Genomic DNA, 230686 nt, shown 5'->3' on the forward strand with positions numbered 1-230686 from the left:
GATGCTCCAGCTCTTAAAAAAGCAGACATTGGTATCGCAATGGGGCAAAAAGGAACACAAGTTACAAAAGATGCTGCAGATATGGTTTTGGCAGATGATAATTTTGCTACCATTTCAGATGCAGTACGCGAAGGAAGACGTGTCTATGATAATTTAAAAAATACAATTTACTTTTCTTTACCAACAGCATTTGCTCAAGGTTTGTTAGTTGTGGTATCCATATTAATTGATCGTCCATTACCATTGACGTCAATCCAAATTCTGTGGTTAAATATGGTCACAACAATTACACTTTCTTTTGCATTAGGTTTCGAAAAAGAAGCCTCTGATGTCATGGACAAACCTCCTCGCGATCCAAATGAAAATATTTTAAGTCGTTATGCTATCTTTAGAATGTTCTATGTTTCTATACTCTTAGCTGCTTTGGGCTTTTTAGTCAATAATATTGTTATATCTATGGGTGCAGCAACACCTGTAGCCCAAACTACTCTTTTAATGACCCTCGTTTTCGGACAAGTGTTTTACATGATAAATTGTCGAAGTATATCCAAGTTCTCTATCGACCAAAACATGTTTAAAAATCGTGTGTTGTGGCTATCATTGTTTATTTTATTGGTGCTACAACTTGCTATTGTCTATATCCCAACAATTAGTAACGCTTTAGGTACGACAAACATCGGGATTCATAATCTTCTTTATGCATCCTTTGCTGGACTAACAGTTTTCGTCGTAGTAGAGCTAGAAAAATTTATTTCACATCGTCTCTTTAGAAATATAGCATAGAAAAAATTTATCACTTTCGATGAATATCAAAATAAAAAAGCTAGTGAATAACTCAATTTATTAGCTTTTTTTAGACTAATCTCGCTTCATGTATAACAGTGGATAGGGATTTCCTTGCTCATCGAACTCCGTTCTCTTATAGACTTCAAAGCCCATATATTCATAAAACCCTCTTGCGCGTGGATTTTGTTCATTCACAGCAAGATCATTAATGGAGTATTTAGTGATTCCATATTCGAGGAGTTTCTTGCCAAAGCCTTTACCTCTTTCACCAGATGCAATAAAAAGCATCTCTAGATGATGATCGACAATACCCATAAAACCAACTGGCATATCTTTATCATTTTTTAAGAGAATTAAACGAGGGATTTCCTTTAGGGCTTGAGGCACATACTTTTTAATATCACTTATTTCATTATCTGAAAGGAAGAGGTGTGTTTCTTTTACAGAACTTTCCCAAATCACCAATAACTTTTCTACTAAATCTTCAGATCTATCTTTTAAATCAATATCTATAACTTTCAATTAACTATGCTCCTTAATACTTTACTAAGCTAATCCTAACACATGAAGTTCCGTATTTCAATTTCTGGCATGACTAGAGTCTTTCTTTAGAAGATATTTTTTGTGTATAAATATATTATATATATTTATACTAATTTTTATATTATGGTATAATATTCAATAAAATTAAAAAATAGGAGTTCTTGAAATTATGGAAAAAACCTTTATCCCAAAAGACTACAAATCAATACTGGATGTTTATGATACTCAAACAGCTATTGGATTTATTAAACGTTGTTTTGAAGAAGCGCTAACAGGAAGTTTAAAACTAAAAAGAGTATCAGCCCCACTTTTTGTTGATGATCATTCGGGTTTAAATGATAACTTAAGTGGAAACGAACGGCCTGTAAAATTTGATGTACCAGTTTTAAATTATAATGGAGAAATCGTACATTCCTTAGCTAAATGGAAAAGAGCCGCTTTAAAACAATATGATTTTCATGTTGGCAACGGGCTTTACGCAGATATGAATGCCATTAGACGTGACGAAGAGTTAGATAATCTTCATTCAATTTATGTAGACCAATGGGACTGGGAGCGAGTGATTTCAAGAGAACAACGAAGCCTTGATTACCTAAAAGAAACCGTTCAAAATTTAGTGAATGCTATCGCAGAAACATCAAGTCGTTTACATACCAAATATCCAAAAGTAGAAACAGTCATAAATACAAATGTTTCCTTTATTACAAGTCAAGAATTAATAGATCTTTATCCCAAATTAACAGCAAAAGAAAGAGAAAATGTTTACGTTAAAGAACATCCGACTACCTTTATCTTACAAATTGGTGATATCTTAAGCCACGGTGAACCACATGATCAGCGGGCACCAGACTATGATGATTGGTCTTTAAATGGTGACTTACTTTTCTGGCATGAACCTTTAGGATGCGCAATGGAATTATCGAGTATGGGCATTCGTGTAGATGATAAAGCTTTACTTACACAATTAGAAAAGGCCAATGCCAACGATCGTTTAGCATATCCTTTTCATCAGCAAATACTCAATAATGAATTACCATTAACCATTGGTGGGGGTATTGGACAAAGCCGTATGTGTATGTTATTACTGAGCAAAGTACATATCGGTGAAGTACAAGTTTCTTTATGGGATGAAGAAACACTTAATGCTTGTAAAGATAAGGTCTTTTTACTATAAAAACTAGGGATGAAGGAAAGTAATTAGAGTTAAAAAATATAAAGTGTGTTTGAAGTTATTGCTTAATAATAAAAAATAATAAATAAAAAAACTTTTTTGGTTAGATTATTATCCTCCAAGGCATAAATGATAAAAGAAAATTTATAAAACCCATAGAGACTACTCTTCTCTATGGGTTTTATCTCAAGTTAAGAATGTGAATTTATATAGCTGTCCTTTATTTCTTGAGGTAAGTCCTCAGGAATTTTTCTTTTTACAGCTTGTTCATCGCCAGTACTCAAAGCTTCATCGTAATACCAACATTTGAACTTTAACATATCAAGTGTCTTATTCAGATGATTAATTTCTTCCTCAATCTGTTGTTTTTGGTCATTAAAGAGTTTTTTTCTTTCCTCGAGAGTTTCGTTACCAAGCTCCGTCCAGTCAATGAATTTTTTAATATCTCTAATTTTTAGACCAGATTTTTTCAGGCATTCAAAAACCCGGAGAGCTTCAATTTCGTCTTCAGAAAATTGACGAATACCCGATTTTCGCTCAATCTTTGGAAATAATCCTTCTTTATCATAATACCGTAACGTTGATATAGGAATATCAAACATTTTTGAAACTTCACCAATTGTATACATGTTTTCTACCTCTTTTAGTGAGAAAGTGTTTTGTACAATAATATCGTAAATATCATACGTTAACTTTCTTTACATACTAAATTATATCATAACAATTTTCTAATTATTTTTATAAAAGAAGTTTGAAATAAAATAATTTTACTTATTATTTGACCTAAAGTACACTCTAGGGTATATAATAAATCTTACAATAAGAGAGGAGATAGAATAATGACAGATTATAATCCATTATTTGGTAAAGGTGAATTAAACATTGACTATGCAAAATTTTTTATTGGAGATTCTCATTTAAAACTTTTAGCAAGTCAAGGAGATATTTCAGTTAATAATGTTACGTTTGAGCCAGGAACTAGAAATGATTGGCACACGCATAGCAATGGTTTCCAAATCCTTCTTGTCACAGATGGAGAGGGCTGGTACCAAGAAGATGAAAAGCCTGCTCGAAAACTTACTAAAGGAGATGTCGTAAGCATTTCAGACGGTGTCAAACACTGGCACGGTGCAACAAAAACCTCTTGGTTTAGTCATATTGCAATTAGCAAGGGGACTACTACTTGGTTAGGAAAAGTAACAGATGAGTATGAAAATTTGTAAGGAGAATAGAAAATGAAAACAACAATTTTTGAAAAAGCAGGTTTGGTAACAGTTCAAGATGTGGAAAAACCAAAATTACAAGCAGAAGATGATGTTATTATCAAAGTTGTCCGTGCCTGTGTTTGTGGATCAGATTTATGGTCGTATGCCCATGGAGACAACAAGGAAGCCCACTCTGAAAATACAGGACACGAGGCTATTGGGATTGTCCAAGAAATCGGATCTGCTATTACCACAGTGAAACCTGGTGACTTTGTAATTGCTCCCTTTACACATGGATGTGGTGAATGTGATGCATGTCGTTCAGGATTCGATGGGACATGTGATCGACACCTTGGAGGTTCAAACTGGTCAAATGGTTTTCAATCAGAATATATTCGTTTCCACTATGCAAATTGGGCATTAATAAAAATTCCAGGACAACCCTCCGATTATACTGAAGGTATGTTAAAGTCCTTACTTACTCTGGCAGATGTTATGCCTACAGGTTACCATGCTGCGAGATGCGCCAATGTAAAAAGAGGAGACAAAGTCGTAGTTATTGGGGATGGTGCTGTTGGTCAGTGTGCAGTTATAGCCGCTAAAATGCGGGGCGCTTCTCAAATTATTTTGATGAGTCGTCATGCAGATCGTCAAAAATTAGCCTTGGAGTTAGGTGCAACAGATGTTATTGCTGAACGTGGAGAAGAAGGAATTGCAAAAGTTCGTGAAATTTTAGGTGGCGGTGCGGATGCTGCTCTTGAATGTGTTGGAACTGAATCAGCAATAGACCAAGCACTTGGAGTTCTTCACAATGGGGGACGCGTTGGTTTTGTTGGTGTACCTCACTATAATAACCGTCCGCTTGGTTCGACATTTGCACAAAATATTTCAATTGCCGGAGGTTCAGCATCTGTAACGACATATGATAAACACTTCTTGCTAAAAGAAGTCCTGGATGGAAATATTAATCCTGGTCGCGTATTTACTCAAACTTATGATTTAGAGAATGTCAATCAAGCTTATCAAGACATGCAAGATCGTAAAACAATCAAATCTATGATTGTTACGTCCAAAAGTTATTAAATTACAAGCAATGAGAAAAAGCCTTGTGTAGGTACTTAAAATAAATCTTCCTTAGATGTATACTCAATAATATTAAAAAAATTAAACAAAAAAGACTATCCACGGATAGCCTTTTTGTATTTTCATGTACATGTAAAAAATATATTCAACTGGAAATTGAAAAGTCTTAGTGAATAACTTAACATATAATTAAAGGAGAAATGAAAAATCAATAAACACAAAGAAAAAATAAAGCCATTAAAATCACAGATATAGAAGTTCATGAGTTGGAAAATCTACCAAAGTAGGCGAATGAAAAACTCGAAAAACCGAAGCAGCGGTCTATTGCTTAGTAACAAAGTACCCTGAATCCTTTAAGGTTAAAGTATCGCCTCATACACTACGACATATATTGGCTACAAGGTTGTATTCAAAAACAAAGTCCCAAGTACTTGCGAGCCAACAACTTGTCACTCTCTACAAATAAGGCAACAGATCTATATACTCACATTATTAACACAGATTTAAAAGATGCTCTAAACCATTTATAATTCGACATACCAAAAAATTAGATTTATAACGCAAGTTTTTCGGAAAGATATCTAAAAAAGGATAGATAAAGTGAAGATAATCTAAGCCGTACATGCCAGCGGCACAGAAATACGGAGTTTTTTATATTTGGATGTATTTTAACCTGTTATTGATATTTGTTTATATATTTTATCTTTCAGTTTGATTTTATTCCTTTCATTTTTATCTTTTATATAGCCTAGTAAATTTTAACATAAATTTACTTTAAATGGCTCAACAGTCAAGTTCAAACCTATTTATTTATAGAAGTTATGATATAATTATATTCGAAAAAATAAATAAATAGAAAGAATTTATTAAGCTTGCTGAGTATATAGTTTAAAGAGATCTTGGGATATCCTATAACATCTTTCCGAAAAACTATAATATTCTTGAAAGTTTTATAAATTTATGGTATACTTAAAAAACTATGAAACGTGAACTTCTACTTGCAAATATTGACCGCATAAAAAAACGTATGCCCGACTTCGTTTTGGAATACTATCAATCAAAGCTTAGTATTCCTTATAGCTTGACTACGCTCTATCAATATCTTTTAGAATACGAGAGATTTTTTAATTGGCTTATTGATAGTGATGTCAGCAAAGCAAAAAATATTTCTGGTATAGATTTAGATACATTAGAAAATCTAGCACGTTCTGACATTGAAGGTTATATCCTCTACTTACGTGAAAAACCACGTCAAAATAATAAGTCTGGACTAACACAAAACTCAGTAAAACGTACTTTAGCTGCACTTTCCAGCCTTTTTAAATATCTTACGGAGCAAGCTGAAGGCGTAAATGGCGAGCCATACTTTTACCGTAATGTTATGAAAAAAGTGCAGATTCAAAAAAATAGAGAAACTTTGGCTTCCAGGGCTGAGAATATTAAAGGAAAACTGTTTTTAGGCGATGAAACACAAGGTTTTCTGGATTTTATTGATAATGAATACGAAAAAAGTTTGTCTAATCGAGCGCTCTCTTCTTTTAATAAAAATAAAGAACGTGATTTAGCGATTATTGCGCTGATGTTGGCTTCTGGCGTACGTCTGTCTGAAGCTGTTAATATCAATATAGCTGATTTGAATATGAAGACTCTAGTTGTGGAAGTTACACGTAAAGGGGGCAAAAGGGATGCCGTTAATATCGCAAAATTTGCTGAGCTTTATCTACTCAACTACTTAGAGATTCGTGAACAGCGTTATAAACCAGAAAAAAGTAATAAAGCCTTCTTCTTGTCTATTTACCGAGGGCAAGCTTCTCGGATTGATGGATCAAGCATTGAAAAGTTAGTCTCTAAGTACTCGCAAGCTTTTAAAGTAAGAATAACACCACATAAACTTCGTCACACCTTAGCGACTCGCCTTTACGCACAAACCAATTCTCAAGTTCTGGTAAGTCATCAGCTCGGACATTCTTCAACACAAGTTACAGACCTCTACACCCATATTATTAGTCAAGAACAGAAAAATGCACTTGACGAACTATAAGCAAGACTGGTAAAATTTAAGTAGACTATTAATTTAAGATAAAAACTATAAGTGGAAAGAATCGAATGAATAATACTACTCTAAAAATGTCACAACAAGAAATTATTTATGAATTGAAATATGCTTGGAGCAGACAAAAATCCGTTAGCATACGCTTTTTGCAAAATTCGCAAGAAACTACTTCTCAAGGTAAAATTTTTGGTATTGACTATGATTTACTTTATATTAAAGAAGAGAACTTGGTGCGGAGAATCGCCTTAGATGATATTTTAAGCATAAATATATAACATTTTACATAATTAATTTTATGTAAAATGCACTCGATAATAAAAACCTCTAAATTAATAGAGGTTTTTATTATTACATTTTTTCAATGATTTGGCTTAAGTCTTCTAATGCTCGCTCAGCAACCTTCGTATAACGTTCCTTTTTATCACGGATACGCGGACCTTCAAGTTCTTTGACAATACCAAAAGTCACATTCATAGGTTGGAAATGTTTACTGTCTGTATGTGTGATGTAATATGGGAGAGCACCAATAGCTGTTGTTTGCGGGAATATGATTTCTTCTTCACCCTTAAAAAGACGAGCAGCGTTTATTCCGGCAACCAAACCACTTGCTGCTGATTCAACGTAACCTTCTACACCAGTCATTTGACCGGCAAAGAAAAGATTTTCTTGTTTTCTTGATTGGAAAGTTTGCTTGAGTAGGTTAGGAGAATCCATGTATGAATTTCGATGCATTACACCATAACGTACAAACTCAGCATTTTCTAATCCAGGTATCATTTGGAAAACACGTTTTTGCTCCCCCCACTTAAGGTGAGTTTGGAAACCTACGATATTATACAAAGATGCCGAAGCATTATCCTGGCGCAACTGTACAACGGCATAAGGCGTTTTAAAATCACCATCACGTGGACCTGTATATGTATCAGGATATTCTAATCCAACAGGTTTCATTGGACCAAATAACATTGTTTTATAACCACGTTTAGCCATTTCCTCGATTGGCATGCAACCTTCGAAAACTTTTAGATCTTCAAATGAATTGAGTGGAGCCTCTTCAGCAGTAATTAAAGCTTGTTGGAAATTATTGAATTCTTCCTTTGTCATTGGACAATTGATATAGTCGGCTTCTCCTTTATCGTAACGAGATTTTTTATAGACTTTATCGTAATCTATTGTATTCGCATCAATAATCGGAGCTGCAGCATCATAGAAATAAAAGCCATCCCCACCATTAAATTCATGAATTTTTGCAGCTAAAGCATCACTTGTTAAGGGACCCGTTGCAATAATTGTAATTTCTTCGTCTAAGTTAGGTAAATCTGTAATTTCACCGCGGATTACCTCAATCAAAGGGTTTTCTGAAACAGCTTGAGTAATAAAAGCTGAAAACTCTTCACGGTCAACTGCTAAAGCTCCGCCAGCTGGTACTTGTGTTTTTTCGGCAGCTTGCATCATGACAGAATCCAAACGACGCATTTCCTCCTTCAGTAGTCCCACAGCATTTGTGATTGCTGCTCCACGAAAAGAATTTGAACAAACCAACTCGGCAAATTTGTCTGTTTTATGCTGAGGCGTAGCTTTAACGCCACGCATTTCGTAAAGTTTTACTGGAATGCCGCGTTTTGCAATTTGGTAAGCAGCTTCAGAACCCGCAAGACCTGCGCCAATAACGTTTATATGTGTTTTATTCATTTTAACTTTCTATATTTAACATAAAATTAATTATGTAAAATAACTTCATTTTTGTTTTTCCTCTTTGTAGTCACAAGTTTCATTACTACATACTACTTGTTTGCCACCGCCACGTACTTTCTTTTCTACCAAATAGTGCTCACATTTTGGACAAGAACGGCCAACAGGTTTATCCCAGCTTGTAAATTCGCAATCAGGGTATCTGTCACAACCATAGAAAAGACGATTTTTCTTTGTCTTACGTTCAATGATTTGCCCTTTGTGGCAACTTGGACAGGTTACGCCAATTTCTTTTACAATGGCTTTGGTATTGTGACATTCAGGGAAATTACTACATGCATAGAATTTGCCATATCGTCCCAACTTAATTACCATTGGATGTCCACAAACGTCACAATCAAAACCAGCTGGTTCGTCTTTAATGACGATTTTTTCCATTTCAACTTCGGCTTTTTCAAGTTCGACGGCAAAAGGTTTATAAAATTGATCAACGACATCAACCCAGCGGCGCTGTCCTTCTTCTACCTTATCCAGATCTTTTTCCATTTCAGCTGTAAATTCAGTATTTACAATGTTCGGGAAAAATTCAACCACAAGTTTATTTACAATTTCGCCTAGTTCAGTTGGTTCAAAACGTTTGGCCACTAAACGGGCATAATAACGTTTTTGGATTGTTTCAAGAGTTGGTGCATATGTTGATGGACGGCCAACTCCATTTTCTTCCAGGACTTTAATCAAAGTTGCTTCACTGTAACGGGCAGGCGGCTGAGTAAAGTGCTGTTCAGGTTTGAGATTTGCTTTCTTAACAATATCTCCAGCTGCCATATCAGGAAGCATGTTGTTTTTCTCAGAGTCGTTATAGATAGCTAAATAACCATCAAATTTAACTTGTGAGCCATTGGCAATGAAAATTACACCATTTTGTGAAAGGTTTACTTTCATCGTATCAAAAATAGCAGCTGTCATTTGGCTTGCCACAAAGCGATTCCAAATTAAAGTGTAAAGTTTTAACTGATCTTTGTCTAAATATTTTGCAATTGCTTCAGGGGTATTAAGGACATTAGTGGGACGGATTGCTTCATGGGCATCTTGAGCTCCGGCTTTATTAGAAACTTTTGACGAATGCTTGCTATACTTAGCACCAAAACGCTCTGTAATGAAGTCTGCAGCTACGCCTTGCGCCACTGGAGAGATACGTGTTGAATCGGTACGCATATAGGTAATCAGCCCTTGGTGGCCTTGTGCACCCAATGTGAGCCCCTCATATAGTTGTTGGGCAACCATCATGGTTTTCCGTGTACGGAAATTAATTTTATTGGCCGCATCTTGTTGCATTGAGCTTGTTGTATATGGAAGTGGTGAATTTCTACGACGTTCTTTTTTCTCTACTTTATCGACATCGAAATCTGGACCAGACAACCGAGACATAACTTCCATCACATCATCATTGTTATTTAGTGCACGTTTCTTACCATCAACACCCCAGAAAGCAGCTTTAAACTTTTTAGCTCCTTTTTTAAATTCGCCATCAATTGACCAATATTCTTGAGGGATAAAAGCATTAATTTCGTTTTCTCGATCAACAATGAGTTTGAGGGCGATAGACTGGACACGACCAGCTGATAATCCTTTTTTAACTTTTTTCCAAAGAATTGGACTGATTGAATACCCAACTAAACGGTCTAAAATACGACGTGCTTGTTGTGCATCTACCAAATCAACATCAATACTACGTGGTTCTTTAAATGCATTTTTAACAGCATCTTTAGTAATTTCGTTAAAAACAACCCGATTTTTATCTTCCAAAGGAAGACCTAAAATATGTGCCAAGTGCCAAGCAATGGCTTCTCCTTCTCGGTCCGGGTCACTTGCTAAGTAAACAGCTTTTGCTGCTTTAGCCTCTTTTTTAAGAGAATTGATCAGCGGTGCTTTTCCACGTATATTAATATATTGTGGTTCATAATCATTGTCAATGTCTACGGACATTGTTGATTTTTTCAAATCACGTATATGCCCAACAGATGCCACAACTTTGTAGTTTCGCCCTAAATATTTTTCAATTGTTTTTGCTTTAGCAGGTGACTCAACAATTACGAGATTTTTGCCTTTAACAATTTTTGTTTTCTTTTTACTCGCAGTTTTCTTACTGCTCGTTTTCTTTTTTGTAGTTGTTTGTTTTTCACTTGCTTTCGCCATATATTTACCTATTTTTTTCAAATTTCAATAGTCTAATAATATAGGCTTTTAGGTCAGATGTCAAGTAATAAAACCAAAAGTGTTTTTCTTATAGGAGAATTAAACATTTATTAAAAGGAAAAAAGTTCTGTCAGTCCTTGGTTTTACTAATTTTACATAGATTTATAAATTTTCAATTTTTATAAAAAATTAAGGAAAGAAATTCCCTTCATATAAATAAAATTCATCTAAAATATCTTGTCCATGAGTGACAAGTTTTGCTGCACCTTGTTGGATTAATTGATTACACCCAGAGGCATTTCTATTCAAAATATCTCCAGGTACAGCAAAAACTTCTCTATTACCCTCTAAAGCATAACGACTTGTGATAAGGCTACCACTACGTTGTTTTGCTTCCACAACGACAACACCACGGGAAAGACCAGCAATGATTCTATTTCTCTCTGGGAAATGAAACTTGAGGGGTTGCTCTCCTACAAGGTATTCTGATAAAACTAATTCATGTGCTGCTAAGTATTCTTGTAATTTACGATTTTCTTTTGGATAACTAATATCTAACCCATTACCAATGACAGCAATGGTTGGAGTTTTTTGTTTTACAGCTGCTACATGGCTTGAGGTGTCAACACCGCGTGCTAATCCGCTCACAATAACAAAATTTTGCTTTAATTCCTCAATAAGCTTGTGGATTATTCTTGGTGCTTCCTTAGACATTTCACGACTGCCTACAAACCCAAGTTTAGGAAGACTAAGCAATTTAAGATCTCCTCGGTAAAAAAAGAGGGCAGGCGGATTATATGTTTCTCTCAGCCATTCGGGATAAATGTCATCTAAAATGGAAAAGGAGGGGAAAATTTTGTATTGCTCACGAAGTCGTTTCACATCTTGACTCTTATAACTCTCAATAAAATTAGGGACAGTTTTGACCTCTGCAATCCGCGCTAACTGGCGTAGAGTGAGTTTTGCTTCATGCCTCCTCTGATAATCAATCAGTTTCAAAATCCCTAAATTAGACATTCCTGCTTTTTTCAAACGTAATATTTCAAAGTTTTTAATCATGCAGCCTCCATTTTTGGTGTTATTCAATAATTAATACGCAAAAAATAGAAGCTGTTCACATAAAAAACTGCATTTTTGCAGTTTTTTTATTCCGCTTGTTCAATATCTTTTTTGAGTTGATCAAGATTAAATTTGGCTTGGAGGAAGTTTTGAGATTTTGTTGGGAAGTTTTGCTCTAAGGCATCCACTTGGCCTATTTCTACTTTACCGGAAAAGCCAGTAAATCCTAAAATATGGCCACCAAAATTGCATGAATCAGCAAGAAAATGCAGATGGTATCCAGCGACACTTACACCATGAAACATTTCTGGAGTCCAAAAACCGACGATAGTTCCCATGACGTTCTCCTCTTTATATTCGGGTTGATTTTCTGCTACTTTAGCAAAAGGTTCGCCTTCTGCTGCGCCTGGAGCCATGCGCACATGCATCATATCAAAATCACCAGTCATTTTAATTGTATAAAAGGTATTTTCGCTATTAAACTCATTTTCAATTTTTTTGAAGAGTTCTTCGCTAGCGATTTTTTCTTCTTGTTGGAAAGAAAGTGTTGCTTCATGATGAGATACTGCAGCGTATGGGACAGTTTCATTGTCTTCTACTTGACGTACTTTTTTGTCTCCTGTTGCAATATAAGCTTTGCCATTCAAGACAATCAACTCACCATTGATACCTGACAAGGTTCCAATACCAAAGTTGCCTTTTTTCAAAAGCTCTCCAATCGTTAAGGTTCCTTCATAAAGTCCTGACATCAAAGCTGCAAGGGTGTTGTGTTGAAATAATTTCATTTTTCTTTCCTTTCAAATTTTGTAATTTTCAATACTCTAATTTTACCATATTATTACTGTCATGATAAAAATACGGATTGTTTTTTTAAGGTATTTTCTAAAAAAAAACTAAGCAATATTGCTTAGTTTTTGATTAATTATGTATTAGTCTTCAAACCATTTATCAACTTGTTCTTTATGAGATTTAATCCATGTTGCTGCTGCTTGTTCTGGTGTTTTACCATTTTGAACATCAAGCATTACAGATTCCATATCTTTTTGAGACCAGTTAAACTTGTCTAATACTTTATAAGCTTCAGGATTATCTTCTTTAAGTCCTTTACGTACAATAGTATTGATGTCTTCAGCTTTACCCATTGAGTTTTTAGGATCTTCTAAATATTTCAAATCATACTTATTAAACATCCAGTGAGGTGACCAGCCCGTGATTACGATATCTTTATGTTGCTTTATAGCCTCACCAAGGGCAACAGTCATCGCACCTGAAGACGATGGTACTAAGTTCCAATCTTTCAAGTTATCATAATCTTTCAGAGCCTTCTCTGTTGCGGCCATAACACCAGCACCAGGTTCAATACCGATAATTGATTTATCTGCTTGATCCTTCAGGTCTTCGATAGAATTTGCTTTCATGTAGCTTGGTACGACAAGACCAACTTTAGCTCCTTTAAGGTTAGGGCCAAGTAATTCAACGGACTTGCTGAACTTTTTCCATTGTGTTTCATGAGTGTTTGGGAGCCAAGCAGAAACCATACCGTCAGCTTGACCATTTGCTACAGTTTGCCAAGCAACTGTATTATCTAAAGCTGTCTTCTTAACGTCAAATCCATGTTGCTCCATAGCTTGACTTAATACGTTAATAGATGCAACTTCTGAGTCCCAGTTCATATATACAAGCTCAACATTTTTATCTGCTGCTGTTTTCGTAAGTGTAACACCAGAAATACCACCAATGATAAGAACGATAAGGGCTACTAACGCTCCTCTTTTTTTCCATTTCTTAAGTTGCGTATTGCCTTGTTTTTCAGTTGGGGCAACATTAAGTTTTTGAGTGAAACGGTCAATGATAATAGCTAAAATAACTAAAGCAATACCGTTTACAAAACCTTTACCTATATCCGCAGATTGAACAGCCGCTAAGACGCCACGTCCAAGACCAGGTGCACCGATCATTGAAGCAATAACGACCATTGAAAGTGCCAACATAATAGTTTGGTTAACACCTGCTAAAATTGTTCCTTTTGCTAACGGAAACTCTAACTTAAAAAGCTTTTGTCTTGGTGTTGACCCAAAAGAATCTGCTGCTTCGACCAATTCAGTAGAAACTTGACGAATACCCAAGTTTGTCATACGAACTGTTGGTGGCAAAGCAAAGATAACTGAGGCAAATACACCAGGGACCACACCGATACCAAAGAAAGCAACGGCCGGAATCAAGTAAACGAAACCGGGCATGGTTTGCATGAAGTCCAAAATGGGCTGCACAATCTTAGCAACAAGTTCGGACTTAGCCATCCATATACCTAAAGGAATACCGATAATAATAGAAACTAAACTAGAAAGCAAGACCAATGTTACTGTATTCATCAAGTCTGTCCATAAACCTTGATTGGCAATAAGAACTAAACCTAAGAATGTAAAGATAGGGAAGGCAATTTTACGTCCAGAAACTAAAACTGCCAAGAAAGTAACAACAATAATCATTAACCAAAATGGTACAGCTGTAAGTCCCGCAGTTACTGTATCCATAATTGCTGTACCAGCTTTTTGAATAATATCAAAACCAGCACTTAGATTGCTTGTAATCCAATCTGTTGCAGTCGAAACCCAATCTGCTAAGGGTATCTTACCTATTGCTAACTCAATCATTATTTACCTCCTCATCGTCTACATCTGCTAAAGCTTCAAGTACTCGTCCGCGAATAAGAATACCTTTGAGGAATCCTTCGTCATCTACCACGGCAACAGGCGTTGGAGAGTCATATATGATAGGTAAGATATCACTTACTAATGTTTCTTTACCAACTTGTCCAACATCTGTCATGAGAACTTCGCGAAGAGATTTATTCGCTTGTTTTGCTTGAACAGCTGCTTCACTGGTAATAACACCATAAAATTGACGTTTTTTATCGACAGCCATTAAAGAACTTACTTCTTCTGTCTTCATCTTTTTAAGCGCTACACTTGGACCATCAATGTCAATGTTAGTTGTTAAGGCAGGAATCATAATGTTCTCCGCTGTGATAACTTTTGCACGATCGACATCCTCCACGAAGGTTTTAACGTAATCATTAGCAGGATTAGTAAGAATTTCTTCACCTGTACCAATCTGCATGATTTTACCATCCTTCATAATGGCAATACGGTCACCGATACGTAATGCTTCATTCAAGTCATGCGAAATGAAAATAATTGTTTTTTGGAATTTTGCTTGAAGTTCCAAAAGTTCATCTTGCATCTCACGACGAATCAATGGGTCCAAAGCTGAGAAAGCTTCATCCATCAGAAGAATTTCTGGATCATTGGCTAAAGCACGCGCTAAGCCGACACGTTGTTGCATCCCTCCTGAAAGTTGGTTCGGATATTGATTTTTAAAATCAAGTAAGTTAGCATTGTCTAAAGCTTTTTCAGCACGCTTGCGACGCTCTTCTTTTGGTACGTTTTGTACTTCCAAACCATATTCTGTATTCTCAAGAATCGTTCTATGAGGGAAGAGACCAAAATTTTGGAAAACCATACTCATCGTTTTGCGACGCACTTTCAGCAAATCTTCTTTATTTAACGTAGCAACATCTTCACCGTCAATGAAAATCTTACCGCTTGTTGGCTCAATCAAACGATTAAGTAAACGTAATAGTGTGGACTTCCCTGAACCAGAAAGTCCCATAATAACGAAAATTTCGCCTTCATTTACTTCGAAGTTGGCATCATAAACACCGACACTCGCACCTGTTTTTCTTAAAATTTCGTTTTTCGAATCACCCTGCTCGACCATTGCCAAAGCAGTTTTTACACGTTTACCAAATATTTTGGTTAAGTGCTCAATTTTAATTTTTACTGGCAAAATATTCTCCTTTACTCTTAATAATTAAATACATTTCATTATTTAATGTTCATCAAAGTGACCATTCCATAATAACAAGGTATTGTCACTTTGTCAAATAAGTAAACTTACAAATATCTTAAATTGCCTAAATTTGAAAAAAATCCTCCTATAGCGACAGTTCCTATTGCCTGTCTCTATAGAAAGATATTTCCCAATGTCAAAATTAATTTTTATAAAAGAAATTTTGAATAATTTGTAAAGAATCTGTTCCACCAACAAAATACAAGGTATCATATTGGTTCAATGTTGCATATGGGCCCGGCGAAATAATTAATTCGTCATTCTGTAAGATGGCAATAACGGTTGCACCTGTATTTTGCCATAAGTTCATTTCTCCGATAGTTTTACCTAAGTTTTCGGAAGGTTCATTAAGCTCAAGTTCAATCGGAGTCATTGGATTGGATTTTTGAAAGTGTGCTGTTTGTCCAACGAGTTTATCTAAAGTCGATGAAAAATTGGCAAGTTCCTTTTGTTGGCGAGCGACACTTTTCAAAATATCAGCTTGTAAATCCTGAATTGATTTAACTTCTTGATGTTGAGTCAAAAACTCTTGAGCTTTTTGACGTGAAGCAATAACGACGCCACTTCCATGAATTGAATCCACAATCCCTAAATCACTAAGAATGCTTACTGCTTTTCGTGCTGTTTCGGGAGAAACACCAAAAGTTGTTGCTAAGGTCGATCTTGCATAAATTTTTTGACCGATTTTTAATTCGTTGCGTACAATATTTTCCGCAATTAATATAGCAATTTGCTGATATTTCGGTTGTCTAACCTCTTTCACTTTTTCCTCCTTTTTTATTTATCCGTATACTATCATCATATAAAAATGCATTATGCCTTCTATTTTAATGTAAAAATACAAAAAAAGATAGTAAAATTATTTTTAAAGTGTAAAATTTCGAATATATCCTAGTTTGTATTTTATCGACTTGTATGATAAATATGTTTCGTATAAGTAATCTATGATATAATAGTCGCAAAAGTATAAAATAGAAAGTGATAAGATAATATGAACTGGATTTTTCGATTGATTAAAGGAATGATTATTGCTCTTGGCTTCATTCTTCCTGGTGTTTCTGGCGGGGTTCTTGCAGCCATTTTAGGGATTTATGAACGTATGCTCCATTTCTTGGCTCATATTCGTCAGGATTTCAAGAAGAATTTTCTTTTCTTCCTTCCTGTTGGTATTGGTGGGATTTTGGGCTTAGTTCTCCTTAGTCGACCTCTTGAGTGGGTGTTAGCGCATTATCAGATAATTGTATTATGGGGGTTTGCAGGTGCAATTTTAGGAACACTCCCTTCTCTCTTTAAAGAAAGCACACGTCAGAAGGCTCGTGATAAAAGTGATACCTTTACTTTAATCCTCACATTTGTTTTGTCAACACTTATTTTATATATGTTACCTGCCATTGCAGGAACGGTTCCGGCAAACTTCTATGGTTTCTTCCTTGCAGGTATTTTAATCGCCTTAGGTGTTTTGGTACCTGGACTTAGCCCCTCAAATCTTCTCTTAATTCTTGGACTTTTCTCTCCAATGCTCGAAGGTTTTAAAAACCGTGATATTTTCGGTGTGTTTCTTCCTATTGCCATTGGTGGATTATTCGCTCTAGTAAGTTTTTCAAAATTTATGGAGAAACTTCTTATTAATTTCCATTCTAAAGTTTACAACTTTATCATTGGTTTAGTACTCTCAAGCACATTGCTGATTGTAGTACCTACACAAAGTGCCGAAGCCATCAATTATGCAGGTGCAACTCTCTCAACCTTCTTTATGAGTGCTCTACTCTTTGTAATTGGACTTGTATTAGGTCTATGGATGAGTAAGTTAGAAGAAAAATATAAATAAAGATTAATATCATAATAAAAAAGACTGGATATCAAACCAGTCTTTTTGTCTTAATCTGTTTCAATTAAACCAATATTTTTATCGGCACGTCGGTAAACAACACTCGTACGATTAGTATAGGCATCCAAGAAAACATAAAAATCATGGCCAAGCATATCCATCTGAAGCACTGCCTCTTCCGCATCCATCGGTTTAAGATCAACACGTTTCGTGCGGACGATTTTCACAGTATCTTCTTCAATCTCATCAATGGCATCTAAAGGAGCAAATTCGTCACCAAAGGCTAAGCCAGTTGGGACATTTATTTTTGATTTGCGGTTTACACGCGTTTTATATTTGCGAATTTGTCGTTCTAACTTTTCTTCCACTAAATCAATAGCTGCAAGTACATCTAGAGCAGTATTTTCTGCTCTTAAAGTTACATTTTTAGCTGGCACAGTTACTTCAACCTTATTACGCTTATCGGAATAAGACTTAATATTCACGTAGGCTGTGACTTCATGTCCATCATTAAAGTATTTATTTAATTTACCGATTTTATCTTCGATATATGAACGAATTGCATCTGTAATTTCCACATTTTCTGCACGAATACTAAATTTAATCATAAGGTTGTTCCCATGGCATTTCAAAGAAATGCTCTTTCTTTTATTTATTTCTTATTTAATTTTAATATAAAAACAAATATGGGTCAACTAATATCCGAGATTTACCAGAATTAAAACTCTTGTGCTGCAGTTTCTACTTTACCAAGGAATTCAGCCAAAAATTCTTCAGCTTTTTCAGGTTGGTAAGCATGACCTTCAACACTAAGTGAGGAGAAGTCTGTACCAATAAATTCAAAGATAGTCTTCATGTATTGGCTACCTGTATCTTGACCATTGTACATACCACCGCTTGCTTGCAAGTGCATAACTTTCTTATCTGTTGCTAAACCTTTTGGTCCTTCTGCTGTGTAACGGAAAGTTTTACCAGCAACATTGACTGTATCAATCCATTTTTTAAGGCTAGCAGGAATCATAAGGTTCCACAATGGGCTCGCAATGACTACCTTATCTGCTGAAAGGAATTGTTCTGTAAAGGCACCAAAACGTGCAACTTTATCTTGTTGTGATTCAGACAAGGCAGTGAAGTCTACACCATTTTGCATTGCAATAAAGGCAGAAGCCATGTCTTGATCAATTTCAGGAATGTCGGCAGAGAAAACATCGAGTACTTCTACTTCATCATCTGCATTTGCAGTCTTATAGGCTGATACGAAAGTATCCAAGCCTTTAATTGAGAAGCTGTCTTCAGCTGTCAAAGGATGTCCTTTTACAACAAGTAATTTAGTCATTAATAAATCCTCCAAGATTTTGTTTAATTTACACTTGTAAACAATTTTTACTTTAATATTATAGCAAAAACATTTTACGAATGCTACAATTTTAGTACGTGAAATTTAGCACAAACTTAAAAGATAATAAAACCACCCCGAAATGTTTCAGGATGGTTTTATTTTTAATGACGAATGAGATAGTCAAATGCACCCAGAGAAGCTGTTGCACCACTTCCCATGGCAATCACAATTTGTTTATAAACTGAATCTGTACAATCCCCTGCAGCAAATACACCAGGTACATTTGTAGCCCCTTGTTTATCAACGACAATTTCGCCTCGTGAGTTACGTTCTACTACTCCCTCCAGCCACTCTGTGTTAGGCACAAGACCAATAAGGATAAAGACACCTGATACTTCGATATTTACTTCTTTTTGAGTATCACGTTCAACATAATCTAGACTTTCAACTTTATCTGTACCATGAATAGCCTTCGTTTCTACATTGGTTAGAACCGTAACATTATCCAGTGAATAGAGTTTTTCTTGTAAAACTTTATCTGCTTTAAGCTCTGGTAAAAATTCTAAAACAGTCACATGTTCAACTACACCAGCTAAATCGATGGCTGCTTCAATCCCCGAGTTTCCTCCCCCAACTACGGCAATTTTTTGACCTGCAAAGATCGGTCCATCACAATGCGGACAATAAGCAATTCCTTTATTTTTGAATTCTTCCTCACCTGGAATACCAAGTGAACGCCAACGTGCTCCTGTTGATAATACAACCGTTTTAGACTGTAGGACAGCTCCATTTTCCAGAGTCACTTCAAGCAGGTCGTTTTTCTCTAATTTCACTGCTTTTTGTGTTTTCATAATATCAGCTGGATAGGCTTTGACATGTTCTTCCAGTTGAGCAGCTAACTTTGGTCCTTCAGTATAAGTCGTCCCAATCAAGTTTTCAATGCCTAGAGTTTCTAATGGCTGACCACCGAATTTTTCTGCTAAAATACCTGTGCGTATCCCTTTGCGTGCTGCATAAATAGCCGCACTTGCACCTGCTGGACCACCGCCAACAACAAGAACATCATAAGGATCTTTATCATCAAATTCTTCACTTCCAGCTTGACCCACGAGTTTATTTAATATTTCTTCAAGACTCATGCGCCCACTTGAAAATTCCTCACCGTTAACAAAAACTGTTGGCACAGCCATCACACCACGAGATTTGACTTCGTTTTGGAACATGCCGCCTTCAATCATCGTATGCGTAATATTTTCGTTAAGAACACTCATGATATTCAAGGCTTGGACAACATCTGGACAGTTATGACAAGTCAAACTTACATAAGTTTCAAAATGATAAGGTTTATCGATAGCTTGAATTCGTTTTTTAAGGTCTTCTTCAATCTTTGGTGCGCGACCACTTACTTGTAAAAGCGCCAAAACAAGCGAGTTAAATTCATGACCTAAAGGAATACCAGCAAAAGCAATACCTCTCATTTCTCCCTTGCGGACAACAGAAAAGCCAGGAGCTTTGACTAACTTAGCTTCTTCAACACTTATACGTGGTGACATTTCAGCAATTTCATTAACAAAATCACGTACTTTTTTACCGTTAGCATCTTCAGGATCTGCCTTAACGCGTAATGCGATATCATTTTCTAGAAGCTCTAAATATTGCTTGAGTTGTGCTTTAAGATTTTCTTCTAACATTTTATCTTTCCATTCTTTTTAGCTTAAAAAGGCGAGTAATCTACTTCGCCTCATTAAATTAAATTTTACCAACTAAGTCTAAACCTGGTGTTAGAGTTTCCGCATCTTCTTTCCATTTAGCTGGGCAAACTTCGCCTGGATTTTTACGGATATATTGTGCTGCACGTACTTTATCTACTAATTGGCTTGCATCACGACCAATACCATCTGCAGTTATTTCGACAGCTTGTACAATACCATCTGGGTCAATGATAAACGAACCACGTTGTGATAAACCAGATTCTTCATCCAATACATCAAAAATACGAGAAATCTTTTGTGATGGGTCAGCCAACATTGGGTATTCTACCTTACCAATAGCTTCACTGTGCTCATGCCAAGCCGCATGGACGAAATGTGTATCCGTAGAACATGAGTAAACCTCTACGCCTAAGTCTTTAAGAATACTGTATTGCTCTTGTAAATCTTCCAATTCTGTTGGACAAACAAAAGAGAAATCCGCAGGATAAAAGACAATAACATTCCATTTTCCTTTAAGATCATCTGAATTTACTGTCAAGAACTTGCCGTTTTGATATGCTTCAGTGACGAAATGTTCAACTTCTTTTCCGATTAAGGACATGATTTTTTCTCCAATTTTTCTATTATTTTTTATGCTTCTTTAATAATTATCACAAAATGAATAATGTTAGTCAAAAGATATGTTCAAATTTTTGAATGAAAATAAAGCGCTTAACACTTCTGAATTATTACACTTTAGGTTTATGACTCTAAGTAATCCCGTTCAGCCTAATATAACATTCTTTCATAGTTTTAAAATGTTCATCAAATAATATATTGTTTTTTTAATTGAAAAAAGCCTCAACTATTACGATTTAACAAAAAAGCCAAATTCGGCTTTTTATTTTGCAGTCAAAGCTAATGTCTTATCCAACATAAAAGGACGTAAATAGGCTGTAGCACTGCTCATTGGAAGAATTTCGTCACTGAGTGCAATCCCTAATTCATTTTGAATATAAGCTCTTCTGTTTTGCACGCGCGTCCAAATGTCAGGATATTCTTCCTGTATCTCTTTTCTTAACTGCGCATCCGCCAGGAAGATACCGCTCTCACAACTTACACCGCCGTATCCAGGAACAGATGGAATAATATCAATCTGGAACAGCATGCCACTCTCGATACTTTCTGTTGACTGCGGATAAACTGGTGAGCTCATCCATTCTTCATCAGCGGAGAGATGGCCAGGATTAAGAGTCCAACCGTATTTTTCTTGTGGCAAAACTTCTTCTATTTTGTTATATAGCTCTTGCCCTTGTATACCAATCTTGATTGTTTCCAGCCAAGTTTTAACGGCATTAAAATAAGGTTTTGCAACAGCCGAAAGATAATCTTTCTCTTCATCTGGAAGATCAGAAACTTGACTTACCGCATAGCCTCCTCGGCTTTGGAGGCCTCCTTTATACCCTGTCGTTAGGGAAAGTTTGTCTCCCTTTTTAATGACTTTATCGTTTGGATAGATATTGGCCTTTACAAAACGTTCGCCTGTTGCCATTATTGTAACGACATTATGTGCTTGTCCAAGGTCTGATAATTCTCTTGCAACTTCCATTTCACTTTTTCCAAGCTCTATCTGATTCATCGCGTTTAACATGCATCGTCCTGCCAAAGCAGCACCAAATTCATAATGGGCAAATTCGTTTGCATTATTTGTTGTGCGAACACCATTTTCCCCGATAAAAAGACGTGTAGCATTTTCTAGTATGGCTTTTGGACATAAACTTTGCACAGCGTGAACTAAGAAATGAGGTAAATCGAAAAGCTGATAATTATCCTCTTTTGTGCTGGTAAAGTTTTTCCACCCCACTAAACCAATCTTTTGAGTATGCTCTAGGTCACATTTGCTTAAGATTTCTTTAACTGTTTCTTGAGTATTCATAGGCTGATTAGGTAGAGAAAGATGTGGCATATGTACAGCTTCTGCTTTTAACCTTGCCTTATCTGCTTTATTTAGGTTTTCATTACCTAAAACAAGATAAGCTTTACCATCCTTATGAAGGACAAGCAGGGCTTCTTCAAAACGCGGGAGAAAACCTGTAAGATACTCAAAGTTACTTCCATGTTCTAGGTCCGCATAGATAATTAAGCAATCAAAATTATCTTGGGTCATTTTATCAAGTAATTCCTGCCTTCTCTGCGCCATTGTATCATCTGTCAGTCCAACTGGTCTTAAGTTTTCTTCAAGCGTTGGGGGGTTAAATTTCGTGAGTTGAATCATCTCTTGCTCCTTTTTGTCAAAATAAGAACTGCCGCTTCAGCAATTCTTATTTTTTTCTATATTTTATTAATTTTTTAACTCTTGGGCGACGGCTTTCAAGCGTGAAAACTGAGCGGCTTCGGATAAAGAAACAGTCATTTCCCAAGCTTTGCTTCCTTCCTCAACCGCTAAAGTCAGGAAAAAGCGCTGAAAATAGGATAAGCGATCCGACTGTCGAAGATATTCAATATCGTCATGTGTCAAATAGATTTGATCACGTTGGATAGCTTTATTTAAATAGCGGAGCCAGAGCCTCGCATTTCCTCTTGATTTTTGAGCCGCAGCTTCAAAATATTCTTTCCAATTCATTTATAATAGCCTCAAAAGTTCAGGATTTTCTTTTAAATAATTTTTTAATGCTTCTTGGCCGTAAGCGAGACCGTAAGCTTCTAAAACAACTGCAGGATCAGAAGTCCCTTCTGAATAGCTGTTGAGCAAGTCAAGGAGTGTATCTGGACGTTCAATGTTTAATTTCTTCATAATCTGAGCAATGTCAGGAATATCCTTGGCTCTGCCCACTTGAATTTTGTCAATCAAAACTGACTGCAAGGAAGACAAATAGACTTCGAGATGACTTGCCTTGAAGATTAAAACTTTATCTTCATCAGAAAGTGACATGATGCGACCGATAGAATGGCTTAACCAAGGTTCATTAGCCGTTCCGACATGAAATTCTTGCCCAATCTCAGCAATAATTTCCTCAACTTTCGCAGTTGATTCATAAAAGGCATCGATATCCTCTGTAGCTTTTAGACCATGATACTCCAAGACAAAACCGCCTACGCATTGTAAGCTTAGGTGGATATCATTTTCTGCTAATTTTTCATTCAAACGCGTAAACAACTTATTATAATTCATAAATTATATACTTTCTCTTGAAAACTCTCTTCTTGATTATAGCATACCGTGTCTTATAAAAAAAGAGTTTTTCCTCTTTTTACATAATAAAAAACACCTAGTGGTGTTTTAAGAGTTAATTTTCGCAAAGGCTTGATTCAAGTCTTCCAATAAATCTTGGATATCTTCGATACCGGCAGATAGGCGAATCAGGCCATCCTTAATACCAGCTTCTTCACGAATCTTTTTCGGTATTGAAGCATGGGTCATCACTGCAGGTACCTCAATCAGACTTTCCACACCGCCGAGTGATTCAGCTAAAGTAAAGTATTCTAAAGCCTCGACAAAGTCTTTGACTTTATGTTCATCCTTAAGTTCAAAAGAAAGCATTCCTCCAAAGCCAGACATTTGTTGTGAAGCAATCTCATAACCTGGGTCTTGCGGAAGTCCTGGATAATAGACTTTGCTTACTTTCTCTGACACATCAAGAAACTCTGCAATTTTTTGAGCATTTTTAGCATGGGCCTCCATACGAAGTGCTAAAGTTTTGATTCCTCTTTGAACTAACCAGCTGTCTTGAGGACCTAAAACACCACCGATTGAATTTTGCATGAAGGCGATACGTTCAGCTAATTCTTCTTTATCTGTGGTGACAAGTCCAGAAACAACATCGGAATGTCCACCAAGATACTTCGTACCCGAATGCAAGACAATATCTGCCCCCAAACTTAATGGACGTTGGAAATAAGGTGTTGCAAAAGTATTATCAACGATTGTCAGTAGACTATTTTCTTTAGCAATATCTGCAAGTTTTTGGATATCTAAGACAGTCATCAAGGGGTTAGAAGGTGTTTCAAAATAAATTGCCTTAGTTGATGCTTTAATCTTATCTTTTAAAGCATCAATATCTTTTAAATCTACCAAGTCATATTCCAAACCAAAATTAGACATGACTTTATCCATGAGGCGGAAAGTTCCCCCATAAACATCATTACCTAGAATCAAGTGGTCCCCTGATTTAAAAATAGAAAGAACGGCATGAATGCCAGCCAAACCTGAACCAAAAGCAAAGCCTTGGACACCACCCTCTAAGTCGGCAATAAGTGTCTCTAAGGCATTACGTGTTGGGTTCCCCGATCTCGAGTATTCATAAGCTTTGGGCTGCCCGAGACCATCTTGCTTATAGGTCGATACTTGATAGATAGGAACAGAAACAGCACCTGTTGTAGCATCTTCACTGATGCCTCCGTGAATCATCTTTGTTTTTAATTTCATTTCACTCATACTTCACCTCTTTTTAATTGTTTATTTATTATAATGCAGATTATCTATTGTTGACTTTGGGTAATCCTATATCCGACTTTTAATTTTTTTATATCTAAAAAAACACAGAATTTATAAGAGAAAAACCCTTTAAATAAGGGCCTTTTCTTATAGTTTCACTTCATTTACTGGAGCAAAAAGATCATTTAAAGCTTCACTCATGGTTGGATGAGTGTAGATATGATCTCTTAACATGGTGTAAGGTAATTTTGCTTTCATCGCAAGCGATAAAATATTTATCACTTCATGTGATTCTTCAGCATAAAGAGTTGCACCTAATATTTCTTGTGTGTCAGGATCAACCAGCGCTTTAAGTAGCCCTTTACTTTGTCCAAGTACTGCAGATTTTGGAATAGATGTAGCTTCTAAACGGAACAATCGGTACTTGGTACCTTGAGCTTGAGCTATTGTTTCTGTTAAGCCTATATTAGACAGAGTTGGTGTGATAAAAACACTACTTGCTAACTCACCTCGATTACTTAATGTCCGAGATTTGTCGCCATAAAGTTGACTTTCAATGATACGAAAATCATCCAATGACGTATAAGTAAATTGTGGTCCACCATGTACATCACCCAAAGCCCAAATATTTGGAGCAGAGGTTTCAAGCTTTTCATTCACTAAGATATGTCCTGCCTCGCCAACTTTGATTGAAGTATTTTCTAAACCTAATCCAGAAGTATTGGGCTTACGACCTGTAGCAAGAAGAATCTTGTTTCCCTGTACTTCTTCTGCTTGACCATCTTTTGTAATATTGAGGATACTTGCTTCATCACGATCAAAAACACCATTTATTTCATAGCCGAGCTTGAAGACAGCACCAGCGTCTTCTAAATCTTGCTTCACGCGCTGCGCAACATCTCTATCTTGACGCGGCAAAAATATATCGTGTGAGTCAATAATCGTTACCTTTGATCCATAAGACAGAAACATGGCTGCAAATTCAAGTCCGATATAGCCAGAACCCACAATCAGAAGGTGTTCAGGTTTTTCTTGTAAGTCCATCAATCCTGTCGAGGTCACAAGATTTTTACTCTCCGACATACCAAGGATTGAGGGCAAAATAGCACGCGCACCCGTATTGATAAAGATACGTTCAGCTTGAACAAGCATTATGGGCTTTCCTTCTTCGGATATTTCGACCTCATGGTCTGAAAGAAATCTCGCCTTCCCGTCAATTACAGTTGCATTTGGTTCATCTGCAATCATATGGTAATTCTTTTTATTCAGCTTTTCGACTAGGCTGAATTTTTGAAGGACTGCCTCGGTGAAAGCTTCACCTTTTTGGCCATTTACAATTAACGACTTAGACGGAATACAGCCAATATTAATACAAGTTCCCCCGTACATCCGCGTAGATTGTTCCACGATTGCTACTGTTTCCCCTTTATTGGCCAATGATTTAGCCAGAGTTTTCCCTGCTTTCCCAAAGCCAATAATTAAATTCTTAAATGTCCTTCTCTCCATATTAAAGTTTGCCTCTATAGTCAACAATAAGAAGATTATGGCTCAAATATTCTCCGTCTGTCTTCAAAGCAATGAGGTTGTAACTGCCTTCCACTTTAGCTTGTAAATCTTGGGCGCTCCAGAACATTTCCCCCCATTTTTTGAAGTAAACAGGACCAAATTCTGAATCCATATGTGCATCAAAAGCCTCTGGCAACTTGCCTTTGTCAATAGCAAGGATACGGTAACGTGAGATACCGCCCGCACATGCGTCAATAGCTTCGTTCTTTTCACTCAACTCGTGGTCAAAATCTAATACAAAATCTGCATTCTCAAATTTCGCTAATTTTTCGCTTACTGTTTTGTCAAATATAATTTTCATGCTTTTTCCTCCTATGTTTTAAGCAAGTGCCTTAATTTCTTTTCCTAATTGATCCAAGCCGTTTTCAAAAACTGACCAGTCTTGTGTAAGTTTCAGTAATAGGAGACTTCCTTGTATCGTTGAGATGATATGCTGAGCTTGCGTTTTAGAACGCGCTTGAGTCCAACCTGTGATTTCCACAATCCTAGCTTGAATCAATGCTGTCCAAGTCTCCATAAGCTGTCCTAACAACTCACGAAAATCTTTATCTTCACTCGCACCGAGTTCAACGACTAGGTTTCCTACAGCACAACCATAATGTTGTGTTTCATCCACATGCACCTGAATTTCCCAGTTTAGCATTGCTAGCAAAGCTTGTTTGGGATCCTCCATCTGGCGCAATAAGGGATCAAAACATTGTGTTTCCCAGTCATTACTATGAGAACGAATCACTTCTAAACAGATTTCTTTTTTTGATAAAAAATAATGATAGAGTTGTCCTTTTCCAGTACCCGAGTCCTCGAGAATATCTCGGATAGAAGTTGAGGCATAACCTTTTTGACAAAAAAGCTTTTTACTGCTGTCAATGATTTTTTCTTTTGCTTCTGACACTTTACACGCTCCAATCATTTTACCTACCGCTTGGTACAATACTAATATACCAAATTATGATGCCTTGACCAAATAATTGAACTGAGATTTTCTTTTCTTAATTTTTTGAAAGGTTTATGATATTAAAAATTATAATATTTGTTACACTAGAATATAGCGGATGTAAAAATTATATTGGAGGAATTATGAAGAAGACCATATTATTATCGATAGCATTAATAGGAGTTTTTGTACTTAGTGGATGTAAAGATGTCAAAAAAGAAAATACTGAAACAAAAAATGTTCCAGTTTCAAGTACTAATAAGAGCACCACAAAGACAACAGAATCCCAATCATCAAGCACTTTGGAGAGTATCCCTACATCAACTCCTACATCTGAAGAAAAGGAAACTGAACAAACTTCTTCTTTATTTGAAGGTTATAGCGCTGAACAAATTGAATATGCGCGCGTAACAGAAGCAATAATTCATTATTATAAAGGGGATTATCAACCTGTATCTATCGATGTTACTAAAAATGGACAAAATCATCATATTTTTCCTTTTGAAGGCTCTGTAGTTCTTCCTCAAGAAACTGTTACTTTATCCTTTAGCAAAGATAATACGATGGCCGGAACAACTATTATTACCTATAGTTCTAATCATGACGGTTCAATAAATTTTTATAAAGATCCAAATCATTATCAAGATGAAAGATACCTTAAAAATCCTTCATGGGTTAAGGAGGAATCGCAAAAATTACTAGACAGCATGCAGACAATAGAAATACCTATTTCATTTGATTACGAAGCTGCTCAAATCATTTCCAAAATACAAGTGAAGTAAAAATTGAGCTTTTTGTTTGTATTTAGGCTTTAAAAAAATCCAAAATAAAAACCTACCCTACTTAAGTTACATGGCCTTAAGCAGGGTAGGTTTTTCTGATCTGTGTTTTAAATTACACCCACAAGGATGAAGAGGATAACGATAATCCCCAGCGCAATACGGTACCAACCAAAGATTTGGAAGTCACGGCGTTTGATGTAGCTCATCAAGAATTTAATAACGAAGATAGATACAACATAAGCGACAACCATTCCAACGATAAGGGCAATCACTTCTGATAAGCTAAAGTGAAGGCCGAATTTCAAGAGTTTAAAGGCAGAGGCGCCAAGCATAGTGGGTACTGCGAGGAAGAAAGTAAACTCGGCAGCAACGACACGTGAAACTCCAATAAGCAAGGCACCCACAATTGTTGCTCCTGATCGTGATGTCCCTGGAATCATTGAGAGGACTTGGAACATCCCGATGATCAGTGCAGTTTGATAGGTAATTTCTTTCATTGTATTGATTTTTGGTACACGTGTTTTATTCCAACGTTCAATCACGATAAAGGCGATACCATAAACAATCAGCATAATGGCAATTGTCAATGGTGTTCCAAAATTTTCTTCTAAGAAATCATTTAAGAATAAGCCAAATACAGCTGACGGAAGGAAGGCCACTACAACCTTAACCCACATGTTAAAGACAGAACGTTTGATCCGTACACCTTTTCCTTCAACATTAACAAAAGGATTCATCTGTGACCAGAATTCCACAATAACTGCAATAATTGCACCTAATTGGATGACTACAAAGAACATATCTTTGAAAGCTTGTGTCATGTTGGTGTGAATGAAGGCATCCACTAAAAGCATATGCCCTGTGCTTGATACGGGGAGCCATTCTGTAATTCCCTCGACGATGCCGAGAAAAATAATTTTCAAAAGTTCAATAAAATTTAAATCCATTTTTCCTTATGTCCTATTCATTAATGAGGTAGAAACTGCCATCTGTAACTTTGACTGTCAAAGCTGTCTCTTGATTTCCCGTTTGATAAGGAAATTCTTTTTTGACATGATTTACATAAAGTTCTTCTGCCTCTACATTTATCCCCGGCAATTGACTGTTTATCATTTTCAATTGGCCGTCTTTTTTAACAATTTTGCTACGTTCTTTCAGATGAAGATTTTCAAAAATAGTTGCACCATCATTTGAAGCAAAATCCATACTTTCTGCTGTCACACGTTCTAAAACAGAAGCCCCATCATTAGAAGTTACTTTCAAATGTCCCGACAAAGTCAAATCACGCAATTGCCACGCAGCATCACTAATATTCATCGTGAGTTGGCTTCCTTTAACCCTTTCTAAGGAAAGGCCACCGTCTCGAAGATTAATTTTGAGACTATCTGCTTTCAAATCACGCAAGGTTTTTTGTCCGGATGTTCCGTCGATAATGATTTTCTCAAAATTCATATTTTCTGGTACAGTTACAATTATTTTTTCCTGACCCATTTTACCAAAATTAAGCCCTAAATTGAAGTCAAAGGTGCTTTTTCTCGCCTCAACATTCAAAGTTTTACCTTGAAGGTTAATCTCAGGCTTCTGATCAAGCAAGTGGCTCTCAACTTTCAGAGTTGAGCCAGAGATAATTTCTAAATCCGCATCTTTACTGTTGATAATCATATTTTTTACTTTATCTGTAGCAAAAGTCTGTTCTGTAGAAATAAGATGAGAGATTTGAGGACGGCCTTCTTTCCAGACAAGACTCGTTTTACCTCCAGCAGCTAAGCCAATACCTAAAAGAATAATGCCAGAAATAATCATAGTCAGTGCGGCAACTATCGTTCTTTTATTTTTCACAAGACTCCTCCTTTCTGATCGCGTTTGGTTCTTTGAGTTAATTTACGCCCCAACCATTTAATCATTCCAAGAAAACGAAGGCACAGCCATTTTGTGAGGAAAAGAATAAAAGGACTGATAAGGATTCCCAACCCAAAAAGCAAAAGACCAAGTCCACTAAAGACTAGTGTTGTCATTGGACTACTGAAGATGACACCAAGTCCAGAAATGAAGGAGAATAATCCACCAAACACGAGTGAAACATCAAGCATGTACAGACTAAAGAGGAGAGCTAATAGCATCATTAACAAGGCTAGAATAAGTAAAAGAATGGCAAGTGCCAAGGGTACCAAAAGCGGTGAAGCAAAAAGACCAAGTATAATGAGCCATACCAGCTGAAAACGTGATTTAGCGGGTATACTTTTTTCTTCTTCTTGCGCGTGATCATCTTGGTCTAAGAAATAACTGAGTTTGAGCTTGGTAGCAAATTGTTTTGGGGTTCCATACTGTGCTTTTATATCCTCAAGTGTCATTCCTGACTCAATAAAGTATTCTTGATAATAAGCGATTAAGTCTCCACTTTCTTCTTGAGGTAGTTCTGTCAGATGGGCCTGCACAGCCTCTAAATAACTATTCATCGTTTTCGAGTTCTCCTTCTACTAAAAGTTTATCCATGGCATTACGGAATTGCTGCCAGTCAGCAGTTATTTTTTGAAGCTCTTGGCGTCCATTCTCTGTTATCCGATAATAACGTCTCATGCGACCTTCATAAGGCTCGTCATAATTTTCTAAAAGCTCATGCTTTTTTAAACGACGTAAGACAGGATACATGGTTGATTCACTAATCGGAAGTTGGGCTTGTACTGTTTTTGTCAACGCATAGCCATACATATCTTTCTTATTCAACAAAGAAAGCACTGTCCCGTCTAGAAGTAAGGTTGGAATTTGAATATCCATAATTGTCCTTTCCTTTTCCTTCATAGCATATTATATGTTGTATAATATGATACTATACGACATATAATAACATATAAAACATCTGCTGACAAGTATGAGGCAATAATTTCAAAAGATATGTAAAATAAGTTAAAGTTATACTGAAGGGTAAAGAACTGCATGCAAATCATAAAACTCCGGGAACATAAGGAAAAGCTTGAACAAGCTGCAAACTGGTTTCACCAGAAATGGGAAATTCCACTTTCTGCCTATCAAGAAAGCATGGCGACTTGCCTCCAAGGTTCAGAAACCATTCCGCAATGGTATATGATGATCCATGAATCAGAAATTATTGGTGGCCTTGGAATTATTGAAAATGATTTTCATAATCGTAAAGATTTATCGCCTAATATTTGTGCTTTGTATGTGGAAAAAGAATTCCGTAGTCAAGGGATTGCGGAAAAGTTACTCCAAGAAGCTTGCGATGATATGAAGATGCAAGGGATTCATAGGGTCTATCTTGTCACTGACCATACTCATCTTTATGAACGCTACGGTTGGGAATTTATTGGCTTTGTTCAAGCGGAAAATGAAGACGAGATGTTACGGATGTATTCTTACCAAATCTAAAAAAACTCCTAAATAGGAGTTTTTTTATTTTTCTTGTGGTCTTTCATATTTTAGTCCCATCGCATTGATTGAGACAATTACTGTTGAGATACTCATCAATACTGCAGCAGCCAATGGATCAATAGAGATACCAAAGGTTGGGTAAAGAATGCCGGCAGCAACAGGAATAGCAATGATATTATAACCTGCTCCAAACCAAAGGTTTTGTTTCATCTTTCGATTAGAGCGTTTAGCTATCTCAATCAGTGCTAAAACATCACTCGGATGTGAGTTGACCAGGACAACATCTGCTGTATTGATAGCGACAGATGTTCCGCCTCCAATCGCAATGCCGAGATCACTTGTAGCAAGTGCAGGTGAGTCATTAACACCGTCACCAATAAAGAGAACACCACCTTCTTCTTGGTAATCTTGGACAATCTTTGCTTTATCTTCTGGTTTTAATTCAGCACGATATTCCGCAATACCAAGATTTTTTGCAATTTTTTCTGCGGTAGCTTCATTATCTCCAGTCAACATTACAGGTATGATATCACGTTTTTTTAATTCTTCGATAAAGAATTTCGCATCTTCTTTTGGGGAATCACCTAAAGCGACAAAACCGTAAAGTATTTTATCAGAAATGAGGAAGGAAACAGTCAGACCTTGGTCAAAGACCTTTTGAACTTCTGCCTCATCAACCGTAATTCCATTTTCTTTGAGGTAAGCGTAAGAGACAATACTGTAATTTTTTCCTTGAATAGTACCTTTTAAGCCTACACCAGGAATATTTTCCAGATTTTCTGCTTCTAATTTCAAATCGTCAACAGCATTGACAATTGATAGCGCAATAGGGTGTGTTGAACCACTTTCTAATGCGGCCATAACTTGTAGAATATCTACCTTATCATCCTTAGCCAAATCGACTACTTGACGTACACTAAATTTTCCGTCTGTGAGTGTCCCGGTTTTATCCATAAGAGCATATTTTATTTTACTAATAGATTCAAGAGATGTACGGTTTTGAATCAGCAAACCATTTTTAGCCGAAAGATTAGTTAGGCGTGCCACGACTAAAGGTACAGCCAATCCTAAGGCGTGAGGACATGCGATGACAAAGACAGAAACAGCAGTCATAAGTGCAAAGCTCAATGAAGAAGTCATCATCCAAATAATAAAGGAACCAACCCCCACAATCAATGCCGCCCAGAAAAGCCAACCTGCTACACGATCTGCTAAGTTTTCACTGGCAGACTTTTGCTTTTGCGCCTTCTCTACTAATTGCGCAATTTGCGCCAGAAGAGAATCTTTTCCTAGAGAAGTTACTTTCATTTCAAAAGGGAGGTTCTGGTTTAGAGAACCGCCGTAAACTGTATCTCCTGCTTCTTTTGAGACCAAACGCGCTTCACCTGTAATCATCGATTCATCGATAGACAAATGAGCCGTTTCTGTTGTCACAATACCATCAGCTGGAATACGTTCGTTTTCTTTTACGAGAAGAATATCGTCCACTTGGAGCTCAGAAATGGCCACATCTTTTCCGTCTTTCAGATGTGCTTTTTTAGGAATGAGGGATGCGAGGTCTTTTAGTGCATCACCTGCACGACTAACTGCGCGCATCTCGATAATGTGACCTGCCAGCATGATAACAATCAAGGTCGAGAGCTCAAACCAAAAGTCCATTGCCTCGCCACCTGTCCATAATAAAACCGTAGCATAAACCGAGTAAGCATAAGCCACGACAATTCCCATCGTAATGAGCATCATCATCGCCGGTTTTCGAGATTGAAATTCTCCACGCGCGCCACTAAAGAAAGGTGTGCCACCATAGAAGAAAATAATGGACCCTAAAATAAGTCTGACAATCGAATCACCTTGAAAGCTTATCAGCTGAAAACCAGCAATACTTGAAATAGCAAGCAAAGGAACCATGAGCGCAATGCTGACTTTCAGCTTCTTACCCATATTACCCATGTGCATCATATGTCCTCCATGGTTCATCATATCATGTCCATCATGATGGTCCATTTCTGCCATATCATTCATCTCGTGATGCATGTGCTCTTTATGTTCTTCTTCCATCTCAACCTCCTTAAATTTTCTATTCTTTTAATAACTCTATATCTACAGTTTACATTTGTAAACTTATAAAGTCAAGTAAAAACTAAAAAAATGGAAAGAGAAAACTCCCTTCTGCTGTTTTGCGCCAAATAAAAAGTGGAATTAACTCCACTTCTATCTTTATTTACTTGTAACTTGACCAATCACGAGGTTGGCAATGACATTACCCGTTTTTGTAAGATTGATATTTTCTACACGCTCCGCATTTGTAAAAGCCACAATAATTTCTGTTCCTTTTCCTGCAGCTTTAATTTTTTGCAGATCCATATCAGCAATCTTATCGCCTTTTTTAAGAACTTGGCCTTCAGAAACAGTTAAATTAAACGGCTCACCTTTAAGCTCAACCGTATCTAAGCCCATATGTAAAAGAACTTCTAAGTCTGATTCTGTTTGGATGCCCATTGCATGTTTGGTTGGGAAGATATTTGTTATTTTACCTGAGATTGGTGCAAATACTTCTTCTTTTGTCGGTAATATCGCAAAGCCATCTCCCATCATTTGAGCTGAGAAAACTTGATCCGGAACTTCCGTGATTGGCATAACTTTACCTGTAGCCACCGCAAATATTTCTTGAGTGAATGCTTTAGTATCTGGTTGAACAACTTCTTCTGTTGTTGCTACAATATGGTTCGGAACTTCTCCAGTTTGTTGAATTTTTTTCAATTCATCCGCTACAAATTGCACTTCTGTACCTACGATGACTTGGACGTTCTTTTTATCTAAAACACGCACCCCAGGTACACCAGTTGCTTTGATTGCAGCTTGATCCACTAAGTCAGAATTTTCGACAGTTAAACGTAATCGTGTCGTACAATTATCAACTGTTTTAAGATTATCATTGCCAAGACCTTGATAAATACGGCCAGCAAGAAAAGCAAATTTTTCATCTGCTGAAGATAAATCTGGCTCTTCCTCACCTTCGCCACCTTCCTCACGGCCCGGTGTCATCATATTAAATTTCTTAATGACAAAGTCGAAAGTAAAGTAATAAACGACAGCCATAATCAAACCGAGCACAAGAAGCATGTAAGGTTGATTCGCAATTGGCACACGTAAGCTCAAGATGAAGTCGATGAGACCAGCCGAAAAGTTAAAGCCGGCAGTCCAATGGAAAAGGGCAGCGATAAACATGGAAATCCCTGTTAATACCGCATGCACAACATAAAGTGGCCAGGCCACAAACATAAATGAGAATTCCAAGGGTTCGGTTACACCAGTGAAAAATGAAGCAAAACCAGCAGCAAGCATAAGTGAAGCCGTAGCTTTTTTCTTTTCGGGACGTGCATTGCGATAAATTGCATATGCACCTGCAGGCAATCCAAACATCATAATAGGGAAGAATCCTGCTTGATAACGGCCCGTAATCCCTTGATTTCCAATGTTTTTCCAGAAATTACCGATGTCATTAATCCCTGCAGCATCGAACCAGAAAACGTTATTGAGTGCGTGATGCATTCCTGTTGGGATTAACAAGCGGTTCGAGAAACCGTAAATCCCAGCTCCTAAAGGACCAAGATTAACGATAGCTTTACCAAAAGTTGTTAATCCTCCGAAAACGGCAGGCCAAAGGAAAAGTAAAACAGCTGAAAGAGCGGCCATTATAACCGCAGTAAGTATTGGCACTAAACGCCGACCACTAAAGAAAGACAAGGCCACCGGCAGTTTCGTGTTACTGAACTTATTATAAACTGCTGCTGCGATTAGACCAGCTAAAATACCTATAAAAACGTTCCCGTTGTTAATCTTAGTGAATGCAGTATTCACTTTTTCGACATCAATTCTTTGCAAGAGAGCCACAGAATCAGGATTGAGTAAAGTCATTGGGACAAGGAAGGATACTACGCCAGCCAGTGCTGCGGAGCCATCTTTGTCCTTGGACATTCCAAAGGCCAGTCCAACAGCAAAGAGTAATCCTAAGTTATTCAGAATTGTTTGCCCGGCTTGAATCATAAAGGCTGCCAATACATTATTGGCGCCCCAGCCTGTAGGATCAATCCAATATCCAATCCCCGTAAATAAAGCTGCAACAGGTAAAGTTGCAACCGGAAGCATGAGCGATCGGCCCATCTTCTGCATGTATTCTTTCATAAATCCTCCAAGAATAGAAAAATTAAATAATTTACCAAAAATGGCACGTACACAAACCTCTACTTTTAAGCACCAATATCAATACTTCTTATTTCACAAAAAGTAAGATTTAACTTTGGTTGACATATAAAAAGGCCATTGCCAATGCTTACACAATCGCCTTGTTTCGTTAAATCTTCGACCAGTTAAAATTTATGATATTTTTCACTTAATATGAGTAAATTTATTTGTACAATATTATTTTAACATCTTCTTGGTGATTTTGGTGAGTATAGGTGTAGAGGATGTATTACTTGTCAATATACGACCTGATTTTTACCTTTAGACTTTGCAATATAAAGTTTCTTATCAACATCATTGATAATTTCTTGCTGCTCTTGTGCGCCAACTACTTCAACTGCTCCTACCGATATTGAAGCCTTGAAGCTATTTTTTTCATACTCGAAATCATAAGTTGAGACCATATCAACAATGTCTTCCATAATCTCCTTGACTTCTTCTTCTAGATTATTTCTAAATATGATGAAAAACTCATCTCCTCCATAACGGAATAACTGACCAGATGTATTTTCTTTTTTTAACTTAATCCTAACAAGCTCACAAATCTCTTTTAATGTATGATCACCAGCAGCATGACCATAAGTATCATTTATATGCTTAAAGGCGTCCACATCAAAAAGTACTACAGTAAAAACTGACATATACTGACTTTCAATGATTTCTTGTAAAGTTTCCTCAAATTTTCTTCTATTATAAGTATTCGTAAGAGTATCCATGTAGGAGTACTTCCTCAATTCAGAATATTCTTGAACGATCAACTTTAAAATAGATAATACTTTTTCAGCAATAAATAGCATAATGCATATTTTTAAAAATATACCTACAGAATAACCTAAACTAAATTGAAATCTGGAACTAGATATGAGCATGACAGATAGAGTGATGGGAAAGCTCGCGAATAAATAGAAGTAACGTTTTTTTGTTACAAGCAATCGGTACTTGGAAATGATGTATAAACTCGTCCAAAATAAAAAGAGTGCCAATAAGACAAGCACAGTTGAGCGTATGTCAAATCCATAAGTGTAAGTATACAAGGCATAAAAGAGTAAAAATAACGGTATGACTGCATATTCTACGTATTTATAGTAGGATACAACAAAGTAATCGATAGCCACAACAACAAAAATTAATGAAGTATCACTTAGTAGGCCGCCTTCTGGTGAGTTTTTATCGATTTGGGTAAATAATAATTTTAAAACAATAATTAAAAATGTGAAATTCGTGGAATATAAAATATAGGTAAAAAAACTATTCTTATTTAATTTATAGTGGCGAATTAAATATTTAAAAATATAAATCATTCCTAAAATTCCAGGAATTAAAAACATTTTTACAATAAAATTACTCCCAAATATATCTTGAATATCATTGACATAAATCATAAACTAGTCCTCTCAATAAAACTGATGTGGAATACTGTAATAGTAACTTTGCTGTTTCCACTCTTGAGGAAAAGTTTTCAGAAGCGCTTCTTCTTCCACGCCTTCAATAACTATTTCTTTATCAAATGATGTGATAATCGACTCTATTGCTAATAAATAGTTGGAAAGTTGTTCTGATTCAAGAATATTTTTAAACTCCAAGGTTGATAATTTTATGCGTGATATGTAGGGATGCAAGTCAATTAAGCTCCTAAATGAATTAACACCCAATAAAAAGTCATCTAAGGCAATATCATAGCCCATCTGCTTGATTGATTTTATTATCTCACGTGGAACAATTTCTGAATAGTGGTTATTTCTATAAAGAGGAATCCGTTCTGTCAGCTCTATTTTCAGCTTTTCTTTATAATTGAAACTTTCAAGAAATGCAATCGTTTCAGAATAATACAATTCTTGATAGTCAATATTTAAAGAGTAGATAGTCTTCTCTTTTTTCAATAAATCATTCAAAATTTTACTGATTTTTTCTATATAGAGCTTATGTAATTCTCGACCTGACATTAATTCATCAAAGAGTTGTTCTGGAAACACATATTTCCCTGAAACTTCTTCCCTCAATAGCAGCTCGTATTCTTCTTGGATCGAATCATTCATATTACATATTTTTTGTCTAAAAAAGCATAAGTTATTGATACTTTTTCTTGCCTTATTATTTGTCATTTTCTTTTATTATTCCAATTTTATCTTAAAGTGGCTGATACATTCTCAGGTTTACTGACACTTTTCTTAATGATACCTTCTGTACTTTTGCGGAAGATATTTCCTGATTTCTTCACTGTTATATCCAACTAAAAGCTTATTATCATCTAAAACAATCGGTGTTTGAAGGAGGTTTGTATTATGTTTTAAATACTCAAGTCCTTCATTAAATGACAATTCATATAAATGAAGTATACCTTTTCTTGTCTCAGATTTACTTCGCGTTGGGTGTTTAACAATATCTTCTAAACCTTTATCTGTCATTGATAATGTCTTTACTATATCTTCTTTTAAAATTTTGGCAATAGGAGCTTTGCTTATTGTTATGCTGTGATCTTTAAACCACTTAAGTGTTTGACGCGAAGAATTACAGCCCCTTTTATAATATACTTGTATGATGTCTTTATCCTCTAATTTTATCTTTAAGAATTTTTATTCTATTTGTTTTGTTAGAAGTGATTTAAATCACTAATAGATTATAACGATAAATGACGTTCAAATTTTTTATATCCGGTATTTCGGATTAATAAATACATATTTTCTAATTTTATATTATAATAAAGTTTGATATTAAATTTTAGTAGGAGTAATTTATATGGTCTATCAAAAATATGGAATAACTTTTAAAAATATGAGAAAACAAAATAAATTTACTTTAGCTGATTTTTCCGAAGTAGGTTTAGCAAGTTCGACCTTGTCTGATTTCGAACGTGGTTTGACCATGATTAGTTTGGAAAAAATTGATTTAGCTTTACAACTCATGGGCTGTAGTTTATCTGATTTTGATAGCCATTTAAATTTCTACTCTCCTACTGATCCCATATATATATTGCAAGAACTAGAAAGAGCAATCCTATTCAATGATTCACCAAAATTGAAAGACCTTTACATGACTTGTAAACAAACAAAGCAAAGAAATCTTTGCCTAACCATAAAATTCCTACTGAAAAAGGGAACTTTAGAAGAAAAAAATGAAATCGTCAATTTCTTATACGAAACCAAAGCATTTGGTATAAAAGAACTTTCTATTTTTTACATCATCATGCACCAACTGGCCCCTCAAGATATTTTAAACATTATGAAGAGGTTAAAACAATATGGAAAAGGGATGTCTAATTCTGAAATTTATCACCGTCATCTGTCTCACGTGATACTAGAAGTTATCACTGTCCTTTCAAATTACGGACTTAAAGACGAAGCTTACTATTTTATAAAAAGAGTTGAAGAGCTCAATCTAGCTCAATCTATGCTCTTAAGAAATTTATTTAAGGCGGTAAAAGGGTTGTGGGTATATAATTTTGAAAATAAACTTGAAGGAAAAGAACAGATAAAAAAAGCGACGGAAATACTGTTGCTTGCTGCTCAACCTGAGGTCGCTCAATTTCACCAAGAAAGATTTAAAATGTTAGTTGACCTATGAAGAATAGAATTTTCTACTCTGTATATGAATTTCAAATAGAAAGAAACGAGTATCAAATCCCGTTTCTTTTTTTATTTTATCGCTATCTAATTCAAAACAGCGACACCCAAGCTCAAATAAGTCGCAAAGAGTATCCAGACAAAGTATGGCAAGAGTAGGATTCCTGACCATTGGTTGATTTTGAGGAGTATAGATGTACCTGTTGTATAAATTAATAAGGTTTAATATCTTTATAAGTTAAAGTCCGGATAATATTTTTGGTAAGCCGCTTTATATTCTTACAAGTTTGGCCATTATCCATAGCTTTTTCCAAAGAAAGTGGTGAGTGTTGGATTGAGAATGCTGCAAGTAGAAGTTCTTCCATTTCACCTAAGCCTTCATTAAGAGTACCACAAAAAGCTAAAGTTGGAACGCCATGCTCTCGGGCTAGCTTTGCCATGCCGTAAGGTACTTTACCATGTGCAGTCTGATTATCCAGCTTCCCTTCACCAGTAATTACTAAGTCCGCTTTTATGATTTCTTTTTCGATTTTGAGTAATTTCGCAATTTTTGAAAACCCTGGTTCAATAGTGCCGCCAAGTAAAGAAATAGCGGCTCCAAGTCCTCCAGCAGCACCTGTACCTGGAATTTTTTGTAAATCAAACTGATGATTCCTTTTGATATAATTGGCAAATTCTTGCGCCTTCTTATCATATATTTCAATTAGTTCAGCTGTTCCACCCTTTTGTTTCCCAAAATACTTGACAAAGCCATGGTCTCCCGCAAAAGGATTAGTAACATCTGCAAGTGCAGTTAACTGAATACCAGAAAAGTCTTCTCTTTTAGAAAAATCTATCTCTGAAAACTCAATCAAATTATTTACTTCAACGCCCAGCCCCTGTAAAAGACCTAATCCGCCATCTGAAGTCCCCGTACCTCCAAGTGAGAGAGTAATTTCTTTTGCTCCTTTTTGTTTTGCATCTAAGAAAAGTTTTGCCAACCCAAAACTTGTTGTACTTTGGAATGTATGTTCATCTGGCTTTATTTTATCAATGCCTACAACCTCGGCGGCTTCAATAAATGCCTTATCTTTATAAAGAAGATAAGATGCAACAGTTGGACGATGTAATAAATCCACTGTTTCTACCTCTACCATGTGCCCTCCCAAACCATGATTGAGCGCTAAAACTGTACCTTCACCGCCATCCGAAATTTCAAATGTCTTTACGGTGCAGTTAGGAAGGACTTCTAGTATTCCTAACTCTACGGCCTTATTTAATTCTTGACTACTTGCTGAGCCTTTGTATGAATCAATAGCCACTACGATATTTTTTAACATTTTTCTCTTCCTTTCAATGAAAGAGCAGTCCTTCCTTATAGAAAACACTGCTCTTCATATATAAATTACAAACGAACTGTAACCACTTGGTTGGGTTTTACCTCACCATCAAAAGCTCTGTCACGAATGACTTCATTTAAAGAGTAAAGGATAAAACTTTCCTTATCGTCCATTGACAAATGAAAGTTTTGTTGACTAGGGTTATAAAAGCGTGTCAATAATTCAATGGAATCTTCTGCCTTTTTGACAGTAGTCATCACTAATTCTTTATTTTTAACATGGAAAAGAGAGAAAGATGTAGGGGTTTTTTGCTTACTTTTATTCAATTTCATGGCATGATAAGGCATTTGGTTATATGTTTCAACTTGAGTTAAATAGTTTTTTTCATCTTGCGCGATTTCTACCCTATTTTTTGTAAAAGTCAATGCTAGATTGAGCCTAATCTCGCCTAACATTTGGGAATCAGGGGTTTCTAACTTAATTCCAGATGGACGACCTGGTCGGCGATACATTTCTTCTTTACCCAGTACTCCAATAGAACGTAAGACAGTAATTGCAATCGTATCATAGGAACTTCCTATAATTTCGTATTCACGACTAGAATTAGTCAAAACGCCTACAGAAGTCTGCGCATTGGATAAACCAACATGTCCAAGAAAAGGATAGATAGCATCCGGACGTTCATCCCAGTCTTCTTCTTTCCAATAGGATAAGGCATCATCCACAACAGGACGTTCAATCACTCCATATTGATTACTTGCAAAGCTGACCTTTGCAGCAATCCCTGTTGGAATAAGCAGACGTAAACGATGATCTTTGGCTGTATTGTTAATTGTAAGTTCAATTTCAATAATGCGGGATATTTTTGAGATTAAAAGTTTCAATGTCACTGGAATATTGATGAAGTCTTCACTTCGTTGTCTTTCCCGAGTGAGTTCTTTTGGCACAGAAAAAGTATACTTGCTTGTGATAATAAATTCGCAGTTATATTCTTGAATATCGATTTGTGCTTGGCTTTTTCCAAGAGATGAGAGTGGTATTTCATTAGGTAATGGTGAAAAGTCATATTCGTCTCCATCGTCAGCCGTATCGTCCAAAGCAAAGATATTCGCATAATTGACATGATGTTTCTTATCGTATATATCAACTGTACCATCGAGATTAGGATGAATTTTGTAAAATTCTGTTTCAATCTTTGATGTAGATTTTTTTTGTATCTCCATATATTCTGATTCCTTAACGAAAAGAATTTCATATCCCATTGCTGGTAAAGCTCGAATCAATTCAATCTCGTATTCATAAAAAGGTTCGTAATTGCCGTAATGAACAATTTGACGGTCAATAAGCCCAGGGTCTAACTCTTTCACAGATCGTAAATGATAGTCTATTGCATTTCCTTTACTATCTTCCAGCTGAAAACCTCTCATACGTGTTGTTACTGTTGTTTTAATTAATCGTTCTTCTTGATAAGGCAAGAAGTTAAAGAGGCCCAATTTATCCATCCCTGCCTTATTTGGTGATGCTTCCGTAATTTTTCGTTTATAAAAGTCAATCAGTAGGTCAGTACGTTCTTCAGCTTCAAAGTAACGTGCTTTTATCTCTTGGTGTACTTTATCTGAACAGCAAGCCCCCATAGAATCATGTGCGTGGTTTTTTAGTAAAAGTTTCCAAATAACTTCTAGCAGTCCATGTTCATAAGTAAAACCATGCGCATAAGCTATCGACATTAAAGGTTCAAGAATATGTGTGACTTTATTTTCAATACGCGTATTCAATGTTTTCAAGTCTTGACGTGTTGCGAAGATTGAGCGATGTACGCGAGAATACTTTCCATCAAGAAATTCCCCTTTAATTGTATCAAGATTTTCATTTTTCTCGATTTCTTCAAAAACATTCTCGTACTTGCTTAAGAAAAAATCTCGCTCTGGATAAAGCTGACGAAGCTGCTCTAAAACTTCAAAAATATTTTGCTGAATAGGCATCTGATCATGCCCATTTGGTATAACTTGAGTAATACCTGTAGCGCCTCTATCAAGAACTTGGAAATACTTATCCATACGCTGTTTTAATGCTTCTTCTTCAACAGGTAAGTACTTTCCAATGGCATAACCAAGTGGGAAAAGTTGAACCAACACTTTCGAACCATCATCTGATTCCCAATAAAATTCTGTTTTATCTGTGCCATGTCTTTCAGAAACACCTCGCCAGAAAATAGAATACTGAATATCAAACTGATTAAGGTACATTGGCAACTGACTGGTTTGTCCAAAAGAATCCGGCAAATAACCAATAGACATAGGTTGTCCTAAAGCTATTGAATCTTTATAGCCATAAAGAAGATTACGTGTGATGGATTCACTTCCTACAGTCATCTCATCTGTTTGTGATACCCATGGGCCAATAATTAATCGTCCAGATTGGACGAGCTTTTTTACCCTTTCTTTATTTTCGGGTTTCACTTGGAAATAATCCTCCAAAATAGCTGTCTGTCCGTCCAGAACATAACTTGGATAATCTGGATTTCCTTCGAGCATTTCCATTATTTCTTCCATATTGTTGACTAAAAGTATTTGACTTTCTTCAGTTGAAAAATACCATTCTCTATCCCAATGCATGTGGGGCACAACGTGCACGCGTTTTTTCGTCATAATGATAAAACCTATTTTCTATTTTTTATTTTGTTGCTAATTTTTTTAATTTTCCTTGGCGCGTGATAATTAAAAGTAATGTTGAGATTGCTGCGCCAAGTAATGCTGCACCAAACCATATAAGATCCGCTTGAAGCAGCCCAAGTTCTCCTTGAAGTAAAGCAAGAGAGAAAATACCAGCGCCAGGCACATTTAAGCCGATATTTGCAGAAGCAACAATCGCTCCTGTGACAAGTGAGCCCCCAATAAATGAGCCCAAAATACGAATCGGATCCCCCATAGCTACTGGAATAGCACCTTCGGTAATTCCTGCAAAGCCAAGAATCCAAGTTTGCGTTCCAATTTCGCGCTCTTCTTTCGTCCACAAGTCTTTTTTGAGGAACATAGCAGCGGAAAGTGAAAAAGCGGAAACCATTTTTACTGATGCAAAAATAGCATATGGAATAAAGTTACCAGAAGCCATTGTTCCGATACAAAAGGCATAAGCTGCTTTATTTACAGGTCCTCCCAAGTCAAATGACACCATCATCCCTAAAATAGAACCTAGAATAATTGCATTTGTTCCCTGCATCGACTCTAAAAAATTAAGCAAGGTTGTATTGAGCCAAGCCACGGGTTGACCAATGATAAATAACATTAAAAGTGCTGTAATTAATGTGCCGACAACAGGATAAACCCAGAAGGTAACAAAACCTTTTAATACTCCACTTGTTTTAATATTTTGCTTCATCCATTTCATCAAGAAGCCGGCAACTAGACCGCCAAGCATGGCACCTAGAAAGCCTGAATTAATCGCCGTTGCGGCTAAACCAGCCGCAAATCCTGGTGCAAGGCCAGGTTTATCTGCTAAGGAATATGCCATATAAGCAGAAAGTATCGGAGGCATTAAAATACCCAACATATTCCCTCCTAAAGTTTTAAGAAGGTAAAGCCAAAAATCATTAACTTCAGGAGCGACTGGTGCTGCCATTTGTCCCTGAAGGTTAAATATTTGAGTAATCATGACGGCAATTGCCCCAATCATACCACCAGCAATAATAATAGGAATAATATAGGAGATTCCCGTCAAAACAGAGTCTTTGACTTCACCCCAAAATCCTTTATTTTCTTCAAATTCCTCAATCTCCTCTTCATCTCCAGCTGGAATATAATTTTCAGCTTTATTCAATAAATCCTGAATCAATGCTTCAGAATTCTTCAATGGTTCTGCAACTTTAACATCTACTTTTGGTAGTTTGTTAAAGCGTCCCATTTCTTTTAAAGCAACATCATGGGCTAGAATAATTCCAACGGCTTGGTTCGCTTCTTGAATGGTTATACGGTCCTCAATACCATTTGCACCTTGCTTTTCTACTTTCGCACGATATCCCATTTCTTTAGCTTTTTTAATAATGGCCTCTGCAGCCATATAAGTATGAGCGATTCCTGCGGCACAAGCTGTAATCCCTAATATTAATCCCTTATCATCTGTTTCTTCTACAGTTTCTTTCTCATCTGTTTCAAGAATCATTAGCATTTCTTCAGGAGTTCTTGCTGCTTTTATTTTACTCAGATAGTCTGTATCACCTAAACGTCCAGCTAAGTCTGCGAGTAGTGTTAAATGTAAAGTTCCTGCTTGATTTTCAGGTATCGCTAATACGAAGAGGGTGTCTACTTGATTTTCAGGGTTTAGTGACGGATAGGCGCTTGGAGTTAAAGGGCGAGACAGACGTACCACTGCAAAAGTAGCTTCTCTTACTGTGGATGATTTCCCGTGTGGAATAGCTAAGCCATTTTCAAAACCTGTAATACCCATATCTTCGCGCGAATACAGAGCACTTTTAAATACTTCTGCTGACTCAATTTTGTTTTCATCCGCAAGTTTTTGAGCTACAAATTCAAAGATTTCCTTTTTCGTCGTAAAGTCTTGCTCCAAGAAAATCAAACTTTCTGATGTCGCTTGTGATAACTTCATAAAAACATCTCCTTATATTTTGTTACTCATAGTATACTATCAAATAAGCGCTTTCACGAAAAACTAGTAAATGTAAACAAGTAACTTGAAGATATAAAAAGAGTCGTGTAATATTACACGACTCTTTTTTTAATATAGTTCCTAAATAAACTATTCATAATGATCATTAATGGTGTTTTATCTGTCACATTGTAGCCATCCACAATTTCTGGCTTTGCATAACAGAACAAGCTTAAATCTGCTATGCGCGCGAGGTTATTATCAGAGAGATTCGTTAAGCTTATCACACAATGATTCATAACCTTGGCTTGCTGAGCTAATTTTAGAACAGCTTCACTTTCTCCAGATAGACTTATAAAGAAAAAAATTTCTTCTTCTGCATGAGAAATCCTTTGTGCAACAGTATTAGGATGAGGAGAAAAGATAAACTTTGGATCAAAAGCATAGAAGTTATCAATACAGACTTTGCTCAAATCGCCTGTCTGACCGATGGCAAAAAAATTTATTGCTTTTGCTTCATGGAATAGCCGAATACATTTATCCTGACGTTCTAGATCAATCAAGTCAATATTTTTCATCAGATCATACCGATCTGTGAGTTGTTGATTTCCTTTTTCTTGATCTAATTCCCATTTCAAAGAAGCTTTTAAATCAGTAAAACCTTCATAACCTAACTTGTGACAAAATCGAGTAATTGTATTAGGCACACTATAAAATTCTTTAGCCAGTACAGTAATTTTTGAACGCGCAGCAGCTTCCTTATTTTTCAGAATATAGTCCACTAAATCATCCTCTAGCTCTGTTAATTTATAATCAAAATTTAGTGCACGTTCTTCAAATTTCATCCGGAAATCCCTTTCATGTCCATATTACCTCAATTTTATCATAAAACTTGTAGGAAACAAGTTAATAAAAGGTAAAACAGCTATAGGAATGTCCCGCTATATCTTTATTTACTAATTCAAAACAGCGACAGCCAAGCTCAAATAAGTCGCAAAGAGTATCCAGACAAAGTATGGCAAGAGTAGGATTCCTGACCATTGGTTGATTTTGAAAAATTTCTTAATACAAAGATAGACCACAATATCAAGAACAAGGATAACAAGTACTCCAAACCAGAAATAACCCTTGAAAAAGATAATGCTCCAGATAAAGTTGAGGAATAACTGGGTGACATAAAGCAAGAGAGCGGGCTGGGCTTCACTCTTTCTTAATTTTAAATTTTGAAAAACTATAAAACCTGCTACAGCAATCAAGGCATAGAGAATTGGCCAAACAATACCAAACAGATAATCTGGTGGCGCCAATGGCGGAAGTTGTAAGTTGTTATAAATCGATTTGATATCACCAGCTAATATTCCTGATAAACTCCCAATTGCTTCTACCACAATGATAAACAACCCAACAAGTAATATCGGTTTTAGTTTACTAGAATGTTTCATAATGCTCCTCCTCTTTTTCTAAGTTATCCGTTTTCTTTAGTATTTTCTTAATTTTAACATATCCCCTATTTTAAAGGCAGTTATTCGATTGTAAATTTTACGCATGTTGGGTTGTTTAGAAAGCTTTGTCTATACTCTTTGATAAAGATTTTACTTTGGCTTTACCCTATTTTTATTTTTTAAAATTCCCTTTTTAATTGAATCGAAAATTAAAAATTGTTATAATAATTATAGCGCTTACATGATTAGTCCGGACATAGTCTTACCACCAACAGGAGGAACTATGATCAAAAATGGAAACACACGTCACTTAAAAATAGCTATAGCGACATTAGCCTTGGCTACACTTGGTTTTACAGGCGCGCATGCTCAAGCAGATGCTGCCGATGAAATGGTCAATCCCACCGATAAGGTTTTAGTCGGTTATTGGCACAATTGGAAATCAACAGGTAAAGATGGTTATAAATACGGAACCTCTGCTGATTTTGATCTTTCACAGACACAAGACGGATACAATGTTATTAACGTATCTTTCATGAAAACACCTCAAGGAAGTACTCTTCCCACATTTAAACCTTATAATAAGACCGATGCTGAATTCAGAGCTGAGGTTGCAAAACTCAACGCAGAAGGCAAATCTGTATTAATTGCATTAGGAGGTGCAGACGCTCATATCGCACTTACTAAAGCGCAAGAGGATGACTTTGTGAATGAGGTTATCCGTCTTGTAGATACTTATGGCTTTGACGGCTTGGATATTGATTTAGAGCAATCTGCCATTGATGCAGCTGACAATAATACTGTCATCCCCTCAGCTTTACGGAAAGTCAAAGCTCATTATCGTCAACAAGGTAAGAACTTTATGATTACGATGGCCCCAGAATTTCCTTATCTTACAACTACAGGGAAGTATGCGCCTTATATCAATGGTTTAGAAGGTGATTACGATTATATTAATCCTCAGTATTACAATCAAGGCGGTGATGGTTTTTGGGATTCTGACTTAAACATGTGGATTTCCCAATCTAACGACGAGCAAAAAGAAGCTTTCCTCTATGGTTTGACACATCGCCTTGTCACAGGAACCGATAATTTCATCAAAATTCCAGCAGACAAGTTTGTGATTGGCTTGCCTGCAAATGAGGATGCGGCAGCAACAGGTTACGTTAAAAATCCTAAAGATGTCGAGAATGCCTTAAAACGCCTAAAAGCTTCTGGAAATGAAATCAAGGGCTTAATGACCTGGTCCGTCAATTGGGACGCAGGTAAGAGCGCGACAGGCTTAAATTACAACAATTCCTTCGTCAACACCTATGCACCAATGCTTTTTGGAGACACTGGGGGCGGAAATGAAACAAAACCAACACTTCCAATAATCACAGTTTCTGATCTTACAGAAACCAGTGCTACAATTCAAGCAAAATCAACAGATGCATCTGGGATAGCCAACTACGAGATTAAAGTTGGGGGAAAAACTTATACAAGTAAAGATGGATTACAAGCTATCTCCGGTCTTAAAGCCGCAACAACTTATACCGTTGAAGTTGTCGCAATCAATAATGCTGGCATTCGTTCTGACAGTGCAAGCACGACTTTTAGCACTACAGGTGGCACAGTAACTCCTGAAAATATATGGAGCAAGGATAAAGAATATTGGACGGGTGACCGCGTCTACTACAATGGAAAAGAATATGAAGCAAAATGGTGGACCAAGGGTGACCAACCTGACTTGTCAGGCCCTTACGGACCTTGGAACGAAATATGATATGCTTTAACAAGCAGAAAGGAGCAAAGTTATGAAAAAAATGTTTATTGGGTTTTTAATCACTTTAGGAGTATTGGGTGCTTCATTGGCTTTCAATACTAAAACGGTCTTAGCTCACGGTTACGTTGAGAGTCCTCCAGCACGTGGTTATCAAGGTAAGCTTGATTATGAAAAATATGGCTGGACAACAGCTTATAATCTCTATGGAAATGTCATCACAAATCCTCAATCACTTGAAGCTCCCAAAGGTTTCCCTGAAAGCGGACCTGTAGATGGACGCATCGCTTCAGCTAATGGTGGTCTAGGACAAATCGCTGACTTTGTCCTTGATAATCAAACAAGCGACCGTTGGAAAAAAACAACAATAAACACTGGTGTAAATCAGTTCACGTGGAAATATACAGCACCACATAAAACAACCAAATGGCACTATTACATGACCAAAACTGGTTGGGATCAAAATGCATCACTCAAACGTTCAGAGTTAGAGCTCATTGGTACTGTCAATCATGATGGCTCTACTGCTTCTAACAACTTGACACACTCTATCACTGTCCCAAGTAATCGCTCAGGTTACCATATTATCCTCGCTGTTTGGGATGTTGCTGATACACCAAATGCTTTCTACAATGTTATCGATGTCAATGTCCAAAATAATAATATGCTCTTTGGACCATTTGCTGCAGTTGAATAAATAGAAAGAAAAAGAACACTTCTCAAAGTGTTCTTTTTTACTTTTCGGATGTTTTGAGCCACTTGATGAGTTCTGCCGCAATTTCTTCTTGTTGTTTTTTATTTGAGATGTCTGCTTGGTTGTCGCCTTTTTGGGCACCATAGCTACCAAAACCGGCATGATTACCGCCCTCCAATGCTACATTTATCGTTTGTTGTGGCAGATAGGTTTTGGCCTTATCATATGAAGACTGGTTAAGCACGCCATCTTTCGTGCCTACGATAGATAAAACTTTCCCTTTGAAATCTTTCAAGCTTCCTTTTTGATCAGGATAACTTGCAAGGAAAAAGACACCTTCTAAAGCTGAATTATCTTGATGACCTGCTGCAAAGCGACTGGCCATAACTCCACCTAGAGAATGACCGCCAACGATATATTGGGAGAGATGTTCATCCTTGATTATTTTCTCAGCCAGATTGGGATTAAAAATAGCAAGATTCAGAGGCTCTTTGAGAAGATAAACAGAATATCCAGCTTCTGCTACTTTACCGGCCCAAATACTATAGCTTACATTGTCCACCAAAGCGCCTTGATAAAAGATAACACTGGCTTTATCTGGATTGCCTTTAAATACCAAAGCATTATCTGCCTTTTCGGCTTGGCTTGCAATGTTTGATGCTTGAGGAGTTGGATGATAGGTACTGGACTTGATGTAGATAAATCCTGCGGCCAGAAGGACAAGTAAAATACTTACAACCCATAGAACTATTTTTTTGAGTTTTTTCATTGAGTTTTTCCTTTTTATAATATTTTTATTCAAACTAAAAGCCCTCAAAGAAAGGACTTCTAAACATTATTTAAAATTGCATTGAGGAAAAAATAAATTAAAATATATAGTTTATAGAAAGCCATTATTGTAAGTGAGGACAGATGCCTCATGACTCTCGATTTCTGTTTATTTACTTTGCCATCAATTCCATTCTTATTCTATCATTCTTATGAAGAGAATGCTTTAATTCTGCTTACAATATTTATTTTAATTCAAAATTCCTTAAAAAAAAACTAAATCATATGTTATGATTATAATATGCTAAAAAAAGCAAACAAATAATGATTATAAGAGACATGGTAAATAAGGAGGAGATATTTTATAGTGAAAAAATATCAAAAGGTTTTAATGCTGAGCGCAGTTTTTCTGTCGTCGACGCAAGGAATAATGGTAAGTGCGAGTGAACTCACAGCCGTAAACAAGGAAAAAAATGAGCCAATAGCTTCAAGCATCGAGGAAAGTAGCACTTCAACTTCTGCAAGTACTTCTGAAACTTCAACTGAAAACAAAAGCACTGAAAGTAGTGTGTTAGATAAAAGCAGCTCAAGCTCAAGTAATGAAGTAACGATAAAGGAACAAGATACAAGTGCTGAAACGGCGGAAGTAGCAAGTACGACCGAGCATCCTGTGGTACAAGCTCGAAGTGCTGTAACTTATCAGCAACCTCTTAATAGTAGTACACTACCAAAGGTGCCGGTAAGCTTAGAAAAATTACCTATCAAGCATTCAGGCAATCCTTTTAAAGACGTTTCACAATCTTTATATAAAAATTACATTAGCTGGATCTATAGTCGAGGAATTACCACAGGTTATACACCAACGACGTATAATCCAGATGGTTACGTGACACGTGGTGAAATGGCTGTCTTTCTTCATCGTCTCGCGGGAACTCCAAGTTATAAAGCACCATTCAATGTCTATACAGATGTCAATCAGTATAAAAACCAGATTCTCTGGCTGACAGCGACAACTGTATCCAACGGAACTGCGCCCCACTACAATCCGAACGGTAACGTGACGCGAGGGCAAATGGCTGCCTTTCTACATAGAATGGCAAAAGTTTCAGGAAATGCTCCTACCTCAGGAAAATATAACACGAAGTTCGTAGATTCCAAAAATCATATGTTTGCCAATGACATTGGCTGGTTGAGTTCAAAAGGTATCACTACGGGTTATACACCAACAACTTTTAGACCTGATGCATATGTGACACGTGGTGAGATGGCAGCTTTCCTCCAACGTTTCTATAATGTCACTTCCCAGACAAATAAACAAAATCCCTATCCTGCAGGCCAATGTACAGCTTATGTTTGGGACTATTTCAACGGAAATATTCCTCTCTATGTCGGTAATGCAAAAGAGTGGACTAAATACGCTAACAGTAAGCCTGCTGTCGGAACAATTGCTGTCTTTCCTCCAGGAAATCAAGGTGCAGGAGATCTTGGCCACGTCGCAGTTGTTATTTCGGTTTCCGGCTCTAAAATGAGAGTAAGTGAAGGAAACTATAATGGAGGCTGGGGCACCGAGCGTGACTGTTCAACAGCCGGTGTTAAATTTATTCGCCCTTAAAATTCAAGAAAATTATACTAAAAAGTGCTGGATAGTTGTTCCAAGCACTTTTTTCTATTCTTACATATCATAGTTGGGAATGACGATATTTTCTTCTTCGAGAACGGCCTGACCAGAGATTTTAACTCTTTCCCCCTCAATTTCGCAAGCAATCACCCCACCACGATTAGAGAGTTGTCTAGCGATGAGTTTTGTTTTCTCTAGCTTCTCTCCCCATAATGGTGCCAAGCGTGTATGTGACGAACCTGTCACTGGGTCCTCATCTACACCACCATGAGGTGCAAAATATCTCGATACAAAATCAACATCTGCTCCTTTTGCTGTGATTGTGACCGCATGAGAAGCTAATGATTTAATGATAGCAATCTGTGGTTTTGCATCCTTTACTGCTGATTCTGAATCCAACACAAGTATAAGGTGATCTTTTTCTTGGGTAGTGTAAGCTTCTTGAATGGTTGTCCCTGAGAATGCTGCTTTCATTTCTTCAGTGATTTCCTTTGGAAAAAGCTGTTGACGTGGAAAGTTTAAGATAAATTGATCATTATGCATGGCGACAGTTAATTTCCCAGATTTGGATTTAAAGCTCAAAACCTCGCACTCGTTTTCTAACTTCTGCTTGATGACAAATGCGGCCGCAATCATACCATGTCCACACAATAAAACTTCCCTTTTAGGGCTGAACCACTGGATTTCCCATTCATTTTCTACATTTTTATAGATAAAGGAGGTTTCAGGCAAGGCAATTTTAGAAGCAATCTGTTGGAGCTGCTCTTTTGGGAGTCGTTGGGTTAAGATACAGACTGCCGCAGGATTTCCTAAACTCTCCTTGCCGGTGAAAGCGTTGATGATGTCGTAGTGCATGAATTACTCCTTACTTACTCAGCCAAAGATAATAAATCTTCATCTGTTGCAATACAGTGCGCTCCCGTATCATCTTGCCAGTAAAGTAGACTTGCTTCTTGATTATTTTTGTTGTCAATCTTTTGAAGTTTCTTCATTTCGTGCACAGCGGAACCAAAATCTACGTTTATTTGATTTTCAATCTCTAACATTGAAATATATTCTTCTTTGATAATGGATAGTTTATTATCACCTTTAATATTTTTTATTTGAGATAGAGGGTCTTTTTTATTGGAATTAACTTCTAGTTCTTTTATTTTTTGTGCAATCATCTGACTGCGTTTACGAAAATTTCCGTAAATAAATAATGTATGCTCTAATGTATTTTGAAAATTATCCATTGAATACTTTACGTACTCAGGATTTTCTTGAGTATCTACGCATAGTCTCAAATATTTAATACGTAAAAGTAATAAATTAGAAAGAAGGGTGAAATAAGCATCACTATTTTTGTATGTTGAAGCTGTATCAGCATTAATACTATCGAGCATCTCATAACGTGCTTTTAATTTTTCTGAATCTCTCTCAACTAATGCTAAACGAATAAGCATATCTTGAGAAAAGTGACCAAGTGTTGAATGTTGATCATATAATTCATCTACGACATTAATAGCAGACAATAAATCAGCAATACTTGTTACTTCTTGACGCAATAATATTTGGTCCATTTCTCTCTGAATGGTTTCTAATTTTTGATTGACGACCTTGAATTGCTTCATAATAGCTATTGTACTCATTACTTGCATAGCCATCATTGGTGCTACAATAGGTAAAAAACTACCTACTTGGCTAAAACTTGCATGTCCAATAATTCGCCCGTCTTGCATAATCGCAGAGCCTACACCATCTTTAAATTTCATAAGTGATTCTGGTCGCGCATTAGTTATATAAAGTTTTGGAGAAAGACTTGACGATATTGCTGTTAATCCTAAACCACTTACTGCGATTAAACTTGACATAATTGTCGGAGAAATGCTTACTTGATTTTTTGCATACTTGCCTGTACTAAGGTAGTTTTGAGATAATTTTTGTAGAAGCTCTTCTCGCCCTTCTTCTTTGATTTCCAACATTTGCATAGTTTGAGGATTTAAGTTATTCTCAGTCATATTTTTACCTTTCAGAATATAGTGTTCTTTGTCCTTTAATTATACACAAAAAATAGAGAAACAGAATCATTGAAATCGTGAGAATTATAACTCTTCTTGAATGTCTTTAAATTCAAGGTATAAAAAAGGTACGACCTTATTAAGGTCATACCTTTTATTTAATATATTGAATTGTATACAAGCGATGCAGTATCCATGCCTACAACACCATTCATACTCTCACAAGAGCATCTGGACATCTGTATGGGCATTTCCCGCAGCAAAATAGGATAAAAGAAACATCCTTTTTTCACAAAACTGCCTGTCATTATCAATAAAACTCCTCCGGCAAAAGCGTATCCGCTAATTTAATATTGTCTGAATAATCGATAGGAACATCAATAACTACTGGTCCTGTGCTGTCAGGGATTGATTCTAAGAGTTCTTTGAGTTCTTCTGCGCTGTGAACACGATAGCCTTTGGCACCCATAGCTTCAGCGTATTTCACGTAATCAACGCTACCGAAGTTTACACCTGCTGCACGGCCGTATTTTTTCTCTTCTTGGAATTTAACCATGTCATAGTGACCATCGTTCCAGATAATGTGAATCAATGGTAAGTTAAGGCGAACGGCAACTTCAAGTTCTTGACCGGTGAAGAGGAAACCTCCATCACCAGAGTGAGAATAAACTTTGTGTCCTGGGCGGAGCAAGCCGGCTGTAATTCCCCAAGGCAAAGCTACACCGAGTGTTTGCATACCGTTTGAGAAGAGTAAGTGACGTGGTTCATAAGAACGGAAGTAACGTGCCATCCAGATATAGAGTGAGCCAACGTCAACAGTCACAGTTTCATCATCTTTAACGACTTCTTGGAAAGTACTTACCAAGTCGAGTGGATGCAAACGTCCTTCTTCAGCTGCTTCAACATCAAATTCGTGTTGGTTAATCACGTCACGCAGACCTTTAAGGTATTCAACTGAACCCTCTGGCAAGTTGTAACCACGGACTGCTGGCAAAAGATTTTCCAATGTTTGAGCGATATCACCAATCAATTCACGTTCTGGTTGGTAATAAGTATCAATCTCAGCAATGGCATTGTCAATAACAACGATACGGCTATCAATTTCGGCATTCCAGTTGCGTGCTTCATACTCGATTGGGTCATAACCAACAGCGATGACTAAGTCTGAACGTTTGAGCAACATATCTCCCGGTTGGTTACGGAAAAGACCGATACGACCGAAGAATGTATGTTCAAGGTCACGCGAAATCACACCTGCACCTTGGAAAGTTTCAACGACCGGAATAGAGACGTGTGAAAGTAAGTTACGCAAAGCTTTAGCTACTTTTTCATCTGAACCGCCAGCACCAACAAGGATAACAGGCAATACAGCATTTTTAATCGCTTGCGCCAAATAGTTGATGTCATCAATTGAGGCATTACCCATCTTAGGATCTGACAAAGGTTTAATGGCATTCACTGAAACTTCTGAATCCGTCACGTCTTGTGGGATAGATAAGAAACTTGAACCTGCACGACCGCCTTTAGCGATACGGTAAGCATTGGCTACTGTTTCAGAAATTGTTGATGGATCCAAGATTTCTTGTGAATATTTTGATGCTGGCGCCATCATTTGAGCATTATCCATAGATTGGTGTGCACGTTTCAAACGGTCAGCGCGTTTTACTTGTCCACCAATAGCAAGAATCGCATCTCCTTCAGATGTTGCTGTCAAAAGTGGCGTTGCCAAGTTTGATACACCAGGACCAGAAGTAACCAAAACAACACCAGGTTCACCAGTGATACGTCCCACAGCTTGTGCCATAAAAGCAGCACCTTGCTCATGGTGAGTAATGATTAATTCTGGCGCTTTTGGATCATGCTCCAAGCGGTCGAATACGCGGTCAATTTTGGCACCAGGGATACCAAAAACATATTTTACATTATGGTTAATTAAACTATCTACAACTAAGTCTGAGCCGAATTTTTTATCAGTCATTTCTTCTCCATTTCAATTAAGATTCACAATCTTCACAATCAATTTTAGCAGAAAACATTTTAATTTACAAAAATCGCGCTTGAAGAATGTATATGTAGTCTGCTTTCACAAGATTTCTACACCTAAAACGCTTACATCTCCTTCTATGAAATATTACAGACTTTGTAATCTTACTTCAATAAAAAAACCATTGTTCGATTACTCGAACAACAGTCCTCTCATTTCTTCATCTTCTGGCACGAGTTCCAGATATTGTTTAATATAGGTTTGCGCCTTCTCATTTTGTCCGATTTGCAAAAGGAAATCAACATAATCCTTCAAGAAATCTGGATTATCAGTCAAGGCAGTCGACAAGAGCTCTGTATAGAGGGCTTCTGCTTTTGCATCATTTTCCAGCTCTTTATGAGCTTGGGCAAATAACCACTGCGCCAAGAGATGTTCTTCTTCTAACAACTCTTCCAATCGAATCACTGCTTCAAAGTCTGACTCGTTGAAATAAAGGTTTGCCAGGAGGAATACTGTTTCGTCATGGAGCTCAGCAACATTGAGCGCATCCATCAAGTATCGTTCTGCAGCTGCTTGATCTTTTTGACTATAAGCCAGCTTCGAGAGAAAATGCAACAGTAAAGCCGAATTTGGATTCTTCAGTAAACCTTCTTGAGCCACACGGGCAGCTTCATCAAACTGACGGTCTGCTTCCAGTGTTTGGGCATAGGCTAATTCGTAATTTAGTAAATCTGTATTATAATCTTCTAGCTGTTTGAAATAGCTAATTGCCCGGGCTTGATTATCCAATTCGCTATAAAGTAACGCAATCTTGTAAATTGTATCAGCAGTTTTATCGAACTCTAAAGACTTTTCTAAAAAGGAAATCGCATTTTCAAAATTCCCTAGATGTGCGTAGGATTCACCGATACGCTGATAAGTAGAGATTTTAGTTTGCTGTAAAATCTCTCGTACAGAAAGCTTGGCGTAGTTTTGGATTGCTTCTTGATATGCGCCTTGCTCGTAATAACTTTCCGCAAGCGCAAATGTAATCAGAGGTGAGTCGGAAAGTTCGCGGGCTTCTTCCAGCTTGCTAATGGCCGTCTCAAAGTCGCCTTCAAACTGGTACAAATCCGCAATTTGAATCAAAGCAGCAACATAGTTTTCGTCCCCAGCAGGAATTTGATAGAGATAGTTTAAAGCATCATCAATCTGTCCATCATCCTCTGCAATCTCTGCCAGATTAATCAAGTAGTCGGTACTTTCAGGATTGTCACTCAGAATCTTATCATAGACTTGATGACTCTCATCGATAAAACCCATCATTTGTAAATATTCTGCCAAATCCGCAAGCATTTCTTCATTATCATGCTTGAGCGCATTGCTCAAAGCATTATGCATCCCAATCAAATCACCTTTATGTAGAAAATCAATGGTATCTTCTGAATAAGACATTAGCTCTCCTCTATTTTTTCAAGTTCACTTGTATTGCCTAAATCAACAGGTTGATAAAGTTCCGAAATTTCACGATACCAATCATAGATATGTGTAATAATTACTTTGGCTGCAGCATAGAACGGAATTCCCAGTAGAACGCCCCATAAGCCAAAGACTTTGCCGGCCGTTAAGAGCACAAAGAGAACTGTGATCGGGTGAATGCTCAACTGTTTACCTAGAACTAAAGGCGAAACGAAACGTCCTTCAAGTGTTTGTTCAATGATATATACAATCAAGACTTTAAGCAACATGATTGGTCCACCTGTTGCTAAACCGATAATCATAGCCGGAATGATGGCCAAGTAGAATCCAAGGAATGGAATCAAGTTAAAGAGTCCAGATAAGATAGCAAGAGTGATCCCGTAACGCAAACCAATGATTGGTAAACCAATCGCAAGCATCAAAGCAACCGCAATCGCAACAATAACTTGACCACGTACGTAGTTTGCAAGTTGTGAATTCATCTCAGTCAAGATTTTTGAAGTATCTTTGCGCCAGTTGACTGGTAAAAGATGTGTGATATAGCCGTTCAAGTTTTTTCCGTCACGTAAAAGGTAGAAAAGCACAAACGGGAAGATAACCAGTGAAATAAAGACACTTGCTGTACGCGTAATCACATCAGTGATTGAGCTAAAGGCAGCAGTTGAAAAGTTTTTCGACCAGTCCACGATATTATTCCCAAGGGAATCCATGAAATCATCCATTTGTGGGCGGAATTGCTCAAAGTGACGATTGGTCAACAGTTTATTTACTTCTTCTTGTGCTTGTTCGACATAGTTAGGCACGTGCTTAGAGAAACTTGCCACACTATTGGAGATAGAAGGAATGGCGTAAGCCAAGCCCCAAACCAACAATCCAGCAATTAGAATAAAAAGTACAATAATACTGGCGATACGCGGCACACGTTTCTTTTCGAGATAATCAACAATCGGATTAAGCAGGTAATAAAACACGGCTGCTAAAACGACAGGCAATGAAACAATGGTCAGAAAATCTGCAATTGGTGCAAAGATAAAGTTGACTTTGCTGAGTAATAGAATATTAAGTAATAAAAGTAAGACAACTAAGAGTGCCGTCACGACTTTATTATTTACAAACCATTTGAAAAAAACAGAGGCTCTAAAATTTTGTTTTTCCATAGGATTTTCCCCCTTCTAATGTGTAAAATACTGTTTAAATTATAACATAATCCCTGTAATATTGACATCGAAGGTTCTTTTTTTACATAATTTTATTTATATAAAAAAGCTGTGTTCACAGCTTTTGCAGTTCATAATATTGAATTTGCAGAAAAATTTTACGTTTCACAATTTTCCAGCCCTTTTCTTGAAAGAGATTTGCCAGCTCTTTAGGTTGATAGACTTTGACATCACCTTCAGTTGAAAAGCGGTTCAAACGCCAATTATAAAGCTTTGTCACTACAGGAATATGGATTTCCGCAATCACCAGTCTACCATCTTGTTTTAACAAACGACTAGCTTCATCTAAAAAGTGATCGGGATGAGGGAAGTGATAAAAACTGGCTGAACAAATGATAATATCGAAGTTATCCTTCGGAAACGGAACAGCTTCCGCGCTGCCTTGCTTAAACTCAAACTGCGGATGACGTTGGCTGGCAATCTTGATCATTTCAGAAGAAATGTCTAAACCTGCACCAAAAATATTGGTCTGCTTGCTAAGCATGGACAGCAGTGTCCCATTGGCACAGCCAATATCAAGGATATTCGCATTTCTCGTTACTTCCAAATGTTTGATAATAAACTTTTTAAAAAATGAAGCAAGGAATCCATCAAAGGAATGGTCAAACCTCTGAGCGATATTATCATAGAATTTTTCTGATTCTTTTTCGTAGTTGTGGTTTTTCTGTGACATTTTTGGGTCCTTTTTGGTATTGAGTCTTATTTTTTCACCAACAATCCCACACACTCCACATGCTTCGTCTGCGGGAAAAGATCAACAGGTTGTACTTTTTCCAAAAGATAGCCTTCTTCTTCAAAGCGGACGACATCACGCGCAAATGTTGCCGGATTGCATGAGATATAGACCACGGCACGTGCTTGGGTTGCTGTGGCGGCTTTGATAAAGCTTTCGTCTAGACCCTTACGTGGCGGATCAACAAAGATAACATCAGGTTGGATACCGTCTTGTACCCATTGTGGCATTACTTCTTCTGCTGGTCCGACTTCGTACTGCGCATTTTTAATATCATTCAGCGCTGCATTGGTCTTGGCATTTTCTACTGCTTCTGGTATGATTTCCATACCGTAAACCTGTGCGACCTTATCTGCCATTCCAAGGCCGATTGTACCGATGCCGGAATAAGCATCAATCACGACATCTTCGGCTTTCAAATCTGCAAAATCATAAGCTAATTGATAAAGCTTTTCAGCCTGTGCTGTGTTGACTTGATAGAAAGCCCGTGCAGAGATTTGGAAGTCTTTACCTAACATGCTGTCCGTAATATAATCTTTACCTGAGAGCAATTTGAACTTAGAGCCAAAGATTGCATTTCCTGTTGATGTATTAATACTGAGCTGGAAAGAGTCCACTTTATTGCTGTATTCAGCCACAAGTTCTGAAAGACCAGCGAATTTCTCTTTAGTCACAACCAAAATCAGCATCACTTGACCGCTATGATGACCGCGACGAATCACGATATTGCGTACAATACCTCGTTTCGTTTGCTCATCATAAGGCGGAATATTGAGCTTGATTAAACTCTCCCGCACCTGATTAACCAAGTCATCAATTTCAGTATTTTGGATATAAAAATCACGGATTGGCACTAAATCGTGTGAGTTTTTTCGGAAAAAGCCCGTTTCTGTTTTACCATTGATGCTACGCACAGGCACCTGTGCTTTATTACGATATTGGCTTTCTTGCTCTGCACCTAAAGTGTCAAGAACCGGAAAGTCTGGCTTATGTGCGTTTTTACGAAGTACATCAACAACTTGTTTATGTTTAAAGTGAAGCTGGGCTGGATAAGTCATGTGTCCAAAGTCAGCAATTCCTGTGCGGAGATAGGTCATATTGACATCTTGCACACGATCTGGTGATTGGCTGAACCATTCTTCAACCTTGCCAAAGCCGAAGTTCTTTCCGACTTTTAGGACTTTTATTTTAATCTCTTCACCGGGTAAGGCATTTTCAACAAAAAAAGGGAAGTTATCTGCTTTGATAACTCCTTGCCCTTCATGTGTTAAGTCAAGGACTGTTCCTTGAATCACTTCATTTTTCTGGAATTTTTTCATGCTTTTATGATAGCATACCCGCTTGACAAAGTCCAATGTCTTTCATCCCCTGCTATCAAGAATCAATTTCTCCAAAAAAGCAGTAATTTTTTCACTCTCTGCAGGCAGATGCTCCTGGCTCACCTGAAGAACTTCTGGATTATCTCCTACAGAAATTGCAAGCTTGGCATGTGCGAGTAATTTTACATCATTTTTATCATTGCCAAAGCCGATATAGTTAGTTTGTCCCATAACTTCCGATAACACCTGATATTTATTGATGTTTTTTGCCGTAATCACGAGTTCCTCTACATCGGAATGGTATAAAACAGCCAGTTCCTCGCCTGTATCGAATTCCTGATAGAATCTTGGTGTAACACCAAATATGATGATTTTGATAACATCTTCATAACTCAAGTCGACGTTTTGAGCTTTGTGGGCGGTATCCAATTTATTAAGTATGTTTGTTTGAGTAGAAACTTTTGCACTGTAATTCCAATCATAATCTATGACATATTCTAGCTTTCGCAACTCTATAAAAGTTACGATTTTTTCTACACTATTGGGTGTGATAGTTTGGGTAGAGAAAATGCGTTGCTTCATGCGGACAATACTACCATTTCCGCCAATCAAATCATTGTCGGGGAAGTCTTCCAAAAGCGGCAACATGTCACGTACGGGACGGGCTGAAGCAAAGATTATTTTGACCCTTTCATCCAGTTGACGTAATTTTTCCAGTATATTTGCTTCGATTTCGTAACCATTAAAAACAATTGTCCCGTCCAAGTCAAACACCAATGCATCATAACTTTCTTTCTTAAAATCCATTCTCTTTCTCCATCATTGTCTCTCTCAACTTATTTTAACAGACATGAGCTTTTTTTAGAGCTATGCGAAACCCGATGCAGCTTTTATTTGGGAAATGGTTCGGCATTTGCGCTTATAAAATGAAAAAACTCCATGACCTGTAAAGTATCATAAAGTTTTGAATTTAAATATCAAAGAATGGATTAGTATTTTCTTTACTTTCAATAATTTCAACATCTGTGCCAAAGCTAGCTAGTTTTTCAGCGACTTTTGGGATAAAGAGATGTTCCAAGTAATGACCAGGATCAAGTCCAATAAGCCCTTGCGAAAGCTGGTCATGACCAACGTGATAATATATATCACCCGTAATATAGAGATCTGCACCTTTGGCTTGGGCTTCCGGCCAAAATTTGCCACCGCTGCCACCACAGATTGCCACACGTTGAATAGTCTGGCTCAAAGAGCGATCATAAGTCACCAAACGCAGATGATCTAAAGCAAAAGTTTGTTTCATTTTTTCCGAAAAATCCGCCAAGCTCATCGGTGTAATATTTCCAACACGACCTAAACCTTCCGCTGATAAGATTTCCGTATCTTTAATTTCTAAAAGTTCACAGAACCAATCGTTCAGCCCACCATCCACAACATCAATATTGGTATGGCTTGTATAAACTGCAATACCCGCTTTTATCAAATCAAGGACAATTTTTTCTTGACTGTCCGCATCTGTCAGGTTTGCTAAAGGCCGAAAAATAACCGGATGTTTTGCTAAAATCAAATCCACATCTTTTTCAATAGCCTCTGAAACTGTTTGCTCACGAATATCTAAAGTAACCAAGACCTTTTTTACTGGAGCATCAAGCGAGCCTATCTGTAATCCAACAGGATCGCCTTCAACTGCTAAATCTTTGGGACAAAATTCTTCGTACAAGGCCATGAAATCTCTGATTTTCATTGGAGAACTCCTTCTATTTTTTCTTTTTCTGCTTGAACTGTGGCGCGTTTTTCATGATTTTCAGGAAGTCGCTCAAGTATTTTTTTTAAAGTATTGAGCTCTTTATTCCACTTTTGACAGAAGACTTCTGATTTTTCTTGGGACAAATATGGTCCAAATTCAAGTTCTGTTTCATTCAGCTCGGCTGTGCCGTGTTCTGCCACAATAATTTCGTAGATTTTCCCTGCTTCCAGAAGTATCTTTTCGGAAGTAATTACAAAATCATGGTCCATAAGCCAAGAACGAAGGCTTTCTTCATGATTATTAGGTTGTAAAATGAGTTGCTCTACTTGGCTCAATTTATCTTTTCCTGCTTCGAGGATTTCGGAGATTAAAATACCGCCCATACCAGCAATTACAATGCTTGTGATATTATCACCTTCTTCAAAGGCAGCCAAACCATTGGCTAATCTGACTTCAATCTTCTCTTGCAAGTTCTGCTCAGCCACGTGATTATGGGCAATTTGATACGGTCCTTTAACTACTTCGCCTGCGATGGCAAAGTCAATCTTTTCTTGCTGAATCAAATAGGTAGGTAAATAAGCATGATCACTGCCCACGTCCAGAAGACGACTGTTTGGTTTCACGAGATCTGCAACAGCTTGTAGACGTTTCGAGAGTTTTATTTCATTCATTTAAGTTTTTCTTTCCAAATTTACAGTATTCGAGCACAGGACATTCTTCACACTTTGGTGCACGCGCTGTACAATGATAACGGCCAAAGAAGATGAGATGGTGATGACTTTCCACCCAACGTTCTTCAGGAATCAACCTCATCAACTTCTCTTCAACCTCCAAGACGGAGGCTTTTTGTGGCACAATATCCAAACGTTTTGAAATCCGTTCCACATGGGTATCAACAGCAATTCCGGGAATACCGTAGGTTTCTCCCAGAACAACATTTGCCGTTTTCCTGCCTACACCTGGCAAGGTTTGTAATAACTTTTTATCTCTTGGCAGTTCACTATTAAAATTTTCTACCAACATTTGGGAAGTCTTGACAATGTTTTTCGCTTTTGTTTTGTAAAGTCCAATCGTTCGGATGCATTGTTCAACATCTGCGATATCTGCCTGTGCTAAGCTTTCCGGATCAGGGTATTTAGCAAAAAGTCCCGGTGTTGCCTTGTTCACACCCTTATCTGTTGCTTGGGCGGATAAAATTGTGGCAATTAAAAGTTGAAAGGGTGTATCCCATTCTAGTTCACCATGTGCTTCGGGAAACATAGCAACAATGATATCTAAAGCTTCTAAAAATCGTTTCTTACTCAGCATATTATTTTCCGTTCCAGGGCCCATCCATCGGGATATAGAAATCAGTATTTTTATGGTTTTGCGTTGCTTCGTTACGTTCTTCCTTGCGCTGTTCCACCGCTTGGGTACTCATCAAGCCGTCATTACGCCAATTGCGTAAAATGGCTTTGATATAGTTGAGCGAAACCTTGCGGTTCACCACTGCTTCACGTAGGGCAAGTTTAATGAGCTCAAAGTCGTACTTATCTTCAAACAAGAGAATACGAAGCTCTTCGCTTTGCATCGGAGTAATCATGCCCATTTCCGCTTCGAAAATATTGACCAATTCTTGTAGCTGGCTCTTATTTTGCTGTGTTGGTGTAGTTGTTTCTGCATGCTCTTCTTTAGCTAAACCATCCAGTTGGTCTAACTTTTTTAAAGCTGGTGTGACATCAAAAATGGTTTCCATATCTCCAGCAATTCCGAGTAAAGTAACTTTTAAAGAGCCAAACTCTTGAAGGTTGTCAATACTACGATTCACATCGGCAAGTTTTTTTCCTATTTTAGTTGCAATTTCACTTGGTGCTATATCACGATTTTCATATAAATAGAGCCAAACCAAAAAATCCTCTGCCGAAGGAAACACTTGAGCGAAATGCTCCAGCATAGCATGAGGAAGTACGATGTGTCCAGTCATGTAATTTTCATAGTAGGTCATAGTTCTATTTTATCATAAATGCCTCAATCAACCACAGATACATCATCATTGAAATACACATTTAATTTTTAAATTTTTTGACATAAACAAAACGCTCAACAAATGCAAAAATAATAACGATAATTACTGCCAGTGTACTATGAGAATCGACTATTCCTAATACTTTTAGAAGTGCAATAACAACAATTTCAAGTGCAATTAATACGGCGATAGCTACCATGTTTTTCATAAAAACCTCTTATAATTCTTTATTTTTAATAATGACACATGTTATTTTAGCATATGCAATCCTATAGAACACTACATCTCGAGACCTATTTATTGGAGTTAGCCCATTTACAAAATATGATATGGAATAAAAAAGAAACCCTCATTTACTAAGAGTTTCTTTGTTTATTTGATGTTAATTTTAATCAAATTCCTCATATTCATTTGGATCTTGACCATCAATACGTCCGTCTGGTTTTTCCAGAGTATTAATCTGCGCAACTTCATCTTCAGTTAATTCAAAATCAAAAATTGCTAGATTTTTTCGTTGATGGATTAAATTTCTGGATTTTGGAATGGGAACAATGCTACGTTCTACATGCCAACGCAATACAACTTGACCTGCTGTCTTCCCATACTTTTCAGCCAGACTTGTGATAATGGGCTCTTCAAGAGCATCATTTCCTCGCCCTAATGGACTCCAGGCTTCCGTGATGATACCACGCTCAGCGTTGGCTTTCACCATACGCTCTTGCACCCAATAGGGATGAATTTCGATTTGGTTGACGGCTGGAGTAACGCCTGTTTCAGTAATAATTTTGTCTAAATGCTCGGGTTCAAAATTTGAAACACCAATAGAGCGTATTAAGCCCATTTTTTGAGCTTGGATTAAAGCCTTCCAGGCTTCCACATATAGTCCACGTTTTGGCAAAGGCCAGTGAATCAGATATAAATCAAAATACTCCAAGCCCATCCGATAGAGCGATTCTTGAATCATGGCCAAAGCATCTTCATAATGATGATATTTTCCCGGTAACTTCGTTGTCACGAAAAACTCTGAACGCGGAAGACCTGAGCGACGAATGGCTTCACCAACTATCCCCTCACTGTCATAGTTGGTTGATGTATCCAAAAGACGGTAACCACTCTGGATAGCTGTCAAAACCTGATCCAGACCTTCTCCGCCCCTTATCTGGTATGTTCCTAAACCTACAGACGGTAGCAAATGACCATCATTCATCGTTATTAAAGGTGTTTTCATTAGTAAATCCTCCTTATAGTTGAATTTCCACAGAAAATAAACACATATTCTCTATATTTTCATTCTAACATAGGACAGAGTTGAAGAAAAAATACCTGTTTATTAATTTTGGACGACGAGGTTTTATTTTTCCAACTATTCTTTGCCAAACAAGGATTTATATTCGCCGTAGCCCTCTTCTTCTAACTTTTCAACCGGGATAAATCTTAAAGCCGCAGCATTTATACAATAACGCAATCCTCCTTGATCCTGTGGCCCATCATTGAACACATGTCCTAAGTGAGAATCAGCCTCCTTACTTCTTACTTCCACACGATGCATGCCTAATGAAAAGTCAGCTTTTTCTTTGACCCCGCGTTTTTCTATCGGGTGAGTAAATGACGGCCAGCCACAACCAGCATCATATTTATCCTTTGAACTAAAGAGTGGTTCCCCGCTGACCACATCAACATAAATTCCCTCTTGATAAAAATCAGCGTATTTTCCTGAAAAAGGACGTTCAGTTGCATTTTCTTGAGTCACTGCATATTCTATGTCAGACAATCTTTGCTTGAGTTCTTCTTTTGAAGGTTTTTCCATTATAAACACCGCCTTATCTGTTTTTCTCCCTTTATTATAGCACTCTCACAATAAAAAGTAGTTTGTTCTGTCTGTAATTTCTCCTTGAAGTTCTTTATTATAGCAGCATAAAAAACACCACTTATCTAAAGTGGCATTTCTTCATCTTTGAACTCTAGTTTTTAGCAATGCAATGCGGCGTACAATGACATTTTTTAACTTTATCGCACCCATATTGTCCATTACTTCGAGACAACCTGCTATAATTTTTTCACCTTTACTTCGACTTTCAAAAGCGTAGGTATAACATCCTTTTAAAACACGAGCGATCGCCTTACTTGTCAAATCTGATTCCACAGCGAGACTGTTCAACCGTGATAAAACAATCCCTGCTTTTGTGTCACACTCTGCTTCAATAAATACTAATTCGGCCTTAATCAAAATATTAATCAGCAATGCACGATATTCATGAAGTACTTTTAAGTATTTAAAAACATTTTTATTTTTAAAAAATGTTTCGATAATATTCCAGACCAAGTTTAGGTTGAGTTGTTCCAAAGTGTGGATGAGGATATATAATTCATACAACCCCCAAAGTGGCCCTACTGATAAAAGAGATTCGACTTCTTGGATTTCTTTTTCCGACAGCTGAGTGTAAGTTGCTTTGGCACTTAAAGCAATCATATAGGTAGATTCATTCTCATATTCGAGATTTTTTTCATACAGATGTTGGAGTTCTGCCTCATCTTGATTATAATATGCATCTTCAATATTTTGAAACTGTGTAATAAAATATTCAGGTAAGCCGTTATTTACAAGCAAGGAATAATCCAAAATAGTAAGATTCATACTTTCTAGAAGCGCTTCAAGCTTGTCAAAAGACACTAGAGACTTCCCATTTTCAAACTGTGAAATCGTTGCTTTAGAAACCCCACTTAGTGTATTCAACTCTGATAGACTCATATTTTTTTGTAACCTTAAGTTGCGGAATATTTTTCCATACTTACTATAAATCATTTTACACCAAACCTACTTTCGAGCTTACGAAGTAGATAATCATTATCTACTTCGTAAGCTCTCACTTTCCAAGATAAAATTATATCTTTTTTGTTCTTAGGAGTATATACCAAACAGGATATGTTTAGAATGCTAAACATAGTATGCTTACCTTAGATTTTGGCCTGTCACTTGAGGTGTCTTTTTGTTATGATTGAAAGTTATTCGAAAAGTAATTTTGGTTTCTTCTATTATAATGGTAGTGGCAAGTATTTCTTTTTAAATACAATAAAAAAACGAGGTTTTACAGGACCTCGTTTTAGTTCATTATTATTTTGTTATTATATTACTTTGATTGGAGGATCAATTAGTAAAAGAAGCGAATGAGTATACCACCCATGATGAGGACAATGGCACCACACAAACGGTTGGCCATTTGTGCAAAGGCAATCATTTCCATACGATCAGAGGCAGAGAGAACAGCGATATTACCTGTTCCACCCATAGAGTTGTTAATCATACCAGCACCGATAGCTGTTTCGACAGGGTACATACCTAAGGCAAGACCTAAGAACCAGCTTGTTAAGCCCATAGCAATAACACTTGTCAGACAAAGCACAATAAATTGCCATGTCAAAGCAGAACCTAGTGTGGTCAAATCAATCAATGCCAAACCAATACCTGCCAATACCGCATGTGTAAGATTGGTCATGATGATTTGGTTAAACATCACCACTGATTCTTCCAACTCTTTTGGTACAGCATCAAAGGCTTTGAGAACAAAGACGATGATGATCATAAAGGCGTATTCATGGATATTTGGGAAGAATTTGTTTAAAATCACACCCACCATGAGTAGAGTAAAGGCATAAAGCATACCGACACCAATTTTAGTGGCATCAAATTCAATTTTAGGTTTTGCGAGTTCTTCTTTTGTCGCAGAAACTAAAGTTCCATGACCATTGTATTTTGATTTCGCAAAGATTTTAGAAATAGAAAGCGCCCCAATGATGGCAATAATATTCCCAAAGGTTACTGCGGGAGCAAGTTGAGAGAAAATTGCGGTTTGGTTACCATTGGCTAAACCATCAGCATAGATTTGTGATAAAGGAGTAATTCCGGCTCCCATACCACCAGACATCATAGGCATTGAAACATACATGACAGAGTCTGCAAAACCATTTCCAAGCAAGACACCCATACCACCAACAGCGAAGAAACCAACAACCATTGTCACCAAAGCAACAGGGATAAATTTAGCTGAAGCTTTGACAAGCAAACTTCTATTCATTCCCAAGATTGACCCACAAATCAGGGCTGCAATATAGAAATCAAGAAAACCAAATTGACCGCCCATAAATTTGCCTACTGCATCAATCACATTTGCAGGAATAATATGGAAAAAGGATAAGAGAGTTGCACCTAACAAAGTGAAGACTGACCCACCACCTAAATATGAATTCATAATGGGTAATTTTTCACCGATAAAGTAAAGCAAGTGCCCCAATAGTACTAATAGGAGTGTAATACCCACCATGTTAAGTGGCAATTTCCCTAAACCTATCGTCACTGCCAACACAATCATAAAAAAGGCATAGAGAGGAAGACTTATTCCTGAAATTTTTATTTCTTTTAATTTTTTCATTTTAATCCATTAACCTCTTAGTATTTTGGATACCATTTCATCTCGCGAACGGCTTTCACCATATCTTTTTCTTGAGCTTGTGCTAAGCCTTGTTCTTGAGCTTTTTTCGCTACTGCTTCTGCAACTTTGATTGAAACATCAGCAACATATTCAAATGGAGGAAGCACAGGAGCACCAGCAGCACCTGGATCAACAAGTCCGCTCAATGAGTGCGCAGCGGCACCAATCATTTCATCAGTAAGAAGTGATGCTTCTGAAGCCAACATACCAAGACCTAAACCAGGATAGATCAAAGCATTATTTGCTTGACCGATTTGGTAGTCAACGCCTTTATAAGAGACAGTTCCTGAAGGTATACCTGTTGCAACAAAGGCTTTACCATCAGACCATGTAATTACTTGTTCAGCAGTTGCTTCCAATTTTTTAGTAGGGTTTGAGATTGGGAAAATTACTGGACGTTCAGTGTTGGCACACATTGCTTCAACAACTTCTTTGGTAAACGCACCAGCATCAGTTGAAGTACCTACCAAGATAGTAGCTTTAACTGTTTTGATAACATTGGCTAAGTCAGTCATATCACCAGCATTTGCAAAATCTGCACGTTTTTTGGCAAATGGTTTTTGTGCTGGGGTCAAATCTTCCATATCATCAAAGAGCAAACCTTGTTTGTCCATCATGAAGAAATGGTTATAAGCTTCTTCTTCTGAAAGGCCCTCACTTACCATTTCCGCATGAACACGGGCAGCAATCCCTGCACCAGCAGATCCACCACCGTAGCAGAGATAAACTTGATCTGTTAATTTTTCACCTGTGATATCAAGTGAACCGAAGATACCACCTAAGACAACAATACCAGTTCCTTGAATGTCATCATTGAAAGTTGGGATTTCTTTTTTGTATTTGTTCAAGATATTTGCAGCATTTGAACGTCCGAAATCTTCCCAGTGCAAGTAGAGTTTAGGGAACATTGCTTCAGCAGTTTCCACAAACTGGTCAACAAAGTCGTAGTATTGGTCACCATAAACACGTGCGTGACGATTTCCAAGATACATTGAGTCTTCCAAGAGCTCTTTACGGTTAGTACCTGCATCAATAACGATAGGAAGAACTGATGCTGGATCGATACCGGCTGCTGCAGTATAAACCATTAATTTACCTACAGAGATATCAACACCTTGTGTACCCCAGTCGCCAATACCGAGAATTCCTTCAGCATCTGTCACAACAATCAGACGGATATTGCGATCGCCCGCTGCGTTTTTCAATGTTTCTTGAATATTTTCTGGATGATTAATATCAAGATATGCAGCATATTGGGGATCTACAAATAGACGGCTATAGTTTTCGATAGTTTCAGCAATAACTGGATCATATACGATAGGGTTAAACTCTACGATATGTTGGTTAAACAAATAGTAGAACAAAGTACGATTTGTATTGAAGATTTCCATCAAGAAATGACGTTTTTCCAAATCAGATGGTTTTCCCAAGTAATGTTGGTAAGTTTGTTCTGCTTGTTCTTCAAGTGTTTGAACATAAGGTGGCAAAAGACCGATTAAGCCAAGTTCCTTACGTTCTTCCATAGTAAATGCTGTTCCTTTATTTAAAAAAGGATTGTTTAAAATTTCATGTGCACGCATTCGTACGCCCTCCAAATTTATTATTCCTATAAGAAATTCTTACAAGATGTATTTTAATACTTATAAAAAATTATAGTCAAACCTTTGGGTTATGATAAATATTATTTATAACAAATCGGAAAACTTGTGATAGAATATAAGGGTCAAAGGAGCGTTTAAACTAATGAACTTGCATGATTTCGAGTACTTTAATGCCTTAGGAGACTTGTTGTCTTTTACTGCTGTTTCTAATCATTTTGGAGTAAGTCAGCCGACAATTACCTATGCTGTAAAGAGATTGGAACAATATTATAACTGTAACTTAATATACAAAGATCCTTCTCACCGGACAGTTGTCCTAACAGATGAAGGAAAAATATTGAAGATTCATATCGAAAGTATTTTAGAAGAGTTGGCACTAACGCAAAGAGTCATCGAGCATTCTAAAAATCATCAAAATCATATTGGTTTTCCTCCTATCATTCGAGCAAAAATCCTGGCTCAACTCTTAAACGATAAGGATGCGATTAGCTTTTTATCGAAATTTGATTTAGTATCGGGTGGCTCGGAGGAACTTCTGGCCAAACTTATCTCCGGCACAATTGATTTTAGCCTTATAGGCAGTATTGCTCCCCTGATGCACCCCAACCTTTTTGTGAAGCTACTTTATCAACGCGAATTTTATATCTTTGTTTCTAAAGATAACCCACTTGCCTCACGTCAAGAAATTTCATTTAAAGAAGCTTTGGATTATCCTTTTATCCTGCTTGATGAAAGCTTTGTGCATATGGAAGCTTTCCAAAATTTAAATGAAAAATACAAGAAAAAAGCAAAAGTGCTCTTTAATTTTTCTGATATCCATACTATTGGCCAACTGGTCAACTCAAATGTTGGCATAACCTTGATGACCGATTTTCTTCCTTTTGCCGATATGGATAGTCTAATAAAGATACCACTAATACCTGAAGATAAGCAAATTTTTCATGTTCAATATGCCTATTTAAGAAGTACACTGCTCAATGAGGACTTGAAGGAATTGATTCGTTTGCTTGATGAGCTAAATGAAAAAATAAATTGAAGTGAAAAGAGAATTTTTCTCTTTTTTCTTTGTTAATTTTTCTCCATTTTTTTCACAAACTTTCGCCAACCGCATAATTCCGGAAAGAATTGTTTGACAAGCCCCCCTCAAAAAAGGTAAAATATTCACAAAGACTATGTAAAGGAGATAACATGGCTGGCTCCCAAGTTAATAAACAACTACCTAAGGCAACGGCAAAACGTTTGCCTCAATATTATCGCTTGTTCAAACTTTTAGTTGATGAACAAGTAACACGCACAAACTCACAACTTATTTCGGAAAAAATTGGTGTGGATGCAGCGACGATTCGTCGCGATTTTTCACTCTTTGGTGAGCTGGGACGTCGAGGCTATGGCTATGAAACACGTGCTTTACGTGATTTCTTTGGAGAATTACTCGGACAAGATCAAGAAACGCATATCGCACTCGTTGGAGTCGGTAACCTTGGACGCGCCCTTATTAATTATGAATTCCAAAACCGCAATAAAATGCGCGTTACCCAAGCTTATGATGTTCCAGAAAATCCACTCGTTGGTACAACAACTTCTACAGGTGTTCCTATCTACGACATCGCTGACTTCTCTAAAAATATTAAAAATTCAAAAATCAAAACAGCAATTATTTCTGTAAATAAAGAGAACGCTCAAGAAGTCGCAGACATCCTAGTTAAATCAGGTATCAAAGGTATTCTTAACTTTTCACCTTTGCGCTTGCAAGTTCCAGAAGACGTTGTCGTTCAGTCGATTGACTTAACGAAAGAACTACAAACTCTCTTATTCTTTATGTCAAATAAGGACATCAAATAAAACAAAAAAGCCTGATTTAAAAAATCACGCTTTTTTTTAATAGTTTCATCTTTTTATGAATATCACAAGTCAGATAAAAATTTACGATATTCTCTCGGAAAAAAACGCCGTATTTCATCAGAATTATAGCCAACCAGGTAATTATTTTCATCTAAAATGATTGGTGTTTTAAACAGTGACGTATTTATTTTGAGATAATACAGCGCACTGTGGAGCTTCATATCTGCTATTTTTTCCAACTCTTCTTCATTTTTAAGATTAACTCTTTCTGGATTTTTGATTAATTCATTTATCCCTTCTGTCGTTAGTATTAAAAGTCTCAGTAAATCATCTACAGTTATTTGACTTATGTTTTGCTTTTCAAAATTAATACCGTAACGTTCAAACCACATGAAAGCTTTTTGACTGGATTTACACTTGCTTCTATAATAAATTTTTAATATGCGCCACACCTCTTTACTATTGTATTTATTATTTGGAGATTAAATAAAATTAAGAAATAAGATAGGTAATACCAAGAGCAAAAAGAATGGAATCATTACTTGCATTGGATCTGAAATAATATGTGCTGCCAAATCCATTGAGAGCTGTTCAAAAGGAGATATGGGGCTTGTTTTTATCAAATTATCACCAGATACATTCCCAGTCATACTTAAATTCATTGTCTTACTGCTGTTATCATTTAAAGGACTCGTTTTTGTTAATCGTCCTTGAACTAAACGGCGATATATTGTACCCACATTTCCCTCACAGCGGATGAGTGTTAGGATTGGTGTTCCTTTAACATCGCTATTAACCACATCGACTTGTGTATCCTTTATGACTTCATTTTTAATCACTTGGTACTCATAAACATTCTGAAAATCAGTCGCATAGACTTTATCGCCTTTAACAAGGTTACTGATGCGATTAAAAAGAACATCGACATTTTTGTTTGTATTGACATTATAAATATTGTGTGCCAGAAGCACGTAGTTGCCTTTGCCTAATTTTTGTCCTTGCCGATATGTTGAAGCGCCGGTCATCAAATTTGTTTGACTTATCCCGGCCAATATGGGCAAGTTTACTTCTTCTTTTGGAATATAAAGCTTACCTATACCATTATCATTGACAGTCTGTTGCAGATTTTTCCTACTTTCAGCAAAATTAGTAACATTTACACTGGCAATTTTACTCTCATCATAATCAGCTTTGAGTATCTTATCTGGATTATAGGCGGACAATTCGTGTTGCTTTCCCACATTAATATTAGGTAAGGAGGATTGTGTTTGCATTCGGAAATAGCCGTAAATGGCGAAACCTAAAATAGAAATCATGATCACTAACATCACAACAAACATGCCACGTGTCACCATTATCAAATGACGAATACGTGTCATGGCTCGTGCCGAAATTTCTGGGTCCTTCTTCCGCGACTGTTTCAAGAAGATACGATACAGCAGAAAGAGAAGAATGAACAAGAGGAAACAAAGTCCCAATGATCCCAAGACAACAGTTTGATAAGTCCAAATATTACGCTTACTTGTCTTCTTAGATATGGCTTCTTTATAAGGAATTCGTTTTCCATTCACAAGGAGGCGATATGTGTTAATTCCTGGTGGTGTACATGTTAAGAGTGTCACGCGATCTTCACCAGGAACGATTTTCACCTTGTCCACTTCACTCGGAAGAACTTCTTGAAAAGAATCAATTTCATAGGCGAGTTTTTTACCTAATATATTAATAAAGAAGATATCTCCTTCTTTCAGATTTTTGATATCTGTAAAAAGAACTTGGTTTTCTAATCCACTGTGTCCACTAAGTACAGCCCGCGTATTCTTTCCCCCAATCGGCACAGAAGACGATTCAAAATGCCCCACGCCTTTATCTAGAGTGCCATAAGAAGTCCCGTGATAAAAGGGAAGATTATTGACATTGATAGCTGGAATGTCAATCGTCCCCATTACTGGAGGATTACCGTTAGAGATAACCTTGCTGTAATCTACTGGATGACCAACTTTTCCTTCTTGGCGATCAAAGATATATTGGTTGTATTTTTCAGCTAAAGCCCACTGCTCATCACGTTCTTTTTGACTCATCTTTTTCAAGCTATCATTGTAGCTACTGGTTGCGACAGACCTTTGTTGGTTAGCCAAGTAATTACCAATGATTGGGTAGATAAGAATTCCAATACCAATAAAAATCAATAGAAAGGCAAAAACAAGGAGGGGAGAAACTCTTCGCCTTTTTTGATCTAATGGGACAGCCTTATCCCTTTTACTTTTTTGTTTCTTAATCAATTTTCTCTCCAACTTTTCTTCAAAGTTTTATTTGTTCTTGAAAAAATATAAGATTGAAGTCCTGCATACCATCCGGCTTGTATTCTACTTCAATCTTATTTTTTCAAGGGTTATTGTGTGTCACACTTATTCGTGTGCTTTTTTCGTCCACCACAGTCCACTGAAACCCACAACTACAATCACGCTTATCATCGCGATGATAATTTGATAGGATCCAATATTACCACTTGTATCAGGTAATTTATCTGGCAAATTATTGTCCGGAATTTGCGGTGTATCCGGTAAAACCATACTTGATTTTGGATAAATATAGACTTCATTTATCAAACCATTTGCATTTTGCATGGGAAGGGAAACTAAAACAGGCGACATTGGTGTTGGTACTTGCTCACTTTTTGCTTCAGTGACTTGATACACACCACGGGGAAGCCCTGTTAATTCGGCTTCGCCTTGAGCATTTGTTGTGACCCTTTGACTGAAGGCATCAGTACCTTGAGCGGTCACATAAGTATTCATTTCCGTTTTAGTCATGCGTGTAATTGTATACTGTACACCTGCAAGACGTTGAAGATCTTCTGTACCGCTTGTGACTGGTGTTCCATCATGAGTTAGCTGACTTTCTTGACTGTCACTCAAATTATATTTAATAATATGAATACCATAACTTCCAGGAACTTCTTGGGCTGCAACATTTGAAGCAAATCCAAAGGATAGAAAGACTGACAAAGCAGCTGCTAGAGTAAAAATGTATTTTTTCATTTTAAGCTGCCTCCTTACTATTTTTTCTATGACGATAAAAGAGACCACCACCAAGTCCAAGCATTCCCAGAACAACAAGGCTAAGCGCAATCAAGAGGCCAATGCCTGCTTTTCCACCTGTGAAAGGTAAGATTGATTCAGCATCATCCTTGATTTGAAGATTAATCGTTTGATTACCTTCTTTTACAGTAAACGTAACCGGTGTTTTCAAAAGCTCATAACCATTTGGTGCTTTAATTTCAAAAACAGTATAGGTCTGAGAGATTGGATTATGATCGGCATCGTAACCAGCAAAAAGGTTTTGATCGACATTCAAATTACCTGTCTTATCGGTTGTATAGGTACCAATAAAGTCAGCGCTTTGTTCACCATCTGCCGGTATCTCTTTTAAATCTCCACGATAAATGGCGAATTTCGCACCAGCAAGTCCATCGCCTAAAATATTCTTTTTGAAGATGTCTAAGTGTGCTGAGCGGTTGAGTCCTAAGTTATTGTAAGGTAATTCTTGCAAACCATCTTTTGGCTTAATCACTGTATCGAGATCTTTAAGTCTTGCTCCAACGTCATTCCAGTCAGAACCTTTAATCGGATTTTGAGCTGTGATACGGTCTTCCTCTGCTTTAACTTTTGAATTTTTTGCATCTGAGTTAGACAAATCTGCCATGAACTTAGTGACTTGGTACTCTTTTGTTTGCAATTTGCCGTTGATTTCAAATTCAGCGATATAATGTCCTTCGGATAAGTTGCTGAAATTATAGAATCCTTTATCATCTGTTTTGATTAAAGAATTTCCTTTGTCATCGATGAATTTTTCACCTTTGACATTTTCAGTTACTAGTTGATCTTTATAGTTTGGATTTTCCAAGCTTGTACGATAAAGCTTAACAGAAATATCTTTAACAGGTGCCTCAGCATCGTCTTTCAATCCGTCATAGTTATCGTCATACCAAACATATCCTGACAATTCACGACCATAAATCTTCGTTTCAACATTGTTTGTTGTTTGCTCTTGATTGACAATCGAATTCACTGTTGCATTATTGATTAAATCTGCACCAACGTTGTCTTTATGTTCTACTGTGATTTTCAAAGCATAAGTTGTATTGGCTGGAATGTTGTCTACATCCACCAAAATTGCAGATGTTTTTTCCAAGACAGAGGCATCTGAGTCATCATAAGCTAGCCAACCCTTAGCGGCTAATTCTGTCGCACTTTGAGGTAAACTATTTGGATCTAATTTAGTATTTGTTTCTGCTTGACTTGGATCTTTGTAATAAAGACGTGCTCCTTTAACAGCTTCACCGTTCGCATCAACTAATTGAGCTGACAGGACATGGGCTGTACCTTTAGCATTAAAGCTTGTTTGACGATCATCTTGATTGAAAGGTAAAACATCTAAAATACGAACCTTATCCATACTTGATGTTGCACTGGTATTTGCCATGTTGATTGTGTAAGTGATCGGTTGAAGACGGCTTTTTGCTGTGTCGACTGGATCAACAGTTCCGTTTTCTGTTAGATTCTTATCCACTTCTTTAGAAACTTTCAAGGCATTTTCTGTGTCTTTGTCCACCGTAGTCACCACATCATTACTTGGATCATCAAAAGTTGTGTCATTATAATAATGACCGGACTGTTTTGTATTATTCACGATATGAACTTTACCATTTTCGTCACGTTCTACTTTTCCTTCATCAGTTACTCGTGCACCTATTTCGAAACACACTTTATGGATTTCTTCATACATTTTAGGATCTTTAAGCAACTCTGGCTTAGCTTTGATCGTTAACACACCATTAACCATGCTATATTCAAAACTATTTGTAAGATCCTCGCCTTTGGTGCTGCCATCCCAAGCATAAGCTTTTATCGATGATACCTCGTCAAAAGTAATTCCAGCAGGTGTGCTGTCTGTTAATTGCCAATCTTTGAGCGCCTTATTTTCATCATAGGTAGGAAGCTCTAAAAATTCCCCCTCTAAAGTATAAAGATATTTTTCATGGATATCCGTCAATGTATCGGAATCCACAAGTTTTTCATCGGAGTCACTAACATATTTTACCGGAGGATTTAAAGGTTTAAAACCATATTTAACATAAACTTCGTTTGATTCCCGTTCTGACCCACCAAATGTCATTTGTGCAGTATTATGATACTCTTCTCCATCAACTAAATCTGTGCCCATTGTTGTTTCAATTACAGTAGCATAATGAACCCCAGTATAGTGTAGAGAGCTGCCATTTAGATGTTCTGGCTTCATCTCCCAACTTATATTTTGTCCAGAGCTTGTGTTGTTGTACCAGCCTGTAGGAATTTCATTACCCGACTCATCGTAAATATGTAATGCTTTATAGTGTACCTTATTAGGTAATACATCATGAAAGCTAAGCTTAGTATAAGGTTGAAGAATTTCTGTTCCCATCTCAGGAATGTAGAAATTAATTTTCCATTTTAGCGTTTGGTTTTCGAGAACATTTTTTTGTTTACATCATGTATAGCATCAGAATTATCTTCAGGATAGTTGGGATTTGGTACATTACTTCCTCCAGCATCAAGAACCTCCTTCGTTATAGGATAATACTGTTGAAATACTGTTCCAGAAGAAATTGTAGACCAGTACCAATGCCTCCTATTTTGACCGATAGTTAAAGTAGGTCGAAAAGTTTCTGAAGGAGCAAACTCAAAAGTTACAGAAGCTTTAGTAAAACTATCTCCTCCTACTTCATCAGTAAAATCATTACTTGTTCCCCAAAAAACATCTGAGAAAACTCCAGCTGCTCCGTTTGTATTTAGAGTTCCCCATTTCAGTAGTGAATCATTATTAACATATTGCTCAGATGTTTTGCTTTCAGAATCAGGAGATACACTGGCAAACTCATTTGTCTCTTGGTTACTAATATCCCCTTCTTGACGAAATTCTCCATTTAATGAATTAATTGTAAGAAACTGCTTCCCTGTTGTTTCAGTATCCCATTTGACTTCCTCTTGTGGACTATCACTATAATAAAAACTTAACTTTTCATCCCAAGCATGGATATCATCGTGATCAGAAATATCTCCGAATCCAGGGTTACCTGGAACGTAACCACCTTTTAATCCTCCAATAACCCATTACCCATAGTAAAAAGCATTTGAGAAGACAAATCGTTGGTCATCCCAACCATTTGTCTTCTTGTTTTTTCTAAAGTTAGAACAAGTAACATGGATGTCAATATCTCTACCATCATAATTGGCTTGTTTTTTAAAAACAACATCAATTTCATTACCGTCTCCCGTCTCCCAGTCATTCAAAACAAAACGAGAGAATCCATGACCTGCCTCAGACATATTTTGTGTAAAGTCCTGTCCGTCACTTTGATCATTTGCTGGAATATTGTATTTTGGATTTGTAGAAGTTGGAACAGCCTGACCTTTTGAATTCCTTAGGTCAAACTCTGGTAGTACATTTTCTGGATTTTTTTTAATTATTACCATATTAAATAGATTATCAAAATCTGAATTAGGATCGACATTGGTAGATATGCTATTTAATCCATTTGTAGCAGTTATATTGCTTTCTTGTAACCTATCAGTTGCAGTTTGAGAAAAAACTGGAGTAAAAATTCCAGCAAATAACATCACAATTGCTAAAGTTATTGTCTTCCACTTCCAATTAATAATTTTATTTTTAAAATACATCAATATTTCCCTCATCCTTTTAGTGGAAAGTAAAATTTCATCTTATTTAACTTCTATGCTTGGCGACGTTTTTTGTCAATGACAACTGCCGCTGTACCAAGTGCAATTGCACCAATCGCGATACTTACCATCAATGTTGTGCCTTTTGCACCAGTAAACGGAAGATCTGATTCTTTTTTGTTTTCAACAGTTGCTTCCCAAGTTGCATCTGCTGCTGTATTTAAGTTAACAGTTACTTTTATTGGATCTTTAACCAATTCGTAACCTGTTGGCGCTTTTGTTTCAACCACCCAGTAGTCACGTTGGATATCTGCATCAGCAAATGTTGGTTCTGTACCATCCATATCTTGCTTGCCATTACCATTCACATCGTCGTACCATTTCAATGGTAAACCATCAAACCCAGCATGACCTTGACCATCTGAAGTTGTTGTTAAGAAATGAACCCCAGCAGGTAATTTGGTCCCTTCAGTATAAGATTGACCATCTGATGCTAAGAATTTCCCAGCACGGGCATTTGCTTCTGAAGTTGCAATATAGAACTCCGCTCCCGCTAAGTTATCTCCTTTTTCATCTACCTTATGAAGATCTAAACCACCATCAAAGTAATCCGGAATATCACTGTTATGATCTGTATCTGGTTCCAAACCTGGTGATTTTTCATCTACAGTAAAGCTGTTATCAATCTTACCATCCCAACCTTCTTTAACTTGGGCTTTATAAACCACGCGCATTTGTGTTGCACCTGTCATAGTTCCAACTTTTTCCATTCCAGCTTGAGTTAACTGAACTGTATTCTTGCCTGCAGGTGTCATTTCATTAGCACCATCTACAAAAGTATAATCAGTCCCTTGTTCAAGTGATACCCAGTTATTGTCCTTGTCTTTAACTTGCATATCCACAGACAAGAGATTTTGATTTGAATCCATGTCATCGGTAACTTTCAGATAATCCATATAAACTTTATCACCTTTATGAACACGTCCACCAGTTGAGCCTGGTCCAGTATAATCTGTATTTGGATCTAAACCATCAATAAAGCTATCTTCTGCTGCCACATAGTAAAAATCAGAAGGATTAATATTAAATGCTGCTTCCCATTGATAGGTTTGACCAGCAACGAGTGATTCTCCGTCCATTCCATCAATCGTTTTAACGGGGTTAAGAGGGGTGTCTTCCTCATTTTTTGGATACACATTAATATCATAAATCAAACCAGACTGAGAACTACGATTTGTCATTGGCACATAAATGAAAGCAGGAATAGCTTTGTATTTAATTGTTGTTGCAGCACCTGTCTCATTATTAATCACACCAGTTGAATCTTCTTCAACTAGCATGTAGATACCATCATTTGCTTTACCAGTACCTAAGTCAAATTTGATTTGCCCCTTATCATCCGTCGTTTTTTCTACTGGAGTGAAACTCTTATCAATTTCGTAGTCTTTACCTTCAACTGCTGTAGATACATCAACTAAAGGCTGCCCTCCATCCAAAGCCTTCACACGCACGAGCTGAACTTTACATTTTTCAATGTTGCTAAGTTGTCAGGATTATTCCATTCTGTACCATCACCAGGTGCTCCGAGTTGCCCTTCACTTTGAATAGCATATTTGGTCAAGGTGATTGAACGTGCTGATGTGTTATCCGCAATAGCTGACGAATCCGCATGAGCAACTATAACATTGTTCAAAAATGCTGGTGCTGATAAACTCATCACACTTGTTCCAGCAAGGGTTGTTAAAGCTAAGCCAACAATCATTTTGTGTTTGTAAGATTTTTTCATTTTTTCCTCTTTTTTTAGATATATAGTTCTCAAGTTAATTAAATTGACGAAAGACTTTAATGTAACTTAATCGGTTGTATTATACCGCCTATTTTTGCAAAACTCAATGGCTAAACGGCTTTGTTTAGGATACTAAACAAAGAATTTTTCAGGAATGCCCAGTTTATATTAGTCTGTTTTATAAAGCACAGTTTTGAAAAACAAAAATATTCAGACAATTATTTCCAAACACTTTTAAGATATTTAAAACAAGACGAAAATAAACATAAGAAAACAACCAGTGAAAAAACACTGATTGCTTTAAAAGTTGTAACAGATTCTCTCAGTTTATCAATAAATAACTTTTTTTCTTACTATTAATTGTATTTTTATAGTAAAATTCCAGTATATTTTTAAGTTCTATAGCCTCTACATCTAGTAAGATACGCAAGGAACGTCTGACTATTTTGTTTCCCATTTGGCTGTCTTCAAATTTATAAATACAACATCCTTCCAAAAACATGCCAACAACTTTTTCCGTGATATCAATTATAGGCGGTAGTCCTTTTAGATACTTAATTAAACCCTCCGCTTCTTTTTGCATTCCTTGAGTGATAAGTAATAGAATGATTTTCACAATAAGTCGAGCAAAGAGAGGTCGATATTCCCGCCGTTCGCGGAGATATTCATATTTCGATAAACTTAACTTATTAATAATCGAAAGTGTAAGATTTTGGTCTATCTGAGGCATTACATTAATAAATAAATTGAGCTCATATCTACTCCACATCTCGCAATTATTAAAAAAAGTCTCAAGTTGCGTTTTTTCTTCCACATCGAGATTCTCGTAACATGCCTTAGCCGCCAAAGCAATGAAATAATCTTCTTCAATCTCATAATAAATATTGTCATGATAAATCTTCATGAGTTTTTCTTTATTACGCGTCATATAAGCCCGTTCAATCTCTCGAAACTGTATGATAAAATATTCTGATTCACTGTTATTAATCATCAGAATATACGAAGTCATTGTTACATTCATCTTTTGAAGGGCCATATCCAATTTATCAAATGAAAGTAATGTTTTTCCATTCTCAAATTGTGATAACGTGCCTTTCGAAATTCCAAGGCTTTCAAAATAGCCTAGTGTCTTTTTATGCTGTTTCCTCAGCGTTCTAAAAGATTCACCATATTTGCTATAACTCATTTATTCTCCTCAAAAAAAAATCAAGTGATTCAAGCATTTCTTCTTAGACCTAATGAAATGCTTAAAACGCTTGAGCGTTATTCCCGGTGGAATTATATTTTATTTTTTTTGTATTTTTAACATGGATACAAAAGAAAATTACAAGATATAGTTTAGCATATTTTTTAATCATAATACGATACATTGGACTACAGAATGTTCATATTTCAAGATTTTAAACAATTTATATTAGATTGTCTATACCACTCTTTTAAGTGTTATAATAGTTTAAGTGAAAAAAGGAGCCTCAATGAAGAAAAAGTTTAAGATATTGACAATAATTTTTTTAATTATTCTGATAATAACGATAACATCATTAACATTTTATATGTATAATTTCGCATTTGTACCCGGAAACAAAAGTTTTGTCCCACATACTGGCCAAGATAATCCTGTAAATCTTAAAGCCAGCCAATGGCTTAAGTCTACGAAAAAGCAAGAATGGCATGAAAAATCAGCAACAGATAATTTGAAACTCAATGCTTATTATATTCCTGCACAAAAAGAAACCCCAAAAACCATTATAATTGCTCACGGTTACTTGGGCAAAAAAGAAGATATGGCACGCTATATGAAAATGTATCATGAGCTTGGATACAATGTCTTAGCGCCTGATGATCGCGGGGCAGGAACATCTGAAGGCAACTATATTGGGTTTGGCTGGCCAGATCGTTTAGATTATGTTAAATGGATTGACAAGGTTATTGAGTATAATGGTCAGGAGAGTCAAATCGCCTTGTTTGGTGTAAGTATGGGAGGCGCAACAGTCATGTTTACTGCAGGAGAAAAGCTCCCTTCTCAAGTCAAAGTAGTTATTGAGGACTGTGGATACAGCAGTATTTCTTCTGAACTCACTTACCAACTAAAAGAAATGTTTCACCTTCCAAAATTCCCTCTCGTCTACACGACCCAGTTCCTTGTCCAAGCGCGTGCGCATTACAACTTCGGGGAGGCAGATGCTACTAAAGCTTTAAGCCGGTCAACTCTTCCTATCTTTATCATCCACGGCGCAGAGGATAAATTTGTACCAACAAAAATGGCAGAAGAAAATTTTAAAGCTGCTCATTCTCCTAAAGAATTATGGATTGTACCAAAAGCCCAGCATGCACAGTCCTATATAGTAAAACCTGAGCAATATAAGCAACGGACAGCTGATTTTTTAAATAAATACATGAAGTAAAACTGTATGAACTGAGGACGTACCTTAAACGTTATGTTGTATCCCTTGCCTTCCTCTTTCCCTCGTCAACTTTCCAATAAACCCTCTTCTCTAAAACTCAAATAAGAAGCCTGTCCCGTAATGATATGATCTAAAAGGTGAATACCTAAATTATCGCATGCTTGCTTAAGATTTTGGGTAAATAATTTGTCTTGTTGGATTGGCTGTGTAAGCCCCGATGGATGATTATGTGCAATGATAATCCCTACAGCTAAATTTTTTACCGCATGATGTAAAATTTCTCGTGGATTAGCAATGGAATGGTTCACAGCACCAATAAAAATCGTTTTTTTCTGGATAATGCGATGTTGTGCATCTAGATAGATTGCCACCAAATTTTCCTGTTCAAAATCAGACATCTCATCTGCTAAACTCAATCCAAATTGCTGAGATCCTATCACCTGACCATATCTTTTTCTTTGGGTTGTGTGGATTCGTTTGCCCAGCTCAATCATCGCCCGAATTTCCAAGGCTTTAATAGGTCCGATACCGGGAATTGCTTTCAACTCTTCTAGAGACGCACGCCGAAAATCTTCTAAACTACTAAAGGTGTTCAAAACCCGGTCAGAAAGTCCCATAACATTTTCTTTTTTACTGCCTGTACGGAGTAAAATAGCTAAAAGTTCTTGTTCATTCAGCTTTTCAGGTCCAAAAATGATCAATCTTTCTCGGGGTCTCATAGGATATTGTTCTTCTTTAATCTGATACACGACTTTCTCCTTAGTCATTTATACGAAAAAAGAGTCTAAGTATCACTCCTGTTTTAGAAAATAAAAAAAGTGGTTTTTGATAACCCACTTTTTTATTTCGTTTTATTCAACTGTTACAGCTTTGGCAAGATTACGTGGTTTATCAACATCCAATCCACGTTGGACAGTTGCGTAGTAAGCGATAAGCTGTGTAGGAACCACCATTGAGATAGCTGAAAGATAAGGATGAACGTTATTGATAACGATATCGTCATCTTCACGCGCTACAGCTTCTTCTACAATCGTAATTGCTGAAGCTCCACGTGCCACTGTTTCCATAACGTTTCCACGTGTGTGTGCCGCAACTTCTTCATTATTTGAAATCAAGGCAATAACAGGGGTACCATTTTCAATTAAGGAAATTGTTCCGTGTTTGAGTTCTCCAGCAGCAAAGCCTTCACATTGGATATATGAAATCTCTTTTAATTTCAAGCTGGCTTCCATGGAGACGAAGTAGTCTTGCTTGCGACCAATATAGAAAGCGTTTCTTGCTTCTGGTAAAAGCTTAGCTACTACGTCGGAAATCAGGTCCTTTTCTGATAATGTAGATTCAATAGATTGAGCCACGAGTGAAATTTCTTTAACCAAGTCAAAAGAAAGTGACTTAGGATTTTGGTCTGCATCGCCTACAGCTTTTGCTAAGAAGGCAAGCGTTGCAATTTGCCCAGTGTAAGCTTTTGTAGAAGCAACCGAAATTTCAGGTCCAGCACCGATTAACATTGTGTATGTTGCTTCACGTGACAATGTAGAGCCAGGAACATTTGTAACCGTTAAACTTGGATAACCAAGTTCATTTACTTTTACCAATACCTGGCGGCTATCTGCAGTTTCACCAGATTGTGAAAGGAAGATGAACAAAGGGTTTTTACTCAATAATGGCATACCGTAACCCCACTCAGAAGCCACGCCAAGCTCAACTGGTGTATTTGTCAGCTCTTCGAGGATTTGTTTTGAAGCATAACCTGCATGAAGTGATGTTCCTGCCGCAATAATATAAATACGATCTGCTGCTTGAACTGCTTTAACAATATCCGTATCAACAGTTAGTTGGCCATCTTGATCGGTATAAGTTGAGACCAATTTACGCATTACTGTTGGTTGTTCATCAATTTCTTTGAGCATGTAGTAAGGATATGTTCCTTTACCAATGTCAGAAAGATCAAGTTCTGCTGTGTAGCTTTGGCGCTCAATCTTATTTCCTTCGTAATCCATAACTTCTGCCTTATCTTTAGTTAAGACAACCAGTTCTTTGTCATGAATTTCCATAAATTCAGATGTTTCACGAATCATCGCCATGGCATCAGAACACACCATATTGTAGCCGTCTCCCAAGCCGATAAGTAAAGGAGATTTGTTTTTCGCAACATAGACTACATCAGCATCTTCAGCATCCATAAGAGCAAAAGCATAAGAACCTTCAATAATAGAGAGTGCTTTTTTAAATGCTTCAAGTACAGAAAGTCCTTCTTCTTCTGCAAACTTAGCGATGAGATGAACAGCAACTTCTGTGTCTGTTTGACCTTTAAATGTATCTTTAGCGAGATATTCTTCTCTGATTTCGGAGAAGTTTTCAATTACACCATTATGTACTAAAACGAAACGTCCTGAAGTAGAAGTATGAGGATGCGCGTTATCTTCAGTTGGTTTACCATGGGTCGCCCAACGTGTATGACCAATCCCTGTTGATCCTGTAACGTTATCACCTGTTTTTGCCTCTAAATCTGCAATGCGACCTACAGATTTTACAAGATTCGCTTGTCCGGTACCATCAGCAACAAAGATTCCTGCTGAATCATAACCACGGTATTCAAGTTTTTCAAGACCTTGCATTAGAATGTCTGTTGCATTACGATTTCCGACAACTCCTACGATACCACACATATTAATTTCTCCATAAGCTAATTGGTATAGTTAGCTTTTTCTTTATTTTTCGTCAATAAGAATATGATAATACAATGTTTTGCATTTGTCAAGAATAATAAATCATTAATTGGTATAGTTTTTATTAAGTAAAAAAAATAAATCTTCCGATTTACTTTAATTGTAATTTGAATAATGCTTTATCTATTTCTGTAAGTACCTTTTCGAGGTCTTCTGCATTATTTACGAAGTCAAGTGCGTCTCCATTAATCTGTATTTTAGGTGACATATCATAATTTTCATACCAGGTCGGGTATTCTTCATGAACTTGATGATAATATGCTTTTAATTCAGGCTGATCGTCAATCTGTTCAAAACTGCGGCCACGTTGCGCAATCCGGGAAAGCATTGTTTCAAAGCTCACATCAATATAAACAAGTAAGTCAGGCCGCTTTTTAGGCATTCCTTCCATTTCCTCGAGCATATTACTGAGCAAGTTCTGATAGATTTCTAACTCTGTTTTGGTAACATTGCCATTTTTATAGTTTAGAGTTAGGAAAAGTTCGTCTTCAAAAATTGACCGGTCAAGGACATTATTCTCTTGAGTATAAGCCATTTTGATTGATTCAAAACGCTTGTTCAAAAAATAGATTTGTAACAAAAAAGCATACTTTTTTGGATCTTGATAATACAAATCAAGAACCGGATTATTATCTACTGCCTCATAGTAAACATCTGTTCCAAGATGCTCCCCTAAAGCTTTTGCTAAGCTTGATTTTCCAGCTCCTATTGTTCCTGCTAAAACAATCACAGTTTTCTTCCTCCTAAAGTCCATCAAGGACTGTTTTTTTATTGATCTGACTCTAAGATGTATGCCCTAATTTGAGACATGAAATACAAAGAACCGGTCATTAAAAGTACATCGTCTTTCTGTAGATTTGCTTTTAATGCTGAATATGTGCTCTTCCAATCTTCTGCCAATGCTACATTTTCTTTTTCTAAGTAAGTAAAATCTTCTAATTTTAAAGCTTTCGGATAATCAAAAGTTGTCAAAATAAGCTCAGAATTATCAACAGTTTGCAACATTTTAATCATTTCAGTAATATCTTTTGTGACCAGAGCTGAAAAGAGAATCGTAATTTTACGACCTGAAAATTCATTTTTTAAGTTTTCCAAGAGTCGTTGCATGGCATGTACATTATGCGCCCCATCAAGTAGTGTTAAAGGAGCTCGGCTGATTTCTTCCATGCGCGCTGGCCAGAAAGTTCTTTTTAACCCCTTTCTGATTGCTTCTTCTGAAAGTGATAATCCTACTTTCTGCGCGTAAACCATAGTAAGTTTAACAGCAAGTGCTGCATTATCTATTTGATGAAGACCAAGTAAGGATTTTTCCAAGTTGAGCAAGTGAATTTCATCATCCTTGTAATTAAATCGCTCATTTTCAAGGATTTCTACCTGATAATCAATACCGTATTGATAATGCTGCGCTTGATTTTTTTGAGCTGTTTGCGCAATAACAGCTAGAGCTTCGTCTGCTATTTTCCCTGTCACCAAGGGTGTATTCGGCTTAATGATTCCTGCCTTTTGGGCAGCTATCTTTTCTAGGGTATCCCCTAAGATATCCATATGGTCCATCCCAATTGTTGTAATTGCAGTTGCTACAGGTTGAATGACATTAGTACTATCTAAAAGTCCCCCTAAGCCTACTTCTATCAAAGCTACATCAACGTGTTCGTCTGCAAAATAGCGAAAAGCCAGAGCGGTAATAATTTCAAATTCTGTGATGCCAGCAAGATTTTCATCCTTATCCATTTCTTCTACGAATGGTTTTAGTTGCTCAACATACATGATAAGCTTGTCATCAGGAATAGGATGGCCATTAATCGCCATCCGTTCGCCAAAAGTCGCAATAAAAGGACTGGTAAAAGTAGCCACAGTCAAGTCCAACTGCTCCAGAATACCTCTGGTAAAAGCAACAGTTGAGCCTTTGCCATTTGTACCAGCAACATGAAGCATTGATAACTCTTTTTCAGGGTTTCCAAGCAATTTGAGCAAGGCTTCAATTCGTGTCAATCCTGGACGAATATTAAATTTAAGACGAGAATGTATCCATTCTAGTGCTGTTTCGATAGTCATGTTAGGCTTGTTTTCCCTTCTAGAAAATACTTTTTAAATTCCTCAGGTGCCTCTGTTTTGGAAAGCAAAAAAACAGGCAACTCTGCCAGTTCAGAAGGCTCATCCCGCAATTTAAGGAGATAACGAAAATCAATGTGCTGATGTGCTTTTTCTTCCTTAACCGCATTATAGGGAATATTAATAAGATTCACATCTATAAGACGTGGTGTATCAGCTGTCAGACCTGTCTCTTCATGGAATTCACGTTTTGCCGTCTCGTAGGGTTTTTCCCCTTCTTCGACATGTCCAGCAGGCAGCAAGAGTTCTTTTTGGTAGGGATGCTCGATAAAATACATTTTCTCCTCTTTAAAAACGACAGCAGATGCTGATAGTTGCAAATCCGGATTCTGTTTTCCCTCAAGTCCTTTTTTATTGCGTAAAAGAGCAATTACCTGTTCTTGTTTTTTAGAACTTTCTAAAACAGAAAGTTCACGTATCAAATCATTATACATTAGTATTTTTGGTATATATTAAAATTATCAATTAAACGTCGTGTTGCTGCAACATCATGTACACGTAGGACACGCCCACCATCCATCATCATTTGATTTTCAAGAACCAATGTTGATAAAAGACGCTCATCTACTTCCATATTCATAAGATTGGTCATAAAAGATTTACGAGAGATTGCGACCATCACCGGCAAACCTAGGCAAGTCAATAGTTCAGTCGTTTTTAGGCGCTGTAAAGAGTCAATTCCTGTTGCTCCGCCTGAAAAACCAACGCCTGGGTCTACACATATTTGTGCATTCGCAATGTCAAGTTGATTTAATTCTTTCTGTTTCTCTGTAAAATAGACTGGCAGTTCTTGATAAACATTATCTGCGTAATGCATACCTGCTCGACCATTATTCATAGCAACCAAAGCCGGTTGATATTCTTGCATCAACTGTAGTTTTTCAGGTGTATCAAAACCATCAATATCATTAATAATATCTGCACCTGCATCCAGTACACGCTGCATAACATAGGCTTCATCAGTGTCTATAGCGATAACTGCTTCCGGAAATGCCTTACGAATACTCTGCAAGGGCTGAGCGAGACGTTGCCATTCTTCTTCTGGCGAAATATCTGCGTAACCTGGACGAGAAGACTTTCCTCCAAGTTCAATGACTTGTGCCCCCTCTTGCAAATCCTGTTCTACTCGTTGTAGGATAAAATCCAAATTGAGATTTTCTTCTGCACCATCATAGAATGAATCTGGTGTGACATTGACAATAGAATAAACAATCGGATCCAAAGTCAAATCAAAAGAGAAATTCTGTCCTGACCAAATAATCTGATGACGTTTAAAAATGCGCTCCAAATCCAATTTTTCCTGAGATGTCGGCCAAGCCTTAATCAAATCCGCCAATTCATAAATCGTTAAAAAAGTCAGCAAATCATGATTGTCTACGAGAACTTTTGCTCTTACACGGTACAAAAGATTATCCAATTTAGCTTTTTCTTGGCTGCTCATCTCAGTAAAACAGATAGAGATGTGCTTCAGAGAAAAACAATCAGTGTTTTTTTCAATGATTTTCATTTTAATTCAAGCTTTCTAAAAATTCGAGACGTGTTTCTCTGCTTTCTTCAAATTCACCCATGGAGAAAGAGGTTTTTGTTTGGGAATTTCCTTTTTTAACACCACGCATTTCCACACACATATGACGCGCTTCGACAACAACTGCAACACCTTTTGGCTCTAAGATATCATTTAAGATTTCCGCTATGTCTCGCGTAATGTTCTCTTGTACTGAAAGTTTATGCGAAACGTAGTTGACCAAGCGCGGTATCTTGCTTAAGCCAATAATATTGCCATCTTTAGGGATATAGGCTACGTTTGCCTTACCAAAGAAAGGCAACATGTGATGTTCGCACATCGAGTAAAAGGGAATGTCCTTGATTAAGATAGTTTGATCCTGGTCTGTTTTTTCAATTTTAAAGAGTTTATACTCCTCAAATTGCGTTAATTTTTGTGAAGAGAGAATTTCTTCATACATTTTAGCTACACGTTCTGGCGTTTCTAAGAGTCCTTCCCGTTCAGGATCTTCACCAACAGCTGAGAGAATTTCTCGTACAGCAAGCTCAATACGTTTTCTAGCGGGCTTTTCCGTCGGAATTTCTACTATTTCTTGTTCAGTATCCTTGAGCTTTTCAATAGCTTGTTTCACTTGTTGCTCGTATGAGAAACCAGGCTCTAAAATTTCCAAAAGTGGCACAAGAACAAAAAGGCGATTAAAGACTTCTTTGTGCGGAACCATCAAATCTTCCTCTAAAATTTGTTCGTTTCCGTAAAATAAAATATCGATATCTATCGTGCGTGGTCCCCAATGAATTTTGCGAACACGATTTAATTTGGCTTCGATTTTATGAATAAGCTCCAATAGCTGGCTAGCTTCAAGTGTCGTTGAAATCTTCAAGGCCATATTGACAAAGTCATCTTGCTCCACTCCCCCGACAGGTGAGGTTTGATAAAACTTTGATCTTCTATCTATTAAAATGGCCGAATCCTGTCCCAATAAGCTTACTGCATCTTGCAAGTAAGCTTGCTTGTCTCCAATATTGCTCCCTAAACTCAAATAAACCGTTTGCATCACTTTCTTGCTTCCCCCCTTAGAAAGCCGTAAATATTTTCTAAAAGTTAAATATTTTAACCGACCATTTCAATTTCGACATTGTCAAAGATTCCTGCAATAGGTACAGCCAATTTGCGGATATGTACTTCTACTGTTTTCACTTTATTGTTTTGTTTAATGGCTTGAATGATATCGAAAGCCAACTTTTCAATCAAATCTGCACGTGAGACTTCAATTATTTCCGCGATACTCTCATAAAAAGCAACATAACTCAAAGTTTCGTCAAGCTCATCTAAACCAGAGTAGGAAAAATTCGTGGTAACAATCAAGTCAATTTCTAAATTTTGCCCTAAGATCTTTTCTTCAGGTAAAACACCTATATGTGAAAAGAACTTCATATTGTTAATCTTAATCTTATACATATTGTTCAATGGCTTTCCAAGCCTCCTCGATTCCTGTTTTATCAAAACTAGAAAAGATTACAAAATCATCTGTGCTGTCAAATTGCAAGGCTTTTTTTATCACTGAGACATGCTTGTTCCATTTACCGCGTGGAATTTTGTCGGCCTTTGTTGCAACTAAAATTACAGGAATATCATAGAATTTCAAAAAAGTGTACATCAGCTTGTCATCTTCAGATGGTTCATGTCGTAAATCAACGAGAGCAACCACCGCTTTAAGATTAGGCGCTGTAGTGAGATATTCTTCAATCATCTTACCGAACTTTTCACGCTCTTTTTTCGAAACACGTGCATAGCCGTATCCTGGAACGTCTACCAAATGAACCGTATCATCTACATTGTAAAAATTTAGGAGCTGCGTTTTACCTGGCGAACTTGAGGTACGCGCAAAGTTCTTACGGTTTAATAAGGTATTGATAAAGCTTGATTTTCCAACGTTAGAGCGACCAGCAAGAGCAATTTCCGGCATGTCTGTCTCTGGATATTGCTTGGCAGAGGCTGCTGAAATAGTCAGTTGTAAATTATTAGGGTTTATTTTCATTATTTCTCTCTTTCCTTGTGTGTCAAACTATTTTAGATAGTTGCGCAAGGTTTATTTAAAGTCTTTTTTAGGGAAAAAGGATCACAAATCACATCTCTCCCTGTCTATTATCATTGATTTACTAAAGGTAAATCAATGATAATAACAAGAAAACCATGAGCACTCATGATTTTCTGTTTTTTATTTTTGAATATAAATGATTTCTGCTTCTGCTTTATCACGCACAGCTGCTTCCGTAATAATCACTTTTTCAATATTATCATGACTTGGTATTTCAAACATGATATCCATCATCACTTCTTCAATGATTGAACGTAAGCCACGTGCACCTGTTTTACGTTCGATAGCTTTCTCAGCAATGGCATGCAAAGCTGCATCCTCAAATTCCAGTTCCACATTGTCATAGCTTAACAACTGCTTGTATTGCTTGATAAGTGCGTTTTTAGGCTCGGTCAAGATACTGATAAGATCAGCTTCTGTCAAACGTTCAAGCGCAGCAACTACAGGCAACCGTCCAATAAATTCAGGAATCAATCCGAAAGTTTGGATATCTTCAGCAATGATTTCTTGCATATAAGATTCATTGTCAGACAAGGCCTTATTATTTGTGCCAAAGCCGATAATTTTCTCACCTAAGCGTTGTTTGACAATTTCTTCAATACCGTCAAAGGCTCCGCCTACAATGAAGAGAATGTTTTTAGTATCAATTTGAATCATCTCTTGGTTAGGATGTTTACGTCCACCTTGTGGGGGAACGCTGGCAACTGTACCTTCGATAATTTTTAAGAGGGCTTGTTGTACACCTTCACCGGAAACGTCACGAGTGATAGAAACATTTTCTGATTTTTTAGCAATTTTATCAATTTCATCAATGTATATGATACCACGCTCAGCACGTTCAATATTGAAATCACTAGCTTGCAGCAGTTTGAGCAAGATATTTTCAACATCTTCACCGACATAGCCTGCTTCTGTCAAACTTGTAGCATCAGCAATAGCAAAAGGAACATTAAGCGACTTAGCTAAAGTTTGTGCCAAAAAAGTTTTCCCTGAACCTGTAGGACCAATCAATAAGATATTAGACTTTTGAAGTTCAACTTCTTCGTCATCTTGACCTGTAAAGTTGATGCGTTTGTAATGATTATAAACAGCAACCGCAAGTGCACGTTTTGCACGCTCTTGCCCGATAACATAACCATTCAGATGATCCAACATTTCTCTTGGGGTCATTACAGGAGTGGTTTCAAATTCTTGAGCCATTTCCTCGCGCATCTCTTCTTCAATCAAATGGCTTGATAGCTCCACACATTCGTCACAAATATAAACACCGACACCGGCGATAAGTTTCTTTACTTCTGGTTGGCTCTTGCCACAGAATGAACAATATATATTTTCGTTTTCTTTTGTATCGTTAGACATTTATTTCTCTTTTTCTAGATTTTAAACATTTTTAGGAAAATAAAGTTCCAAAAAAAGCATGAATGGAATTTACAATATTCGTAAAGGCATTAAGAAGAAAAATAGTTCCTAAGCCCCAGCGTTTTTTGCGGAAGCATTGCAGTGCAAGTATTACACATATTGCGCATAAAACAGCGGTAAATAAGCCAAAAATAGATTTTGTCACGGCTTTTGTTTCTCCTTCCGCTCATATTTTTCTACGGTAAAGTCATAAGGATTTTGCTCGTCTTTTTTGTGATAATCCGCTGACACCTTCGCATACTTCGAAAAATCAAACGTATCAGGGAAATATGTATCCCCCGCAAATTCTCCATGAACAACCGTTTTATAGAGCGCTGATAGCTCCTTTTCGAAAAGAAGGAACATCTCTGATCCGCCAATGATATATAAATCACGCTCTTGATTATTATACCATTCTATAACTTCGGATACACTATGCATGATTAAGACACGTTCATTATCTTCTTTAGGGTAAGCTTCATCTCGTGTAAGGACGATAGTGATACGTCCAGGAAGCACGCGCTTATTCATGCCTTCAAAGGTTTTGCGGCCCATCAAAATCACTTGATGATAAGTTGTCTTTTTAAAATGTTCGAGTTCAGCAGGTAAACGCCAAGGTAAATGACCATCAATGCCAATCACTTTTTTCTCATCTTCTGCCCAGATAGCGTAAATCATTTTATTTCACCTACGTGCTTTTCTTCAATTGCTTTGAAAAGCCAATCATCCTTTTAAACAAAGATGTTCCTTTCTTTTGGGATTTTAAGGCCATCTATTTCATACACAAATAGCTGATGAAATTCATAAAGAATCCTTCAAGACCTTATTTATTAACCGTTTAAACAGTTAATCTCTCGCTGTTCTCTCAGAAGCTTTTTTCTGCTTTGAGGGATAGAATTACCTTTCCTATTATACCAAAAAACACCTTTTTTTACTTTAATTTTTCTTATTCAGAAAAAAATGAAAAAAATTTCCATTATTTCCTTTACTTTTCCTTAAAGATGTGTTAAGATTACTCTATCAATTAATTTGTTTCAATCAACCCTGTTATGATTAAAGCAAATTAGTCCCCCAACTAGGCTGCTCGCTGAGACCATACTCCGAGCTACCTAGTTTTTATTTTTGTAAAAATGTAAAACCCTTACAAAAACGGAATGGAGAAAATTATGAATCATATTGCACTTTTCGAACCACGTATCCATTTTAACACTGGAAATATTGCGCGCACTTGCGCAGCTACTAACACTACCTTACATTTGATTGAGCCTTTCGGCTTTGAAATTACCGATAAAAATCTCAAAAGAGCTGGATTGGACTATTGGGATCAGGTCAACATTGTTTATCACAAAAATCTGGATGATTTTATCAAGCACGTAGATGGGAAACTATTTTTAGTTAGTAAGTTTGCGGATCAAGTATATTCAGGTGTTGATTATACGGAAACTTCAGAAGACTACTACTTCCTCTTTGGACGAGAGGATACTGGTTTACCAGAAGACTTTATGCGAGAAAATGCTGAAAAATGTATTCGCATTCCAATGAATGATGAACATGTACGTAGTCTAAATCTTTCTAACACTGCTTGTATGATTGTCTATGAAGCGCTTCGTCAGCAAGAATTTTCTGGTTTGGAGCTTAAACATACTTATGAAAATGACAAACTAAAATAAATCTACTCTTTCTTAGTTGAAAGATAAAAATTTAAAGAAAAACGGAAGTTATAGCGTGTAACTTCCGTTTTTTATTATTTATTAATTTTCTTGAGACGAAGTGTAAGCCCAAACAGAGCTAAAACCAAGAAAGTCAGTCCTAAAATAAAATTGATTAGAGTCATATTTTCACCTGCCTTGGGCAAAAATTTTTGCTTTGCTGAAGCTACTTGATCTTTTTCTCCACCTTTAGGAGTTTCAGTTGCTTGAGAAATCGTCTTATTTTTTGTATAGATATAACTTACAGTTTGTACTTGGTCTGTATAATGACCTGTAGCATTACCACGAACTTCTTTGAAAGTATAACCTTTGATATCTTTCTTTTCAGTGCTATAACCTTCTCCAACAATTCCTGATTTTACAACGTCTTCCGAAATTGACTGGCCATTCGTATCTACATATTGGACAAGGACAGTTCCAGTTACATGAGGAAGTTCATTCTTAGTATAAACATAAGTGACAGTTTGGGCTTGATCAGTGAACTTACCTGATGCATCACCTTGAACTTCTTTAAATGTATAGCCTAGAATATCTTTTTGCTCTGTCGTATACGCTTCTCCAATATTTCCTGCTTTTATCACATCATCAGAAATTTTATTGCCTTCTATGTCCACGAATTTTACAGTAATATCACCACCTTTTACAGGTTGAGCTTCTTTTACAGTAATTGTGGCTACAGCAGAATATGTGCCTTGATTTTCAGGGTTTGAAAAGAAATTAGGTACAAACCTGGTATACGTGACTTTATAAGTTCCTGCTTTTGTCGTATCGACTTGCCCTTCAACATTTATATCTGAAAAAGGAACCGCATTTCCATAATAATCTGTGGCACTGTCAAAGTTATCCTCTGATTTCCATGTATCACCAACTGTTAGTTCTGAGTCATGTACAATAACTGTTGATTTATCTTTGTGTTGCTCATAAACATACGTGACAGTTTGAGGTTGATCTGTAAATTTACCGGAGGGATTACCTTGTACTTCCTTGAAGGTGTAACCTGCGATATCTTTTTGTTCTGTTGTATAAGCTTCTCCAATATTTCCTGCTTTTATCACATCTTCTGCGATAGGAGTGCCTTCTGTATCTACGTACTTCACAGTTACATTCCCTGCTGCTATGGTGTAAGGTTGCCATACATAGGTATCGCTTTTAGCATTGGAATTGAAGTTCTGAGTGAGTTGCTTACTTGTCCAAACATCTGCTCCTTGCGGATGCGAAAGCGAACCTGTCCCAACATTTTGCCACTTCCCTGTGTATTGATTATTTGCTGAAATTTCTGGAAGCTCCACGTTGACACTATCCGTAACCCAAAAACGGAATTTATCGCTAAGTTTTAGCACCTTTAAAGAAGTTGTATTTTGGAAAAAACGTGACATCTCATAGCCTGTTATCCATGATTTTTCTAATTGTGTCATATCAAAACCTGAAAGATCAAGAGCTTCTAAAGAAGAATCTCCCATAAATACACCTTGTGCAGAATATAAAGGAGTAAGTCGCCACTGAGACAAATCTAGTTCCTTTAATTTGGGCATCTCTGAAAAAGCATAAGTAATGGCAATCATATTTGAAACATTCCAATTTGAAACATTTAATGATTCCATATTTGTCGCACCATTAAGAAAAGAAAATATCGTTGTAACATTGGATACATCCCAAGAAGTCAAGTCAAGACTTGTCAAGCTCGCACAACCTCCAAACACCCGTTGCATCTCAGTGGTATGAGAAGTATTAAGTCTTTCAATACCCTCAATACTAGTGAGATTCGTTAAATAATCAAATAAATTACTTAGTATATTTCCAGCAACAACGTCGCCTTCAAAACGAATACTTGTTATCTGCTTGCTCCATTGATACCAAGGACTCAGTCTTGCGCCATTTTGGTTCACCGGTGTGTCAGAAAACGTTCCAGCTCCAATGTGTAACACACCTGATGAATCAATTCTCCACGGTGCTGTCCCAAAAGTTCCTGCTGCGATATCACTTGAGCTTGCCTGAACTTCAACATTTTCTGGTGAAGCCTCTGGGGTTACTTCTTGGGTTTCTTCTACTTTTGGGGTTTCAGCAATAACTTGTAATGTGGGTGAGATAGCTCCCAACACTATCGTGCTTAAAGCGATTGCATGAGTCAATTTTTTCATATATTAATCCAATTTCCCTTGATATTTCGTTTGCGCGAAAAAGTACGGTTTGTTGGAAACAAAAAAACTTGACAATGCCGGTAATAAAGCCTTTCTAAGCTGAAGTTTATCATAGAAAATCATGCATGGGCTATTGCATAGATAAAAAGATAAAGGTATAATGGAGATGTATCGGTTATGTGAAAAGAGATGTGTTAGAAAAACCGTACTTTTATTGAAATATGCTTTTTATACCTCAGAATAGAAAAAAACAGCTAGCTATAACTGGCTGTTTTTCTTATATCCTTCATCTTACTGTGTGAATTCTGTTGAAGTTATGTTGATTTTTGATTTACGCTCTGAATTTAAAACGAGATTAAGCAAGATAGCTGAAACAGTACTTACAACAATTCCATTAGAAAGGAAGATTTGTGCCCAGCTTGGTAAACTTACAAAAAGGTTACTTGAGTTAAAACCAACGCCCATCCCAACTGAAACAGCTACGATAAGCAGGTTTTGATTATCTTTGTAATCTACTGTACCAAGCATATTCACACCTTGCATGGCAACCATTCCAAACATGATGAGCATAGCTCCACCGAGTACGGGAACTGGAATAAGTTGAGCAATTGCTGCAAACTTAGGAATCAACCCTAAAACAATCAGAAAGCCAGCAGTGAAATAAATAGGCTTACGTGATTTAATACCTGATAACTGTACTAATCCAACGTTTTGTGAAAAACCTGTATAGGGGAAAGTATTGAAAATCCCACCAAGCAAAACAGCAAGACCTTCTGAGCGATAACCGTTACGCAAACGTTTTTCAGATAATTCCTCACCTGTCAAGTCAGACAAAGCTAAGTAAACACCTGTTGATTCGACCATTGAAACAATGGCGATAATAATCATCATCAAACAGTCAACCAGATAAAAACGTGGCATTGCCATACGGAAAGGAATCGGCAAGTGGGCCCATGGCGCTTGATTGATCGCAGAGAAGTCAACCATATGTAAGCTTGCTGCTAAAATTGTTCCTGCAACTAAACCAATCAAGATAGCAATAGAACGAATGAAGCCCTTTGCAAAGATATTTACCAAGACAATAACCAAGATGGTAAATCCCGCAAGCAAGAGACTATTGGCTGTTGGAGCTGCTTCGTTATTACCCATATTTCCTACTGCAACAGGAATCAAAGTTAAACCAATCGTGGTAATTACTGAACCAGTAACAAGTGGTGGGAAAAATTTACGAATTTTAGAGAAAACTCCTGCAAAAGCGATAACGAAGATACCTGAGGCAATTAAGGCACCAAACATCGCGCCATCACCATGTTTTTGACCAATAATAATCAGTGGGGCAACGGACTGAAAAGCAACGCCCAAGACAACTGGAAGACCAATCCCAAAGTTTTTGGTCATCTTTAATTGCAACAAAGTCGCCAAACCACACATAAAAATATCGGCCGAAATCAAATAAGTCAATTGCATAGCACTATAATTGAGGGCTGAGGCAATCATAATAGGAACAAGTATTGAACCTGAATACATGGCGAGTAAATGCTGCAAACCTAAAACTGCAGCTTGTCCGTTGGCTTGTCTTTTTGTATTAAACATTTCTTCCCTTCTCCTTCTTAATCCCAAGCAGCATCATCTGCTGGCGCAAAGACGACTTGACCTGACTCAAACTTTTCAATACGGGCTAGAGAAGTCACTGTTAAGCCTTTCTCCATCAATAGATCGCGTCCGGTTTGAAAACTCTTTTCAATGACAATACCGATACCAGCAACTTTTGCGCCTGCCTGTTTGATCAGCTCTTCGAGACCAAGCGCAGCTTGACCATTGGCTAAAAAGTCATCCACAAGTAAAACAGTATCTTCAGAAGAGATAAATTTACGAGAAATTGAAACTGTTGAAGTAATTTGTTTTGTAAATGAAAAAACCTCTGTTGTCAATAATTCTTCATTCATTGTGATATTTTTGGATTTTTTAGCAAAAACCATGGGTACACCAAGTGCTTCTGCTGCATAAAGTGCTGGTGCAATACCGCTTGCTTCAATCGTTACAACTTTAGTGATATTTTTATCTTTGTAAACTTCAGCAAAGCGCGCACCAATCGCTTTCATCAACTCATAATCGACCTGATGCGTAAGGAAGCTGTCCACTTTTAATACTTGGTCTCCCAAAACTTGTCCATCAGTTGCGATACGATTTTCCAATAACTTCATAACTTCTCCTATAACATTTATAACTCAAGACTGGCTTTGGCTCTAATACGCACAAAAACTCTACCCGATAAGGTAGAGTATTTCTAGACGACAAAAAGAAGATATTATTTACGACCTTTAAATGTAAACGATGAAAATTTCGATTTAAAGATAGGACTGTACAAATAGAATCCTCTTATTGTCCTGCCTTTACGGTGCAGGGTAGAAACACTTAGCCATATCCTAAGCATAAATAAGATTTTTAATATTGATACAGTATATCGCATTTTATTATTTTTAGCAAGAAAATATCGTAATAAATAAAATTTTTTCAAATATTTATCAGAATTGTTCGGAATTTACTTATTTTTTTGCTTCATTTACCAATTGTGAAACTTCTTTTTTGGTCAGGCGACGGTAGCGACCAGGGACTAAACCATCTAAACTTAATGGTCCATATTGAACACGGCTAAGTTTTTGGACAGGCAAACCAACTGCAGCAAACATTTTCTTAACTTGATGATTTTGTCCTTCATGGATTGTCAAGCTAACAAGCGAGCTGTTTTTCGCTTTGTCCTGTTTCATAATCTCATAACGTGCTGGGCTCACTTTTTTTCCATCAATGGTCATACCTAAAGTCAAAGGACGCAAGTTTTCCTTATTGGCTTGCCCTTCAACCTTAGCGATATAAACTTTTTCAACACCATGGCGCGGATGTGTCATCAAGTTGGTAAATTCTCCATCATTAGTCAGCAACAGGAGACCACTTGTGTCCCAGTCTAAACGACCGACAGGATAAATGCGCTCCTTTCCTGAAGGGAGCAACTCCATAACGGTTTGGCGCCCCTTATCATCGCTTGAGCTTGAGATATAGCCGCGTGGCTTGTTAAGCATATAGTAAACCGGTTCTTCGTTATAAACAGCTACACCGTTGACTTCAACGATATCTCCTGATTCTACTTGATAGCCCAGATTGGTCATTGTAACGTTGTTGACAGAAACTTTTCCTGATAGAATAAGTTCTTCTGCCTTACGTCGGCTGGCGACACCTGCATGTGCCAAAAATTTATTGATTCGCATTTAATTCCTCATTTTCGTTAAATAATACTTGTTTTTCGCCAATAAATTGGCTTTCATCTATTTCCGGTAGCTCTGACAAGTCATTGATACCAATATAATCTAAAAAGAACTCTGTTGTTCCATAAAGTCCTGGACGACCAACAACTTCAAGCGTACCTGTTTTTTCGACCAAATCATAAGCACGCAGTGTTGAGAGCGCTCCACTAGAGTTGACACCACGTAATTGATCGATTTCTAGGCGCGTAATCGGCTGTTTGTAGGCAATAATCGAAAGTACTTCTAAGGCAGAACGTGACAGACTTTGATTTAGTGGCGTCTTCGCATAGTTTTTAAGAATATCAGCAAAGCTATCTTTCGTTGCTAACTTATATTTCCCAGCTGTTTCGATAATAGTTAGTGCAGATTCTTCATCGGCTTGATATTTCTCAATAAGGCGCTCAATTTGTTGTTCACAAGCAAACTTACTCATGCCTGAAAGCTCTGATAGTTGATTTAACTCCAGTCCTTCTTCACCCGTAACAAAGAGTAACAGCTCCAAAGTAGCTGTTTTATTCAGATTGTTCATCTTTCGTTTATCCTCTTTCTAATAGAATTTCACCAAAAACTTCTTCCTGCTTAAACGTTACTTGTTGTGTTTTTATGAGCTCTAGTAAAGCCATGAAAGTGGTCAAAAGTTCTTCTTTCGATGTCTTCTTCGAAAACAGAGAACTAAACTTACACGTCTTTTTCTTTAAAAAGTAACGGGATAACTCCACTATTTTATCGGAAATTGAGAATTTCTCTGCCTCTATTGTTGTATTCTCATCTGTGAAAGACTGTTTTTGTAAGGCTAAAACATTACTGAAAGCCAAAAATAAATCCAGACTGTTATGATCTTGTAAAAGTACTGCATCTTCTCCAATAATTTCCGTTTTGGCTTTGGAATAATACTGACTACGAGCTGCATGCATCTGGGCAATATCTTCGGATAGTGCTTTATATTTTCGATACTCATCGATTTGTGCCAGCAAATCTTGTTCCAACTGTTCAGTATCTTCGATGAATTCCTCGGCCACTGTAGGCAAAAGGCGACGGGACTTTATCAGCATTAACTGACTCGCCATGACCATATATTCACTGGCAATTTCCAACTCTAATGTTTTCATGGCCTTCAAAAAGTTCAAATATTGTTCAATAATCGGAACCAAAGGCACCTCAAAAATATCAACTTTATATTGCCCAACCAAGTGCAAAAGTAAATCTAAAGGACCTTCAAAATCATTGATTTTTATCTTTATTTCTTCACTCATTTATAGTATTTCTCTAAAGTAGTTGTTGTAGATAGCCCTAGAGCTTCTGCTAATTCGTATACGGTTTTACCCAGCCGCACTTGTTGTAAGATATATTGTTCGCGTAATTCTTTTGCTGTTAAATCCGTATATTTTTTTAGTTCTAAATAAAGAAATTGACGTGATTTGGTAAACAATTCATCAGCATTGTTTATTCTTTGGGTATAAAGTGCAAACTTATCACGTATTGGTAAAACACGCTTTAAGCCGGACTTCTCAACAGTAAGAATTCGGAATTTCCAGTTGAAATTTTCCCACCTTAAGTGCTGTATTTCTGAAAAAGTTAATCCAAACTCAAGAATTAAAAATGCTAAAAAATGACCAGGAGAAGTCACCGGTTTGTAAACGGATGACATATTCTTGATTTCTAACTTTTTCTTTACTTCTTTCTTTGGTGCATTTACTTGCTGAATTTTATGGTATTCTTTCAATAAATTTTTATCGTAAAGATAGAGAAGAAACTGATTTGCACTTGATATCTTGCGGCGTTGTGCTGCCACAGCCAATTTTTTCAAAGACTGACGATAAAGCATGAGCGACTCACGAGAAATTGTTCTTTTCTCAAAAAACTCGGCAAAATTTCGTAAATCATAAAGATAATTTGATTTGGTATTTTCTGAGAAATTTTTACTCTCTAAAAAATTAGGAATTTCGTTCGATAATATCATATTTTTTACTAAATTCATGGGCAAAAGCGTTAATGGCTTTAAGAATTTCTTGACGTGCAATAATCCCCACAAACTCGGTTCTTTTTACTACCGGCAAGAAAGGCTCTTTAACCAACTTATGTAAGATTTCTTCCAATGGTGCTGAGGGGGAGACTGTTTCTATCTCAGTGTCCACAATCTCTGATATAGGTGTATTCATCGATTTTTCATAAAAGAAATCTTCACCCATCTCAAATTCGACAATATCTGCCAGCCCTAAAACGCCGACAAACTCTTTATCTTTAGTGAGAACAGGAACTCTCGAATATTTATACTGACTGAGCAATAATTTTGCATGAGAAATATTATGTTCGTCACATAAAATAGCTACGTCATCAGCATCTTTTATAAAAGTTTCGCTTTGTTCTAAGAAATATTTTTCAATAGCTTTATCAATCATTTTCACTCTACCTCTTTTTCTAAAGCTCAAAAGTAAATTGTAGACCTGGAATTTCATGGTGCTCTAAATCGTGATAAGAGACCTTATAGCCCTTCTCTAAAATTGTAACGATGGCATACATTTTTATATTGATATTTCCTCTAGGTTGACTTACTGAACCCGGATTTATATACAAGGTATTTCCTATCATCTGTGCGACAGGCTGATGGATATGACCAAAAAGTGCAATGTCCGCTTCTTTTTCTTCTGCAAAGTAAGAATAACGATCAAGACCTAAGCCAACGTAAAACTGGTGGCCATGTGCGATGAGAACTTTCTTTCCCTCAACATCCACCATTTTTATATCAGAATAGCCATCATCATAATCACAATTTCCTGCGACTACGTTAATCCCTTGCCATATATCATCATTACTAGGCAACTCAGAATCACCACAATGGAACAAAGCTGATGCTGTGCCTTCATATTTGTCTTTGATTCTTTTAATTACGTCACGATCAGTGTGTGAATCACTCATTACAATAAACATTGAAGACTCCTTTTAGCTAACACTCATGCCGCTTTTTATTTTTTAATGTGCTCCAGCCATTCTGGGAGTTCTGTCATTAATTTTTGTAAAGCTTGACCACGATGTGAAGCTGTATTTTTTTCTTCAGCACTAAGCTGAGCAGCAGTTCGGTCTGACGTTCCCACTAAAAAGATAGGATCATAGCCAAAACCATTTTCGCCTTGCGGCGTAAGGCCAATACGTCCTTGCCAGTCTGCTTCAACAACCAAACTGTCATGGCCTGGATAAGCAGCAACTAATGTCGTATGGAAATGCGCTGTCCGACGCTCAGGTGTTATTGCTGTTGAAGCTAACTCATGGAGAAGTTTTGCAATATTTTCCTCATCTGTTGGATCAGGCCCAGCAAAACGATGGCTCCAAACACCAGGCAAACCTCCTAAAACATCCACACATATGCCAGAATCATCACCGATGACAACTTCACCAGTAATTTCGGCAATTTGTTCTGCTTTGAGACGTGCGTTTTCTTCAAAAGTCATGCCAGTTTCAGCAATATCTGGTAACTCAGGATAATCTTTAAGATTTTTAATTTTGTAGCCAAATTCTTCAAATAGACGTTTGAATTCTGCTGTTTTCCCATCGTTACGTGTGGCGATGAGTATCGTTTTTTCAGCAGATAATTCTGTGTGCTGTGCAGTGATTTTTGCCGAACCAAGCCATCTGTCCGCAATAGCTTGAAAATCTTCTGCCTTACCTGTTGTATAAAAACGGTGATGGAGACTTTGACGCTCTTCGCCATTTATATCAAAATAGTTGAGCAAAACGGTAATATCACGTACAGTTTCAGAACCACTGTCAATAAGCTGAACATCGGGTCCCATTTCTTTTTGGATGAGTTTGCGCAAAAGAGGATAATGTGTGCAGCCTAAAATCAAGGTGTCAACTTTGCCAACCATTGATTTTAAAGCCTTCGCTACTATTTCTTGAGCCTCTTCCGAATCTGCACCGTTGGATTCAACCAATGGTACAAACTCTGGGCAAGCCAAACTACGTACATCAACACTTGATGATTTGAGTTGAATAACTTTACGATATTGATCAGAATTAACCGTTGCTTGTGTCGCAATTACGCCGACTTTCTTGTTAATTGTTTTTTGAATCGCACTTGAAGCACCTGGTAAAATCACACCTATGACAGGAATATCAAGAGCTGCTCTTACTTCTTCAATTGCAACTGCTGTCGCTGTATTGCAAGCGAAAACAATCATTTTTACATTTTTAGAAAGCAAAAAATTGACCATATCCCAAGTGAAAGCAGTAATCTGCTCATTTGAGCGTGGCCCGTAAGGCGCACGTTGCGTATCACCGATATAGACAATTTCTTCGTTTGGTAATTGACGGAGAATCTCGCGAACAACGGTCAAGCCTCCAACTCCTGAATCTAGTAAGCCAATAGGTTTGTTGTCCATAAATACCTCCAAAATTTACTTTTTATCTTATTTTTTCTTAGTGTCTGCTTGTTTAGCTGCACTACGAATTTGACGAAGTACTTGTTGTACTTGTGCTTCCGATGGTTTGCGTCCCATTGACCCCATCATCATACGTACTGCATCTTCATTCAATGGTGGGTTATCCATTAAGAGCTTTTTAGTTTGTTTTTGTGTAAACCAAGCGCCCCCAGCAAAACCAGCAATGGCAAAGACAATCATAAGTAAAATTGCAACAAATAAATTCATTAATACTCTCCTACAAGAAAGCTATAAAATCGCTTTCGTAATTTTTACTCCTTATTATATCAAATTTAGACACATTTGTCAGCTGCAGATTTCTCTCACAATTTTTGAATCTTTTATTTATTATTCAACAGTATAAATCCAACCTTCTGGGGCTTCCTTATCGCCAAATTGAATACCAACAAGTTCATTGTATAAGCGTTGAGTCACTGGGCCAACTTCTGTTTCTGAATAAAAAACATGGTGTTTATCCTGATCATCAATAGCACCAATTGGTGAAATGACTGCAGCAGTTCCACAAGCGCCTGCTTCGACAAAATCATCTAGTTGATCAACAAAAACATCACCTTCAATAGCTTTCATTCCTAAACGCTCTTCCGCCAATTGCAATAAAGAATATTTTGTGATAGAAGGTAAAATTGAAGGACTTAAAGGCGTGATGAACTCATTATTCTTGGTAATCCCAAAGAAGTTTGCTGCACCCACTTCTTCAATCTTAGTGTGTGTTGCAGGATCAAGATAAATCACATCAGAATAGCCAGCTTCATGTGCTTTTTGTCCTGGCTCAATCGAAGCGGCATAATTCCCCCCAACTTTTGCCGCACCTGTACCATGTGGCGCCGCACGGTCATAATCTCGGGATACGAGGAAGTTTGTTGGTGCTAAACCGCCTTTAAAGTAAGAACCTACTGGGACCGCAAAAATTGTAAAGATGTATTCATCCGCTGGTTTTACCCCAACAAGGCCGCCAACACCTATTAGTAATGGACGAAGATAAAGTGTAGCTCCAGTTCCGTAAGGAGGGACAAAGTCTTCATTTGCTTTAACGACTTGTTTTACGGCATCGATAAACTTGTCTGTTGGTACTTCTGCCATACGCAAGCGGCGTGCTGTAGCTTGTAAACGCTCAGCGTTACGGTCAGGACGAAAAAGATTTATTTTTCCAGATTTTGTACGGTAGGCTTTGAGTCCTTCAAATCCTTGTTGTCCATAATGAAGCGCTGGCGAGCCTTCCGAAAGATGCAAAGTCGCATCGCCTGTAAGTTTTCCATCATCCCATTTCCCATCTTTAAAATGTGAAATATAGCGATAAGGCAACTCTCTGTATTCAAAACCTAAATTTTCCCAATCTAATTCAACTGTCATTCTTTTTCGTCCCCCATTTTATCGACATTCTTTTTCCATAAAGCCAAACTTCATGGTATTTGTTATAATTAATTATTATAAGCTATTTTGAATGTGATTTCAACATAAATTCAGAAAATTATAGAAATGGAAATAAAATGAATATTCTTAGAATAAATTTTCAAGAACTCGGCCAACTCTTGTTGGATAAATTAATCTACGTCTTTTTAGTCAGTCTTTTGTTTTTTATTTTATACCGGATCAGTGCTCGCATCGTAGAAACTCTTTTCAAAAACTACAGCAATCGTTCTTGGGCAGATGCTTCTCGGATAATGACCTTAGCCCGCTTAACAAAAAGTGGTTTAACTTATCTGACAGCCTTTCTCTGGATCTATACCATTCTCTCTATTCTTGGTGTTCCTGTAGGAAGTGTACTTGCAGGTGCTGGTATTCTTGGTGTTGCTCTTGGTTTCGCAGGCCGTGACCTTGTCGCAGATATCATCAATGGTTTCTTTATTATTGTCGAACATCAGATTAACGTGGGCGATTGGATTCGTTTTGAAAATCTCGGTATCGAAGGGGAGGTTACTGCTGTAGGTATCCGCTCAATCACTTTGATTTCAGATGATGGTGCCACAGCTTTCATTCCTAACCGTAATATTGAATCCTTGAAAAATTTCTCTTACAAAGATCGGACGATGAACTTAGACATCCCAGTTACAGCCGAAAATTTAGAAGCGATGAAAGACCAAGTTCTCCGTGTGAACGCTGAATATCCTCAAGTCGTTTACAACGGTATTATTACACGAGACGAAAGCATTTTTATACGGAGTTTACTCACGGCGAATCTCAGCGAAATAAATGGCTTACGGATGGAAATTATGAACAAATATTATACAAAATAAGCAGATTATGATGATCTGCTTATTTTTCTACCATTGATTTGATAGGTTCATAAGATTTACGGTGAATCGCTGTAACACCGTAGTTCTTCAGGCCTTCCAAATGCTTGGCCGTACCATAACCTGCATTATGTTCAAAGTCGTAATGTGGATATTTTTTTGCATACTCCGCCATCATTCGATCTCGTGTCACCTTCGCAACAATACTTGCTGCCGCAATGCTTGACGACTTGGCATCACCTTTGATAATACTGACTTGAGGAATATTAATGTCTAACTTCATCGCATCGATTAAGAGGCATTCTGGCTGTATTTCTAATTTTTCTACAGCTTGAAGCATTGCGATTTTAGTCGCCTGATATATGTTCACTTGGTCAATCGTTTCGTTATCAACTAAGCCAACACTTACAGCAAGCGCTTTTTCTTGGACTTCTGCAAAAATAGCTTCATGTTTAGATTTTGGAATCTTCTTACTGTCGTTGAGACCTTTAATCTTACAATTTTTTGGTAAAATCACGGCTGCAGTCACAACAGGACCAGCTAAGGGACCACGTCCAACCTCATCTATACCCGCAATCAAGTCCATCCCTTGCGCATATGCTTGTCGCTCAAAGTTCAGCATCATTTCTAAACGTTCGTCTTCTACTTGTTCTGCTAAAATCTCTTTTTTACGACGTTTAATCGCTGCTTGAACTCCTGCACGAGTATCTTCCAAAAAAGCGTCCACTTCGAGTAGTGTATTTAAGCCGTTCAGTTGCTCTTTTATTTCTTTAATCGTTGACATAGTCACTCACTTTATCCAAGCAATATTCGCCCATTCTGCCATCACGTACATCCTTAACAAACATTTGATAAAAACGGTCATAATCATCACGGAAGCCAAAACGTTTGGTCAATTCCATGATGAGATCGGGAATTTCTAACTCCAGATCTGCTTCTTTCATGCGCAAACGTTTCATAGTAGCTTCTTGGTAATTTTCAAGGAAATACTGCAAACCAAAAATAGTCACATCATCCATCGGCAAAAGCTGATCCTTAATAGCGCCTGTTAAAGCAAGTTTTAGACCAACTTGGTCATCTTCGAATTTTGGCCAAAGTATCCCTGGTGTGTCAAGAATTTCCAACTCTTTATTGGTACGCAACCATTGCTGCCCCTTAGTTACACCAGGCTTATTTCCTGTAACAGCTACTTTTTTTCCTGCAAGACGGTTCATCAGTGTTGACTTACCCGCATTAGGAATACCTACAATCATCGTACGTAAAGAACTATTCTGGATGCCTCGTTCAGCATTACGCGCAAGCTTATCAGCCATTAAAGTTTTCGCTGCAACAGTCAAACGTTTGGCAGTATGTGCTTCTTTCGAATTGATGGCTAGAGCGATTATGCCTTGCTTTTCAAAAAATTCCACCCACGATTTCACAGCGTTTCTGTCAGCTAAATCAGCCTTGTTTAAAGCGATAAGACGTGGTTTATCCCCAATAATTTTATCCAACATTGGGTTACGTGAACTGATTGGTAAACGTGCATCTACTAACTCAATCACAAAATCAACATATTTTAAATTTTCTTGCACTTGACGACGCGCTTTGGACATGTGTCCTGGGAACCACTGAATTGCTACACCCATTTTTAAACCCTGCTATGACTGATGTCATAGCCTTTCATTTTTATTTTTTAGTGATGAAAATAAGTACTAAATACATCTAGAGATGTCCGTATCTCTATTTTACTTGAACCTGCTCTCTGTGTTTTTTCTTACATAAAAAAGCCTTGTAGAGCATATCATACTAGGCTATTCTATCATTTTTTAAGATTCTGCGCTAATATGTAGCTGTTTGAATTTGTGGTTTATTTTATTATTCTGGAGTTCTTTCTCATATAAAAACAGCAAGTCATGCCTTTGGTATCGTTTCTTTTAGCTCGTTTTTATTTTTCTGAAAAGGTGGTTTTTCCCAAGTCAACTCATCATCATCTAATATTTCTTTTTTCCGAATACGGGAAACTTGCGAATTTCCTTTTACATAAAATCCTAAAGGTTCATCTCGCCATTCATCCATACATGTTATTCCAATCCTTTTTCGGCTAACAATCTCTTTGGGTGTTTTGTCTACTTCTAATGTCAAACGTGAGTCAGGAAAATACTCTCCGTCTATCCCTTTCGTTATACCAAAGGATTTCGTGAGCTTTCCAGGACCACTGCCATCATGTTCTGGAGTATCTGCTTGAACGGCACGAATTAAAACAGCCTCTGGGATATCTTCGTCCATAGTTACTAGATTTAACATAAAATGACCATGAATTTGATATACATACCAGTGACCAGCGGAGAGATACATGGATTCATTACGAGGTGTACGTTTTCCCATGAAGCTATGGCACGCACTATCCAGTGTACCAAGATAAGCTTCAGTTTCTACAATATTCCCAAGTATTTGCGACTCACCGCCTGTTTCCATGACAAGTTTCATACCAAGAAGGCTTTTGGCCGTCTCAATTGTGCTTTTATTTATAATATCTAAAAAATTTTTATCTTTCATAAATTACCTGATCTTTCACAATGATATGTTCCTATGTAAAAGCAAAATAGCCGTTCTGCTTTCTTCCTTAATATCATCAATACTCATTTATTATTACTTAAATGATACTCCATAGATCTAACATTTTCAATAAGTTTAGCCTAGTCATTCAAACATTTATTTTTTCTAATATGCATCCGTTCAGTTTAGTATTTTAATTATTGCTTATACCTTTTTGGTGGACATTAAAAAGACATGCATTCATGCCTTTTTTATATTCTATCCAAAGGATCCGCAATCATATCCTGTTTACTTGATGCGTCTCCATCTACATCATTCAGATATGTTTCCATACGTATGGCATTAATCTGCAGCTTATCTTGACTAAAATCAATATTCTCTTTCTTGATGACAAGCTGTTGGGTAGTGAGCGTGTTGGAAATACCGTAGCGGAACTTAATCGCTTTTTGTTTTACAAAAATATCCTTCCAAGTAATTTGAGGAATACGCTTTAAGACTTTTTCTGTATTAATATTTTTTAAAGGGTTATCTGTAAAAAGTGTCTTCAATGCCCCTTCACTTAGCATATCGTAAGCGCCAAAACCTTGACCCTTCACGACAGGTTCATAGATTTCCTCAGTTTCAAAACCAATCATTTGAAAATCCACCGTAGCCTGAGCTTCAAAATGCCCATGTTCTGTCTCTTTCGAAGGTTCAGTCTGAAGATGAACAGTGACTTCTGCATTAGGCTTCATATGAATGGCATTGGTCATATCATAGCCTTGCCATGTTGTATCATCATCAAGAGCCGCAAATAATTCATTATTTAGCACCTCTACCCGCTTCTTCCATGCTTCGTTAATTTTTGTACTGTTTTTGACGTTTTCTGCTCTTTCTTTAACCAAAGATTCTTCTTTTTGTTGGTAAGCTTTGCTTCCTAGCCAGTAATACGTTTCCCAGATTTCCTTCTCACCAAGTTTGGTACGGATTTTTAAGACCTCGTTATTATTTTCCATACGAAACTTGCGCGTGACTGAGAAATCACCCGCTTTTTCTGCAATCGTGTGCGTAATAGGATTAATCTTCACATTTTTATCTGAGCGAATCACCATTTCCTGTTTGGTAAAAGAACTGGCTTGCACCAAATCTCCTCGTAATGAGCCGGCAGAAACACGGAGTTTATTTTCCCCAAAGCTGACCCATTTCCCCCGAACATCTGTTGTGTCTGGGCCTAAAAAGAGATAAGTAAGGAGAGCTGCGCTGACAAGAACTACTCCCAATAGACCACCAATAAATATTTTTTTCATATTTAAATTGTAACATAAAGTAATATAAACGCAGATTAGAATATAAAAAACCAAGCAAAAACTTGATTTTCTACACTCTAATCTAACTAATCTAAATATTTTTTCGCAATATTCTGGTATGTATCAATCATATCTAAGTAATTTGAAATTTCAACATACTCATTAACTTGGTGAGGGAGATTACTTACTCCTGGGCCAAAGACGACAAAGTCAAATTTATTTTTGGATTTCACAAATTCGGCAGCATCAGTAGTTCCCGCAATGCCAATAACTGGTAAAGGTGTCTCAAACTCACTTTGAATAGTTTGGATTAAGATTGAGTTTTTATCCGACTGCACTGCCACTTTATCCTCGTCAATCGTTAATGTCAACTTATAATCATGATTTTCATTCACTTTATCAACTACTTCTTGAAGTTTGGCCTTAATCTTATCGTTACCATAGGTTGGTACACTTCGGATATTTCCTTCAAGACTGGCTTCTCCCGGAATTGCATTCACCTGGTCACCCCCTCGGATAACAGTCACATTATGGATAGTCGTTCCCAGTTCTGCATCAGGGTATTCTTCAGCAATTTTATCCATTTCAACATTAACAGCAGTAATAAATTCGTTCAAGTGATTGATGGCATTAAAGCCTTCTTGAGGTTGTGAGCTATGTGCTGCTTTACCTGCTGAAACTACAGAGTAGTTAATTGATCCCATATGCGTGTAGACCAAGTTATAATTGGTCGGCTCAGCAATAATTAAGCCGGATAAATCATCCGCAAAACCGAGCTCTGTAAGCTGACGTCCACCAAGTTCGCCAACTTCCTCACCTACCGTAGCCAATAAACGGATGATTCCATCAAATTTTGTCTCAGCTTCTTTTAATTCAATCATTGCAATCGTGATGGCTGCAAGCCCAGATTTCATGTCTGTTGAACCACGCCCATATAATTTATCACCGTCAATAGTTGCAGAAAATGGCGGGTAAGTCCAAAGGGATTCATTACCAATATCAACAACGTCCATATGACCTGTCAGCCCCAAAACTCGGCTGCTTGAGCCACTCTTAATTTCAGCTACTAAACTGCTGCGCCCTTCGGCATATTGAATTAATTTGGAGTCAATTCCATGATTTTTCAATAAGTTTTGTAAATAAACAGCGACTTCTTCTTCATTTCCGTTAATCGATTTAATTTTTATCAAATCTTGTAAAATTTTAACTTTTTCTTCTTTTTCCATGAAATCCCTCCTAATTTTTAATTCATTTGCATTATTAATTTAACCTCTACTAATAATTGTACTCTATGTCATTTCGTCTTGCCAATAATTATACTTTTTATTTTTGGGAAAACTTTATTTATACAAAAAAAGAACCACTTTAGAAGTAATTCTTCTTTATTATTTCTTCAAAATGTTTTTCAAGACAATTCCACTGGTGACTGCCAACAATACACCTGTAGCAAGTGTTGTCTTTGTCACAATATTCCAAGGTCTTTCTGTAAGATGTTCAACTGTTTCTTTCATATAGTAAGTAGGATTTTGTCGCGGACCTTTGAGGCGTGCCGATGCTTCTTCCTGAGTTTCAGCTAATGGCATAATCGGAACATAACCTGCTTCTGTTACAATCTTGTTTTGTTTATCCTCAGAAGTCATTGGAGTTTGCGTTCCGTCTTCCTGCCCGACAAAATGATCCATCAATACACCTTGTTCTGGTACTTCATGTATTTGCCCAATAGTAAAATCTGTACCACAGAAACGAGTGCGCACAGTATTTGCAACGGCAGGCGCTGTTCCTTTGGCGGCGACCAGTAAAGTGGTCAAACCAACCACTGAAGCTTTCTTTACCTTACTCCAGTATAAGGGCTTTTTTTGATTGATTAAAACTTTCATAGCTCCTCCTTATATTACAATTTCGTTACTTATATTATAGCATTCCCTTTTCTGTTTTTACTAATAATTTGAGAGAGCCATGTTTTTTGTGTTACATTTTTTTATAAAACATCATTTAGGTTACGCAAAGAATAAATATTGAATTTACAGTTATTTTTCTTTGTTTTCTTTCTTTTTTAGGTATATAATATTGAATAAATCAATATTTGTTAAGAGGTATAATATGTTTATTGACTATACGTATGAACCACGGCGCGCAATTTTTTTTGAGGATGTAAAATCGAACTATGCCTCAATCGAGTGTGTGGAGAGAGGGCTTCATCCTTTAGATACCTCTCTATGTGTCATGAGTCGCTCAGATCACTCCTATGGCCTTATCTTAGCTTCAAGTCCGAAATTTAAAGAGGTTTTTGGAAAATCTAACGTCAGTCGTGCGGCAGATTTACCTTTTTTACTGGAAAATAGGAAATTTAACTATCGGCATTGGTATGCCAAACATACTGACATTTACGGGCAACGCACAGAACCCTCTATGCAACATGTCGCTTTTATTGAAAGTTGGGCTAAACGTACACATATCGTCCCTCCACAGATGGCTCTTTATATCGATAAGAATATCGAGATGCAGCAACTTTTGACCAACTATACTTCTTCTGAAGAAATTCACTCGTATTCTATTGATGAGTCCTTCCTTGATGTTACAGAATCTCTGAACCTTTTCTACCCTAAAATCAAAGATAAATATGAACAAATGGATTTGTTAGCTCAGGATTTACAGCAAAAAGTCCTTAAGCAAATGGGCCTATTTGTGACTGTTGGAATGGGGGATAACCCTTTACTGGCCAAGTTAGCGATGGATAATTATGCCAAGCACAGCGCAACTATGCGGGCGCTCATTCGTTATGAGGACGTCCCCGAGAAGATTTGGACACTTCCAAAGATGACTGATTTTTGGGGGATTGGGAGACGGACAGAGAAAAGATTCAATAAGTTAGGAATTTATTCTATCAAGGATCTGGCTCATGCGAACCCTGATAGAATTAAACGAAAAATGGGAATCGTTGGTCTACAACAATTTTTTCATGCACATGGTATTGATGAAACCAATGTCCGCGAGAAGCACCACAAAAAATCAGAAAGCTACAGCAACAGTCAGATTTTGCCACGCGACTACGTAAAGCAAGATGAAATTGAGCTAGTGATTAAGGAAATGGCTGAGCATCTTGCTATCCGACTTCGAAAAGGTAAAAAGCTCGCGGGTGGTCTCTCACTTTATGTCAAACCTTCCTACAAAGAATACTCTTCTTCGATAAAAATAGCCAGTAAAATTGAGCCCACTCAAAGTACAACGGATATTCAAACCGAGTTTTTGCGCCTCTTTAGAGAAAAATATCATGGTGAAATTGTAAGAGAAATCGGTATCGGCGGTTTTGATTTATCTAGCGAAAATATAAAGCAACTTAATCTTTTTGAAACAATGCTCCCTAATGAATCTAAGGTCATCACTCATCAAAAACAGGAAGCTCTGCAAAATGCCATTGATGAAATACGTGATAAATTTGATTTTACAGCCATTCAAAAAGCCAGCGTTTTGACAACTGGCTCTAGAGTTTTAGAAAGAAGCAAAATGATTGGCGGCCATGCAGCCGTAGGAGGAGAAAAAAATGACAGTTGATCGCTCATATAGCCCTTATGAATCTATCCGTAACTATCATGACAGAGGCATGATGAAATGGGGCGCTTTCGCCACAGGAGAGCTCTCTGAGGCACAACGAAAACTGCGAGAGAAAGAGGAATTGGAGGAACGGGATGAATCAGTACAATCAGAGCATGCGGATTAACCTCCTCACATATTGGAAAAGTATTTTGCCAAGCAAAGCAAATTCGATATAATAAAATAAAGAAGTTGCTTTATCAAAAACCTTATTACATATAATCAAGGAGTGCTCTTTTGAATTTAAAAAATGTTTGGAAAAAATATGAAGTCAGAGAACCTCTGAATTACTCTGATGTGAAAGAGCTTATCAAAGAACATGGTTGTCCTATGGTCTTTGAAGCTGGTAGTACTATTATCGAAAAAGGTGATTTTCCCAATGCAATCTATTTTATTATTAAAGGACTTGCTGTTGGACAGCGCTCTTTTGAGGATGGCAATGAATATAATTATTTTAGAGTTGATAAAACCAATGGAAATATTGGTCTCTTGGAAATTTTGAGTCGTAAAGAGATGTATGTTGCAAGCATCAGATGTATTTCCGAGGTCCATCTTGTTCGTGTTGATTCTGCAATTATTTATGAGCTTTTGATGAACAATCTGACACTTTTGCGAAAGTCGAGCTTTTTATTGGCAACTGACCTCTACCAAAGTTCCAAAAAAGAAGGTATTAACTACTACTATCAGGGAATTGATCGTCTGCGATTATTTTTTATTGATTATTTCAATCAAAAAAGTTTTGAAACAAAGCAAAATCAATACCAAGTTGAAACCACTTATGCCGATATTGCAAGCCAAATCGGTATGAGTACAAGAACGGTAGGGAGAGCTATTCAAAAGCTCAAAGTCAATAATGAAATTAATGTTATAAAGAAAAAAATTTACTTTGATAACCAACAGGTTGAGCGCATGCAAGAGGAAATCAAAAAATAAAGGACTGTAGCAAATGCGACAGCCTTTTATTTTTGGTATCATAAGCTTTCCAAGTAAGGCATACCTGCTTGGGCTCCTAATTCAGTTACTGAAATCGAGGCTACTTTGTTTGCGAAATCAATACTGGTTTCAAGGTTCTTTCCATCAGCTAGAGCAACTGCCAATGCACCATTAAATGTGTCACCAGCTCCTGTGGTATCTACCGCTTGAACCTGATATGCTGGAATAATGCGTTCCTGAATTCCATCATGATAACGAACTCCTTTTATACCCTCCGTTATCAAAAGTTTTCTCGGATAGTTTCTTAACCATTCTGACGTATCTCCTGACGGAAAAATATCTTTCACTTCATGTTCGTTAGGGGTAATCAGCATTGCTGCTTCACTTATTTCTTTAGATAATAGTCGTGCAGGTGCTGGATTTAAAATAAATGGAACCCCACTTTCCCTACAAATTTTTGCCAATGCTAAAACAGATTCCTCAGCTATTTCCTGTTGAACCAGAACCATATCTGATTTTTCAATCACTTCTGCTTTTTCTAGCACATATTCTCTAGTGACATGTGCATTGGCACCTTTAATAACAATAATACTATTGTCTCCTTCAGATAAGACAATCTGTGCAATACCACTTGAGACGCCTTTTATCTTTTTTACGTGGGAAATTTTTACTTTATTTGCCTTAAAATTATCTAAAATAAAATCACCAAAGTCATCTTGACCCACACATCCTAAAAAAGTGACATCAGCACCTAATCTTGCTGCTGCAACTGCTTGATTTGATCCCTTACCTCCCGCAAACATTTTAAAATAATCACCAATGATTGTTTCTCCTACAGAAGGATGCCTGGGACTCCCCACGACTAAATCCACAGCACAGGAACCTAAAACAGTAATCTTCTTCATATAACTTCTCTATCTAGCCTTTCTAAAGCAGTCATGAGCAGGTCTACAAAATGCTTTCGTTCGACATTTTCTAAGACTAACACATTGGCTTTATGAGACGATACTAAACGTTTGTCTGCAAAGGTTTGCCCTCGACCAATGCCATCACTTGTATTGACATCTACAAAATAGTAGTTTCCTGCAAAAATCTCTGGTTTAATCAGATAAGCTAATGCGCATAAATCATGTATTGGACTGTTCACAAAGCCAAACTGTTGTCCAGATTTGTTATAAAAACTTAGGAGTTCATAAGCCAAATGACTAATTTTTCCCTTATTTCGAAGTAGTCCAATCTCATCAACTTTGATCTCTGCTTGTTCGGTCACATCTAAACCTGACATTATGATGGGAAGCCCTGAATGATAAACAATGTGTGCTGCTTCTGGATCAACATAAATATTAAATTCAGCAAGAGATGTGACGTTACCATTTCTAATTCCTCCGCCCATCAAACTAATCGCTTCTATTTTCTCATGGATTTCTGGAAAGGTCTTAAGTAGTAAAGCAATATTCGTCAATGGTCCTAAAGCAACGAGTGTTACTTTTTCTTTACTGGCTTGAATTTTTTCTGCCATAAATAGTACAGCATTCTCGCCGGTAATCGGATAAACTAAGTTTTCAAAGTAAGGGCCATCCATCCCTGACTTTCCATGCGCCTCATCACTTGGTTGAAAAGTTTTGACAAGTGGCTGACTTTGCCCTTTAACAAGAGGCACTTCTGCTTGAGCAAAAGCTAGTATATGTTGAGCATTTATTGTAACTTTCTCAAGAGTTTGATTACCTCCAACTGTTGTTATTCCTAAAATTTCTAACTTTTCTTTATTGGCTAGAGCACATAAGATGGCCAAGGCATCATCATGTCCTGGATCACAGTCAATTAATATCTTTCTCATTTAAATTCCTTCATCAATAATTCTTCAATAGTTAAGACACCCTCATGTCCTAGCATTTTCGCCAACTGCAGTATGTAAGGTTCTTTCAAGCTAGCTAGATTGAGCAGAGCTTTATCCTGAAAAACTTCTGCTGGCGTACTGTCTTTGCGTTTCATTTTATCGGCAAAAACAATCACGCGCATAAACTGCTGAACCACAAATTCCATATCGTGTGTTATGGTGATGACCGTCTTATTCTGACTTTGGAGATACTGAATAATCTCACCCAGTAAATCAATAGAGAGACGGTCTTGACCTGCCGTTGGTTCATCTAAAATAATAACTTCTGTATCAAGCGCAATAATAGATGCAATCGTAACAAATTTTCGTTTTGAATAAGGTAAATTATAAGGATGTTCCTCAAGTACACTCTCCAACTGACAAAGTTTTGCTGCTGCAATAACACGTTCCTTTACTATATGTGGCGCTAACTTTTGGTAAATCAAGCCATAAGCAATTTCTTTATAAATCGTTTCTTGAAAGATTTGCTCGTCAGGATTCTGAAAGACATAGCCAACAAATTTAGAAACTTGAGCGGTTGTCATATTTTGAGTCAGTTTTCCATCAACATATACATGACCTTGAGTCGGCTTCAGAAGACCATTCATCAATTTAACTGTTGTCGTTTTTCCTGCACCATTTTGTCCAATAATTGCGACAGGTTCACCGCGTTCAAAGCTCAAATCAACATTTTTAATTGCTTCAAATCCATTTGGATAGCTGTAAGATACATTTTTTAATTCTAAATAAGACATCTCACTGGTCTTCCTTTCTCAATTTTTGATAAGCTTCTTCGATATTCAAAGGAAGCATATCTTGTTTTGAAATTCTTTTACTTTTTGCTGCTGCTAAGAAAAATAGAGTAACTTGTGGCAATTGTCCCCCATACTCTAAAACTTTTTCACTTGAAAAAACTTTTTTTAAATCACCCGATAAAACCAATTTCCCTTGACTCATCACAAGAATATCATCACAATATTCAGCTAATAAATCTGCTTTATGCTCCACTAAAATGATGGTTTTCCCTTGCTCCTTTAAGAAGCTGATGATTTCAAAAATATCTTCCGTACTTTGTGGATCAAACTGTGAAGTTGGCTCATCCAAAATGATGATTTCGGGATCAAGACCCACAATAGAAGCTAAGGCTACACGCTGTTTCTGTCCTCCGATAACTCAAAAGGATTTTTGTCTCGGAGTAGCTCTAGTTTAAAGGGCTTAAGTAATGCTTCTACTTTTTCCAACATGATTTCTCTTGGTATTCCTAAATTTTCCATACCGTAGGCAATCTCTTCATCTACTCTTTCCTTGACTCCGGAAATTTGTGTGAAGGGATTCTGGAAAGAATAGCCAATAATTGAAGCAAGCTCTCCTTCATCATAAGTCTGAAGTTCTTTTCCTTTCAAGAGCACTTCACCCTTTAATTCTCCACGATAAAAAGAGGGAATAAAGCCACGAATAATATTACACAACGTTGTTTTCCCTGAATCATTTGCGCCAACCAAACCGTAAACTTTACCTCCTTGAAAATCAAAGGAGAAATCTTGAATCGTGCCTTCCTTTTCTAAAGGATAAGTATAACTTATATTTTTTAATGATAGAATATTCATTTTATCTGTTCCTCCAAATAATAAATCCAGCGAGAATGATTAAAAAAAGCAGTGTAAGAAAATAATCAGCCTTTGTTTTATCCAATTTGTAAAAAGCTGTTTTCTTACGTTTGGATGAAAAAGCACGTGATTCTAATGTTAGCACCCTTTCTTCTGTTTGTTGGATTGAAGAAAGGACGAGCGGCGCAATCATCGGGAAAAAGGATTTCATTCGTACAATGATGCTTCCTTCGGTTTCAATGCCGCGCGAGCGCTGTGCATCTGAAATAGTTTTCGAAAGGTTGGACATCTGTGGAATTAGCTGAATGGTTGAAGCAATGACAAAAGTAACTTTTTTAGGAACCCCAGACTTCTCCATCGCATGATTAATATCCTTGACTTCCGTTACTTGAAAGAAGTAAATAATTGCACTACTGATAGCCGCAATTTTAGAGGTCATTAACAGACTGCTTTCCAGCCCCATTTTAGAGTAGGCAAATATCCACCATAAACGTTGTGAATCCGGATTGCGAATAATTAATACTTGGAAAATGAAAATAAAAGCCAATCCCCAGAAGATGGATTTAAAGAAAATTGAAAGAAAGGGAATAAATTTTCTCGAGAGTAAGGAAAGCAACAAGATAAAAATGAAGAGACTATATTGAAGGTAATAACCAGGTGCAAACATGGAGATAATGATGACCAAGGCAACAAAAGCAAATTTTGTAGAAGGATAGAGTTTATTCATAATTTTTTTCTCCCTTACGCACATAGGGTGCTCCATAATTTAACTTTACCAAAAATCTGTCTGGAATCTTTTTTACAATTAAAAAGCCAATCGTAAAGTTAAGAACTGTATTAATTCCACCGGTAATAATATTTGTCGTAATGACAGAATCCCAAAGCGCACGTCCCGTTGTTAAGAATGCAGCTGTTAAAAGATCTGTTCCAGCACCTGTAATACCACCAAACATAAATACTGTAACAACAGCTGCAGAGGTTGCAGAAACAACTGTTAAAATAGAAATAGCAAAAATAATTCCTATAGGATTTTTGTAAAATTTCCATTTTGATAAAAATCCTGAAATTAAACCAACTGCTAAGGCAACCATCCCATAAGCAATGGAGATAGGATTCAGCATTCCGCTAACAGCATTTCCTAAAAAACCTGTTAAAGCTCCAACCCAAGGGCCTGCAATGATTGATACCATAAGAGTACCAATCATATCGATAAAAACTGGAAGTTTCAAAATTGTTGACAGTTGGTAACCTACCACATTGATTGAAACACCAACAGGAATGAGTAATAATGCAATAAGAGTGAAATCATATTTAATTCCTCTTTTCATTGTGAAAGCCTCCTCTAGACTTTAAGATAAACAAAAGATATGAGTTATGAATCATTCAAATTGAAAATAAGGTTTTTTATATCCTTATCCCTTATGAATAATGAACACCTTATATCTCATGTCCTTTTTATGATAGCGCTTTATATTATAATTGTATCAGTTAAAGTTTCTTGAGAAAAGGACACATGTCCTTTTCCTATATAATTTATTCATAAAAAAAGCCCCCTTGTTAGGGGTTTTTCTATAACCATCATTCTGGTAATTCAGTCTGCGCAAATGCATAATAATTTCCATCAGGATCTTGGAAATTAAAGTTCACCATACCTTGGAAATCATTGATTGCGCTTGCTGTGTTCGTTGCTTTAGAGACACGCGTGTGCCATTCCTCTAAGTCATCCACAGTAAAAAGCATTGAGCCTTTCATATCTGCTACTTCTGGTGAATTTTGACGAATAAAGTCAAGATTCCATAATTGAATACGTGCGCTTGGAGCATCCGCATCCACTGCGAAAATCACCGTTTCTTGCGAGCCTGAACCTTGGCGACGAAGTTCTTTCAAGCCAACTTTCGCCCAAAATTCTGCGTGCGTTGGGACATCCGAAACATAAAGCATATTACAAAGATTAATCATAGTATTTTCTCTTTTCTATAAAGTAAACAGATGGTGACTTGCTCTAAAATGCACCTTCTTCTTTTACATTGATTATCCCACAGTCTAAGGTAAAAAACAATTTAGAAACGCTGGAATTCCGATAGGGATAATTTATACATTGAGATAATGTGATAAGAAAATGTATCTTTTTAATAAGACTTTTCTTATTTTCAAATATTCAATTCATTTTTTCAAGTCTAATCTCTCCTCAAAGCTGATGTTTCTGTGCTATACTAGAATTATAAAATTACACGACTAATCAGGGAGGTTCTCATTTGATTCAATTTAATTTTTTATCAAAAACTTTTAATGTCATTATAAAAGTCTGTTTAAGTTTACTTGGACTGGTCATTGCCTTTCTTATGTTTAAAGAGATTTGGGTTCTTCTCTCCTCATTTACTACAGGATTTATTGATTACAGTTTCTACGATATTATTGACCGTATCTTAACCTTTTTCCTCTTTTTGGAATTCTTAGAACTCATTATTCACTATCTCTCCGATAATGATCACCCAACAATCAAGAAATATATCTATATCGCGGTTGCTTCTATCGTTCGGCTTTTAATTTCAAATCACGAAACTTCTCAACTCAGCCTGTTCCTCCAATGTTCAGCCATTTTAGTCCTTATCATTGGAACCGTGATGCTCAACCTTTGGGGAGATTTAAAATAATAAAAACCTTCGCTTATCGTCGAAGGTTTTTTACATTCTCTTACTTAATACTCATCTGTGCAACAGTAAGAAGAACTGCTGGAACTCGATATGGCGAACATGACACATAATCCAAACCGATTTTTTGAAGGAAAGCAACAGAGTCTGGATCACCTCCTACTTCGCCACATACCCCAAAATTGATATCTTTATGTTGTGGTTTGACAAGCTCTATTGCCGTTTTCATCAAACTGCCCACTCCTTTCTGATCCAAATGTTGAAAGGGATCATCTTCTAAAATACCTTTTTCAACATAATCGGGCAAAAATTTGACCGAATCATCCCGAGAAAAGCCATAGGTCAGCTGTGTCAGGTCATTGGTACCAAAGCTAAAGAACTGTGCTGATGTCGCAAGCTGATCTGCCGTCAAACAAGCTCTTGGAATTTCAAGCATTGCGCCGATTTTATAGGCAATTTTCAGCTGGTGTTTTTCAAAGACATCTTGGATTTTGTCTTCTAACATCTTTTTAAAATAAGACAATTCTTTTTCTTCAGCAACTAAAGGAATCATAATCTCTGGTTTGACTTGCTTTCCTGTTTTAGCGAGTTCCAAAGCAGCTTCCATTATTGCTTCAACCTGCATTTCATATATTTCGGGATAGGTGATGGCTAAACGACAACCACGATGCCCCAGCATCGGATTGAACTCTTCAAGATCTTTACCTCTTTGCATAATAAAGTCAACCGTTTGTCCACACGCTTCAGCCACTTGCTCATATTCTTCCTTAGTTTTGGGCATAAATTCGTGAAGTGGCGGATCTAAAAGGCGAATCGTACATGGCATTCCTTCCGTCAGACTCAAAATTTCAGCAAAATCCTTTTTCTGGAATTCTTTGAGTGTTTCAAGGGATTGCTTACGCTGCAGTTGATCTTCTGAGAGAAACATTTTACGCATTTCCAAAATTCGTTCTTTCCCAAAGAACATATGTTCTGTACGTGCCAAACCAATTCCGCTTGCACCAAAATCCAGTGCAGCTCTAATATCTTCAACTGTTTCAGCATTTGCTCTTACCTGCATATTGCCTATTTGAGAGGCCCATCTGAGTACTTTTACTAAAAGCTCCAAATCTTGCGTCTTATCGAGTTTAATTTCCCCGCGGTAGATTTTTCCTGTTGTTCCATCTACTGAGAGTAAATCACCTTCGTTTATAGTGTGTGTACCGTCGTATACTTGTTTGAGCTTTTCATTAATCGTTAATTGTTCGCATCCAACCACGCAGCACACTCCCATTCCTCGTGCTACGACGGCAGCATGAGAGGTCATTCCTCCACGAGAAGTGACAATAGCCTCACTCACAACCATGCCTTCAATATCTTCTGGTGAAGTTTCTGTTCTCAGAAGGATAACTTTTTGCCCAGCCTCGTGTGCTTTTTGCGCATCTTCTGCATGGAAATAAACTCTCCCAGAGGCTGCACCAGGACTTGCAGGTAATCCTTTCGCTACAGCTTGATTCTTCGCCAACATTTGTTCATCAAATACTGGATGAAGCAGCTGGGTAATCATTGAAGGTGTTAAGCGTTTCAGACTCTCCTCCTTACTTATTACGCCATCTTCTGCCATTTGCGTTGCAATTTTAAAGGCAGCCTTTGCTGTTCGTTTGCCATTACGTGTTTGAAGAATGAAGAGTTTTCCCTCTTCTATGGTGAACTCGATATCTTGCATATCTTGATAATGAGCTTCCAACTGATGGCATATTTTCTCAAATTGCATATAAATCGTGGGCTGTTCTTGTTTCAACTCTTGTATTGGACGTGGTGTCCGAATCCCTGCAACAACATCTTCTCCTTGCGCATTCAACAAAAATTCGCCAAAAACACCAGCTTCCCCTGTTGCAGGATTGCGTGTAAAGGCAACACCTGTACCGCTATTCCCTCCAGTATTTCCAAAAACCATTTCTTGGATATTAACGGCTGTTCCAAGTTTATCAGAGATTTCATGGATCCGGCGGTAAGTTACAGCACGCGGATTATTCCAAGAAGTAAACACCGCTTCTACAGCCGCATAAAGTTGTTTGGAGGGATCTTGAGGGAAGTTTTCACCAACTTCTTTCAGATAGATTGTGGTAAATTGTTGAATAATCTCCTGCCAATCTTCCGCTTTCATCTCAATATCAGAACTGTAACCTTGGGTCGCTTTATATAGCGTTAGTGCTTCTTCAAAAATATTTTTATCAACCCCTTTAACCACATCGCCAAACATTTGGATTAAACGACGATAGCAATCATAAGCAAACACAGGATTTTCAGTCTTGTGAGCAAAGATTTCAACGCTTTGATGATTCAAGCCTAAATTCAAAATAGTATCCATCATGCCCGGCATTGAAAATTTTGAGCCACTTCTGACCGAAACTAATAGCGGATTTTCCTCATCTGCAAATTTCTTTCCAGTTTCGTTTTCTAGCCTAGCAATATGTTCTTCTATTTCCTTAACCAACTCAGGCAATAATTTTTTCGAGTCCAGATACTCTAAGCAAGCTTCTGTAGTAATGGTAAATCCTTTGGGTACTGGTAAACCAATCCCAGTCATCTCTGCAAGATTTGCTCCTTTTCCTCCTAAGAGATCCTTTTGTTCTTTTGAACCTTCTGTAAAGTTATAAACACGTTTTTTTGCTTGTGACATTCGCGTCTCCTTTATATATGACATACTATTTGGTGAATAAACACATTATATAGTATGTCATATTCGTTGTCAAGTTTTTTGTAATCGCATTCTTTTTAGCTCGTTAACATTACATGTGGCAACCATCCCTTTTAATTAGTTGATTTAAAAAGATAAAACACATATAATATATAGTATGTCCTATTTATTAAGGAGTGACACTTGAAATTAACAACTCGACAAACTGAAATAATTAATATCGTAAAAGCGGAACAGCCCATCAGTGGTGAAAAAATTGCTCAAACTTTAGGCTTAAGCCGTGCAACTTTAAGGAACGATCTGTCTATTCTTACCATGACAGGGTTACTTGATGCAAAGCCAAAGGTTGGCTATTTCTATACTGGGCAAAAAATGCAGACTCTTTATATTGAAAGTTGCTACTCAAAAAAAGTGGCTGACTTTATGACTTCACCCCTGATTGTTGCACAAGATATGTCTGTTTACGATGCTGCGACAAGTCTTTTTCTCTATGATATTGGCAGTATCTATGTCAAAAATGAAAATGGCGATTTAGCTGGACTTCTTTCTCGTAAAGACCTTCTTCGGTTCGCTATAAGTGGCAATAATCTAGAAAAAACTCCTGTTGCTGTAATAATGACACGTATGCCTAATATCCATACTATAACCGCCGATAAGACTTTACTAGAAGCTGGGAATATTCTTTCTCGATACGAAGTAGATAGTTTACCTGTGCTTGAAAAAGCAGACTCGAAAAAAATAATCGGTAAAATATCCATTAAACACATCATGAAAGCTTTCATCCAAACAGGAAACGAAATGCAAAGCGAAGATTAAGGGGACAAAATGCAAAATATAAAAATTTATCTCATCACTGACTCTGTCGGTGAAACAGCAAAAAAAATTATTTCTGCTGTTGTGGCACAATTTCCGACTGTTGATTTATCAGATGTTCAACTTTATCCTTTTACCAATGATAAAGATTCACTATTAGAAATTTTGAATGATGCCAAAAAAGAAAATGCCCTTGTCGCTATCACTCTCGTTGATAAGTCTTTAGTAGATTGTGTCCAAAAATTTTCAGATACACATGATTTGGCCTATGTGGACTTTATGTCGCCGCTCATGCAACTTATTGAAAAACGTTCAGGTGAGCAACCTACACAAGAGTCCGGCAGTGTGCATCGGTTAAATCAAGCCTATTTTAATCGGGTCGCTGCTATCGAATTTGCGGTGAAATATGACGATGGGAAAGATCCTAAAGGTTTTTTAAATGCTGATATTGTGCTTCTTGGTGTCTCTCGAACTTCGAAAACCCCACTGAGTATGTACTTGGCCAACAAAGGTTACAAGGTAGCAAATCTCCCGATTATTCCGGAGGTTGAAGTGGCTAAAGAACTTTATAAAGTGAATCCGCATAAGATTATTGGCTTAACCAGTACTTCTGAAAGCTTAAGTAATATACGAAGCTACCGGGAGCAAACGCTCGGACTTAAAACAAAATCCATGTATTCTGATGAAAAACGTATTCTTGAAGAGTTGGCATATGCCGATACACTCTTTGAGCACTTAGGCATAGAGACAATTGATGTCAGTAAACGTTCGATTGAAGAAAGCTCAATGCTTATTGAGAATCTTATCCAAAAATAAAAAGCACACAAGTGCTTTTATTTTTTATCTTACAGAAGAGTAAGTTTTTGAGTCATAATTCCTTGATAAAATAAATAAAGAAATAAAAAAACTTTAGAAAAGGACAACACTACATTGACAAAGAAACTTTGGATTATTCCAGCACTCATCTTGTTTATCGCAGGAGGCTACTTTGCCGTTAGTAAAGTTATCTCTTTATTCCACCAGCCTGTTCATGGCATCATTCTTTATAGTTCAGACAAAAAAGAACTTGATCAAAGCTTAAAAGACAACCAATCTTACATAAAAAATAACATCACTGTTGAAGGAAAATATGTCGCTGAAACAGATACTTTGGTATTAGATGCGACATCTGCTGAAAAATTGATTCAGGCAAAAGCTGTCAACGCAGTCAGCAAAAAAGGGGACGAATTCAAATTCAAACATATTACCTCGCTTTCGAAAACTCCTGCTTTATGGACCGCTGATACACAAGTAAAAAATATCGAAGATGAAAAAGGACAAAGTTTTACTGCTGCTACAACGGAATATGTTGTCTTAGGTGAATCAAGTATGACGAAAAAAACACTCGTTCTTGACAAAGAAGACTTCAGCAAGTTTCAAGCTCCTGCCAAATATGTCAGCATGATTGAAGAAAAACGAGATGCTGCACATGCTTTAACAGAATATAAAGCCGATAAAGCACAAATTTTTAATTTTAAACAAAAATAAACACAACTAAGGTTGTGTTTTTTATATTGAATCCATATTTAAAAAAAAAATGAAATATGAACAAGTCCCTTGTGTTATGTATTAGGCTTAAGTTTTTTCACTAAAAATGTCCCAACACTCCAAAGTAACAATACGATAATAACAAAAAGAATCAATAAGCCAATTGAGCCATTAGCAATCGAGCGGAATAAGGTTAGTCCTCCTGCAGCGTAGACAAAGCCCCACGCTAAATAGCCTGGAAGAGCGACCAGTGTGTACTTGCTCCATTTCCAATCTAACATACCAGCAGCAAGCTGCACCACAGTTTGAAAACCAACTGTCAAGAAACTCAAAGGTATAACAGGCCATCCATATTTTTGAAGAGCAAGCATTCCTGCTCGATTTTCTTCGGATTTCTCTGCCTTTTTCCCCCATTTTGTCTTCAATATTCCCATATGAATGAGTTTTCCTAGACCAAATGTCATCTGTGCTCTAAAGAAAACAACAATAAACAAGAACAAGGTGGCTTGCCAGAGTGGCAAACTTGCCACCCAATTTAGCATCTTTTCAACCATCTGTTTTTACTCCTCTTATTTTACATAAGCTAAATTATAAAGCTCTCTACTATTGAAACATAATATATTAAAAAGTCAAATTCTTTTGTTTTACATCAAATATAAACTAAAAAGCAAATACCTTAGTACTTGCTTTTTTACTTTATTTTATTCCTTTCTAAATATTTTTGTTATTTGTTCTTAAGCTTTTTTCTTTTTCTTCTTACCTAGAGCTGCGGCACCTATTAATCCTAAGCCTAAAACACCTAAGCCAATAGAGTCCTTATCACCAGTATGTGGCAAAGTGCTCATGTGTTCTGAATTTCTAGATGCTAATGATGTTGATTCAGAAGCACTTAGTGATGCGGAAATTGATTCACTTGTTGATACAGATGCTGATTCAGACATTGATGATGAGGTTTGAAAGTGAGACTGAATCACTTAGTGATAGCGATGTTGAGCCACTTTCTGATGCTGATTCTGAAACAGACTCTCTATTTGAAGTTGATATCGAAGTTGAATCACTTGCTGAATCACTTATGGAATCACGACTTGACTCCGAACTTGATGATGAAAGTGAGACTGAATCACTTGTGGATACCGACAACGAAGCACTTGCTGAACCAGACTCACTCACTGAATCGCTGAGAGAATCTCGCTCTGATGCTGAAACAGATGTTGAAAGACTGGCAGACTCACTGACGGAATCGCGACTTGATTCAGAGCTTGATGATGAAAGTGAGACTGAATCACTTGTAGATACCGACAACGAAGCACTTGTTGAACCAGACTCACTCACTGAATCGCTGAGAGAATCTCGCTCTGATGCTGAAATAGATGTCGAAAGGCTGGCAGACTCAGACATTGACTCACGTCCTGAAGCAGAGAGTGAATCTGAAACAGAGACTGAATCACTTGTGGATACCGACAGCGAAGCACTTGTTGAACCAGACTCACTCACTGAATCGCTGAGAGAATCTCGCTCTGATGCTGAAATAGATGTCGAGAGGCTGGCAGACTCAGACATTGACTCACGTCCTGAAGCAGAGAGTGAATCTGAAACAGAGACTGAATCACTCAATGAAGATGATGCGGAATCACTTGTTGAAACGGAATGACTCACAGACTCACTGAGCGAGTTTCGGTTTGAATCAGAGACTGATGTCGAATCACTTAACGAATCTGAAGCTGAACCTGACTCTACTGGTTCAGACTGCGAAAGTGAATGTGATACTGAAGTTGACTCGCTCACGGATTGAGAATCTGAACTTGATGTTGAAGTTGAGCTCGATGCTGACTCTGATCCACGGTCAGAATCTGACTGAGATACGGATAGACTATTTGAACTGCTTTCAGATGAAGACTCTGAACTTGAGAGCTCTCCTGAAAGAGATGCTGAGGTTGATTCTGAAACTGATGTCGAACCAGACATAGAGATAGAATCTGAAATTGAATCACTCTGTGATTCACGTTGTGAATCAGAAATTGAGCCCGACATACTATTTGAGCTACTTTCAGATGAAGACTCTGAACTTGATACCTTCCCTGATTCTGAAGCTGATGCCGAATCTGAGACAGATAAGGAAGCTGAGGTTGACACTGAAGTTGAGATTGACTCACTCAACGAATCACGTTCTGAAGTTGAGTGAACGATTGATTCACTTATTGACAAACTATCTGAAGCTGATTCTGAACTTGAAGTTCTACTTGAATCCGACGAGGATACTGATTCTGATATTGAAGCTGAACTTGAGCCTGATAGGGATTCTGAGACAGATTCACTTAAAGAGTCTCTTTCCGATGCTGAGGAGGATACAGATCCACTCACAGATACACTTTCAGATACTGAGTCCGAGCTTGAAGCTTGCTCTGAACCCGAAATAGATAGTGATTCTGAGGCTGATGTAGATACTGAGTGTGAGGCAGAACCTGAAGCCGAATTACTTGCAGAGTTAGTATTAGAATTTGAAGCTAATGATTCTGAAGCTGACTCCGAAGTAGAGTTACGGTTCGAATTTGATGCAGATAGGCTCTCTGAACTTGACAAGGATAAAGATGTCGAAAGTGAATCACTGATTGATACTGATGTTGATACCGAATCAGAAAGAGATTCTTGCTCTGAGCTCGATGTTGATAAGGAAACAGATACTGAATCACTTTGAGAATTATTTACGGACTCAGATACAGAGCCTGATTGACTGCTAGATTCACTTTGTGAACCTGAAAGTGATTGTGAACCACTTATAGATTCTGAAGCTGAAAGTGAGGCAGATACTGAATCTGACTGTGAACCAGAGGTTGAATGTGATACTGACTCACTGCTTGATTCAAGTGTTGAAGTTGAAGCTGAAGTACTTTCTGAGCTGGAAGCATTACTAGAGCCTGAAAGAGATTCACTTACGGAACTTGATGTTGAGAGACTTTCAGAAGTTGATTCACGACTTGAATAAGAGAGCGATTCAGAAATTGATTCTGATGCACTCACAGACTCACGCGCTGAATCTGAAAGCGAACGACTTTCTGAACTTGACTCAGAGACTGAACTTGATGTCGATAGACTCATTGATGCGGAAAGTGAAGCAGACTCGGAAGCTGATTGACGGCTAGAATCTGAGCTTGAGCTACTCTCTGAACTTGAATCTGAAGCTGATTCACGACTGGAAATAGAAAGTGAAGTACTTTCAGAAGCTGATTCGCTGCTTGAAAGTTTGCTTGATTCACTTGCAGAAAGGCTACCTGAATCACGTTCTGAGGCTGACGTTGATGTTGAAGCACTTGCTGAATCAGAGAGAGAGTCGCGACTCGAAGCTGAAACTGATGTTGAAACTGATGTTGAAACTGATGTCGAATCACTTATTGATTCAGACACAGATTTACTTACAGAAACAGATGCACTCGTTGAAGCACTGTTTGAATCGCGATCTGAAGCTGACGTACTGCTTGAAGCACTCACTGAGTCAGAAACAGATTCACGAGAAGAGTTTGATGTTGAAACAGACTCTGAGGCTGAAATGCTATTAGACTGTGATTGTGAATGACTTACTGAGGCTGACGTACTACTTGATTCACTATTTGAAGTTCGGTTCGAATCTGACATAGACGTTGAAATGCTCAATGAATCAGATTCTGATCCTGACTCAAGAGGTTCAGAATGAGACAATGATTGTGATACCGAAGTTGACTCACTCACAGACTGAGAAAGTGAGGTTGAGCTGGATTCAGATGATGAGTCGGAATCGGATTGACGTGATGAATCTGACTGTGATCCAGATAAACTATTTGAAACACTTTCAGACACAGATTCTGAACTTGAAATGCGTCCTGAGTCCGAAATTGAGATTGACTCAGAAACAGACTGGGAATCTGAGTTAGATGCAGAAACCGAGCTTGACTCACTTTCTGAATCACGACTAGATACAGACTGGGAGTCTGAGTGACTATTTGAACTGCTTTCAGATACCGATTCTGAACTTGAAGCTTTTCCAGACTCTGAGCTTGAGCTAGACTCTGAGCTTGAAATTGAAGTTGAGTGAGACCCTGATGTTGAGCTGGATTCACTCATAGAGTTTGTATCAGAATTAGAAGTCAGAGAATCTGAACTTGAGTCAGAAATTGAATCACGTGTTGAGTCTGAGCTTGAAGTGCTTTCTGAGCTTGAATCATTACGCGAATCAGAAAGCGATTCACTAATTGAGCTTGATACTGAAATGCTTTCAGAATGAGATTCACGTGCTGAGTCAGACAACGATTGTGAAACTGATACAGAATCACTGAGCGAATCACGACTTGATTCTGAAAGAGAACTGCTCTCAGAGCTAGAACTACTTCTTGACTCGGATTGTGAAACACTCATCGAGCTTGATGTTGAATTTGATAGAGATTGAGAATCACGACTTGAGTCTGAAAGAGAGCTACTTTCAGAAATAGATTCTGACATCGAATCACGGCCTGAAACAGAAAGCGAAGTACTCTCAGAAGCTGATTCGCTACTTGAATGCTTGCTTGACTCACTTGCCGACTCACTCAGAGAAGTACGAGCTGAGTCTGAAACAGATGTCGAAAGACTGGCAGAATCTGAGATAGAATCACGACTTGAGTTAGAAACTGAAACAGAGTCCGAAATTGATTCACTAAGAGAATTCGAAGTTGAATCACTTGCTGAGCTTGAATCACTCACCGACTCGCTTATTGAATCACGTGCAGAATCTGACAGAGAGTCTGAGATTGAGTGACTTGAAGAGTCAGATACTGATAGAGATAGACTTATCGAAGCTGACAACGAATCGGAGAGCGAGCTTGAATCACTCATTGATGTTGAAAGTGAACTACTTGTTGAAGTAGATAGCGATGCTGAGTTACTTTCTGAATTACGACTTGATTCTGAAGTCGAGGCAGAAAGACTTGAAGAATCTGACAATGACTCACGACTCGAATCTGAGCTTGAGGCAGAGTTTGAATCTGAAAGACTTCCTGATGTCGAAAGTGATGTACTCAACGATGCTGAAAGACTTGAAGATTCACTTGATGAAACGCGTCTTGATTCTGAAAGCGAGCTTGAAGCGCTAAGCGAATCGGAGTCTGAACCAGATTCGACAGGCTCAGAGTTTGAATCTGAAGTTGAAACAGAAACAGATAGACTCTCAGATTGAGATATAGAGTTTGAAACGGAAGCGGAAATTGACTCTGAGTCAGAATTACGTTCTGAATCTGAAACAGAAAGCGAGTTGCTGACAGAGTTACTTTCTGAAGCGGAGTCTGAACTTGAAGCTTTACTTGATTCTGAACTTGAGCTTGAGTTTGAAACAGACTGCGATTCTGATACAGAAGTTGATGCTGAAGCTGAATCACTGGTAGAAACCAGCTCTGACTCTGAGCTTGAGCCTGATTCACTCAATGAAGTACTGTTTGAAACCGACTCTGAATCAGAATTAAGGTTTGAATTTGAAACAGAGTTAGAAATAGAACCTGAAATTGATTCAGAAACCGAAAGTGATCCTGACACTGATTCGCTGCTTGACTCTTGTGCTGAGTTTGAAAGTGATTCTGAAACACTATTTGAAAGACTTTCTGAAGCGGAGTCTGAATTTGAAGCTTTACTTGATTCTGAACTTGAGCTTGACTCTGAGCTTGAAACGGAAGCTGAAAGAGAACCTGAAGCGGAACTTGACTCGCTCGCTGAGTTTTGATCAGAATTAGACTCAAGTGAGTTTGATGCAGAATCTGATAATGAATCTCTTGTTGATTCTGAACGTGAAGTACTTTCTGAAGCTGAGTTTTTACTTGACTCAGATATAGAGTCACTTATTGAAGTTGAGAGAGAACTTGATTCTGAAAGTGATTCACGACTTGATTCCGACAAAGATCCAGAAACGGGGTTTGAATCACTCATAGAAGCCCACTCAGAAGTTGAAAGAGAATCTGAAGCTGAACCAGAAACTGACAATGAATCAGAGAGAGAATTGCTTACAGATGTTGAAGACGAGTTCGAATCTGAAAGTGATTCACGACTTGACTCTGATGATGAAACGGAAGCTGAGGCGGAGTCACTATTTGATTCTCTACTTGAGTTTGACGTTGAAGCACTGATTGAAACGGAAACTGAACCAGACAGTGAAGCAGAGTCACTCATAGAACTTGAAACTGAAGCTGATTCTGAGTTTGACTGACGTCCAGATTCTGACAGTGAAAGACTTTCTGAAGCTGATTCTGAACTTGAGGCTTTGCTTGACTCACTCGCTGAATCACTTGAAGAGTCACGTTCCGAAGCTGACAGTGAAGTTGAAAGACTTGCTGATTCTGAACTTGATTCTCGACTTGAAGTTGAATGCGAAATTGATTCCGAAACAGATGTGCTTACTGAGGTTGAAAGGGAATCACTTGTTGAAAGAGAGTCACTGCTTGAATCGCTTGTTGATTCACGACTTGATACTGATTGTGAATCAGAGGCAAATTGGCTTTCTGAACGAGAATCACGACTCGACTCTGATAATGAAGATGAAATCGAACTTGATTCACTTATTGATTGTGATATAGACTCGCTTGTAGATGTTGAAAGGCTTGCTGAATCACTCGTTGATTCTCTTTCCGAACCTGAAAGGGAAAGAGAATCTGATGTAGAGTCAGAAACTGATTCTTCTATTGATCCTGAATTAGAAATGGAATCACTTAGCGACTCACTGACTGAGACCGAATTAGATTCGCTTATTGAGGACGAATGTGATGCAGATTCACTATTAGACTCATGGTTTGAATCAGACAATGAACTTGAAGCGCTTAGAGAGTCCGACTCAGAACCTGATTCTAAAGAGTCAGAATGAGAGTTTGAACTTGAGGCTGATTCAGATTCACTTACTGATTGTGACGTTGAAGTTGATCCAGATATAGAGTTAGATTCAGAAGATGAATTGTTGCCTGATTCTGAAAGTGATGATGAGTCGCTTAATGAAGTGCTTTCTGAAGCTGAAGTCGAGCTTGACTCACGTCCCGATTCAGAAGCCGAGAGTGACTCAGAAGCTGAAACTGAAGTCGAGTTGGAGCTTGAGTCAGAGCTAGAATCGCTTGTCGAAACACGTTCTGAATCAGATTGAGAAATTGATTCTGAGACTGAACTGCTTTCGGAGCTTGACTCGGAGTTTGAATTTCGTCCAGAATCTGAGCTTGAGTCAGAAATTGAAGCTGAAACAGAGTCAGAGGTAGAACTTGAAACTGACTCAGAATCACTTTGTGAATTTCTCTCTGAATCAGATATTGAGGCAGAATTTGAAATTGAGCTGCTCTCTGAACTTGAGTCGGAACTTGAATTTCGTCCAGATTCTGAAGACGAAACAGAATCAGAGACTGAGTTCGAAGTCGAAATTGAAGCTGATTCTGAGCTTGATTCTGATGCCGAATTTGTATTCGAATTAGAATTAAGTGATTCTGAGGCTGAATCTGAAGAGGAATCACGACTTGACTCGGAAAGTGATGTACTTTCTGAGCTTGATACTGATACCGAAGTTGAAATTGAATCACTTGTTGAGGTACTTGTCGAAAGCGATTCTGATACAGACTCAGAAATTGATGGACGTTCCGAAGTCGAAATTGAAGTCGATTCGCTTATTGAGTCCGATATAGAATTACGGTTTGAGTCAGAAAGTGATTCGCTAACTGAAGCTGACAATGATTCTGACTGTGATACTTCTTCACTTTGTGACTGTGAGTCTGAGCTTGACTCTGAGCTTGATTCTCGATTTGAATCTGAAACTGAGGCCGAATGACTGTTTGAGTCAGATGTTGATTCGCGATTCAAATCTGATTGCGAATCTTTATGAGAATTAGATGCTGAGTCTGAGACGGAAGTCGACTCACTAAGCGAACGAGAATCAGATACTGAATCTGAGAGTGACTCCCGATTTGAATCTGAAAGCGAAGTTGAGAGACTGCTGGATTCTGAACTTGACTCACGACTTGACTCTGAGAGCGAGCTACTATCAGAAGATGAATCGCTACTTGAATTTTTACTTGATTCACTTGCTGAATCTGAACTTGATTCCTGCTCTGAAACTGAAAGTGAATGTGACGTGCTTGAGGAATCGGATTCAGACTCACGCGTTGATTCGGAAGTTGAGCTACTTATTGAAGTAGACTCTGAAATTGATTCTGAAATTGATAGGCTAATAGAGCCTGATTCTGAGCTTGACTCACTTGCTGACTCACGATTCGAATCAGACGTAGAGACAGATCCGCTCACTGAATCGGAGTTTGAGTCTTGCGTTGATTCTGAATGTGAGGATGAATTCGAAGCAGAATCACTAATTGAGTCTGATAACGATGCACTGATTGAGTCAGAAAGACTTGAAGATTCGCTCTGTGAATCGCGAGTCGATTCTGAGCTTGAAGTTGACTGGCTTGAAGAATCAGATTCTGATCCAGACACAATAGGTTCTGAATGTGAAAGAGAGCTTGAAATCGATTCTGAATCACTTACTGAGTTGGACACGGATGTCGAGTTTGATTCAGAACTTGAATCTGATGAAGACTGACGTTCTGACTCAGAATTTGAGAGTGATTCACTCACCGATGTACTTTCTGAAGCTGAATCAGATATTGAACCTTGTCCTGATTCCGAGGAAGATACAGAATCAGATATCGATTCTGAAACTGAAAGTGAGTGAGAATCTGATACTGACTCACTTACAGAATCATGATCTGAATCTGATGTTGAAATAGATCCGCTTACAGAAAGACTCTCTGAAATCGAATCAGAAATTGAGCCTTTGCCCGACTCTGATGAAGAAATAGAATCGGAAATCGACTGAGAAACTGAAGTTGAACCAGACTCTGATGCTGACTCACTGGCTGAATTCGTCTCTGAATTTGATGCCAATGACTCTGATGCAGATTCCGAAACTGACTCACGTTTTGAGTCTGAAAGTGACGTGCTTTGCGATGTAGATATAGAAGTTGAGACTGAAGCTGAGTCACTTATTGATCCTGAAGTTGAGACAGACTCTGATAAAGAATCTCGAATCGAGTCTGAGAGAGATTCTGAACTACTGCTTGAATTTGAATTTGAATCGCGGATTGAATCAGATAGCGAAACACTTTGAGAATCGGAAATTGATGTTGATTCTGATTGTGAATCACTCATGGAAGTTGAAAGTGAAGAAGATTCCGAATTAGAAGCGCGGTTTGAGTCGCTTGTAGAATTCGAAACACTTGCAGAATCACTGCTGGAATTTCGATTAGATTCACTTACTGATAGTGAATGACTGGCAGAATCACTCTCTGAATCTTCCACTGAGCCACTTAAAGATACCGAAACAGATTCGCTATTTGAATTTCGATTAGACTCACTTATGGATACAGATTGAGAGCCGCTTAATGAATTTGAGACACTTTCTGACTCACTCATAGATACTGAAAGAGAATCACTCACAGAGTTTGAAACACTCTCAGATTCACTTATAACTTCTGATTCAGAAGTAGATTCAGAACCAGAAATTGATTGTGAATCAGATGTTGATTCTGAGCTTGACTCAGAAAGGGTTTCTGATAAAGATTCAGAACTAGAAATCGACTGGGAGTCAGATATTGATTCTGAGCTTGATTCAGAAAGGGTTTCTGAAGTAGATTCAGAGCTAGAAATCGACTGGGAGTCAGATATTGATTCTGAGCTTGACTCAGAAAGGGTTCTCTGACAATGATTCAGATACAGATTCCGACTTTGAAATTGAATCCGAATCAGATTGTGATTCAAAGCTAGAATCGGATAAGCTTTTTGAATCACTTTTCGAGTCTGAGTCACTTACAATTTCTGATTGTGAAATAGATTCAGACCCACTCACACTTTCTGATGTAGAGGATGAATCACTAATTACAGGAATTTCATAACGGCTAACTGTTGTCCATCCATTTTCATTCGCAATCCAGTGTCCATCATTTACCACAATTTGAATGGCTGGATTTGTATCCGCCCATTCTGGATGTTTCTTAATATAGTTCGTCCAATAAGTGCTCAAATCTCCATCATAAGAAATTTGGGTTGTATAATCTGTCACCGTTTTTCCGAGAGTTAAATTCAATACATTTTGTTGTGGAACAGAAGGATCAGCTTCAGATTTTAATTTAACCGCAACACTTCTTGGGAGCGGTTTGCTTGGATCAAATTGAACGGTTACATTATCTTTATTCATCTGAACCTTCATCAAACCGTCATATTTTGAAGGATCCGTCCCTTTACTGGACTGATAGTAATAACCTTTATAATTAACGTCATAGATCTGGTTTTCAGTGACTTGTCCGTCATCATAAGCAGCTCTTCGAACTGGACCTTGCAGTACTTGAGCTTCTGATGCAAGTTCAGAATTTGATTCAGATGTAGAAAGTGATTGTGATTGTGACTCTGATACAGAGTTAGTATTCGTTTCAGATTCACTCGTTTCTAACTTAATTGCGACACTATCTTTTTGAGCTAATGTTTCTTTTCCGCTCTGCTTCTCCACTGATGGTTGTGTCGTTTCAGCATAGGTTTGCCCTTGTGAAATCCCGGCACCTAATCCAAGACCTGCTACAAGTCCAGTTAAAGCTTTTAGTCCCGAACCAAATCTTGTTTTATATGTTGATTCATCTTCTTCACCGTATAATAGTTGGTAAGAAGTTTCTTTAATTTCTGCTTTAACTTGCTGTGCGGATTTTTTGGATAAATTTAACCAGCTAAAGTGCGTTAAACTGGAGATTACCCAAAATTTTCCCGACTTATGCATTTTAAAACGTGTTACTTGTTTTATAAGTCCCTTTTTCTTATTCATTAACCTTTTTCTTTCTTTTAATTTGTCAATACTTTTATACTGTTTCTGTACCTTTACTTGCATGAATTATCTTTATTTTTTTAAATAAAAGCTCACGCATCCCCATATTAATAAGAGAAATAGAGTAAAAATATGCACCCATTGGATATGTAACATCACCTCCTTTACCTTCAAAAACACATGTCTCCATTAATTTTCCTGAGCGCTCGTAGAATTCCATTTTTATTAAAACTGAGTCTTGAGGTTCACAAGTAAAGTCAGTTATTAATTCATAGTGCTTTCCACGCTTTAAAAGGGGAAGTTGTAGCAACGTGCGCTCCCCTTGGTAGAGAGAATTGGAAGTCCACTTCACAATAGTTGCCCCCGAAGGAAAAAAATTATTCGTGAAATAAACTGTATGATCCGAGCGGTATACAATTTTTGCACCATATTTGTAAAAATTTATTTGCGAAGTATTCCAGACTATGTCAAAATCCATTTTGTTTCCTCTCTCGACCGTAAGTTTCCACTAAAATTCGATTATATTGATTAATAAACCATTGATTAATTGCCTGTGAATTATCATTATGGCGCCCAGGTATTCCTTTGCCTATGACTGCTGAATCCTTGTCAGATAAGGCTGTGATAATATTGGGGTACGCATTTTTATCGTAGTCATCATTTTTCATATAGGAAATGATAAAACGTGTATTTGAAAAATCTGACTTCTCAAATGAATCCCAAAAGCGTTGATTCAAAATCTCTACACCCTCCTCTGAGAGGCTCCCTGACAACGAGCGTAAAATATCTAAAGAAGTGGGAAATCCTCCTGGTCTTACAAGCTCTTCATTAGAAGCTATGTCACCAATATTCACTAAAGGTTTACCCACGATAACATAACCAGGCGACAGTTCACTTGCATAATAAAGGGCTCCATAAGTTCCCATCGAAAGTCCTGACAAGATGAGTTGGTCACTTGTAAAATGAAGTTCTTGTAAATACCTCTGAATAATCTCAATCAACTGCCTTTCAAGTTCCATACTTCCCATATAAAAACTTCCCCCTTCCAACCGAGGATCAGTAATCAGCAAAAACGGTGTCCCTAGCTTCTTCATCATAAAGAAACCTTCGAAACCTTCAGCTGATCGATAGCCTGAGAAGTAGACATTAAGTGGTGGTTTTAAATCTCCTGGATGAAAGTAGTAAAAAAGTTCTTGGTTTCTTTCATCCACAATTTTTCTACCACCAAGAATGTACTCTCCATAATGTTGACGAGAATCTCTAAAGTGCAAAGGTCCAACTTTTAAAGTACCAGATCCTGTAGCTGTTAGCGATAAACTTAAGTAACCGATATTTTTCTCATAGGGAACTTCTATTCCTTTTTTTATCTCTTCTTGTGTGTAAACTCGTCTTTCAATGATTTGGCTGCTTCCCTCAAGTATTTTAAGTAGCGTGAAGGAAATCTTTGCGTTGCCTTGGCATTCAAACTCTAACCATATTTTTTTAGAACGGCCATACATGCCAATATTATGCTGCCATGTTACTAAGAAATTTTGAGAAAATCCGGAAAAATCTCCTGTTAATTGCAGATAATCCTGCCCATATATTTCAATCTCTCCTCTAAATTCATCATTTACTGTTAGATTGTTCACATGAAGTTTTGAACCCATTTGTCCGGAAAAGAAATTTTGCGATACACTCCTTATCACTTCTTCTTTTTTATCTTCTGTGTTCATAAATAAGGGACATTTTTTTAAGGCAAAATCTTGAGGAATCTCTTCTTCATAATCTTGATTAATAATCAGACTATAAGCTTCAATAACTTTTGAAAACTTAGCCACTTGTGTCCAGTTTATTTCGTCTGTACATATCACAGCATCAAATGTTCGTCCTTTCCTCTTCTTCATGAGTGCAAGAGCCTCCTCATCTGTTCCTGCCCACATATCAAAATAGGTCCACTCCAGTTTGTCTCTGTCTTGCAAGGATATGTACTCTTGCCAGTTTTTTTGACCGATTTGTAAAACGTGTGTCTTTTTATTCATTTATTCCTCCTAAAATTTGGCATATCTTCTCTCTAAGAGCAACTCCTGAATATTTTTTTATTTGTTGGACAGCGAACATCCGTGCTTCTTGCCAGTGTTTTAATCGATCCAGATAATAACTTAATCCTTGGTAAAGTTCGGTCCAGTCCGCGATCACTAAACCATTTTTATAGGCTTGCACATATTCTGTTTCCACTTGATTTATCTGAGGAATACCTGCACTTATACCTGCAATCTGAGTAAAAAGATCAGGCTCTTCTCTTAAGTCAATAATTAATCGTGTTTCGTTAATGATTCTAAATAGCTCATCATCACTGTTTATTATCTGAAGGTCAAAACTTTTCCATAATTGCATTACCCCTTTTACTTCAGGGTTAGTCTTTTTCAAAAGTGTTGCATCGATAGAATTTTCTCCTGTCAACATGGGGAGCAGTTCTTCTACAAGCGGCATTTCTTCGGGAAATTTTTCAATAAAAAGAGCACGTATTTTTGCTGAAAAAGCCGAAATTAAGGGATGCGATGCCATACGTATAATAATTCGAAAACTTCTTTCAACTTCGCAATTATCAAAGACATCAACTAAATAAGAAAAAAGTATCTCTATGGCTTGTCCAATTGCTTCTTTTGTCATGTCTCGGCTCTCAAAATAAATAACTTCTTCTTTTAACTCATGACTTCTGCTTAATTCGAATCGCGTATCATAAGGACTAATGCGGTGGATTTTGCTTTCTTCAGTAAATGCTTTTACTTTCTGCATATTCTGATTCGAATCCACAATCACAGCAAAGCACTGTCCAGTAACTTCTTCTAATTCTTTTTGAGTTTTTATTTTACTACTTAAACGATTGCCAAATAGTGAGAGTGTCATCTTTGGAAGAACTTTACTTTTCTGGAAATAAGGTAAGTTCTTTTCTGTCAATGATACGATTATTGAATCATCTGCACCAAGTTGTTCATAATAACTCTCTAATTTTTCAAACTTAATTTCTTCTAAGCTCTCATAGTATCTTTGCCTTAGTCCTGCTGAATATTCTTCATTTACCTCACACGCAGCATCTTTATATGTGCGAATAACCCAGTGTTCTTGCTGATTCAAATACTCCTTATAGCAAAAGTTGCCATCTTCATAAATATCACGACTAGAAATAAAACCGCGGTCATCATAGATTTCGACTAAAGTTACCTTTCCTCCACTAATATATGTCACTTCAGAAATATAAGATGCTTCTCCTAAAGTAATCTGACCAATAAGTGCCTCTTCCTGATAAACTAAAATATTAAATGGCGTATAAGAAAAAGTCGCCGTATCAGGAAAATTTAAATCCTTCAATGTTAAGCTTTTTTGCTCCACGTGTTTGATTGTTTGTAACTCATCAAAAATGCTTACATAGCTGCTTTCTAACAAATCATAGCGGTGAAGGAAGTAACGGAGTTCAGGCATATAATCACTGATAAGAATTTTATAGGCAACATCAGAAGACATGAAAGACTGTATCTGTCCCATCAGATCATCTGTAGACATGCCTGACTGTATTTTTTTATTCCAGGCCGGTACAAAATAAATCATCGTTTTTTTCTCCTTCTATTTTTATAATCCTTCAACTTCCGGTATAAAAGCACCATAATCATTTCGATGGTAGTATCTTGAAAACTGCACTGTGATTTCTCGCATCAAAATCATAAGTATGAGCCAAGTAGGAACGAAATAAGCCCAAACACTGATATGAGGCCAATAAAGAGCAGCAAACATAGGTAGACCGATTATCGTACAGTTTAGTGCGGCTGAAATCCCTGCCATGCGAGAGACGTTATGAAAAAGATAACGCTCTGTATTTTTTCCTGGATAAACGTTATTAAAGTAATCTCCGCTTTTTTTCAAATTATCTGCAATTTCTTTATAATCAATATTGACATAGGCAAAACCGTAAGTCAGTAGGACCAAACTAATAAGAAGGAGTATAACACCCAAAATATGATCCAACTGCACCTGTTCGTAAAGAAAACTTAAGAACTGATTATTTTTATCCCAACTTTTTAGCATGAATAGAATATACTGCGGAAATAAGACTACACTGAAAGCATACATAAATGGCATTCCTCCCGCTGGATTTGTGGGAATAGGAAGGTAGGATTGTGCAGCGAAACGGTCATCCAACATCACATGCATCAAAGGTAACCGACGTTCTCCTTGATAAAATCTAAAAATCATGAAAGATATTAGCAAAAGAAGGGTAAAAGCTAAAAGCCAACCTAAAAGAGTGATGATACCATGATAATTCTTCACTAAAGGCTCCAGAAAGCGAGCAGGCCAATTTCGAAGCATGCTTACTAAAATAATGATAGTAGGTCCGCCTATACCATAATCTGTATTAAGATTGCCTAACCAGATAAGGACAGCTAAACCAGCTACGAGTATCAAAGCTAAAGAGAGATTACCAATAGGTTTATAGACATCTCCCAAAATTTCAACCTGCGTTATAATACTAAAACTCTGAACCAAACCCAGCAGAATACTAAAAATATATTTCATGCGATAATTTTGCTGGGGAGTGAAACTTTCAATATGAAAGACTTTACTGACCGTAAGCACTCTCCAAAAAATCATAGCTGACATCCACGGTCCTAGCCCTAAAGAAAACAATGACAGTCTGTCAATAGAAAGTCCGGTCATACTCATTGCAAAAGATAGACCAGCTGTTTTACGCGAAAGTTCATATAGAGCTTGAGCATCTATTCCAGGAATAAGTATATTACTCCCCAATATATAGATGAGCACGATCATGAGTGAAAAGAGAAGACGTTTAATAGCCTTTTGCTTATAAATTGTTAAACTCATCTTTTATGTTTTCCTTTTTTTTTTTAAAATAATCATTTTACAAGTGTGAGAATTATTCTCAGAAGTCCAATAAGGATACCAGATAACAAAAGGATTGAGGTCGCAATCACAATTCGATTTTTTATCTGATGTTTTGGTCTTAAGCGTGATTCCTCTTCGATTTTGGCTTGTTTCTCTTGGATTTTTATTAAAACGGGATCTTGATTTTTCATTTGAGTACTTCCTTATAATCATCAATTGTCGACTGCCCAGATGACCACCATTGACTACCCAGCGCTTTACGATACGCTTTAAAATTCTTACCTACTTCACGGATTCTTTGGACGAGATTCATCCATTCGTTTTGGTGGAAAATATTCTCTGCACTTGTATAGCGTTTGTTGTGAATTGTTTCATTGAATCCCAAAATAAGTTGATTATTCTCAAAAGCTGTACGAATAATGTGCTCAACTTCATTTCCGTGGTTAATATCTAAGTAAAAACTACTTTTTGAAATAAGTTTTTCTAGCTCTAAGTCATCCACTGTTGGATACAATTGCACATTTGAATAATTTTCAAAAGCATGTAATTTCTGAGACATCGTTGTTCTCGCTGCGATATTAAACTGATAATTTGGTAAAGCATCTAGAAGCTGGTTGAGTTGTGCAATTTGGTCAGAGTTGGTAAGAATTAGAATAGATTTATTTATGGATTTACGTGCTCTCAAATTGTAGAGATAGCCGAGATACTCAATTTGTACACTTGTTTGCTCGTTAATTTGTTGCTGAATTCGAATGTATTCTTCACGATTTTGAATCACAATACGTTTCGTTGGTGCAGCTTTATCAGATAATATCATCCGCATATTCCCTGGTATTTCAGCTGATTCTTCTTGCCAAAATAAAGTATGGTTATATGCCTTATTTGGTTTCTTAGCCTTTAAAGCTTCTGTAATGAAAAAGGGACGCCCGAGTGAATTATAAAATATTTCACGCGTATTGCTTTTGGATTCTTCCAAATAAAAGATAATGAAGTCAGTATAAGTTTCAAAAACATATTGTTTCTTTTTATAATTGAGTTGAATGGTTTGAGTGATATGGTTTATCAAAATCACTTCTGCTTGTTTTTTATCAAAATAAGTTGTCAAAGTCCGCTGTCCATCACTGTAAGCCTCTCTACCAAACAATGTTCCATATTGATTGTAAAGATCAATCGCTCGAACTCTTCCTGAGTCGTTCAGCCATTCTACGGACTTCACTGCACGATAGTCCGTTTTTCTTTGACTATAATTGATGTGCCCTCTTTTTTTATAACCTTCAAAAATCTCTGCTTTTTGCCCGTCCCCTTTGATTTCCCAATAATTAGGGAGGGAAATTTCATTAAAAAATTTAGGAGAATCATTTTTGGAGGAATTATCTTCTTTCATTCCGGTAAAAAAACTGATAGGTGAAGTGACATGTTCTGGAAGATAGCCATCTTCATTCAAAACAATTGTTTGATGTTTATAGCCAGCCTGTTGAAGGGAACTTTCTAAATCTTTCTCTTCCTCGCGATAGTTTTCAAATAAGTTAATCATGTGTGACCTCCGCTTCAAGTTGTGCCCATTTCTTTTGAATATGAGAGGTTAGAAATGGTTGAGCAATGTGATAAGATGCCTCGCGAACTTTTTCAAGTGCTGTCTGGCTTTGCTTTTGATGTTTCACAATTGCTTCTGCAATTGCTGAAATATTTTTAGGTGTTTCATTTTTACTATAAGACACTAATAAGCCATTTACTTCAGATTGAATAAAAGTTTGATTGCCATAAGGAACATCATAGCCAATCATTCCTAAACCTGAACCAACTGCTTCTAATAATGTAAGTCCAAAACCCTCACTTGTTGATGTCGAAACATAAGTCGTATAATTTTTATATATATTTTTTAAATTATGCTGTCCCATTAAATGTATATAATCACTCGCTTCGAGTTCCTCGATTAACTTTCTTAAAATTGGTTCATCACCACCGCGTCCATAAATATCAAGGCTAAGATTTTTTATCTGTTTTCGTGCTTGCACCGTTGCCCGTATAAGCCAGTCCAAATGTTTCTCGCTTGCTAAGCGTGAAGCAGTGATTAAGGTATTGGCTTTCCTTTTTTTATTGACCATGAGTTTATCAATGCTACCTACTGGTATTGCGTAAACAGTGATTGGACCTTTTCCATATTTAAAAAACTGTTGTTCCAAAACTTGCTTCTGAATTTCTGTGGCAGTAACGAAAAAGTCAATACTTCGTGCATTTTCGAACTGATAATCGTAATAATTGTTCCAAAGAATCTTCTTCTCGGTCGTTAACGGCGCATTATAATGTTCTGCATGAATAACGACACCAACTTTAGCTTCACCTTTAGCCTTGATGATTTCTGGACCCATTCCTGTCGAACGATCGATAATTAGAATATCCTTTTTAGTTAAACCTAGGCTTTCAACAAAATGAATCAAAAGATTTTCTTTAGAATAAATGGTTCTATCCTCAAAAATATATAAACTTTGTTCTCCATTAAGAAGCTCATCGTAGGCAGTGGAGCCATCTTCATTGAAGAAACGACGTTGATAAAGATTCGCTTGATTATTGACAGGTTTAAAATATTCAGAAAAGATTTTGACATAGTTATAATAATCCCTCTGAATTAAATTCCCATTGACAATCGTTTCTGTTTTGTAGACTGCCCCACTTGCTCCTGTTTTGTCTATAAAAGCTGTGACCCGTATGCCTTCCCAGATATATGAAACTAAATTTTCATTTTTCTCTATATGTTGTGGTTTGTTTGCAAAGCTATTTTCAAGTTGTTTAAGTGTAAAAGTTGTCGGGCTAATTTTAATATTTGTAAAGTATTGATAGAGCCAAATAACTTCATGGTCTTCAAAACCAATATTTTTAGTCATTGGTTCCAAGTTTTCATGGAAAATATCTGTAAAAATAAATTTTGCCTCTTGTTTATTCTTCTTAAAAATATTGGAACGATAAGCTTGTGCATACTCCACTCCTGAACTGGCCCAGCCTATGCCAAGATTGAAATTATAAATGGTCATTTTCTTTTCCCTTTTCTAAAAATAAGTAATTTTGTATCTCCATAAGCAATTGTTTAGTGAAAAAACCTTCCTTCACAAGTGCCCCCACACGTTGCACGTTGGAACTGATTCGCATGTACTCTGAAGAGGACATGCATTTCACATAATCTATTGCCTCCTCAAGATTATTTGCCACTAAACCAATCTCTTGCTCTTCCACAAAGCTTTGTTTTGCTAAACCTTTATTAACAATAATTGGTAAGCCTGCAGCAAGATAGGTGCTAAATTTAAAAGAAGCATTCATTTCTGAGTATTCTCGTTCAAATTGGTTTTCAATATTTTCGCTCCAAACTAACCCAAAACCACCTTTATTAAGTTCACGTAAAAGTTGATCATCATGTTGCCAACCTTTCATCTTTAAAAAGCCTCTTGCATTCACTTCACCATTGCTAAAAACTTCTAATGGTAAATCACTGCTCCATTCTTTCACAAAAGGAAAACGTGTAATATTTCCAGCAAATTTCAATTTGCGTTGAAATTTTGGATATTTCAAATTATCAATTCCTACCAAATGGTCCCAGATACCTTGTATTTTCACAGGGCTTGTCAGACCTCGTTCTCGTAGTTTTTTCTCCATTCGTTCCGAAGGCAATATTACTAAGTCAGCTAAATTGTAAGCCTCTAAGTACCGCTCAAATAAATAGTCATTATTTTGAAACATAAGAGGCACAAAATCATGAATAAAGACGACTAGTTTATCTACTCTTTCACGAAGTATTTTCAAAAAAACTTCATCAAATGCAATCCCGTTCCAAGATGGCATTTGAGCAATGGCCAAATCTCCCTGTGTGACAGAAGACAGCATGCCAATGATTCTTTTTTCTTTTTCCTCTGGTGTATCTTCACTCACCGAATAAGCCGAAACACTGATTTCTTTAAATCCTTCATCGTGTGCAAGCTTAGTAATCATATGTTGCGCAGTCATAGCCGTGCTTTGTTCACTTTGTCCATATAAATTTGTTATATACTTTCTCATCTATCCTCTTATCACTTCTCTAAGGAAAAGTTACGATAAGTTCCCCTTTCTTAATATCTAGCAAACTTAATGCAGCGTTTTTTAGAATTAGGAGTGAGACCTCACTTCGTCTTTTTTGGTAACTTCTTTGAGCCTCCTTTTCAAATTCAGCAATGGGCTTTTTTTGTGCTGTCGATCGACTTTGCACAACAAAGCGGAGTTGATTCATTGCGTCTACTTGATTACTCCAAGAATTATCTATAGCTTTCAGCATTGTAATCTGTAAATATTGAAGAAAAGCTCTATCATCGCCAATTTTTTCTCTTTTTGCTTGAAGATTTTCTTTTAAAACATGCCTTATATACCATTGTTTAAGTTCATTTGTTTTCAGATATTCTTCATTAACATTTTTAAAATTATAGTCAATATGATCTAAAATAAAACGTTGTATAGTATGTGATGTCTGTCTCTCTTTAGTTGAAAAATAATCATTAACAACAATTTCTGCACTCCGATTTACGATTAATAAAGCTTCAGACACACTTCTAAGTTCCATAATTTCTTGACGCTTCTTATTTACTTGCTCTTTCTGCAGGCGTAAAACTTCATCAAATTGGAGAGCCTTTATTCGCTCATCATAACCATTTTGTTCTGAAATTTTTTGAGCTTTCCTAAAAGCACGCTTTACCTTATAATTACGAATCGGTTTTGTAACTTCTTTATATTTTTCATAATAAGTTTGTATGCTTTCTTGGACGAAATTTTTAATAACATCATCTTCTAAAGACTCAAAGGTATAAGTATCCCCAGGTTCTCCCTGTCTACCTGCTCGACCTTTGGCTTGTAATTCAATACGTCTATTTAACATCCGCTCAGTTATAACAACTGCAAGCCCTCCTTTTTCACTAGCTTCTTCCGAGATTTTAATATCCGTACCTCGACCAGCCATAGAGGTAGAAATAGTCACCGCTCCGACCTGTCCTGCTTCAGAGATAATTTGCGCTTCTTTAGAGCTGCTCTTTGCATTAAGAATATTATGAGGAATTCCTATATTAAGTAAATTCAAAGAATAAAGTTCTGAAGCATCAACAGACCCTGTAATGACGAGAACAGGACGTCCTTCAGCATGTAAAGAAGTTATTTTTTCAAGGCTTGCTTCTAATTTAGCCGCAAAATTTGTGTAACTTTTCGGTTTGTGATCAACTCGGATACTTTTTTTATGAGTTTTTATCATTTTTACTGGGAGATTATAGGTATTGATAAATTCATTTTCCGCAACTTTTGCTGTGCCTGACATACCAGCCAACTGTCGAAACTGACGGAATAAATTTTGATAAGTTATAGATGAAATCGTCTGTGTTTCATTACTTAATTCAACAAATTCTTTTGCTTCAATAGCTTGATGTAAGCCATTTTGTAGATTCGAGCCTTCTAAAATTCGCCCATCTTTGCGGTCAAGCAGTTTAACTTCACCCTCTTCCACAAGATAATCTCGATCTCGTTTTAATGTATGATGTGCTTTTAAGGCCAATATTATATGTTGGTAGAGTGTAAAGAACTGTTGATCAAGAAGATTTGAAATCGAAAAATATTTCTTCGCTTTTGTAATGACTTTTTCTGTCAACCAAACATTTTTCTGTTCTTCATCCAATTTAAAATCAGCTTCTTTTTGGAGTATCGTAATGAAGGCATTCGTGTTCTCAAAATAATTGGATTGAACTTTTGGCGCACCTGAAATAATCAAGGGCATCTGCGCACTATCTAGAAGGATCTCATCTACCTCATCTAAAAGAGCATAAGTCAATGTCGACATAAACTTCTCTTCTCTTTTTTCAGCCAAACCATCGATTAAAAAATCAAAAGCCAAAGTTCCATTTGAAATATAAATAATATTTGCAGCATAAACTGCTTGTCTTTTTTTTACATCAAATTCTTCTTCCTCAGGATCACTCGTACCATTTGCGACTTCTAACCCTAACCATTGATAAACAGTACCTATACGTTCAAAGTCCCTACTGGCCAAGTAATCATTCGTTGTCACTAGAAAGACTGTATCCAGATACAAAGCTTTTAAATAAAGGGGTAAGGTAGCCACTAAACTCTTTCCTTCACCAGTCTTCATCTCAGCAATTTGCCCCTCATAAAGGGCTAAAGCACCGAGCACTTGTTCATCTGTAGGATATAAACCTAGCACCCTTCGATCTGCTTCGCGAACTACCGCAAATGCCTCGGCAATAATATCAATTTCTTTCTCATTATTTAAAATACGTTTTTTTAATTCATCGGTTTTATTCCTGAGTTCTTTGTCACTAAATTTCATTACAATTTCTGATAAATTATTTATTTTTTTTAGCAGCTTCTTGTACACTCTCTACTCTTCCTTCTTTAACTATTTATTCACTCGCATTTTTTAGACAAACCTTAATTTTATTGCCAATTAACCTGTATAAACAAAAAAATATACAGAAAAAATGAAATAAAATTCACTTTTTTGTATATCTATTCACGATATTTTTCTCAAATAATAATAGAAAAGTTATTTTGAAAGAGAAAATCATAAAATTCAATAAAAAATGGGCTAAAAAATAAAAAAATATTGAAAAAAGCCCCTGAAAACAGGAGCTTCTTTCAATAAAATTAAGGTTTTTTTACAGATGTTCATAAGAAAATTTTGTAGCGAAATATTATTTCACAAAAAACTTCTCATTTATCTCACACTTACATAATATCATATATTTAAAATGAACACAATAAGCAAATCTTTCCAAAAAACAAAAATACGAAAGTCCTTTTCTTATCCAAATATTTTTTGCACTTTAACAGGATCAAAAATACAACAAAATTTGCTTTTACGTTCCTGGCTTATAGGTTGTATGTCAAATGGAAGGAAGGTTCTTCGAGACTGTTATTTAAAAATTAAAAAAGCCCTCGCAATACGAGGACTTGGGAGTTTTATGAAAAATTTTGGAACAAGTAAAGTATAACCTTTCTTTCTTAAATCAAACAAAGGATACTATTTTTTAACCACAATAACATTGCAAGGTGCGTGATTAATGACGTAATTTGTTGTTGAGCCTACTAAAAGGCGGTCAAACATATCTGTTCCGGTTGCACCAATGACGATTAAGTCAATATTTTTATCTTCTTCTTCTGCAAAATTAACAATTCTTAGTTTTGGCTTACCTGCAATTTCGTAAGTTTCATATTCAACTTGTTCGCGGATAATATCTTTACAGTTTGCCAAAATATCTTGCGCAAGTTGATCCAATCCTGGTGTTTCTACAATACCTTTATGCACAGCACCATAATATTTATTGATATCTTTTACAGTCAGAACATGTAGTTTTGCATGATTGAGACGGGCAATGCGAATCGCTTCATCTACTGCTTTGTAAGATTGTTCAGATCCGTCCACAGGAACCAAAATATTTTTATAATAGTCAGTCATAAACATTCCTCCTTTTATATCTTTCTCTACTTCTATTGTACATTTTCTTCCCCTAAAAACGAAATCATTTCCTTGAAAGCAATGCTCGACCGAAAAAGGCATAAAAGAAATACGCCCACAAAGTGAGCGCATTGAAGTGATAAGATAAACATCTTACTGGAATACTTGTATTATATCGCCACTTTCTTAAGTAACACTAAAAATTAATGCTTTTAAATAAGACTATGACAAGCTACTTTTTGGATCTATTTAACGACCAAGACATTACATGGTGCATGATTTACAACAAACTGGGTGGTTGAACCTAACATAAGTTTATTAATCATACCTGCTCCAGTTGCGCCAATAACAATCAAATCCATCTTCTTATCTCCGGCAAATTGGACAATCATATGTTTGGGCGCACCAACAATTTCATAACTGTCATAAGATACTTCTTCACCAATAATCTCCGCCGCTTTCTTCAAAATATCTTGTGCCATTATATCAATTTCAGGATTTTCAACGACACCAAAGCCTGTCATGCCATAATGATGCTCCATATCCTTAACAGTCAAAACATGAAGTTTTGCGTTGTTTCTTTTTGCTAAAGTAATTGCTTCGTGCACTGCATTATAAGATTGATCTGAACCATCTAGTGCAACTAAAATATTGTGATATTGTTTTTCCATCATTAGTACCTCCGCTTCATTCTTTCCTTAAAACTATTATCGCTCTTTCCTCGTAACAATTCAAATATTTCAGTGAAAAATTAGAGCAAATGTTCAGGTTTACTTTTAAAAGTAGCTTTTTTGTACTTTTTAAAAGAATGTGTTACAATAATTATGGAATTTCGTTATGTACGTTATAGTGTCCTTTCGTCGATATAATATAGAGAAAGGAGAATGCATTATGACATTCACTAACAAAAACAAAAATTTCAAGTATACTGTATCTTTGGATACTTCAAAAGATATTTTTAAAGTATTTTTGGCTAATGATCCAGCTGTTTTTGGGCTTGGTCGTACCATCGAAGAAGCAATGCAAAACTTGGAAGAATTAGCATAAGGAGCTCATAGCAATGGATGAATATTCCTCGTGATGGTATCTACTTCACACGTTTAAGTAGATGCCTTTTTTTGTACTCAAAAATCTAATTCTCTTCCCCTAAATATATCCTCAAAAATTTACTTCTTACCCAAATTATGGTTTAATGGCATCATAGACATCTGAATAGAAAAGAGATTGTACACATGATTTCAAAAAATATTCAAAGAGCAATGCTCAAAGCAAACCATATCGGCGCTGAATCTAAGGGCTTCCCCTATCTAGCCGAATGTTTAAGGCAGGAAGGAATTGTAAAAAATATATGGCACCTCCCTTCTGGAGACAGCTTCTACTTTTCGCAAGCTGGCTCACTTGTAAATCCGGGGAACCCTTTAATTGGACGTGTTGGGCCTTGCCCAGATTTTGATCAAATTGCTCTGATCAAAAATATTCGTGCAAACCAAGCTGGTAAAATTTCCTTCCCTGAATTCTTGGTTTCACTTTGGAAAGCGGGCGTAATCCGATATGAGATTGATTTCACTACACGACAGATGAGTTATTTTGGCGCATTTGACCAAGTCTATCAAGAAAACTATCCCACTGTTGAAATCGAGACTTCATCTACCGAATCTTTTCTCCCCTAATTAAAAAGCTCTTGAAATGTCAAGGTCTTTTTTTATTACCGACTATGCAGAGTGTGATGTTTTTTCATCTTCATAAGATAAACCATTATCACAGAAGTTTTGCTTCTCGTTGCCATTTTTGTTAAAATTCATCTATGATAAAAATTTATTTTAAGGCATTAATTCAAGCACTGCTTATTTTAGCAGTTTGCCTCTTTCTTCTTATTTATGTAGGCACAAAAATGCTGGCCTTCATTGCTTAAAAAATTTTAAGCTTCTTTTGCTTATCTTCTTTCTTTTGATAGAATTAAGGAATGGTTAAAATTTTATTTACCTCAATTATTAAAGTAGCGATTGCTCTTTTCATCATTATTTCTTTTGGAATGATGATGTTACCTTCATTCTTACCTATCATGTAAGCAAAAAAGTACCGGTAAATTACCGGTACTTTTTTATTCAGGAAAAGGTTCTACGTGTACATCAATATCAAAAACTTCAAACTTTTCGGACAGTTGTTTTTCAATTTTCTCGGTAATCATGTGGCTTTTCGCAACTGAAAGTTGAGCATCCACATAGATAACGATATCTAGAAAAATATTAGCACCATAAGTTCTTCCTCTAAGAAAAGGTACTCCTTTCACACCAGGAATTTTTAAAATATCCTTCTTATATTTTTCCAAATCTTCCTCAGGAAAACCATCAGATAAAGTAAAACTACTCTCTCTGAAAATTTCAACGGCCGTTTTGATAATGATAATACCAATAATAAAAGCCGCTACTGTATCTAAAATATAAAAGTGAAGATAAGAAGCCGCAATTGCTACAGCCGCACCAATTGATGTATAAGCATCACTTAAGTTATCCTTTGCTGCTGCCATCAAAGCTTGCGAATTAACTTTTTTTGCTAATCTACTATTATAAATGTACACAGCCACCATGATCAAAGCAGAACCAATACCGACTAATGCAGATAAAGGATTTGGTGGTGTGAAAGAATTATTGACGATCTTTTCAAAAGAAGAATATAAAACTTCAAGCCCAACCATCAGCATGATAAAGGAAGTAATCATACTCGCAATATTCTCAAATTTCCAATGTCCATAACGATGATCATTATCCTTTGGTTTGCGGGCAAGTTTCAAGCCTATGAGTACGGAAACTGAAGCAATCACATCTGTAAAATTATTCAAACCATCCGCACGCAACGCTTCCGAATTTGCAAATATCCCCATAAATATCTTTGTAAAAGCTAAAATGATATATGCTGAAATACTAATCCACGCGCCCTTCTCAGCGATTTTCAGTTCTTTATATCTCTTGTTTTCCATATCCTTCTCCTTCTGAAAAAAATAACCTTTCTATTGTATCATCGACTATTGTAAAAACAAAATGAAATGTTGTTTTAATTTAATCAAGAAAGTTTAGAGCATTATTTTTAGGTTTCTCACATCTTTTTTCCTTTTATTCTATAAAATTACTCTTTTACAGTAAAAGAAAGCGTACTCTTTCTATCTATGATATACTGTAACCAGGAGATTAATTTATGAAAAAAATTATATTAGTACTTATTCCACTACTTTTACTTGTTGGTTGTGGAGCGGATAAAAAAGAGGATACTGCCAATTTTGCTCAAGATAAACAGTCAAGTGCTCACAGTTCCTCCTCTACATCTGCTCCTAATTCTTCTCAGGATACTGTCGCATCAAGTGAGCAGCAAAATAATTATCCTGAAGCTTTAGAACAGTTTGCTAAAGGAGACTATTCAAACTTTCATGGGCTCTATAAAAACAGCAACAATGACTTTCTAATCATCGCCAAAGACCACATTGAATATTATTCTCATACCGGAAAAGATATTGGCTCTGTCATTATCAACGAAAGTACTTTTAAATCTAAGACCGAAAATCAACCCTTTAACCAAGTTTATCTTTTTAATCAAGGCCAGATAGAGATCAACTTTAATGCAACAGCAGATAAGATTGAAACAATTCAGATTACAGATAATGCTGGTACTACTGCTGATTTTACTTTAGCTGCCCAACTTGACAGCAATAATTTTACTAAGGATACTGTACTTAATTATTTTAAGAGCTATCTTTCTAATCCAGATGATTATTATTTTGATACTGTGAATACGCAAGATTCTTTTGTAATTCAAGTTTTTTCAAAAGAAATGCGAGCAAATGGTGGGAGCGGAACCGTTGGTTTATACAAGGTTTTACCTGATGGCACTATTTATCTTGTAACTTATGATGTAGCAACAAATACATACCCCAAAGCCGAATAACCAATTATTCCTAAATTATAAATAATAAATAAAAAATCTACGGTCTTAGACCGTAGATTTTTTTATAAGTAAATTTTTCTAAATTTTATTCTGTACTTTTTGAGGAATATCTTGCTTCTGAACTTCCTCCCAGCTGGTTACGCCTTTCTTATCGTTATATACTAGTCTTAAATAAGCATCATGTCTGAGATTATGACTTCCAGTGAATTCCATTTCTTTGGCTTCACCCTTTTCATTATAACCGGTCAACGTATAATAGTACCTCGTAAATTCTTGCCCCGAATCATCTTTTTCTTTTTTAGCAATACCATCTTTTTAAATATGAACGTAGTAACTGTCGCCACCATATGCTGTGTGATACCAAGCATAACCTCCGCCGACAACAATTAATACAAGTGCCATGATTCCTACTAATACTTTTTTCATATTTCATACCTCATTTATTTTTCTTCTATAAAATTATTTTACCTTTATTTTTGCAGTTACAACTTACATTTTCTTAAGAAAGTAATATTCATTTTTTATTAAATTTGAAGAACCCACTATTCATCAAGTTTATCTAATGCCGTTCTAGGGATTTCATACTCTTTCCTGATTTTCCAGCTGGTTGCGTCCTTTTTGTTGTCCGCGTGAATTTCTAGATAAGCCCCAGCGTGGAGTTGTTGATCCGTTTCAAGATGAATCTCCCTAAGAGCTCCTCTAGAGCTCACTCCCTTTACCGTATAATTATAGTGACCTAAGGTACCATCCGAATTTTTAAGTGTTTTCGTATTTACCTTCCCTTGAACATGTGCAAAGTAAATCGTTTGTGTATAGCTAATATTTTCCCAAAAAAAGCCAATGTCTAAAATTAAGAGTACACCTAAAAAACCAAACAATATTTTTTTCATTTTATTTTTCCATTCAACTCACAACATTAAGTTGCTAGCATTATTTTACTCCAAATTTGTCTAAAATAGACTTACATTATTGTAATAATCAAATTTGAGACCCCTTAACTCTGGGCGAATTCGCCCACACAAACTCTTGATTTTATTTATGATTCTATAATTATTTCTTCTATATAAATGTCTCTTTTTTGTGTCTTTATTTTAGAAAATATTTTAAAAAAAATTATTAAAAATATGCAACTTTAGTCGTATAAAAAATTGCATAATCGGTATTTTTTATCTATAATACAGGTATAAAAGCCCAATATTAAATAGACAGAAAATATAACTCATTTTATCTCCAAGGGAATTTTCTGTTCAGTTTAAATATGGGACCACTATACTTATGGGAGTAATCATTCTTGATAAAGAATTCAAAAAAAATAATCACTAAAAAATTTTTTCTATATGAGACACTATTTGTAGCAGCTTTTCTCTTGAGTTCTTTTTGGCTTTTCAGTGCTATTCGTTCAGAAAATTTTTCTTTAGAGCAAATTTACTCAAAAAATGGAGCTTATATCTTCATACTTAGCTTAATAGCATTGATCGTATCTTATCTGAATCGCAATAATTTAAAACATTGGGTATCCTCTGTTATAAGATTTTTAGGTAATAATATTGTCGCAGTATTTGGGATTATGGTTCTCTTTCAAATAGTTACTCTTTTATTTGCTTCAGGCCTCTCAGGATATGATGTTTATGGAGTATATCATGCTGCTATGGGCGATATAAATTCTCAAAAATGGACCTATCTCCAGAACTATCCTAATAATTTTTTACTTTTCTTATTCATGAGAGTCGTTCATAGTCTAACTCTTTTACAACTTTTAAATATCATAGCAATAGATTTTTCTATAGCAATGTCATATTTTACAGCAAAGCATCTTTTCGATAAACAAACCGCTCGATACAGTATCTTAATTTTTATAGCAACCCTCGGTTTTAGTCCTTGGTTTTTAAACACATACAGTGACACCTTTGTGTTGCCTTTTATGAGCTTAGGGATGTTCTTTTTGACTCGATGGAACCAAGACAATATTTCGGCTCACTATAGACTTATATCTTTACTCTCTGCTGGTTTTTTCAGCTCCATAGCTTACTATCTAAAGCCCTCTGCAATTATTTTTGTGATAGCATACTTTTTAATTTCAATACTTAAGCTAAGAAAACTCAAACCTTTCTTTATCTCCTTCTTAGTCTTTATTATTGGTGCTTTAGTGTTTGCAATGCCTTTTACACTTTATAAAAACAATCAAAACTATGTTCAATTTGATAAAAATAAAGCGTTTCCTATGACTCATTTTTTGATGTTAGGCATCTCTAAAAATGGTATGTATAATGTACCTGACGTGAGACTTACCAGATCAGCCAAAACTGCTAAGGAAAAGAAAGAGGTGAATATTGACGTCTTCAAGCAAAGACTAAAACAATTAGGAACTCTAGGATATGTCAAATTCCTATATGGAAAGTATTGTAAAACTGTCCGTGATGGTGCCTATGCTTGGGGCGCAGACGGTGGAGGTAAAACTGGTTTCCTTGTCACACAGAATCTCAATCCAAGCAAAAAACTCTCACCTTTTATTCATTCAAATTTCGGAAAGTTTTTAAGAAGCTTTATTTATACTGATAGCAATGGTAAAGGTTATGCCAATGGAAAAAATACTTTTTTCTACAGGTTCTTTGCACAAATTATCTATATCGTTATGATTTTTGGGATTTTACTTTCAACTCTAAAATCAAGATATGATTTTAAAGTTATGTGGTTACTTTTATCTATGATTGGACTTATGCTCTTCTTGCTTCTCTTTGAAGGTGGGAGAAGTCGCTATCTTATTCAAGCCTTGCCTGTATTTGTTATCTTAGCAGCTTATGGATATCATTCAAAATTTAGCACTCAAGATTTAAAAAAGGATTAATAAGTAAATAAAAATCTAACAGTCAAAAACTATTCTGACTCTGCTTATTCCTTATACAACTCACAACTTCATAAATAGATAAACTCCTACTGTATAGGGGTTTTATTTATGAAGCTTTAGTACACAATTTTACAAAGTTTTTTTGTTAAAATATAAATTATATTAAAAGGAGTCATTCTATGTTTTCACTTACTATCCCTAGCGCTTCTCTTCAGGAAATAATTTTTCAAAGTATCTGGTATGGCTTTATTTCAGGTATGATTTCTGGAATGGTTAAGATTGGTTGGGAAGCAATCCTTCCACCTAGAACCTCTGAAAGGAATGCCACTAATCCCCCCCAACGTATGCTGGAGCAATTTGGAGTGCCTTCTTCACTTACTCATGCTTATGTTTTGTATTCGCGTGATCAAAAAGTGTATTGGTTTTCTTTAATTTTACATTTTAGTTTTTCCATAGTCTTTGCTACATTATTTATTTTCATTGCACAATATTGGCCTTGCATTGCCCTTTGGCAAGGTGCTGCTTATGGAATCATCATCTGGTTCGTTTGGCATATCGTTTTATTGCCTGTGATCAAAACCATCCCTGCACCTTGGAAACAGCCTTTCGCAGAACATTTCTCAGAGTTTTTTGGACATATCGTTTGGGCATGGTCCATCGCTGCCTGTCTATATTATTTAATATCAAAGGATAGCAGTGGAATTTTAACAAACATTTAAGTAAATTAAGTTTGTGTTTTAAGTTTATTGTGCTACAATAAGAATAGAATTTCGTTATATTCGTTATAGTGTCCTTTCGATGAGAAACAAGAAAGGGGAATGCATATGACATTCACTAATAACACTAAAAACTTCAAATACACAGTATCTCTAGATACTTCAACGAATTTATTTAAAGCTTCTATGGTAGATGCGACTACTTCATTAAGTAGTCTCGGCAACACCATTGAAGAAGCCGTGTATAATTTAGAAGCGATAGCATAACTAACAGCGCCTATTTGATTAGGCGCTTTTTTGTATGAAAAAAACCGCTCAATAGAGCGGTTTTCTAGTCTATAAGAATCTATATAAACTGGTCAATGGAGGCGAGGGGAGTTGAACCCCTGTCCAGACACCTTGCTACATCAACGTCTACAACCATAGGACTTTCTCTAGTTTAACAAATTTCCAAAGCCAGTCTCAAACAGCAGAAATTTGCGGTGCTTTAAAATCTCTTTTTTTATGTAAAGCCACCATAAAAACGTATCCGACTGAGGTTTAGAGCTTCAGGCCGCCATCGGCGAACGATCATCAGCTACGCATGCTGGTGTTTAGGCAGCGAGTGCGTAAGAAGTGTTATTTTTAGCAGTTATATTTATCTGCGATGGATTTAGGTGACATCACCACCAGTTGCAGTTCATGCGCGACAATGCCTGTCGAATCCGTAACGCCCCCGTTACGGTGGAATAACTTCCAGACATTAATTATAGCACAAGTCATTTAATATTTCACGCGCAATGGTCGAACCAAGATAGCAATAATTGAGAATACTATAATGCCAACGCAAATGCTGACAGTACCAAAATTAACTTGCCCTGGCGCATTTAACACATTAATTGGAGAAAGCAAACTGAGAGGCAACCAGTCGGAAATATCACTCAGTGTCTGAATAATCGAACTCACTACCATCAGTACTATTGCGGAAACAACTGCTAGAAATGCCTTCCGTGTCCAGACAGCAATAGCACTGCCAAATATGACCAAGGTAAGTAGAGCTAGACTTTGGAGCAAACTCGATGAGAGCACTCTGCCTAACTCAATTTCAGGAAAGAAAACCCAAGTTACATATGTGGCACTTACCACACCTACCAAATTGCTCACTAGGGTTACTAAAAAGGCGAGGATAAGCTTAGGCGTCCATAGAATAAACGAATTTCGGGCTACTGTTGAGTAGTAGAGTCCGAGGGAACTCTCCTTTTTCAGCTTAAAAGTATCAGCAGTAAAGTAAACCAAAACAAAAAGGCCAATCTGAGAAATATTACTAAAATACGACTCCATCAAAGCTTTCCAGTTGGGATCGGGCATGAGAATAATCGTCCCTTCTGTCCCACCAAAAGTCGCCAGAAATTCCTTCATATAATAAATCAAGACAGGTGAGGTAATACCAAAAAAAGCAAATAAAAAGAAAAGAATGAGGAGCCGGCTATTGCGCCACCACATTTTCGTTTCCAAAAGAATTAATCTTCTCACTTTTCTCCTCCTGTAATCGCACGCTCAAAAGCCATCTCAAGACTGTTGCTCGTAGCACGATAAGTACTTATTTTTTGCCCAATATCCGGGAAAATTTGTAGCAGTTTCTCTGTGTATTCACTTTTAATCATCAATTTTCCCGTAATTTCAGGATAGAATTCAATATCATTTACCTGAAGAATATCCATGACTTCTTGTTTGACTTGCTCACTTTTAATCTCTAGTTCTGCAAACTCGTCCATCTGACTATTTTCAATGAACTGATAAAGTGTGCCTTGAAAAATAAGTTCTCCATGATTTAAAACAAGGAGGCGATCGGCAATATTTTCAATATCAGCAAGAAGGTGACTGGAAACAACCACTGTTTTTTCCTGTGATACTTTAGTAATCAGTTGCAAAATCTCAATTCGTCCAATAGGATCTAGAGCACTTGTTGGTTCGTCTAGAAATATCAAAACGGGATCAAGTAAGAGTGCCACAGCTATTCCCAGACGTTGCTTCATCCCCCGCGAATAGCCACCCACTTTCTTATTGGGATACTCTGATAAACCGACTTTTTCGAGTGTCGACTCAATTTGTTGAAGGTCTTCTGCTTTTTCGTTCAAGGCGCAACTTTGTTGCAACACCTCTGTTGCGGTAAGGTAGGCAGGAAATTCAGGTGTGTCCGGACAATAAGCCAAAGCTTGATTCGCAAGCTTAATTTCTCCCTGACTAGCTTTATGTTGACCTAAAATCGCATGAATTAAAGTTGTTTTTCCGGCACCATTAGGACCAATTAACCCAATAATTCCTGGTTCTGCACTAATTGAGCATGTCACGTTTTTTAAAGCGTCAAAATTACCGAAAGAAACCGTTAAATCTTCTATTTCAATGATTTTATTCATATGTGTCCCTTCCTACAATAAAATAAAGAATTCCGCCTAAAGGAATCGAAATGATACAGACAAGTGCCCAAGCCCATCTTGGCAGGTACTTAACATGTGCACTTTTAAAAATATTGTAAAAACAAGCCCCTAAGTAGAGACAAACTAGCAAAATTAAAGGAACAATTATACGTGTATCCATTTTGTACACTCCATTCTTTGTTTTTTAAAACTCATCTTCATCGATTTTTTGAATTTCACGCAATATTGTTGTTAGGTGTTGATCCGATGCGTACTCTGCTAAAAGCTCATCAATCAACTGATTGCGCACCACATAATTAGAAAAAAGATGCAACTTCTCCTCATAACCTTCCAATACTTTTTCTGTTCGCTTAATATTATCATATACTGCTTGACGACTGACATTGAATTCCTCAGCAATCTCAGCTAAGCTATAATTATCTGCATAATAAAGTTCAATATAATTCATCTGCTTGTCCGTCAAAAGAGTCGCGTAGAACTCAAATAGCGTGTTCATACGATTTGTTTTTTCGATTTCCATAATTTCCTAATATTCTAAGAAAACACCTGATTTTTAATCGCTGTTTTCATCCTTATTTATAACTTAATTGTCCGTTATCTTTTATAATTTTATCATAATTATCGCCGTAATCATAAGGACATCTTCCTAGATTTGTAGCTTTGTTTTGAGATAGAAACTTGTCATGAACCTCAATGTCCCTAATAGATCAGAAAATCTCAACATAAATTTATGCAAGTCACGCAACTTCATCCTCTCTCAAAAATAGTTTTGCTTCCCTCAGTCGAAAACTCTCTTTGTCTTGTTATCAATATGTTATAATGGAGGAATGAAAAAGATTTTAATTGCGGATGATGATCGTTCGATTTTAACCTTACTTTCTTATAATTTTAGGCAGAGTGATTTTGAAGTGACCACAGTCAGTGATGGCAAACAAGCTCTGGATAAAGCTAAGAGAAATCATTACGATTTAATTTTGCTGGATTTAATGATGCCCGAACTCTCTGGTATTGAAGTGACAGAAATTTTGCGAAAAAAGCAAAACTTCACGCCAATTTTGATACTTACAGCGCGTGATGACGAAGAGATGAAACTGACTGGTCTTAATTCAGGTTCTGATGAATACTTGGATAAAGCAACTCCTATGAAGGAGATTATTGTCCGAGTAAATGCACTCATTCGACGCCACCAGCACTATAATAAAACGATTGAAAACGAAAAATCCGCGGAAAAATCTGGTATTAAATTTGACCGATTGGAGCTTGATTTCACTAAAAAAGTTTGTATCTTTGATGGACAACCTTTAGAGCTAACTAAACGTGAATTTGAAATTTTAGAGCTTTTAATTGAACGCTCAGGCGATGTGATTTCGCGTGAAGAATTGTTGCAGCACTTTTGGGGCATTTCTTCCGCTGCCGAAACGCGAACCATTGACGTTTTAATCAGCAAAATTCGTAAAAAGTTAGACAATCAATTTATAAAAACAAAACGAGGATTTGGGTACTACTTCTCTGATGAAAAAGATTAAGCTAAAAAATATTGTCATCTCGACAATCATTTATCTTGTTGCGACTGTGATTCTGCTTGTTTTTCTCAACATACAGATTCTAAAAACCGACACCAATCGTGTCTTGCACACTATCGACACTACAAAAACACTCCTCGCAGAAAATCCAAATTCTGCGCTTCCTAACAAGTTTCAGTATCTTCCAGCAGGTACACACAACCAGGAGACCGCAAAAATTGAAGAGGGTGCAGACTATGCACAGTCTGTCAGCCGTCATACTATTGAAATTACAAGTCCTATCCGTGTTGACGGTGTGATAACAGGTTATCTTCATGCTGAAGACAGTCGAACTTCGCCTTGGTTTACCAACTTAATGGTCGGTGGTTTTGCTTTAATTGTTTATCTTGCTTGTGCTTCTTACGTTTTTGTTCATGCCAGACGTAATTATCTTTTCACTCAAGATATTGTTGCTAAAATTAAAAATATCGAACGCAGCCCGCTCACGCAGAGTTACTTGATGAGCGAAAACGATGATAAAGTAACTCTGGCGCTAAACTCTCTAGGCGAATACATCCAAAATCAGATTTTATCGCACAGTGAAAAGAAAGAGAACATTTACGAATTCATTGAACTGTTTCAATTTCCTATTTTCATTTACAATGCTAAAGGAAAAATTCGTAAAACAAATGCTGCTTTCAAAAATGAATTTGCGGATACACATAACCTTGATATTTTCAGTCCTTATGCTGACTTTTTAAGTTTCTTAGTGGATAAGATGCTCAATCCGACAACACAAGAAAAGAACTTTTACTTTGAAAACATCAACGCTTATTATCAGGTACGTATTTCTCCTCTGCCAGACTTGGACAATCGTTTTTTAGTCACTTTACTTGATATAACTGCGTTTAAACGAACACTAAATGCCCACAACGAACTGATTGCTAATGTTAGTCACGAACTGAAGACACCTCTAACTTCAATTAAAGGATTCGCTGAGTTACTAAAAGACGACACACTTTCGGAAGCAGACCGTCACGAGTTTTCTCATATTATCAGCAAAGAAAGTTCACGCTTGATTGCTTTGGTTCAAGACACGTTACTCCTAACCAAGCAAAACATTCATATTGACAAGAAAAAAATCAACCTCTCCGCCCTTGTCGAAGAGATCTTAAACACTTCACAACCCTTGCTTGATGAAAAGCACCTGTCACTTCAGACAGACATTGCTCCTATCTCTCAAGTTACCAACCGTCAGATGGTGCATAGTATTTTTGAAAATTTGATTGAAAATGCCATCAAATATACAGATGACCATGGAAAAATCTACGTTGGTCTCCATCAAAACAAGAAAAAAGTTGTTTTCACCGTCACAGATAACGGTCCTGGTCTAACAGAAATTGAAAAATCACGTATCTTTGAACGCTTCTACCGCGTAGATGAAAGCCGTACCCAAGTCACAGGAACTGGTCTAGGATTGTCTATCGTGGATAAAAACGTCAGAGAACTTCAAGGACATATTGAGGTAATCAGCGTGCCTGGTAAAGGAACGACATTTACTGTTACTTTATAAAAAGAAAAAAGACTTCTCTAAAGGGAGTCTTTTTTCTTTTAGCGTTCCAAATAAAACTCAAAACGCTCCCCAACATACTGAGAGAGGACATACTCAAATGCGCGACCATCGGACAAATAAGAAATTTGCGTCAATCCTAAAATAGCATCGCCCGACTTAATCTTAAGGTATTCAGCAACTTCGGTGCTGACTTTTTTGGCAGAAATAATCTGTTGACTGCGATCAATTTCATAACCTGCTTGTGTCAGTGTATTAAAAAAGTTAGAGGTAATATTTTTCTTTTCAAAAGATTTTACCAAATCATAAGGAATGCTTGCAACTTCATAACAGATGGGTACTTGATCTGCATAACGCACACGTTCCATCCGGATAATCATTTGTTCTTTCGAAATTTCCAGCTTCTCGCACTCGACTTCGTTAGGCAAAGTTTTGAGGTAACTTAAAACTTCAGTTGACGGTGTTTTTCCCTGAGCAGTAATAATTTCTGTGAAGGATGTTGTGCCCCGCATCTTTTCGCGCACTCGGCGGCTGGCAACATACGTCCCACTCCCCACACGGCGCTCTAGGATCCCTTCCTCTACAAGTGACGTTACTGCTTGTCGCGCAGTCATTCGACTTACACCAAAGCGCTCAGCCAAATCTCGTTCACTCGGCAGCCGCTCACCAATCTTCCAAACTGTTTTTTCAACTTCTTCTTTTATCGCGTCATGAATTCTTATATAATTTGGAACATTGCTTCTTTGCATGGTGTCTCCCTCTGCTTTGTTTTTTTATTATTATATACCAATTTCAAATAAAAAACCAGCTATAATAGCTGATTTACATAATTGGTATAATTATTTTGCAGGGACTGTGATTTCACCATTGATGATTTTTTCTTTAGCAGTTTCAACAGCTTTCCATGCTTCATCTGAAGTATTGTTACGAGCGAGAGCTACACCTGAGTTTTTCAAGTCGTACTTAAGAATTTCACCACCAGGGAATTTGTCGTCTTTAGTTTTGTTTGAAACGTCTTTGACAACATTACCTACTTCTTTAAGTGTAGAAGCTAATACGAAGTTAGATTCTTTACCATCTTTAGATTTAAATTTACCTTCGTCTTCTTGGTCACGGTCAACACCGATAACCCAAACTTTATCTGCTTCGTTCTTTGTTTCGTTAAGAACACGTGCTTCTGTAAATACACCTGTACCTACACCACCGGCTGCTTGATAGATAATATCTGCGCCACCAGAGTACATTGCTGAAGCGATAGTTTTACCTTTACCTGCATCGCTAAATGAACCTGCATATTGAACATCTACTTTGATGTTTGGATTGACAGATTTAACACCTTCTTGGAAGCCAACTTGGAAGGCTGTGATGATATCTGACGCAATCCCTCCGATGAAGCCAACATGGTCAGTTTTTGTTGTTTTTGCTGCTGCAACACCGGCAAGATAAGCTGATTCTTGGTCAGCAAATGTTGCTGAAACAACGTTTTCTTGATTTTCAATCACAGAGTCAATAATTGCAAATTTAGTATCTGGATTGTTTTTAGCAGCTTGTGAAGTTGCTTCTTGGAGGCCGAATCCAATACCAAAGACTAAGTCATATCCACCAGATACAGCTGAGTTGAAGTTAGCTGTGTAGTCAGAAGCTGAGTTAGATTGGAAATAGTTGATACCTTTACCTCTTGAAAGGTTGTTCTCTTTACCCCATGCTTGCAAACCTTCCCAAGCTGATTGGTTGAATGAACGGTCATCAACACCACCAGTATCGGTAATCATCGCTACATTGAGATCTGTTTTGGCTTCACCACCTGAAGCTGCGTCACGTCCACGGCAACCTGCCAGAACTGCTACTGATGCAAGTGCAAGAGCACCAACTGCGAAAATACGTTTATTCATGGAAACGTTTTCCTCCAAATTTAAAAATTTTTAAAACTCTCGCAAGTAAGAGTTTTTATGTATAAGTTCATTTTAAGATATTTTGCATATTAATTCAAGCCAAAAAGAAAGATGTGGGATTTATCCACATCTTTGTTCGGAAATAGCTTTTTTTCTGTCAATTTTAGAATTTTATTCCAGTTCTTTAAAGGAATAAGGCAACAATTGACCCACTGATGTCTCTTTTACTTCTCCCGTTTTTGAGAGAAGGTACACTGGCATATCAGCTTCACAAAATTCAGAAACGACTTGGCGACATGCACCACAAGGACTGATTGGAGCGGCAGTTTCTCCATAAATATACAGACTTGAAAATTCCAAATGATCTTCGGATACAGCCTTAAAAATAGCTGTTCTCTCCGCGCAATTGCTCAAGCCAAAGCTCGCATTCTCAATATTACACCCTTGGTATACTTTACCGTCCGTAGTTACAAGCGCTGCACCTACAGGAAAGTTGGAATAAGGGACATAAGCATGACTGCTCGCTTCACGTGCTGCTTCAATAAGTTCTTTAGTAGCTGGCATTGGCAGTTTCACCTTCCATGATTGCGACACCTGATGAACAGCCCAGACGGTTTGCGCCAGCTGCAATCATAGCTTTAGCATCTTCAAGATTGCGTATACCACCTGAAGCTTTGACACCCATGTCAGGTCCAACAGTTTCACGCATCAATTTTACATCTTCAACTTTGGCACCAGCTGTTGAAAATCCTGTTGATGTTTTAACAAAATCTGCGCCTGCACGTTGTGCTGCTTGACAAGCTTTGACTTTTTCTTCATCTGTCAAAAGACTTGTTTCGATAATAACTTTAAGGATACGGCCATCTTTAACAGCATTAACTGCTGCAATATCACTTTCCACTAAGTCCCATTTACCGTCTTTAGCTGCACCAATATTAATCACCATATCCACTTCGTCTGCACCTTTTTTGATTGCATCTACAGCTTCAAAGGCTTTGACTTCTGAAGTGTTTGCCCCGAGAGGGAAACCGATAACTGTACATACTTTTGAAACTTCATCTTTAAGTTGTTCAGCAGCAAATGCTACCCATGTTGGATTGATACAAACACTTGCAAACTCGTATTTTTTTGCTTCATCAATGATAGCTTGGACTTTTTCTTGTGTTGCATCTGCTTTGAGGATTGTGTGGTCAATGTATTGATTGATTTTCATTTTTAGGTCTTCTCCTAGTTATTATTTATTATGCGGACTTTCAAGTACGCTTTAGTTGTGAACATTAAAATTTATTTGGGCTTGCGATTTTTAAGGTAAAGCATACCAATAATCGTATAAACCGAGATAAAGATAAGGATAAAAAGTGTAACTTTAAGCAGCGTATTATGTGCCCAAAGATTCATTCCAATTGCGCCAAGTACAGCAGCTGTTACACTTTGGAGAGCTTTTATTCCGTTAGGAATAGGGGGAAGTTCATTTTTCATCAGCGAATAACTTCCAAAATTTCAGGTGCATGGATTTGCAGGTCAGAAATTTCGATATTGTCTTTAAACTCCGCAATCAAATCGGAAGAAATTGCACGATTGCTATAAAGTGTAGCAATAAGATCGCCTTTTTGGACTGAATCGCCTACTTTTTTCACAAGATTAATACCTGCTTCAAAATCGATTGTATCTGTCTTGGTTGCTCTTCCAGCTCCTAGCTTCATCGCAACAATACCGACTCCCATTGCTTTTTCTTGTGAGATAAAACCATCACGCTCAGCATAAATCTCAACAGTATGTGCCACATTTAACTCTGCAGTCAAATGGTTAAATGCTGTTGCATCCCCGTGTTGCGCTTCACACATAGCAAGGAATTTACCATAAGCTTTACCATTATCAAGATTTTCGATGATTTCTGGAATGGTTTTTTCTACACCTGCTAATCCAAGCATAATTTGAGCCAGTTCCGCAATAAAGTGACGGAATTCTGGTGTACCTTTGCCATTTAGCGTATTTACGGCTTCCGTAATTTCATTACGATTACCAATAGCATAGCCTAAAGGCTGGTTCATATTGGTCAAAACTGCTACCGTTTCACGGCCAACAGCTTTTCCTAAGTCTACCATCGTGCGAGCCAAGATGCGCGCATCTTCGATATTCTTCATGAAAGCACCATCGCCGACAGTCACATCAAGCAAAATGGCATTTGACCCCGAAGCAATTTTCTTAGACATGATCGAGCTTGCAATCAATGGAATAATATCGACTGTGGCTGTCACATCCCGAAGGGCATAGAGAAGCTTGTCTGCTTTAACCAACTCATCAGACTGACCAATCACCGCGATTCCGGAATTCTTCACTTGGGTGATAAAGTCTTCTTCTGTTTTTTCAATTTCAAATCCGGGAATGGATTCTAACTTATCTAATGTTCCACCAGTATGTCCTAAACCACGGCCTGACATTTTAGCGACAGGGACATCAAAACTTGCCACTAAAGGTGCTAAAATAATTGTTACTTTATCACCTACACCCCCCGTCGAATGTTTGTCTACCTTCACACCAGGAATAGCTGATAAGTCAAATTCCTTACCTGAAGCAACCATAGCCATGGTTAAGTTGGCTGTTTCTTCTGTCGTCATACCTTCAAAATAAATCGCCATAGCAAGTGCTGCCATTTGGTAATCCGGAACCTCACCCGTTGCATAACCAGAGATAAGCCAATCGATTTCTGCTTTCTCAAAGTGGCCGCCATCACGTTTTTTTTGAATCAGGTCTACCATTCTGTAGGTCATAGTTTCTCCTTATAACTTTTTAAAATGTAATATCCTTTATCTTTGGCGACAATCTCACAATTGTCAAAGACATCCTTCATTTTCTTTTGCGCACTGGGCGCTCCCTGTTTTTTCTGAATGACGATCGTTAAATGCCCACCGTCATTTAAATGCTCATAGGCGTCGGATAAAATAGTGTGTACCACTTCTTTCCCCGCACGAATCGGGGGATTAGAAATAATAGCATCAAACTTTCCTTCAACCTGATCATATATGTTTGATAAAAAAATATCATTAACTTCTATATTATTTTTATCAGCATTTTTCTTAGCTAAATCAAGAGCACGGCTATTTACATCTACAAGTGTGGCTTTCAATCCATATTTTTTTGCTAAAGTTAAAGCTAGGGTACCATAACCACAACCGACATCAAGCAAAGTCTTCGCTCCTTCTGGTTGAAAATTATCCAGTAAAACACGTGAACCGTAATCAATAGCGTTTTTAGAAAATACACCTGCATCTGTCAGAAAGTGGAGGGGAAGCCCTAAAAGTTCAACCGATAGTTCCTGCACGTCATGTGCTAAATCTCGATTGTCTTCATAATACATATTTGTTTTTACCATTACAGTTTATTTTATCACAAAATTTTTCATTTTTTCTGGGAAAACCTTTACAGATAGAGAGGAAGGATGAGAAAACCCTTACATTATAATCTTGTTTTTTCAAGCAAGTCGGAGCTTCCTACCTTAGATACTGCTTAGGTTTAGGGCTTTCTTGATAATTTTATAAAGTTAATCTTGCTGTTAAAACAAGTCTCTAAACACAGCCAACAAGTAAAATATGCTAAAATATCCTTATGAATAAATTCATCAATTATGATGAAATTTCGCGAGAAACTTGGCAAAATCTCTACCTTTCTTCAATCGTGCCTTTGACAAATAAGGAGCTCGATGCCATTCGTTCACTCAATGATGAAATTTCACTCCAAGACGTTATCGATGTATACTTGCCTTTAATTTATCTGGTCCGCCTCTATAAGAAAAATATTGAAGATTTAAGCTTTTCAAAAGGCTTATTTTTACAAAAAATTGTTAAAACGCCGCCATTAATTATCGGAATCTCCGGTTCTGTTGCAGTTGGAAAATCGACTGCAGCTCGCCTTGTTCAACTTCTTTTATCCCGTGAATTTAAAAAATTAAGCGTAGAACTTGTGACAACCGATGGCTTTCTTTATCCTACAGCCGTTTTAGAAGAGCGAAACATGTTAGACCGTAAAGGATTCCCTGAAAGTTATGACATGGAGCACCTCTTAAACTTTCTTTACCGCGTAAAAAACGGCGAAACGTGTGAGATTCCGATTTATTCGCACGAAAATTACGATATACTCAAAGATCAAACTCAAACAATTGATCAACCTGATATCTTAATTGTCGAAGGGATAAATGTTCTCCAAAATCCACAGAGCGAGCATCTGTATGTTAGTGATTTTTATGATTTTTCTATTTATGTCGATGCGGATGAAGCTGTGATTGAGAGATGGTATTTGGAGCGTTTTGACAGTCTACTCAAACTTGCCGAAAATGATCCAAATAATTATTATCACCAATTTACAAAAATGCCTTACGATGAAGTGATGCAGCTAGCGCGTCAGACTTGGGCCAATACAAATTTGCCTAATTTGCGTGACTACATTGAGCCCACTCGCAATCGTGCAGAAGTCATCTTACACAAAACAGAGAATCATTACATTGATAAAATTTATTTGAAAAAGTTTTGAAAAAACATAACATTAATTTACTCTTTAATTAAAAATGCTGTATTTTTGTATCAAACGTTTTTATAATCCGTTCTTTTATGATAAAATATTTTAATATTAATTTTTAGGAGGCCCACTTGTCTGATAAACAACTTGAAAAAATTATCGTTCTTGACTATGGTAGTCAATATAATCAATTGATTGCGCGTCGCATTCGTGAAATCGGTGTTTTCTCAGAGCTGATGAGTCACAAAGTCACAGCTCAAGAAATCCGTGAAATAAACCCTTTGGGGATTGTACTTTCTGGGGGTCCTAACTCTGTTTACGACGAGGGTTCATTTGATATTGATCCTGAAATTTTCGAACTTGGATTACCTATTTTAGGTATCTGCTATGGTATGCAACTGATTAGTCACAAATTAGGTGGTAAAGTTGAGAGTGCTTCTGAAAGCGAATATGGTGTTGCACCTATCGAACTTAAAGCAAAATCTGAACTTTTCGCTCATACTCCTGAAACACAAGATGTTCTCATGAGCCACGGTGACCGTGTTGTTGAAATCCCTGAAGGCTTCCATGTGGTTGCTACTTCTCCAAATAGCCCATTTGCAGCGGTTGAAAACACAGAACGTAACATTTACGGTATTCAATTCCACCCTGAAGTACGTCACTCTGTATACGGAACAGATATGCTTCGCAACTTTGCTTTAAATATTTGTGGCGCTAAAGGTGATTGGTCAATGGAGAGCTTCATTGACATGCAAATTGAAAAAATCCGTGAACAAGTGGGAGACAAAAAAGTCTTGCTTGGTCTCTCTGGTGGTGTAGACTCATCTGTAGTTGGTGTGCTCTTACAACGTGCTATCGGTGACCAATTGACTTCAATCTTTGTGGACCATGGTTTCCTTCGTAAAGGCGAGGGTGATCAAGTGATGAACATGTTGGGAGACAAATTCGGCTTAAATATTATCCGTGTTAATGCTGAAGAACGTTTCATGAATAAGTTAGCTGGTGTGTCTGATCCAGAGAAAAAACGTAAAATCATCGGTAACGAATTTGTTTACGTCTTTGATGATGAAGCTTCTAAACTTAAAGATGTTAAATTCCTCGCTCAAGGTACCCTTTATACAGATGTCATCGAGTCAGGAACAGATACTGCTCAAACAATCAAATCACATCACAATGTTGGCGGCTTGCCAGAAGATATGCAGTTCGAATTGATTGAACCTTTAAATACTCTCTTCAAAGACGAAGTTCGTGCCCTTGGTACAGAACTTGGTATGCCTGATGAGATTGTATGGCGTCAACCATTCCCAGGACCTGGTCTTGCCATTCGTGTTATGGGTGACTTGACACCTGAGAAAATCGCGGTCGTCCGTGATTCAGATGCTATTCTTCGTGAAGAAATCGCTGCTGCTGGATTAGACCGTGATGTATGGCAATATTTCACTGTTAATACTGGCGTTCGTTCAGTCGGTGTAATGGGCGATATTCGTACTTATGACTATACACTCGCTATCCGTGCCATCACTTCTATCGATGGTATGACAGCAGAGTTCGCCAAACTTCCATGGGATGTTTTACAAAAAATTTCAGTACGTATCGTTAATGAAGTGGATCATATCAACCGCGTCGTCTACGATATTACCTCTAAACCACCTGCAACTGTTGAGTGGGAATAATTCCTAGGTAAAATAAATAAAATAGAAATAAAAAACCGCTCAACAGAGCGGTTTTTCTTTTGTCTGAATCATTAAATTTGGCACAAAATAATCCCCCAACCTTATTGCTGAGGGATAGAGTTTATTATTTTTTACACTGCTATTATAACATCAAGAAAGCGTTATCGCAAGTGTTAAATAATTTATTTTATCAAAGAATTAATGCAAGTTAACTTAAGCTTTTTCAAGTTCGAACAGGGGGTTTTTAGGAATTTCTTGCTTTTTAACTTCTTTCCAACTCAAAACACCTTTTTTCTTATTGGTTACGACTTTCAAATAGTCATAATGTTTTAAACTATATTGTGCCGTAAGCTTTATTTCTTGCGATTTTCCTTTTTCATCAAATCCAATGACGGAATATTTATATTTTGTAACGTGACCATTATCCGATTTTTTCATTTCAATTTTTTCATCTTCTTGAATTTTCACGAATAAATTCTTGCCACCATGCTCTGAATTGTGCCATACAGAATTTCCAACTATTAAAACTATAATTGCAACCAGGCCAAATACAACTCTTTTCATTATAAAATCCTTTTACTTATTTTTCCTGTAAAAACTATTATATAATGCTTCGCCTTTTTTTTTAAGGAAAACGACTCAGAATTAAGAAAAAATTTTATAAGCAAAAAAGCCCTCCTTGGGAGGGCTTTTTTGCTTATTTGACAACCATAACGTTACAACGCGCATGATCAATAACATATGCTGTTGTAGAACCAACTAATAAACGGTCAAAGGCGCCTTTACCAGTAACACCAATAACGATCAAATCAATATCATTTGCTTGAGCAAAATCAACGATTTCTTTTTTGGGGGAACCTTCCACTCGATATGCCTTAAACTCTACCTGTTTCTTGATAATTTCAGAAGCTCTTTCAATGATTGCCCGTGATTGCTCTTCTAAATTTTCCAAGATAAGTGGTACACCATAAGCTGAACCATAAAGTCGCACATCGTCTTTGACATTCAAAACAAATAGCGATGTTTCATTGCGTGCTGCAATTTTTACAGCTTCACGTACTGCTTTGTCAGATTGTTCTGAACCATCAACAGCTACCAAAATGTTTTTGTATTTTTCTCTCATAAAAAGCCTCCCTTTTCTAAAATTATCAATTTAATTTCTCTATAATTATATTTTAAATTAAAAAGAGAGAAAAAGATAATAATATGGTTGGAAAATTAAAGAAAAATTTAGTTTCTACTTTAATTAGAAGCACTTACTTTGTTGGTCGTGTAATTTCAAATGTATGACCTAAGCTCGTATAGGCTCTCCCTGACAAGCGCGCAATGGGATCAAGTTCTTTCGCTTTAATATAGAGTCTTTCCTCATCAATGACAGAATCATCCATAAGAATATTTTTTACTTCTAAGAGCATTAATTGGCTTGTTTTTCCTACTGGAATATGCTGATGGAGCACAACCTCTAAACGGGCTTTAGCATTTTCTATAGCAGGTACTTTTACTTCTTCTGATGCTGTAATTTTAATGTCGAATTTTTCAATTTCACTTTCTGTAGCAGTGAGAGGTGCTGATGTTTGATTCATGGCTTCAACATTATCCATATTGACCAGATGGATGACACCTTCCTTTGTTTCCAAAAGGTTTCTAACAGAATCTTTCATCTCTGTCATAGCAATGGATACAATGACTGGATCTTTTGATACGACGTTAAAAAAACTAAAGGGCGCTGCGTTGACAAGCCCTGTAGAATTTTGGGTTGTCAACCATGCAATCGGTCTTGGAATAACGAGTCCTGAAATTAATTTGTAAGCATCAGTACTGCTCATATCTTCTGGTTTAAATACTTTCATTCTTTCTCCCTATACGACGTTCTTTAATTTTTTCCATGGTCCACAGTGGTTCTAATTTTCTATCTCGAAATGCATCTGACGTATCCAAACGTCGTAAAGCAGCTGCAGTTCGTGCCTTTTCCGCTTCTGCTCCTGGAAAGAGATGCGGAGGCAAACTTAGTGAGAGACCTGCCTCGTCTGAAGTCTCATCTATCCAAAAGCCTGAGGTTACGAGCGCTTCTTCGTAACTATCAACCTTGGCTTGCCCGGATCGTACCATATCTAAGGCAGCAATACCCGGAGTATCTGTAGCGATTTCGAAAAGCACACCGGGTGCAACATTTACATATTCACTGGAAAAATAAAAACGTTCTACGAATCCCGAGTGAGGCATCATATAAGATTTGACACGCTCAATCCAATATCTAAGGGTATCAGGATTAGCTGTACGAAAAGCGACATGATGAACCGTGCCATAGCCTTGATATGCTCTCTGTGATTCTTTATCCTGATCAATGATAATAGAAGCACCATTGCCCCCCTTCGCTACCTCAAAAAGAGTGAAATTATTTTCAGTCGCACTCTTGCGAAATCCAAAAACTTCTGCGAGCAATTGATGAATAATATTTACTTCTGCGAGCTTAATGAAAACAGGTCCTAAGCCTACAATAGCATGCTCAACTTCTACATTTGAAAGTTGCCAAGGTTTACCTGGAGCAAGGACACCTTGATTTTTTTCGTCGGAAATCAATTGGTACCGCTGACCATCAAAATCCTCAAACTCAAGATATTTTTTACCAAAGCGTTCTGCCACCAAACCATGTGGCACAGCTGCCGCTTCAAATCTTTGATGCCAGTATTCTAAAGATATATCTTGAGCAACACGAAAAGAAATACGGTCAATGCTATTGATGCCGTGGCTACCTGCACCTATTCCAGGGAAATCAAAAAATGTCATATCCGTTCCAGGATTTCCCTCTTCATCCGTAAAATAAAGGTGATAGGTGTCGTAGTCATCCTGATTAACGGTAAGTTTTGCCAGTCGCAGTCCTAAAATATTTGTAAAAAAATCATAGGTCTTTTGGGCACTTGAAGTAATCGCCGTAACATGGTGTATCCCTCCCAGTGCAAATTCTGAATTTAGTTTTGTCATAATTATTTTCCTTGAGTTAGTGTTTACACTTGTAAATCTTATCTTCATTATATCATGTCTTACATAATTTTCAAGCAACTTGCATTAAAAAAATGCCTCTCTTCTGAGACACATTTTCTATATTTTAAAATAATTTAAGAGGAGCTGGCAAAAGTACAGTTCTGTTAAGCTTCCTGCCACTTGTTCTTGCTTTATCTTTTTAAGAAGCTCGTTGAGTACTTCTGCTTTTTTATAAGAAGATATTGTATCGATTCCTTTTTGAAAAAGCTCCTGCTCTTCAGATATAGGGATACTTTTCCTTTTTTCTAAAAGAGTAACAACCCTAGAGGCTTGATTTCTTAAGTCGGTGTGTCGCGTAACATTGCTAAAGATTTCTTCTAAGTGAGTGGCTGCCTCGATACATAGATTCTTTCCCATCACTCCATTTAAATTTGAACATATTATACCTTGTTCCCAAACGTTTAAAACTCGTGCTGCGGCTGAAGTGAAGAGCAGACTAAACTGACAAATTTCCTCTGTCCGTAAATAAAAGATATAAGCCATCTGTAATGTATACGCTAACTGATAAATTTCCGAGCAACTTAAAGGATTGCACTTTGTTTTTAAAGAAGAATAATTTGCATTGATAAACTCAAAATGTAGCTTTAATAAGTGGACGATGATATCCCTAATTTTTTCATCATGTGAAGCCAGCGGCACAAATAAAGTTGCCTGCATAGCGGAATGTTGTAGCCAGAAAGTTGTCTCTCCTTGAAACAAGAGACCAAGCTTCGTTTTCTCTTGCTCTTCTAAATAACTTACCAGTCTATCTTTGAATATCCTGCGAAAAATAAGTGTCCATTCAGGATTTATTTCTTCACTCAGCGTTTCGATTCGAAAAATTGTTTTTCGACTTTCCATCGACAGCCTGATTGTGTGCATCCTCTTCTTCCTTCCTGTAAATCATTCCCATATTTTTAAACGGGATATTTCTTTCAGACTTTCTGTAAAATCATCTGTCAGTATCGTCACATGCCCCATTTTTCTATCGACCTTCGCTTCCAACTTTCCATAATCATGGATATGCCATTCAGGCCTTTTATGAGCCAATTGCTCCATTTGGGGAACATCTTGTCCCAGAATATTGAGCATAATGGCTTTTTTCAATAGGCGAGGTTGCGGCAATTCCTCGCCGAGAATTCCCTTGATATGTAAGTCAAATTGTGAAAAATCACAAGCCTCTATTGTATAGTGTCCCGAGTTATGGGGGCGTGGAGCAAGTTCGTTTACATAAATCTCGCCCGCTGCTGTCAGAAACATTTCTACACAAAGTGTCCCTGAAAGCTGGAGCTCTTTAGCTATCGCCAGCGCCAAACCTTTAGCCTTTTCGCTGACCTCAAGAGGTACGGGAGCAGGAGCAATGGTACGGTGTAAAATATTATTAATATGTTCATTTTGACAAAGGGGGAAGGTCACAAAATCCTTACCATTCCCACTAATAATTAAAGAAATCTCACAATCAAAATCAACAAATTCCTCCAGTACACATTCTGCACTCTCTGCTAACTTCATGGCCTCTTTCAAATCCTCATCAGATTTCAAAACAACTTGACCGTGTCCATCATAGCCGCCCATTGTTGTTTTTAATACTTGTTTTTTTGTTACTTGCTCTGGAAGATCTTGAGCATTTTCTACGAGTTTCCACGGGGCTATTTTCACGCCACATTGTTCTAAAAACTCTTTTTCTAACCGGCGATTTTGCGTGATTTCTAATAATCGAATGCCTTGCGGAATAGCAACACAGGCATCAAGCTGATGTAAACCGCTAGCCGATACATTTTCAAACTCATAGGTTATCAGATCACAAGCATAAGCTAGCTTAAGAAGCGCATCAACATCATCATATTCCGCAATAATCAACTCATCCGAACACTTTGCTGCGGAACAGTTCGGATTTGGATCGAGTGTAATCACTTTATGGCCCATATATTGTGCAGAAATAGCCATCATTTGGCCCAACTGCCCACCACCAATAATTCCAATTGTTTTTTTCTTATGTTGCATATTCTTATTATAGGCCATTTTTCTTTGTTCTCCCTATTCTTTTCGGATAGTTTAAAAATAAATCCGCATATTATCCGGATTTTTGTTTACTAAAATCAAAATATTTTTACAAATATTACGCTCGTTTTTAAATTAAAAGTTTACAACAATTCTTTAGTTGAAGAGACTGATATATCGGCTGCTTCTTTTCTATATTTTTTCAATTTTTCTACTAAGCTTTTATCAGCAAGTGCCAAAATCTGAATAGCATAGAGAGCTGCATTTTTGGCTCCTGAAGTGCCTATAGCCATACTAGCAACAGGAACTCCACCTGGCATCTGGACGATGGAGTAAAGGCTATCTAAGCCAGATAAGGCACGTGACTGAATAGGCACACCAATAACAGGAAGAAGTGTCATTGCAGCAACCATTCCAGGTAAATGTGCCGCACCTCCTGCACCAGCAATTATGAGTTTATAGCCTTGTTGCTCCGCATTTTTCGCAAAATTCATCATAATTTCTGGTGTCCGGTGAGCGGAAATGACCTTTTTATCAAAATCGATACCGAACTCTTCCAAAATATGAGTCGCTTGTTTCATTGTCTCCCAATCTGAAAGTGATCCCATAATTACTGCAACATCTGCCATTTTTATACTCCTTTATTTCCAATGTCTTTACGATAAAACATCCCTGTATTGTCTAACTTATCTAATTTCTCGTAAAGTGATTTTTGAATACTTTTTATCTCTTTGCCGGTTTCGGTAACCATGTATATGCGTCCCCCTTTTGAAAGGAGCTGACCATCTTTTCTTATAACCCCAGCATAATAACAGTTCAAATCCTGTAGCTCTGGTAGAACAACACTCTTTGTTGAAGCATCGGGATAACCCTGATTTGCTACAACTACTCCTAAGGTAACTTCTTCAGTATTACAGATCAAGTTTGGCTCACGTCCTTGTAAGATATCCATTATATTTTCAAAAAAATCACTGGTAATTGTTTCTAAAACCACTTGCGTTTCTGGGTCACCAAAGCGAGCATTAAATTCAATCGTTTTGACACCTTCGGATGTCAATATTAATCCGGCATAAAGAATACCAGTAAAAGGCTTATTCTCCGCCTCTAACCCAGCCACAGTTGGCTGAACAATTTTTTCTATGGCTTCTTGTACTACAGCTTTTGGAATATGAGGTACAGGTGCATAAGCACCCATCCCCCCTGTATTTGGCCCTCGATCACCATCAAAGGCACGTTTATGATCTTGCGCAATAGGTAACGGGTATATCTTTCCATCATGTACTAAGTTAAAAAGTGAAAACTCTTCGCCATCAAGGTATTCTTCTACCACAACTTTTGCTGCTTTTGTCTGGAAAATATCTTCTAAAGCAGCTTTTGCTGCTTCTAAATCCATGGCAACTGTGACGCCTTTTCCTGCAGCTAAGCCATCTGCCTTGATAACAATAGGTGCACCTTTTGTCTCAACGTAATTTAGAGCCTTTCCGAGATCCGTAAAACTCTCGTAGTCTGCTGTGGGTACGCCGTATTTTTTCATTATTGACTTAGCAAAAGTTTTACTGCCTTCGATTTGAGCAGCTTCAGCTCTCGGTCCAAATATAAGCAACCCTTCGTCTAAGAAAGCATCCACAATGCCGTTCATCAATGCTGTTTCTGGACCAACAAAAGTCAAGTCTACTTTTTTCTTCTTCGCAAAGTCTACCAATAGATGATTTTCAAGTTCGGAAATAGCTACATTTTCCAGCTTTTCCTCCGCCATACCCACATTTCCTGGGCAAATAAAAACTTTCTCTATTTTTTCACTTTTTGCAAATTTTCGTGCAAGTGCATGTTCACGCCCACCTGAGCCAACAACTAAAACCCTCATATTTCCTCACTTTCTTCTCACTTCTATCTTAAGATATTTAGAGAAAAAGAAAAAGCCCCAGGGGGCTTTTCTAAATATATTCTTATTCCATTGTTCGGAATTATCAAGCGAGGACAGGTAGAGAAGGTATTTCTAATAAATCTTCGATAACACAATCTGGTGTTAAATCTTTTTGCGCCTCTAAGTGTTTAGGATTATACCAAATTGTTTTAATACCTGCATTTTTTCCGCCTAGGATATCTGTGGCTAAGGTATCACCAACAATCGCAAAATCTTTATCCGCAGCATGATCGATATGTTCAAATACATAATCAAAGAATTCTTTTGATGGCTTGTGTTTTCCAATTTCTTCACTGATAAATATTTCTTTGAAATATCCGGCAATGCCAGACTCTAAAATTCGGGGACGAGAAACTTTTGATGTACCATTACTAACAATGTACATTTCTGTTGCTTCTTGCGCCAGGCAATCCAAAAGTTCCATAGCGTGGTCCATCAATTCATGACCTTGAGCCAAGTGAAGTTGGTAAGCTGCATCAACAGCCGAAGCATCGTAAGCTTCTTTAACTCCCAAAGCTCTAAAAGCATTAGCAAAACGTGTAGAAAGAAGCTCTTCACGACTGATTTCTCCTGCTTCATGACTTCGCCAAAGCGCTTTATTTTCACGTGAGTAGATGGCTCTGTTTTCTTTTGTATCTTCAATATGGTATTGCTCAAAGATTTTGCCTAAAGCCATGTACTCTGCCTTATCAAAATCAAGAAGTGTGTTGTCTATGTCAAAAAGTAATACAGTCATTTTCATCTCTTTCTAAAAATTTATGATAGCTCTAGTTTAACGATTTCATCGTATTTTTTCAACAAAAGAGACTTTTATAACGGTCACTATCTGGCTAATAAAGCAACCGACTGATAAGGTGCCAGTGTTTCAGACTTATATGAATCATAGTTATTAACGAAGACTTCTGCATCTTCAAAACCCTGTGGCAAAGTAAAGTTCACGCTGTGATTGGCAAAGTTATTCAGTACAAGTAAAAGTTGGCCTTTATATTCACGTACAAAAGCATAAATGTGCTCTGAATCTTTAAGTGCAGCTTTATAATCTCCCTCAGAAATAATTTTTTCCGTTTTTCGTAAACGAATCATTTCTTTATAGAAATTATAGATTTCTCCGTTTTTATCTCTTTTCAGATTAATGTCGGTATGTTTGCCCAACTTCAGCCATGGCTCTCCTTTGCTAAAGCCCGCATTTGCGCTATCGTCCCATTGCATCGGTGTTCTTGAATTGTCACGTGATTTACTGCTGATTATTTCAAACGCTTCGGATTCTGTTTTTCCTTGTTTCAAAAGTCTTTCGTAAGCATTCAAAGCTTCTAAATCTTGGTAATCAGCAACAGAATCATAGTCAGGATCAATCATACCAATTTCTTCACCCATATAAATAAAAGGTGTGCCACGGCTGAGATGAATCGCAGCAGCTAGCATTGTTGCTCCTTTTATACGGAAATTTTTCACATCCACAAAACGATTGAGCGCTCGAGGTTGATCATGATTATTCCAAAAAGTAGCATTCCAGCCGCCACCTTGTGACATTTTTTCGCCCCATTCATGGAAAAGCTCTTTGAGCGCTTGAAAATCAAGGGGAACTTTGGTCCATTTATCACCATCTTTGTAATCTGTTTTTAGATGATGGAAATTAAAAACCATACTGAGTTCTCTTCGCTCCGGTTGTGTATAGAGAATACTGTTTTCGATGGACGTTGAGCTCATTTCTCCCACAGTTATGGCATGTTCATCTTGGCCAAAAGTAGCAGCATTGAGCATTTTCAAATATTCATGCGTGATTGGTTTATCAGTGTACTCAAATTTCCCATCAAATTCTGGATTGTTTTTAAGTATTTCGTCTTTTCCAATAACGTTAATCACGTCAAAGCGAAAGCCTGATATACCTTTACCACGCCAAAAATTAACAACTTCAAACAGTTCTTTGCGAACATTGGGATTACGCCAATTTAAGTCGGCTTGAGAAATATCATAAAGATGAAGATAATATTTACCAGTATCGCCAAATGGCGCCCAAGCATTGCCACCAAATTTCGACACCCAATCCGTAGGTTCATCTCTAAGAATGAAGAAATCTTGGTAATATTTATCACCGGCAAGTGCTTTTTTAAACCATTCATGTTCTGTTGAAACATGATTCAAAACCATATCCAACATAAATTCAATACCTAACTCTTTACCACGTGCCACCATTTGGTCAAAATCTTTAAAATCACCAAATACTGGATCTATATTAGTATAGTCAGAAATATCATAACCATTATCTCTTTGCGGGCTGGGATAAAAAGGATTAAGCCAAATCATATCGATTCCTAATTCCGCCAAATAAGGTAATTTTTCCGTTACTCCTCTGAGATCACCAATACCATTTCCTGTAGTGTCTAAAAATGATTTAGGGTAAATTTGATAGATGACTTTTTCACTCAATGTCATAGTTTTTTCCTTTTGTTTCTTATTTATTTACGGCTGATTTAAAGACGTTTTTCTTTTCAAGTCCTGTTCCCATTGTATCTGAATCTTTAAAGCCAAAGAACCAAACCAATGTCATGGATACAACAATACAAACAGCTGTCGCAATCCAAAAATAGATAAAGTTGTTAGGGTTACCTGCAGCATGAGTCAAAGGATTTGTCGTTGCAGCAAAGTTAGGGAAACCAATAAGTGAGCCTGAGAAGCCATACATATGCAGATCAAATAAGCCCGCAACCGCAGCGCCTGCAGCTGCACCAATCGAACTCATAATGAAAACACGAATATATTTCAAGTTAATCCCATACATGGCTGGCTCAGTTACCCCACAAAAAGCCGAAATTGCAGCTGGTAAAGCTAACCCTTTGAGACTTTGTTGGCGTGTTTTGAGAAAGACAGCTAGAGCACCAGCACCTTGTGCTAACATTGTAAAGGAAACAATCATGTTAATGTTTGATTCTCCTGTTGTTACGATTTGTTGAGTCAAGATAGGAATAACCAACCAATGGAGGCCAAAGATAACTAGAACTTGGTAAAGTCCACCAATAATTGCTCCTGCTATTGTGAGATTAAGATTAATCAAGCCTGTAATGACTGAAGCAAGCGCAGAGGAAACAATACTAATTACGGGTCCTACCAACAAGAGTACCAATGAAGCCACAACAAAGAAAGTAATCATCGGTACAAAGATCGAACGAAGTGCTAAAGGCATGTGTTTCTTAAGCCAAGCACCGATTGGTTTAGCCATCCAAGCTGCTACAATAATCGGGAAAATAGTATAGGCATAATTGGGTAGACTAACAGGAATATTAAAATAACTTGTATTAAAAGTTACGCCAAATAATTCCATAACGACTGGTGCTTTTCCAGCTACAATCTCTCCCTTCTCAATAACATTAGGTGCTGCAACTAAGCCTTGTAAAGCAGGGTGAATCATAAATCCACCAACTGCAGCCACGACAAATGGGTCTGAACCTAACTGCTTAGCAGCGGCATAGCCGACCAAGACAGGAAGGAAGTAGAATGGTGCCATCGCCATTGTTGAAATAATAATATAGGTTGGATCTGTCGGACTAATAAGTTCAAAAATATGGTTTCCTTTAACAAACATGTTAAGAATCCCGTTAATCATACCACCAGCAGCTAATAAACCAATAATCGGCATCATTGATCCCGTAATTGTTCCAACTACAACTTGAAAAGCACGAATGATTGGATTTTTAGAAACTTTTGTTTCCTCGACTTCTTCACTACTTTCGCCATCCACTACACGACTGCCCAGCTGGGCCACAATTTCGTCATAGACATCCTCAACAGCTTGACCGATAACGACTTGGTACTGCCCCAGATTTGCATTGTAGACAACCCCGGCTACACCATCCATTGCTTCAAGTTTTTTATCGTCTGCTTTTTCTTTGTCGACTAAATAGAAACGTAAGCGTGTGATACAGTGAATCACCTTTGTGATATTTTCCTCACCACCAACAGCAGCAATAATTTCTGTTGCTAATTTTTTGTAATCTGCCATGATTTCTCCTTTTTATTTTGCAGTTGCTTGGCCCAACAGATCACCTGCTTGAGCAATTCCTTTTTTAACGGTAAGACTATCGAGCTTTTCATTTGTATTTGTAATTAAGACCATACTCGTAAGTGGTAAACCCGCTGCTTCCACTTCTTTCCAATTGACCTGTCCCAGAGCATCGCCGCCGTCGACTATATCGCCCACTTTAACCTTAATCTGAAAAGGTTGTCCATTTAAACTTACTGTATCAATTCCTAGATGAAGCAACACTTCTAAACCATCTGCGCGCGTGAAGCCGATAGCATGTCCTTGTACTAGACTGACTTCTCCTGCTACTGGACTGACAATGTCATTACTTGTGGGTTCAATAGCATAACCATCTCCCATAACTTTTTTGGCAAATACAGGGTCGGAAACCTTTTCCAAATCAATAACTGTACCCGCTAAAGGTGTATAAAGGTTCTTGTCCTCACTTACACTTTTTTTCTTTCCAAAACCAAACATTTTTATTCTCCTTTAATAAAAATAAACTGCAACTTGTACGTACAAGTTTATAATAGCAAAATGAAAGCGGTTTTGCAAGCGGTTATATTTTTACTTTAACTTAAAGTGCTTTTTTGTTACACTTAGGTTATGAAAAAGTACGAAATTATTCTTCGGGATTTGGAGAAAAAAATTCATGAAGGAAGATATCCCGAAAATGAGCTCTTGCCCAGTGAAAACCAGCTTACAGTGCTCTATCAAACAAGCCGTGCAACGGTACGACAAGCGCTCAAAATCTTGGAAGAAAACGGAATTATTCAACGCCGTCACGGCTTTGGCTCTATTGTTATTCCAAGAGAGAGATTGATGTTCCCCATTTCAGGGTTAACTTCTTTCAAAGAGCTCAAAGATTCTTTAAACTTCAGCTCAACCACTGAAATATTAATTTTTGAAAAAATAACTGTAGATAAAGACCTCTCAGAACTTTCTTTTTTTGAAGAAGGCTCTCAAGCTTTTCATATTCTCCGCCGACGAAATATTGATGAGCAGTTCGTTATCCTAGACCGCGACTATATTTTAGCTTCTGCAGCACCTGATATGACCAGAGAAAAAGTAAAGTCTTCTCTATATGCTTACCTTGAAGATCATGTTCATCTTGATATTTCATATGCTCAAAAAGAAATCACAATTGATTTTGTCAATGATGAAGATAAAACTTATTTGGATTTGAACCCTAAGGACCGCCATGTCGTCAGTGTGCGCAGTCATGTTTATCTCGCCAATAATAATGTTTTCCAGTATACGGAAAGCCGACATCAGGTAGATAAGTTTCGATTTACTGAATTTTCGAGACGGCAGAAGCATTGAGATGAGGTTGTGGGATTTCCTAAAAGAAGTTAGTACATGTAAAAACTCGAGAAAATGTAATTCTCGAGTTTTTGTGTATGATAGTTTATTGATGGATGATAAGGGCAGGGCGGACTCACCCTTAGGCTGTGCTAAGGTTTACGCCACCATTGCCACGCAACTGACCAACATAAATGCCAGAGTTCACGAGCCAAGCATTGCCGGGAGCACCAGGGGTACGTAGCCACCACCTGTTATTAAAACCTACACGACCAGCATGGTCTGGGAAAGCTAAGTCAGGTCCTGACAAGCGTGTCACATCAGCAAGCGATAGGGCAAAGGCACGCTTGACGCCATCTGGCACAACTCGTGTTATATCTTGATGAACATCTTGGTTGCTCAAGGCCACAAGATTAGAAGGCAACCAGCGTGTACCTCCTGTAAAATTAACAGAACCATCGATGACATTTCCTGTCGTAAAGCTAGAAGCTACAGGAGCCACAATATCTCGAACCTCTGGTGCAAGAGCCCCATACCAAGTCGTTAATTCGCCTTCTTGTTGAGCGAAAGAACGCTCACGGATAGGCTCGTTACGAATAATCATATGGTTGCCACTACCCATATCTTCCAAATAACGGTACTGCTGACCCGCCATAGTAAAGATACGTCCCGGTCTCATGATTGCAAAGTTGAATGCGCTAGGTGGTGAATCTCTATTCCAGCGTGGGTTGCCATCGCCTGCGACAACTTCCAGAAAGTCCGCTAAGCGTGTATCGTGGTGCCCTTGGTCATCATCTTCTAAAAACCTGTCAATGGTTAGAGGCGAGATGACTTGACTATCCACATGGATGGCATAATAGTAGGAACCATTGACAAAACTTCTTCTGACTACTTCATCTCTTACTACAGCTGCGTCAAGCAGGTAAGAGGTTGCCTCGTCTTGTTCCAACAATTCTGCCCAATAAGCCCATCCTGTATTGTGGTCCAGCACCCAGAAGTTGCCGAATCTTTGGTTAGGGTTTAATTGTTCCCATTGCTGAATGGTCATTGGTGGACGCTCTTGTCGGAGGTGTTGTTTTGTCTCTTGCATAATGGCTGCGCCCGGCCAAGTCCCTGTGTTCGTATAGGAGCTATTTGGACCAGTTTCAGTCCAGTAAGCATCTGTTCCATCTCCTGGATGTGTGGTGCCATCTGTTTCGCCATCCTTGGCACCATCCCCTTGGATATAGTCACGGGCATGGCCTGCGGCTGCTGTTTTCAAACTCTCAAGTTCATGGTTAAAGGTGGGCATATACCAAGGTGCTTCTTGCCCTGCACGCTGCCAGCCAAAAGTGAGGTTGATATAGTCATTGAAGGCTAGCGAGTCTCCTGTACGTACATTGATATCATTTTGTGCTGATCTGTAAGGTGTCCATGTCCGCGTATCATCACGTTCTGAATGTTCAACCACAGGGATGAAAACATCTTCGCCAAGTCTTTGAATAGCCATGTACTCCGACAGACGAATACGTACCATAATAGGCTCCTCTCCCTCGGCATCATGTCCGTAGTTTTCGGCAAAGATGTCCTTGTTGCCTGTATCTCTATTGTAATAATCATGAATACGGCCAGGAGCGTGGCTTCTGAAAGCATTAGCACGGTCATTGAGCGCCTGTTGGTTAAAAGCAGTATAAGCAAAGGTACCACCAATAAGTAGAGCTAGAGCCAATATAGCTATGGTTATCAACTTTCTTTTTCTTTGTCTCATTTCTCCTCACCTCGCTTTACTTGCTTTTTATTAAAGAACGAGCGGATACGGAAAAAACGCCTATTTTTACAGGACGTTTTGATGTATGCGAAAAAGAACAGAAAATTACCGCCTGTGCTGTGCTGTGCTGTGCTGTGCTGTGCTGTGCTGTGCTGTGCTGTGCTGTGCTGTGCTGTGCTGTGCTGTGCTGTGCTGTGCTGTGCTGTGCTGTGCTGTGCTGTGCTGTGCTGTGCTGTGCTGTGCTGTGCTGTGCTGATAGATTATAGTCCATCACAATTCCTCGTCAAGTATTTTGTTGTTTCAGAGTAATACTAATATAATTATATTGTAATATATCGAACAGTAATATTAAAATAAAATGAGGGATAAGTTATTATAAAATTCTTGTACAAGATCTTCATCTTTTCAGCAAAAAAAGTCCTACTTACTAGCAGAACTTCTTTTATCAATGACGGAAATGTCTCACACCTGTAAAGATCATCGTGATGCCATACTTGTCACAGGCTTCAATGACTTCTTGATCGCGAACGGAACCACCTGGTTGGACAATCGCTTTGATGCCAGATTTGGCAATCTCATCAATATTATCTGCAAAGGGGAAGAAAGCATCAGAAGCAAGCACAGCATTATCTATATTTTTTTCCTGCGCTGCTTCAATTGCTATTTTCACTGAAGCTACACGGTTGGTTTGACCTGGCCCAACCCCAAGTGTTTGATGTTCATTTGTTACAATGATACCGTTAGACTTCACATATTTGACCGCTTTCCATGCAAATTTCAGCGCTTCCCATTGTTTTGTATCTGGTTGAGCTTGCGTTGCTACTGTCCAACTTTCTTCTTGTTCTGCAACAACATCTTGCTCCTGTACTAAGACACCTCCAAGTACACCTGTAATCATCGCTTCTTTTTCTGATGCACCAATTTGTTCAAAATCAAGCGTAAGCAAACGGATATTTTTCTTTTTCGTTAAAATTGCCAGAGCTTCATCAGAAAATGCTGGTGCAATAATGATTTCTAAAAAGATTTTGCTCATTTTCTCAGCTGTTTTTTGGTCAACTGGGCGATTTAAAACGACAATACCTCCGAAGATTGAAACAGGATCTGCTTCATAAGCGTAATCCCAAGCTTGCTCAATCGTCTCCCCTTGACCAATGCCGCAAGGATTCATGTGCTTAAGCGCCACAACAGTTGGTTGCTCCGTAAAATCACGCGCAATTTGCAAGGCTGCATCTGCATCACGCACATTGTTGTAAGATAATTCTTTACCGTGTAATTGCACACTTTGCCCAATCGAATAAGCAGTTGGAAGGGCATTTTCATAAAAATCTGCATCTTGTTGTGGATTTTCACCATAACGCATCCCTTGTTTTAAATCATAGGTCAGTGTCAACTTTTCAGGTTTTTCCTCATGATCAGAAAACTTTTCTGTTAAATATTGTGCAATGAGTGCATCATAAGCAGCAGTATGTCGAAAAACCTTGGCAGCCAAACGTTGACGAAGCTCTAAGCTGGTTTCCCCAGCTTTTTTAAATTCTTGGAGAACTGCAGCATAGTCTGTGGGATCAACAAGAACAGTAACGTCTGCTTGATTTTTTGCTGCAGAACGTAACATTGAAGGACCACCAATATCAATATTCTCGACAATTGTTTGATGATCAGCTCCTGACAAGAGTGTCTCTTTGAAAGGATAAAGATTGACAACAACCAAGTCAATGGGTGTAATATTGTGCTCTTCTAAGGCAGCTAGATGGCTGTCCAAATCACGTCGTGCCAAAAGTCCACCATGAATCATTGGATGTAATGTTTTCACACGTCCATCCATCATTTCCGGAAACTGCGTCACTTCTTCAATCGCTAAGGTTGCAATTCCTGCTTCATCCAAAGCTTTTTTAGTTCCGCCAGTTGAGATAATTTCAAAACCGAGTTTACTTAAAGACTCAGCCAATTCAACAATTCCATTTTTATCCGACACACTGATAAGCGCACGTTTAGTCATTTTTATTCCTTTTCTATTTTTAAGTTTATAATAGCTTTTACTATTTTTTGATAAGCTCTTCTACTACTTTTATATACAATTCATGCTCTATTTGATGGAGCTTTTTTTCATATTCGGCGAGTTCTGGGTAATAATCAAGCTGCTGCTGGGCTAAAATTTCTCCTGTATCGACTCCAGAATCCACCCAATGCACTGTGATTCCCAAGCCTTCTTGAGCTTGCCAGGATTCCTCTAAAGCATGAGCTGAACCCGCAAAAGCTGGCAGATATGATGGATGAATATTAATGATCCGACCTTCATAAGCTTGCAAAAGAGTAGGACCAACAATTTTCATATAACCTGCAAGACAAATCAAATCAATCTGATGTTCACGGAGCAAAGCAACTAAGGCTTCTTCATAACTTTGCTTATCAGCAAAAGATTTTAAGGTAAAGCTGACAGCAGCTATCTTGAGCTGCTGTGCTCTTTGTAGAGCATAAGCTTCAATCTTATCCGAGAATAAGAGCTGAACTTCAGCGGGAAAAGCTTGAGCAAGAGCTTCAAAGTTAGATCCTGAGCCAGAGGCGAAAACGGCAATCCTCATTTTATAATTACCGCTTGTTTCACACGTGGAGTAATTTTTCCGATTTCGTAGCATTTTACTCTTTGCTTCACTTCCTCAGCCTTTTCTGGGGCCACCGCAAGTACCATACCAATTCCCATATTGAAAATCTGGAACATTTCGTCATGAGGAACTTGACCGTATTTCTCCAAAGCTTTGAAAATAGGCAAAATCTCCCAGCTGTCTTCTTTAATTTCAGCTGCTAATTGATCACTAAACATTCGCGGAAGATTTTCATAAAAACCGCCTCCTGTAATGTGCGATATTCCTTTAATCATATTGTCCTTTATAAGTGGCAACAGCTCTTGGACGTAGATATGAGTGGGTTCAAGTAACTCTTCTCCAAGGGGGCGTTCCAGCTCAGGAAGAATTTCTTGTTTATCAAAATCTTTAAAGATTTTCCGGACGAGCGAGTATCCATTCGAATGAATACCGGAGGAAGGAAGCCCTAATAAGATATCACCTGCCTCAACATTCTTGCAGCCATCAATTAAGGCTGACTTTTCGGCAATACCGACAGCAAAACCTGCAAGGTCATAATCATCTGTATCATACATATCTGGCATTTCTGCTGTTTCACCGCCAATCAGGGCTGCACCTGACTGCAAACATCCTTGGGCAACACCTGCGACTACTTTTTCGAGCTTTTCCGGATGGTTTCTCCCGGTAGCGATATAGTCAAGAAAGTAGAGAGGTTCTGCTCCAGCTGCAACGATATCATTAACACACATGGCCACACAATCAATCCCAATCGTGTCATGTTTGTCTGCTTCAATAGCCAGCATCAACTTTGTGCCTACTCCGTCTGTTCCAGAAATAAGCACTGGTTCCTTAACATCAAGTTTTGAAAGATCAAATGCCGCTCCAAATCCTCCAAGTCCTCCAAGAACTCCCAGCCTTTTCGTTTTTTCCGCGTGTTTTTTTATGCGATCAACCACTTGGTAACCCGCTTCAACATCAACTCCTGCCTTTGCATAAGCATTTTTAGACATTTTTTCCTCCTAAAGATTTCAGGTAATTTTCTTCGTAATCGTAAAGTGGCGTCGGATATATACCGTCAAAGTAAGACAGACACAGATTATCATGTCCGATAGCCTCAACTAATCCTTCTTGGCTTAAAAAAGTAAGACTATCTGCTCCAATGATTTGGCAAATTTCATCGACTGAGTGTTCCGCTGCAATCAACTCTTCTCGCTTTTGAATATCGATACCATAAAAGCATGGATAAGCAAGCGGTGGGCTCGCAATTACAACGTGAACTTCAGCAGCGCCGGCATCTTTAAGTAAACGCACAATTCGTCTGCTTGTCGTTCCACGTACTATAGAATCGTCCACCATGATAACCTTTTTACCTTCGACTACACTGGAAACAGCCGAGAGCTTCATCCGTACACCTTGTTCTCTTAATTCTTGCGTAGGCTGAATAAATGTACGCGCCACATATTGATTTTTAATCAAGCCCATTTCGTAAGGTAATCCAGATTCTTCTGCATATCCGGATGCTGCTGAGAGTGACGAATTTGGCACACCAATAACAATATCTGCATCTATCTGTGCCTCACGTGCTAAGATACGCCCTGATTGTTTACGTGCGGTATGAACATTGACACCTGCAATAACACTGTCCGGACGTGCAAAGTAAATATACTCCATTGAACAAATTTGTGTATTGGTCTTATCTGTAAACTGCTCAACATGCAAGCCTTGATCATTAATTTGGATAATCTGACCGGGTTTGACTTCCTGGACAAACTCTGCACCGATAACATCAAAAGCACAGGTTTCACTGGCTACAACGAGCGCACCGTTCGCCATTTTCCCAATAGATAAAGGACGGAAGCCATTAGGATCAAGAGCTGCAATCATTGAATCTTCTGTCATCAAGAGATAAGCAAAGCCACCTTTAACAGTATTCAAGGCTTCCTTTACTTTTCCCATAAATTCAGGATGATGACTGCGGCGAATCAGATGCGCCAAAATTTCGGTGTCTGAACTTGAAGAAAAAATAGCACCTTGTGCTTCTAACTCACGTCGTAGTGATATAGCATTAGTCAAGTTGCCGTTATGGGCTAGACCAAGCTGCGTGTCTTGAAATTTAAAGTGGAAAGGCTGAATATTGTTTAATTCCGCTGAACCTGCTGTGGCGTAGCGCACATGACCCATGGCTGCTTTCCCTGATAATTTTTGCAAGTCTTTTTCGTGACGGAAAACTTCTGTTACCAAGCCTAAATCACGGTGCCGTTGAAGTTGCCCATCATTATTTGACAGAATCCCAGCACCTTCTTGCCCTCTGTGTTGCAAGGCATGAAGTCCAAAATATGTCAGTTGTGCAGCTTCAGGATGTCCCCAGATGCCAAAAACGCCACATTCTTCGTTCAAGGACTTTACTTCATAAGGCATGGAATCGCTCCTTCATAAATCGCTTTCGCTTCTTCAGTAGATAGGGAAATTTCACCATCTTTTGCTGAAATTTTAATTTCTGACTTGTCTGTAACATGCCCTAACTTGCTTGCTTTCCCTGCCATCAGTTCTTCAAAATTCTTTTCATCTTCTGGGCGAACTGAGAGAATAAAGCGACCTTGACTTTCAGAGAAAAGTTGTGATACTTTGCCATCAAAATGAACCGAAATTCCTTTATTATTAGCAAAAGCCGACTCGACAAGAGCAACAGCTAAGCCACCTTCAGATAAATCATGCGCGGACTGAATCAGACCGGCTTGGATTGCTTTTAGTACGCGTTCCTGATTTTCTTTTTCAGCTTGCAGATCAAAGTTCAGCGTACCTGAAACCTCGCCTGTCATCATTTTTTGAATTTCAGAGCCAGAGAAATCATCGGCAGTATCCCCAATAATATAAATTAAGTCACCTGTTTCTTTAAAATCTTGTGTCGTAATATGTGCCACATCTTCAATCAAGCCAACCATCCCAATCATTGGTGTCGGTAAAATAGCTTGACCGTTCGTTTCGTTATAAAGGGAAACATTACCTGAGATGACCGGAGTAGATAACACACGGCAAGATTCCGAAATACCATCACATGCCTTGCTTAACTCGTAAAATTGTTCTGGCTTTTCTGGATTACCAAAGTTAAGGCAGTCCGTAATTGCTAAAGGTTTCCCACCTGAAGCAATGATATTTCGTGCTGCTTCTGCGACAGCTATTTGTCCACCAATCTCGGGATTAAGGTAGAGATAGCGCGCATTACAGTCTGTTGTCATTGCTAAAGCTTTATTGGAATGACGGAGGCGAATAACTGCTGCATCAGATCCTGGTGCAACGACTGTATTTGTCATTACTCGACTATCGTAGGTTTCATAAATACTGCGCTTGCTCGCAATTGTTGGTTGATTAAGGAGATCTTTGAGAACCTCTGTTGCATTTACGATTTCCGGGATAAATTTTTCAGCTTTTTCAAATTCAGCAATGCGTGCAGGTTCTTTCATTTCACGATAATAAACCGGTGCATCCTCAGCTAAAGAGTCTACTGGAATTTCGGCAACCTTTTTACCTTGATGGAACAATGTGTACATCCCATCGTCAGTGACTTCACCAATATTTACCGCATCAAGTTCGTATTTTTTGAAGAGCTCAACGATTTCATCTTCATGTCCTTTTTTAATGCAAAGTACCATCCGCTCTTGCGACTCTGAAAGCATCATTTCGTATGGTGTCATATTCGTCTCACGTTGTGGCACTAAATCTAGATTAAGTTTCAAACCTGAGCCAGCCTTTGAAGCCATTTCCGAAGTCGAAGAAACTAGTCCAGCAGCACCCATATCTTGAATGCCGACAAGAATATCTGAATGATTATGAATCACTTCGAGACAAGCCTCTAACAAAAGTTTTTCCATAAAAGGATCGCCCACTTGAACGGCAGAACGTTGTGTTTCAGAACCTGAGCCAAACTCCTGAGAGGCAAAGGAAGCACCATGAATGCCGTCACGTCCTGTTTTCGCTCCCACATACATGATTGTGTTGCCCACACCTTTGGCTTGTCCTTTTTGGATGTGCTTATGCTCAATCAAGCCCACACACATCACGTTCACTAAAGGATTTCCCGCATAAGATTCGTCAAAAGCTACTTCTCCACCCACTGTAGGAATACCAATACAGTTACCATATCCAGCTATTCCTGCCGTGACACGCTCAACAATATGACGCGTTTTAGCATTGTCAATCTGACCAAAGCGAAGGCTGTCTAAAAGAGCAACTGGTCGCGCTCCCATCGAAAAGATATCACGAATAATCCCGCCCGATCCTGTTGCTGCACCTTCATAGGGTTCGACATAGCTTGGGTGATTGTGTGACTCTGCCTTGAAAACAACTGCCCAGTCATCACCAATATCAACGACTCCAGCACCTTCACCTGGTCCCATAAGTACTTGTGGACCTTCTGTTGGAAATTTTTTCAAGACAGGTTTTGAATTTTTATAGCAACAATGTTCTGACCACATCACGGCATACATGCCAGTTTCTGTAAAGTTAGGCAGGCGACCACCAAGAATCTCATTTTTAATTTTAGAGTATTCTTCATCAGTCAAGCCCCATTCACGATAAATTTTTGACGTTTGGATTTGTTCTGGACTCATTTCACCGCTCATTGTGACGCTCCTTCTTTTACAAAATTTTTCAAGATACTGGCAAACATTTTCTTACCATCATTTCCACCAAGTAAGGATTCTACGGCGCGTTCTGGATGGGGCATCATCCCCAAAACATTCCCTTCTTGATTACAAATCCCAGCAATGTCTAAAGCAGAACCATTAGGGTTTCCATTTGCATAAGTGAAAACGATTTGTCCGTTATTTTTTAAATCTGCCAAGGTTTGTTCATCAGCAATATACTTACCTTCCCCATGTGCAATAGGCAAGCTAATCACTTCATCTTTAGAAAAGACAGTTGTAAATTTTGAATTATTATTTACTTTTAAGTTTTGCCACTTTGAAACAAACTTTAAGCTGTCATTTTGAATCAAAGCGCCTGGTAAAAGTCCTGCTTCGATAAGAATTTGAAACCCATTGCAGGTACCAAAAACAGGTTTTCCTTCTGCAGCCAAACGTTTAATTTCAGGCATAACATTCGAAAAAGAAGCAATGGCTCCGCAACGTAAGTAATCCCCGTAACTGAAACCTCCAGGAATCAACACACCATCAAAGCCTGCAAGAGACTTTTCCTCATGCCAGACAAATTCGGCTTCAGCTTGCATCACATCACGAATGGCCCAGAGGAGATCGAAATCACAATTTGATCCTGGAAATTGAATAACTGCAAATTTCATCAATCTACCACCTCAACCTTGTAAGTTTCCATGTTTGGATTTGCTAATAATTTTTCAGCTATCTCTTCCACTTTCTTCACGGCCAATTGAGAATCTCCCTCAACTTCGATTTCAAAATATTTACCAACGCGAATATCTTGAATTTCAGAGTAGCCTAGCTTTTGAGTTGCTGCCTTGATTGCTTGTCCTTGAGGATCCAAAATTGATTTTTTATAGGTTACGTAAACTTCTACTTTGCTCATTTTCTCTTTCTCGTTCACTTTCTTTTATTTGTCTCTGCCATTACGGCATTAAGTCTTAAAGTTCTTTTTCTTCTTGAAGGGCTGTGAGTACACGACTGTATACTTCAATCAAGTCGCCAATATTACGACGGAAAACATCTTTATCTAAATGGTTCCCCTCCGCATCCCAAAGGCGACAGGTATCTGGTGAAATTTCGTCTGCCAAGATAATTTCGCCCTCTGCTGTACGACCAAATTCGAGTTTGAAATCAACCAGACTCAAGCCGATTTCCCCCCATATTTTTTGGAGAAGGGTATTGATTTTCAGTGTTTCTGACTTGATGAACTCCAGTTCTTCTGGTTGAGCAAGTTCAAGAAAATAGACATGTTCATCATTGATAAAAGGATCATCGAGTGCATCAGACTTGTAATAAAATTCAATAATAGGTCGAGGAAGAATGTCACCTTCTTCCAAAGCAAATCGCTTTGCAAAAGAGCCAGCAACACGATTTCTTAAGACCACTTCTAGAGGTATAATCTCAACTTTCCGGTTTAATTGTTCGGTTTTAGATAGTTGTGTGATAAAAGATGTTTTGATTTGTTCGGCATTCAATTTTTGAAAAATCAGGGATGTAATTTGATTGTTCAATGCCCCTTTGCCTTTAATTTCTTCTTTTCTTTTACCATTTAGAGCTGTTGCGTTATCACAATACTCCACCCAAACCAGCTGTTCATCCTCTGTTTCATACAGCTTCTTTGCTTTACCTTCATAAAGTAAGCGTCCCTTTCTCACGATATGCCTCCTCTTTATTTTATAATTTAATTCTAACCTTATTTAGAGTACAAAAAAAGATATTACTTGTGAAAGTAATATCTTTTTTGAATATCATTCGCTTTTTACGAACATTTATATAAAACTTCAAATTCTTCACAGACAATATCCATATCTGGTGCATAACAATCTAAATCTCGGAAAAAAGCTTCATGAACTTGCCGCCAATAGGCCAAGCTCCTGTCTCCTTCACCTTCGTTAAAGGCATGATCCTCTGTTACCTTATTAAACTTAGTAATATAGACCTTGCTTGTTTGAATCGCGGCTCGTGGATTTCCTTTGCCATCGAGTAAAATCTCATATCTTCCATCCACAGCAGGTAAAAAATCGTCTGGTCCATACAGGGACAATGCGCTTGCTGTAGCTCTTTTTTTCCCCTCAAGTACAAGTTCTAATAGCTCATCAGCCATTTGAGGAGTGTTACCAAAGGCCCAAGCATCACTGAAGTTATCTGGATTTAAATTAGCCTCTGCGATAAATTTTTCGTACATTTTTCCTTCCCGTCTTTTATAACTTTAATTGCATTTTGTAATTTTTTAAATTTTGGTTGCGTCGTAGGACGATTTGTTGCTCTAAAATCTCATAGCCACGTTTTTCAAAAAAAGGCCGCGCAGTTAAGGAAACATCAACATTTATTCTTTCTGCCCCCTGCCCCTTACAATATTGTTCAATCTGATTGGCAAGGAGATTTCCTACACCTCGTTTCTGATAATCCTTATCAACATACAGGCAATCAAATTTGTCTTCGCTTGTCGCATTAGCAAAGCCTAAAATTTTTCCACTTTCTTCTACAATTATACAATAACTCTCAGCCAGCAGTTTTTCCGGAAAAAAATCAGACTTATCAGATGGCGCCCATGCTTCTAACTCTTCTGCAGAATAATCCGCAGCATTGATTGTATGTACTGTTGTATAAAACAAATCAGCAATCTCAGCATAATCGTTTGAGCAGTAATGTCGACAGTTCATCTTAAATCGCCAAATCAAATTTGAGTTGTGGCGTCACAGGTTCATAGTCCACCAATTCAAAATCTTCTGGTTTAATATCAAAGAAATTCGTTCCATCTGGTACATTTAAAATCAAGCGTGGCTCTTTTTCTGAACCCGTGCGTGACAGTAACTCATTCGCTTGTTCAAATTGATTATCGTAAATATGCAAGTTGTTGACAAAGTAGAAAAACTTGCCGACTTTCCAGCTGAAGTGTTTAGCCAACATCATTTGCAAAGCTACATACTGCATCGCATTAATATGATGCGCCACAAGCATGTCGTTTGAACGTTGAATCAAGGTTGCATCCAGATAAATTTGTCCATCTGCTTCACGTCTTACGTCAAACATCGTTTGAAATGCACAAGGCAAAAGTCCTTCGGTTTCTCCAAAATCTTCATATTGCCAAAGATTAATGATATTCCGACGGTTCCATGGATTTTTTTCCAAACCTTCGAGAAGCTTGCCGATAATGTTATATTTTTTAACGGTTGCTCCATAACGTTGACCAATGGTACCATCACCGATGCCCCATTCAGCCCAATATTTCACACCATATTTTTCTTCTAGAACGTCAAGTGCGCTGGTCTGATCTTGGTAAATCCACATGAGTTCTTTGATTGCCGTCTTGATAGGAATACGACGAAGAGTTGTGATAGGAAATTGCCCTTTTTCAAGATCATAAGTGACGAAAGATCCTGTAATATATTTACTGTTGGCTGTTTGGCCATTTTTATATTTTGGACGCGCATTTTCTGAAAACACGCCATTTTCGAGGATATTACTGATATTTTCTTTGAAGATTTGGTCTGCGTAGGTCATATTTCCCTCTCTTACTTTCGCTTTATTATGACTAACATTATACCATATAAATAAACAAACTTTTAGAGGTTAGTTCCATTCTCTTAAAGTAATTATGACAATCAAAATAGAAAAAGAAACAAAAAAAGCAAGAACTCGCTTGCTTTTTATATTTTTTCACTGAGCATTTCCCAGCGTTCATATTTTGTCTCAAGTTCTGTCGTTACTTGATCTAATTCTTTTTGAAGAGTAGAAAGCATACCGGCATCTGAACCATTTTCGTTCATTTCAGAATCAATTTCTTCTATTCGTTCTTCTAATTTTGCAATATCTTCTTCGATGGTTGCCCATTCTTTCTTCTCGGCCCAAGTCATCTTTGGTTTTGCATCTTCGCGTACGCGTGTATCAACTTTCGGAGCTGCTACTTCCACAGGAGCTGCCACTTTTGTCGCCAAGTAGTCACTATAAGCACCAAAAAGATGGTTAATTTTTCCATCCTCAAAAGCCAAAAGCTCATTGGAAACCTTGTCTTGGAAATACCGGTCGTGACTTACGGTAATTACAGCGCCAGGGAATTTTGCAAGAAAATCTTCTAAAACTGTCAAAGTTGCAATATCCAAATCATTGGTTGGCTCGTCCAAGAGCAGAACATTAGGTTGTGTTAATAATATTTTTAAGAGGTAAAGGCGCTTCTTCTCACCACCAGAAAGTTTACGAATCAAAGTCCCATGTGTGCTTCTTGGAAAGAGGAATTGTTCCAAAAGATTAACAATCGAAATTGTCTCACCGCTTGTATTTTGGCTAGCGGAAGCTACTTCTTCCAAGAAATTAATGATGCGTTTATCCTCTTCAAGTCCACGTATTTCTTGACTGAAGTATCCAATCTTAACAGTCTCACCGATATCCATCGTTCCTGACGTCAACTCAAGTTCTCCGGCGATAATATTGAGCAAGGTTGATTTACCTACACCATTATCACCAACGATACCAACACGACTTTTATTCTGTACAATCCAGTTCAAGTCAGAAAAGATTGGACGATCAGGAAATGCAAAAGCTGCATTTTCAAAATTAATGACTTTTTTTCCTAAACGTGTCGTCGCCAAGCTGATGTCTACATCACCCAAGTCTTTATCTGTACGTACATCTTCTTTTAAGCTTTCAAAACGGTCAATACGTGCCTGTTGTTTAGTTGCTCGTGCTTGCGGAGACTTGCGTATCCAAGCTAATTCTGATTTGTAAAGCTGTTGGTTTTTATGCAAGCTTGCAGCTTCACGTTCCTCTGCTTCAGCACGTTGCGCCAAATAATCTTGATAATTCCCTTGGTATTCTTTGAGTTTTGACTTGTCTAGCTCAAATATACGTGTCGCCACATTGTCCAAAAAATAACGATCATGTGTCACAAAAAGCACTGTTCTCTTACTATTTTTGAGATAGTTTTGCAGCCATGCGATAGTATCCACATCAAGGTGGTTGGTAGGTTCATCCAGCAAAAGTAAATCAGACGGATTGACGAGCGCTTGGGCTAATTGCACACGGCGCTTTTGTCCTCCTGAAAGCGAGCCTATCTTTGAAGAAAAATCTGGCAATTTGAGTTTTGTTAAAACTGTTTTCACATCTGCTTCTACTTGCCAAGCGTTTAAAGCATCCATATCAGATTGGGCACGTTCAAATTTGCTTAAATCTTCAATATTTAAAAGTGCAACTTCATATCTTTTTATGGCCTTCATTTGGGGGAGTGAATCATCCAGAACAGTATCCATGATACTTGCTTCATCATCAAAATCTGGCTCTTGAGTCAAATAGGTAATTTTATAATCTTGGGGGTGAGTAAATGGAGAAACATCTCCATCAAAACCTTGAATGCCCGCAATCGTATTAAGCAAGGTTGTTTTACCTGTACCATTTGTGCCCAATAGCCCTATGCGATCGAGGTTATGTATAATAAATGAAATTTTATCAAAAAGTGTTTTATCTCCTACGCTTTTTGTTAATTCTGATACTAAAAAATCTGCCATGTTCTATCTAAATCCTATCTTTTTCTCTGAATACTCTTATTTATTATAGCACAAGTTAAGAAAGGCAAAGAGCCTTGACCCTTTGCCTTTCAACATTAAATACTACACATTAAAACTAGAAAAACTATCTGAGCTCAGATCTGTTAAATCTGCATTTCCTAAATCTAATAAGTAAATGCGAATTTTCTGTGCAAAGCTCATACCGCTTTGCGTATTTTCGATAGTTTTCTTGACTACCGGTATATCATCTGTGATTAAGCCATCAACATCGTATAGACGCATACGTTGTACTGTATTGGCATCATTAACATCCCAAGCATAAACTTTTTTACCATAATCGTGCGCTTTTTCCACAAATTCCGAATCCAATGTCGATATTTCAACTGAAAATGCATCAACATTACTTTTCGGTACTCCGATAAGGTTGTAGGTCATAATGTAAGATACAAAAGTAGATGAATCATGATTTTTTAGGCTCCGTGACAAATCAAAGCTTAAAGATTGTACTTGATGTTTTCTTGCTTCAATATCTTTTTTATAACGTTGCAAGAAATTTCTACTTACTGCATTGACATCTTCCTTAAGCGGGATTTTAATTTCAATCAGTAATTTTTGATCAAGCCTATCTGCTTCTTTCAAGTATTCATCAAAGCTTGGTAAAGCGGCAGATTTACCATTTTCTCGGACAGTGAGTTTGGTGAGTTCAGCTAAAGTCAATTCATTTACTTTCTTGTTCACTCCAGCTAAGTGACGCAAATTTTCATCATGCATGACAACAAATTGCTTGTCCTTTGTTTCACGTACATCCATCTCAACATAATCTGGATGATAGGTTTGGCTAGTTTCAATCAAGGCGGGAATTGTATTTTGAACACCATTTTTCTCGGACACACCACGATGTGAAATAATAAGTGGATTTGATAAGGTATCCTGGCTGAGGTAATAAACGTTAAAAACACCAATGAGCGCAATAAACAGGACTGTAAAAAACCCCAATAAACTTCGGCTCACCCAACGCCAACCTTTAGGCAATAGTTGAAAAGCTTTTAGCTCAACATAGATTTCTTCTGGTGTTAATTCCTCTAACAAATTAATGACCACATAGAAAATCAAAATTAGTGACAAAAGCATGTGTAGTAAAGCTGAAACTTGGATAATAAACATAATCATCGTCGCAGATGCTAACGCTATTTGAGGCATGTGATGATCAATTGCGGATTGCAACAAAATCAAGAGTTGACTGATTACCCAGAAAGAAGCCAGTAAACTAATGAAAATTGCTATAAAGCGGAAAAAGAAAACTTTAAATTTTCCTTTGCTCATCTGCCAGCTGACACTCAATGAGGTCCTAAGTTTTTTCTGCTGCAAAATCATGAGCGGCAGAACAAAAATTAGACGGTATCCAATAAACATGGATAATAAAGTCAGTAAAATGTAGGCTGTCAAAAGCCACCAATTGTTAGTTGCAATAAACTCCAAGATGAAGTTAGGCACTTGAATAGCGGAAATAATGTCTATACCGCTGGCAAAACCACTTAAAGGCAAAACTAACATAAAATAAAACAAGAAAAATAAGATAAGAGAGGGTCTGAGATGTCGCAACCGTGAAAATGTTGCATAAAGTAACTCAGGAATTGTGACTTTTTCTTTTTGCTTCACAAAGTGAACCAGTATCGTTAGAAAAGTAAATTCTAAGAATACCGAAACTACAATCAGGACCAAAATACCTACTAGAGCAAACGCTGTGAGGGGATGTTGACTGAAAATCGAGAGTACATTATCATAAGCCAGATAATCAATCTCCTTACGGTGAAGTAAAAAATTAGTGGTCGCTGTTAATGTCGGAACTACAACGAGTAAAAGTAAGAGGTGAAAAAAGATGACGGGACCAAAATAATGAAACGTATTTTTAAAAAAGTCTTTTGTTGATTGGAATGTTTTACGCATTTTCCTTGCTTTCTTTTTAATAAATTAAAATGTAAGATAAATTTCTTCTTTTTATTTTAGCACAATATGTTTTGAAAACTAAGAACCTACTTTACGCTCGTTTAGAGGATAGACAGTTTTTAGTATTTTGTATAGGGCACAAAAAAAAGCACATAAGTGCTTTTTATCAGAATTAATCGTTGAAATCATAACGGAGTTTCATGCGATTTGAACCTGAAATTACCATACGTCCCAGCATTTCAGTCATTGCTTTTAATGCGAACGCTGCTAATTCTTCATTTGCTGCTTGTAGGTCTGCTGCAGCTCCCGCTTTATCCGTTTTATTTTGGATTTCACGGAATTTACCTACAGTTGCCAATTCATAGGTATCACGTAAATCAACGTACTTGCTGTAATCTGTATCACCAAGAAGTGCTGCTGTACAACTGAGCCAGTACATATTATTCAAGTCAAATGTCGCTGTTGCATCACGATAGCAAGCTGGTGTATCATCAACATTTGTGTAGAAAGGTACGACATGGTTGAAGGTATTTGCCCCAAATGCCAACCATTGAATACCTGCAAGTTTTTCATCAACATGATTACGGATTTGTAAAATGTGTACACTGTGGTTACGGTTGATCCCAATTGGACGGAAAAGTTGTGCTTGTTCCGGCGTATTTGTTGTACCGTAAGTATCAAATTCAGTATTTTCAAAGTGGCTTGAGAGCACAAATTTCATGTCTTCTACTGAAATTTTACGTGTGGCTTTACAGATGAATGGCAATTCTGGATTTTGAGGATCGTCACTTGGCGTTCCCAAAGCGTTTTGACCATACCAAGTACGTGGATTGTTATATACACTATCTTTAACTGAGCTGGAACCAAAGATATGACGTAAATTATAACCTTCAAAATCTGGGTTAAGATGGTTTTCATCAATCAGTGCTTTCAAATCTTTTGAACAAAGTGTATCTTCACTTTCAAAATCAAAATGATCAATGTTCATGCGGTTAGGCGCAACCACATAAGAATCATCTGGAATACGTACTGCTGCCCAATGATGGCCACCAATTGTTTCCAACCACCAAACCTCTTCCTTATCAGCAAAAGCAATACCGTTAGGTTCATATGTTCCATATTGATCAAGAAGGGCACCTAAGCGTTCAACACCTTCACGCGCACTGTGGATGTAAGGCAAGACAAGAGTAACATAGTCTTCTTCTCCCATGCCGCTTTCTTCATTGTAAGGGTCAAGTCCTAAGATACGTGGGTTTGTTGTAATTGTTTCTGTAGCTGACATTGCAACATTTGCAGCATTAATCCCTGCAGCAGCCCAAGTTCCGCTTGTTAAAACAGCATTTGGTGTAGCAGTATAACGCATTGGGTTTTCTGGAAGGTCCAGTTCCAAAGCACTTAACACAGCTTTATAATGACGCGGTTGTTGATCTGGTTGAACCACAACAAAGCGTTGTGGATCCAGTGCTTCATGTCCATCGTCATTACGAGCGATAAGTGTCGATCCATCAATTGAGGCTTTTTTCCCCACCAAAATAGTAGTACATGAACCTTGTTTACGAGTAATCATAGAATCTCCTTAATATATATTAAAATTTTGTTTCTATCATTTTTTAATTGGTTGTTAACGACTTGTTCTTCAATCTGATGTAGCAGCTTCCCTAAAATCGGACCTGGCTTGATATTAAATGTTTGAATAATGTCATTTCCAGTTACTGCAAGCTCTGACTTGCTATGTATCTGGAGCTTTGCATCATAGATATAAGCCTGATCACAATCAACATCTTGCCCTGCGGCAACTTTTAGCTGATCAACCAGCAGAGCTTTTTCTAACCCATAGCGATAAATGCTCTCTAAACTCCAACTTTCAAGCTTATAGGCTTCTGTCAAATCATACACATATTTGATAAAGTCATTCGACACCTTCCATTTTTTCAAGAAAGCTTTAACATTTATCTGATCACTATGCACTAAGAGCGCAGCCCAAGCTTGCTCTGAATTGACAAAAGTAAAGTGCGTCTCTAGAGTTTGAAGTAAAGCTTGTATAGCTTTTTCTTGCAAGTCCGGCAAAAAAGTATAAGCTTGCGAAGTTAACAATATTTCTAAGCCTTTTTTCCAATTTTTAGCCAAAAGCAACTTGTCGAGCTCAATGAAAATACGTTCAATAGAGATTTTGCTTAAAAGATGAGCACGCGATTGCATAGCTTTAAAGGTTTCTTTTTCAACATCGAAATTTAAAGTTGCAGCAAAACGCATTGCCCGCATAATCCGAAGCGCATCTTCATTGAAACGCTCCGTTGCAATTCCAACAGCACGCAAGCGTGACGCAGATAAATCAGAAAGACCATTGAACAAATCAATAATCTGTCCCTCAGTATCCATAGCAAAGGCATTAATCGTGAAATCGCGGCGTTTTAAATCTTCCGAAAGTTCTCGGACAAAATCTACAGAATCTGGGCGGCGATAATCTGTATAAGTGCTTTCTGTACGAAAAGTAGTAATTTCATAGTGTTCAGCTTCAGATTGACCAGCTAAGACTAACACGGTACCGTGATCAATTCCCACATCAATGGTATGCGGAAATATGGCTTTGGTTTCAGCCGGATATGCACTGGTTGCAATATCCACATCATGGATTGGCCTTTGCAAAAGCGCATCCCGTACGCTTCCTCCTACAAAATAAGCCTCAAAACCATGTGCCTGTATTTTTTCCAAAACCGGCAAAGCTTGTACAAATTCTGACGGCAAATTCTCTAGTTTCATACTACTATTTTAGCACTTTTCATCTGAAAAAGAGTTACTGAGCAAATCTTTTTTAAATATAAAAACTTTTACTGCCAAAGAGTAATGAGAATACGGATATTTTAGAAGAAAAAGTTATTGTTATTCAACTTTCTTCTTATTTTATAATAAAAAATGATTCTAAGGAGAATCATTTTTTATGGGGCATGCTTACTTCACTGCACATAAGCGATATATAGCTTCAGCATATATTTCCATCGTTTTACGCATGTCAGTAATTGCCCATTGTTCATTAGCTTGGTGCATATAGTCGGGTGTTTCAGGGAACATGGCTCCAAAGGCTACACAATTTTGCATCGTCCGAGCAAAGGTAGCCCCTCCAGAAACCATTGGCTCCGTCATATCTCCTGTAATTTCACGATAAGTAGCAAGAAGCGTTTGGATAAGTTCACTTTCTACCGGCACATAGAGAGGATTTAACCAATCATATTGCTTATATTCAAGTTGATAATCCGCTGCTTGAGCAGCAAGCTTTCCAGCCAGTTCATCTTTATCAATAGTTACAGGGATACGCATATCCACACCGATTTTTGTATGTTCAGGAGTGATCTCAACATCTGTGAAATTCATGGTTAATTCACCAGATTGTTCATCCATAACTTTGCCCACAACATTTTCACCTGTGGCATTTTCCTGAACAAGTTTACCCAAGAAATCAAGTGGCTTGAAGTCAAATACTTCTGCTAAGGCAATAGCCAAACGTAAAGTGGCATTTATCCCTTCTGGTGCAGCCATAGCATGTACGCTTTTGCCCTGTACGGAAATTCCTTTTTCGGTTTCTTCATAAGAAAAACCATGCGCTGCCAAGGCTGCTTTTACTTCTGCTAATTTTTCTGAAGTGTAAGCCGCACGATCGGGGACGACATTTAAAGCGCCGGGCGCATGTAATGTGAATTCGTTTGTGCCAGGCCCAGTAAGATAGGCTTGAAGCAACCCTTTTTCAGCATAGTTGAGCGGAAAATGAGAATCAGGTGCAAAGCCCATGGTGATTGCCTCTTCTTTTTCATTATATTTATCCAAACAACGCCAAAGTGTTTCTTCATCTGTGCCAAAGATAAAACGAATTCGTCCGTCAAATGTCACACCAGCATCCATTAAAGCCTTCACTGCGTAGAGTGCAGCCATACTTGGTCCTTTATCGTCTTGGGTACCCCGCCCAATTAAAAGACCATCACGCTCGACCATTTCAAAAGGATCAGTTTCCCAGCCTGCTTGGTCCGCTGCAGGTACAACATCCATGTGACAAAGTAAGCCAAAAAGTTTTTCGCCCTCGCCCGTCTCAGCGTAACCATAATAACCTTCAGGATCTTGGAAAGTCTTAAAACCTAATTCTTGACAAAGTTCCAAGACTTCTTCTAAAGCACCTAAAACTTTTTTCCCAAAAGGATGCCCTGGGCCAGAATCACTCTCGTCTAATACAGAGGCATGTTTGACTAAACGTCCTAGTGATTGCACAGCTGCTGTTTGATATTCATCTGTAATAAAAGTTTTCATGTGACCTCCAACAAAAGCTCCCCCGATGGAAAGCTTTTTATTCATTTTTTATAATACTGCGGCAACTCCAAGGATAATCATGATTACAACCAACTGAATCACAATCAACTTGGCCATAAATTTCCACCATGTTCCGATATTAAAGCGGGCAATAGCAAGTGCACCCATAACAACAGCGGATGTTGGTGTGATAAGGTTCAAAATACCTGATGCAGATTGATAAGCAGTAATGACCAAATCTTTTGAAACATTGGCGAATTCGCCCATTGGACCCATGATACCCATAGTAGCAGCTGCTAAACCTGACGTTGATGGAATCAAGAAACTCATTGGCAAATAGAAGATAAACGTTAAGATAATAAATAGACTTGATGAAAGTCCTTGAAGTCCTTGTTCACCCCAATGCAAGATTGTATCTGTAATCATCCCGTTGTTCATCACAACCTGAATCCCACGTGCCACAGCTACGACGATAGCAACACCGATCATGTCTGATGCACCTTCGAGAAAGGCAGAGATAAATTCAGATTCTTTCATACGGTAAACGAAAGCAACCACAACGGCCATGACGATGAATAGCATTGTAATTTCTGGGAAGTACCATGCACCAAACGGCACCATGCTCTTACCAAGAACAACACCTAAGCCTGGAATTGATGTTAGCCAAGTAGTAAAGTCATTAAAGAAAGTAAAGTGTTCATTCAACATATCCCAGGGTACAAGTGACATGATCATAATGACAAAACTTCCGAAGAAAACAACATTGACCCATTTTTGACGTTGCGTAATATTTTCCTGTTTTTCAATAGAAGCAATGTCGAAATGTTGGATATCTGCTTCGCGATTTTTATAAACTAAAGACTTTGTAGGATCTTTTTCAATCTTTGAAGCATAACGATAAACATAGAGAATTGAAATCCCTGTAAGTACGACTAGCATGAAGAAGCGAAGTCCCATACCCTGTCCCATGGAAATACCAACTGCTTGAGAAGCTACACCTGTAGCAAATGGATTCACTGTAGAAGCCAAACAACCAACTTGAGAGCCAACTAAAACGATGGCAACAGCCACGACCGTATCGAAACCAACCGCAATCATGACAGGGATAATCAAAGCATAGAAAGCCAATGTTTCTTCCGCCATCCCATACGTTGATCCCCCAAGTGCAAAGAGAATCATTAAGACCGGAATCAGCATCTTCTCCTTACCTTTAAAACGCTTAACGATTGAGGCAATACCTGCTTCAAGTGCACCGGTTTTATTTACTACACCTAAAAAGCCACCTACCATTAAAATAAAGAATGAGATAGGAATTGCCGCTGGCGTAGCAGGTACATTTCCATTTGCTTCAATACCTAACATCCCATTAACGGGAGCCATAAGCATATCCCAAATCCCTTGAGGGTTTGAAGCTACCTGTGTAAATGATCCAGCAATAATATTACCAGCATCATCTACTTTGTAATGTCCTGCTGGAATAAACCAGGTCAGGATTGCAATAAGGACAATGATGATGAAAAGAATCGTGTATGCCGATGGCATTTGGAATTTTTTCTTTTCAGTTTTTGCTTCCATTATATACCTCCTAATGTATATTTATGCGTATAATAACAACTTTAGTTTAATATTTTTTTAACTTAAAGTCAAATAAAACTTGAAATAAATAGACAATTATTTCTCAACATTTATATGATTGCGTTTACACTTCTTTAAAAATAACTATTTTATAAAACGCCAAAAAAAAGAGAAGGAATGACTAAAATGTTCCCTTCTCTTTTTACAATTAATTTTTATACAATAAATTATTTCTTAGGTGAGAACCCATAAGCAATCGCACCCAAGCCTAGGTGAGTTGCAATAACGGGTCCAAATGTTACGATTTCGACATCATCGTAGCCATGAGCTTTAGCAAAATCATAAAGGTCTTTCGCACGATCTTCCGCATCAGCATGGAGAACGTATACCTTGTGCGACTTTGGATCACTATTTGCAAGCATCAGTTTCTTTAGCTCTGACACAGCTTTCTTGCTTGTACGCACCTTATCATATACAACAACTTTACCATCTTCTGAAAACTGTAAAATAGGTTTGATATTGAGGAGTGTTCCTAAAAGTTCTCCACCTCTCGACAGGCGCCCCCCTTTAGCTAACCAATGAAGGTCATCTACAAGCATGAAGGCATTGTCATTTTCTCTTTGATACTCAAACTGAGCAATAATTTCGTCAAATGACTTTCCGGCATCTGCCGTATCAAGTGCTGTCTCAATCATATAGCCAAGTGGACTAGAGGTGATAAAGGTTTCAGGAAACTTGACTACCATATCTTCAAATTCACTTTGTAGATAAAATGCATTTTGATAAAAACCTGAAATTCCTGAACTCAAAAAAGCACCTAAAACATGAGTATAGCCCTCTTGTCTTAGTGTTCGCAGTAATTCTTCTAATTCAAGAATGCTTGGTTGTGATGTTTTAGGCGCCTCTGAAGTTGCGGCCATCAACTTATACCACTCTTGGTGTGTCATTTCACTTGGTTTATATTCTTTTCCCTCAATAGATATGGGAATTTCCAAGACAAATAAATCGTCACGATTTTTATATTGTTCGGCAAAATCTGCCGAAGTATCTGTAATAATAGCTAATTTCATAATAAATAATCTTGAAAAAATCCTTAAAATTGGAGGTTGATGCCCGGTTGGTCAAGGGCAACCTCTGTTGTTTCGTACACCAAGCGCTTCAAAAGATCAAAAAGTGGGTCAGCAATTTGAGCCATTTCTTCTTGTTCTAATTCAGATTGCTCTTTCACTTGGCGACCACGAATGTAGTTAAGTTGGCTGAGCATACCTGATAAGACAATATTCTCCAAAGGAATCATATATGTCAAGATAGCATAAATTGCTGTATCTTCTGCAGCAACTTTTCCGTCAGGTACTTGATCGTGGGGCACTAACTGAAATTGTACATTGATATTTGTTTCAGGTGTTCCGTTTTCTTTTTCCCATTCGTAATTACGTGCATCATAGTGAAATTGATTTACAAATTCTTTATCACGTTCTAATGTTAATGTCATTTCCATTCACTCCAATTTTTTATTTTCTTGTCGGCGATATCTCCAAAATATGCTTTCTCATCTAAAAGCAAAGTGGCTACACCTGCGTTTATACCTGCTTCAATATCAAGAGGACGATCACCAATCATGACTGTTTCTTCTGGCACCAACTTATATTTGTGAATCAAATATTCCAAAGCTTCTGGACTTGGTTTCCGTGCAAAATTTTGCTGACTGGTAATGACTTCCGTAAAGTATTTTTTTAGTTCACCCAGATATTCAAAGGTAGCATCATCACGATGACTGAGGACAAAATTTTGTCCGCCATTTTCTACAATTTCTGACAAAATTTGTGGGATTTCAGGGTAAACCTGAGGATTGACTTGCATCTCTGCTTCTATTTTATGATACAAATCAAGAAAGTCATCGTCTGCAAACTCAAAAGCGAATTTACGAATAGAGAAGCGTTTGATATAAGCTTCTAAATCGCCCGGAAATTCTACTGAAGATTGCTTCATTGCTTCACGCAAGGCCTCTAACATTACAGGATAGGTATTGAAGAGTGTTCCATCAAAATCCCAAATATAATTTTTCCAAGCCATCAAGATTTTTCTCTTTCCATCTTTAGCTGTTTCAAAATCTCCTCTTCTTCTGCATTTGTCTCGTACTGCTCCAACAAATCCGGACGTCGTGCTAAAGTTTTTTTCAAGCTCTCCGTCAAGCGCCATTTACGAATATTTTCGTGATGACCGGACATCAGAACGCTTGGGACCTTCTTCCCACGAAACTCTTCTGGACGTGTATATTGCGGATACTCAAGTAATCCTGAAGAAAAAGAATCATCCTCATGACTGGCTGCTTTACCTAAAGCTCCAGGCAGCAAGCGTACTACAGAATCAACAATAACAGTAGCTGCTACTTCTCCGCCTGTTAAGACAAAGTCGCCAAGCGAAATCTCATCCGTCACTAGATCTTTAATTCGTTCATCATAACCTTCATAATGTCCACAAATAAAAATTAGATGCTCTTCTTGGGCAAGCTCTTCAGCCATTTTTTGATTGTAGCGTTTGCCTGCAGGATCAAGGAGAATCACACGAGCCTTTTCATGCGGAATCTTATCCATTGTATCATAGATAGGTTGCGGCATCAGCAACATGCCTTGACCTCCGCCATAAGGCATATCATCCACATGTCTTTGCTTGTTGCTCGCATTTTCGCGAAAATCGTGGGTATGAAGTTCAAGCAGTCCCTTTTCTTGTGCTTTCCCAACTATCGATTGGTTGAGTGAGTCGAACATATTTGGAAAAATGGTTAAAATATCAACTTTCATCCTAATCGTCCAAACCTTCCATAATTTCTACATCCACCCTTTTAGCTTGAAGATCAACATTCAATACAACAGGTGGAATATAAGGAAGAAGCAAGTCACGCTTGCCTTTACGTTTGACGACCCACACATCATTTGCACCTGGTTGAAGAATTTCGCTAACCTGTCCAATTAATTGATCATTTTCATATACATCTAAACCAATAATTTCATGATAATAAAATTCGCCTTCGTCCAAATCCTTCAACTTGTCCTCAGCTATTTTTAAAGTGAATTCCTTAAAGCCTTCAACATCATTAATATGATAAAAGCCATCAAATTTGACGATATAAAAATTCTTTTGTTTTCTAGATGATTTAACTTTCAAATCTTGGACATAATTTCCTTTTTTGTCAAAAAGAGCCAAAATTGTGTTTTTTGCAAAACGTTCTTCAGCAAAATCGGTAACTGAAATCACACGAACTTCTCCTTGAAGCCCTTGTGTGTTCACTATTGTGCCTACATTGTAAAATTTTGTCATACAGATATTTTACCATAATTCACGTATTATTTCCCTATATGCTTCTGTAAGTGTTTCTTCCTTTAAAAAAAGTTAGTTTTGAGGTAATTAACTTTTAATTAAAGTAAAAACCGATTTGATAAATCCTCAAATCGGTATAAAATTTTTAATTTTTTTTGCGCTTCGCACCATACAAAGAATAGATCACAATACCTAACAAAATCCAGATAAAACAGTATAGTTTCGCAAGTGAATCAAGATTTTCAAATACAATAATCGAGCCTATTGCGCCCAGAGCTGGTAAAATCGGGTAAAATGGCATTTTGTAACTTGCTTGTGGTAAGTCTTTGCCCTCACGCGGACGTAAAGCAAACATCCCGATCGAAACAAAGACAAAAGCAATCAACGTACCTGCGGAAATCAATTGTGCCAGGAAGGTAAATGGGAAAAAAGCCCCAATAATTATTGCAACCGTAGTTAAAACAACCAAAGCATTGGTTGGATTCTCACGCTTGTCTACATCTCCCAATACTTTTGGAAGCATTCCGTCACGACCAAAAGCATAAATCAGTCGAGACCCCGCTAAAATCATTCCCAGTAAAGCAATAAACATTCCGGCATCAGCAACTATTGAAATCACTTGTGAAACCAAAGGAAAACCTGCTTCTGATAAAGCCCAAGATACAGGAGCTGCATTATTTGCATACTCAGTATAAGGATGCATGCCGACAAGAACAAGCGTGACTGCTGAAAACAGAACCACGGCAATGATGAGCGAGCCTACAATACCTAAAGGCATTGTACGTTTGGGGTTTTTAGCTTCAGCTGAATTAGCCGCAATCGAATCAAAGCCAATATAAGCAAGGAAAATCATTGAAACACCCGATAAAATTCCCGATAAACCTCCAAAGCCTGTAGTAGGATTGTGCTTAGGTATAAACGGTGTATAATTTTGGGGTTTAATCACTGTTAAACCTACAACAATAAATGTGATAATGGCAATAATTTTTAACACAACTAAGATTTGCGCAATTATTCCAGCATCATTAGAGCCCCGCCATACAAGAAGAGCGGCAATTAAAATAACAATTAAAGAAATAATATCAACGATACCACCATTAGTGCCAAGTGGATTAGCTAAAGCCGCAGGTAAATGTATATTAGAGGTTGCTAGAATATGCTGGAATGTAGCCGAGAATCCCGAGCCTACAAAGGCTACGGCAATAAAGTATTCTGCAAGTAAGGCCCAACCCGCAATCCAGCCAAATCCCTCACCAAAGAGCACTGAAATCCATGAGTAGGCTGAGCCAGCAAAGGGCATAACACTGGCCATTTCAGCATAGGCCAATGCGACCATACCAGCAACAACTGCAGCAATCAAAAATGAAAATACAACAGCTGGTCCTGCAAATTGTGCAGCAACAATTCCTGGTAAAGTAAAGATTGAAGTAGAAATAATCGTTCCCACTCCTAAAGCCAAGAAGTCTTTAACCCCCAATGTTTTTTCTAATCTACTGTCCTTTTTACTGTAGGTTTCAAATTTTGCTTTTGTCGAAAATCCCAAATTTCTTTTTCTCCCTTCTTCTTATAGCTTATTTTTCCATGGATATAAGCTATAATTTAAAATATTAAAAATTTTAATTAGGTAAAATTGTACCATTTTATTTAAAATTATACAAATAATTATTGTGTTTTTTATTTTAAGTTGATGAATGAAAAATATTTTATATATATATTAGTTTGTTTATGATAGTATATAATTGTGGAATTTTTTAATAATATATTGGTTATTAAGAGACAATTGCAGATAGTTTATTGGAGGTTTTATGAATTTTTATGATATTGGTTTCTTGAAAACACAAGCGGGCTTAACAGATTACCTATGGTATATTTTCATTTTTGGTTCACTCATACTACTTATCGTTGTTTTTTCGTTATATTTGAAGCATCGAATCAAGACGAAATATCGAGATCTTAGTCTCATTTTTTTCTTGTTCCTCATCCTTTCTCTTGGAATACAGTATTCAAATTATCAGGTTAATCAGTCACGGCATTCTCAATCCTCTCAAATGGTCAATTTTGTTGAGCAATTTGCAGATAATATGAAGGTTGAGCAAAAAGACATTCTGGTAAGTTCAACTCAACTTACTGATGGAATCATTGTAAAAGTAAAAGATGATTTTTACACGGTCAATCTCAATGCCGATCAGCAATCCTATACTATCACCGAAACCCATCTGCTCAATAATAAAATCAATATTATTTCTAAATAATAAGAAAGGTTAGCTATGCAATTATACAGTCCAATAATAATCAAATTTGCCCTCGGAATTGTTTGTTTAATTATCCAAATTAACATCATGGGAAAAGGTAATCTTGCACCTTCATCAGCAATGGATCAAGTTCAAAATTATGTCCTAGGTGGGATAATTGGAGGTGTCATTTATAATGATTCTATAACCGTCTTGCAATTTGTCCTTGTCTTAATCATCTGGACTCTTCTTGTACTTCTCCTAAAATTTGCTAAAGAACATAATCGTTATATTAAAGTCATCGTAGACGGAAAGCCACTTACTTTAATTCAAGATGGAAAAATAAAAGTTACGGAGTGTTTGAAAAATGGGATTTCTGCAAATGAACTTATGTTTAAGCTACGCTCTAATGGAATTTATGAAGTTCAAAATGTAAAGCGCGCAATTTTAGAGCAAAATGGTCAATTAACAATTATCGAATTTGGAGGAGAAAACATTAAATACCCGATCATTGTAGACGGACAAGCCAACTATGATGTTTTAGACATTATAAATAAAAACGAAGAGTGGCTCGAAACTAAAATCGTTGAAAACGGCTTTCATAAAATTACTGAAGTCTATCTAGGAGAATATATTTCGGGCGAATTAAAACTCTACGGCTATCATGATTAAACTCCACTCATATTAAAAAAGGATAATGAATAAATTTATTTATTTTTCTTTTCCAGTAATGTAAAACAAAAGCTCAAGAAAATAATAATTTTCTTGGGCTTTTACTTATACTTTTTTTGAATCGCGTTTAGTTTTTCTTTCGACTTAGGCATAAATCATGAATATAGTGCAAGGCATTATGCTTTATCGTCACTATTTGTCACATGGAATGTAAATCAGTTCGTAAACAACTTTGTGGTAATTTTTGCATGATTCTTGCACTCCAAAATGCTCGTTTATACGGCGTTCCAACTCCCGTTTACTGCATTCATCTTCAAAATACGCGTGGAAAAAGGCTTTTGAAATCATTTCTGTTTTTTCAAAAGTAAATTGTTGCACAAAAAATTCTTTCTTCTCTTTTTGAAGAAAGTTTTTGTAGTCTGCCATCCATTTTAACTCTGGGTTCACTTCTTGATCATAAGGAGAAAATAAGCTATCCTCATCCTTAACCAACCGGAAGATAAGGCACCACTTTTGACTGAGTTGCCACAATTCTTTTATCTTTTCAGGACGATTCAAAGCAGGATTCATTGCGGAAAAAACAACTTGAAATTTTTTATTTGTTTTAATCATCGCCTCTTGGCTAATCCTAAGGAAATCGATATGCTCTGATTTTCTTTTCTCTCTTGCCAGTTCTAACATCTTTGGTGAAATATCCGCTAAAGTATATTTCTTAACTTGGTCCTGAAATACGGACAAGTAACGCCCGCTTCCTCCTGCAATATCTAAAAGTGTTTGACAAGGTAGAATTTTCTCTTGTACAAGGAACTTTCCTAACTCTTGAGCAATCGGGAAAGGCGATTCCTGTTGTATTTCTTCATATTCTTCAGCAAAACCATCCCAAAAATAGACGAGCTCTTGTTCTTCTTCAGTCAATTTCCTTTTTCCTCCTGATATGCATTTCTTGCTTATACAAGTTATTCTTGATTTTCTTGTTAATTCTAAAGCATTTTAGAATTATTGTACTATATCTGCCTGTTTAACCATAGAAAAAAACCACCCAAAGAGTGATTTTTTATAAGAATTGTATTAATCTTTTGTTTTACCCAAGAAGAATGATACAACGGCTACCACAATAACGGCACCTATGATTGAGGGAATCAAAGCCATACCGGCCAATGAAGGACCCCAGCTTCCGAGAAGGGCTTGACCCACAGCAGAACCAACTAAACCGGCTAAGATATTAGCAATCCATCCCATAGATTTACCTTTACTTGTGATTGCTCCTGCTATCACCCCAATAATTGCACCAACAATAAGTGACCAAATCATAAAAATACCTCTTTCCTTTAAAATAATATTATAATTTCATAACAATTTCATTCTAACAAAATCATAATATTCAAGCAAACAACTTGTTTATTATTTTTAGGTAAACTTAAGCTAGAGGTTACATTGTTATATCATGTCACTAATTATTTACTCTGTTTCAGTGCTTCTTTAAAGATTTCAACATTTTCTTTAAAAATGTATTTACTCAATTGTTTACTTAGCATTGGACTAACATTACGATAAGCCATAGATGGTGTATTGGGGACACAATAGTAATAAATGCCTTTTTCTTTATAGATTGAGTCCTTCATTGTTGTGAAATGGTTCCCTTCAATAGTATTCCCCGCATCAGCTGCCGTATCTATGATGAAACTTCCTCTCTTCAGTTGTTTTTGATCCTCTAAGGATAAAATGGGGGCATTACCCGCTCCAACTTCGATACCATTGATGATAATATCGTAAGCGCTAAAAGTTTCCTTAAAAACCGGAAGTGTCCGTCGGTAGAACATTTTTACATTTGAAGAAAATTTTGAAACTGCATGAAAGGCGCCTTGTGAGACATTTCCTGAGCCAAGAACTGCTATTCTAGTGCTTTCATCTGGTAAAATGCCAAACTTAAGCAGAGCATCTAAAGTACCAGCATAACCAGCAAAAAAACTATTACGTTCCATAATACCTGATGGTATCTGTGTTTCGATGACTTTATCCTTATAATAAATAGCAGGGAAATTATTATCTAAATCAACAACAATAAGCTCTTTAGGAATGGCTTGTTCTTTCATAAAAGACTTACCAGAGCCATAAGGATGGGTCCAACCGATGATGATTTGGCCCTTTTTAATATAGTCATAGTCACTTGGCTGGATAAGTTTCAATGAAAAAATCGCTTCAGACTGTTTGAAGACTTCTTCTCTTGAAAGGATTTTACACCCTGCTTTTTCATATTCAACATCTTCAATATCTAAAAACTCTCCAAATCCAGTTTCAATCAGCAATTGATTATCAAAATCTGTAATGTCTTGTGGTAATAGTGGAACACGACGTTCTCCTGGGAAATTTGCCTTAATAAAACCTAAAATCATAATTTTCTCCTTCTTTCTATTTTTTGAGATACAAATTGTATTATTTACCAATTTTGTATCCCCTTTCATTATTCTATCACTTTTATTTTTTAAATCCTATCAATATCTTTCTGAATTTTCGAAATATTACTCCATAAGTCAGATATATGTGCAATCTAAGCTCTTATTTTTTTGGAATAATGAAAAAATAATAAACCAATCATTTGAATCCGCTTTCCAGATGTGTTAGTTTAAGAATAGAAATGTATGTCAGCACATACTAGAAAAGAGGTATTTTATGATTTGGTCACTTATTGTCGGAGCCATCATTGGCTTAATTGCAGGAGTCATCACTAAAGGAGGCTCCATGGGCTGGATTGCCAACATCTTAGCCGGTTTAGTCGGTTCTGCTGTGGGTCAAGCCCTCCTCGGAAGCTGGGGGCCTTCATTGGCCGGTATGGCTTTGATTCCCTCAATCATCGGTGCCGTTATTGTGGTGGCCGTTGTATCCTTTGTTTTATCAAAAATGAGTCATTAATTTTTTCGTTAAAGCATCTAGAAAGGAGGCCTTGTGTCATCTGGAAAGAAATTTATTCTCATCGTATTTGATCTCCTCCTACTTTCTCTTGTAGTTCCTTCAGCTTGGGATTACTACAATTTAGTGGAGTATGGCGATATGACAAGTGCTTCAAGTCAAGTCGTCTATATCGGTGAATTCATACCTGTCTATCTATTCTGGGGAAATGCTATCTTGGCTGTTATTTTAATAATTGCCTTACTCATCATCGCATTTTATCCTCGTACCTATATTGATATTGAACTACCTACTCATGGTGGAAAACTCACTTTAAAACGTTCAGCTATTGAAGGACTTGTCCGTGAGAAAGTTCTCGAAAATGACTTTCTCAAATCTCCGCGCATTAATGTTACACTCTATAAAAAGAAAATAAACATTGATGTGAAGGGGGAAATCATTCCTCGGGTCGAAATTGCTGAAAAATCACGATTGCTCGAACAAGAGATTATTGATAGCTTAAAACTTTTCTTTGGTGTAGATCAACCTGTAAAAATAAAAGTTGAAGTAAATGCATTAAATAAAGAAACAAACAATAAACGCTCTCGCGTTGTATAGGAGGTGTCAATGGATTATCTGGAAAGATATCGATATCCAATTATTGGTGGCATTATCGGTGGTATAGCTGCCATTGCCATCTTCACTATTGGTTTTTGGAAAATGGTTCTACTGTTGATATTAATTGGCTTTGGTGTAATAGCGGGCTTATTTCTACAAAAGACTGGAATCATTGAACACTTAAAAAATCGGAAATAACTTAAAAATAAGGAGAATTAAATGGTACAAGAAAACATGAAACCCTTTGGAACAATGGCCGAAACTGAGCATACTGCTTCTAAGAATCACGAAAATACTCAGGATATCAAAGGAGAATTAACTTACGAAGACAAAGTAGTCCAAAAAATTGTAGGATTAGCTTTAGAAACCGTGGATGGCTTACTGGCTGTCGAAGGTGGCTTCTTCTCTAACTTAACTGGAAAACTTGTAAATACGGATGACGTAACTTCTGGAGTTGATGTTGAAGTGGGCAAAACACAAGTTGCAGTAGATTTGAAAGTTATCACAGAATACCGTAAAAATGTTCCAGAAATTTATAACCGCATCAAGGATGTTATCCGTAAAGAAGTTGCAAACATGACAGACCTAGATGTTGTAGAAGTTAATGTAACAGTTACAGACATTAAGACAAAAGAACAACAAAAAGATGACGAAGTAACTGTCCAAGATCGTGTGGTTGACGCAGCGCAAACGACAGGAAAATTTACCTCAAAACAAGTCGATAAAGTAAAAGATAAAGTTGACGACATGACGCCTGAAAATGGGAGAGTAGAGTAAGATTTCCGCTTCTTTCTTAAAATCTAACTTCTAAGTTGGCCTCTATGATAGGGGCCTTTTGGCTATCATATCTTATTTTACTTTTGGAAGTGACTCTTTTTGGAGGAAAGTCAATGTTTAAATATAAAATCCTTAAAGCTTTAGAAGTTGCTGCTTCTAAAATAGCTCCCCTTGAAAGTGAAGAGGATAATACCTTATTTTACTTTTATCAACCTGACCGTCAATTTTTCAAACATCTAAATAATCAATATCAACAGGATCTCTCTTCTTTGTTTTATGATAAAAAAGAGGCTAACTATTTCTTTAATAAGGGAGAGAATGGAAATGGATATATCACTTTACTTCTTCTCTATCCAAGAGAGAGGGAGGAAGCTGAATTTGAGCATATGGTTGACTCTCTACTTATTTTAAAGCTTGAACATTCAGTAATGATTATTACTGAAGATAAAGAAGACTTCATCTTAGAATTCCTTAAAGACTGCCAGAAGGAATTAAAAACCGAAGAAATTTTGGTTGACTTGATTAATGCAGCTCTTGCTAAAATGACCGCAGATGCGCAAAAAATTAGGGATGAAATTATAAAACTAGAGACCTCGATTAATGATAATGGTCCTACACGCTCACTCTTCAGTCAATTACTTCAACTCAAAAAATATTTAATCAGTTTATCCCTAACCTATGATAGTGATGACAAAATAATAGAATTTTTTAAGCGTGAAAAAAATACTTTGAATTTAGACGAAAATGGACATAGCGGCATTATAAAACTTGAGGAAAATTTAGACAGTTTAAAAAAGCTTACTCAAGCCTATAATAAATATCTTGCTAGCTTAGATACAATGGTCAACAATCTAAGTTCCTTCCGTCTCAATACCATAATGAAAACTCTCACCGAAATTTCTATCGTTTTGACTATACCAACCATGATTTATGGCTTTTGGGGCATAAATCTTAAACTTCCCTTTGAAGAATTCTCCTTTGGTTTCCTATTGGTTTTGGCGATTTCGCTCGCCCTTAGTGGTGGTGTCTGGTATTGGTTGAGAAAAATAAAACTTTTATAAAAAGAAAAACATCCAACTTTAGGATGTTTTTTATTTCAAGTGAAAATATTTATTAAGCTTTTGCATATTTTGCAGATTCTTGGCCAGCTTGACGTCCAAAGATAATGATATCAGCGACTGCATTTCCTCCGATACGATTACCACCGTGCAAACCACCTGTAACTTCACCAGCGGCATATAAACCTTTTATTGGTTGACCATCTTCTTTTAGAACTTGTGTTTGTGTATTAATTTTGACACCAGCCATAGTGTGATGAATTCCTGGTGCAACTTTAATAGCATAAACCTTTCCAGAAATATCATTGGTCATCCCTGTTGTACGTCCAAATTCTGAATCCTTTTTATCGGCCACTGCTTTGTTCCATTTAGTCACTGTTGCTTTAAGTTCTTCTGGTTTTATATCAAGTTTTTTCGCAAGTTCCTCAACATTATCTGCCTCAACAACCATATTTTTAGAAATATATTGATCTACAGCTTTAACTTTATCCTTTGTTCCTTCACCAAAAATGGCATAGGCATATTTGCCATCTTGTATGAGCTCCGCTGCGGAAACTTTATCACGTGTATCCATTTCATTAAAGAAACGATTACCTTCTTTGTTTACGAGAATAGCTCCCTCACCACGAATTGACTCAGATACAAGATATCCTGTTTTTTGGAAAACAGTAGGGTGAATTTGAATTTTATCCATATCAACCAAAGCACCTCCAAGAGCGGAAATAATTTCAATCCCATCCCCAGTAGAACCAGCTGCATTAGTTGTGACATAGTCTTTCAAGTCAGGACGATATTTAGCAATCATTTTCTGATTGGCCCCAAATCCACCTGTTGTTACAACGACAGCTTTTGAGTCAACTTGTTTTGTTTCACCTTCGATTTTAACTTCGACACCTGAGACTTTTCCGTCTTTTTCATTTATTTTTGTCACATCACTATTAACAAAAACTGGAATATCACGTTTAGATATATTTTCTTCTAATCCTTTAACAAGATAAGCTCCGACAGCTGAACCATCATGTGGACGGTGTGTTCTAGAAACACTCATCCCACCTGTAGTCGTTAAATTATCAAGGACTATATCATTCTGTGCTAACCAATCTACTGCTGCTGCAGAATGATCGACAAAGTAACGAAGGAGTTCTTTATCATTTGTTCCTCCACCACCTTTAAGTGTTTCTTCATAAAATTTATCATTTGAGTCTGTAACACCTTGTGCTTTTTCGACAGATGTTTCCGAAGCGTTCAATCCAGCAGATGCTTTGGAAGTGTTTCCGCCAGCCATCGGCATTTTCTCAAGAATAACAGGATTCATTCCCGCATCCTTCGCCTCGATAGCTGCTGTCATCCCTGCACCACCAGAACCAACGATGATGACATCATAGCTTTTTTTCAAGCTTGACGGTTCTGCATAAGTCATAGTTTTGCTGGCGCCTGTTTTAGCATCAGTCTTTTCTGATGAACTAGAAGACGTACTTTTATTTTGAGCATTTCCTCCACATGCCGTTAATGAAAGGCCAACAATGGCAAGCAATCCTAATTTTGTCCAAATTTTCATAATCTCTCCTTGTGTTTGTATTCACATGAACAAATAGAATTTTACCATGTCCTATCTGGTTTGTCAAGTTTATATTAAAAAGTGTACAAAATATAAGAAATGTCTTTTTAAAATATTTATCAAAAAAAGTTCACATTTTTATGTGAACTTTTGAATATCTACAAATCATCAAAATCTAGATGATTTTTTCTACTTTAGTTATCTCTAACTCACTTGGAGTCACCCTGTCCATTTCAAGAATCCTTATCTGTAAATTATTCAAAACTTTAATACTCCCTACGTCAAATTCTTCTCTATTTTCCAGATAAGCATTAATAATATAACCACTGATAGTATTGCTTGCCGAAGGATTATCGAAATCAGTATCAAACTTATCTTCAATTTCAGATAAAGGAGTTTTCCCTTTGACATGATAAATTCCTGGTTCAACTTCGACAATATTTTCTTCTTCATGATCTTGCTCGTCTTGAATATCACCCACAAGTTCTTCCAGAATATCTTCAATCGTTACTAAACCGCTGGTTCCACCATATTCATCAGACAAAATTGCGAAATGTTTGTGTTCACTTTGCATTTGTGAAAGCAAGATTTTGACTGGGATAGTATCGATAAAGACAATGGGTTCCTGAGCAATCGTACGCACTTTTTGCATTGGCGACACAAGATACTCCTTAATAAGAGCTTGGAGAGTCACATATCCTAAGATATTGTCCTTAGATTTGCCAATGACTGGGAAACGCGTGTGTCCTTTTTCAATTGCAAACTCTAGCGCTTCTTTAATTGTTTTATCTGAAGCAATTGTTTCCATATCGAGACGAGGGACCATAATTTCTTTGGCTAATAAATCATCAAATTCAAAAACTTTGTTGAGATACTCGTATTCTTTTTCGTTAATTTCACCTTTAGCAAAGCTTTGGTTGGCTATCAAAAGGAGTTCTTCTTCCGAATGTGTTTCTTCTCCTTCTGATGCCAGACTAAGATTAAAGAGTTTCCCAATAGAGCTTGCGGAAACATTCAACAGCCAGACAAAGGGATATGTAAGCTTGTAAAAATAGTGCAAAGGTCTTACGACTGCTAAAACAACAGCTTCTGTCTTCGAAATACTGAGTGATTTCGGAATCAATTCACCAATTACGACGTGAACAAAAGTAATCAGCAAGAAAGCTAAAACAATTGAAAAGCTTTCTGCAATCGTATTAGGCAGTGGAAAATAATGAATCACAGGCGCAAGTAAGGCGTGAATTGTGCTTTCTCCAACCCAACCAATAGCCAAAGAAGTCAATGTAATCCCTAACTGACAGGCGCTCAAGTATGAATCCAAATGCTCCACAACAACAATAGCTAATTTTGCTTGTTTGTTGCCCTCAGCTGCCAGTGTTTCTAAACGACTTTTACGTATTTTCACCAAAGAAAACTCAGATGCAACAAAGAAAGCTGTAAAAGCAATCATTAATACTATTATTATAAGATTTACCGTCAATAGATTATCCCCTTTATTTTTTAATCATTCTTAAAAATTCTCTCTTCTCTATTATAGCAAAAACTTTACCGGTCCTCATTGCGACACTGCTTGTTTAATAAAAAAACACTAGAATTCTAGATGCTTTTTATTATACGCTCGTATTATCTCTGACTCTCAGACTTAACTTGACTACTTTTCACCTTTTGTAGCCAATCAAGTCGAAAGTTTTCTCTTTGGATGGCAAAATCTAAAACTAAAAAATGTCCATCTTTTTCTTTAGGATCATCTCCTCCAAAGATATGTGCTTGACGTTGCAGAAGATAATTCAGTTTTTTCTTATGTACTTCTATTTCTTCATTAATTAAGTCAATAATTCGGACATCGTCGTCATTCTTCAAAAAGTACAACCTTAACATAAATTCGTCCTTTTGAACAGCATAGAGTTCAGCAGGCGCTTGAATCCATTGGTCAAACATTTCACGCCCCTTATCTGTGATGTAGTACTTTTTTTTCTTTAATTTGGCACCAACAATTTCGACATCAAAATCGACTGCTTCAGCCTCAAAAAGTTTTCTTAAGGTCGGATAAATTTGTCCCGTATTTGCTTGCCAAAATTCGCCCACTTCGCTTTCGAAATTTTTCTTTAAATCATATCCTGTTAATGGTTCATGCTTCAACAAACCCAAAATAATATAAGACAATTTATCTTCACTGGCCATTTTATTTCTCCCTTATTCCATAATAACCCAATTTTTGAAAATTGTAAATGTAAACTCTATTATAACGGAATAATATTGAAATAAACACTCTCAGGCTATAAATGAAAAAAAGATGAATGAACTCATCTTTCTATTTCTTATTTGTTTACTTTTTGGTAGTTTTCATCAAAATACTTACCATCACGAATATCATTTGGTAAACCTTCATATGGTGCTTGGGCAATGACATCTTCGTTGTCTGTTCCAGCATTAGCAATATACGAGATTGTAGCAAATTCTGGGACTAGGTATTTTGGATAAGTTTCGTATTTTTCACGTGATTCATGCATCACATCGATAAAGTCATTTTGGAAACATACCGTAATTTCTGGATGTTCGTGTACCCATTTTGGGAAGAAAATCATACCGTGCATTTTTTCTTCATTTGGCATGAAGTCTAAAGCAACATCTGTTCCTGTTGGTTCGGTCCAAGCAACTTTATAAATACCTTCTGTAAGCATCACGATGTCAACTTCTTGTTCTTTTACCCAACGACCAGCAACCATTCCGCCATGAATACGGTAATCGATTGTTTTCTCATTTTTAATATAAATTTCGTATTCCCAACCATTGTCATAGGTATAAATCATATGTGAGCCGATAAAGTCTTTTAATGTAGAGTATTTTTTCATTTTTAGTCCTTCTTTCTATATATGTAAATTAAACATGTTTTATTTACATATATAGATTACTCCTTTATTTGAAAATTGTCAAATAAAAAAATGCCGATCTTTAAATCAGCATTTTTATTTATAATTTTCTTTTTTTAGCAAAGTCTTCAATCATAACTTTCCGTACTTCTCGAGGCAAAAATTTTCGGATATCTTCTTCGTGGTAGCCGACTTGCAAATGGCTATTGTCTATGATTAATGGCTGACGAAGTAGTAGGGGGTTATCAACGATTGCTTGAATCAGTTCTTGAATCGTTAAAGAATAAAAATCATCTTTTAAATTTTGGATGGCTTTTCCTCTACGTGTAATAATATCATCAGACCCTTCTTCCGTTAAAGAAAAGATTGCAAGAACTTCTTCTTTTGTAAGTGTATCTTTGGTGAGATTGATTTCTTGGAACTCTAAGTGATGATCCATAAGCCATTTTCTTACCTTTTGTGATGATGAGTTGGCCGCCGCCGTATATAGCTTAATCATAGTTTATCCCTCTTATTCCCATTTTCAGAACCTTTTAGCAATTTTTCAAAGTCGTATCTTTAATATACTATTCTTTTCTTATTTGTGAGTTAACTGTTCCTTAAACCAAATTTAAAATTGTCTAGTTTTTTGCCACAAATCCAAGATATTAAATAAAAAAGCACAGATTTATGACCTGCGCTCTTTTATTTAATATCTTATTGATCCACCAAAAGGCGAACTTTTTTACCCTCAACGGGCACAAAGTAAACGACTGTGCGAATTGCTTGAATGATACGTCCTTGACGGCCAATGATACGACCAATATCAGCTTCCGCTACTTCCAAATGGTACTCCATAAATTCTTCACCTTCGATAATTTCCAATGAAACAGCATCGGGTTCTGTGACCAAAGGTTTTACAATTGTCATTACAAGTTCTTTCACATCTTTTTGCATTTCTTACCTCTACTCTGACTAAAATCGTCCAAATTATTGTGAAATTGACAAAAAGCGGCTTAAGCCGCTTTTAATATTATTTGCTGAATTTTTGTTCGTGGAATTTTTTCATAACGCCAGCTTTTGAAAGGATGTTACGAACTGTATCAGATGGTTGTGCACCATTGTTAAGCCATTCCATAACGCGTTCTTCTTTCAAAGTTACTTGGTTTTCAGCTACAAGTGGGTTGTAAGTTCCAACTGTTTCGATGAAACGACCATCACGTGGTGAACGTGAATCAGCAACGTTGATACGGTAGTAAGGTTTTTTCTTTGAACCCATGCGAGTTAAACGAATTTTTACAGACATGTTATATTTCCTATTTCTATTTTTTATTACTTAACTATTATAGCATAAAATTTTTCCCTGTCAAGAAAAAAACTTGACAGCATTTTTATTACCATTCTTTCTGCTTTAGCAGATTAGAATGGCAATACGTAGGGAGCAAAGCGAGTTGTGAGCCTTGATTATTTGTTGTTCTGACGAATCTCTAGCAAAAGTTTTTCAGCTATCGCTTGATTCATTACTTTTTCTCGGCGAAGTTTTTCACTCAAAATAGTGATTTCTTCGTCTTTCGCGCCAACTGTCATTGCTAAGGCCCGAACTTGTAAACTCATATGTCCTTGCTGTATTCCCTCAGAAACTAGAGCACGCAAAGCAGCCAAATTTTGTGCCAAACCAACTGCAGCCATGACCTGTGCTAATTCTTTGGCTTCTGTAATTTCTAAGAGTTCTAAAGCAGCTTGAGCTTTTGGCAAAACTTTCACTGCCCCGCCAACCGTCGCCACCGGTAATGGTAGCTCAAGATTTCCCAAAAGTAAGCCATCCTTGACATCCCATTTCGCTAGACCTTGGTAGCTTCCTTCCTTGCTTGCATAAGCATGAATTCCAGAAGCCACAGCACGCGTGTCATTTCCTGTGGCAAGGACAACAGCGTTGACGCCATTCATAATGCCTTTATTATGTGTGGCAGCACGATAAGGATCTATTTTAGAAAAACGTGAAGCCGCCTGAATTTTTTCCGCAACTTCTTGCCCATTATTACCTTTACTCAGTCGTTCAACGGGAATTTCACAACTGACTTTAACCAAAGATTCCGTAGCATAATTGCTCAAGATACTGAATAATATTTTTTGCTCTGGAAACCATGTGCGAAAAAGATTAGCAACGCCTTCCAAAATGGCATTAACAATATTCGCTCCCATTGCGTCCTTCACGTCCACTTTAAAATCAACGGATACAAAGCCTTCTGCTTCGAAAGCTCTACTGCTCACCTGTCGTAAACCACCACCACGTTTAATAATGGAAGGATAAGCTTCTTTGGCAGCACGAAAAATACCTGCTTGATTTTCTTCGATAGTCTGCATTAAGTGGTCTGCCTGATCAACATCATAAAAAACAATCTGCCCTCGCATTAATCGTTCTGAAAGCACCGTTTGAAAATTTCCAGCTATTTTTGCGCCATTACTTGCAGCTGCAATCACGGAAGGTTCTTCGGTTACCATTGGAACGAGGAATTTTTTGCCATTAATGACAAAGTTTTGCGCCAAGCCCATGGGTAGCTCGAATTCACTGATTTGGTTTTCGATGAGATTGTCTGCTAAAGCCGCATCAAGTACTGTTTCTTCTAGAATTTGTCGTGTTTCTGACTTTAAGTCAAGAAAATCCAGACGCTCTGCTGGACTCATTTGGTAAAATTTTTTCTTCATATTTATTGCTTACACTAAATTAGGGTTTTCCAAGAGGACAGCCAAACCGAGACCGCCACCAATACAAAGGCTAGCAATACCATAGCGCTTATTTTCGCGTTGAAGTGCATAAGCTAAAGTAGTCAAGACACGTGCTCCTGATGAACCAATAGCATGCCCTAAAGCAATAGCTCCACCATAAATATTCACTTTTTCTTCTGGAATATTGAGTTCTTGATTTACAGCAACACTGGAAGCCGCAAAAGCTTCATTGATTTCGAATAAGTCGATATCTTCAATATCCAAATCTGTACGATCAAGCAATTGGCGAATGGCTTTAATCGGGGAAACACCCATAATTTCAGGATCAATTCCAACTTCTTCACTAGCTAATAATTTTGCCAAGACTGGAAGCTCTTTGGCTTCGGCATAATCATCGTTTGCTAAAATCAAAGCAGATGCACCATCATTTACTGGCGATGAGTTACCTGCCGTTACACTTCCGTTTTCACTGAAGGCCGTACGTAGTGAAGAAAGCTTTTCTAATGACGAGTTTGCACGAATTGTCTCATCTTCTGCTAAATCTGAAAATGGTACAATTTCTTTTTCAAATGCACCCGCTGTACGTGCAGCTAGAGCTTTTTCTTGCGAACGTTGAGCAAAGCGATCTTGTTCTTCACGACTAATTTCAAATTGCTCGGCGATTGTTTCACCGATCAAACCCATAGATTCGCCATTAAAGGCATCTACCAAGCCCTCAGACATCATTGTAAGAACTTCTTCACCAGATTTACGGTGACGAATGATTGGGGATTGAGACATGGATTCTGTTCCCCCAGCAATCACGACATCCGCTTCCTCAAGTTGTAAAAGTTGTTTAGCGAGAATCACTGCCTTCATACCTGAACCACAGACTTCATTTATCGTTGAAGCTGGAACATGGTGAGATAGACCACTATTGATTGAGATCTGACGTGCAATATTTTGCCCTGTACCAGCCTGTAGTACATTGCCAAAAATCACTTGTTTGACGTCATCTTTAATATCTTCATGGCGCTCAAGTAGATTTTTAACTACATGAACACCCAGTTCTGCAGCTGTCTTATCTGACAGAGCACCATCATATTTTCCGACAGGCGTACGAAGCGCATCGATAATTACTATTTCTTTCATAAGCCAAGTATAGCACATTTCTGCCCCAAATAGTCAAAAGTTTTTTCCAATTTTTAATCTTTTATGTTAAAATTGGAGCTTAAACATACAAATTAATAAAGCATATAAACTGGAGGATATATATGAATATTGGTATTGACAAACTTGCCTTTTTTGTTCCTGAAACTTATGTAGATATGACTGATTTAGCGCTGGCGCGTAACATTGATCCTGCTAAATTTCATATCGGTATTGGACAAGACCAAATGGCCGTCAATCCGATCAGCCAAGATCTCATCACCTTTGCGACCAACGCAGCTGCTGAAATTCTGACTGAAGAAGATAAGCAAGCAATTGACATGGTCATTGTTGGGACCGAGTCTTCTGTTGATGAGTCAAAAGCCTCTGCTGTTGTTGTTCATGGTTTACTTGATATTCAACCTTTTGCGCGTTCTATTGAACTTAAAGAAGCCTGTTATGCAACAACTGCGGGCTTGCAAATGGCTAAAGACCATGTTTATCGTCACCCAGAGCGTAAAGTTCTCGTTATCGCAACTGATATTGCCAAATATGGCTTGAACACAGGTGGCGAACCCACACAAGGCGCTGGTGCTGTAGCCATGTTAATTGCAGCTAACCCTAATATCTTAGCACTCAATGATGACTCTGTCAGCTTGACACAAGATATTTATGACTTCTGGCGTCCTTTTGGTGATACTTATCCAACTGTTGATGGTCAGTTTTCAAATGCTACTTATATCGAGGCTTTTGCTAAAGTTTGGCAAGAGTATGCACGTCGTACTGGCCTTAGTTTCTCTGATTTTGCTGCCTTAGCTTTCCATACTCCTTATACTAAGATGGGAAAAAAAGCACTTCTTCCTCAACTTGAAAATGAAAGTTCTGAAGTTCAAGAACATCTTCTGGCGCAGTATGAGAAAGAAATTGTCTATAATCGTCGTGTAGGAAATCTTTATACAGGTTCGCTTTATCTCAGTTTGATTTCCTTGCTAGAAAATGCTGAAAATTTAAAAGCAGATGATAAGATTGGGCTCTTCAGCTATGGTTCTGGAACAGTTGCCGAATTTTTCTCTGGTCAATTAGTTGATGGCTTTGAGAAACATCTCCGTAAATCAGAGCACCAAGCTCTTTTAGACAATCGTAAAAAACTTTCTATTCCAGAATATGAAGAAATGTTCTCAGAAAGTCTGGATGCACATGTTGATCAAAAATTCTCTGATCCTATGCCCTATAGCCTTGCTGAATTAAAAAATTCAACACGACTTTATCGTAAATAAAAAACATTGGTTACGGCCAATGTTTTTTTGTTTATTTAAAAAATTGTCGGAACAAGCCCGCCATCCATACGAAGAGCTTCACCAGAAAAAGCACCTGCAAGAGGACTAGCGACATAAGCGACAAAATTACCAATTTCTTCAGGATGAATCAAACGTTGAATCGTTGATGTTGGACGATTGTTCAACATGAAGGCGCGACTTCTCTCTTCAACAGACTCTATATCTGGATAAAGTGAAGCCAATAAATTCTCAACACCTTCAGTTAATGTTGATCCTGGCATTACTGTATTTATTGTTACCGTAGTACCTACTGTTTCACGGCTTAAGGATTTCGCTAAAGACAGATTCATCGTTTTGGTCATAGAATAATGCGGCATTTCTGGACTTGGCATAATTGCTGCTTCTGATGCGATAAAAATGACACGCCCATTAGCATTTTTTGTCTTCATTTTAGGAAGATAAAATTGAGCTAAAGCAATCCCTGATATTGAATTAACCTCAAAGTAACGGCGCCATTCATCTAATTCGATGTCTTCAAACTTTGCATCGTTAAATATTGCCATATTATTGACTAAAATATCAACTTCTGGAAAAGCTTGAAAAAGAGCTTGTCGTTCATTTTCTATTGATAAATCATAGGCTGCTGGATAAAAAGTTTGGTTTGGATATTTTTTGTTAAGTTCTTCAATTACTTTATCCACAACATCCGAAGTTCTGCCATTAATAATAACATCGGTACCTTCGGCCGCAAGACTTTCAGCAATCGCACGTCCAATACCTTTGGTTGATCCGGTAACTAAAGCAAGTTTATTTGTTAATTTTAAATCCATTTATTTGGTCCTTTCGTCATTAGCTTCACTTCTGTACTCTAATCATTATATAGCAGATTATCCTACTTGTATAGTACCTACTTTTGAGTAACTTAGGAACCTAAAAGTAAGTTTTGCCCTGTGTTTAGTTGTTAAAGATCACTGTCTCAAAGTTAAATGACTCAGGTAAATGACGGGCTATCGAATATTCAAAAATACGTCCATCATCAAGGTTAGCAACTTGCTCGACTTGCATCAGAAAATCCGTATCTGTAAGATGCATAGTCTGTTTTTCTAATGCGTTGGGACGTACACCTTTAACATTAAGAAATGAACTCTGAATAACAAGACCAAGTTCTTCCAAGATATATTTATAAATGGAACCCGTTAGATGGGAATATTTCAATTGTGGAATAATGGAAATGGGCATATAAGTGTACTCAATAATCGTTGGCACCTTTTTGACATATCTTACCCGTTCAATACGATATATGAAATCCCCTACATCTATGGATAATTTATGAGCAATATCCGCATTTGGATGCTCGACTTCAAAAGTTAAAACTTTAGATTCCATTTGTCCTGAATGACGCTTGGAAGAACCCTCTACAGCATAGAGATGCGCTTTTTTGCCTTTGGTCCAATCTTTTACTATCGTTCCATAACCTCTTCGGCGAATCAAAAAACCCTCTGACACAAGAATATCCAATGCTTTTTTCACGGTCATTAAACTCGCATCATACTCTTGTACTAAGGCGTTACCATCTGCAATCCTGGAGTTGATAGGATAGTGACCAGACAAAATTTTTTCCTTAACATCTTCATAAATTACCAAATATTTTGGCTGTTTCTTTTTCATATACCGACCTCATAAACTGACATTCTCATTATTATTACACAATATCGTAGGAAAATAAAGTAAAAATCATAAGTGATAGTAACTTATGATTTTTACTTTATTAGCGATTGGCTGAGCGCGCCATTCTCACATAAGTGTGACGTTTTCCTCGAATACTCATTGAAGCATGAAAAATATTTTCCGGAGCTGGCATTCCAGCTACGCCTGCATCTCCCAGCTCAAAGACATCTGCACCTGCACGTTTGGCCGCCAAAGCTAAACTTTGAATCGTACTTTTATCTGCACCTTCTTGCGAAGTTCCAACCACACAGTCCACCAATGTACCTGTTTTTCTAGTCGCAAAGGCTAATCGTGCGATTTGTTCTTCTGTGGTACCTGGTACAGCCCCCGGAGCGGGTAAGTCAAGCATATCAATTCCGGCATCAATATAGGCTTTTAAGTTTTCCCAAACCAAATCTGAGCCATGTGAGACAACGGGATTCAGCATTAAAAAGCCATTATAGAAACGACGTACCAGCTTAATATCCGCTACGATACGCTCTGGGCTTGCTTCAGGCGTAACATATGCTGTTAACGATAAGAAATTTATTCCTTTGCGAAGAACTTCCTTTATCGATGCGTCTGTCACTCTCTTATATTCAGATCCGGTATCTTTGATAATTAAATTGACACCAACAGCGGTTCCTGTTAACTTCCGTAACTCTGAGAGGTCATTAACCTCCCCTAATCCAGGAATGACCATCTTTTGTACATCAATATCTTTCAAAAGTAATAAATCTGCACCAAAAGCTGCCGCCATTTCACCATTTGTAACCTCTGGATAGAGTGGTGCATTTTCTGCAGCTAGATCCACGAGTATTGTGCGTCCTTCTGCTTTTAAAATAGCTTTTTTGAATTCTTTTGATGTACTCTCTCGTGTAAAATCAGAAGCTTCATATCCTAAAATTCTTTTCATAGTGCTATATCTCCTAGTCCAACATGCTTAAACGGTAAACCGAAGGTGAAACTTGGTTAAAGCCATTTTCCAAAATCTCAATATTGGTGATAACTTCTTCATCTTTCACTAATTTTTCAACACCATTAACAATAGTTTCATAAGCAGCATCGTAATAGCGACCATAATCGCCAACAGGTGTTTTTATTTGTTTTTCAATCCAGTCGCCATTTGCATTTTGATATTTAACAAGACCATAATTCATAGGACTATCTTCCCCAAATTCTGATACTTCAGGCATAATTCCAGCTTTCAAATCATTTTCTTGTTGATCCTCACCGTACTTAATAAAGGAACCTTTTGTTCCATGAACGATAAATCTTGGATAATCTTGTGCTACCAGATGATTTGTTTTTACTTTAACTTTTAATTGGTTTCCATAGTGCAAATCAACGTCAAAAAAATTATCTACTGCTTCTGCAACTTCATTGTTTCTAATATCATAAGTTACTGCTTCAGGACGCCCAAAAAGTGCCACGAGTCTATCAATAGAGTGAATACCTAAACCATAAAACGCACCTGCTTCTTTTGGACCTTCTTCTGTTATTGATCCTGGACGATAATAATCAATGTGCGCTTCCACTTCAAGAATGTCTCCAAGTAAGCCACGCTCAATAACCTGCTTTACTGCCAAATAATCCCCATCAAAACGTCTGTTTTGGTAAGGAGCCACCATAACACCTTTTTCTTTCCCTAAGGCGAGCAACTCTTTGGCATGTTCCAATGTGTCAACAAAAGGTTTCTCTACGATTACTGATTTTCCAGCTTCAATTACTTTCTTAGCCAGCTCATAATGCGTGTGGGCTGGTGTACAAATTGTGATAAGTTGTATGTCATCATCCTTCAGCATTTCTTCTAAATCAGTTGTGAAATGCACGCCCTTTTCCAAATATGGTGCTGCAAGTTCTTCATTAATGTGTAAATCAAAAATTGTTTTAACCTTGATGTTTTCACGCAGAATAACATAAGGAAGGTGATAGCGATTTGCTGATTTCCCAAAACCGATAAATCCCATTGTAAGCATAAGATTCTCCTTAAATATATATGTTTCTTTATAAAAGACTATACTTTTATATAAATTGAATTATACTTTTAAAAAATAGAATTGTCAAGAATATAAATTCCCAACTAAAATTAAGTAAAAAAAAAGCATTTACAAAAATGCTTTTTTTATTTTAAACTGTTACTTCTTCCTTCATTGCTTTTTTAGCTGTTGCCATCATCAAACGAATCCGATTGAGCTGGTTGACCGCAGAAACACCTGGATCATAATCAATTGGGCTAATATTTGCACCCGGATATTGCCGACGTAACTCTTTCAGCATTCCTTTACCGACAATATGGTTGGGAAGGCAGCCAAATGGTTGGAGACAGACGATGTTTTGAACGCCTTTTTGCAACAGCTCAATCATTTCTCCTGTCAAGAACCAGCCTTCACCTGTGTGATTACCTACTGAAACGATTCCTTCTGTATTAGCCGCTATTTCATAAATAGACTCAATACCGTCAAAACGGTCAGAAGCACGTAAAGCTTTATCCATCGGTTTTTCCAACATATTAATAATAGAGAGTAGTGTTTTTGCCATCAATTTATTTTTCTTAGCAAAACCAATCTCATCTGTTTTCCAAATTTGGTTGTATAAAGAATAGTTCATAAAACCAATCAAATCGAGAACTACTGCTTCAGCGCCTTCTTCTTCGATAATTTTCACAATATCATTATTGGCAGTTTTGCTGTATTTAACCAGAATTTCACCGACAACACCCACACGAGGTTTTTGAATATCAAGGAGTTCGATATTATCAAAGTCCTTGATTATCTGTTTCATGTTCTTGTTGAATTCAAAAATAGAAGCAGATTTAACATTATGTTGTGCTTTTTCTAACCATTTCGCATGAAGTGCATTGACTGAACCTTTTTCAGCTTCATAAGGCCGCGTCCGATAAACCACGCGCTCAAACAAATCTCCATAAAGCACAGCAATCATAAAACGAGTCAAAAG

The 230686-nt window shown here is 37.3% G+C and carries 224 protein-coding genes, 1 other RNA gene, 3 pseudogenes and 1 riboswitch (2 of these 229 running past the window's edge); of the genes and pseudogenes, 45 read left to right on the forward strand and 183 right to left on the reverse strand.

Annotated features, from left to right (window positions below):
* A protein-coding gene (locus J0J35_RS03420) for an HAD-IC family P-type ATPase (RefSeq protein ID WP_206917771.1) crosses the window boundary here: on the forward strand, positions 1–783 show its 3' end. The gene continues 1860 nt to the left of window position 1, outside the view; only the last 783 of its 2643 coding nucleotides appear in the window; its start codon lies off the left edge, out of view; the stop codon is at positions 781–783.
* 75 nt (positions 784–858) lie between these two features.
* Here the strand turns inward: J0J35_RS03420 and J0J35_RS03425 are convergent, their stop codons facing one another.
* Positions 859–1308, reverse strand: a complete 450-nt coding sequence (locus J0J35_RS03425; protein ID WP_206917772.1) for a GNAT family N-acetyltransferase — start codon at positions 1306–1308, stop codon at positions 859–861.
* Between the two features lie 190 nt (positions 1309–1498).
* On the opposite strand from J0J35_RS03425, the gene asnA reads away from it, so the two are divergent.
* Positions 1499–2503, forward strand: a complete 1005-nt coding sequence (gene asnA, locus J0J35_RS03430; protein ID WP_019292270.1) for an aspartate--ammonia ligase — start codon at positions 1499–1501, stop codon at positions 2501–2503.
* A gap of 188 nt (positions 2504–2691) precedes the next feature.
* On the opposite strand, the gene J0J35_RS03435 is transcribed toward asnA, so the two are convergent.
* Positions 2692–3129 (reverse strand): MerR family transcriptional regulator, encoded by a 438-nt coding sequence (locus J0J35_RS03435; RefSeq protein ID WP_019293941.1) that lies wholly within the window; start codon positions 3127–3129, stop codon positions 2692–2694.
* 210 nt (positions 3130–3339) lie between these two features.
* Here J0J35_RS03435 and J0J35_RS03440 point away from each other — a divergent pair, with 210 nt between their 5' ends.
* The 5 genes and pseudogenes from J0J35_RS03440 to J0J35_RS03455 all read left to right on the forward strand — a co-directional run bounded on the left by J0J35_RS03440 (position 3340) and on the right by J0J35_RS03455 (position 7116).
* Positions 3340–3723, forward strand: a complete 384-nt coding sequence (locus J0J35_RS03440) for a cupin domain-containing protein (protein WP_206917773.1) — start codon at positions 3340–3342, stop codon at positions 3721–3723.
* 12 nt (positions 3724–3735) lie between these two features.
* Complete coding sequence (locus J0J35_RS03445; RefSeq protein WP_206917777.1) at positions 3736–4788, forward strand: zinc-binding dehydrogenase; 1053 nt, start codon at positions 3736–3738, stop codon at positions 4786–4788.
* A 328-nt stretch (positions 4789–5116) separates the two neighbouring features.
* Positions 5117–5318, forward strand: a pseudogene (gene xerS / locus J0J35_RS11780) (tyrosine recombinase XerS); the annotation flags it as partial.
* A gap of 449 nt (positions 5319–5767) precedes the next feature.
* Positions 5768–6829: a tyrosine recombinase XerS gene (gene xerS, locus J0J35_RS03450; RefSeq protein WP_019293950.1), complete on the forward strand. Its 1062-nt coding sequence runs from the start codon at positions 5768–5770 to the stop codon at positions 6827–6829.
* Between the two features lie 65 nt (positions 6830–6894).
* On the forward strand, positions 6895–7116 hold the full coding sequence (locus J0J35_RS03455; RefSeq protein ID WP_019292266.1) for a hypothetical protein: 222 nt from the start codon (positions 6895–6897) through the stop codon (positions 7114–7116).
* A gap of 73 nt (positions 7117–7189) precedes the next feature.
* Here the strand turns inward: J0J35_RS03455 and trmFO are convergent, their stop codons facing one another.
* From trmFO to J0J35_RS03490, 7 genes are all read right to left on the reverse strand, one after another.
* Entirely contained in the window at positions 7190–8533 is a 1344-nt protein-coding gene (gene trmFO / locus J0J35_RS03460; protein ID WP_019293951.1) for a methylenetetrahydrofolate--tRNA-(uracil(54)-C(5))-methyltransferase (FADH(2)-oxidizing) TrmFO, read from the reverse strand.
* 45 nt (positions 8534–8578) lie between these two features.
* Positions 8579–10729: a type I DNA topoisomerase gene (gene topA, locus J0J35_RS03465; RefSeq protein ID WP_061413090.1), complete on the reverse strand. Its 2151-nt coding sequence runs from the start codon at positions 10727–10729 to the stop codon at positions 8579–8581.
* 189 nt (positions 10730–10918) lie between these two features.
* Positions 10919–11788 carry a DNA-processing protein DprA gene (gene dprA / locus J0J35_RS03470; RefSeq protein WP_117517556.1) on the reverse strand — a complete coding sequence of 290 codons (870 nt, stop codon included), beginning with the start codon at positions 11786–11788 and terminating at the stop codon, positions 10919–10921.
* Positions 11789–11874: 86 nt separating this feature from the next.
* Positions 11875–12573, reverse strand: coding sequence for an acetolactate decarboxylase (budA, locus tag J0J35_RS03475; protein ID WP_206917779.1), 699 nt, complete (start codon positions 12571–12573; stop codon positions 11875–11877).
* 144 nt (positions 12574–12717) lie between these two features.
* Positions 12718–14442 carry an ABC transporter permease/substrate binding protein gene (locus J0J35_RS03480; RefSeq protein WP_206917780.1) on the reverse strand — a complete coding sequence of 575 codons (1725 nt, stop codon included), beginning with the start codon at positions 14440–14442 and terminating at the stop codon, positions 12718–12720.
* On the reverse strand, positions 14435–15637 hold the full coding sequence (locus J0J35_RS03485) for a glycine betaine/L-proline ABC transporter ATP-binding protein (protein ID WP_014024780.1): 1203 nt from the start codon (positions 15635–15637) through the stop codon (positions 14435–14437). The genes J0J35_RS03480 and J0J35_RS03485 overlap by 8 nt, the downstream gene beginning before the upstream one ends.
* Positions 15638–15842: 205 nt before the next feature.
* A complete protein-coding gene (locus tag J0J35_RS03490) occupies positions 15843–16463 on the reverse strand; it encodes a GntR family transcriptional regulator (protein ID WP_117517550.1) in 621 nt (206 codons plus the stop codon).
* Positions 16464–16691: 228 nt separating this feature from the next.
* On the opposite strand from J0J35_RS03490, the gene J0J35_RS03495 reads away from it, so the two are divergent.
* Positions 16692–17528: a DUF368 domain-containing protein gene (locus tag J0J35_RS03495; protein ID WP_206917782.1), complete on the forward strand. Its 837-nt coding sequence runs from the start codon at positions 16692–16694 to the stop codon at positions 17526–17528.
* A gap of 50 nt (positions 17529–17578) precedes the next feature.
* Here the strand turns inward: J0J35_RS03495 and hpf are convergent, their stop codons facing one another.
* The 11 genes from hpf to J0J35_RS03550 all read right to left on the reverse strand — a co-directional run bounded on the left by hpf (position 17579) and on the right by J0J35_RS03550 (position 27451).
* Positions 17579–18136: a ribosome hibernation-promoting factor, HPF/YfiA family gene (gene hpf / locus J0J35_RS03500; protein WP_019291678.1), complete on the reverse strand. Its 558-nt coding sequence runs from the start codon at positions 18134–18136 to the stop codon at positions 17579–17581.
* Positions 18137–18246: 110 nt separating this feature from the next.
* Complete coding sequence (locus J0J35_RS03505) at positions 18247–18864, reverse strand: FMN-dependent NADH-azoreductase (protein ID WP_017370397.1); 618 nt, start codon at positions 18862–18864, stop codon at positions 18247–18249.
* Between the two features lie 164 nt (positions 18865–19028).
* Positions 19029–20558, reverse strand: coding sequence for an alkyl hydroperoxide reductase subunit F (gene ahpF, locus J0J35_RS03510; RefSeq protein WP_206917784.1), 1530 nt, complete (start codon positions 20556–20558; stop codon positions 19029–19031).
* Positions 20559–20616: 58 nt separating this feature from the next.
* Positions 20617–21180, reverse strand: a complete 564-nt coding sequence (gene ahpC, locus J0J35_RS03515) for an alkyl hydroperoxide reductase subunit C (protein WP_019291680.1) — start codon at positions 21178–21180, stop codon at positions 20617–20619.
* A gap of 279 nt (positions 21181–21459) precedes the next feature.
* Positions 21460–22833, reverse strand: coding sequence for a Xaa-Pro peptidase family protein (locus J0J35_RS03520; RefSeq protein WP_206917788.1), 1374 nt, complete (start codon positions 22831–22833; stop codon positions 21460–21462).
* 66 nt (positions 22834–22899) lie between these two features.
* A complete protein-coding gene (locus tag J0J35_RS03525; protein WP_206917789.1) occupies positions 22900–23181 on the reverse strand; it encodes a hypothetical protein in 282 nt (93 codons plus the stop codon).
* Positions 23182–23730 (reverse strand): DUF6036 family nucleotidyltransferase, encoded by a 549-nt coding sequence (locus J0J35_RS03530; protein WP_019291683.1) that lies wholly within the window; start codon positions 23728–23730, stop codon positions 23182–23184.
* Positions 23731–23838: 108 nt separating this feature from the next.
* The gene (locus J0J35_RS03535; RefSeq protein ID WP_206917790.1) at positions 23839–24993 is read right to left on the reverse strand and encodes a cystathionine gamma-synthase; all 1155 of its coding nucleotides are present in this window, start codon (positions 24991–24993) and stop codon (positions 23839–23841) included.
* A gap of 147 nt (positions 24994–25140) precedes the next feature.
* Positions 25141–26499, reverse strand: coding sequence for an FAD-dependent oxidoreductase (locus J0J35_RS03540; RefSeq protein ID WP_206917792.1), 1359 nt, complete (start codon positions 26497–26499; stop codon positions 25141–25143).
* Between the two features lies 1 nt (position 26500).
* The gene (locus J0J35_RS03545; RefSeq protein WP_206917794.1) at positions 26501–26860 is read right to left on the reverse strand and encodes an iron-sulfur cluster biosynthesis family protein; all 360 of its coding nucleotides are present in this window, start codon (positions 26858–26860) and stop codon (positions 26501–26503) included.
* Between the two features lie 18 nt (positions 26861–26878).
* On the reverse strand, positions 26879–27451 hold the full coding sequence (locus J0J35_RS03550) for a TetR/AcrR family transcriptional regulator (RefSeq protein WP_046401182.1): 573 nt from the start codon (positions 27449–27451) through the stop codon (positions 26879–26881).
* A gap of 185 nt (positions 27452–27636) precedes the next feature.
* On the opposite strand from J0J35_RS03550, the gene J0J35_RS03555 reads away from it, so the two are divergent.
* Positions 27637–28275: a hypothetical protein gene (locus J0J35_RS03555; RefSeq protein ID WP_206917796.1), complete on the forward strand. Its 639-nt coding sequence runs from the start codon at positions 27637–27639 to the stop codon at positions 28273–28275.
* 107 nt (positions 28276–28382) lie between these two features.
* Here the strand turns inward: J0J35_RS03555 and J0J35_RS03560 are convergent, their stop codons facing one another.
* From J0J35_RS03560 to J0J35_RS03575, 4 genes are read right to left on the reverse strand one after another with little or no spacing between them, the layout of a single operon-like run.
* Positions 28383–29222, reverse strand: a complete 840-nt coding sequence (locus tag J0J35_RS03560; protein ID WP_019293965.1) for an undecaprenyl-diphosphate phosphatase — start codon at positions 29220–29222, stop codon at positions 28383–28385.
* Positions 29223–29235: 13 nt separating this feature from the next.
* Positions 29236–30114, reverse strand: coding sequence for a DUF4097 family beta strand repeat-containing protein (locus tag J0J35_RS03565; protein ID WP_206917797.1), 879 nt, complete (start codon positions 30112–30114; stop codon positions 29236–29238).
* A complete protein-coding gene (locus J0J35_RS03570) occupies positions 30111–30731 on the reverse strand; it encodes a DUF1700 domain-containing protein (protein WP_198494700.1) in 621 nt (206 codons plus the stop codon). Before J0J35_RS03570 ends, J0J35_RS03565 begins: the two co-directional genes overlap by 4 nt.
* Positions 30724–31050: a PadR family transcriptional regulator gene (locus tag J0J35_RS03575; protein ID WP_046401179.1), complete on the reverse strand. Its 327-nt coding sequence runs from the start codon at positions 31048–31050 to the stop codon at positions 30724–30726. Before J0J35_RS03575 ends, J0J35_RS03570 begins: the two co-directional genes overlap by 8 nt.
* Before the next feature lie 159 nt (positions 31051–31209).
* On the opposite strand from J0J35_RS03575, the gene J0J35_RS03580 reads away from it, so the two are divergent.
* Positions 31210–31659, forward strand: coding sequence for a GNAT family N-acetyltransferase (locus J0J35_RS03580; RefSeq protein WP_206917798.1), 450 nt, complete (start codon positions 31210–31212; stop codon positions 31657–31659).
* Positions 31660–31683: 24 nt separating this feature from the next.
* On the opposite strand, the gene J0J35_RS03585 is transcribed toward J0J35_RS03580, so the two are convergent.
* The 5 genes from J0J35_RS03585 to J0J35_RS11785 all read right to left on the reverse strand — a co-directional run bounded on the left by J0J35_RS03585 (position 31684) and on the right by J0J35_RS11785 (position 38468).
* Positions 31684–33720 carry a copper-translocating P-type ATPase gene (locus J0J35_RS03585; RefSeq protein WP_206917799.1) on the reverse strand — a complete coding sequence of 679 codons (2037 nt, stop codon included), beginning with the start codon at positions 33718–33720 and terminating at the stop codon, positions 31684–31686.
* Positions 33721–33879: 159 nt separating this feature from the next.
* Complete coding sequence (gene nagE, locus J0J35_RS03590) at positions 33880–35847, reverse strand: N-acetylglucosamine-specific PTS transporter subunit IIBC (protein ID WP_206917800.1); 1968 nt, start codon at positions 35845–35847, stop codon at positions 33880–33882.
* Between the two features lie 296 nt (positions 35848–36143).
* Complete coding sequence (locus J0J35_RS03595; RefSeq protein ID WP_206917801.1) at positions 36144–37289, reverse strand: GGDEF domain-containing protein; 1146 nt, start codon at positions 37287–37289, stop codon at positions 36144–36146.
* A 12-nt stretch (positions 37290–37301) separates the two neighbouring features.
* Positions 37302–37943 (reverse strand): EAL domain-containing protein, encoded by a 642-nt coding sequence (locus J0J35_RS03600; protein ID WP_242534075.1) that lies wholly within the window; start codon positions 37941–37943, stop codon positions 37302–37304.
* Between the two features lie 132 nt (positions 37944–38075).
* Positions 38076–38468, reverse strand: a complete 393-nt coding sequence (locus J0J35_RS11785) for an ArsC/Spx/MgsR family protein (protein ID WP_370569338.1) — start codon at positions 38466–38468, stop codon at positions 38076–38078.
* Between the two features lie 175 nt (positions 38469–38643).
* On the opposite strand from J0J35_RS11785, the gene J0J35_RS03610 reads away from it, so the two are divergent.
* Positions 38644–39468, forward strand: coding sequence for an Rgg/GadR/MutR family transcriptional regulator (locus J0J35_RS03610; protein WP_206917803.1), 825 nt, complete (start codon positions 38644–38646; stop codon positions 39466–39468).
* An 86-nt stretch (positions 39469–39554) separates the two neighbouring features.
* Here the strand turns inward: J0J35_RS03610 and J0J35_RS03615 are convergent.
* The 6 genes and pseudogenes from J0J35_RS03615 to J0J35_RS03640 form a co-directional block, all read right to left on the reverse strand.
* Positions 39555–39650: pseudogene (locus J0J35_RS03615) on the reverse strand (tryptophan-rich sensory protein); the annotation flags it as partial.
* 29 nt (positions 39651–39679) lie between these two features.
* Complete coding sequence (locus J0J35_RS03620; RefSeq protein WP_206917804.1) at positions 39680–40786, reverse strand: glycerate kinase; 1107 nt, start codon at positions 40784–40786, stop codon at positions 39680–39682.
* 65 nt (positions 40787–40851) lie between these two features.
* The gene (locus J0J35_RS03625; RefSeq protein WP_242534077.1) at positions 40852–43434 is read right to left on the reverse strand and encodes a glycoside hydrolase family 38 C-terminal domain-containing protein; all 2583 of its coding nucleotides are present in this window, start codon (positions 43432–43434) and stop codon (positions 40852–40854) included.
* Positions 43435–43459: 25 nt separating this feature from the next.
* The gene (mngA, locus tag J0J35_RS03630; protein ID WP_206917805.1) at positions 43460–45388 is read right to left on the reverse strand and encodes a PTS 2-O-a-mannosyl-D-glycerate transporter subunit IIABC; all 1929 of its coding nucleotides are present in this window, start codon (positions 45386–45388) and stop codon (positions 43460–43462) included.
* 113 nt (positions 45389–45501) lie between these two features.
* Entirely contained in the window at positions 45502–46233 is a 732-nt protein-coding gene (locus tag J0J35_RS03635; RefSeq protein WP_165719690.1) for a MurR/RpiR family transcriptional regulator, read from the reverse strand.
* Positions 46234–46344: 111 nt separating this feature from the next.
* Positions 46345–46830 (reverse strand): TspO/MBR family protein, encoded by a 486-nt coding sequence (locus J0J35_RS03640; protein ID WP_206917806.1) that lies wholly within the window; start codon positions 46828–46830, stop codon positions 46345–46347.
* A gap of 283 nt (positions 46831–47113) precedes the next feature.
* On the opposite strand from J0J35_RS03640, the gene J0J35_RS03645 reads away from it, so the two are divergent.
* Both J0J35_RS03645 and J0J35_RS03650 read left to right on the forward strand, forming a co-directional pair.
* The gene (locus J0J35_RS03645) at positions 47114–48595 is read left to right on the forward strand and encodes a glycosyl hydrolase family 18 protein (RefSeq protein WP_206917807.1); all 1482 of its coding nucleotides are present in this window, start codon (positions 47114–47116) and stop codon (positions 48593–48595) included.
* A 31-nt stretch (positions 48596–48626) separates the two neighbouring features.
* Entirely contained in the window at positions 48627–49289 is a 663-nt protein-coding gene (locus J0J35_RS03650; RefSeq protein WP_206917811.1) for a lytic polysaccharide monooxygenase, read from the forward strand.
* 37 nt (positions 49290–49326) lie between these two features.
* Here J0J35_RS03650 and J0J35_RS03655 read toward each other — a convergent pair whose 3' ends face one another.
* Entirely contained in the window at positions 49327–50055 is a 729-nt protein-coding gene (locus tag J0J35_RS03655; RefSeq protein ID WP_206917812.1) for an alpha/beta hydrolase, read from the reverse strand.
* 366 nt (positions 50056–50421) lie between these two features.
* Here J0J35_RS03655 and J0J35_RS03660 point away from each other — a divergent pair, with 366 nt between their 5' ends.
* Positions 50422–51666, forward strand: a complete 1245-nt coding sequence (locus J0J35_RS03660; RefSeq protein WP_191672737.1) for an S-layer homology domain-containing protein — start codon at positions 50422–50424, stop codon at positions 51664–51666.
* A 60-nt stretch (positions 51667–51726) separates the two neighbouring features.
* Here J0J35_RS03660 and J0J35_RS03665 read toward each other — a convergent pair whose 3' ends face one another.
* The 18 genes from J0J35_RS03665 to J0J35_RS03750 all read right to left on the reverse strand — a co-directional run bounded on the left by J0J35_RS03665 (position 51727) and on the right by J0J35_RS03750 (position 70199).
* Positions 51727–52527, reverse strand: coding sequence for a PhzF family phenazine biosynthesis protein (locus tag J0J35_RS03665; RefSeq protein ID WP_206917817.1), 801 nt, complete (start codon positions 52525–52527; stop codon positions 51727–51729).
* Between the two features lie 14 nt (positions 52528–52541).
* Entirely contained in the window at positions 52542–53672 is a 1131-nt protein-coding gene (locus J0J35_RS03670) for a hypothetical protein (protein ID WP_206917818.1), read from the reverse strand.
* 310 nt (positions 53673–53982) lie between these two features.
* Complete coding sequence (gene alsS, locus J0J35_RS03675; protein WP_019291695.1) at positions 53983–55650, reverse strand: acetolactate synthase AlsS; 1668 nt, start codon at positions 55648–55650, stop codon at positions 53983–53985.
* 198 nt (positions 55651–55848) lie between these two features.
* Complete coding sequence (locus tag J0J35_RS03680; RefSeq protein ID WP_206917819.1) at positions 55849–57090, reverse strand: lipopolysaccharide assembly protein LapB; 1242 nt, start codon at positions 57088–57090, stop codon at positions 55849–55851.
* Positions 57090–58271 (reverse strand): AI-2E family transporter, encoded by a 1182-nt coding sequence (locus J0J35_RS03685; protein WP_019293983.1) that lies wholly within the window; start codon positions 58269–58271, stop codon positions 57090–57092. Before J0J35_RS03685 ends, J0J35_RS03680 begins: the two co-directional genes overlap by 1 nt.
* A 115-nt stretch (positions 58272–58386) precedes the next feature.
* Positions 58387–59004, reverse strand: a complete 618-nt coding sequence (locus J0J35_RS03690) for a class I SAM-dependent methyltransferase (RefSeq protein WP_206917820.1) — start codon at positions 59002–59004, stop codon at positions 58387–58389.
* Positions 59005–59030: 26 nt separating this feature from the next.
* Positions 59031–60419 carry a 23S rRNA (uracil(1939)-C(5))-methyltransferase RlmD gene (rlmD, locus tag J0J35_RS03695; protein WP_206917826.1) on the reverse strand — a complete coding sequence of 463 codons (1389 nt, stop codon included), beginning with the start codon at positions 60417–60419 and terminating at the stop codon, positions 59031–59033.
* A 6-nt stretch (positions 60420–60425) separates the two neighbouring features.
* A complete protein-coding gene (locus J0J35_RS03700; RefSeq protein WP_206917828.1) occupies positions 60426–61190 on the reverse strand; it encodes an HAD-IIB family hydrolase in 765 nt (254 codons plus the stop codon).
* Between the two features lie 163 nt (positions 61191–61353).
* Positions 61354–62124, reverse strand: coding sequence for a Nif3-like dinuclear metal center hexameric protein (locus J0J35_RS03705; RefSeq protein ID WP_198494571.1), 771 nt, complete (start codon positions 62122–62124; stop codon positions 61354–61356).
* A complete protein-coding gene (locus J0J35_RS03710; protein WP_206917831.1) occupies positions 62121–62798 on the reverse strand; it encodes a tRNA (adenine(22)-N(1))-methyltransferase TrmK in 678 nt (225 codons plus the stop codon). Before J0J35_RS03710 ends, J0J35_RS03705 begins: the two co-directional genes overlap by 4 nt.
* Positions 62791–63435: an endonuclease III gene (nth, locus tag J0J35_RS03715; RefSeq protein ID WP_165714186.1), complete on the reverse strand. Its 645-nt coding sequence runs from the start codon at positions 63433–63435 to the stop codon at positions 62791–62793. The genes J0J35_RS03710 and nth overlap by 8 nt, the downstream gene beginning before the upstream one ends.
* Position 63436: 1 nt before the next feature.
* Positions 63437–64111: a DnaD domain-containing protein gene (locus tag J0J35_RS03720; RefSeq protein ID WP_165719696.1), complete on the reverse strand. Its 675-nt coding sequence runs from the start codon at positions 64109–64111 to the stop codon at positions 63437–63439.
* 61 nt (positions 64112–64172) lie between these two features.
* Positions 64173–64340: a hypothetical protein gene (locus tag J0J35_RS03725; protein ID WP_165719697.1), complete on the reverse strand. Its 168-nt coding sequence runs from the start codon at positions 64338–64340 to the stop codon at positions 64173–64175.
* Between the two features lie 180 nt (positions 64341–64520).
* Positions 64521–65360, reverse strand: coding sequence for an aldo/keto reductase (locus tag J0J35_RS03730; RefSeq protein WP_165719698.1), 840 nt, complete (start codon positions 65358–65360; stop codon positions 64521–64523).
* 135 nt (positions 65361–65495) lie between these two features.
* Positions 65496–65939 (reverse strand): peptide-methionine (R)-S-oxide reductase MsrB, encoded by a 444-nt coding sequence (gene msrB, locus J0J35_RS03735; RefSeq protein WP_206917843.1) that lies wholly within the window; start codon positions 65937–65939, stop codon positions 65496–65498.
* Positions 65940–66080: 141 nt separating this feature from the next.
* Positions 66081–66881, reverse strand: a complete 801-nt coding sequence (locus J0J35_RS03740; protein ID WP_019293995.1) for a helix-turn-helix domain-containing protein — start codon at positions 66879–66881, stop codon at positions 66081–66083.
* 400 nt (positions 66882–67281) lie between these two features.
* Complete coding sequence (locus J0J35_RS03745; RefSeq protein ID WP_017371074.1) at positions 67282–68559, reverse strand: 2-hydroxycarboxylate transporter family protein; 1278 nt, start codon at positions 68557–68559, stop codon at positions 67282–67284.
* A 17-nt stretch (positions 68560–68576) separates the two neighbouring features.
* The gene (locus J0J35_RS03750; RefSeq protein WP_206917845.1) at positions 68577–70199 is read right to left on the reverse strand and encodes a malolactic enzyme; all 1623 of its coding nucleotides are present in this window, start codon (positions 70197–70199) and stop codon (positions 68577–68579) included.
* 163 nt (positions 70200–70362) lie between these two features.
* Here J0J35_RS03750 and J0J35_RS03755 point away from each other — a divergent pair, with 163 nt between their 5' ends.
* On the forward strand, positions 70363–71256 hold the full coding sequence (locus J0J35_RS03755; RefSeq protein WP_206917847.1) for a LysR family transcriptional regulator: 894 nt from the start codon (positions 70363–70365) through the stop codon (positions 71254–71256).
* A gap of 152 nt (positions 71257–71408) precedes the next feature.
* A complete protein-coding gene (locus J0J35_RS03760; protein ID WP_019293999.1) occupies positions 71409–72062 on the forward strand; it encodes a redox-sensing transcriptional repressor Rex in 654 nt (217 codons plus the stop codon).
* 62 nt (positions 72063–72124) lie between these two features.
* Here the strand turns inward: J0J35_RS03760 and J0J35_RS03765 are convergent, their stop codons facing one another.
* The 8 genes from J0J35_RS03765 to J0J35_RS03795 form a co-directional block, all read right to left on the reverse strand.
* Positions 72125–72454, reverse strand: a complete 330-nt coding sequence (locus J0J35_RS03765) for an ArsC/Spx/MgsR family protein (protein ID WP_206917849.1) — start codon at positions 72452–72454, stop codon at positions 72125–72127.
* Positions 72455–72544: 90 nt separating this feature from the next.
* A complete protein-coding gene (locus J0J35_RS03770; protein ID WP_206917851.1) occupies positions 72545–74341 on the reverse strand; it encodes a class C sortase in 1797 nt (598 codons plus the stop codon).
* A gap of 126 nt (positions 74342–74467) precedes the next feature.
* Positions 74468–75100, reverse strand: coding sequence for a pilin N-terminal domain-containing protein (locus J0J35_RS03775; RefSeq protein ID WP_206917852.1), 633 nt, complete (start codon positions 75098–75100; stop codon positions 74468–74470).
* Position 75101: 1 nt separating this feature from the next.
* Positions 75102–77522, reverse strand: a complete 2421-nt coding sequence (locus J0J35_RS03780) for a SpaA isopeptide-forming pilin-related protein (protein ID WP_242534081.1) — start codon at positions 77520–77522, stop codon at positions 75102–75104.
* Positions 77523–78211: 689 nt separating this feature from the next.
* On the reverse strand, positions 78212–78778 hold the full coding sequence (locus J0J35_RS03785; protein ID WP_206917854.1) for a hypothetical protein: 567 nt from the start codon (positions 78776–78778) through the stop codon (positions 78212–78214).
* Positions 78779–78831: 53 nt separating this feature from the next.
* A complete protein-coding gene (locus tag J0J35_RS03790; RefSeq protein WP_242534083.1) occupies positions 78832–80289 on the reverse strand; it encodes a SpaH/EbpB family LPXTG-anchored major pilin in 1458 nt (485 codons plus the stop codon).
* Positions 80280–80564 (reverse strand): hypothetical protein, encoded by a 285-nt coding sequence (locus J0J35_RS11590; RefSeq protein WP_242534085.1) that lies wholly within the window; start codon positions 80562–80564, stop codon positions 80280–80282. Before J0J35_RS11590 ends, J0J35_RS03790 begins: the two co-directional genes overlap by 10 nt.
* A gap of 322 nt (positions 80565–80886) precedes the next feature.
* A complete protein-coding gene (locus tag J0J35_RS03795) occupies positions 80887–81750 on the reverse strand; it encodes an Rgg/GadR/MutR family transcriptional regulator (RefSeq protein ID WP_206917855.1) in 864 nt (287 codons plus the stop codon).
* 289 nt (positions 81751–82039) lie between these two features.
* Between J0J35_RS03795 and J0J35_RS03800 the strand changes: the two genes are divergently transcribed.
* Positions 82040–82969, forward strand: a complete 930-nt coding sequence (locus tag J0J35_RS03800) for an alpha/beta hydrolase (RefSeq protein WP_206917858.1) — start codon at positions 82040–82042, stop codon at positions 82967–82969.
* A 65-nt stretch (positions 82970–83034) separates the two neighbouring features.
* Here J0J35_RS03800 and radC read toward each other — a convergent pair whose 3' ends face one another.
* The 12 genes from radC to J0J35_RS03860 form a co-directional block, all read right to left on the reverse strand.
* Positions 83035–83718 carry a DNA repair protein RadC gene (gene radC / locus J0J35_RS03805; RefSeq protein WP_206917861.1) on the reverse strand — a complete coding sequence of 228 codons (684 nt, stop codon included), beginning with the start codon at positions 83716–83718 and terminating at the stop codon, positions 83035–83037.
* A 102-nt stretch (positions 83719–83820) separates the two neighbouring features.
* Positions 83821–85638, reverse strand: coding sequence for a glutamine--fructose-6-phosphate transaminase (isomerizing) (gene glmS, locus J0J35_RS03810; RefSeq protein ID WP_019294008.1), 1818 nt, complete (start codon positions 85636–85638; stop codon positions 83821–83823).
* A gap of 151 nt (positions 85639–85789) precedes the next feature.
* Positions 85790–86428 carry a deoxynucleoside kinase gene (locus J0J35_RS03815; RefSeq protein ID WP_206917862.1) on the reverse strand — a complete coding sequence of 213 codons (639 nt, stop codon included), beginning with the start codon at positions 86426–86428 and terminating at the stop codon, positions 85790–85792.
* 38 nt (positions 86429–86466) lie between these two features.
* A complete protein-coding gene (locus J0J35_RS03820; protein WP_206917863.1) occupies positions 86467–87753 on the reverse strand; it encodes a folylpolyglutamate synthase/dihydrofolate synthase family protein in 1287 nt (428 codons plus the stop codon).
* Complete coding sequence (locus J0J35_RS03825) at positions 87750–88244, reverse strand: NUDIX domain-containing protein (RefSeq protein ID WP_061413057.1); 495 nt, start codon at positions 88242–88244, stop codon at positions 87750–87752. The genes J0J35_RS03820 and J0J35_RS03825 overlap by 4 nt, the downstream gene beginning before the upstream one ends.
* Positions 88244–89317, reverse strand: a complete 1074-nt coding sequence (gene folP / locus J0J35_RS03830; RefSeq protein ID WP_206917864.1) for a dihydropteroate synthase — start codon at positions 89315–89317, stop codon at positions 88244–88246. Before folP ends, J0J35_RS03825 begins: the two co-directional genes overlap by 1 nt.
* A gap of 1 nt (position 89318) precedes the next feature.
* Positions 89319–90368 (reverse strand): GTP cyclohydrolase I FolE, encoded by a 1050-nt coding sequence (gene folE, locus J0J35_RS03835; RefSeq protein WP_206917865.1) that lies wholly within the window; start codon positions 90366–90368, stop codon positions 89319–89321.
* 56 nt (positions 90369–90424) lie between these two features.
* Positions 90425–90772, reverse strand: coding sequence for a dihydroneopterin aldolase (gene folB, locus J0J35_RS03840; protein WP_019294014.1), 348 nt, complete (start codon positions 90770–90772; stop codon positions 90425–90427).
* Positions 90765–91352, reverse strand: coding sequence for a ribosome biogenesis GTP-binding protein YihA/YsxC (yihA, locus tag J0J35_RS03845; RefSeq protein ID WP_019294015.1), 588 nt, complete (start codon positions 91350–91352; stop codon positions 90765–90767). The genes folB and yihA overlap by 8 nt, the downstream gene beginning before the upstream one ends.
* A gap of 180 nt (positions 91353–91532) precedes the next feature.
* Positions 91533–92771 (reverse strand): ATP-dependent Clp protease ATP-binding subunit ClpX, encoded by a 1239-nt coding sequence (clpX, locus tag J0J35_RS03850; RefSeq protein ID WP_019294016.1) that lies wholly within the window; start codon positions 92769–92771, stop codon positions 91533–91535.
* 31 nt (positions 92772–92802) lie between these two features.
* Positions 92803–92976, reverse strand: coding sequence for a hypothetical protein (locus J0J35_RS03855; protein WP_014024827.1), 174 nt, complete (start codon positions 92974–92976; stop codon positions 92803–92805).
* Positions 92973–93488 carry a dihydrofolate reductase gene (locus J0J35_RS03860; protein WP_019294017.1) on the reverse strand — a complete coding sequence of 172 codons (516 nt, stop codon included), beginning with the start codon at positions 93486–93488 and terminating at the stop codon, positions 92973–92975. Before J0J35_RS03860 ends, J0J35_RS03855 begins: the two co-directional genes overlap by 4 nt.
* Before the next feature lie 488 nt (positions 93489–93976).
* Between J0J35_RS03860 and J0J35_RS03865 the strand changes: the two genes are divergently transcribed.
* Positions 93977–94480, forward strand: a complete 504-nt coding sequence (locus tag J0J35_RS03865; RefSeq protein ID WP_206917868.1) for a tRNA (cytidine(34)-2'-O)-methyltransferase — start codon at positions 93977–93979, stop codon at positions 94478–94480.
* Positions 94481–94554: 74 nt separating this feature from the next.
* Here J0J35_RS03865 and J0J35_RS03870 read toward each other — a convergent pair whose 3' ends face one another.
* The 12 genes from J0J35_RS03870 to J0J35_RS03925 all read right to left on the reverse strand — a co-directional run bounded on the left by J0J35_RS03870 (position 94555) and on the right by J0J35_RS03925 (position 105742).
* On the reverse strand, positions 94555–96657 hold the full coding sequence (locus J0J35_RS03870) for a MucBP domain-containing protein (protein WP_206917869.1): 2103 nt from the start codon (positions 96655–96657) through the stop codon (positions 94555–94557).
* A 291-nt stretch (positions 96658–96948) separates the two neighbouring features.
* Positions 96949–98250, reverse strand: a complete 1302-nt coding sequence (locus tag J0J35_RS03875) for a nucleobase:cation symporter-2 family protein (protein WP_061413052.1) — start codon at positions 98248–98250, stop codon at positions 96949–96951.
* Positions 98251–98267: 17 nt separating this feature from the next.
* The gene (locus J0J35_RS03880; RefSeq protein ID WP_019294022.1) at positions 98268–98861 is read right to left on the reverse strand and encodes a xanthine phosphoribosyltransferase; all 594 of its coding nucleotides are present in this window, start codon (positions 98859–98861) and stop codon (positions 98268–98270) included.
* Positions 98862–99019: 158 nt separating this feature from the next.
* A riboswitch (purine riboswitch) is annotated at positions 99020–99117 on the reverse strand.
* 86 nt (positions 99118–99203) lie between these two features.
* Complete coding sequence (locus tag J0J35_RS03885) at positions 99204–99920, reverse strand: pseudouridine synthase (RefSeq protein WP_206917870.1); 717 nt, start codon at positions 99918–99920, stop codon at positions 99204–99206.
* Positions 99907–100476 carry an SMC-Scp complex subunit ScpB gene (gene scpB / locus J0J35_RS03890; protein WP_086582690.1) on the reverse strand — a complete coding sequence of 190 codons (570 nt, stop codon included), beginning with the start codon at positions 100474–100476 and terminating at the stop codon, positions 99907–99909. The genes J0J35_RS03885 and scpB overlap by 14 nt, the downstream gene beginning before the upstream one ends.
* 16 nt (positions 100477–100492) lie before the next feature.
* Positions 100493–101209, reverse strand: coding sequence for a segregation/condensation protein A (locus tag J0J35_RS03895; RefSeq protein WP_206917871.1), 717 nt, complete (start codon positions 101207–101209; stop codon positions 100493–100495).
* Positions 101206–101934: a site-specific tyrosine recombinase XerD gene (gene xerD / locus J0J35_RS03900; protein WP_061413051.1), complete on the reverse strand. Its 729-nt coding sequence runs from the start codon at positions 101932–101934 to the stop codon at positions 101206–101208. Before xerD ends, J0J35_RS03895 begins: the two co-directional genes overlap by 4 nt.
* Positions 101891–102355, reverse strand: a complete 465-nt coding sequence (cbpB, locus tag J0J35_RS03905; RefSeq protein WP_019294026.1) for a cyclic-di-AMP-binding protein CbpB — start codon at positions 102353–102355, stop codon at positions 101891–101893. Before cbpB ends, xerD begins: the two co-directional genes overlap by 44 nt.
* A gap of 19 nt (positions 102356–102374) precedes the next feature.
* Positions 102375–102884, reverse strand: a complete 510-nt coding sequence (locus J0J35_RS03910; RefSeq protein ID WP_206917872.1) for a metallophosphoesterase — start codon at positions 102882–102884, stop codon at positions 102375–102377.
* A 35-nt stretch (positions 102885–102919) separates the two neighbouring features.
* Positions 102920–104332 carry a glutamate racemase gene (gene racE, locus J0J35_RS03915; RefSeq protein WP_206917873.1) on the reverse strand — a complete coding sequence of 471 codons (1413 nt, stop codon included), beginning with the start codon at positions 104330–104332 and terminating at the stop codon, positions 102920–102922.
* Positions 104333–104359: 27 nt separating this feature from the next.
* Positions 104360–104599 carry a YneF family protein gene (locus J0J35_RS03920; RefSeq protein WP_004257058.1) on the reverse strand — a complete coding sequence of 80 codons (240 nt, stop codon included), beginning with the start codon at positions 104597–104599 and terminating at the stop codon, positions 104360–104362.
* 120 nt (positions 104600–104719) lie between these two features.
* Positions 104720–105742 carry a branched-chain amino acid aminotransferase gene (locus tag J0J35_RS03925; protein WP_019294028.1) on the reverse strand — a complete coding sequence of 341 codons (1023 nt, stop codon included), beginning with the start codon at positions 105740–105742 and terminating at the stop codon, positions 104720–104722.
* A gap of 137 nt (positions 105743–105879) precedes the next feature.
* Between J0J35_RS03925 and J0J35_RS03930 the strand changes: the two genes are divergently transcribed.
* A complete protein-coding gene (locus J0J35_RS03930) occupies positions 105880–106626 on the forward strand; it encodes a mechanosensitive ion channel family protein (RefSeq protein WP_206917876.1) in 747 nt (248 codons plus the stop codon).
* Positions 106627–106645: 19 nt separating this feature from the next.
* Here J0J35_RS03930 and J0J35_RS03935 read toward each other — a convergent pair whose 3' ends face one another.
* The 6 genes from J0J35_RS03935 to J0J35_RS03960 all read right to left on the reverse strand — a co-directional run bounded on the left by J0J35_RS03935 (position 106646) and on the right by J0J35_RS03960 (position 112324).
* Complete coding sequence (locus J0J35_RS03935; protein WP_206917877.1) at positions 106646–107407, reverse strand: ribonuclease HII; 762 nt, start codon at positions 107405–107407, stop codon at positions 106646–106648.
* On the reverse strand, positions 107394–108251 hold the full coding sequence (gene ylqF / locus J0J35_RS03940; RefSeq protein ID WP_019294031.1) for a ribosome biogenesis GTPase YlqF: 858 nt from the start codon (positions 108249–108251) through the stop codon (positions 107394–107396). Before ylqF ends, J0J35_RS03935 begins: the two co-directional genes overlap by 14 nt.
* Before the next feature lie 265 nt (positions 108252–108516).
* Positions 108517–109161 carry a DNA-3-methyladenine glycosylase gene (locus tag J0J35_RS03945; protein WP_206917879.1) on the reverse strand — a complete coding sequence of 215 codons (645 nt, stop codon included), beginning with the start codon at positions 109159–109161 and terminating at the stop codon, positions 108517–108519.
* A 251-nt stretch (positions 109162–109412) separates the two neighbouring features.
* Positions 109413–110447 carry a hypothetical protein gene (locus J0J35_RS11595; protein WP_242534086.1) on the reverse strand — a complete coding sequence of 345 codons (1035 nt, stop codon included), beginning with the start codon at positions 110445–110447 and terminating at the stop codon, positions 109413–109415.
* Between the two features lie 86 nt (positions 110448–110533).
* Complete coding sequence (locus tag J0J35_RS03955; RefSeq protein ID WP_206917880.1) at positions 110534–111673, reverse strand: ArgE/DapE family deacylase; 1140 nt, start codon at positions 111671–111673, stop codon at positions 110534–110536.
* A gap of 159 nt (positions 111674–111832) precedes the next feature.
* The gene (locus tag J0J35_RS03960) at positions 111833–112324 is read right to left on the reverse strand and encodes a hypothetical protein (RefSeq protein ID WP_206917881.1); all 492 of its coding nucleotides are present in this window, start codon (positions 112322–112324) and stop codon (positions 111833–111835) included.
* Positions 112325–112547: 223 nt separating this feature from the next.
* Here J0J35_RS03960 and J0J35_RS03965 point away from each other — a divergent pair, with 223 nt between their 5' ends.
* The 3 genes from J0J35_RS03965 to J0J35_RS03975 all read left to right on the forward strand — a co-directional run bounded on the left by J0J35_RS03965 (position 112548) and on the right by J0J35_RS03975 (position 114971).
* Complete coding sequence (locus J0J35_RS03965) at positions 112548–113999, forward strand: Y-family DNA polymerase (protein WP_206917882.1); 1452 nt, start codon at positions 112548–112550, stop codon at positions 113997–113999.
* Entirely contained in the window at positions 113989–114165 is a 177-nt protein-coding gene (locus J0J35_RS03970) for a hypothetical protein (protein ID WP_206917884.1), read from the forward strand. Before J0J35_RS03965 ends, J0J35_RS03970 begins: the two co-directional genes overlap by 11 nt.
* 110 nt (positions 114166–114275) lie before the next feature.
* Complete coding sequence (locus J0J35_RS03975; protein ID WP_206917886.1) at positions 114276–114971, forward strand: Crp/Fnr family transcriptional regulator; 696 nt, start codon at positions 114276–114278, stop codon at positions 114969–114971.
* A 38-nt stretch (positions 114972–115009) separates the two neighbouring features.
* Here J0J35_RS03975 and rbsK read toward each other — a convergent pair whose 3' ends face one another.
* The 8 genes from rbsK to J0J35_RS04010 form a co-directional block, all read right to left on the reverse strand.
* The gene (gene rbsK, locus J0J35_RS03980; protein ID WP_206917888.1) at positions 115010–115876 is read right to left on the reverse strand and encodes a ribokinase; all 867 of its coding nucleotides are present in this window, start codon (positions 115874–115876) and stop codon (positions 115010–115012) included.
* On the reverse strand, positions 115873–116808 hold the full coding sequence (locus J0J35_RS03985) for a nucleoside hydrolase (RefSeq protein ID WP_206917892.1): 936 nt from the start codon (positions 116806–116808) through the stop codon (positions 115873–115875). The genes rbsK and J0J35_RS03985 overlap by 4 nt, the downstream gene beginning before the upstream one ends.
* Entirely contained in the window at positions 116805–117602 is a 798-nt protein-coding gene (locus J0J35_RS03990; RefSeq protein WP_206917893.1) for an energy-coupling factor ABC transporter ATP-binding protein, read from the reverse strand. Before J0J35_RS03990 ends, J0J35_RS03985 begins: the two co-directional genes overlap by 4 nt.
* Position 117603: 1 nt before the next feature.
* Entirely contained in the window at positions 117604–117978 is a 375-nt protein-coding gene (locus J0J35_RS11600) for a hypothetical protein (RefSeq protein WP_242534088.1), read from the reverse strand.
* 14 nt (positions 117979–117992) lie between these two features.
* Positions 117993–118454, reverse strand: a complete 462-nt coding sequence (locus J0J35_RS11605; RefSeq protein ID WP_242534090.1) for an ABC transporter ATP-binding protein — start codon at positions 118452–118454, stop codon at positions 117993–117995.
* A 1-nt stretch (position 118455) separates the two neighbouring features.
* Positions 118456–119181 (reverse strand): energy-coupling factor transporter transmembrane component T, encoded by a 726-nt coding sequence (locus J0J35_RS04000; protein ID WP_206917896.1) that lies wholly within the window; start codon positions 119179–119181, stop codon positions 118456–118458.
* Positions 119174–119782, reverse strand: coding sequence for an ECF transporter S component (locus J0J35_RS04005; RefSeq protein WP_206917898.1), 609 nt, complete (start codon positions 119780–119782; stop codon positions 119174–119176). The genes J0J35_RS04000 and J0J35_RS04005 overlap by 8 nt, the downstream gene beginning before the upstream one ends.
* Before the next feature lie 250 nt (positions 119783–120032).
* Positions 120033–120413, reverse strand: coding sequence for a VOC family protein (locus J0J35_RS04010; RefSeq protein WP_019294041.1), 381 nt, complete (start codon positions 120411–120413; stop codon positions 120033–120035).
* Between the two features lie 296 nt (positions 120414–120709).
* Between J0J35_RS04010 and J0J35_RS04015 the strand changes: the two genes are divergently transcribed.
* Positions 120710–121108 (forward strand): phosphate-starvation-inducible PsiE family protein, encoded by a 399-nt coding sequence (locus J0J35_RS04015; protein WP_004257024.1) that lies wholly within the window; start codon positions 120710–120712, stop codon positions 121106–121108.
* Between the two features lie 40 nt (positions 121109–121148).
* Here the strand turns inward: J0J35_RS04015 and ppdK are convergent, their stop codons facing one another.
* Positions 121149–123767: a pyruvate, phosphate dikinase gene (gene ppdK / locus J0J35_RS04020; RefSeq protein WP_206917900.1), complete on the reverse strand. Its 2619-nt coding sequence runs from the start codon at positions 123765–123767 to the stop codon at positions 121149–121151.
* A 201-nt stretch (positions 123768–123968) separates the two neighbouring features.
* Here ppdK and J0J35_RS04025 point away from each other — a divergent pair, with 201 nt between their 5' ends.
* From J0J35_RS04025 to J0J35_RS04035, 3 genes are all read left to right on the forward strand, one after another.
* Positions 123969–124601 carry a helix-turn-helix transcriptional regulator gene (locus J0J35_RS04025; protein WP_206917901.1) on the forward strand — a complete coding sequence of 211 codons (633 nt, stop codon included), beginning with the start codon at positions 123969–123971 and terminating at the stop codon, positions 124599–124601.
* Between the two features lie 9 nt (positions 124602–124610).
* Complete coding sequence (locus J0J35_RS04030) at positions 124611–125414, forward strand: pyruvate, water dikinase regulatory protein (RefSeq protein ID WP_206917902.1); 804 nt, start codon at positions 124611–124613, stop codon at positions 125412–125414.
* Positions 125415–125528: 114 nt separating this feature from the next.
* Positions 125529–126125 (forward strand): lipoprotein BA_5634 family protein, encoded by a 597-nt coding sequence (locus tag J0J35_RS04035; RefSeq protein ID WP_019294045.1) that lies wholly within the window; start codon positions 125529–125531, stop codon positions 126123–126125.
* A 74-nt stretch (positions 126126–126199) separates the two neighbouring features.
* Here J0J35_RS04035 and J0J35_RS04040 read toward each other — a convergent pair whose 3' ends face one another.
* From J0J35_RS04040 to J0J35_RS04105, 14 genes are all read right to left on the reverse strand, one after another.
* Positions 126200–126679, reverse strand: coding sequence for a VTT domain-containing protein (locus J0J35_RS04040; RefSeq protein WP_061413032.1), 480 nt, complete (start codon positions 126677–126679; stop codon positions 126200–126202).
* A gap of 180 nt (positions 126680–126859) precedes the next feature.
* Positions 126860–127066 carry an LPXTG cell wall anchor domain-containing protein gene (locus tag J0J35_RS04045; protein WP_086582692.1) on the reverse strand — a complete coding sequence of 69 codons (207 nt, stop codon included), beginning with the start codon at positions 127064–127066 and terminating at the stop codon, positions 126860–126862.
* A complete protein-coding gene (locus J0J35_RS04050; RefSeq protein WP_206917903.1) occupies positions 127059–135944 on the reverse strand; it encodes a hypothetical protein in 8886 nt (2961 codons plus the stop codon). The genes J0J35_RS04045 and J0J35_RS04050 overlap by 8 nt, the downstream gene beginning before the upstream one ends.
* Before the next feature lie 1037 nt (positions 135945–136981).
* A complete protein-coding gene (gene asp3 / locus J0J35_RS04055) occupies positions 136982–137425 on the reverse strand; it encodes an accessory Sec system protein Asp3 (protein ID WP_019294048.1) in 444 nt (147 codons plus the stop codon).
* Positions 137415–138968 (reverse strand): accessory Sec system protein Asp2, encoded by a 1554-nt coding sequence (gene asp2 / locus J0J35_RS04060; RefSeq protein WP_206917904.1) that lies wholly within the window; start codon positions 138966–138968, stop codon positions 137415–137417. Before asp2 ends, asp3 begins: the two co-directional genes overlap by 11 nt.
* Complete coding sequence (asp1, locus tag J0J35_RS04065; protein WP_086582650.1) at positions 138961–140535, reverse strand: accessory Sec system protein Asp1; 1575 nt, start codon at positions 140533–140535, stop codon at positions 138961–138963. Before asp1 ends, asp2 begins: the two co-directional genes overlap by 8 nt.
* 21 nt (positions 140536–140556) lie before the next feature.
* The gene (secY2, locus tag J0J35_RS04070) at positions 140557–141804 is read right to left on the reverse strand and encodes an accessory Sec system protein translocase subunit SecY2 (RefSeq protein WP_019294051.1); all 1248 of its coding nucleotides are present in this window, start codon (positions 141802–141804) and stop codon (positions 140557–140559) included.
* 32 nt (positions 141805–141836) lie between these two features.
* Entirely contained in the window at positions 141837–142016 is a 180-nt protein-coding gene (locus J0J35_RS04075; RefSeq protein WP_017370017.1) for a hypothetical protein, read from the reverse strand.
* Complete coding sequence (gene gtfB, locus J0J35_RS04080) at positions 142013–143359, reverse strand: accessory Sec system glycosylation chaperone GtfB (protein WP_206917905.1); 1347 nt, start codon at positions 143357–143359, stop codon at positions 142013–142015. Before gtfB ends, J0J35_RS04075 begins: the two co-directional genes overlap by 4 nt.
* Positions 143352–144854 (reverse strand): accessory Sec system glycosyltransferase GtfA, encoded by a 1503-nt coding sequence (gtfA, locus tag J0J35_RS04085; RefSeq protein WP_019294053.1) that lies wholly within the window; start codon positions 144852–144854, stop codon positions 143352–143354. Before gtfA ends, gtfB begins: the two co-directional genes overlap by 8 nt.
* Positions 144841–145869: a sugar transferase gene (locus tag J0J35_RS04090; RefSeq protein WP_019294054.1), complete on the reverse strand. Its 1029-nt coding sequence runs from the start codon at positions 145867–145869 to the stop codon at positions 144841–144843. Before J0J35_RS04090 ends, gtfA begins: the two co-directional genes overlap by 14 nt.
* Positions 145870–145888: 19 nt before the next feature.
* Complete coding sequence (locus J0J35_RS04095) at positions 145889–148216, reverse strand: DEAD/DEAH box helicase (protein WP_206917906.1); 2328 nt, start codon at positions 148214–148216, stop codon at positions 145889–145891.
* A gap of 645 nt (positions 148217–148861) precedes the next feature.
* On the reverse strand, positions 148862–149296 hold the full coding sequence (locus tag J0J35_RS04100; protein WP_004256982.1) for a universal stress protein: 435 nt from the start codon (positions 149294–149296) through the stop codon (positions 148862–148864).
* Positions 149297–149541: 245 nt separating this feature from the next.
* A complete protein-coding gene (locus tag J0J35_RS04105; protein ID WP_029345858.1) occupies positions 149542–149967 on the reverse strand; it encodes a universal stress protein in 426 nt (141 codons plus the stop codon).
* A 220-nt stretch (positions 149968–150187) separates the two neighbouring features.
* Here J0J35_RS04105 and J0J35_RS04110 point away from each other — a divergent pair, with 220 nt between their 5' ends.
* Positions 150188–150343, forward strand: a complete 156-nt coding sequence (locus tag J0J35_RS04110; protein ID WP_225210226.1) for a hypothetical protein — start codon at positions 150188–150190, stop codon at positions 150341–150343.
* 185 nt (positions 150344–150528) lie between these two features.
* Positions 150529–150966, forward strand: coding sequence for a DUF1398 family protein (locus J0J35_RS04115; RefSeq protein ID WP_086582655.1), 438 nt, complete (start codon positions 150529–150531; stop codon positions 150964–150966).
* A 431-nt stretch (positions 150967–151397) separates the two neighbouring features.
* On the opposite strand, the gene J0J35_RS04120 is transcribed toward J0J35_RS04115, so the two are convergent.
* Positions 151398–152273 carry a cation diffusion facilitator family transporter gene (locus J0J35_RS04120; protein ID WP_206917913.1) on the reverse strand — a complete coding sequence of 292 codons (876 nt, stop codon included), beginning with the start codon at positions 152271–152273 and terminating at the stop codon, positions 151398–151400.
* Positions 152274–152488: 215 nt separating this feature from the next.
* On the opposite strand from J0J35_RS04120, the gene J0J35_RS04125 reads away from it, so the two are divergent.
* Positions 152489–153232, forward strand: a complete 744-nt coding sequence (locus tag J0J35_RS04125; protein WP_206917915.1) for a hypothetical protein — start codon at positions 152489–152491, stop codon at positions 153230–153232.
* 78 nt (positions 153233–153310) lie between these two features.
* Here J0J35_RS04125 and J0J35_RS04130 read toward each other — a convergent pair.
* Positions 153311–153658: pseudogene (locus J0J35_RS04130) on the reverse strand (YxeA family protein).
* A 116-nt stretch (positions 153659–153774) separates the two neighbouring features.
* Complete coding sequence (locus J0J35_RS04135; protein WP_206917916.1) at positions 153775–154122, reverse strand: YxeA family protein; 348 nt, start codon at positions 154120–154122, stop codon at positions 153775–153777.
* A gap of 401 nt (positions 154123–154523) precedes the next feature.
* On the opposite strand from J0J35_RS04135, the gene J0J35_RS04140 reads away from it, so the two are divergent.
* The 3 genes from J0J35_RS04140 (at position 154524) to J0J35_RS04150 (ending at position 157060) form a co-directional block, all read left to right on the forward strand.
* Positions 154524–156077 carry a glycosyltransferase family 39 protein gene (locus J0J35_RS04140; RefSeq protein WP_206917919.1) on the forward strand — a complete coding sequence of 518 codons (1554 nt, stop codon included), beginning with the start codon at positions 154524–154526 and terminating at the stop codon, positions 156075–156077.
* Positions 156078–156256: 179 nt separating this feature from the next.
* Positions 156257–156796 (forward strand): DUF1440 domain-containing protein, encoded by a 540-nt coding sequence (locus J0J35_RS04145; RefSeq protein WP_206917922.1) that lies wholly within the window; start codon positions 156257–156259, stop codon positions 156794–156796.
* Between the two features lie 105 nt (positions 156797–156901).
* The gene (locus J0J35_RS04150) at positions 156902–157060 is read left to right on the forward strand and encodes a hypothetical protein (RefSeq protein WP_165716880.1); all 159 of its coding nucleotides are present in this window, start codon (positions 156902–156904) and stop codon (positions 157058–157060) included.
* Between the two features lie 93 nt (positions 157061–157153).
* On the opposite strand, the gene ssrA is transcribed toward J0J35_RS04150, so the two are convergent.
* From ssrA to J0J35_RS04175, 4 genes are all read right to left on the reverse strand, one after another.
* Positions 157154–157510, reverse strand: a transfer-messenger RNA (tmRNA) gene (gene ssrA, locus J0J35_RS04155).
* Between the two features lie 45 nt (positions 157511–157555).
* Positions 157556–158305 carry a hypothetical protein gene (locus tag J0J35_RS04160; protein ID WP_206917924.1) on the reverse strand — a complete coding sequence of 250 codons (750 nt, stop codon included), beginning with the start codon at positions 158303–158305 and terminating at the stop codon, positions 157556–157558.
* Positions 158302–159189, reverse strand: coding sequence for an ABC transporter ATP-binding protein (locus tag J0J35_RS04165; protein ID WP_019294083.1), 888 nt, complete (start codon positions 159187–159189; stop codon positions 158302–158304). Before J0J35_RS04165 ends, J0J35_RS04160 begins: the two co-directional genes overlap by 4 nt.
* Before the next feature lie 205 nt (positions 159190–159394).
* On the reverse strand, positions 159395–159730 hold the full coding sequence (locus tag J0J35_RS04175; protein ID WP_019294085.1) for a putative DNA-binding protein: 336 nt from the start codon (positions 159728–159730) through the stop codon (positions 159395–159397).
* A gap of 307 nt (positions 159731–160037) precedes the next feature.
* Between J0J35_RS04175 and J0J35_RS04180 the strand changes: the two genes are divergently transcribed.
* Both J0J35_RS04180 and J0J35_RS04185 read left to right on the forward strand, forming a co-directional pair.
* Positions 160038–160736, forward strand: a complete 699-nt coding sequence (locus J0J35_RS04180) for a response regulator transcription factor (RefSeq protein WP_004256833.1) — start codon at positions 160038–160040, stop codon at positions 160734–160736.
* Positions 160705–162285: a cell wall metabolism sensor histidine kinase WalK gene (locus J0J35_RS04185; protein ID WP_086582663.1), complete on the forward strand. Its 1581-nt coding sequence runs from the start codon at positions 160705–160707 to the stop codon at positions 162283–162285. Before J0J35_RS04180 ends, J0J35_RS04185 begins: the two co-directional genes overlap by 32 nt.
* A 38-nt stretch (positions 162286–162323) precedes the next feature.
* On the opposite strand, the gene J0J35_RS04190 is transcribed toward J0J35_RS04185, so the two are convergent.
* The 7 genes from J0J35_RS04190 to J0J35_RS04220 all read right to left on the reverse strand — a co-directional run bounded on the left by J0J35_RS04190 (position 162324) and on the right by J0J35_RS04220 (position 167547).
* Positions 162324–163031: a GntR family transcriptional regulator gene (locus tag J0J35_RS04190; protein ID WP_064305318.1), complete on the reverse strand. Its 708-nt coding sequence runs from the start codon at positions 163029–163031 to the stop codon at positions 162324–162326.
* A 90-nt stretch (positions 163032–163121) separates the two neighbouring features.
* The gene (locus J0J35_RS04195) at positions 163122–164174 is read right to left on the reverse strand and encodes a BMP family protein (protein WP_019293371.1); all 1053 of its coding nucleotides are present in this window, start codon (positions 164172–164174) and stop codon (positions 163122–163124) included.
* Positions 164175–164345: 171 nt separating this feature from the next.
* Entirely contained in the window at positions 164346–164738 is a 393-nt protein-coding gene (locus J0J35_RS04200; RefSeq protein WP_019293372.1) for a cytidine deaminase, read from the reverse strand.
* Complete coding sequence (deoC, locus tag J0J35_RS04205) at positions 164725–165387, reverse strand: deoxyribose-phosphate aldolase (RefSeq protein ID WP_019293373.1); 663 nt, start codon at positions 165385–165387, stop codon at positions 164725–164727. Before deoC ends, J0J35_RS04200 begins: the two co-directional genes overlap by 14 nt.
* A 71-nt stretch (positions 165388–165458) precedes the next feature.
* The gene (locus tag J0J35_RS04210; RefSeq protein ID WP_019293374.1) at positions 165459–165653 is read right to left on the reverse strand and encodes a hypothetical protein; all 195 of its coding nucleotides are present in this window, start codon (positions 165651–165653) and stop codon (positions 165459–165461) included.
* A complete protein-coding gene (locus J0J35_RS04215) occupies positions 165653–166945 on the reverse strand; it encodes a pyrimidine-nucleoside phosphorylase (RefSeq protein ID WP_206917926.1) in 1293 nt (430 codons plus the stop codon). Before J0J35_RS04215 ends, J0J35_RS04210 begins: the two co-directional genes overlap by 1 nt.
* A complete protein-coding gene (locus J0J35_RS04220; protein ID WP_019293376.1) occupies positions 166942–167547 on the reverse strand; it encodes a class I SAM-dependent methyltransferase in 606 nt (201 codons plus the stop codon). Before J0J35_RS04220 ends, J0J35_RS04215 begins: the two co-directional genes overlap by 4 nt.
* 233 nt (positions 167548–167780) lie before the next feature.
* Between J0J35_RS04220 and coaA the strand changes: the two genes are divergently transcribed.
* Positions 167781–168701: a type I pantothenate kinase gene (gene coaA, locus J0J35_RS04225; RefSeq protein WP_019292344.1), complete on the forward strand. Its 921-nt coding sequence runs from the start codon at positions 167781–167783 to the stop codon at positions 168699–168701.
* Positions 168702–168817: 116 nt separating this feature from the next.
* The gene (gene guaA / locus J0J35_RS04230) at positions 168818–170359 is read left to right on the forward strand and encodes a glutamine-hydrolyzing GMP synthase (RefSeq protein WP_017370164.1); all 1542 of its coding nucleotides are present in this window, start codon (positions 168818–168820) and stop codon (positions 170357–170359) included.
* A 213-nt stretch (positions 170360–170572) separates the two neighbouring features.
* Here the strand turns inward: guaA and J0J35_RS04235 are convergent, their stop codons facing one another.
* The 12 genes from J0J35_RS04235 to J0J35_RS04290 all read right to left on the reverse strand — a co-directional run bounded on the left by J0J35_RS04235 (position 170573) and on the right by J0J35_RS04290 (position 181800).
* Complete coding sequence (locus J0J35_RS04235) at positions 170573–170923, reverse strand: YxeA family protein (protein ID WP_019292345.1); 351 nt, start codon at positions 170921–170923, stop codon at positions 170573–170575.
* A 133-nt stretch (positions 170924–171056) separates the two neighbouring features.
* Positions 171057–171482: a universal stress protein gene (locus tag J0J35_RS04240; protein ID WP_014024946.1), complete on the reverse strand. Its 426-nt coding sequence runs from the start codon at positions 171480–171482 to the stop codon at positions 171057–171059.
* 133 nt (positions 171483–171615) lie between these two features.
* Positions 171616–172209, reverse strand: coding sequence for a flavin reductase family protein (locus J0J35_RS04245; protein ID WP_019292346.1), 594 nt, complete (start codon positions 172207–172209; stop codon positions 171616–171618).
* A complete protein-coding gene (locus J0J35_RS04250; protein ID WP_206917933.1) occupies positions 172196–173419 on the reverse strand; it encodes a VOC family protein in 1224 nt (407 codons plus the stop codon). The genes J0J35_RS04245 and J0J35_RS04250 overlap by 14 nt, the downstream gene beginning before the upstream one ends.
* Positions 173420–173458: 39 nt before the next feature.
* Positions 173459–174241 (reverse strand): hypothetical protein, encoded by a 783-nt coding sequence (locus tag J0J35_RS04255; protein ID WP_242534092.1) that lies wholly within the window; start codon positions 174239–174241, stop codon positions 173459–173461.
* 42 nt (positions 174242–174283) lie between these two features.
* On the reverse strand, positions 174284–175402 hold the full coding sequence (gene purK / locus J0J35_RS04260; protein WP_206917935.1) for a 5-(carboxyamino)imidazole ribonucleotide synthase: 1119 nt from the start codon (positions 175400–175402) through the stop codon (positions 174284–174286).
* Positions 175403–175524: 122 nt separating this feature from the next.
* Entirely contained in the window at positions 175525–176010 is a 486-nt protein-coding gene (gene purE, locus J0J35_RS04265) for a 5-(carboxyamino)imidazole ribonucleotide mutase (RefSeq protein ID WP_165716886.1), read from the reverse strand.
* A 2-nt stretch (positions 176011–176012) separates the two neighbouring features.
* On the reverse strand, positions 176013–177245 hold the full coding sequence (gene purD / locus J0J35_RS04270; protein ID WP_206917937.1) for a phosphoribosylamine--glycine ligase: 1233 nt from the start codon (positions 177243–177245) through the stop codon (positions 176013–176015).
* Positions 177246–177348: 103 nt separating this feature from the next.
* Entirely contained in the window at positions 177349–178041 is a 693-nt protein-coding gene (locus J0J35_RS04275) for a YjjG family noncanonical pyrimidine nucleotidase (protein WP_019293382.1), read from the reverse strand.
* An 86-nt stretch (positions 178042–178127) separates the two neighbouring features.
* Entirely contained in the window at positions 178128–179738 is a 1611-nt protein-coding gene (treC, locus tag J0J35_RS04280) for an alpha,alpha-phosphotrehalase (protein WP_206917940.1), read from the reverse strand.
* A 19-nt stretch (positions 179739–179757) separates the two neighbouring features.
* The gene (locus tag J0J35_RS04285) at positions 179758–181302 is read right to left on the reverse strand and encodes a PTS transporter subunit EIIC (protein ID WP_019292355.1); all 1545 of its coding nucleotides are present in this window, start codon (positions 181300–181302) and stop codon (positions 179758–179760) included.
* Positions 181303–181314: 12 nt separating this feature from the next.
* Entirely contained in the window at positions 181315–181800 is a 486-nt protein-coding gene (locus J0J35_RS04290) for a PTS glucose transporter subunit IIA (RefSeq protein WP_019292356.1), read from the reverse strand.
* A 129-nt stretch (positions 181801–181929) separates the two neighbouring features.
* Between J0J35_RS04290 and treR the strand changes: the two genes are divergently transcribed.
* Positions 181930–182646 carry a trehalose operon repressor gene (gene treR, locus J0J35_RS04295; protein ID WP_019293567.1) on the forward strand — a complete coding sequence of 239 codons (717 nt, stop codon included), beginning with the start codon at positions 181930–181932 and terminating at the stop codon, positions 182644–182646.
* Positions 182647–182767: 121 nt separating this feature from the next.
* Here the strand turns inward: treR and J0J35_RS04300 are convergent, their stop codons facing one another.
* The 25 genes from J0J35_RS04300 to J0J35_RS04420 all read right to left on the reverse strand — a co-directional run bounded on the left by J0J35_RS04300 (position 182768) and on the right by J0J35_RS04420 (position 209783).
* Positions 182768–184372, reverse strand: coding sequence for a hypothetical protein (locus J0J35_RS04300; RefSeq protein WP_206917942.1), 1605 nt, complete (start codon positions 184370–184372; stop codon positions 182768–182770).
* A 16-nt stretch (positions 184373–184388) separates the two neighbouring features.
* Entirely contained in the window at positions 184389–184643 is a 255-nt protein-coding gene (locus tag J0J35_RS04305) for an adenine methyltransferase (RefSeq protein ID WP_198493833.1), read from the reverse strand.
* 174 nt (positions 184644–184817) lie between these two features.
* Positions 184818–186368, reverse strand: a complete 1551-nt coding sequence (gene purH / locus J0J35_RS04310) for a bifunctional phosphoribosylaminoimidazolecarboxamide formyltransferase/IMP cyclohydrolase (RefSeq protein WP_206917951.1) — start codon at positions 186366–186368, stop codon at positions 184818–184820.
* A gap of 40 nt (positions 186369–186408) precedes the next feature.
* Positions 186409–186951, reverse strand: a complete 543-nt coding sequence (gene purN, locus J0J35_RS04315; RefSeq protein ID WP_019293569.1) for a phosphoribosylglycinamide formyltransferase — start codon at positions 186949–186951, stop codon at positions 186409–186411.
* Positions 186948–187961 (reverse strand): phosphoribosylformylglycinamidine cyclo-ligase, encoded by a 1014-nt coding sequence (purM, locus tag J0J35_RS04320; RefSeq protein WP_206917953.1) that lies wholly within the window; start codon positions 187959–187961, stop codon positions 186948–186950. The genes purN and purM overlap by 4 nt, the downstream gene beginning before the upstream one ends.
* Positions 187954–189369, reverse strand: coding sequence for an amidophosphoribosyltransferase (gene purF, locus J0J35_RS04325; RefSeq protein WP_206917955.1), 1416 nt, complete (start codon positions 189367–189369; stop codon positions 187954–187956). Before purF ends, purM begins: the two co-directional genes overlap by 8 nt.
* Positions 189354–191570, reverse strand: a complete 2217-nt coding sequence (gene purL / locus J0J35_RS04330; RefSeq protein WP_206917957.1) for a phosphoribosylformylglycinamidine synthase subunit PurL — start codon at positions 191568–191570, stop codon at positions 189354–189356. Before purL ends, purF begins: the two co-directional genes overlap by 16 nt.
* On the reverse strand, positions 191567–192247 hold the full coding sequence (purQ, locus tag J0J35_RS04335) for a phosphoribosylformylglycinamidine synthase subunit PurQ (RefSeq protein WP_061412962.1): 681 nt from the start codon (positions 192245–192247) through the stop codon (positions 191567–191569). The genes purL and purQ overlap by 4 nt, the downstream gene beginning before the upstream one ends.
* Positions 192247–192489 (reverse strand): phosphoribosylformylglycinamidine synthase subunit PurS, encoded by a 243-nt coding sequence (gene purS, locus J0J35_RS04340; protein ID WP_019292365.1) that lies wholly within the window; start codon positions 192487–192489, stop codon positions 192247–192249. The genes purQ and purS overlap by 1 nt, the downstream gene beginning before the upstream one ends.
* A 55-nt stretch (positions 192490–192544) precedes the next feature.
* On the reverse strand, positions 192545–193261 hold the full coding sequence (purC, locus tag J0J35_RS04345; protein ID WP_117517361.1) for a phosphoribosylaminoimidazolesuccinocarboxamide synthase: 717 nt from the start codon (positions 193259–193261) through the stop codon (positions 192545–192547).
* 104 nt (positions 193262–193365) lie between these two features.
* On the reverse strand, positions 193366–193791 hold the full coding sequence (locus tag J0J35_RS04350; protein ID WP_019292367.1) for an ASCH domain-containing protein: 426 nt from the start codon (positions 193789–193791) through the stop codon (positions 193366–193368).
* A gap of 16 nt (positions 193792–193807) precedes the next feature.
* A complete protein-coding gene (locus tag J0J35_RS04355; protein ID WP_206917959.1) occupies positions 193808–194269 on the reverse strand; it encodes a GNAT family N-acetyltransferase in 462 nt (153 codons plus the stop codon).
* Position 194270: 1 nt separating this feature from the next.
* Positions 194271–195110, reverse strand: coding sequence for a thymidylate synthase (locus J0J35_RS04360; RefSeq protein WP_206917962.1), 840 nt, complete (start codon positions 195108–195110; stop codon positions 194271–194273).
* A gap of 146 nt (positions 195111–195256) precedes the next feature.
* Positions 195257–197107 (reverse strand): ABC-F family ATP-binding cassette domain-containing protein, encoded by a 1851-nt coding sequence (locus J0J35_RS04365; protein ID WP_206917965.1) that lies wholly within the window; start codon positions 197105–197107, stop codon positions 195257–195259.
* 102 nt (positions 197108–197209) lie between these two features.
* Positions 197210–199054, reverse strand: coding sequence for a glycerophosphoryl diester phosphodiesterase membrane domain-containing protein (locus J0J35_RS04370; protein WP_206917968.1), 1845 nt, complete (start codon positions 199052–199054; stop codon positions 197210–197212).
* A 172-nt stretch (positions 199055–199226) separates the two neighbouring features.
* On the reverse strand, positions 199227–200621 hold the full coding sequence (locus J0J35_RS04375; RefSeq protein WP_019293579.1) for a C69 family dipeptidase: 1395 nt from the start codon (positions 200619–200621) through the stop codon (positions 199227–199229).
* A complete protein-coding gene (locus tag J0J35_RS04380; RefSeq protein WP_019293580.1) occupies positions 200618–201814 on the reverse strand; it encodes a CCA tRNA nucleotidyltransferase in 1197 nt (398 codons plus the stop codon). The genes J0J35_RS04375 and J0J35_RS04380 overlap by 4 nt, the downstream gene beginning before the upstream one ends.
* A 189-nt stretch (positions 201815–202003) precedes the next feature.
* A complete protein-coding gene (locus tag J0J35_RS04385; protein ID WP_117517390.1) occupies positions 202004–203347 on the reverse strand; it encodes a M20 family metallopeptidase in 1344 nt (447 codons plus the stop codon).
* Between the two features lie 48 nt (positions 203348–203395).
* Entirely contained in the window at positions 203396–204922 is a 1527-nt protein-coding gene (locus J0J35_RS04390; RefSeq protein ID WP_019293582.1) for a YfcC family protein, read from the reverse strand.
* Between the two features lie 227 nt (positions 204923–205149).
* Positions 205150–205992, reverse strand: a complete 843-nt coding sequence (locus tag J0J35_RS04395) for a DegV family protein (protein ID WP_074750140.1) — start codon at positions 205990–205992, stop codon at positions 205150–205152.
* A gap of 23 nt (positions 205993–206015) precedes the next feature.
* Positions 206016–206414 carry a DUF1149 family protein gene (locus J0J35_RS04400; protein ID WP_050810949.1) on the reverse strand — a complete coding sequence of 133 codons (399 nt, stop codon included), beginning with the start codon at positions 206412–206414 and terminating at the stop codon, positions 206016–206018.
* Entirely contained in the window at positions 206411–206995 is a 585-nt protein-coding gene (locus J0J35_RS04405) for an HAD-IA family hydrolase (RefSeq protein WP_017370132.1), read from the reverse strand. Before J0J35_RS04405 ends, J0J35_RS04400 begins: the two co-directional genes overlap by 4 nt.
* Complete coding sequence (gene trmD, locus J0J35_RS04410) at positions 206995–207723, reverse strand: tRNA (guanosine(37)-N1)-methyltransferase TrmD (protein ID WP_019292379.1); 729 nt, start codon at positions 207721–207723, stop codon at positions 206995–206997. Before trmD ends, J0J35_RS04405 begins: the two co-directional genes overlap by 1 nt.
* Position 207724: 1 nt before the next feature.
* Positions 207725–208240, reverse strand: coding sequence for a ribosome maturation factor RimM (rimM, locus tag J0J35_RS04415; protein ID WP_017370130.1), 516 nt, complete (start codon positions 208238–208240; stop codon positions 207725–207727).
* 145 nt (positions 208241–208385) lie between these two features.
* On the reverse strand, positions 208386–209783 hold the full coding sequence (locus J0J35_RS04420) for an APC family permease (RefSeq protein WP_206917971.1): 1398 nt from the start codon (positions 209781–209783) through the stop codon (positions 208386–208388).
* A gap of 262 nt (positions 209784–210045) precedes the next feature.
* Here J0J35_RS04420 and J0J35_RS04425 point away from each other — a divergent pair, with 262 nt between their 5' ends.
* On the forward strand, positions 210046–210492 hold the full coding sequence (locus tag J0J35_RS04425) for a DUF3290 domain-containing protein (protein ID WP_019292381.1): 447 nt from the start codon (positions 210046–210048) through the stop codon (positions 210490–210492).
* Positions 210493–210507: 15 nt separating this feature from the next.
* A complete protein-coding gene (locus tag J0J35_RS04430) occupies positions 210508–211143 on the forward strand; it encodes a DUF421 domain-containing protein (RefSeq protein ID WP_019292382.1) in 636 nt (211 codons plus the stop codon).
* 192 nt (positions 211144–211335) lie between these two features.
* Here J0J35_RS04430 and J0J35_RS04435 read toward each other — a convergent pair whose 3' ends face one another.
* The 3 genes from J0J35_RS04435 to J0J35_RS04445 form a co-directional block, all read right to left on the reverse strand.
* Positions 211336–212058 (reverse strand): bifunctional 2-polyprenyl-6-hydroxyphenol methylase/3-demethylubiquinol 3-O-methyltransferase UbiG, encoded by a 723-nt coding sequence (locus J0J35_RS04435; RefSeq protein ID WP_206917977.1) that lies wholly within the window; start codon positions 212056–212058, stop codon positions 211336–211338.
* Between the two features lie 153 nt (positions 212059–212211).
* Complete coding sequence (locus J0J35_RS04440; RefSeq protein WP_014024978.1) at positions 212212–212454, reverse strand: GlsB/YeaQ/YmgE family stress response membrane protein; 243 nt, start codon at positions 212452–212454, stop codon at positions 212212–212214.
* Positions 212455–212597: 143 nt separating this feature from the next.
* Entirely contained in the window at positions 212598–213536 is a 939-nt protein-coding gene (locus J0J35_RS04445) for a N(5)-(carboxyethyl)ornithine synthase (protein ID WP_165719788.1), read from the reverse strand.
* 277 nt (positions 213537–213813) lie between these two features.
* On the opposite strand from J0J35_RS04445, the gene J0J35_RS04450 reads away from it, so the two are divergent.
* The 5 genes from J0J35_RS04450 (at position 213814) to J0J35_RS04470 (ending at position 216485) form a co-directional block, all read left to right on the forward strand.
* Entirely contained in the window at positions 213814–214053 is a 240-nt protein-coding gene (locus J0J35_RS04450) for a GlsB/YeaQ/YmgE family stress response membrane protein (protein ID WP_004256350.1), read from the forward strand.
* Positions 214054–214086: 33 nt separating this feature from the next.
* Positions 214087–214647, forward strand: coding sequence for an alkaline shock response membrane anchor protein AmaP (gene amaP, locus J0J35_RS04455; RefSeq protein WP_019292385.1), 561 nt, complete (start codon positions 214087–214089; stop codon positions 214645–214647).
* Positions 214648–214656: 9 nt separating this feature from the next.
* Entirely contained in the window at positions 214657–214845 is a 189-nt protein-coding gene (locus J0J35_RS04460; protein ID WP_014024981.1) for a DUF2273 domain-containing protein, read from the forward strand.
* A 21-nt stretch (positions 214846–214866) separates the two neighbouring features.
* Positions 214867–215424 (forward strand): Asp23/Gls24 family envelope stress response protein, encoded by a 558-nt coding sequence (locus J0J35_RS04465; RefSeq protein WP_019292386.1) that lies wholly within the window; start codon positions 214867–214869, stop codon positions 215422–215424.
* Between the two features lie 113 nt (positions 215425–215537).
* Positions 215538–216485 (forward strand): magnesium transporter CorA family protein, encoded by a 948-nt coding sequence (locus J0J35_RS04470; RefSeq protein WP_195917199.1) that lies wholly within the window; start codon positions 215538–215540, stop codon positions 216483–216485.
* A gap of 52 nt (positions 216486–216537) precedes the next feature.
* Here the strand turns inward: J0J35_RS04470 and J0J35_RS04475 are convergent, their stop codons facing one another.
* The 9 genes from J0J35_RS04475 to J0J35_RS04515 form a co-directional block, all read right to left on the reverse strand.
* Positions 216538–218040 (reverse strand): flavocytochrome c, encoded by a 1503-nt coding sequence (locus J0J35_RS04475; protein WP_206917980.1) that lies wholly within the window; start codon positions 218038–218040, stop codon positions 216538–216540.
* Positions 218041–218215: 175 nt separating this feature from the next.
* A complete protein-coding gene (locus J0J35_RS04480; RefSeq protein WP_061412907.1) occupies positions 218216–219520 on the reverse strand; it encodes a hemolysin family protein in 1305 nt (434 codons plus the stop codon).
* 143 nt (positions 219521–219663) lie between these two features.
* A complete protein-coding gene (locus tag J0J35_RS04485; RefSeq protein WP_019293592.1) occupies positions 219664–220221 on the reverse strand; it encodes a PadR family transcriptional regulator in 558 nt (185 codons plus the stop codon).
* A gap of 137 nt (positions 220222–220358) precedes the next feature.
* The gene (locus J0J35_RS04490) at positions 220359–220892 is read right to left on the reverse strand and encodes a phenolic acid decarboxylase (protein ID WP_117517332.1); all 534 of its coding nucleotides are present in this window, start codon (positions 220890–220892) and stop codon (positions 220359–220361) included.
* Between the two features lie 118 nt (positions 220893–221010).
* Positions 221011–221409, reverse strand: coding sequence for a Spx/MgsR family RNA polymerase-binding regulatory protein (locus J0J35_RS04495; protein ID WP_019292392.1), 399 nt, complete (start codon positions 221407–221409; stop codon positions 221011–221013).
* Positions 221410–221606: 197 nt separating this feature from the next.
* Positions 221607–221846 carry a KH domain-containing protein gene (locus tag J0J35_RS04500; RefSeq protein ID WP_004256341.1) on the reverse strand — a complete coding sequence of 80 codons (240 nt, stop codon included), beginning with the start codon at positions 221844–221846 and terminating at the stop codon, positions 221607–221609.
* 76 nt (positions 221847–221922) lie between these two features.
* Entirely contained in the window at positions 221923–222195 is a 273-nt protein-coding gene (gene rpsP, locus J0J35_RS04505) for a 30S ribosomal protein S16 (protein WP_004256337.1), read from the reverse strand.
* Between the two features lie 158 nt (positions 222196–222353).
* A complete protein-coding gene (locus tag J0J35_RS04510) occupies positions 222354–223595 on the reverse strand; it encodes a hydroxymethylglutaryl-CoA reductase, degradative (RefSeq protein WP_206917983.1) in 1242 nt (413 codons plus the stop codon).
* 9 nt (positions 223596–223604) lie between these two features.
* Complete coding sequence (locus J0J35_RS04515; RefSeq protein ID WP_029343395.1) at positions 223605–224747, reverse strand: thiolase family protein; 1143 nt, start codon at positions 224745–224747, stop codon at positions 223605–223607.
* Positions 224748–224869: 122 nt separating this feature from the next.
* Between J0J35_RS04515 and J0J35_RS04520 the strand changes: the two genes are divergently transcribed.
* Positions 224870–226021 carry a hydroxymethylglutaryl-CoA synthase gene (locus J0J35_RS04520; protein ID WP_206917985.1) on the forward strand — a complete coding sequence of 384 codons (1152 nt, stop codon included), beginning with the start codon at positions 224870–224872 and terminating at the stop codon, positions 226019–226021.
* A 35-nt stretch (positions 226022–226056) separates the two neighbouring features.
* Here J0J35_RS04520 and J0J35_RS04525 read toward each other — a convergent pair whose 3' ends face one another.
* The 5 genes from J0J35_RS04525 to J0J35_RS04545 all read right to left on the reverse strand — a co-directional run.
* On the reverse strand, positions 226057–226851 hold the full coding sequence (locus J0J35_RS04525) for an SDR family NAD(P)-dependent oxidoreductase (protein WP_019292396.1): 795 nt from the start codon (positions 226849–226851) through the stop codon (positions 226057–226059).
* A gap of 124 nt (positions 226852–226975) precedes the next feature.
* Complete coding sequence (locus J0J35_RS04530) at positions 226976–227689, reverse strand: GntR family transcriptional regulator (protein WP_206887507.1); 714 nt, start codon at positions 227687–227689, stop codon at positions 226976–226978.
* A 100-nt stretch (positions 227690–227789) separates the two neighbouring features.
* The gene (locus tag J0J35_RS04535) at positions 227790–228644 is read right to left on the reverse strand and encodes a hypothetical protein (protein WP_165716908.1); all 855 of its coding nucleotides are present in this window, start codon (positions 228642–228644) and stop codon (positions 227790–227792) included.
* A 13-nt stretch (positions 228645–228657) separates the two neighbouring features.
* The gene (locus J0J35_RS04540; RefSeq protein ID WP_019335494.1) at positions 228658–229707 is read right to left on the reverse strand and encodes an oxidoreductase; all 1050 of its coding nucleotides are present in this window, start codon (positions 229705–229707) and stop codon (positions 228658–228660) included.
* A 151-nt stretch (positions 229708–229858) separates the two neighbouring features.
* Positions 229859–230686: the 3' portion of a 2-hydroxyacyl-CoA dehydratase gene (locus J0J35_RS04545; RefSeq protein ID WP_206917986.1), read on the reverse strand. 3432 nt of this gene lie beyond the right edge of the window; only the last 828 of its 4260 coding nucleotides appear in the window; the start codon falls outside the window, past its right edge; its stop codon occupies positions 229859–229861.

The sequence above is a fragment of the Lactococcus sp. LG606 genome, assembly GCF_017309645.1.
Classification (GTDB): domain Bacteria; phylum Bacillota; class Bacilli; order Lactobacillales; family Streptococcaceae; genus Lactococcus; species Lactococcus petauri.

What these genes read in the sequence shown, in the direction of transcription:
- J0J35_RS04500 (WP_004256341.1), bottom strand. Translation starts at nt 221,846, where the DNA reads ATGCAAAAAGATGTGAAAGAACTTGTAATGACAATTGTAAAACCTTTG.
- rimM (WP_017370130.1), bottom strand. Translation starts at nt 208,240, where the DNA reads ATGACAAAATTTTACAATGTAGGCACAATAGTGAACACACAAGGGCTT.
- J0J35_RS03455 (WP_019292266.1), top strand. Translation starts at nt 6,895, where the DNA reads ATGAATAATACTACTCTAAAAATGTCACAACAAGAAATTATTTATGAA.
- J0J35_RS04460 (WP_014024981.1), top strand. Translation starts at nt 214,657, where the DNA reads ATGGATTATCTGGAAAGATATCGATATCCAATTATTGGTGGCATTATC.
- J0J35_RS04485 (WP_019293592.1), bottom strand. Translation starts at nt 220,221, where the DNA reads ATGGCCAGTGAAGATAAATTGTCTTATATTATTTTGGGTTTGTTGAAG.
- J0J35_RS04100 (WP_004256982.1), bottom strand. Translation starts at nt 149,296, where the DNA reads ATGACTGACTATTATAAAAATATTTTGGTTCCTGTGGACGGATCTGAA.
- J0J35_RS03875 (WP_061413052.1), bottom strand. Translation starts at nt 98,250, where the DNA reads ATGTTTAATACAAAAAGACAAGCCAACGGACAAGCTGCAGTTTTAGGT.
- J0J35_RS03935 (WP_206917877.1), bottom strand. Translation starts at nt 107,407, where the DNA reads ATGTCAACGATTAAAGAAATAAAAGAGCAACTGAACGGCTTAAATACA.
- J0J35_RS04010 (WP_019294041.1), bottom strand. Translation starts at nt 120,413, where the DNA reads ATGATTAATCTTTGTAATATGCTTTATGTTTCGGATGTCCCAACGCAC.
- J0J35_RS04425 (WP_019292381.1), top strand. Translation starts at nt 210,046, where the DNA reads ATGAATTTTTATGATATTGGTTTCTTGAAAACACAAGCGGGCTTAACA.
- purS (WP_019292365.1), bottom strand. Translation starts at nt 192,489, where the DNA reads ATGAGCAAAGTAGAAGTTTACGTAACCTATAAAAAATCAATTTTGGAT.
- J0J35_RS03570 (WP_198494700.1), bottom strand. Translation starts at nt 30,731, where the DNA reads ATGAATAGTTATTTAGAGGCTGTGCAGGCCCATCTGACAGAACTACCT.
- J0J35_RS03670 (WP_206917818.1), bottom strand. Translation starts at nt 53,672, where the DNA reads ATGACTGAGAATAACTTAAATCCTCAAACTATGCAAATGTTGGAAATC.
- J0J35_RS04285 (WP_019292355.1), bottom strand. Translation starts at nt 181,302, where the DNA reads ATGGCAGATTACAAAAAATTAGCAACAGAAATTATTGCTGCTGTTGGT.
- J0J35_RS03880 (WP_019294022.1), bottom strand. Translation starts at nt 98,861, where the DNA reads ATGAAGTTATTGGAAAATCGTATCGCAACTGATGGACAAGTTTTGGGA.
- J0J35_RS03525 (WP_206917789.1), bottom strand. Translation starts at nt 23,181, where the DNA reads ATGAATTGGAAAGAATATTTTGAAGCTGCGGCTCAAAAATCAAGAGGA.
- treC (WP_206917940.1), bottom strand. Translation starts at nt 179,738, where the DNA reads ATGACATTGAGTGAAAAAGTCATCTATCAAATTTACCCTAAATCATTT.
- purH (WP_206917951.1), bottom strand. Translation starts at nt 186,368, where the DNA reads ATGACTAAACGTGCGCTTATCAGTGTGTCGGATAAAAATGGAATTGTT.
- J0J35_RS04540 (WP_019335494.1), bottom strand. Translation starts at nt 229,707, where the DNA reads ATGCTTACAATGGGATTTATCGGTTTTGGGAAATCAGCAAATCGCTAT.
- mngA (WP_206917805.1), bottom strand. Translation starts at nt 45,388, where the DNA reads ATGAAGTTATCACAAGCGACATCAGAAAGTTTGATTTTCTTGGAGCAA.
- J0J35_RS03610 (WP_206917803.1), top strand. Translation starts at nt 38,644, where the DNA reads ATGGTCTATCAAAAATATGGAATAACTTTTAAAAATATGAGAAAACAA.
- J0J35_RS03595 (WP_206917801.1), bottom strand. Translation starts at nt 37,289, where the DNA reads ATGATTTATGTCAATGATATTCAAGATATATTTGGGAGTAATTTTATT.
- J0J35_RS04145 (WP_206917922.1), top strand. Translation starts at nt 156,257, where the DNA reads ATGTTTTCACTTACTATCCCTAGCGCTTCTCTTCAGGAAATAATTTTT.
- deoC (WP_019293373.1), bottom strand. Translation starts at nt 165,387, where the DNA reads ATGAAAATCAATCAATACATTGACCACACAATCCTCAAAGCAGATGCA.
- J0J35_RS03820 (WP_206917863.1), bottom strand. Translation starts at nt 87,753, where the DNA reads ATGACTATCGAAACAGCACTAGAATGGATACATTCTCGTCTTAAATTT.
- J0J35_RS03930 (WP_206917876.1), top strand. Translation starts at nt 105,880, where the DNA reads ATGAATATTCTTAGAATAAATTTTCAAGAACTCGGCCAACTCTTGTTG.
- trmD (WP_019292379.1), bottom strand. Translation starts at nt 207,723, where the DNA reads ATGAAAGTTGATATTTTAACCATTTTTCCAAATATGTTCGACTCACTC.
- J0J35_RS04465 (WP_019292386.1), top strand. Translation starts at nt 214,867, where the DNA reads ATGGTACAAGAAAACATGAAACCCTTTGGAACAATGGCCGAAACTGAG.
- J0J35_RS03545 (WP_206917794.1), bottom strand. Translation starts at nt 26,860, where the DNA reads ATGAAAATTATATTTGACAAAACAGTAAGCGAAAAATTAGCGAAATTT.
- nth (WP_165714186.1), bottom strand. Translation starts at nt 63,435, where the DNA reads ATGCTGAGTAAGAAACGATTTTTAGAAGCTTTAGATATCATTGTTGCT.
- J0J35_RS03495 (WP_206917782.1), top strand. Translation starts at nt 16,692, where the DNA reads ATGAACTGGATTTTTCGATTGATTAAAGGAATGATTATTGCTCTTGGC.
- J0J35_RS03480 (WP_206917780.1), bottom strand. Translation starts at nt 14,442, where the DNA reads ATGATTGAGTTAGCAATAGGTAAGATACCCTTAGCAGATTGGGTTTCG.
- J0J35_RS11595 (WP_242534086.1), bottom strand. Translation starts at nt 110,447, where the DNA reads ATGAAAAAAATATTTATTGGTGGTCTATTGGGAGTAGTTCTTGTCAGC.
- J0J35_RS03505 (WP_017370397.1), bottom strand. Translation starts at nt 18,864, where the DNA reads ATGACTAAATTACTTGTTGTAAAAGGACATCCTTTGACAGCTGAAGAC.
- J0J35_RS04445 (WP_165719788.1), bottom strand. Translation starts at nt 213,536, where the DNA reads ATGATTTTAGGTTTTATTAAGGCAAATTTCCCAGGAGAACGTCGTGTT.
- J0J35_RS04215 (WP_206917926.1), bottom strand. Translation starts at nt 166,945, where the DNA reads ATGACCTACAGAATGGTAGACCTGATTCAAAAAAAACGTGATGGCGGC.
- J0J35_RS04090 (WP_019294054.1), bottom strand. Translation starts at nt 145,869, where the DNA reads ATGAGAAAGTATATAACAAATTTATATGGACAAAGTGAACAAAGCACG.
- J0J35_RS03965 (WP_206917882.1), top strand. Translation starts at nt 112,548, where the DNA reads ATGTTTATTGACTATACGTATGAACCACGGCGCGCAATTTTTTTTGAG.
- dprA (WP_117517556.1), bottom strand. Translation starts at nt 11,788, where the DNA reads ATGATTAAAAACTTTGAAATATTACGTTTGAAAAAAGCAGGAATGTCT.
- asp1 (WP_086582650.1), bottom strand. Translation starts at nt 140,535, where the DNA reads ATGATTTATTTTGTACCGGCCTGGAATAAAAAAATACAGTCAGGCATG.
- J0J35_RS03750 (WP_206917845.1), bottom strand. Translation starts at nt 70,199, where the DNA reads ATGCGTGCACATGAAATTTTAAACAATCCTTTTTTAAATAAAGGAACA.
- glmS (WP_019294008.1), bottom strand. Translation starts at nt 85,638, where the DNA reads ATGTGTGGTATCGTAGGAGTTGTCGGAAATCGTAATGCAACAGACATT.
- J0J35_RS04110 (WP_225210226.1), top strand. Translation starts at nt 150,188, where the DNA reads ATGACATTCACTAACAAAAACAAAAATTTCAAGTATACTGTATCTTTG.
- J0J35_RS03445 (WP_206917777.1), top strand. Translation starts at nt 3,736, where the DNA reads ATGAAAACAACAATTTTTGAAAAAGCAGGTTTGGTAACAGTTCAAGAT.
- J0J35_RS03720 (WP_165719696.1), bottom strand. Translation starts at nt 64,111, where the DNA reads ATGACCTACTATGAAAATTACATGACTGGACACATCGTACTTCCTCAT.
- J0J35_RS04045 (WP_086582692.1), bottom strand. Translation starts at nt 127,066, where the DNA reads ATGTCTGAATCAGCATCTGTATCAACAAGTGAATCAATTTCCGCATCA.
- J0J35_RS03985 (WP_206917892.1), bottom strand. Translation starts at nt 116,808, where the DNA reads ATGAGAAAGATATTAATTGACTGTGATCCAGGACATGATGATGCCTTG.
- ahpF (WP_206917784.1), bottom strand. Translation starts at nt 20,558, where the DNA reads ATGTTAGAAGAAAATCTTAAAGCACAACTCAAGCAATATTTAGAGCTT.
- J0J35_RS04075 (WP_017370017.1), bottom strand. Translation starts at nt 142,016, where the DNA reads ATGAAAAATCAAGATCCCGTTTTAATAAAAATCCAAGAGAAACAAGCC.
- J0J35_RS04495 (WP_019292392.1), bottom strand. Translation starts at nt 221,409, where the DNA reads ATGATTAAGCTATATACGGCGGCGGCCAACTCATCATCACAAAAGGTA.
- purE (WP_165716886.1), bottom strand. Translation starts at nt 176,010, where the DNA reads ATGGCAGATGTTGCAGTAATTATGGGATCACTTTCAGATTGGGAGACA.
- J0J35_RS03560 (WP_019293965.1), bottom strand. Translation starts at nt 29,222, where the DNA reads ATGGATTTAAATTTTATTGAACTTTTGAAAATTATTTTTCTCGGCATC.
- J0J35_RS03920 (WP_004257058.1), bottom strand. Translation starts at nt 104,599, where the DNA reads ATGAATTTATTTGTTGCAATTTTACTTATGATTGTCTTTGCCATTGCT.
- purQ (WP_061412962.1), bottom strand. Translation starts at nt 192,247, where the DNA reads ATGAAATTTGCAGTTATTCAATTTCCAGGATCAAATTGTGATTTCGAT.
- clpX (WP_019294016.1), bottom strand. Translation starts at nt 92,771, where the DNA reads ATGTCTAACGATACAAAAGAAAACGAAAATATATATTGTTCATTCTGT.
- J0J35_RS03925 (WP_019294028.1), bottom strand. Translation starts at nt 105,742, where the DNA reads ATGACAGTTGAATTAGATTGGGAAAATTTAGGTTTTGAATACAGAGAG.
- asp2 (WP_206917904.1), bottom strand. Translation starts at nt 138,968, where the DNA reads ATGAATAAAAAGACACACGTTTTACAAATCGGTCAAAAAAACTGGCAA.
- J0J35_RS04300 (WP_206917942.1), bottom strand. Translation starts at nt 184,372, where the DNA reads ATGAGACAAAGAAAAAGAAAGTTGATAACCATAGCTATATTGGCTCTA.
- J0J35_RS04525 (WP_019292396.1), bottom strand. Translation starts at nt 226,851, where the DNA reads ATGGATTTAAAATTAACAAATAAACTTGCTTTAGTTACCGGATCAACC.
- J0J35_RS04165 (WP_019294083.1), bottom strand. Translation starts at nt 159,189, where the DNA reads ATGAATAAAATCATTGAAATAGAAGATTTAACGGTTTCTTTCGGTAAT.
- treR (WP_019293567.1), top strand. Translation starts at nt 181,930, where the DNA reads ATGAAAAAGTACGAAATTATTCTTCGGGATTTGGAGAAAAAAATTCAT.
- J0J35_RS04125 (WP_206917915.1), top strand. Translation starts at nt 152,489, where the DNA reads ATGAAAAAAATTATATTAGTACTTATTCCACTACTTTTACTTGTTGGT.
- J0J35_RS03760 (WP_019293999.1), top strand. Translation starts at nt 71,409, where the DNA reads ATGGCTGGCTCCCAAGTTAATAAACAACTACCTAAGGCAACGGCAAAA.
- J0J35_RS03780 (WP_242534081.1), bottom strand. Translation starts at nt 77,522, where the DNA reads ATGGGAACAGAAATTCTTCAACCTTATACTAAGCTTAGCTTTCATGAT.
- J0J35_RS03825 (WP_061413057.1), bottom strand. Translation starts at nt 88,244, where the DNA reads ATGTATAATGATTTGATACGTGAACTTTCTGTTTTAGAAAGTTCTAAA.
- J0J35_RS04350 (WP_019292367.1), bottom strand. Translation starts at nt 193,791, where the DNA reads ATGTACGAAAAATTTATCGCAGAGGCTAATTTAAATCCAGATAACTTC.
- alsS (WP_019291695.1), bottom strand. Translation starts at nt 55,650, where the DNA reads ATGACTGATAAAAAATTCGGCTCAGACTTAGTTGTAGATAGTTTAATT.
- J0J35_RS04380 (WP_019293580.1), bottom strand. Translation starts at nt 201,814, where the DNA reads ATGAAACTAGAGAATTTGCCGTCAGAATTTGTACAAGCTTTGCCGGTT.
- J0J35_RS04390 (WP_019293582.1), bottom strand. Translation starts at nt 204,922, where the DNA reads ATGGAAGCAAAAACTGAAAAGAAAAAATTCCAAATGCCATCGGCATAC.
- J0J35_RS03885 (WP_206917870.1), bottom strand. Translation starts at nt 99,920, where the DNA reads ATGCGAATCAATAAATTTTTGGCACATGCAGGTGTCGCCAGCCGACGT.
- J0J35_RS03575 (WP_046401179.1), bottom strand. Translation starts at nt 31,050, where the DNA reads ATGGATATTCAAATTCCAACCTTACTTCTAGACGGGACAGTGCTTTCT.
- J0J35_RS04470 (WP_195917199.1), top strand. Translation starts at nt 215,538, where the DNA reads ATGTTTAAATATAAAATCCTTAAAGCTTTAGAAGTTGCTGCTTCTAAA.
- J0J35_RS04370 (WP_206917968.1), bottom strand. Translation starts at nt 199,054, where the DNA reads ATGCGTAAAACATTCCAATCAACAAAAGACTTTTTTAAAAATACGTTT.
- J0J35_RS03645 (WP_206917807.1), top strand. Translation starts at nt 47,114, where the DNA reads ATGATCAAAAATGGAAACACACGTCACTTAAAAATAGCTATAGCGACA.
- J0J35_RS04475 (WP_206917980.1), bottom strand. Translation starts at nt 218,040, where the DNA reads ATGAAAATTTGGACAAAATTAGGATTGCTTGCCATTGTTGGCCTTTCA.
- J0J35_RS04255 (WP_242534092.1), bottom strand. Translation starts at nt 174,241, where the DNA reads ATGGAAAGTCGAAAAACAATTTTTCGAATCGAAACGCTGAGTGAAGAA.
- J0J35_RS03955 (WP_206917880.1), bottom strand. Translation starts at nt 111,673, where the DNA reads ATGGAAAAAGAAGAAAAAGTTAAAATTTTACAAGATTTGATAAAAATT.
- asp3 (WP_019294048.1), bottom strand. Translation starts at nt 137,425, where the DNA reads ATGGATTTTGACATAGTCTGGAATACTTCGCAAATAAATTTTTACAAA.
- J0J35_RS04190 (WP_064305318.1), bottom strand. Translation starts at nt 163,031, where the DNA reads ATGCAAAGAAGCAATGTTCCAAATTATATAAGAATTCATGACGCGATA.
- J0J35_RS04510 (WP_206917983.1), bottom strand. Translation starts at nt 223,595, where the DNA reads ATGAAGAAAAAATTTTACCAAATGAGTCCAGCAGAGCGTCTGGATTTT.
- J0J35_RS04000 (WP_206917896.1), bottom strand. Translation starts at nt 119,181, where the DNA reads ATGAATAAACTCTATCCTTCTACAAAATTTGCTTTTGTTGCCTTGGTC.
- purK (WP_206917935.1), bottom strand. Translation starts at nt 175,402, where the DNA reads ATGGCCTATAATAAGAATATGCAACATAAGAAAAAAACAATTGGAATT.
- yihA (WP_019294015.1), bottom strand. Translation starts at nt 91,352, where the DNA reads ATGAAAATAAACCCTAATAATTTACAACTGACTATTTCAGCAGCCTCT.
- purL (WP_206917957.1), bottom strand. Translation starts at nt 191,570, where the DNA reads ATGAGCGGTGAAATGAGTCCAGAACAAATCCAAACGTCAAAAATTTAT.
- J0J35_RS04150 (WP_165716880.1), top strand. Translation starts at nt 156,902, where the DNA reads ATGACATTCACTAATAACACTAAAAACTTCAAATACACAGTATCTCTA.
- J0J35_RS04200 (WP_019293372.1), bottom strand. Translation starts at nt 164,738, where the DNA reads ATGCCAGCTACTAAAGAACTTATTGAAGCAGCACGTGAAGCGAGCAGT.
- J0J35_RS04430 (WP_019292382.1), top strand. Translation starts at nt 210,508, where the DNA reads ATGCAATTATACAGTCCAATAATAATCAAATTTGCCCTCGGAATTGTT.
- J0J35_RS03745 (WP_017371074.1), bottom strand. Translation starts at nt 68,559, where the DNA reads ATGAAAAAATTAAAAGAAATAAAAATTTCAGGAATAAGTCTTCCTCTC.
- J0J35_RS04220 (WP_019293376.1), bottom strand. Translation starts at nt 167,547, where the DNA reads ATGGTAAAAACAAATATGTATTATGAAGACAATCGAGATTTAGCACAT.
- asnA (WP_019292270.1), top strand. Translation starts at nt 1,499, where the DNA reads ATGGAAAAAACCTTTATCCCAAAAGACTACAAATCAATACTGGATGTT.
- J0J35_RS04275 (WP_019293382.1), bottom strand. Translation starts at nt 178,041, where the DNA reads ATGACTGTATTACTTTTTGACATAGACAACACACTTCTTGATTTTGAT.
- J0J35_RS03960 (WP_206917881.1), bottom strand. Translation starts at nt 112,324, where the DNA reads ATGAAAGTTTTAATCAATCAAAAAAAGCCCTTATACTGGAGTAAGGTA.
- J0J35_RS04305 (WP_198493833.1), bottom strand. Translation starts at nt 184,643, where the DNA reads ATGGACTATAATCTATCAGCACAGCACAGCACAGCACAGCACAGCACA.
- J0J35_RS03795 (WP_206917855.1), bottom strand. Translation starts at nt 81,750, where the DNA reads ATGAGTTATAGCAAATATGGTGAATCTTTTAGAACGCTGAGGAAACAG.
- rpsP (WP_004256337.1), bottom strand. Translation starts at nt 222,195, where the DNA reads ATGTCTGTAAAAATTCGTTTAACTCGCATGGGTTCAAAGAAAAAACCT.
- J0J35_RS04395 (WP_074750140.1), bottom strand. Translation starts at nt 205,992, where the DNA reads ATGAAATTAGCTATTATTACAGATACTTCGGCAGATTTTGCCGAACAA.
- J0J35_RS04040 (WP_061413032.1), bottom strand. Translation starts at nt 126,679, where the DNA reads ATGGTTGAAAAGATGCTAAATTGGGTGGCAAGTTTGCCACTCTGGCAA.
- J0J35_RS03740 (WP_019293995.1), bottom strand. Translation starts at nt 66,881, where the DNA reads ATGAGTCTATCAGAGTTGAATACACTAAGTGGGGTTTCTAAAGCAACG.
- J0J35_RS03785 (WP_206917854.1), bottom strand. Translation starts at nt 78,778, where the DNA reads ATGTATTTTAAAAATAAAATTATTAATTGGAAGTGGAAGACAATAACT.
- J0J35_RS03640 (WP_206917806.1), bottom strand. Translation starts at nt 46,830, where the DNA reads ATGAAACATTCTAGTAAACTAAAACCGATATTACTTGTTGGGTTGTTT.
- J0J35_RS04120 (WP_206917913.1), bottom strand. Translation starts at nt 152,273, where the DNA reads ATGGAAAACAAGAGATATAAAGAACTGAAAATCGCTGAGAAGGGCGCG.
- J0J35_RS04290 (WP_019292356.1), bottom strand. Translation starts at nt 181,800, where the DNA reads ATGTTTGGTTTTGGAAAGAAAAAAAGTGTAAGTGAGGACAAGAACCTT.
- cbpB (WP_019294026.1), bottom strand. Translation starts at nt 102,355, where the DNA reads ATGATTGATAAAGCTATTGAAAAATATTTCTTAGAACAAAGCGAAACT.
- J0J35_RS04405 (WP_017370132.1), bottom strand. Translation starts at nt 206,995, where the DNA reads ATGGCTTGGAAAAATTATATTTGGGATTTTGATGGAACACTCTTCAAT.
- J0J35_RS03680 (WP_206917819.1), bottom strand. Translation starts at nt 57,090, where the DNA reads ATGTCTTATTCAGAAGATACCATTGATTTTCTACATAAAGGTGATTTG.
- J0J35_RS04365 (WP_206917965.1), bottom strand. Translation starts at nt 197,107, where the DNA reads ATGGCAGATTTTTTAGTATCAGAATTAACAAAAAGCGTAGGAGATAAA.
- J0J35_RS03690 (WP_206917820.1), bottom strand. Translation starts at nt 59,004, where the DNA reads ATGTCACAGAAAAACCACAACTACGAAAAAGAATCAGAAAAATTCTAT.
- J0J35_RS04245 (WP_019292346.1), bottom strand. Translation starts at nt 172,209, where the DNA reads ATGAAAGTATTTAAACCAGAAGATATGAGCAGTACTGATGCTTACAAA.
- J0J35_RS04355 (WP_206917959.1), bottom strand. Translation starts at nt 194,269, where the DNA reads ATGAACTGTCGACATTACTGCTCAAACGATTATGCTGAGATTGCTGAT.
- J0J35_RS04175 (WP_019294085.1), bottom strand. Translation starts at nt 159,730, where the DNA reads ATGGAAATCGAAAAAACAAATCGTATGAACACGCTATTTGAGTTCTAC.
- coaA (WP_019292344.1), top strand. Translation starts at nt 167,781, where the DNA reads ATGAATAAATTCATCAATTATGATGAAATTTCGCGAGAAACTTGGCAA.
- J0J35_RS03990 (WP_206917893.1), bottom strand. Translation starts at nt 117,602, where the DNA reads ATGTCTTATTTAGAATTAAAAAATGTATCTTACAGCTATCCAAATGGA.
- ppdK (WP_206917900.1), bottom strand. Translation starts at nt 123,767, where the DNA reads ATGTCACAAGCAAAAAAACGTGTTTATAACTTTACAGAAGGTTCAAAA.
- J0J35_RS03710 (WP_206917831.1), bottom strand. Translation starts at nt 62,798, where the DNA reads ATGAATGAAATAAAACTCTCGAAACGTCTACAAGCTGTTGCAGATCTC.
- J0J35_RS03440 (WP_206917773.1), top strand. Translation starts at nt 3,340, where the DNA reads ATGACAGATTATAATCCATTATTTGGTAAAGGTGAATTAAACATTGAC.
- J0J35_RS03860 (WP_019294017.1), bottom strand. Translation starts at nt 93,488, where the DNA reads ATGATTTACGCTATCTGGGCAGAAGATGAGAAAAAAGTGATTGGCATT.
- purF (WP_206917955.1), bottom strand. Translation starts at nt 189,369, where the DNA reads ATGCCTTATGAAGTAAAGTCCTTGAACGAAGAATGTGGCGTTTTTGGC.
- nagE (WP_206917800.1), bottom strand. Translation starts at nt 35,847, where the DNA reads ATGAAAGAATACATGCAGAAGATGGGCCGATCGCTCATGCTTCCGGTT.
- secY2 (WP_019294051.1), bottom strand. Translation starts at nt 141,804, where the DNA reads ATGAGTTTAACAATTTATAAGCAAAAGGCTATTAAACGTCTTCTCTTT.
- msrB (WP_206917843.1), bottom strand. Translation starts at nt 65,939, where the DNA reads ATGGAAAAACCTTCAAAAGAAGAACTCAAGCAAAGATTGTCTGACATA.
- J0J35_RS03435 (WP_019293941.1), bottom strand. Translation starts at nt 3,129, where the DNA reads ATGTATACAATTGGTGAAGTTTCAAAAATGTTTGATATTCCTATATCA.
- J0J35_RS04360 (WP_206917962.1), bottom strand. Translation starts at nt 195,110, where the DNA reads ATGACCTACGCAGACCAAATCTTCAAAGAAAATATCAGTAATATCCTC.
- J0J35_RS03635 (WP_165719690.1), bottom strand. Translation starts at nt 46,233, where the DNA reads ATGAAATTTGAAGAACGTGCACTAAATTTTGATTATAAATTAACAGAG.
- xerD (WP_061413051.1), bottom strand. Translation starts at nt 101,934, where the DNA reads ATGAATTTAGTAAAAAATATGATATTATCGAACGAAATTCCTAATTTT.
- gtfA (WP_019294053.1), bottom strand. Translation starts at nt 144,854, where the DNA reads ATGACCATTTATAATTTCAATCTTGGCATAGGCTGGGCCAGTTCAGGA.
- folP (WP_206917864.1), bottom strand. Translation starts at nt 89,317, where the DNA reads ATGAAAATCATTGAAAAAAACACTGATTGTTTTTCTCTGAAGCACATC.
- budA (WP_206917779.1), bottom strand. Translation starts at nt 12,573, where the DNA reads ATGAAATTATTTCAACACAACACCCTTGCAGCTTTGATGTCAGGACTT.
- purD (WP_206917937.1), bottom strand. Translation starts at nt 177,245, where the DNA reads ATGAGGGTTTTAGTTGTTGGCTCAGGTGGGCGTGAACATGCACTTGCA.
- J0J35_RS04135 (WP_206917916.1), bottom strand. Translation starts at nt 154,122, where the DNA reads ATGAAAAAAATATTGTTTGGTTTTTTAGGTGTACTCTTAATTTTAGAC.
- J0J35_RS03600 (WP_242534075.1), bottom strand. Translation starts at nt 37,943, where the DNA reads ATGAATGATTCGATCCAAGAAGAATACGAGCTGCTATTGAGGGAAGAA.
- J0J35_RS03650 (WP_206917811.1), top strand. Translation starts at nt 48,627, where the DNA reads ATGAAAAAAATGTTTATTGGGTTTTTAATCACTTTAGGAGTATTGGGT.
- J0J35_RS03705 (WP_198494571.1), bottom strand. Translation starts at nt 62,124, where the DNA reads ATGAAAATCAGAGATTTCATGGCCTTGTACGAAGAATTTTGTCCCAAA.
- J0J35_RS04530 (WP_206887507.1), bottom strand. Translation starts at nt 227,689, where the DNA reads ATGAAAAAGAAACAGCCAAAATATTTGGTAATTTATGAAGATGTTAAG.
- J0J35_RS03665 (WP_206917817.1), bottom strand. Translation starts at nt 52,527, where the DNA reads ATGCACTACGACATCATCAACGCTTTCACCGGCAAGGAGAGTTTAGGA.
- J0J35_RS04240 (WP_014024946.1), bottom strand. Translation starts at nt 171,482, where the DNA reads ATGAGAGAAAAATACAAAAACATTTTGGTAGCTGTTGATGGTTCAGAA.
- J0J35_RS03685 (WP_019293983.1), bottom strand. Translation starts at nt 58,271, where the DNA reads ATGGAAAAACAAAATTTTAGAGCCTCTGTTTTTTTCAAATGGTTTGTA.
- gtfB (WP_206917905.1), bottom strand. Translation starts at nt 143,359, where the DNA reads ATGATTAACTTATTTGAAAACTATCGCGAGGAAGAGAAAGATTTAGAA.
- ylqF (WP_019294031.1), bottom strand. Translation starts at nt 108,251, where the DNA reads ATGGGTGTAGCAATTCAGTGGTTCCCAGGACACATGTCCAAAGCGCGT.
- rbsK (WP_206917888.1), bottom strand. Translation starts at nt 115,876, where the DNA reads ATGAAGAAGATTACTGTTTTAGGTTCCTGTGCTGTGGATTTAGTCGTG.
- J0J35_RS04105 (WP_029345858.1), bottom strand. Translation starts at nt 149,967, where the DNA reads ATGGAAAAACAATATCACAATATTTTAGTTGCACTAGATGGTTCAGAT.
- J0J35_RS03535 (WP_206917790.1), bottom strand. Translation starts at nt 24,993, where the DNA reads ATGAGTGAAATGAAATTAAAAACAAAGATGATTCACGGAGGCATCAGT.
- J0J35_RS03620 (WP_206917804.1), bottom strand. Translation starts at nt 40,786, where the DNA reads ATGTTAAAAAATATCGTAGTGGCTATTGATTCATACAAAGGCTCAGCA.
- J0J35_RS03730 (WP_165719698.1), bottom strand. Translation starts at nt 65,360, where the DNA reads ATGAAAACACCTTTAATAACGATGAATGATGGTCATTTGCTACCGTCT.
- J0J35_RS04005 (WP_206917898.1), bottom strand. Translation starts at nt 119,782, where the DNA reads ATGAAAAGAGGAATTAAATATGATTTCACTCTTATTGCATTATTACTC.
- hpf (WP_019291678.1), bottom strand. Translation starts at nt 18,136, where the DNA reads ATGATTAAATTTAGTATTCGTGCAGAAAATGTGGAAATTACAGATGCA.
- purN (WP_019293569.1), bottom strand. Translation starts at nt 186,951, where the DNA reads ATGAGGATTGCCGTTTTCGCCTCTGGCTCAGGATCTAACTTTGAAGCT.
- J0J35_RS03700 (WP_206917828.1), bottom strand. Translation starts at nt 61,190, where the DNA reads ATGGATTTTAAGAAAGAAAGTTATGATGCATTGGTGTTTGACTTGGAC.
- J0J35_RS11605 (WP_242534090.1), bottom strand. Translation starts at nt 118,454, where the DNA reads ATGAATATTCTATCATTAAAAAATATAAGTTATACTTATCCTTTAGAA.
- J0J35_RS03625 (WP_242534077.1), bottom strand. Translation starts at nt 43,434, where the DNA reads ATGACGAAAAAACGCGTGCACGTTGTGCCCCACATGCATTGGGATAGA.
- J0J35_RS03765 (WP_206917849.1), bottom strand. Translation starts at nt 72,454, where the DNA reads ATGTGGTTTGAACGTTACGGTATTAATTTTGAAAAGCAAAACATAAGT.
- J0J35_RS03910 (WP_206917872.1), bottom strand. Translation starts at nt 102,884, where the DNA reads ATGTTTATTGTAATGAGTGATTCACACACTGATCGTGACGTAATTAAA.
- J0J35_RS04180 (WP_004256833.1), top strand. Translation starts at nt 160,038, where the DNA reads ATGAAAAAGATTTTAATTGCGGATGATGATCGTTCGATTTTAACCTTA.
- J0J35_RS04535 (WP_165716908.1), bottom strand. Translation starts at nt 228,644, where the DNA reads ATGAAAAGAATTTTAGGATATGAAGCTTCTGATTTTACACGAGAGAGT.
- ahpC (WP_019291680.1), bottom strand. Translation starts at nt 21,180, where the DNA reads ATGTCCTTAATCGGAAAAGAAGTTGAACATTTCGTCACTGAAGCATAT.
- folE (WP_206917865.1), bottom strand. Translation starts at nt 90,368, where the DNA reads ATGCAAACGGTTTATTTGAGTTTAGGGAGCAATATTGGAGACAAGCAA.
- J0J35_RS03945 (WP_206917879.1), bottom strand. Translation starts at nt 109,161, where the DNA reads ATGAAAGATAAAAATTTTTTAGATATTATAAATAAAAGCACAATTGAG.
- folB (WP_019294014.1), bottom strand. Translation starts at nt 90,772, where the DNA reads ATGTATAAGATTAAGATTAACAATATGAAGTTCTTTTCACATATAGGT.
- J0J35_RS04400 (WP_050810949.1), bottom strand. Translation starts at nt 206,414, where the DNA reads ATGACATTAACATTAGAACGTGATAAAGAATTTGTAAATCAATTTCAC.
- J0J35_RS11590 (WP_242534085.1), bottom strand. Translation starts at nt 80,564, where the DNA reads ATGAAAAAATCTTACAAACACAAAATGATTGTTGGCTTAGCTTTAACA.
- J0J35_RS04385 (WP_117517390.1), bottom strand. Translation starts at nt 203,347, where the DNA reads ATGAAAACTTTTATTACAGATGAATATCAAACAGCAGCTGTGCAATCA.
- topA (WP_061413090.1), bottom strand. Translation starts at nt 10,729, where the DNA reads ATGGCGAAAGCAAGTGAAAAACAAACAACTACAAAAAAGAAAACGAGC.
- J0J35_RS03870 (WP_206917869.1), bottom strand. Translation starts at nt 96,657, where the DNA reads ATGAAAAAATTGACTCATGCAATCGCTTTAAGCACGATAGTGTTGGGA.
- racE (WP_206917873.1), bottom strand. Translation starts at nt 104,332, where the DNA reads ATGGACAACAAACCTATTGGCTTACTAGATTCAGGAGTTGGAGGCTTG.
- J0J35_RS04515 (WP_029343395.1), bottom strand. Translation starts at nt 224,747, where the DNA reads ATGAAAGAAATAGTAATTATCGATGCGCTTCGTACGCCTGTCGGAAAA.
- J0J35_RS03530 (WP_019291683.1), bottom strand. Translation starts at nt 23,730, where the DNA reads ATGAATTATAATAAGTTGTTTACGCGTTTGAATGAAAAATTAGCAGAA.
- J0J35_RS04210 (WP_019293374.1), bottom strand. Translation starts at nt 165,653, where the DNA reads ATGAAAAATGAACTTCCCCCTATTCCTAACGGAATAAAAGCTCTCCAA.
- J0J35_RS04520 (WP_206917985.1), top strand. Translation starts at nt 224,870, where the DNA reads ATGAATATTGGTATTGACAAACTTGCCTTTTTTGTTCCTGAAACTTAT.
- purM (WP_206917953.1), bottom strand. Translation starts at nt 187,961, where the DNA reads ATGTCTAAAAATGCTTATGCAAAGGCAGGAGTTGATGTTGAAGCGGGT.
- J0J35_RS03775 (WP_206917852.1), bottom strand. Translation starts at nt 75,100, where the DNA reads ATGAAAAAATACATTTTTACTCTAGCAGCTGCTTTGTCAGTCTTTCTA.
- J0J35_RS03970 (WP_206917884.1), top strand. Translation starts at nt 113,989, where the DNA reads ATGACAGTTGATCGCTCATATAGCCCTTATGAATCTATCCGTAACTAT.
- J0J35_RS03540 (WP_206917792.1), bottom strand. Translation starts at nt 26,499, where the DNA reads ATGGAGAGAAGGACATTTAAGAATTTAATTATTGGCTTTGGGAAAGCA.
- J0J35_RS03585 (WP_206917799.1), bottom strand. Translation starts at nt 33,720, where the DNA reads ATGGAAGAAGAACATAAAGAGCACATGCATCACGAGATGAATGATATG.
- J0J35_RS04490 (WP_117517332.1), bottom strand. Translation starts at nt 220,892, where the DNA reads ATGAAAAAATACTCTACATTAAAAGACTTTATCGGCTCACATATGATT.
- J0J35_RS03580 (WP_206917798.1), top strand. Translation starts at nt 31,210, where the DNA reads ATGCAAATCATAAAACTCCGGGAACATAAGGAAAAGCTTGAACAAGCT.
- J0J35_RS03865 (WP_206917868.1), top strand. Translation starts at nt 93,977, where the DNA reads ATGAATCATATTGCACTTTTCGAACCACGTATCCATTTTAACACTGGA.
- trmFO (WP_019293951.1), bottom strand. Translation starts at nt 8,533, where the DNA reads ATGAATAAAACACATATAAACGTTATTGGCGCAGGTCTTGCGGGTTCT.
- J0J35_RS03655 (WP_206917812.1), bottom strand. Translation starts at nt 50,055, where the DNA reads ATGAAAAAACTCAAAAAAATAGTTCTATGGGTTGTAAGTATTTTACTT.
- J0J35_RS04440 (WP_014024978.1), bottom strand. Translation starts at nt 212,454, where the DNA reads ATGATTTGGTCACTTATTGTTGGTGCAATTATTGGGGTGATAGCAGGA.
- J0J35_RS03800 (WP_206917858.1), top strand. Translation starts at nt 82,040, where the DNA reads ATGAAGAAAAAGTTTAAGATATTGACAATAATTTTTTTAATTATTCTG.
- J0J35_RS04235 (WP_019292345.1), bottom strand. Translation starts at nt 170,923, where the DNA reads ATGAAAAGAGTTGTATTTGGCCTGGTTGCAATTATAGTTTTAATAGTT.
- J0J35_RS03755 (WP_206917847.1), top strand. Translation starts at nt 70,363, where the DNA reads ATGAACTTGCATGATTTCGAGTACTTTAATGCCTTAGGAGACTTGTTG.
- J0J35_RS03555 (WP_206917796.1), top strand. Translation starts at nt 27,637, where the DNA reads ATGAAGAAGACCATATTATTATCGATAGCATTAATAGGAGTTTTTGTA.
- J0J35_RS04195 (WP_019293371.1), bottom strand. Translation starts at nt 164,174, where the DNA reads ATGAATAAACGTATTTTCGCAGTTGGTGCTCTTGCACTTGCATCAGTA.
- J0J35_RS04375 (WP_019293579.1), bottom strand. Translation starts at nt 200,621, where the DNA reads ATGATTACTCGTAAACAAGGTTCATGTACTACTATTTTGGTGGGGAAA.
- J0J35_RS03520 (WP_206917788.1), bottom strand. Translation starts at nt 22,833, where the DNA reads ATGATTCAACTCACGAAATTTAACCCCCCAACGCTTGAAGAAAACTTA.
- J0J35_RS04450 (WP_004256350.1), top strand. Translation starts at nt 213,814, where the DNA reads ATGATTTGGTCACTTATTGTCGGAGCCATCATTGGCTTAATTGCAGGA.
- J0J35_RS03895 (WP_206917871.1), bottom strand. Translation starts at nt 101,209, where the DNA reads ATGAGTGAAGAAATAAAGATAAAAATCAATGATTTTGAAGGTCCTTTA.
- J0J35_RS04115 (WP_086582655.1), top strand. Translation starts at nt 150,529, where the DNA reads ATGATTTCAAAAAATATTCAAAGAGCAATGCTCAAAGCAAACCATATC.
- J0J35_RS03725 (WP_165719697.1), bottom strand. Translation starts at nt 64,340, where the DNA reads ATGAAAAACATGGTAGCTATCGCCGTATTAATTGCACTTGAAATTGTT.
- J0J35_RS04030 (WP_206917902.1), top strand. Translation starts at nt 124,611, where the DNA reads ATGCAAAATATAAAAATTTATCTCATCACTGACTCTGTCGGTGAAACA.
- xerS (WP_019293950.1), top strand. Translation starts at nt 5,768, where the DNA reads ATGAAACGTGAACTTCTACTTGCAAATATTGACCGCATAAAAAAACGT.